Origin of the sequence: Shewanella sp. MR-4, assembly GCF_000014685.1 — a bacterium.
Taxonomy (GTDB): Bacteria; Pseudomonadota; Gammaproteobacteria; order Enterobacterales; family Shewanellaceae; genus Shewanella.
Window position 1 is genome coordinate 1,438,742 of the sequence record NC_008321.1, and the last position, 230,686, is coordinate 1,669,427.

A 230,686-nucleotide genomic window follows, 5' to 3' on the forward strand; every position below is an offset into this window, starting at 1 on the left:
CTGATGAACTTGGCGCTGATGAACTTGGCGCTGATGAACTTGGCTCTGTTGAACTTGGCTCTGTTGAACTTGGCTCTGTTGAACTTGGCTCTGTTGAACTTGGCGCTGATGAACTTGGTTGTGATGAAGCTAGTGGTAATGTGTTAATTGGCGAGCAACCTTGTCTCAATCAAGCGAGTCTCAATCAAGTGGATGTTGAACAACCTCGAGTCGATGAACATTGGATGCGTGTCGCAATGGCCATGGCTGAAAAGGCTGAGGCTGCGGGTGAAGTACCTGTGGGGGCGGTTTTAGTCAAAGAGGGTCAGCAAATCGCCACTGGATACAACTTGTCTATCAGTGAGCACGACCCGTGCGCCCATGCTGAAATTCAGTGTTTGCGAGCAGCGGGACAGACGATTGAAAACTATCGACTCCTCGATACCACTCTTTACGTTACCCTCGAGCCTTGTGCAATGTGCGCCGGTGCTATGGTGCATAGCCGGATTGCCCGCGTGGTATTTGGGGCAAAGGATGAGAAGACGGGCGCTGCAGGAACCGTGCTTAACCTCTTGCAGCATCCAGCCTTTAATCATCAAGTTGAGATTACATCTGGGGTGTTAGCGCAGGACTGTGCTGACCAATTGAGCCGCTTTTTTAAACGTCGCAGGGAGGAAAAGAAGGCTTTAAAACAGGCTCAAAAGGCGCAGCAGGGGACGCTATCCTAAGGAGTTTGGGGACTCGCTTAAGCGTTAGTCTTGGGCTTGGAGAAACGTAAAAAACAGTTTGTGGCGATTCAGCACCCGGCGATGGCGAATTTTCAATGTGGTGCGACGGCGTGATGCGCTGTTATTGATGGTTTTTCTTCTCATATAGACCCCGTTTTCAATCTTGTTATTGTCTAGGTTAAGGCTATTTTGCTTTGGTTAACGGCTATGGGTTAACGCGCAATGATGATTATATTGACCTGTAACTATGACAGTATCAGCAGAGATCTCAGGCGGCAATCCCCCTCGATGCATCTGCTCTATAAAGCAGCGTTTTTAGCCGAAAGCTAGCTCACTTTAGCCTGTGTTGGCTTAATCAAAGATTAAAATCGTGGTTTGATGGCCGCAAAAAAGCAAGGCTGCGGCGCAAGTCAAGTGATTGAGGGGGAAGCGGTTAGGGCTATTTCGGCTTATCTGGGCTGAGGGTGCCGGGCACTGGCGCTGGGCCATCTTCCGAGGCGAGGTCGCTCGGTTCTTCCTCATCGCTATTTTGTTGTTTAGATTGATTATCGACCCAGACTAAGGTGTCGTAATAGCGGCGAATGCTGTCGACGTAATGCACGGCTTCGCTACCACGGGCATAGCCATAACGGGTCTTTTGGTAATATTTACGCTTTTGCAGCAGTGGCAATACCTTTTTAAGATCCCGCCAGGCGTTGGGATTAAGCTCCATGGACTCGGCGAGCTTACGCGCATCTTCCACATGGGCATAACCGATATTGTAAGAGGCCAGCGCAAACCACATGCGTTGACTCTCGGGGATAGACTCGGGCAGACGGTTGATCATATCCCGTAAATAAGCGGCGCCGCCGCGAATACTCTCTTCCGCATCGAGGCGGTTCGTAATGCCAATTTCTTTGGCGGTTGGCTGTGTAAGCATCATCATGCCGCGCACCCCAGTCGGCGAGCGGGCATTAGGATTCCAATGGGATTCTTGATAACTGGTCGCCGCTAATTTTCGCCAATCTAAGTCTCCGGCGTGGGTTTCGAAAAGCTGACGATAACGCGGCAGCACAGTTTCGATGGCACGTAGGAAGGCGCGGGTATCGATATAGTCGAAACGCTTAACGTGGCCAAAGTACTTTTCGTTTAAGTGATCGAGTGTGCCGGCGAGTTTTTCTTGGTGCCAAAACGCCAATAACTGACTCATCAAACCGTCACTGTGTGTGGGGGGAAGTAACCAAACCACATCGAGCTTTTCTTCTAGCACGAGCCCTGAACGCAGATCCGGTAAGTAACGGCGGTTAATCTGCACGCTGCTCGAGTCGGCGATGGTGTAGTCGATTTCCTTGTTGGCGATCATCGCTAGCAGCTCTTCGCTGTCTTTATCTGTGACTTGATCCCACACCAGCGTCGGATGGCGTTTCTGTAATTGCGTCAAGGTTTCCACAAAAGAAGAGTCGGCAATTACGGTAATTTTGCCTTTTAAATCTGTGATGTCTTTGGGTGTTGGCATGCCTTCACGGTAAACCAGTACTTGATTGACGCGATACAGCGGCGGGCCTAAACGGAATTGTTCGCGCCGCGCAGGGGTTTCTGTCATCCCCGCGGCAATGATATCAATCTCGTTTTTTTTCAATGCTTCATAGAGTTCGGCGCGGTTGGTGTAGGGCACCATTTTTAAGGGCACATCGAGATACTCGGCAAAGAGCACCGCCATATCGTAATCGAAGCCGCTGTTACCTTGGCCCGAGGTCATATAAATTTGCGGGCCATAAAGGGTGCCGACCCTTAATTCGGTGAGTTTATGGGGAACATATTCTGTTTCTTCCACGGTCACTTGCTGACACGCCGTCAGTAAGAAACCTAAGATAATCGCGAACAGAAATCGAGTCATTAAACACACTTTATTAAATAAAATCAAAATGATGAACAGTAGAAGGTCAGTGAGGTAACAAGGATAAACTGGCTGACATTGCTGTGATTATATCCGTTTGTCGCCAATTACGTAAAAAAATCGTACCGCATGGAATACGAAGGAGGGGAAAAGGGCCGCTTTTTATCTTAATAGGAAACACTGTTTTACGTAAGGTCACAGGTGATTTGTGACAGACATTTCCTTATAATAGCGCCATCTCTGACCCCTGCAATTATAAATATAAGGTGAATTGACGTGATGGAGATCATCCGCGGAGCCCCAGCACTCTCGACGTTTAGAGTGCAAAAGCTAATGGAGGCCTGCGTAAACGCTGCGCTTCCGGTACGCCAAATCTATGCTGAGTATGTTCATTTAGCGGATTTGAGCGAGTTGCTTGAGACCAATGAGCGTGAGCAACTTGAAAAAATTCTCACCTATGGACCTGCTATCGAAGCCCATACCCCCCAAGGTTCACTCCTGTTTGTTACTCCCCGCCCCGGCACAATTTCCCCATGGTCTTCTAAAGCCACTGATATCGCCCACAATTGTGGTTTAGGTAAAGTGAAGCGCTTAGAGCGTGGTGTTGCCTATTATGTGGAATCAGACACTTTGACTGTCGAGCAACAGCAAACCCTCAAAGGGTTATTGCACGACCGTATGGTTGAAGTGGTTCTGGACGATTTTGCTAAGGCCGATGTGCTGTTTAAGCGCACAGAACCTGCGCCTTTCAAGAGTGTGAACGTGTTGGCTGAAGGTCGCCGCGCACTTGAAGTGGCCAACGTCGAAATGGGTCTGGCGCTCGCCGAAGATGAAATCGATTATTTAGTCGAAAACTTTGTGCGTTTGAACCGCAATCCAAACGATATTGAACTGATGATGTTTGCTCAGGCCAACTCTGAGCACTGCCGTCACAAGATTTTTAACGCAGATTGGACAATTGATGGCGAGGCGCAGCCTAAGTCTCTGTTCAAGATGATTAAAAACACCTTTGAAACCACACCAGACCACGTGTTATCTGCCTATAAAGATAACGCCGCTGTGATGGAAGGTTCGGTTGCGGGACGTTTCTTCCCCGATCCAAACGGTGTTTACAGCTATCACACTGAACCAATGCACGTACTGATGAAAGTGGAAACCCACAACCATCCTACGGCAATCAGTCCATACCCAGGTGCGGCGACGGGTTCAGGTGGTGAGATCCGCGACGAAGGTGCAACCGGTCGTGGCTCTAAACCTAAAGCGGGTTTAACTGGCTTTAGCGTATCGAATTTAAAAATCCCAGGGTTTGTACAACCATGGGAAGGTAGCTACGGTAAGCCTGATCGTATCGTCAGCGCGCTGGATATCATGACCGAAGGCCCATTGGGTGGCGCGGCGTTTAACAACGAGTTTGGTCGTCCAGCCCTGTTAGGTTACTTCCGTACCTATGAGCAAGAAGTCTCTAGCCACAACGGCGTAGAAGTCCGTGGTTATCACAAGCCCATCATGTTAGCCGGTGGTTTAGGTAACATCCGCGAAGAGCACGTACAAAAAGGCGAAATCACCGTGGGTGCTAAGCTGATCGTACTCGGTGGCCCTGCGATGAACATCGGTCTTGGCGGCGGCGCAGCCTCTTCTATGGCGTCGGGTCAATCGAGCGAAGATTTAGACTTTGCATCGGTACAGCGTGAAAACCCAGAAATGGAGCGTCGCTGTCAGGAAGTGATCGACCGCTGCTGGCAATTAGGCGATAAAAACCCAATCCAATTTATCCACGACGTTGGCGCGGGTGGTTTATCTAACGCTTTCCCTGAGTTAGTTAACGATGGCGGCCGTGGTGGTATCTTCAATCTGCGCAACGTGCCATCGGACGAGCCGGGCATGAGCCCGCTGGAGATCTGGTGTAACGAATCGCAGGAGCGTTATGTGCTTTCGGTTGCTGCCGAAGACTTGCCTTTATTTACTGCAATTTGTGAGCGTGAACGCGCACCGTTTGCGGTAGTGGGCGAGGCGACGCAAGAGCAGCATTTAACCCTAGCCGACAGCCATTTCGATAACAATCCTATCGATTTACCACTCGAGGTGTTATTAGGTAAAGCACCTAAGATGAGCCGTAATGTGGTATCCGCTAAGGCGGTTTCACCTGCACTTGAGCAAAGCAACATCGATGTGAAAGAAGCGGTCAAACGTATTCTTAGCCTGCCAACCGTGGCGGACAAAACCTTCCTTATCACCATTGGTGACCGCACGGTAACGGGCCTAGTGAACCGTGACCAAATGGTTGGCCCATGGCAAGTACCCGTGGCTGATTGCGCGGTAACGGCGGCAAGCTTTGATACCTATGCCGGTGAAGCCATGTCTATGGGTGAACGTACGCCGCTGGCACTGCTCGATTTTGGCGCCTCTGCCCGTATGGCAGTTGCCGAATCGATTATGAACATCGCGGGTGCGGATATTGGTTCGTTCAAACGTATCAAACTGTCGGCTAACTGGATGTCTGCCGCGGGTCACCCTGGCGAAGATGCGGGTCTTTATGAAGCAGTTAAGGCTGTGGGTGAAGAGCTGTGTCCAGAGCTGAGCCTGACCATTCCTGTCGGTAAAGACTCCATGTCGATGAAAACCGCATGGCAGCAAGACGGCGCGAACAAAACCGTGACGGCACCTATGTCGCTGGTCATTTCTGCCTTCGGTGTGGTGCAGGATATCCGTAACACGGTAACGCCTGAACTTCGCAGTGATAAAGGCGAAACCTCGCTGTTATTAGTTGACTTAGGCGCTGGCAAAAATCGTTTAGGCGGTTCTTGTTTGGCACAGGTTTACGGTGAGTTAGGCGATATCGCGCCAGACTTAGACGATGCAGCTCTGTTGCGTGGTTTCTTCGAAACCATGCAAAAGCTGGTGGCGAAGAAGTCAGTTATTGCATATCACGATCGCAGTGACGGTGGTTTATTCACAACGTTAGTGGAAATGGCCTTTGCGGGTAACACGGGTCTGTCTATCGACTTAAGTGCACTGCAAGGTACTGACGTTGAACGTCTATTCAATGAAGAACTTGGTGGCGTACTGCAAGTGAGCCGCGCTGATGCCGAGCTTATCGCTGCGCAATTTGCCCAAGCAGGCGTACCTTGCCACATGATTGGTACTCTGGCGAATGACCAACGCGTAACCATTAAAGATGGTGCGCGTGAAGTGTTCAGCGAGACACGTGTTGCACTGCGTACTTTATGGTCTGAAACCACTTACCGTATGCAAGCGCTGCGTGATAACCCAGCCTGTGCATTAGAAGAGTTTAAGCTCAAACAGGATGAAACAGACTTAGGTTTAACGGTTAACTTAAGCTTCGATCCAAGTGAAGATGTTGCTGCGCCGTACATCCTCAAAGGTGCTGCACCTAAGATGGCTATTTTGCGTGAGCAGGGCGTTAACTCTCATGTGGAAATGGCGGCCGCGTTTGACCGCGCAGGTTTTGAGAGCCTTGACGTGCATATGTCTGACATTCTGTCAGGCCGCATTAGCCTCGAAGAGTTCCAAGGTCTGGTGGCCTGTGGTGGCTTCTCCTACGGTGACGTATTAGGTGCGGGTGAAGGTTGGGCTAAGTCTATCCTGTTCAACGAGCGTGCTCGCGATGAGTTCTCACGCTTCTTCGAGCGCGACTCAAGCTTTGCCCTCGGTGTGTGTAACGGTTGCCAAATGCTGTCTAACTTGAAGGAAATCATCCCTGGTAGCGAGCACTGGCCACGTTTCGTGCGTAACCGCTCTGAGCGTTTCGAAGCGCGTTTCAGCTTAGTAGAAGTGCAGCAAAGTCCTTCACTGTTCTTCCAAGGTATGGCGGGTTCACGTATGCCTATCGCCGTGTCCCACGGTGAAGGACATGCAGAGTTTGCGAGTGCGCAAGCACTGGCCTTAGCTGAGGCTTCTGGCACTATCGCGCTGCGTTTTGTGAATGGTAATGGTGAAATTGCCACCCAATACCCACAAAACCCGAACGGTTCGCCAAACGGTTTAACCGGTATCTGTACTACCGATGGCCGTGTGACGCTGATGATGCCACATCCTGAGCGTGTATTTAGAACGGTTGCGAACTCTTGGCACCCAGATAACTGGGGTGAAGACAGCCCATGGATGCGTATGTTCCGTAATGCGCGAGTCAACTTAGGCTAAGGTTTTTATTGAGAAAACCAGGACTTAAGTGAGCAAAAAAAGGAGCGAAATTTTTCGCTCCTTTTTTATATATAAAACGCATCTTTAAAAAAGATAAGGTATTTTAAGATCTTAGTCTTATATTTGTTAAATCTAATAAAATGAAGTTCAAAAATATCAATCTTAAAGACTAAATACCCCTTAATAAGTAGTTCACACAAGTGAAACAAAACTGACTCGCCTTAATTTAGTTGCTGTACTTGCCCGTATTCTCGAGACATAAAAGCAAAAAGCCCCCAACTCATCGAGAAGGGGGCTCGTTTTGCGCTAACAAAACTTCAAATCAAATCAGTATTATTTCAGAGTAAGCGGTGAACGATTACAGCTCACGAGCTGTATAAAGTTCAACAAAAACACGCTTATAGCTGTTAACCAGACGTTCAAATAAGTTTGTCATATCTCTTTCTCCACACCAAAGTTATACCTATGTGCGCGGAGTTTGGCTTGCCTGGGGCACTTCACCAGTCACATCAAACCGTCTCCTTAACACAGGAGATATATTAACCAGTCCAAGTCGTCTTCTCAAACGAAAAAAAATACATTTTATCATTAGTAAAACTAATTAATTTAAGTTTTGAAATATTCTGGATTTTATATTTAACTATATTAAAAATGTTTATTTTGAATGGTTTAATATTTTTTGTGGTAATGAAATAGATAATGTTTTATTAGTGTAAATGTTGTTTTAAATTTGTTTTTAGTGATTTTTGGTGTTTATGCATTAAATTTGCGTTCAAGTTGGTGAAAACTGGCTTTTTAATTCAGCTTAGTATGTTCTCTACCCCATAATTATGACTATGTCAACAGTGGGTAAAAGTGAAGTGTGTGCCCCGTTGCAAAACCCATCTAAAGCCCTGAGTTTGATTGATTTGAATCAAAGGCGGGTGGTATAAAATACTCACAAATGAAAGCGATTAAATATCTTAACTATCTGATATTTATATCGATGGGATCATTTGTAGGATTGGGTGGTGAGGTGAAAGTCTCAAAGCCGAGCGATAGTGTGACTAGGGTCTCAGTATGCGAGGAAAAAGGGGATTTTTAAGCCTTGCTGCTTCGATGTAATGAAAAAGATGAAATTTAACGGTTTATACTGGATTCAGCTATAAACACAAAATGAAAACTCACTATCCTACAAAGGCACTTGCTACGAATGGCTCAAGTAGTCGTAGCAATTGGACGCACCACGTAAGGAGTCACCGATGATTGTTGAAGAGGTTGTTGAGCTATCACGGTTGCAGTTTGCGCTGACAGCCATGTATCACTTCCTGTTTGTTCCCTTAACCTTGGGGTTGGCATTTTTGCTGGCTATCATGGAATCACTCTATGTGATGACAGATAAACAAATTTATAAAGATATGACTAAGTTCTGGGGTAAGTTGTTTGGTATCAACTTTGCCTTGGGTGTTTCAACGGGTTTAGCGATGGAATTCCAGTTTGGTACTAACTGGTCTTATTATTCGCACTATGTGGGTGACATCTTTGGTGCACCACTGGCCATTGAAGGATTAATGGCGTTCTTCTTAGAATCGACCTTCGTGGGTATGTTCTTCTTCGGTTGGGATCGTTTCTCCAAGCGTCAACACTTAGCGACAACCTGGTTGGTGGCCTTTGGTTCCAACTTCTCCGCATTGTGGATTCTGGTGGCAAACGGTTGGATGCAAAACCCTGTGGGTAGCGTGTTCAATTACGAAACCATGCGTATGGAAATGACCAGCTTTGCTGATGTTATCTTCAACCCTGTTGCACAGGTGAAGTTTGTTCACACTGTGGCTTCTGGCTATGTGACTGGCGCAATGTTCGTATTAGCGATCAGCTCTTACTACATTCTGAAGAAACGTGACTTACCTTTTGCACGTCGTTCATTTGCGATTGCAGCCAGCTTTGGTATGGCGTCTATCCTGTCTGTTATCGTTCTGGGTGACGAATCGGGCTATAAAGTGGGTGAAGCGCAGCGCGTTAAGTTAGCGGCAATTGAAGCTGAGTGGCACACAGAGCCAGCTCCTGCAGCCTTTACTGCAGTCGGTTTCCCAAATCAAGAAACCATGCACACCGATTTTGCGGTTAAGATCCCTTACGCTATGGGTATCGTGGCAACACGTTCTTTAGATGAAGAAGTGACTGGTTTACGTGACTTAGTGGCTGAACACGAAGTGCGTATTCGCAACGGTATGAAAGCTTACGATATGCTGGTGAAACTGCGCGCTGGTGATAAGTCTCCAGAGTTACGTGACGCGTTCGAAGCGGCGAAAGTTGACTTAGGTTACGGCTTACTGCTGAAGCGTTACACCGACAATGTTGTAGATGCGACAGAAGAGCAAATCAAAGCGGCAGCGAAGGATTCTATCCCGAATGTGGCACCGATTTTCTGGAGCTTCCGTGTGATGGTTGGCTTAGGCTTTGTGATGTTGTTTGTGTTCGCGGCAGCCTTCTGGCAAAGCACACGTCATCAGATCGAAGAGAAGAAATGGGTACTTAAAGCAGCACTCTTTAGCTTGCCATTACCTTGGATTGCGATCGAGTGTGGTTGGTTTGTGGCTGAATATGGCCGTCAACCTTGGACCATCTCTGAGGTGCTGCCGACCTTTATGTCTGCTTCGAGTTTAACGACTGGGGATCTGTGGTTCAGTATTATTTCGATTTCACTGTTCTACACTGTGCTGCTGGTGATCGAAATATTCTTGATGCTTAAGTTTGCCCGTCTTGGCCCTAGCAGTTTAAAGACTGGTCGTTATCACTTCGAGAAACTAGAAGCCTAAGCAGAGGATTTCATTATGTTTGATTATGAAATATTGAGAGTTATCTGGTGGGCTCTGATCGGCGTACTGTTCATCGGATTTGCGGTCACTGACGGTTTTGACATGGGCGTGGGTGCACTTTTACCGATTATCGGTAAAGACGATACTGAGCGCCGTATTATGGTCAACACCATTGCTCCCCATTGGGACGGTAACCAAGTATGGTTAATCACCGCAGGTGGTGCCTTGTTTGCGGCATGGCCTATGGTGTATGCAGTGTCTTTCTCTGGCTTCTATGTGGCCATGATGTTAGTGCTGTTTGCCTTGTACACTCGTCCTGTCGGATTTGACTATCGCTCTAAGATTGAAAATCCAAAATGGCGTAAGTCGTGGGACTGGGCATTGTTCTGTGGTGGCTTTATTCCACCGCTGATCATCGGTGTGGCCTTCGGTAACTTACTCCAAGGTGTACCATTCAATTTCGATGAGTTCCTGCGTGCGACTTATCACGGTGGTTTATTTGGCCTGTTGAACCCATTCGGTTTACTGGCGGGCTTAGTGAGCGTGAGCATGTTTATGATGCAAGGCGCTGCTTGGTTACAAATGAAGACCGACGGTGAGCTGCGTGTACGTGCCGCGAATGCGACTCAGCTATGTGCACTGTTAGTGGCAGTATTATTTGCCGCTGCGGGTGTGTGGTTAGCCAATGGTATTGATGGTTATGTTATCACTTCAACCCTTGACCACCATGCACTGTCTAACCCAACGCTGAAAACCGTTGCGGTTGAATCTGGCGCTTGGTTAGCCAACTACGATAAGTATCCTATTACTATGCTGTTCCCAGTATTAGGTGTGGCATTACCACTGCTGGTTATCCTAGTGAGCCGCTTAAATCGTTCAGGTTTTGCGTTCTTATTTAGCTCGCTGACAGTGGCTATGGTGATCTTAACTTGTGGTGCAGCAATGTTCCCATTCGTTATGCCATCTTCATTAGATCCTAACGTGAGCTTAACCATGTGGGATGCGACTGCGAGTGAAATGACATTAACTGTGATGACTTGGGCGGCGATTATCTTCGTTCCAATCGTGTTAAGTTACACTGTATGGACTTACTTCAAGATGTTTGGCCGCTTAAACCGCAAACATATTGAAGATAACAAAGCCTCACTCTATTAGAATTAAGGAGCATCTACTATGTGGTATTTCACGTGGATATTAGGGGTTTTGTTAGCCTGTTCTTTTGGTGTGATCAACGCCCTGTGGCTTGAAAACACGGAGAACATGGACCGCTCAAGCGATGACGCTGAGTAATAGCTAACCTCCTATAGCTGAACCCTTTAAAACCCCGCAACAGCGGGGTTTTTTATTACCACGTGATTAAGCTTAAGGGATTCGCTAAGGTGGCTTGGTTTGCTGAGATATGTTGTGCCACAACAAGCAAGAAGTTAGCTACGGGTTTCCATAAGAAACACGGCTCAATTTGATTTTGCTGCGCTGCATCGATATGCCTCACAGCTTATTAAAGCGTTAGTTCAAGCCTATCTGTAATCTTATGCTGAATTGCCAAAGCCAAAGCCAAAGCCAAAGCCAAAGCCAAAGCCAAAGCCAAAGCCAAAGCCAAAGCCAAAGCCAAAGCCAAAGCCAAAGCCAAAGCCAAAGCCAAAGCAAAAGCCAAAGCCAAAGCTAGCAGGTTGCTCGAGCATGAAGCAGCACTAATGTGATAGGCGTTTCGCGTGGTTTACCTTAAAGTTTTGCTGAATGAATTTAGCAATGTGGACTTAACTGAATAGATGTAACTTAAGTAGAAAGTCAAAAAAATACCGCCCAAGTGGGCGGTATCTTAGTAAAGAAATGATTTGATTTAGGCTTTAAATTGGCTGATTTGCTGTTTAAGCGCGACGGCGAGGGAGGATAGATCATTCGCCGAGTTCACTGTTTCGGCCGCTCTGTGCTCACCTTCATTAGCCAGTTCGCTTATCTGATGCAGATTATGGGTGATCTCTTGGGCAACGCTGCTCTGCTGCTCAGTGGCCGAGGCAATATTGCGTGAGCTAATCGCCAGTTCGCCAATTCTGCGGGTGATTTCCTCCAGCTGCTTGCCGGTTTCTTCCCCTTGATTAGCCGAGGCGATACCCAGCTGGTGGCTCTGCGCCATTTGGCTGGTGGTCGTTTTCACTTGAGATTGTAGCTTATCAATGGTTTGCGAAATCTCTAGAATAGAGGATTGTGTCCGCTGGGCTAAGGTTCGCACCTCATCGGCGACCACGGCAAAGCCTCGGCCCTGTTCTCCTGCGCGGGCCGCTTCAATGGCCGCGTTGAGTGCGAGCAGGTTGGTTTGTTCGGCAATGCTGTTAATCACCTCGGTGACTTTACTGATGGCCTCACTCTCTTGACTGACTTTTTCGACGGCCTGATGGCTACTACTGAGCTGTTGGCTCAGTTTCAACAGATCTTGCACCACTTGGGTTTGTTGCTGTTGGCCTTCTTTGGCGGCGAGATCCACTTGTTGGCTCTGGTTCGCGCCATCTTGAGCATGGTTGGCAACATCGCGGATAGAGGTGGACATTTCTTCAATCGCGGTGGCGATTTGATCCGTTTGTTGCATCAATGCCTGGGCTTCTTCACCGTTTTGCTTAGCAATCCGCTGCGCCTTAGAGGCTTGCTGTTCAATGCTTTGCACCGAGGCTTGTAGTGCACTGATTAATTGTCGCAATTCAGATGACATGGTCGACACGCTGGTGGTGATCTTATCGACCTCGTTTTGACTATCACTGGCCGATGGTGGAAGTGGATGACTAAAGTCCCCCGTGCCGAGGATTTCCATATGGCGTTGGAGTGTATGTAATGGCTTGAGTGAACGTATCAGCACTAGGGACAAGAGTACGGTAATAAGCACTATACCCGTGACCGCCACTATGGCGTTGATAGTGAGTAGCAGTAGGCTCTCTTCATTTAACTCGTTTGCATTGACTTGGCCAATCAGCATCCAATTCCAACCATTCACCGTTTGGGTGTAGGCAAACATAGGTTGGTTTTTACCGTTGGTGTAGCGCCATTCCGCTTGGTCCTGTGTGGCTTGGCTAAGGGTTAATCCATCGAGCATGGACTCAGTTACTGGCTCACCCGCATTAAATTTAGGGTTTGCGACTAGTACATTGTCGGCTTTGCGCATTAACAAGAAACTACCAGTTTCTTCTAGGATGATTTTATTTACCGCGGCTTGTAACTGGGTGAGGGACTGAGTGATTTCAAACCCTATGTATAAGATCCCTATCACTTGGCCTTGAGTGTCTTTAATCGGACGGTAGACTGTCATGTAGTCTTTGCCAAAGAGCTTGGCGTAGCCTTCATAAACCTCACCTTTGATAAGTGTTGGATAACCGGGATGGGTTTTACCGAGGAAGGTACCGAGGGCACGGCTACCATCGGCCTTTTTTAACGAGGTCGCAATCCGGACAAAATCATCCCCATCGCGTACAAACACTGTGGCGGTTCCGCCAGTGAGGTTGGCAAAGCGATCCACCTTACTCTTTGAGGAGTTAATTTGTTCTTTTTCATGCAGTAACGCTGGGGTGCTTACTCCAAGCACATTCACGGTTTTATCTGGACGACTAAATTGGCCGGGGTACATTTCCTTAAACACATCGGCATTGCGTCTTGCCAGTTGCAGCAAGCTGTCGTATTGCAGTTCCAGCATATCGGAGACAGCGTGCATCTCGGCTTTCATGGCGCTGATGCCTTTATCTTCGAGCACGTTTGATGCGGATTTATAGGATAGGGTACTCAGTATGCAGAAAATGATCAGGGTAAGGACAAAAGCGAGGGCACCGATCTGTTTTGCAATAGGCCAATTTTTATAATTCATTGTGTGATCCTATAGGGTAAAGGTTAATGCTAATGTAACCTAAGTTTTACGCCATGGTCTTGATATGGGTCTAAGATTTCCTATTATTTATAGATAGTTCGCTCACACAATACCAGTTAGACCAGTCATTACTTTAGTCGGAAGGAATAGATATCTGAGTAGTAGTAAGGAGACTAACACAAGAGTTGAGGGGCTAAACGGAAGTATCCCTGTGGTTTACTGCGGTTAAGTCGATACCAGAAACAAGGAGTGACACTATGCTAGGCGAAAATCACGCATTGGTTTATGAATTTCCCGATTTTGTCGACCATATTCAAAAGCTAAAAACAAGCAACAGCGTTTTTGCCACAATGGCTGAGCGTTACCATGAGTTAGACCATAAGATCCGTGCCCTTGAATTAACTAAAGTGCCCACCGATGATGAGCACTTTGTTGCTTTAAAATTAGAACGACTCCATCTTAAAGATAAATTGTATCAATACCTTGTTCATGACGCGATTTGAGACGATAACGCCGGTGTCGGAGCCGTACGGCGCGTTTTCATCAGCAGCAGATACATGGTCGGTACCCAAACGAGTGAGAGCAGCGTCGTCAGTAAGGTCCCTCCGGCAATCGCGATGGCAAAGGGGGGCCAGAATCCTCCGCCCGCAATAATAAGCGGAATAAACCCGCCGACCGTGGTGATAGTGGTCGAAGTGATATGCCGACCACAACCGCTGACAGTCGTGATAATCACCTCTTTATCACCCGCTCTGGCATTGTCGGTATCTTCCAGTTCGGCCAAAATCACAATCGCAGCGTTGATCGCAAGCCCCATTAGGCCGAGTAGGGCAATGATGACTGGAAAGCCAAAGGGATAACCAAACACATAGACTGCAAGCAACCCAAGCCCCGCCGACTGTAATGCGCTCAGTAAAATAATCGCTGTAAGCCTAAAGGAGTTAAAGGACAGGACGACCGTGGCCAGCAGCAGGGTAACGACCAAAATCAGATTGGAGAGAAGGTTGCCGATCGCCTCATTACGTTTTGCGCTTTCACCGCCAATTTCAATTCGATAACCCGCTGGGAGCGAAATCCCGGCGACTTTATCTTTCACATCGTTTAATACTTGAGCGGGCAATACACCGCTGACGATATAGGCTTCAATCGTGTTGACGCGTTGGCCATTACGCCTAGGGATCGCCCCGCGACTGACTTGCACCTCATTGTGGGATAGCGCAGATAAGGGCACGGCTGTGCCAGAGGGCGTGACTAGTTGAATTTCAGAGAGGCGACTGGCTTGCTCGCGACTGGTGTCGCCCAAACGCACACGAATTGGCAAAGACTCGGTCTGTTCGAGCACACTGCCGCCGATAACGCCCGTCGTCGCCATTTGAACTTGTCTGGCGATATCCGTCAGGGTTAATCCACTGATCAAACTCGCATCTTCGTTCACTTGTAGCCACACCTTAGGAGCGCCGGCGCTTAAAGTGGCGCGGGTATGAAGCACATCGGGCGTGGCGGCTAAGATATTGCGCACTTCATCGCCGAGTGAGCGTAAGGTCTCAAGGTTAGGGCCAAATATCATTAACTCGACTGGCGCATTAAAAGGCGGGCCTTGCTCAAGTTTACGCACTAACACCTGCGCTTCGGGAAATGCCTTATCTAAGGTTTGCTGTAACTCAGGGATGAGGGCGTTAGCCCGCTCAAAGTCACTGGCTTTCACCATGGCCTGAGCATAGTTGGTGGCTCCCTGTTGGCGCTGAGTCAAGTTGTAATAAAACGAAGGGGTATTGCCCCCCACAACCCAATCGACTTGAGTGATGCCCTCGATTTGATGCAATTGCTTATCCATCAACTGTACTTGGTTTAAGGTGTTTTCGAGGCTGACATGGGGCGCGAGATACAGCTCAATTTGGAACATATCCCGATCCGACGGCGGAAAAAACTGCTCAGTCATTTTGCCGGAAGCATAAAACCCTAGCAGGGGAATTATCCCGATAAAGGTAGCACTCAGTAATGGGCGATTTAACGCAAATCTTAGGCTTGCTTGAAAGTAACCACTTACTAAAGGCACATTGATGCCATGTTGGTACCAGACAGGATGTTTACCTTCGAGGCTAAAGCGTCCCGCAAGGCCTGCGATCAAGGTATGGGAAATTACATAGGAACCCAGCAGGGCAAACATCACCGACATGGCGATACCCCCGACAAATTCCCCCGCAGCACCCGGCATCAACACGATAGGAGCAAAGGCTAAAATGGTGGTGATGGTTGATCCCGCCAAGGGTAGCCAGAGGTGATGTAAGGTCTCACTTACCGCGCGTAAGCGGCTCATTCCTTGTTGGCGACGCTGGGCGATGGCATCGACGATCACAATGGCATTGTCCACCATGATCCCAAGTGCAACGACTAGACCCGTAACCGACATTTGATGAATGGGTAGGCCGATATATTTCATACAGGCCAAGGTGAAGAGGGCGGTCAAGGGGAGTGACAGGGCGACGATAATCGCGTTTCTTAAGCCCAAGGTAAGCAGCAAGACCGCCAGAATAATCACAAATCCTTGTAGTAGGTTGATGATTAATCCGCCGAGGCGGTCACTGGTATAGCTGTTCTGCTCAAATAACCATTGTACTTTGATGTTAGCAGGCAGTTCTTGATTGAATTCATCGACCAGCTGTTTGACTTGACCCTGCCAGATATCAACGCGGGTATTGTTGAGCATACGCGCCGCGACAAACACGCCCTGCTCGCCATCAACAAGGGCGATGCTGTCAGCGGGGGTTTTAGGTTGGCGGCTGATGTGGGCGATATCGCCCAAACGAATAATTTGTCCCTGAGTATCGACTTTCAATGGTACTTGGCGAATGCGGCTCTGGGAGTCGAGTTCACCAGAGACTTCAACAAAGGCGCGAAAATTGTTGTTATTGATCTCACCCGCGGCAATTTTACTGTCGGCGCTGCTTAAGATTTTCGCTATGGTTCCCGGCGTTAATTGCAATTGGCTCATCTTATAGCCATCGAGCTGCACCAGAATTTCTTCCTCGGGCGCGCCGTAGAGTTTGACGAAGTCGGTGCCGGATAAGAGTCTCAGCCTGCTTTGTAATTCCTTGGCGTAGCGGTTGAGCATATCCACCCGAGGTTGACTGCTATTGTTCCACACTAGGCTTAAAATGGCGGTATAGGCGTAGCCGACTTGATCGTCTAAAGTTGATGTCTGTACGCCATCGGGGAGGGTGTTTCTGGCATCGGCTAACAGATCCCGCGCCCTAGACCAGACGGGATCTGTATCCTTGACTGTATCTTTTAGCTCTAATTGGATCACCGATATGCCGGGTCTTGAGGTGGATTGAATGAGCTTGATTTCCTCGAGGCGACGCAACTGATTCTCTAATACTTCGGTGACAAGTGCCTCGACTCGCTCGGCGGAGGCGCCGGGATAAGGGGTGATTACCGACGCAAATCGGTTAGTGATGTGCGGATCTTCAGTGCGTGGCAAACTGGATATCGCACCAAATCCAGCGACCAGCAGTAGGGCGATCACTAGGCTGACTAAGCGGCCATTTTCAACGAAGGCTTTAATCATGATTACCTCGTCGACGCGATGGAAGAAACGGCTTGGCCCACCACTAACTTATGCAAGCCTTGAGTCACATATTGTTCATCGGCCTTAATCGCGCCTTGGATATAGGCCATATCTTGAGTGGTGTAGAGGATATCAACATCGCGACGCTCTATCTGAGTTGAAGCGCTATCGGAAGTTGAATGTGAAGGCGGCGTAGTTACATAGATATTCCAGCGGCCGCGGATCCCATCGATAAGTGCCGATACTGGCACCCAATAGCCCGCTTGCTCGACGGTTTGTTGTTGATGCAAATAGGCGATTTCACCGTTGATCACATTGGCATGTTCCGGCAGGCTGATCCGCAGCTGCAGGGTGCGACTAATGGGGTTAACCTCGGCACTGATCCCGGCAATCTTGGCGGTAAATTGCTGATTATGGACGCTCACGGTCACATTCTGCCCATTGACGAATTGCTGTGCGACCGCGACCGGGACACCGATATAGGCTTCGGTATTCACACTGCCAACTAAAATGAACACTGGACTACCTGCTTCGACCACTTCCCCTAGGTTGTGTTGCCGCTGGCTGATGATGCCATTGAAGGGCGCGAGTAGCTGTGATTTGTCGCGTTTAAGCTGGTTTGCCTGTAGAGAGGCCAATAATCGCTTTTTGCCAGCTTCTAGGCTTGCCAGTTGTGTGCGGTTCTCGTCGAGCAACTGCTCTGAGACATAACCAGACTTTTTAAGCTCAAGATTTCGGTTGAGGGTGCTGGTGGCAAGGTCAACATCGGCTTGGGTTTGCGCCAGACTGGCTTGGATTTCCTGATGTTCGGCATCGAGCAAGCGGGTATCGAGCTTGGCCAATACTTGCCCTTGGGTCACCCTAGCGCCGCTATCGACAGTTAACTCGCTGAGCTTACCCGATAATTCGAAGCCTACGCCCGTGGTATTACCCGCGCGGATCGTGCCAGTGAATACTTGCTCACTCTGATAGCTAGTCGACAAGCGCAGTGGTGCCGTCGTCACAGTTTGCAATTGCGCAGCATTGGCATGTTCTGTCACTTCCTTTTGACAGGCCGTTAAGGTGGAGACGGCAATCACGCAAACGTAAAATGCACGCCAAAAACGTCGGGCAGCTAGGTCCATTTAAATCCTTCCATGTAACCTTTAGGTTAAGTTTATGTAACTAGACTTGCTAGTCTAGTTGTGCGGAACTAGACTGTCTAGTCTATTTTGTGCTTAACTAATACGAATTAATTATGTTGCTACCTTGAGTGAAGATATGACTCAGTCCTTCGATATCCCGATGAGCCGCAGTGAACAAAAGAAACAGCAAGTGCTGGTGGCGGCCATTGATTTGTTTTGTCGCCAAGGATTTCCCCACACCAGCATGGATGAAGTGGCGAAACAGGCGGGCGTGTCCAAACAAACGGTGTACTCCCACTACGGCAGTAAAGATGATTTGTTTGTGGCGGCGATTGAATCCAAATGCGTTGGCCATAACTTAAATGCCGACTTACTCAGTGACCCAAGCCAACCCGAAGCGACCCTCACCGAATTTGCGCTGCAATTTGGCGAAATGATCGTTAGCCCTGAGGCGATTACCGTATTTAAAGCCTGTGTGGCGCAATCTGAGAGCCACCCTGAAGTTTCAAGGTTGTTTTTTGAGGCGGGGCCACAGCATATGCTTGCGATGCTGACAAAATATTTAGGGGCGGTTGAAGCGCTTGGAGTGTATCGCTTTTCACAACCGCATCACTGCGCGGTACGTTTGTGTTTAATGTTGTTTGGTGAGTTGAAACTCAGGTTAGAGCTGGGACTGGAGACGGAGAGCTTATTGGGGGAGCGTGAGCAGTATATTCGGGGTTGTGCCGAGATGTTCTTAAAAGCTTATCGGGTGTAACAACATTAAGCGGTTGGTATCAGTTTGTATCTTCTTCGAAAAGAGTGAACTTTTGTTTGAAATCGAGCGTATTATCCGCAACAAATGACTTAACAGTAACGCAAGGAGCAGGCGTGACTAAATCACTTGATTCTCGAGTTAGCATAAAACATAGCCTAGTTTGCATGGGAGTGAGTTTAATACCGCTTTTAAGCTTTTGTGCATCAGCGGCAGAAGCACCTAAGCAATATAAACCCTTTAAGTTGAGCGTATCGCAGATTAGTACCCAGAGAGCCTCGGTTGCCAATGGCGATACCGAGTTGCAGCGGGACAGTTTATTACTCAACGCCAGCGTCAATATTCCACTGGATAAACAATGGTCTATTGGAATGCGTGTCGGTTACGACAGACTCGACTACGATTGGCGCAATATCCGTTTAACGGGGGCGAATAACGCCGCAGGCCTGTTTAGTGATGCGGGTGAAACCTGGGAAAATATCGACCGTTACCGCGCGGGCCTATCCCTTAGCTATCGGATGGATAAGCATTGGTCCTTTATGTTGTCGCCACAACTTCAATATGCCTATGCTGATACTGCGTCAGCTAGCAATGCACAGAGTTATGGTGTGGTTGCGTCGGCCATGTATGCCTTCGAGTCGGGCAATATGCTCGGTTTTGGCGTTGCGTATTTAAACGATATCGATGAAGTGCGCACTATGCCTTATCTGGCGGTGAGTTGGCAGATTAATGATTGTTGGCGGTTAGCTAACCCCTTCCAAGCGGGATTTAGTGGCCCTGCGGGTTTGGAGTTGAGTTATCAAGTGAGCCCTGCATGGAATGTTGGCTTTGGTAATTCACGCCGCACCGAGCGATTTTTAGTCGCCGATAAAGATACCGTGGTGGAGACTAACGAGTGGGTGAGTTATCTGCGTGCTGGTTGGCAAGCTACGCCGGCCATTGCGCTGAATCTTTACGCGGGTTACTACTTCAATGGTGAGTTGGAAGTTACTCATCAAGCGGCGCTCGACATCGATAACCAAGGCGCTGCGGCCTTGGATCTCGAGTTCCGATTTTAATTACTGGCCCAGCATGGCCTCTTTGAGGCTCTTCTGGGCTGGTTTTTCTCCTAGCCAAATTTTAAGTAAGGCCTGGCGGAACATTTCCCCTTCAATTGTGGTTTGTTCTTGACCATTTTTATAGGCGGTAACGCCACGGCTTTTGTTGGCGATCAAGGTGAATTGGTCGCCTTCTTTGATTTCATCCTTAAATAGCGCCATAAAGGCGTCAATTTGTGGCTGAATGTCGGTCGTATTATCGGCGGTTGCGTGCTCAAAACCTTCGGTTATCGCATCACGCATTTTCTCGGACGTAATCATTCCAGACGTAATATTAAGGCGAATCGCCGCAACCGGGGCATTGATCACCTCGGTCATGGTTTTGCTCGGGGTGGGGACATACAGGCTACCCACATACAAATCCATAAAGAATTTGCTGCGAACACCAACGCCATTCAATTGCAGCGTCTGAGCGTTGAGCGTGATGCTGTCGGCGACTTGGACACCAGAGACTTCTTTAGCTTGGGTGAATAGCGGTAAAAGCAAAGCGGTAGTTAGCGTCAGGGTTGAGAGTAACTTCATCATACACCTCATATTTTTTTAGTTATGGTCGCTGAGCGTATCCATGGGATTGACGGCTCAAACGAAGATTAATCTGTTGATTGCCAAGCGATACTAATCGATACCAAAGGGGAGCGATAGCCTAATCTGTGCAGGCTATCGCCGGAGATTTTAACTAGACCGCGCAGCTTTATTTGTCGAGTATTAAGAAAGCGATAGGTGGGTATAATAGCGCGCTTCGTTTAGTTTATGTGGTTAGCCACGAATCCCTAACTTATATTGGCCGTTTTGCTCAAACATAACCGCTTGTTTTTGCTTTGGTGAGATCAGGATTGGGCCATCATCGAAAAACAGAAAGCACTTCCAATTGCGGACAAAGACATCCCAACGAGTCTCTATCACTTGATATTTTTCGTAGCAAAAAAAGACCTGAGTATCGTCTGGCCACTGGATAAACTCGGCCAACATCTCGGGTAGGCTATTATCTTCACTGTCCCACGCACTCTGCCAATGATCCGTTTTGACCCATGCGTTGGCTTTAGCGGCCCAATCCCCTTTAGTAAACTGCTCGGCGCGGCTACTTTTATTGCTAATCCACTGATTCCAAACCAGCATGGCGCTTTTGTCCGTCAGCGGCAGAATGCCAGTCTTGTCATCATCGCTCACAGGCAAGTCTTTGTGGTTAAAAATCCACTTACGGCGATAGGTATCTAAAGGTATATAGGTATGAGCCAAAAAAGCTGTCCTCGGTATATTACGGATTATTCAGGATGAGTGGGTTACGCGAGGTAAGTATACTTTTTTGAGAAAAATTAGGAAATGAAGCTATTAAATCTAAATCTAGTTTCACACTATCTGGTCTCTCCACAGGGACTCGAACCCCGATCGGCCGCTTAGGAGGCGGCTGCTCTATCCTGTTGAGCTATGAAGAGACGCCAGTGATTATACTGGTTTTATCTTTGATTAAAAGGCTTATGATTTAGTTGGTTAAATCTTAAGCGCTATGTCGTTTATCTGTACATTGTAAGCCGCATTTTGGTCAACGAGGACCGCGGTTGCACTCTCTTCGCTGACTTGTTCGATTTTTACCGTTGCCCGGCTCTTGGTGGCGACGGCACGCATTTCGTTGAGCCTATCAGGCAAGTTTTGTTGTAGCACGACCTGAAATTTATCGCCAACTCGAATGCCGTGTTTGCGACCTAAGTTAAGGATAATTCTATCGCCCTGACGGCTGACGACTTGCCCCAACAGTGGTCTGCAATTGAGCGTGTTGTCTATATCTCGAGTTGCTTCTTGCATGATTTGGCTGATATTTCTGCCATAGGATGAACGCCAAAATCGATCACTATTAGGGGCTATTATGGCCTGTTCTTCAAACTCCCACGGGGCAGAGGTACTGTAGGTTTTGCTCCACACTTCCTCGCCGCTAATGCCGTGATAGAGACTGAGCTTAAATTGGAATTGTCTGAGTGGCGCTTCATCCCACCACCCCATAAAGGTTGATTGCACAGGCTCTGTCGATATATCGATGATTTGTGGCAATAAAATATATTGGCTATCGGTGATTTCACTCAACCAGCTTGGGAGTCGATAGCCGCGGATATCGACAAGTTCCTGTGCGATATCAAGCCGCTCTTTGGCATGGATATGGCTAAAACCAGTAGATGAGAAGCCATCAATACTATTACCCAGTTTCTCGGAGATGACTTCTTCAAATCCCGATAATTGTCCGTAGCGTAACTGTGCTCGATCTTTTATTTGCGCTTGGGGAATTAAGATGGCTGCCTTTAATTGGCCTGCAGGACATTGCTGGGTTGGGTCATCATTGAGATCGAGCCTAAGGGAAACATAGATTTTGTTGCCTTGAATACGCTCGCTCACCAATTGAATGCTAATCGCCTGGGCATAACGATTAATTGCAAAGCTGTTTTGCGTTAAGTTGCCATTAGTCGTTTGCTGTTCGCTGGTGATCTGGATACCGGTACTGAGCGTGGCATAACTCACCGCTTGATTGATGGCTTCTTCACGTGCTTGGGCGATATTGCCATTGGTGATCACCGCTTCTCCACTGGCCTCGACCCATTCGGCGTTTGCCTGTGCAGCAAATAGCAGTAGGCTGCTGATTATGAGCAAGTTCTTTCTTAGTATGTTCATCAATAAGCCCTTAACTAAAATTGCTGGGATGAGTCAGTTTACTGGCAGTGCTTTATGGCTCTAAGCAAATTGCATGCCTGATTTATCGTGGTAAAGGGATAAAGTTATCAATAGATTTGTCGATAATCTGAAGAGTTCATGAAGCGCAATATTTTGACTTGGTCTAATACTTGCTTGCTTTATGGCAAAGATTGCGGCTCCCTCTGGGCCACATTGATACTGATGACGAGGTTACTCCTATGCTTAAGCGTGCATTCATTCCTCTGGCACTGTTAGTGCTGGTTGGGTGTGCGACTAAACCCGTGGCACCGCCCAAACCTAGCTTAGCTGACGGCAATGGTTTGCCGCCTACGGCGACAATTAATCATCTAGCACAGCGCATTGTGACTGAGTTAGTCAAGCAGAATGATGCCTTGCGTCCCGACCAACCTATCGTTGTTGCCACGCCTGTGTTAGTGGGGGACTTGAGTAGCACCAATGCGCTGGCGCAGCAGCTCCAGCAAGGGCTAATGACGTCTTTGCATAGCTTTATGTTTAATGTGGTGGATTTGAATTTAGGTAATGGGTTGAGTGTGACGGCTGATGGCGATTTTATTTTGACGCGCGATTGGCAAAAGCTTTCAACCAACTTACCCGTTGACCATGTTGTGGTATCGACGATGAGTCCCACGACCAATGGCATGGCAATCAACACTCGGATTGTCACCCTGAGTAATAACCGCGTAGTGTCAGCCTCTCAAACCTATGTAACCCAAAAAGAGTTGAGCAATTACATGCAGCCTTCAGAGCAAGTTATCTCTCAGGATGGGATTTTATATCGCCAGTCGAGCCCTGGTATGAATGAAGTGCGAGTGCTAGGAGATGGAAAATGAAACGCTACCTATTCATTGTTGCGGCGCTCCTACTGACAGGGTGTGCTGCCAAAGATAAATATGTTCAGTGGGAAGATGTGCCGCCAAGCAGTTTTCCTAAGCTGACGGCCATAGGTTATGCCCCGCTAGAGACTCAACCGGCTAAAGAGCAGTCCCAACGAGTATTGATGGCGATGCAGGCCTCAAAAATCGTGGCTTATCGTGAGCTGGCTGAACAAGTGTATGGACAGAAGATCACTGCCAATAGCAGTGTCAGTGATTGGATGCTGACAGATGACAATGTTAAAGCTTCTGTGACTGGGGTGATCCGCGGCGCGAGAGTGGTAAAAAGTTATCCGGCAGGGGATCACTATGTGACCGAGTTGGAACTTGATTTTGCCAAGGTATGGCAAATTTACCAACAGCAGAGCCGCCCACAAAGAATTAAAGACGTTACCTATTTTTAGCACTAGGTAGGTTTTAGCGCTAGTGCAGGTGCTGCTAGTCCTTGCTGTACCGATAAACAAAAGCCGCACTCAGTTTTAGCGCGGCTTTTGTTTATATCCCGTTTACTATTTATTGCTCGACTTATGCTTTTAAATCATTGCCTAAGCTAGAAAGGGTCGAGGTTCTGCCTTTATCGTTATAGGTTAGAGTAGTCGCGTTTCGGCTCGCCTGTAAGGCTTGGGCAAAACGGTTTAGACTCGCCAAATTCATCTCGATGAGACTGGCATTTTGAGCGTTAAGATCCTTACATTCGGCAAGGGCCTCTTTTACGGCGGCCATTTTATGGGATAGTTCTACTTGCGAGGTGAGTAAGGATTTATCGCTGTGATTGGCCAGTAAGTCATCGTTGGCCTTGAGTTCTTGCAGGCATGTTGATTTTTGCTCCGCAAGCGATAAAAGCAAATCGGCGTTTTGGTCAACCAAAGCGCCTTTTTCCTTGAGAATAATCTGTTTAAGAACAGCCAAATGGGCGTGTTGTTGATCTACCAGTTTAGCTATTTCTGTCATAGTTACTCTTTATTGAGGTCATTCAATTCAGCTTCGAAGCTGGCAATGTTGGCCGCCAACTTTTCGGGATCAATTTTATAGCGACCTTCGGCAATAGCTTGCTTGATTTCAGCTACTTTCTTTTGGTCGACTTCTGGAAGACTGGCCATTTTGGTTTGAGCTCCTTGTAGCTGTTGAGCTTGAGCCGTAATGACAACTGAGTCACCTTTTTGTTGAGTCGATTTAGCCGCAACCTGAGTCGATTGCTCGCTTTCGCTGCTCTTTTTAGTACTGTTTGAACGGACTTGCGCGGCCGCTCCGGCGTTAAATTTGCTAATATCAATTGCCATTTTAGGCTCCAGCGTCGTGTATACGGGATTTCTTAACTGGGGTATCGGCAGCCCATCGAAAAGCTTTAGCTTATTTTACATTCTAACTTCGACTTCGCCAATGGCTGTGACTATAGCATCTAGTTCCTTGTTTGAGCTGCTATTTTTGACCCTAATTTGGTCACCAATATTACCATCTTGCAATGCTTCACCCACGGTTTTTAGCACAAAATTACTGGAACGAACATAAATCGATACTGAATCATTCTTACAAACAAAACAAAGATTGTTAGCAAAAATGGGGAAGTGTTTGGCGACACGGCGTTTAACCCTTACACCTGAAATTTGGTTTGTATCGCTAAATTGCATACCGCGTAAACTGTTTTGATCGACATAACGAATTTCAACCTGACTTGGGTTGATTAATTCACCCGGTGCCAATGTTTCGCTGGCGACCACAACAGGGAACAGGATATCGACGCGAACTGACATAAAAATTTGCCAAGGATAGGCTAAGTCGGGTGTATCACAGCTGACTTTTACCGTGTTGTTGCGGCTGATTTCCCGATCAGATGCCAGCTCAACTTTGATGGGAGAAGCACATTGTGCTGGCAGTGTTCGTTTATCTATGGGTTGTGGAGCAATTTCCACTTTGGCATTCGATGGTACTGAAATCTTTTCATTAATAAGGGCTTTAGCGAGCTCGGATATCGCCGATACGCTAGGTACCACAGGCGCTGCATTGGCGGCCGTGGCGAGAAATAATGCGAGAACACACAAAAAATAGACTAAATTTACTTTCATAATGAAGAGACTAGCTTGTAACGCCAGAATACACCTATACTTTTATCAAACGTGAAACTGTTCTGTGTCGCTAAGGCCAAAATTTCGTGTCAGAAGTTTGACTCAGTTTCAACTATGGTTATGGATGACAAGACGCAAGCAATTAATATGCCTATACTCAAACGAGTTTTAGGGCCGTACATAAACAGAACAACAAGGCAGAGTTATGTCGAGTATTCTTGATTCAGTCAACAAACGCACCCAGCTCGTAGGTCAAAACCGACTAGAATTATTGCTATTTAAGTTAAATGGTCGTCAGCGATTTGGGATTAACGTATTCAAAGTAAAAGAGGTTCTGCAGTGCCCGCCATTAACGGCTTTACCTAAGCTTAACCCCTACGTTAAGGGGGTTGCCCATATTCGCGGAACGACTATCTCAGTCATCGATTTGAGCGCTGCAACTGGCGGACGTCCGTTAGCGAGTACCGAAAATTGCTTTATCATCATTTCAGAATATAACCGCAGCGTACAAGGTTTCTTGGTCAGTTCAGTTGAGCGTATTATCAATATGAATTGGGAAGCCATTATGCCGCCACCGCAAGGTGCTGGCCGTTATTCTTATTTAACAGCAGTGACTGAAATTGAAGGAGAATTAGTCGAAATCCTTGATGTTGAAAAGATTTTAGATGAAATTTCCCCGGTGAAAACCGCGATCAGTGAAGAAGTAAATGAGCAACTCACAATCGATAGAAGTCAACATTATCACATTATGGTGATTGATGATTCTGCGGTTGCTCGTAAGCAAATTATTCGCGCACTTGAGTCGTTAAACTTACAGATTGATACGGCAAAAGATGGCCGCGAAGCATTGGATAAGTTGAAGACTATCGCTGCCGAAATGAACAATGTTGCCGAAGAAATTCCATTGATTATTTCTGATATTGAAATGCCGGAAATGGATGGTTATACCTTAACGGCAGAGATCCGTGACGATCCAAAGCTTAAACATATCAAGGTCGTTTTGCACACTTCATTAAGCGGCGTCTTCAACCAAGCTATGGTACAAAAAGTGGGCGCCAACGACTTTATCGCCAAATTCAATCCCGATGAATTAGCAGCGGCAGTGAACAAGCATTTAAGTTTGTAGTGAAAGTGTGGGTTAGTGCCTAATAGCGTATTACGCTATAATCTAGCCCTTATTACATGATTGTTGGCACTTATTTGGGTGCTTGCTATAGGATCTAGGACGTGAATGTGCCTGACAAATCACTCGCTGAAGCCGAATATAATCAATTTAGGTTGTTCCTAGAACAACACAGCGGCATCGTACTAGGGGAAAATAAACAATACCTAGTGCGCAGTCGCCTTGCTCCTTTGATGGGCAAATATAATCTGCCTTCGTTATCCGATGTAGTAAAACATTCGATGAAGCCAACGGAGCGAGCCTTACGGGCTGAAGTGATCGACGCTATGACAACCAATGAAACCTTATGGTTTCGTGACCGTTATCCCTTTGAGTTGCTGAATAATGTTTTGTTACCTGAATACAGTAAGTTGGGGCGTCCATTAAAGATATGGTCTGCGGCTTGCTCGTCCGGCCAAGAGCCTTATTCGTTGGCAATGACCATATTAGAATATCAGCAGAAGAAACCGGGAGCTTTACCTGGGGGAGCCGCAATTCAGGCGACCGATCTCTCGCCTTCTATGTTGGAGCGTTGCAAAAATGCCGAGTACGACAGTTTAGCATTGGCACGCGGATTATCTGAGGAACGTAAGCGCCAGTTTTTTGATGCTTTGCCCTCTGGCAACATGCGTGTAAAAGATAATGTTAAGCGTTTAGTCAATTTTCGCGCCCATAACTTACTTGAGAGTTACACCTTACTCGGCAAGTTCGACATCATTTTCTGCCGAAATGTACTGATTTATTTTGCCCCGGAGGCAAAAGCAAAAATTTTGCGGCAATTCGCTGCCGCTTTGAACCCGAAGGGCATACTTTTCCTCGGTGCGTCAGAATCGATAGCGGGTCTGACCGATGAGTTTGATATGGTACGTTGCAACCCTGGCATCTATTACCAGAAAAAGACTTAATTTAATGATATTAAATAAAAATTACCGACAATAGTCGGTAATTTTTTACCCCGAAATACCTCGTTTATACACATTTCTATTTGTTACCACTTTTTGGCACATGAATTGCTTTGTTCCCGTGAGAGTCACGATGGAGGCAATTTTATGGCGATTAATTTTGATAAGGCACTCGGTGTGCATCAATTCACTTTGGGGATACGTGCAGAGCGTGCCGAAGTGATTTCAAGCAATATCGCAAATGCCGATACGCCACATTATAAAGCCCGTGACGTCGATTTTTCTGCGGCCTTAAATGTTGCTAAAACTCAGCAACAGCAACGCAATAGCCTGGAGATGACAGGCGATGAGCAGCAGCACTTTGGCCTTGCACAATTAACGGGACAATATGTGAAGTTTCGTGTGCCGAATCAGCCTGACACTGGGGATGGCAATACTGTGGATATTCAACAGGAACAGTCGGCATTTATGCAAAATGCCCTTGAATATCAAATGTCTCTGGGATTTTTAGACAGTAAGTTTAGCGGCATGAAAAAAGCGCTGAGAGGGGATTAATCATGAGTTTATTTAGCATTTTTGATGTGGCTGGCTCTGGTATGTCAGCCCAGTCCGTCAGGCTCAATACCACAGCGAGTAACATCGCTAACGCCGATTCTGTTTCTAGCAGTATTGATAAAACTTACCGCTCTCGTCATCCGATTTTTGAAGCTGAAATGGCCAAGGCGCAGAGTCAGCAACAAGCCTCTCAAGGTGTTGCGGTGAAGGGTATCGTTGAGAGTGATAAACCCCTATTAAAAGAGTATTCGCCGGATCACCCCATGGCGGATGCGGATGGTTTTATTTATAAGCCGAATGTGAATGTCATGGAAGAAATGGCGGATATGATCTCTGCCTCTCGCTCATATCAGATGAATGTTCAAGTCGCTGAAGCCGCAAAATCAATGCTGCAACAAACACTTGGGATGGGTAAATAAGATGCGTTATTTAGGAGGTAAGCTGTGAGCCTCATTAATCAACTTAGCCAGACCTCGGCTCAGCCGACTCAAACTAAGACTCAATCGAATACGGTGGCAACCAATACCACGAGCACTTCAACGGGTAATCCCTTTTTAGATGGGATCCGTTTGCCTGGGAATTCCGTTGTTCCTGAAGCCAAGAGTCAACAGCTGACACAAGAAGATTTTTTCTCGCTACTCAGTCAGCAATTGTCGATGCAGGATCCCTTTAAGCCTGTCGACAACGACCAAATGATTGCGCAAATGGCATCCTTTTCTACCGTGGATGGTATTTCTAAACTTAACGATGAAATTGTTAATTTAAACAGTGTGATGACATCGAGTCAGGCACTGCAAGCATCGGGATTAGTTGGACGTAAGGTGTTGATCCCAACCGATACCGGCAATGTGTCTGTCGAAAGCCCCACCCTGAGTGGCGTGGTGAGTACGCCGGATAAAATCCCTGTTATCAACGTGCGTGTGTTGGATGATAAAGGCCAAGTGGTAAGCACCTTTAACATCGATGGCAGTGATGGCGGCAACATCCCTGTGACATGGGATGGTCTGAATGAAAATGGTGAGCCTGTCAGTGCCGGTAATTACACCATTAAGGCCAGTGGTATTGTCGATGGAGAATCTCAAGAGCTTGCTGTGTCGACCTATGCCCATGTGACAAGCGTTTCGTTAGGTACTGCAAGTACTGGGGCGATTCTCAATCTTCGCGGTGGTGCAGGCATTAAGCTCTCTGATGTACTTGCTGTATCCGAAACCTAATTTGTCAGTATTAAGTTGGACTTGGGTCCTTAATTGAATTGAGTGAAATGTAGAGGTGAATTATGTCGTTTAACATTGCATTGAGTGGCATTTCTGCTGCACAGAAAGACTTAAACACTACAGCGAACAACATCGCGAATGCTAACACCATTGGCTTTAAAGAATCGCGTGCTGAATTTGCGGATGTTTACGCTAATTCAATTTTCTCTAACTCTAAAACCGCCGTCGGTGGTGGTGTGGCAACGAGCCAAGTGGCGCAGCAATTCCACCAAGGTAGTTTGCAGCTGACCAATAACTCATTAGATCTAGCGATTAAAGGGGGCGGTTTTTTTGTGACCGCTTCTGAGATTGGTACCTTAGATCATCAATTTACCCGAGCCGGTGCATTTAAAGTCGATAAAAATAATTATATGGTTGATTCAGCTGGTAATTATTTACAAACTTTCCCTGTCGACAAGGACGGTAACTCGACTTCTGTGAGTTTAACCACCGCTAAACCAGTGCAAATTCCGGATACTGCAGGTAGCCCAGTTCAGACTGAAAACGTGACCCTGCAGATGAACCTTAATGCGAAAGAAGGTTCACTTGACCCTGCAGCCTTTGATCCGCTGGACTCTAAAACCTACAACAGTGTGACCTCAATGACGATTTACGACTCACTCGGTGAGCCGCATATCATGACCACCTATTTTGTGAAGCCAAACAACGGCTCTTACAACGGTGAAAACAACTGGGTTGCCTATTACGCAATTGATGGTAAGCAAGTGGATGTGTCTGGCCCAGCCGGAACTTACCAGACTGATACCAATGGCGATGGTACGGCTGATGGTACAGGGACAGCCCAAACCACAGGCGGTTGGAAAGGTTCGGTGTTGAAGTTTAACTCGGTCGGTGTGTATACCGGAAGCGATCCTGCGGTCGTGACAACTGAAGCATTGGGCGTGGGTGGTGCTGGTGTGTTAGGCCCTGGTGCCGATGGTACTCAAGATGTGACCATTAAGTTCAATGCACCGACTCAGTATTCGGCTCCGTTTGCGGCAACCGAATTAACGCAGGATGGTACCACTGTGGGTCGTTTAACCAACGTCGAAATCGGTGAAGATGGTTTGATCACCGCCAGCTACTCCAACGGTTCAACCGTGCCATTATCCCGGGTTGCCTTGGTTCGTTTTGCCAACGAGCAAGGTTTAACTCAAGTGGGCAACACTTCATGGAAGGCCAGCCTTGAGTCGGGTCCAGCGCTCGCGGGTGAACCAAACAGTGGTACATTCGGTAGCATTAGTTCTTCGGCATTAGAGCAGTCCAACATCGACTTAACGACTGAACTAGTGGATTTGATTTCGGCACAACGTAACTTCCAGGCCAACTCGCGTACCCTCGAAGTGAACAACACACTGCAACAAACTGTACTGCAAATTCGTTAAGCTGGTTTCTCCCTTTTCTAAGTGTTGCCGCTGGCGGCAACACTTAGCCTCTTTTAGCGCTATATTCATTTCTTTATTATCTTCTTCTATTTTATCAGTTAATTAGCTCAAAATTTTATTGGCATGATGCTTGCTTTGCTATTGTCAGGTTGAAAATTTGACGGAGCAGTCTGTGGACAAATTCCTCTACATATCCATGAGCGGTGCTAAGCAAAACATGAATGAGTTGGCTTTGCGTGCCAACAACTTAGCTAACGCCAATACCGATGGATTTAAGTCTGATATGGCGCAGGCCAGATCGATGCAAGCCTTTGGTGAAGGATTGCCATCGAGGGTATTTGCCATGGTCGAAACACCCTCCGCCAATTTTCGTGCAGGTCCGATTAAAACCACTGGGCGGGATCTTGACGTTGCCATTAAAGGTGATGGTTGGTTCGCCGTACAGGCAAAGGATGGTAGTGAGGCTTACACCCGTTCAGGCAGCTTAAGTTTTGACTCGACAGGGTTATTGCATAACGACCGTGGTAATCCAGTGATGGGTGATGCGGGGCCGATAGTGTTACCGCTGCCGATTGAAAAAGTCACCATCTCACAGGATGGCATTATCTCTGTACGTCCTCAGGGCGCGACAACGGAGGTGATCGAAGAGGTGGGCCGGTTAAAGCTAGTTAATCCAGGTAACGCACAAATGATGCGCGGCGAGGATGGACTGTTCCGTTTGGTGTCGGGAGATCCTGCGCCAGCCGATCCGAATGTGTTTGTTGAAAGTGGTGCTGTAGAGGGCAGTAACGTCAATCCAGTGGATGAGATGGTGTCCTTAATCGACCTACAGCGACAATTTGAATTGCAAGTGAAGATGATGAAAACCGCGGAAGAAAATGACCGAGCTTCATCTTCATTAATGCGGATTAGTTAGGAGATAAATTATGCATCCAGCGTTATGGATTAGTAAAACTGGCTTAGACGCACAGCAAACCGATATTGCGGTGATTTCAAACAACGTCGCGAACGCCAGCACCGTCGGCTACAAAAAGAGCCGCGCAGTCTTTGAAGACTTACTCTATCAAACCGTTAACCAAGCGGGGGGCATTAGTGCCTCGAATACTAAATTACCCAATGGGTTAAATATTGGTGCGGGTACCAAAGTGGTGGCCACTCAAAAAATGTTTACCCAAGGCAATATGTTGACCACGGATAACTCACTCGATCTGATGATTGAAGGCCCAGGCTTTTTCGAAGTACAGCTACCCGATGGCACCACTGCCTATACCCGTAATGGTCAATTTACCTTAGATGATACTGGGCAAATTGTAACGCCAGGTTCGGGTTACGTTCTGCAACCTGCAATCACGATTCCCGATGATGCGACCAGCATTACCGTGTCTGCCGAGGGGGAAGTCTCGGTGAAAACACCGGGCACGGCGGAAAACCAAGTCGTGGGGCAGCTCAGCATGTCCGACTTTATTAACCCATCGGGTTTAGATCCTATGGGACAAAACCTGTACACCGAAACAGGTGCCAGTGGTACGCCTATCCAAGGCACTGCATCACTCGATGGTATGGGGGCGATTCGTCAAGGCGCGTTAGAAACCTCTAACGTGAATGTGACCGAAGAGCTAGTGAATCTTATTGAAAGTCAGCGGATCTACGAGATGAACTCCAAAGTGATTTCGGCGGTGGATCAGATGCTGGCTTATGTGAATCAGAATTTATAGAGGCACATTATCATGGCTAGATATTTTATATTGGCCGCTGCGCTCTTGCTTACGGCATGTAGCTCCACCTCCAAGAAACCGATTGCAGATGATCCTTTCTATGCACCGGTTTACCCCGAAGCGCCGCCAACCAAAATTGCTGCTACGGGATCCATTTACCAAGACAGCCAAGCGGCCAGTCTCTATTCGGATATTCGCGCCCATAAAGTGGGTGACATCATCACTATCGTGTTGAAGGAAGCGACTCAGGCGAAAAAGAGTGCGGGTAATCAGATCAAAAAAGGCTCTGATCTGTCGCTCGACCCTATTTATGCCGGTGGTAGCAATGTGTCGATTGGCGGGGTTCCCCTCGATCTGCGTTACAAAGACAGCATGAACACTAAGCGGGAATCCGATGCCGATCAAAGCAATAGCTTAGATGGCAGTATTTCCGCCAACGTGATGCAAGTACTCAATAACGGCAACTTAGTGGTGCGTGGCGAGAAATGGATTTCCATTAATAACGGCGATGAGTTTATCCGAGTGACCGGCATAGTACGTTCACAGGATATCAAGCCTGACAACACTATCGATTCAACCCGTATGGCCAATGCGCGTATTCAATACAGCGGTACTGGTACCTTCGCCGATGCGCAAAAGGTGGGCTGGTTAAGCCAGTTCTTTATGAGCGATTGGTGGCCCTTCTAAGGAGTCGTATCATGAAATTGAAACTGATTTTAGCGGTTGCCATGCTGGCATTTTCACTTCCTAGCCAAGCAGAGCGCATTAAAGATATTGCCAATGTTCAAGGGGTTCGTAGTAACCAATTGATTGGTTACGGCTTAGTCGTCGGTTTACCGGGCACGGGTGAGAAGACCCGTTATACCGAGCAGACCTTTACCACCATGCTGAAAAACTTTGGGATTAACTTGCCCGATAATTTCAGACCCAAAATTAAGAACGTGGCCGTGGTGGCAGTGCATGCGGACATGCCAGCCTTTATCAAACCTGGTCAAGAATTGGATGTCACAGTATCAAGCCTAGGTGAAGCGAAAAGCTTACGTGGCGGTACCTTACTACAAACTTTCCTTAAAGGGGTTGATGGGAATGTGTATGCGATTGCGCAGGGCAGTTTAGTGGTCAGCGGCTTTAGCGCCGATGGTTTGGATGGTTCTAAAGTCATTCAAAATACGCCAACCGTGGGTCGTATTCCTAACGGCGCGATCGTTGAACGCAGCGTAGCAACGCCATTTTCGACTGGCGATTATTTGACGTTTAACCTACGCCGCTCGGACTTTTCGACCGCGCAGCGTATGGCCGATGCAATCAATGACTTGCTTGGCCCCGATATGGCGCGGCCATTGGATGCGACCTCTGTGCAGGTCAGTGCTCCAAGGGATGTGTCACAACGGGTGTCCTTTTTAGCCACACTCGAGAATATCGAAGTGGAGCCTGCTGATGAGTCTGCCAAAGTGATCGTGAACTCCCGTACGGGTACGATTGTGGTTGGGCAGAACGTCAAGTTATTGCCAGCCGCGGTGACACATGGTGGCTTGACTGTGACTATTGCCGAAGCGACTCAGGTGTCTCAACCTAATGCGTTAGCGAATGGTCAAACGACGGTGACCAGCAATAGCACAATCAATGCGAGCGAAAGTAATCGCCGTATGTTTATGTTCAATCCTGGCACGACCTTAGATGAGTTAGTGCGAGCCGTAAACTTGGTGGGCGCGGCCCCTTCAGATGTACTTGCTATCCTCGAAGCGTTAAAAGTGGCAGGTGCTTTGCATGGTGAACTTATCATCATCTAATTTCTGTCGGGAAAATCATGGAAAAGCTTTCAAGTTCATCACATTTTCTTGATCTGGGCGGGCTCGACTCCCTGCGCGCCCAGGCTCAGAAAGATGAGAAGGGCGCCTTGAAAAAAGTCGCCCAACAATTTGAAGGCGTTTTCGTGCAAATGCTGATGAAGAGCATGCGTGACGCCAACGCAGTGTTTGAATCCGACAGCCCACTCAACAGCCAATACACTAAATTTTATGAGCAAATGCGGGACCAGCAGTTATCCGTCGATTTATCGGATAAAGGTGTGCTGGGCCTTGCAGACATGATGGTGCAGCAATTATCCCCCGAGTCGAGTCAGTTTACGCCCGCATCCGTGCTGCGTAATGACGGTGGTATGAAGCTGCAACATGATGCGAAAGCCTTCAATATTCCAGCTCAAGCAACCTCGGCAGCTGAAACTCAAACTGCGGCTGCGCCAGTCGTTGCCGCGCAAGGTGTTCCGGCATCGATTGCACGCCCAAGTGCTAACGTGGATAACGGCGATGGCGTGACGTCCTCCTTAGATATTGATAGACCTGAGCGTTTGCTGGCCATAGATACGCCAAAGCCCGCTTGGTCAGAGCAACCCTTATCGCCAATCGAACCTGTGATCAGTGGCCAAATCTTGCCGACGGCGGCATTTAGGGAAACACAAAAGACCCTCAAATTTGGTAGTCGGGAAGAGTTTTTGGCGACCCTCTATCCTCATGCAGAAAAAGCCGCCAAAGCCCTTGGCACTCAACCCGAAGTGCTCTTGGCACAGTCAGCCCTTGAGACGGGCTGGGGTCAAAAAATTGTCCGTGGCAATAATGGCGCGCCAAGCCATAACCTGTTCAATATTAAAGCCGATCGTCGCTGGCAAGGTGATAAGGCTAACGTGAGTACCTTGGAATTTGAGCAGGGTATTGCCGTTAGACAAAAAGCCGATTTTAGGGTGTATGCCGATTTCGAGCACAGTTTTAACGATTTTGTTTCCTTTATTGCTGAGGGTGAGCGTTATCAGGCGGCGAAGAAAGTCGCGGCGTCACCAACTCAGTTTATTCGAGCATTACAGGATGCTGGTTATGCCACCGATCCTAAATATGCTGAAAAAGTCATTAAAGTTATGCAGTCCATCAGCGAAGAGCTGAAATCGATACTGCCAGGAGAAGACAAATGATCATTCTTCATAGGATGTTAGTGTTGGGGAGTATCGGCTAATGGCTATCGATCTATTAAATATTGCCCGTACAGGCGTACTCGCATCCCAGTCACAACTGGGAGTGACCAGTAATAACATCGCCAATGCCAACACCGCGGGTTATCACAGACAAGTGGCGACGCAAACCACGTTAGATTCACAACGTCTTGGTAATAGCTTCTATGGCACAGGTACGTATGTCTCTGATGTTAAGCGTATTTACAATGACTATGCTGCACGCGAATTGCGGATTGGCCAAACCACGCTGAGTGCGGCCGAAGCGAGCTACGGCAAGTTGAGCGAGCTTGATCAAGTCTTCTCGCAAATCGGCAAAATAGTGCCACAGAGCTTGAACGATTTGTTTTCAGGGCTAAATAGTTTGGCGGACTTGCCTGCAGACTTAGGCATTCGTAGCTCGACCTTAAACGATGCCAAACAATTGGCGAACAGTTTGAACCAGATGCAGTCGACGCTGAACGGACAGCTGACTCAAACCAATGATCAAATCACGGGTATGACGAAGCGTATCAATGAGATCAGCACTGAACTTGCTAATCTAAACCTAGAGTTGATGAAGTCGCCAAACCAAGACGCCATGTTACTGGACAAGCAAGATGCATTGGTACAGGAGCTGAGTCAGTACGCGCAGGTGAATGTGATCCCCTTAGAAAACGGGGCCAAAAGCATCATGCTCGGCGGCGCAATTATGCTGGTTTCGGGGGAAGTCCCCATGTCGATCAGCACTGCGACGGGTGACCCTTTCCCGAATGAACTGCAGTTGATGTCGACCATTGGCTCCCAAAGTGTACGTGTCGATCCTACCAAGTTAGGCGGCCAGCTCGGTGCCTTGTTTGAGTATCGTGAACAAACTCTAGTGCCAGCGGGGTTAGAACTCGACCAACTGGCGCTTGGGGTTGCCGATAACTTTAACAAGTTACAGGCGGAAGGATTCGATCTTAACGGCCAAGTGGGCGCCGATATCTTTAAGGATATCAACGATCCTCTAATGTCTATCGGTCGTGTGGCTGGATTTTCCGGTAACACAGGTAATGCGACCTTAGGTGTCAATATTGACGATACGAGCGCTTTATCGGGTGGCTCCTACGAGCTGTCTTTTACGGCGCCAGCCACCTATGAACTCAGAGACACACAAACCGGCACTATCACACCGCTCACCTTAAATGGCACTAAGCTCGAAGGTGGCGCGGGATTCTCTATTGATATTAAAGCCGGCGCCATGGCTTCTGGGGATAGATTCGCGATTCGTCCCACCGCGGGAGCGGCGAATGGTATTGAAGTGGTGATGACAGATCCCAAAGGCATTGCCGCCGCTGCGCCCAAAATCACCCCAGATGCAGCGAACTCAGGCAATACTCAAGTGAAGGTAACGCAAATTACCAACCGCAGTGCGGCAAACTTCCCGACAACGGGTAGCGAGCTCACCATTCAATTGAATACCACGGCTGTGCCGCCAACCTTTGAAGCCTTCGATGCCAATGGTACATCCCTTGGCGCTCCAGCGGCATATACGCCACCCAGCATTAGTGCGTTTGGCTTTACCTTTGAAGTTGATAGCAGTGCGGCGGCCGCAGGCGACAAATTCACCTTCGATTTATCCTTTTCCGAAGGGGATAACACTAATGCCTTGGCAATGGCTAAACTCAGTGAAACCAAAGTGATGAATGGCGGCAAATCGACGCTTGCCGATGTGTTTGAGCAGACCAAGCAAGATATCGGCAGTCAAACCAAAGCGGCCGAAGTTCGAGTTGGGGCGGCTGATGCGATTTATCAACAGGCTTACGCCAGAGTAGAGAGCGAATCAGGGGTGAACTTAGATGAAGAAGCTGCAAACCTGATGCGTTTCCAACAGGCCTACCAAGCGTCTGCGCGGATCATGTCAACCGCCCAGCAAATTTTTGACACCCTACTGACCTCAGTGCGTTAGGAGAAGTGACGATGAGACTATCAAGTGCGCAGCTCTTTAATCAAAGCATTAGTAGTGTGCTGCAAAAACAAACGGCTACGAGCAAGATTTTGGATCAGCTCAGCAGTGGCAAAAAGGTCAATACCTCAGGGGATGACCCGGTTGCGGCTTTAGGTATCGATAACCTGAATCAACGCAATGCCTTAGTCGATCAATTTATGAAGAATATCGACTATGCCACCAATCATCTTCAACAAACAGAGAGTCAGTTAGGCCAAGCAGATACCTTAATATCCAGTATGAAAGATTTGATGTTACAGGGTTCAAACGGCAGCCAAACATCTGAGGAGCGGCAAACTATTGCCGATGATTTGCGCAAGAGCCTTGACCAGTTATTGACGATTGCGAATACCAAAGATGAATCGGGCAATTATTTGTTTGCGGGTAATAAGACTGATACTTTGCCATTCCAATTTGATGCCAATGGCAAAATTGTCTATCAAGGTGATTCTGGTGTCCACAGTGCCATAATCGCATCAGGTATACAGCTTAATACCAATGTCGCTGGTGATACCGCATTCATCAAATCCCCCAATGCCATGGGCGATTATAGCGTCAATTATTTGCCATCCCAGCAAGGGGAGTTCAGTGTTACCAGTGCAAAGCTTGACGGTGTAACGCCTTCACTTTCCGACTATAAGATTAATTTTTTAGATGATGGTGCGGGTGGTATTAATGTGGAAGTCACTGATACTGCTACCCCTGCGAATGTGATTTCAGCCGCAGCACCTTTTGATCCCTCAGCATCAATCAATTTTGACGGCGTTAAGCTAAGCATTGAAGGTGAGCCAAAGATTGGTGACAGCTTCACCCTTCACCAAGAAGCTGAAGTGAGTATTTTCGACACCTTTAGTAAGGCTATCGACCTATTTGAAAATGGTGAACAAGTACAAACTCCTTCAGGTCAATCAGAATTGGCACAGTTATTGAATAATGTTCAGAGTGGTGTCAAACAAATCAGTCAGCAACAAGGCTTAGCAGGCAACAGTTTAAAAGTACTGGAAAAATATACTGATAAGCATACTGATGAAAAGTTGATCAACACCTCGGCGTTATCCAAGTTGGAGGATGTCGACTATGCCACTGCGATTACTGAATTTGAAAAGCAACAACTTGCGCTCAATGCGGTATCCAGTGTGTTTAGTAAAGTGGGCTCAGTATCGTTGTTTGACTATATCTAGAGCCCGCCTCGCCCAAAACAACAGAGTGCGCCACTTTTGTAAAAGTGTCTCTGAGTTTAATAGGGCAGGTTTTAGATAGAAATAGGCTATTGGGTTGATGATTGAGCAACTAATAGCGAGTCAATGATTAACCAATATTTAAGCATGTTAAGTAACGTTACTTGTTCGCTAAGTGAATACGAGTGTTCCTAGGTGAAGTAACAAGATTTAGCCAGGCTTCCACGTCTTGGCACCCAACTTAGAAGAGGAATGTAATATGGCTATTTCAGTAAACACCAACGTCACATCGATGAAGGCGCAAAACCAGTTAAATGGTGCTAACAATAGACTATCTACCTCGATGGAGCGCTTATCCTCAGGTTTGCGGATTAACAGCGCTAAAGATGATGCCGCTGGTTTACAAATTTCTAACCGTATGACTAGTCAAATCAATGGTATCGGCGTAGCCATGCGTAATGCCAACGATGGTATCTCCATTGCTCAAACCGCCGAAGGCGCGATGCAAGAATCAACCAATATTCTGCAGCGGATGCGTGATTTATCTTTACAATCTGCAAACGGTTCTAACTCTTCAGAAGATAGAGCTGCAATGCAGAAAGAACTAAATGCGTTACAGTCTGAACTGACTCGAATTGCAGATACCACTTCTTTTGGTGGACAAAAGCTATTGGATGGCTCTTATGGAACACAATCATTTCAGGTCGGCGCACAAGCAAATGAGACTATTTCAGTTTCTTTAAAATCAGTTGCTGCAGCGGATATTGGTGCTTATAAGAGTGACGCGGCAGGTTCTAAATTTGGCGGGGATTTAGTTACAGCGGTTGCTGGCTCCAACGGTTCAGCTGGTGGCAATTTATCAATAACACAAGGTACTAAAACCACTACATTTGCAACTGCTGCTAATGATACCGCTGCCGAGGTTGCTGGTAAAATCAATAAAGCAGGCACAGGTGTGACTGCCACGGCTCAAACAACTATTGAAGCTAACTTGACTGAGGCTTTCGATAAAGGTTTGACCATGAAAGTTGATGATGGAAATAGTACCTCCTCATTAGATTTGACCGGTATTGGTAATAATGATGACTTAGCTAAAGCCATAAATAACGTATCAGGTGAAACAGGTGTTAGTGCAAAACTGGAAAACGGTGTACTAACCATTACTAGCTCCAAAGGTGCTGATATTAGCTTTAGTGATACAGCTACCGCAGGTACAGGTACGTTAACACTGAAAAATATTTCAGCGGATGGCACCTCAAGTGCAGTATCAACAATAGACGGTACAGATACGACGGTTGACAATGCAACAGCAGTGGGTTCAGTGTCATTAACTGCTTCTTCAGCCTATTCAATTAGCGGAGGTATTGCAGCCGAATTGACAACTGAGGTGGCTGGAGTATTTGCTGGTGTGAATAGCGTGGATATTTCATCGGCAGCAGGCTCTCAGTCCGCGCTAGCCATTATTGATGGTGCGATCGCAAGCATTGATAGTTCTCGGTCTGATTTAGGTGCAGTACAAAACCGTATGAGTTTTACGATTAATAACTTAAGCAATATTCAATCTAACGTAACCGATGCTCGTAGCCGTATTCAAGATGTGGATTTTGCCTCAGAAACTGCGCAGTTAACCAAACAGCAGATTCTGTCACAAACCTCATCTGCAATGCTGGCACAGGCTAATCAGCTCCCGCAAACAGCATTATCCCTATTGGGTTAATGTAGAGTGGTATTCCTTTGTCTCGTCCTGAAATAAGTTGACACTTATTTCCACCTAAAACGCCTGATGCACCTCATCGGGCGTTTTGTATTTTAAGGCCAAATGTGGCCGTCGTTGATTATAGATGGCAACCGCTTCTGCCACCCTCCAGCGTTGCGGGTTTATGTGTTAAAAATTCCTGCTTCAATATGCCGTTTACTCACTCTGCTAAGGCATTTTGATAGCAGTCATATCCGTCTGTCATTGAGCATCTCACGCCATGTTGTGCGTGAACCGCTTGATACGCTTTTGAGCAGTATTGTATCCCTCGGTCTCAGCGGTTTACTTTTATCTTGTCGCTGCTTCAGAGCCCGTTTGTAGGCTGTTAGCCCCCGTTTGTTTTAATACGCCTGGTGACTGATTTCTAAGGTAGCGACAGCATTGAGTGACGCGGTAATCTACGTCCGTTTTTTCCTGGAGCGTTTCGCGTGTGGCTTTTTTACGACGGGTATACCGTAGTCAGTTCTGAGTTTTCGACAATGGCTTCGAAGAATGCGACCTTCATACGGGTATCTTCAAGTTCGGCGTCGAGGGCTTTTATCTTTTGCTCGGGAGTGAGTGTGGTGGGTTTTGTTATCAACTGTCCTCGCATTGATGTAGACGGTGTTCCTTGGGACCAATCCAGTTTGCCATTTTTGCGTAACCAAACTAACACGATAGAACAACCTTGAATACCGTACTTGTCTTGAGCCTGCTTATAGGTCAGCTCGCCTTTTTCCTCTTGGTCGACAACCGCCAATTTAAACGCGAGGGAATAATCACGTTGAGTTCGTTTAATTGTTGAAGTCATTACACTCTCCAAAATCAGTTAGAAAAGTGTCAACGCTATTTAGGACGGGTCACTTACATAATAAAGATCGGAACCTATGATTATGTTTTTTTTAATATTTTTTTTAAAGCTGAAAATTTTTAAATTATTTACTAAAGGTCTTTTATCCCTTGCCGTTAAAGTGAGTGTAGAAAATAAACCTTGCCTGACAGTACTGACAGGCACTATTCAAGTTAGGTAGAGGGCAATAATCATGGCTATTTCAGTAAACACCAACGTCACCTCAATGCGTGCGCAAAACCAATTAAATGGTGCCAATTCAAAACTATCCACCTCGATGGAGCGTTTATCCTCTGGTCTGCGAATCAACAGTGCTAAAGATGATGCTGCAGGTCTGCAAATCTCTAACCGTATGACCAGCCAAGTGAATGGTATCGGGGTGGCTATGCGCAATGCCAACGATGGTATCTCCATTGCCCAAACCGCCGAAGGCGCGATGCAAGAATCAACCAATATTCTGCAGCGGATGCGTGATTTATCTTTACAATCTGCAAACGGTTCTAACTCTTCAGAAGATAGAGCTGCAATGCAGAAAGAAGTTAATGCGTTGCAGTCAGAGCTCACTCGAATTTCAGAGACTACATCATTTGGTGGCCAAAAGTTACTGGATGGCTCTTATGGAACACAATCATTTCAGGTCGGCGCACAAGCAAATGAGACTATTTCAGTTTCTTTAAAATCAGTTGCTGCAGCGGATATTGGTGCTTATAAGAGTGACGCGGCAGGTTCTAAATTTGGCGGGGATTTAGTTACAGCGGTTGCTGGCTCCAACGGTTCAGCTGGTGGCAATTTATCAATAACACAAGGTACTAAAACCACTACATTTGCAACTGCTGCTAATGATACCGCTGCCGAGGTTGCTGGTAAAATCAATAAAGCAGGCACAGGTGTGACTGCCACGGCTCAAACAACTATTGAAGCTAACTTGACTGAGGCTTTCGATAAAGGTTTGACCATGAAAGTTGATGATGGAAATAGTACCTCCTCATTAGATTTGACCGGTATTGGTAATAATGATGACTTAGCTAAAGCCATAAATAACGTATCAGGTGAAACAGGTGTTAGTGCAAAACTGGAAAACGGTGTACTAACCATTACTAGCTCCAAAGGTGCTGATATTAGCTTTAGTGATACAGCTACCGCAGGTACAGGTACGTTAACACTGAAAAATATTTCAGCGGATGGCACCTCAAGTGCAGTATCAACAATAGACGGTACAGATACGACGGTTGACAATGCAACAGCAGTGGGTTCAGTGTCATTAACTGCTTCTTCAGCCTATTCAATTAGCGGAGGTATTGCAGCCGAATTGACAACTGAGGTGGCTGGAGTATTTGCTGGTGTGAATAGCGTGGATTTATCAACTGCTTCAGGTTCTCAGTCCGCGCTGGCTATTATTGATGGTGCCATTGCAGGAATTGATAGCCAACGTGCCGATTTAGGTGCGGTGCAAAACCGGATGAACTTTACTATCAATAACCTAAGCAATATTCAATCTAACGTAACCGATGCTCGTAGCCGTATTCAAGATGTGGACTTTGCCTCAGAAACTGCGCAGTTAACTAAGCAGCAAATTTTGTCACAAACCTCATCTGCTATGTTGGCTCAGGCTAACCAATTACCACAAACTGCGCTTTCTTTACTCTAATAGCATTGCGGCGTTAGTATAGTGGAGTAGATTAGGGAGAGTCGGTCACGATTCTCCCTTTTATCTTTAAAAGTGCTAGGTATTAGATATCAATTAATCTATCAATGGTGTAATGCCTATATCAATCATGGATTATATTGGTCTAATTTTTGCCTTAGTTAATAAGCAGAGGTGAACCATGGATGTTATTACAGCAAATGCACCTCATCCTATGTTGAGTAGAGATAGTCAGTTACGACCACCCTCTCAACTTAATGATGAAGGCAATCCTAAAGTTCAACGTGACACAATTATCTCTCCCACGGATGCCGTTCAAGCGGCAGAGGATGTAAAAGCCTCTGAAAATAAGGAAATTGAGCTGCAGCAGGCAGTGGACGATATTGCAACTAGCATGGACTTTATTCAAAAGGGCTTGGCCTTTAAGATTGATAAAGAGCTGGGCGAACCTGTTGTGAGGGTGATTGATATCTCAACAGGAGATTTAATTCGGCAAATTCCTAATGAGGAAGCGCTCGAAATTGCTAAAAAGTTAAATGAGGTCACTGGACTGTTGATGAAAACAGAGGTGTAGGGTGGCTTGAGTTATGGATTTAAAATAAGTTGAGGTTTTTATGGGCTTAACATCGGTTGGTATTGGTTCTGGCATGGATATCGGTGGCATAGTCACAGCGTTAGTGAATGCTGAAAGTGCCGGTAAAATTGCTAAGTTTGATGTCAATGAAGGTAAGCTTAATGCGCAAATTTCGGGTATTGGCGCATTAAAAAGTGCCATGTCTGAATTTAACGATAAATTAAAAACGCTCGCTAAGGCCGAAACCTTTGGTAGTCAAAAGGTTGTGACTTCCTCAAAAGATTATCTCTCTGCCACTGTAGATAAAACCGCGGTTTCTGGCACTTATCAAATTAAAGTCGAGCAATTGGCTCAAAGCCAGAAAGTCGGCACAGCTGTAGCTACAGATACAACCTCACCGATAGGTGAAGGAGCTTTATCCATTAAGGTGGGAAGTGGAACAGCTTTTAATATTGATGTCTCCGCTACTGACTCCCTAACCGATATTATGAATAAGATTAATAAATCTGATGATAATACCGATGTTACTGCCACCATAGTAAATGGGGAGCTGGGGCCTCAGCTGGTGTTAGGTTCCAAGAAGACTGGTGAGGATAACCAGATTTCAGTAACTGCAACGGATAGCGGAGCGGGTACTGGTTTGTCAGATACCTTTACGATGAGTGAAGTCACGCCCGCCAAAAACGCAATAGTGTATGTCGATGGCGTAAAGGTGGTTTCAGACTCCAATACACTTGATAAGGCCATTACTGGCGTTTCATTAACCTTAACCGCCGCCGATGTAGATAAAACGACAACAATGACCGTGAGTAAAGATACGGCGAAAACGAAAACTGCGATAGAGGGGTTTGTTGAGTCCTATAACAGTTTGATGACCACAATTCAGAACCTCACTAAATATGATGCCGATACAAAGCAGGCTGGGATATTACAAGGTGATGCCTTACCCCGTAGCATTCAGAGCCAATTACGTACTATGGTTTCAAGCGAGTTTGATACTTCAGACGGAAAACAGGTGCTCGCAAATTTAGGGATAAAAACGACTCGTGAAGGATTGTTGGAAATTGATTCGACTAAATTAACTGAGTCATTGAAAAATGACAAGGGGACAATTAGCGAGTTATTTACCTCTGAGAATACGGGACTTTCGGCGAAAATGTCTGGTTTGGTAGATACTTATATAAAATCTGGCGGTATTATCGATGGGCGGGATAATTCCCTTGATGAACAACTCGCCCGTATTGCCGATAGTCGAGAGCAGCTAAGCACTCGGATGGCCGCTTACAGCGATCGCTTATATAAGCAATTTAATGCTATGGATTTGGTTGTGGCAAATCTGAACTCTCAATCCAGCATGTTGTTATCACGTTTAGATTCATTGCCTGGTGTTGTTCGACAGAATAAATAGGATAAGACAGAATCTTGGCAGTTCATCCGTTTGTGAATGAGAAGGCAGAGAAATAGCGTGAATAATCTTATTTTGCAAATAGCAGATGTTAACGATAATCTATTGTTAGTATTGGATAAAATTGGATTTGAAAAAGCGGAGAGTGAGAGTTTTTATATTTTGGTATCAGAATTGCAGAGTCTTGTTGAAAAGCGTGAAGTATATTTGAAAACCTTGGTCGCAAATAATGACTTTAAAGACCAACAGTACTTAGTTGAGCAACTCAATTTGAGCCAAACTTTTACTGAACGGGCAATGAGAGTAATGGAGGATTGTCGTGCTCTTATTCAGGTGGATAATAATGCTAAGCGTTATATAAAGGCATATAAAGCAATAGAATCAAATAGGTAGGTATTTATGCGTGGTTCAATGCAATCATATCGAAAAGTCTCAGTGGAAAGCGATCTAGGCGTTGCTTCTCCTCATCGCATTATTCAAATGTTATTTGCGGGTGCATTGGAACGTTTAGCTCAAGCAAAATGCGCTATTGAACAGGGTAATATTGCTCAACGTGGTCTTTTTCTCGGTAAAGCCATCGGTATTGTCTCCGGGTTAAACAGCAGCTTAAATATGGATGCTGAAGGTGACGTTGCTACAAACTTAACAAGATTGTATGACTATATGCTGCGAAGAATGTCTGAGGCGAACATCAACAATGATGTGCAGGCGATTGATGAAGTTGTGGCTATTTTAAAGACCATCAAAGAAGGTTGGGATGCTATTCCTGCGGATAAACACAATATCACATCTCATACATAAGCTCGTTAATTGTGTTATAGATCAACAGGAAAAAGGACGCACCGAGTGCGTCTTTTTTTTGGCTTTCGTCAATTTATTGACATAATTAACTAGAATCATGGGATAAATGAACTAAAATCAATTCAGTTTGGCATAATCCGCATTCGAAGCTTGCTTCTCGACTGCTGATAATACAATATTCATCACAGTAGTGATGGTGGCACAGATTGTTACATTGAATTTGTTAAGCTTTTACAGCAACTAATCATAAATAATTAATGCGAATTGATACCTAATTAGCGCTTTACGGCCTACTGAATGATGCAAACAGATCAACGAATTTTACTTGTCGGAACCCCATCAGAGCGCTTAAGTCGCCTGTGTTGCATTTTTGAATTTTTAGGTGAGCAGATTGAAATCATCTCCACCGAAAAGTTGAGCTCTTGTCTCCAAGATACCCGTTATCGTGCCTTAGTGCTGACAACTGACAATATGTCTGTTGAGGCATTGAAATCACTCGCTAATCAGTACCCGTGGCAACCTATTTTATTGTTTGGCAACGTCGGTGATCTGCAAGTATCGAATGTGCTTGGTCAAATCGAAGAGCCATTAAACTATCCGCAACTCACTGAACTGCTGCATTTTTGCCAAGTGTATGGCCAGGTTAAACGTCCTCAAGTGCCAACCAGTGCGAATCAAACCAAACTATTCCGTAGTTTAGTGGGCCGCAGTGAAGGTATTGCCAATGTTCGCCATTTGATTAGCCAGGTTGCGACCTCTGATGCGACAGTATTAGTGCTAGGGCAGTCGGGTACAGGTAAGGAAGTCGTCGCTCGTAACATTCATTATTTGTCTGAACGCCGTGATGGTCCTTTTATTCCGGTTAACTGTGGTGCGATCCCGCCAGAACTACTCGAAAGCGAATTATTTGGTCATGAGAAGGGCTCTTTTACAGGCGCCATTAGCTCGCGTAAGGGCCGTTTTGAGCTCGCAGAAGGTGGCACACTGTTTCTCGATGAAATCGGCGATATGCCTTTGCAGATGCAGGTAAAATTGCTGCGTGTGCTGCAGGAGCGCGTATTCGAGCGTGTCGGTGGCACTAAGACTATCAATGCTGATGTGCGTGTTGTCGCTGCAACCCACAGAGATCTCGAAAGCATGATCACCAGCAACGAGTTCCGTGAAGATCTTTACTATCGCCTCAACGTTTTTCCGATTGAGATGCCTGCGCTAAGCGACCGCAAGGATGACGTTCCTCTACTGTTGCAAGAGCTGGTAAGCCGAGTCTATAACGAAGGACGTGGCAAAGTTCGCTTTACCCAACGTGCTATTGAATCGTTAAAAGAACACGCTTGGTCGGGTAACGTGCGTGAACTGTCGAACTTGGTTGAGCGCTTAACGATTTTATATCCTGGCGGTTTAGTCGATGTGAATGACTTGCCTATCAAGTATCGCCATATTGATGTGCCCGAATACAGCATCGAACTCAGTGAGGAACAACAGGAACGTGATGCGTTAGCATCCATCTTCACTAGTGAAGAGCCGGTTGAAATTCCTGAAACCCGTTTCCCGAGTGAATTACCGCCAGAAGGGGTCAACCTTAAGGATCTGCTGGCTGAGCTTGAAATCGATATGATTCGCCAAGCGTTAGAGCAGCAGGATAACGTCGTTGCGCGTGCGGCAGAAATGCTCGGTATTCGTCGTACTACTTTGGTTGAGAAAATGCGTAAGTACGGAATGACGAAAGAATAGTCATATTCCTGTTGTTTATCCTATTGTTTTACCTATCTAAATTCATTTCTTAATTTGGCATAGAATCTGCAAACACTCCGTCAGAAGCAATTTTTTGACGGAGTGACTATGTCAGCCCATCCACTAGCGCAACTTGAAACATTCAAGCACACTAGCAAACAATGGAACCAACTGCGTGAGGCCGCCAATATGTCCAATCGGATGGAGCATATTTTACAGGCTATGCCCTCTGGCGTGGTGATTTTGAACGGTGACGGTATTGTCACCGATGCAAACCCTGTTGCCGTGGAATTGCTGGAGCAGCCGTTATGCGGCGCCCGCTGGATTGATGTGATCCATACGGCGTTTGCGCCACAGGATGATGATGGTCATGAAGTCTCATTACGCAATGGCCGCCGAGTCAAATTTGCGATTACCCCATTAACGCCAGAACCGGGCCAATTAATTGTGCTGACGGATCTAACAGAAACCCGTCTACTGCAAAAGAATCTTTCCCATCTGCAGCGCCTATCTGCCCTCGGTAAAATGGTCGCGACGCTGGCGCATCAGGTGCGTACGCCACTGTCGGCGGCACTGCTCTATGCTGCGAATCTGGCCAGTCCCAAATTATCGGAATCAGCTAAGGCAAAATTTCAGCAGAAGTTAGTGGATAGACTCAATGAGCTTGAACGCCAAGTTAACGATATGCTGTTGATGGCCAAAGGGCGGCAGGATGAATTGGGTGAGTTAGTTAACCTTGATGAGGTGATCAATACTGTCATGGCGAACTGTGAGCCGATTGTGGCTCAGCGCGGCGCAGCATTGACTGTCACCAATGCGTCCAACGGTTTAATGCTGGCGAATGTGAACGCGCTCAGTTCAGCCGTGAATAATCTGGTGATGAATAGCCTTGAAGCTGGGGCAACGCAGATCCAAATCGTTGCCAATGATATCGGCGAGCAGTTAGCCCTCAATGTGGTCGACAATGGCAAAGGACTGGATGCTAAGATGCAACAAAAAGTGTTGGAGCCTTTCTTTACCACCAAAGCGCAAGGAACGGGTCTAGGCTTAGCCGTTGTGCAGTCCGTGGTTCGCAATCATGGCGGCCAAATCCAATTGAGTTGTATGCCCAATAAAGGTTGTACTGTGTCGCTAACCTTCCCGCAGGCGAAATCGGCTGCAGTATTGCCGCTGGAGAAACCCTATGTCTGAAGCCAAATTACTCTTAGTCGAAGACGATGCGTCCCTGCGTGAGGCTTTGCTCGATACCTTAATGTTGGCGCAATACGACTGCATCGATGTGGCCTCCGGCGAGGAAGCCATTATCGCATTGAAGCAACATCAGTTTGACTTAGTGATCAGCGATGTGCAGATGCAGGGCATTGGCGGCTTAGGATTATTAAATTACTTACAGCAGCATCACCCCAAGCTGCCAGTGTTATTGATGACGGCGTATGCCACCATTGGCAGTGCGGTCAGTGCAATTAAATTGGGCGCCGTCGATTATTTGGCAAAACCCTTTGCGCCAGAGGTATTGCTCAACCAAGTTTCCCGCTATTTGCCGCTCAAACAAAGTAGCGATCAACCCGTGGTTGCCGATGAAAAGAGCCTCGCGCTGCTATCACTGGCACAGCGTGTGGCGGCATCCGATGCTTCTGTGATGATCCTTGGACCAAGCGGCTCGGGTAAAGAAGTGTTAGCCCGTTATATTCATCAACATAGTAGCCGTGCCAACCAAGCGTTTGTGGCCATCAACTGTGCGGCCATCCCCGAGAATATGCTCGAGGCGACCTTATTCGGTTATGAAAAAGGGGCTTTTACCGGCGCTTATCAGGCATGCCCTGGTAAATTTGAACAGGCACAAGGCGGCACCTTATTACTCGATGAAATATCTGAGATGGATTTGGGACTTCAGGCCAAACTGCTGCGTGTGCTGCAAGAGCGCGAAGTGGAGCGTTTAGGCGGTCGTAAAACCATTAAGTTAGATGTTCGGGTGCTTGCCACTTCGAATCGGGATTTAAAGGCCGTGGTTGCCGCTGGGCAATTCCGAGAAGATCTCTATTATCGCATTAACGTGTTTCCACTGACGTGGCCTGCACTGAATCAACGCCCTGCGGATATTTTGCCACTAGCTCGGCATTTACTTGCGAAACACGCAAAGGCGCTAAATGTGCTTGATTTACCTGAGTTTGATGAGGCAGCTTGTCGTCGTTTACTCAGTCACCGCTGGCCAGGTAATGTGCGCGAGTTGGATAACGTGGTGCAACGCGCGTTAATTTTACGTGCTGGGGCTGTGATTACCGCCAACGATATTATTATCGATGCCCAAGATGTGCCTCTGTTATCCGATGACGCCGAATATGTCAATGAGCCGGAAGGTTTAGGTGAGGAGTTGAAGGCGCAGGAACATGTGATCATTCTCGAAACTTTAGCGCAATGCCAAGGTAGTCGTAAGTTGGTTGCCGAAAAACTTGGGATCAGTGCGCGCACCTTAAGATATAAGATGGCCAGAATGCGCGATATGGGGATTCAATTGCCCAACTAATTTGTGTTTTGTACCTTGTCTAAAGCCATTGCCACTGGGTTACCCTGTGGCAATTTCATGTCTGACGATTTCTTCACTTCTTTTTAGCACGGCAAAGTGAAAACTTGGCCATGCTTTTGCATATCCTGTTTATCTAGAGAGTTTAATCGTCAATAACTCGACGATGGGGAGCACGACATGCAAATTGGCACAAATTCATTACTGCAAGAAATGCAGTCACTTAAAGGTGAAATCGCACCTTCTTTTGGGATTTCACCCAATAACATTGTGCAGCAAGTGAATAACACCAGCGGTGCTGACTTTGGACAACTCCTCTCCCAAGCCATTGGCAATGTCAGTGGTTTGCAGTCAACCTCATCGAATCTCGCGACCCGACTCGAAATGGGTGACACGACAGTGAGCCTTTCTGATACTGTTATCGCCCGCGAAAAGGCCAGTGTCGCCTTTGAAGCCACTGTCCAAGTGCGCAATAAGCTCGTTGAAGCTTATAAAGAAATAATGAGCATGCCTGTTTAGGCCTTGAATAACGCAATTAGCAGGTACTAATCGTGAGCACAGAAATGATTGTCGGATCAAACGCCGGCGCAGTGGACCAAGGGGTCCAACAGGAAAATAAATCCGGCGTGCTGGGAAGTCTCGGTGGCGTCGATATGATGCGTCAAATCACCATGATTTTAGCCCTCGCCATTTGTTTGGCGTTAGCCGTGTTCGTCATGATCTGGGCACAGGAGCCTGAGTACCGTCCATTGGGTAAAATGGAAACTCAGGAAATGGTGCAAGTGCTCGACGTACTTGATAAAAATAAGATCAAGTATCAAATCGATGTTGACGTCGTTAAGGTACCCGAAGACAAATATCAAGAAGTTAAAATGATGCTGAGCCGTGCGGGTATTGATAGTGCCGCGGCCTCAAGCAAAGATTTTCTCACCCAAGACAGTGGTTTTGGCGTGAGCCAAAGAATGGAACAGGCTCGCCTCAAGCACAGCCAAGAAGAAAACCTCGCCCGCGCAATTGAACAACTGCAAAGTGTTAGCCGCGCCAAAGTGATTTTAGCCCTACCCAAAGAAAACGTGTTTGCTCGCAACACTGCGCAGCCAAGTGCGACCGTTGTGATCAACACTCGCCGTGGTGGTTTAGGCCAAGGCGAGGTCGATGCTATTGTGGATATCGTCGCTTCCGCCGTTCAGGGCTTAGAGCCATCTCGCGTGACAGTTACAGATTCTAACGGCCGTTTACTGAACTCGGGTAGCCAAGATGGCGTATCTGCTAGGGCGCGTCGTGAGCTTGAGTTAGTTCAACAGAAAGAAGCCGAATACCGCACTAAAATTGACTCTATTTTATCGCCCATTCTCGGGCCTGATAACTTCACTTCTCAAGTAGATGTGAGCATGGATTTCACTGCGGTCGAGCAAACCGCTAAGCGCTTCAACCCCGACTTACCGTCGCTGCGTAGCGAAATGACGGTCGAGAATAATTCGACTGGCGGTTCAACTGGCGGCATTCCTGGTGCCTTATCGAATCAACCCCCAATGGAATCTAATATTCCGCAGGAAGCAGATAAAGCGACGGAAAGTGTTACTGCTGGTAACTCCCACCGCGAAGCGACCCGTAATTTTGAACTCGATACCACCATCAGCCATACCCGTCAGCAAATTGGCGTGGTGCGCCGCGTGAGTGTGTCGGTTGCGGTGGACTTTAAACCGGGGGCGGCTGGGGAAAATGGCCAAGTGGCGCGCGTTGCCCGTACCGAGCAGGAGCTAACCAATATTCGCCGTTTACTGGAAGGCGCGGTAGGCTTTAGCGCGCAGCGTGGTGATGTGCTGGAGGTGGTTACTGTTCCCTTTATGGATCAATTGGTTGAAGATGTACCTGCGCCTGAGCTTTGGGAGCAACCTTGGTTCTGGCGTGCGGTGAAGTTAGGCGTTGGCGCTTTGGTTATCTTAGTGCTGATCCTTGCTGTAGTACGTCCAATGCTGAAACGCTTAATCTACCCAGATAATGTGAACATGCCAGAGGATTCAAGACTCGGTAATGAGTTGGCGGAGATTGAAGATCAATACGCCGCCGATACCTTAGGGATGCTCAATACCAAAGAAGCAGAGTATAGTTATGCCGACGATGGCTCAATTCTTATCCCTAATCTGCATAAAGATGATGATATGATTAAAGCTATCCGTGCGCTTGTGGCCAATGAGCCCGAGCTTTCTACCCAAGTCGTGAAAAACTGGTTACAAGACAATGGCTGAGAATAAATCAAAAGACGCCGCTGAAGCCCCAAGCTTCAATATTAAGGATCTCAGTGGCATCGAAAAAACGGCGATTTTACTGTTAAGTTTGAGTGAAGCCGATGCCGCCTCTATTTTAAAGCACTTAGAACCTAAACAAGTGCAAAAGGTCGGTATGGCGATGGCGGCCATGGAAGACTTTGGGCAGGAAAAAGTCATCGGGGTGCACAAGCTATTTCTCGACGATATTCAAAAGTATTCTTCTATTGGTTTTAATAGTGAAGAGTTCGTCCGCAAGGCGTTAACCGCGGCTCTAGGTGAAGACAAAGCCGGTAATTTGATTGAACAAATTATCATGGGCAGCGGCGCCAAGGGCTTGGATTCTCTTAAATGGATGGATGCCCGCCAAGTGGCCACTATTATCCAGAACGAGCATCCACAGATCCAAACCATTGTTTTATCGTATCTAGAACCAGATCAAGCGGCGGAAATTTTCGGCCAGTTCCCTGAGAATACCCGCTTAGACTTAATGATGCGTATTGCTAATCTTGAAGAGGTTCAACCTGCGGCATTGCAGGAGTTAAACGACATCATGGAGAAACAATTCGCCGGCCAAGGCGGTGCGCAGGCGGCGAAGATGGGCGGCCTAAAGGCGGCGGCCAACATTATGAACTACCTCGATACGGGGGTCGAAAGTCAGTTGATGGAAACCATGCGCGAAACCGACGAGGAAATGGCGCAGCAAATCCAAGACTTAATGTTCGTATTCGAAAACCTTATCGATGTGGACGACCGTGGTATTCAAACCTTGCTGCGTGAAGTGCAGCAGGATGTATTGATGAAGGCACTCAAAGGCACCGACGATCAGCTCAAAGACAAAATTTTGGGCAATATGTCAAAACGGGCCGCCGAGTTACTGCGTGACGATTTAGAGGCCATGGGCCCAATCCGGATCAGCGAAGTGGAAATCGCTCAAAAAGAAATTCTGTCAATTGCGCGTCGTTTAAGTGACAGCGGTGAAATCATGTTAGGCGGCGGTGGCGGCGATGAGTTCCTCTAATCGGAGTGACAATAGCGACAATAAATTGTCCCATAGGGTGGTGAGTGACTCTGAAATTGAGTTCAGCCATTGGCAATTACCCGATGTCACTGAAACCGAAGAGGCGAGTATTTCTAACCTGTTTGGTTATTCTGCCCAGCAGCATGCGCCCAAGGCGGTGGCAGCCGAAACTATTGCGCCACCCACCATGGCGGAAATTGAAGATATTCGCGCCCAGGCTGAAGAAGAAGGCTTTAACGAAGGTAAGACGCAAGGTTATGCCGAAGGGCTAGAGCAGGGCAGACTCGAGGGGCTGGAGCAAGGTCATACCGAGGGCCTAGTCCAAGGCCATGAGCAAGGGCTCGAGGCAGGGCTTGCCGAAGCTAAAACCTTAATCCAACGCTTTGAAGGGCTGTTAAGTCAATTTGAAAAGCCTTTGCAATTACTCGATGGCGATATTGAACATTCCTTAATGACACTCACTATGGCGCTGGCTAAATCTGTGATTGGTCATGAACTTAAAACTCATCCTGAACAAATCCTGTCGGCGCTACGTTTAGGGGTTGAATCTCTGCCAATCAAGGAGCAAAGCGTCAGTATTCGCATGCATCCCGATGATGTTGCCTTGGTGGAACAGTTATATACCAGTACTCAATTGAACCGTAACCAATGGCAATTAGAGGCCGAACCTAGCTTAAATCCGGGGGATTGTATTATCAGCAGCCAACGTTCGTTGGTGGATTTAACTCTTTCCTCACGCATCGATACTGTGTTTGAGTCATTACGTAATCAACAATCCCATTTAAGTCATCAGCAGCAACAGCGTCAAGCGGTCCTCGACGAGGAGAATGCCGCTAAAATCGTCTCAGCCGCAGAACTTGCTGAAGCGGCGCAAAGTCCCCAACCCCAAGATGATGGAGAGCAAGATGCTAAATCGCCGCCATCAACTGCTGAATAAACTGAATCACTGCATCGACAAAGTCCCGCCGTTTCGAGCTATCGCCAGTGGTCAATTGGTGCGCGTGGTTGGTTTAACCTTAGAGGCGAGTGGTTGTCGCGCCCCCGTGGGCAGTTTGTGCTCAATCGAAACCATGGCAGGAGAGTTGATTGCCGAAGTCGTCGGTTTTGACGATGAACTGCTGTATCTTATGCCGATTGAGGAATTACGCGGCGTGTTACCCGGTGCCCGTGTCGTCCCACTCGGTGAGCAGGCGGGACTGAGTGTTGGCTTATCCCTATTGGGACGTGTGCTCGATGGTAACGGTGTGCCATTAGACGGTCTTGGCGCGTTATCGACCGAACAGCAGGCGCCAAGGCACAGTAACGCCATCAACCCACTTTCTCGCCGAGCGATCACCGAACCACTCGATGTGGGTGTGCGCGCCATCAATGCCATGCTAACCGTTGGTAAGGGTCAACGCATGGGCCTATTTGCGGGCTCGGGTGTGGGCAAGAGTGTGCTGTTAGGGATGATGACCCGGGGCACGACAGCTGACATCATTGTGGTGGGACTCGTCGGGGAGCGTGGCCGTGAAGTGAAAGAATTTATTGAAGAAATCCTCGGTGAAAAGGGCAGAGCACGCTCTGTTGTGGTGGCGGCGCCCGCCGATACCTCACCCTTGATGCGCCTTCGTGCCTGTGAAACCTCGACTCGTATCGCTGAGTATTTTCGTGATTTAGGCTATAACGTATTGTTATTAATGGATAGTCTGACTCGTTACGCCCAAGCGCAGCGTGAGATTGCTCTGGCCGTAGGTGAACCGCCGGCAACTAAAGGTTATCCGCCTTCGGTATTTGCTAAATTGCCGCGTTTGGTTGAACGGGCGGGTAATGGTGGACCAGGACAAGGTTCTATCACCGCATTTTATACTGTGTTGACTGAGGGCGACGATCAACAGGATCCGATTGCCGATGCTTCACGGGCGATCCTAGACGGCCATATTGTGCTATCTCGCTCGCTGGCGGATTCTGGGCATTATCCTGCAATAGATATTGAGGCTTCGATCAGCCGTGTGGCCCCAATGGTGATTTCGAACGAGCACTTAGAAGCCATGCGCCGCGTCAAGCAGACTTATTCCCTCTATCAACAGAATAAGGATCTGATTTCGATTGGCGCCTATGCCCAAGGTAGCGACCCGCGAATCGATAACGCGATACGCCTGCAACCTGCGATGAATGCCTTCTTACGGCAGACGATGCGTGATGCCTTTAGTTTTGCCGATAGCCAAGTCATGCTTGGGCAACTCGCGGCGCAATGTAAATAATCGAGACTGTTATGGCGAATGCCGATCCCCTCTTACTGGTATTGAAATTAGCCCTCGATGCAGAGGAGCAGGCCGCACTGCTGCTAAAGTCGGCGCAACTAGAGTGTCAAAAGCGCCAAAATCAATTGGATGCACTCAACAATTACCGCTTGGACTACATGAAGCAGATGCAGTCTCAGCAGGGGCAAGCCATCAGCGCCAGCCATTATCACCAATTCCACCGTTTTATTCGGCAAATCGATGAGGCCATTGCCCAACAAAATCGTGTGGTCGCCGATGGTGAGAAGCAGAAAAACTATCGTCAGCAGCATTGGCTCGACAAGCAAAAGAAACGTAAGGCGGTTGAATTGCTCTTAGATAATAAAGAGAAAAAACGCCAAGCACTTGAGTTGAAAAAAGAGCAAAAGATGACCGATGAATTTGCTTCTCAGCAGTTCTTTCGCCGTAAGAACTCATAATCCTATCTAACTGCTACTTGAATTAGCCATTTCTATTTATTGGCACTTTATTTGCTTACTTTATGTCAGAGATGGTCAAAGCCGCATAAATTGACGTTTGCCCTACTTTTTTATGTCTTCGGGCGAATGTTTAGGAGCTGATATGCAACAAATGAACAATATCCTATTAGCGTCAAGTGCGAAAAATAGCGCTAGCTCAAGTAAAGCATTGACTCAAGATACTAATAGTGAAGACTTTTCTGCAGCGTTGGCTTCAGTCACATCCGTATCATCCCCCTCGACTAAAACCCCATTGTCTCAGGATGTGGCCGTCAAAACAGTCAAAGCGGAAGCCAGCACTGACGATACCAATACCGATGATGACGCCGATATCAACTTGATTTTCGCCCAGATTGGTATGGCAAATGAGATGAAGAAAGCGGCAGCGCCGGGCGAGTCTTTGCCGCTTGAGGCTGATATCACGGCAACGGAAGACGTAGACTCTGCATCCTCCGCCGTATTGGCCGATGACCTTTCTAAAGCAGAAGACCTTACTGTGGTTGGCACTTTTTCCGGTGAGCTGGCTCAGTTTGCTCAGTCCAATACAATGAGCCTTAGCAATTCAAAGCTTGATGGCGGTGCTGATTCGGCAGAAACAGAGCTATTAACTCAAACTCAAGCCGGACAAAGTGTTGCAAAAATTTCGGCACAGAGCTCAGCGCAGATCGCCCAACAGCAAGCCTCACAATCGAAGGCTGGCGATGTTTATGCCGTTGATGACAGTGTGGAACAATTGCTTCCTGCAGATCTTGATACGTTTACTGCGGCAGCTACTGTGGAAGATGCGGATACTCAAGGCGCCTCTGTGGATGATTCGCGTCCTATTGCAGATGCATCCTTACTTACTGGCCTGCGGTCCGAAAAGTTCGTTAAACCGCCCGAAAATCATATTTTACCCATTGAGGGTGAATCTATTTTAGATGCCAAAGAGCTTGGTACCACAGACATTGGCGCTAAGGCGATAAATGTGTCGACGCAGCCAGCAGATAAAGCTCTTGCACCCCAAAGCATGGTATCCCAAGCCGTTGATAATCAAACATCAGTCAAAGCGACCAATGCCTCTGCGAGTGATGTATTAACGACGAATGCGGCCACAGCCGCGAAAACTGACGATCTTAATACCTTAGGCACTAATGCTTCAGCGGCTAATGTATCAGGTGTTACAGTCATCGATCCGAGTCTTACTGCTGACAACCCATCCCGCACCGAAATCTCTGCTGGTTTATTGCTAAAAGACGCTAAGTTAGCGGTCACACTCGATGCGCAGCAAGATAGTCGTATCTCTTCTTTAAGCTCTGGCAGTGAAGAGGTGAGCACAGAGTTCAAGCCAGTGGATTTCAAACCAGTATCTTCTTCTGTGCATTCTTTGGCAGCGCAAGCTGCTCATCGTCAAGATGCGCCTCAAGTGCAGCTTTCATTACGTCAAGGCGTTGAATCTCAAAACCAAATGCAGGAAATGATCCAGCGCTTCTCGCCCGTGATGAAACAACAACTGGTGACTATGGTAAGTCAGGGGATCCAGCAGGCGGAAATCCGTTTAGATCCGCCAGAACTTGGGCATATGTTGGTTAAAGTACAAGTGCATGGCGACCAGACACAAGTGCAGTTCCATGTGACGCAAGCCCAGACCCGCGATGTTGTTGAACAAGCGATCCCGCGTTTACGTGAATTATTACAGGAACAAGGCTTGCAACTAGCCGACAGCCATGTTTCCCAGGGGGACCAAGGCCAACGTCGCGAGGGTGGATTTGGTGAAGCTGGCGGTTCGAGCGGTGGAAATGTGGATGATTTCTCGGCAGAAGAGCTAGATTTAGGTTTAAATCAAGCAACTAGTTTAAATTCAGGTATAGATTATTACGCTTAAGAAGGTAACCTATAGTGATAAAGTGGATTATGCGCTAAGCCCTGATCCCATTCCCGAATTTAGCCAATTAAAGAGTACAGAAAATGGCCAAGGAAGAATCATTAGAACTTGAAAGTACCGAAGCGCCAAAGAGTAAAAAGAAGCTATTTATTTTTGTCGGTGCAGGCGTGTTTGCAGCCCTGCTAATCGGTGGCGCATTGTGGTTTTTCCTCGGTAGTAGTGATGAGGTGCCTGAAGCCGCCGCCGAAGGTGCTGCGCCGACGGAGACGACAACGCCAGCCGCCGATGCGGCAATGGCGGCCTATGTGCCAATGCCACGCCCATTTTTATTTAATCTCCCTGGGCCAGATCGTGCTCGTCTCGTTGAAATTAAAGTGCAACTGATGGTCAGAGGCCAAGACGATGATGTATTGACCCAAAAGCACATTCCGTTGATTGAGGATGCGCTGTTAACCACATTCAGTGGCGCCGATGTGCAAAAGCTGAGCACTCAGGCGGGTAAGGATGAATTACGGCAATTAGCCTTGCTGAGCGTACAAAATACCTTGCAATCCGTGACCGGACGTAAAGTGGTTGAGAAAGTGCTCTTCACCGGTTTTGTAATGCAATGATCTTTTATCTTCAGCACCTTAAAGAGGCGAAGACAATACTGTGAGTGATTTATTAAGCCAAGACGAAATTGATGCGCTCTTACACGGAGTCGATGACGTCGAAGAGGATAATGAGCTTGATGCCGCCGGGCTAGAAGCTCGCTCCTACGACTTTTCCTCCCAAGACCGTATTGTGCGTGGCCGTATGCCCACGCTCGAGATTGTGAATGAGCGTTTTGCCCGTCACCTGCGGATCAGTATGTTCAACATGATGCGTCGAGCGGCCGAAGTGTCGATTAACGGCGTGCAAATGCTGAAATTTGGTGAGTACGTACACACCTTATTCGTCCCAACTAGCTTGAATATGGTGCGCTTTCATCCCTTAAAAGGCACGGCACTGATCACCATGGAAGCGCGTTTAGTGTTTATTCTGGTGGACAACTTTTTTGGCGGCGATGGCCGGTTCCATGCCAAGATTGAAGGGCGGGAATTTACCCCAACTGAACGTCGCATCGTGCAGTTATTGCTTAAGATTATCTTTGAAGACTATAAAGATGCTTGGGCACCGGTGATGGACGTGGAGTTTGATTATTTAGACTCCGAAGTAAACCCTGCGATGGCGAACATCGTCAGTCCAACCGAAGTGGTGGTGATTAACTCCTTCCATATCGAAGTGGATGGCGGTGGCGGTGATTTCCATATCACTATGCCTTATTCGATGATTGAACCTATCCGTGAACTGCTCGATGCGGGTGTGCAGAGTGATAAACAAGATACGGACATGCGTTGGTCACAGGCGCTGCATGACGAGATTATGGACGTTAAGGTCGGCTTTGATGCCACAGTCGTTGAGCATGAACTTACACTCAAAGACGTCATGAACTTTAAGGCTGGGGATATTATTCCTATCGAGCTGCCTGAGTATATTATGATGAAAATCGAAGACTTACCGACGTATCGCTGTAAAATGGGGCGTTCACGCGATAATCTAGCACTTAAAATTTACGAAAAAATCCCACGTCCTGAAACGGTCAAATCCGAACTGCAATTAGTGACACGTAAAGGCAAAGCCAGAGACATATCCGAATTATAAAGGTGAAGTGAGATGAGTACAGATGATGATTGGGCAGCGGCCATGGCCGAGCAGGCATTGGAAGAGGCTAATGCCATTGACCTTGACGAGCTGGTAGACGACTCGCAGCCAATTAGTAAGGCCGAAGCCGCTAAACTAGACACTATTTTAGATATCCCGGTGACGATTTCGATGGAAGTTGGCCGCAGCTATATCAGCATTCGTAACCTGCTGCAGCTGAACCAAGGTTCTGTGGTCGAGTTGGATAGGGTGGCGGGTGAGCCGCTCGATGTGATGGTGAATGGCACACTTATCGCCCATGGTGAGGTGGTTGTGGTTAACGATAAGTTTGGTATTCGCCTAACGGATGTGATCAGTCAAACTGAGCGGATTAAAAAGCTTAAGTAATTCATCGAACAGGACAAAGCCTGAAGGAGCGAGATGAGCACATCGGTCATACTCAGTCTAGTGCCAGCGACTCAGGCGAGTGTTGCTGGCGTTGCCAACGAAAGTGCCGCGACAGCAACGAAAGTGGCTGAACCTTCGCAAATGGCCGCCGCAGCGAGCATGCTCGGCGGTCTTATTTTAGTGTTATTGCTTATCTTCGCCTTAGCGTACCTGCTGCGGCGATTTAATTTAGTGCCGACGAATCACAGCGTGCTGAAAACCCTCGCGGTCACATCGCTTGGGCAGAAGGAGCGTTTGGTGTTAGTTCAGGTCGGTGAACAGCAGTATTTGTTGGGCGTTAGCGGGCAACAAGTTAATTTAATTGATAAATTAGCTGAGCCAATCCAAATTGAGTCCGTTTCCTTTGCGGACAAGCTACGGCAGGCGAAATTAAAACAATGATGAAGTACATACTCACCTTGATAGGGGTTAGTACCCTGTTGTTTGCCGCATCGGTGGGCGCGGCCGATGGTGTACTGCCGGCGGTAACCGTAAAAACCGCTGCCGATGGTTCGACCGAATATTCGGTGACCATGCAGATCCTATTACTAATGACCTCGCTGAGCTTTATCCCTGCGATGGTCATTATGTTGACGTCATTTACCCGCATCATAGTGGTGCTCTCGATTTTGCGCCAAGCCATTGGTTTACAACAGACACCTTCTAACCAAGTCTTGATTGGCATGAGCCTGTTTATGACCTTTTTCATTATGGCGCCAGTGTTCGACAAAATTTATGACCAAGGGGTTAAGCCTTATATTGATGAACAGCTCACGCTACAACAGGCCTTCGATAAGGGCAAAGAGCCATTACGGGCATTTATGTTAGGGCAGGTGCGTACCACAGATCTGAAAACCTTTATCGATATTTCGGGGTATCAAAACATTAATTCCCCAGAAGAAGCGCCAATGAGCGTGTTGGTGCCAGCTTTTATCACCAGTGAACTAAAAACCGCCTTTCAAATTGGCTTTATGTTGTTTGTGCCTTTTTTAGTGCTAGATCTCGTGGTGGCCAGTATCTTGATGGCCATGGGTATGATGATGCTCTCGCCGATGATTGTTTCTTTACCCTTCAAGATCATGTTGTTTGTGCTTGTCGATGGTTGGGGCCTAGTGATGGGCACTTTAGCCAATAGCTTTGGTTAGATGAGCGGAGATTCGCGATGACGCCAGAAGCCCTAATCGATATTTTCCGTGAAGCCTTAGCCGTGATTGTCATGATGGTTTCGGCCATCGTGCTGCCAGGGCTTGGTATTGGCCTCATTGTGGCGGTGTTCCAAGCCGCGACCTCAATTAACGAACAGACTTTAAGCTTTTTGCCTCGACTGATCGTGACCTTACTGGCCTTGATGGTTATGGGACACTGGTTAGTGCAAACCCTCATGGATTTCTTTATCGAAATGGTTAACCGCATTCCCCAAGTGGTGGGCTAAGCCCATGGAGCTGCTGCTCGACACCTTAATGCAAACCATCGCCTCTTATATGTGGCCATTGTTTCGCGTGACCAGCATGCTGATGGTCATGGTGGTGTTTGGTGCTACGACAACCCCGACTCGAGTCCGTTTACTCTTAGCGGTGGCTATCACTCTGGCCATTGCGCCAGTATTACCGCCCGTTAAGGATGCGGAGCTCTTTTCCTTAAGCGCTGTTTTTATTACTGCTCAGCAAATTATTATTGGTGTCGCCATGGGCTTTGTAACCCAAATGGTGATGCAAACCTTTGTGTTAACGGGCCAGATCATCGGTATGCAAACCAGCTTAGGTTTTGCCTCTATGGTCGACCCCGGTTCTGGTCAACAAACACCAGTGATAGGCAACTTCTTTTTGTTGCTCGCGACGTTGATTTTTCTCGCCGTCGATGGACACCTGTTGATGATCCGTATGTTAGTCGCCAGTTTCGAGACCTTACCGATTTCGAATCAAGGGTTAACGTTGACGAGTTATCGCGCGCTAGCGGAATGGGGCTCCTATATGTTTGGCGCGGCACTGACCATGTCGCTCTCGGCGATTATTGCCTTGCTGCTCGTTAACTTATCCTTTGGGGTTATGACTCGCGCCGCGCCGCAGCTGAACATCTTCTCGATAGGTTTCCCAATCACTATGATTGGTGGACTGCTCATTTTATGGTTAACCTTGACCCCTGTAATGGCTCATTTCGAAGAGGTTTGGGCGTCGGCACAGCTTTTGCTATGTGATATTTTAGGGCTTCAGTGTCAAGCCGACGGCATACTCTAACCGGATAGGAACGCGTAATGGCTGAAGAAAGTAGCGGCGAACGCAGCGAGGAACCCACCGGGAGGCGCCTCGAACAGGCGCGAGAAAAAGGGCAGGTAGCCCGCTCAAAAGAGTTAGGTACTGCGACCGTGTTGCTCTCGGCGGCAACAGGTTTGTATATGCTCGGGCCTGGGATTGCGAAGGCGCTGTCCAATGTGTTTGAACGCGTCTTCACCATGGATCGCGCTGCGATTTTCGATACGAACCAGATGTTTAATGTATGGGGCGTCGTGGGAAGCGAGATTGGCTGGCCGTTACTTAAGATTATGTTACTGATTGTGGTGGTGGCATTTATCGGTAACGTATCCCTTGGCGGGATGAACTTCTCCACCCAAGCCATGATGCCTAAAGCCAGTAAAATGAGCCCGATTGCTGGCTTTAAGCGGATGTTTGGTGTGCAGGCCTTGGTTGAATTAACCAAAGGGATTGCTAAGTTTTCTGTGGTAGCAATCGCGGCTTATTTACTACTCAGTCATTATTTTAACGATATTCTACTCCTGTCAGCCGATCATCTTCCCGGTAACGTCCATCATGCGCTGGATTTGTTAGTGTGGATGTTTATTCTGCTTTGCTCCTCCGTCTTAGTCATTGTGGTGATCGATGTGCCGTTTCAGATCTGGAACCACAACAAACAGCTGAAAATGACTAAGCAGGAAGTGAAAGACGAGTATAAAGACACCGAAGGTAAACCTGAGGTCAAAGGGCGAGTACGCCAAATGCAGCGTGAGTTAGCGCAGCGACGCATGATGGCCGAAGTGCCCAATGCGGATGTGATTGTGGTGAACCCTGAGCATTATGCGGTGGCTATTAAATACGATGTGAAGCGCTCTGCAGCGCCTTTTGTTATCGCTAAAGGTGTTGATGAAGTCGCGTTTAAAATCCGCGAAGTGGCAAGGGCACATAACATTGCGATTGTCTCTGCACCACCGCTGGCGCGGGCAATTTATCACACCACTAAGCTTGAGCAGCAGATCCCTGAGGGCCTATTTACCGCGGTGGCACAGGTGCTGGCTTATGTGTTCCAGTTACGCCAGTACCAAAAAGGTCGTGGCCGTAAACCTATTCCAATCCCTGCTAATCAACCCATCCCTGACGAGCTGAAGCACTAGTTGAGTGTTAAGTTAACGAAGAGATAGTTCACAGAGATAAAACCATAACTTGAACTGTTAGCGGTTGGCGCGCTTTTTGCTTCCAGGCTGTTATACGTCAAAGTTTAGGTATCTGTGAATGGATGTTAAAGCCTCCCTAGGCCAAGTAAAACAGTTGAAACTGAGCTCTTTCAAGGGCATAGGTACGCCAATGCTAGTGCTTGCGGCATTGGCTATGATTGTATTGCCTATCCCGCCGTTTCTACTCGACGTTTTATTCTCTTTTAACATTGCCTTGGCTTTGATTGTTCTTCTTGTCGCGATTTATACCGACAGACCTTTAGATTTTGCTGCTTTCCCAACCGTTTTATTAGTCGCGACACTGCTGCGACTCGCGCTTAACGTGGCATCGACCCGTGTAGTATTACTCGAAGGCCATAATGGTGGTGACGCCGCCGGTAAGGTGATTGAGGCCTTCGGCTCAGTGGTGATTGGCGGTAACTATGCAGTGGGTTTGGTCGTATTTATCATCTTGATCATTATCAACTTTGCCGTTGTGACTAAAGGTGCTGGCCGTATTGCCGAGGTGAGTGCTCGCTTTACCTTAGATGCGATGCCCGGTAAGCAAATGGCCATCGATGCCGACTTGAACGCAGGTATTATTAATCAGGATCAAGCCAGAACCAGACGCGCCGAGGTGACCCGCGAAGCCGACTTCTATGGCGCAATGGACGGTGCATCTAAGTTTGTGAAGGGCGATGCGATTGCCGGTATCATGATTTTGGTTATCAACATTCTCGGTGGGTTTATTATCGGGATTGTGCAACACGGTTTGACATTCTCCCAAGCTGTTGAAATTTATACCCTGTTAACCATTGGTGACGGTCTCGTCGCACAAATTCCTGGTCTATTACTGTCAATCGCCGCGGCGTTGATGGTGACCCGTCAAAATGAATCTGGCGATATGGGCCAGATGCTGATTAGTCAGATGTTTGACAGTCACAAGTCACTCAGTATTGCGGCCGGCGTACTCTTTGTCATGGGTATTGTGCCAGGCATGCCACACATGGCGTTTTTAAGCTTTGCCGTGATCACAGGTGGTGCCGCTTACTTTATATTTAAACGTAATGAAGCCAAACGTGCCAAAGCCCTTGAGCAAGTCAAAACGGGCCCAGCGGAAAGAGCCGAAAGAGAACCTAAAGAACTTAGCTGGGACGATGTACACCATGTTGACACTATCGGTCTGGAAGTGGGTTATCGTTTGATCCCATTAGTCGATAAAGGGCAAGGTGGTGAATTACTAAGTCGGATCAAAGGGGTACGTAAAAAGCTTTCTCAAGAGCTGGGCTTCTTGGTGCCTGCGGTACATATTCGTGACAACCTCGATTTATCACCCAATGCCTATCGCATCTCGTTAATGGGCGTGGTGGTTGGAGAGGCGGATATTCGCCATGACTGCGAACTCGCCATCAACCCAGGCCAAGTTTACGGTAAGCTCGATGGTATCGAAACGCGTGATCCTGCCTTTGGTCTCGAAGCCGTGTGGATTGCCCCTGAGCTGCGTGAACATGCACAAACCTTAGGTTATACCGTGGTGGATGCCGCGACAGTGGTGGCTACCCATATCAGCCAAATATTGACGAATAACGCGGCGAAACTCTTAGGCTATGAAGAAGTGCAACAACTGATGGATATGCTTGCCAAGCATTCGCCTAAGCTGGTGGATGGCTTTATTCCTGATGTGATGCCGCTTGGAAATGTCGTAAAAGTGATGCAAAACCTATTAAATGAAGGAGTTTCTGTCAGAGACTTGCGTACCATAGTGCAAACTTTGTTAGAATACGGCACTAAGAGTAACGATACTGAAGTGTTAACGGCGGCAGTACGTATCGCATTGAAGCGCATGATAGTTCAAGAGATCTCGGGTCCTGAACTTGAAATACCTGTCATAACTTTGGCGCCAGAGTTGGAACAGATGTTGCATCAGTCAATGCAAGCAACCGGTGGCGATGGCCCAAATATCGAACCTGGTCTTGCGGAGCGTATGCAGCAATCCTTAGCGGATGCCGCTCAAAAGCAAGAAATGGTTGGTCAGCCCGCTATTTTGCTAACGTCAGGTATGTTACGTGCGACACTGTCTCGCTTTGTTAAATATACTATTCCTAATCTCAGAGTGATTTCTTACCAAGAAATCCCCGATGAAAAGCAAATACGCATAGTGTCTGCCGTCGGCCAGTAGAGGACGCATAAGTGAAGATTAAACGTTTTTTTGCCAAAGACATGCGTGCTGCACTGGCCCAAGTGAAGGACACGCTCGGCTCCGATGCCGTGATTATGTCGAATAAAAAGGTCAATGGTGGCATTGAGATTGTGGCCGCCGTTGATTACGACGAGCCCAAAGCGAAGGCGCCTGCCGCTGCACCGACTTTTATGGATGTGAGTGATGACTTAGTATCGCTCGGTGCTAAAGCGCCGATTCGTGCTGAAACTAAGTTAAAACCATCGGCGCCAGCGGACTCTCTCCAGGCATTGCTCGAGAAGCAACAAAGCCGTTTAAACCAACAGCTCACCCATCAACAGCAAGACGCCGAACTGCCTGCGTGGGCTAAAGGATTACAAGCACCTGTGGCACCTAAAGCTGAGCGTCGCGATATGGGCAATCCTTTCGATAAGAAACCGCAGAGCTCGCCAAAGCAAAATGCGGATCTCGAAGCCATGCGCGATGAATTATCATCCTTACGTAATTTGTTGACCCATCAGGTTTCAGCATTGATGACTGAGCATAAAAAACGTATCGACCCTGTCGGTGCCATGCTGGAGTCAAAGTTGCTGGAAGCCGAGTTTTCTCCAGCTGTCGCGAACAAGTTAGCGGCGCTCAGTCAACACTATACCCCTGCAGAATTAGTTCGTGCACTGCCACAAAGTCTAGCGAATATGCTTGATAACCAAGGTGATGATATCGTTAAGCAAGGTGGTGTTGTTGCGCTGGTAGGTCCAACTGGAGTCGGTAAAACTACGTCATTAGCTAAATTAGCTGCACGCTTTGCGGCCCATCATGGTGCGGATCAAGTGGCTTTGATTACCACAGACCATTATCGTATTGGCGCCTATGAGCAATTGGCCACCTATGGCAAAATTATGGGTTGTCCAGTCAAACAAGCCCATGACCTTGCTGAACTAGAACAAATTCTGTATCAGTTCAGAAATCGCAAGCTAGTATTGATAGATACCGCGGGTATGGGTCAACGAGATATGCGGCTTTACCAGCAACTTGATAATTTAACTGCAAATAGCAGAATACCTATCCGCAGTTATCTGGTACTGTCTGCCACAGGACAGCGCCGCGTGCTGCAAGATGCTGTAAATCACTTTAAACGCATTCCCTTATCTGGTGTTGTACTCACCAAACTCGATGAATCCGTGTCTTTAGCGGGCGCATTAAGTGTGTTGATCCAAAGTGGGTTGCCATTAAGTTATGTTACGGATGGGCAGCGAGTGCCCGAAGATATGAAAGTCGCCGATACCTTACTGCTCGCTGAGCAGGCATTAGCGGCCTTAGAAAACACTGAAGAACAATCGTTACCAGACACAGCGTGGTCAGATAATATGACCTGTGCATTTGAGTAGAGTTATGACCCTGGATCAAGCAAGTGGTTTACGTATGATGAATCAACCCTATAACGAAAAAGTGAAAGTAATCGCGGTTACGGGTGGTAAAGGTGGCGTGGGTAAAACCAGTGTGTCCATCAATACCGCTGTAGCATTAGCCGAAAAGGGCAAGCGTGTCTTAGTGCTTGATGCCGACTTAGGCTTGGCAAACGTCGATGTCATGTTAGGGATCCGTGCTGAACGTAACCTTTCCCATGTACTCTCAGGCGATGCTGAGCTGGATGATATTATTGTCCGTGGTCCTAAGGGCATAGGCATTGTCCCCGCGACCTCGGGTACTCAAGGCATGGTAGAGTTGAGCCCTGCGCAACATGCGGGCTTAATTCGTGCTTTCAGTGAGATGCGTACCCAGTTTGATATTCTCATCGTGGATACTGCCGCGGGGATTTCTGACATGGTACTCAGTTTCTCTCGCGCGTCACAGGATGTGTTGGTTGTTGTTTGTGACGAGCCAACCTCCATCACTGACGCTTATGCGTTAATCAAAATTCTCAGCCGTGAACACGGCGTTTTCCGCTTTAAAATTGTTGCGAATATGGTGCGCAGTTTACGCGAAGGTATGGAATTGTTTGCTAAACTCAGTAAAGTGACCGACAGATTCTTGGACGTGGCACTTGAACTGGTTGCGACCATTCCATTTGATGAAAACCTTCGCAAATCAGTGCGTAAACAAAAGTTAGTGGTTGAGGCTTATCCTAAGTCTCCAGCTGCGATAGCGTACCATGGCCTAGCGAATAAGATCATGAGTTGGCCAGTACCACAGCAACCTGGTGGGCATTTGGAGTTTTTCGTTGAGCGTTTAGTTCAGCGACCAGATTTTCAAGAGGAAAAAACGAGTGAATAAAGCCGCAGCGTATACTTGTTTAGACAGTAAAACGTCAATCGTTGAACAGTATGCACCGTTGGTTAAAAGAATTGCACATCACTTGCTTGCCAGATTACCTGCCTCAGTGCAGCTCGATGACTTGCTTCAAGCGGGGATGATGGGGTTATTAGAAGCATCATCCAAGTTTGATGGTGGCAAAGGTGCAAAGTTTGAAACCTTCGCCGGCATAAGGATCCGTGGCGCCATGTTGGATGAGATCCGTCGTGGCGATTGGGTTCCCCGTTCTGTTCATCGTAATAATCGTCGAGTTGCTCAAGCCATTGATGAGTTAGAGCAAGTGTTGGGTCGTGATGCTCGCGACACAGAAATTGCAGAAAAACTTGATATGACGCTCGATGAGTACCATCATATTCTTAACGATGTTTCTGTTGGTAAAATCATAGGGATAGAAGACTTAGGCGTATCACAGGATATACTCACTCCGAGCGATAATGTGAGTGATGGTACATTTGAAGCACTAGCAGAGACCCAGTTTCATTCAGCATTAGTAGAGGCGATAAAATTATTGCCCGAAAGAGATGCGCTAGTGCTATCGTTATACTACGATGAAGCATTGAATTTAAAAGAAATTGGCGCCATTCTTGAGGTGAGCGAGTCGCGAGTTAGCCAGATATTAAGTCAGGCAATGTTGCGACTCAAAGGCAAACTCAAGCATTGGACATAAGTATAATTATTTATTGAGCACAGAATGTCAGCTCACCGGAGGAAACCTTGGACAAGAATATGAAGATTCTCATCGTTGATGACTTTTCGACAATGAGACGTATCATCAAGAACTTGTTGCGAGACTTGGGATTTAACAATACCCAAGAAGCAGACGACGGCTCAACCGCGCTGCCTATGCTACAGAAGGGCGACTTTGATTTTGTCGTGACAGACTGGAACATGCCAGGTATGCAGGGTATTGATTTGCTTAAGGCTATTAGAGCCGATGATTCCCTAAAACATTTGCCCGTGTTAATGGTTACCGCCGAAGCAAAACGTGAACAAATTATTGCTGCCGCACAAGCCGGTGTTAACGGCTATGTGGTTAAGCCTTTTACCGCAGCAACACTAAAAGAGAAGTTAGATAAAATATTCGAACGACTCGCTTAAGCAGGGATGAGCTATGAAGTCACAAACATCAGGGCTCATTACGCTCGAGAAGGCTCAGCGTTTAGTTGAATTATTAAGCGCGAATGAACAAGCTCAAGCAGATGATTTATTTAGGGAACTCGCGGCTCCACTCCAAAGGGAGCTCTTTGATGAAGTTGGCAAATTGACTAGACAACTTCATAGCGCATTAATGGATTTTCAAGTTGACAATCGTTTGGTTGAACTCGCGAATACCGAAATTCCCGATGCTAAGGAACGGCTAAGTTATGTCATCGACATGACAGAACAAGCCGCGAATAAAACCATGGATGCGGTAGAAGAGTGCTTGCCGCTCGCAAATGCATTAACGGCGAATATTCAGCAAGTGATGCCATCTTGGGATAAGTTGATGCGGCGTGAAATTGCCCTGAGCGATTTTAAAGCACTTTGCCACAATGTGCAGCATTTGATGTCACGTAGCGAATTGGATTCCAATCGCTTACGCGAATTGCTCAACCAGATTTTGATGGCGCAGGATTTTCAGGACCTGACTGGACAAATGATCCGGCGGGTGATCGATCTAGTGATGGAAGTTGAAAGTAATCTGGTGTCTATGCTGACAGTATTTGGTGAGCAACCCGTGATTGAGAGTCAGATTACTCAGAAAAATAATATTGAAGCTGAAGGACCGATAATGAATGCCGAGCTTCGTCAAGACGTCGTTACCGGTCAAGATGAAGTCGATGATCTGCTATCGAGTCTGGGTTTCTAACTGGGAGTCAATTTGATGGCCTTTGATGTAGATGAAGAGATACTCCAGGACTTTTTAATTGAAGCGGGCGAAATTCTTGAGTTGCTGCAAGAGCAGCTGGTCGCGCTTGAAAACAATCCTGATGATACTAACTTGCTAAATGCCATTTTCAGGGGGTTTCATACTGTAAAGGGCGGTGCGGGTTTCCTTAGTCTCACTCCCATGGTGGATGTCTGTCACGAAGCAGAAAACACCTTCGATTTATTACGCACAGGCAAGCGCAGTGTCTCCGCCGAGTTAATGGACATCATTCTTCAAGCTGTCGATGCGATTAACACTATGTTTGCTCAAACCCAACAAGGCGAGCAACAAGATCCCGCCGATCCTGCATTATTGGCTAAATTAAAAATGCTGAGCTCCGGTGAGCCGCTTCCTTCCGAATCAGGCCAAAGTCATGCCGAAGCTGAGTCACTGCCTGAACCAGAACCTGTTATAGAAACTGTGGTTGAAGTCGCCGCAGTTGAAGAAATGCCGATTGAGAAGTCAGAGCTATCAGATTCCAGTATTGATGAAATCGATGAAGCGGAGTTTGAAGCATTACTCGATGCACTGCACGGCGCCGGAAAAGGCCCCGGAGTTTCTGCGCCACAAGCAGATGCTGCCCCTGCGGTGCAAAATGTCAGCAAACCTCAAGCGACATCCGCAAGCGCTAGCGATGATATTACCGATGACGAGTTTGAAGCGCTGCTCGATGAGCTGCACGGTTCTGGCAAGTTTAAAGGTAAAGTGGAAGAGCCTGCCAAGCCAAAAGTTGAAGCAGTTGTCGCTGCACCAAAGCCTGCCGCTCCAGCTGTTGATTCGGACGAAATCACTGAAGATGAGTTTGAGCGTCTCCTCGATGAATTACACGGTAAAGGCGGTGCACCTGCAAAAGTGACTGCGAAAGCCGAATCTGCTCCAGCTAAAACCGAGCCCGCTAAAGCGCCTCCAAGTGCCGTCGCGCCTTCAACGCCTGCCGCTCCTAAAGCCAGTGTTGCTGCACCAGCAACACCTCCTGCGGTAAAAGCCAAAACTGATGTGGCGGTTGCTGAAAAAGCCCCTGCTAAAGCAGCGGCAGCAGCCTCTGCTAACGTACCTCAAGGCGAGACAACTGTTCGCGTCGATACCGCGAGACTCGACCAAATCATGAACATGGTCGGTGAGTTAGTGTTAGTGCGTAACCGCTTATTGAGTTTAGGCATTAGTCGTGATGACGAAGAAATGTCTAAGGCGCTAGCGAATTTAGACTTGGTGACAGCAGATTTGCAGGGCGCTGTGATGAAAACGCGCATGCAACCCATCAAGAAAGTCTTTGGTCGCTTCCCTCGGGTTGTACGCGATTTAGCTCGTACTCTGAATAAAGAAATTGATTTAGTCCTCGTGGGCGAAGAGACCGACCTCGATAAAAACTTAGTTGAGGCGCTCGCTGATCCGTTAGTGCACTTAGTGCGAAACTCGGTAGATCATGGCATTGAGATGCCTAATGACCGTGAGGCCAGCGGCAAACCAAGAACAGGCACCATCACTCTGTCTGCAAGCCAAGAGGGTGACCATATCCTGCTGAAAATCGAAGACGATGGCGCGGGTATGGATCCTGAAAAGTTAAAGCAAATTGCCATCAAGCGTGGGGTACTCGATGAGGATACCGCGGCGCGGATGACTGACAGTGAAGCTTATAACCTGATTTTTGCGCCTGGCTTCTCGACGAAAGTGGAGATTTCAGATATTTCCGGCCGTGGTGTTGGGATGGACGTGGTGAAAACCCGTATTACCCAACTTAACGGAACCGTGCATATCGACTCGATGAAAGGCAAAGGCACCATACTTGAGATTAAAGTGCCGCTGACCTTGGCGATTATGCCGACCTTAATGGTAGACGTTGCCAAGCAGGTGTTTGCATTGCCCTTATCCAGTGTGAATGAGATTTTCCATCTCGATCTCACCAAGACCAATATTGTCGATGGACAACTCACTGTGATTGTCCGCAACAAGGCCGTACCGCTTTTCTATCTGGAGCAGTGGTTACATCGCAATAGAACCAGCTTTAAACATGGTGACAAGAAACACGGCCATGTGGTGATTGTACAACTGGGGATGATGCAAATTGGTTTTGTTGTTGATGCTTTAATTGGACAAGAAGAAGTGGTGATTAAACCCTTGGGAGCATTGTTGCATGGCACGCCGGGTATGGCGGGGGCGACAATCACATCCGACGGTGGCATTGCCCTCATCTTGGATGTCCCAGGATTATTAAAGCACTATGCGAAAAATAAAAGTTAGTTTCCAATAAGGAATGGAATGGCCATTAAAGTATTAGTCGTTGATGACTCAAGTTTTTTTAGACGACGTGTTAGTGAAATAGTCAATCAAGATCCTGAACTGGAAGTGATCGCAACGGCCTCTAACGGGGCCGAAGCGGTGAAGATGGCTGCCGAACTTAATCCGCAAGTCATTACAATGGACATTGAAATGCCTGTAATGGATGGTATTACTGCTGTCCGTGAGATTATGGCGAAGTGTCCAACGCCTATCTTGATGTTTTCTTCATTGACCCATGATGGTGCCAAGGCCACGCTTGATGCCCTTGATGCGGGGGCGCTTGATTTTCTACCTAAGCGATTCGAAGATATCGCGACCAATAAAGATGACGCTATTTTGCTATTGCAGCAAAGAGTCAAGGCTTTAGGTCGTCGCCGGATTTTCCGTCCTGTGGTACGTCCTACCACACCAACGCCGCCACCTCGTTCGAGTGCGAGTTCAGTATTAGGTGGGGTATCGACACATACGCAGCCTGCACCAGTTCGTTCTTCACATGCTGCATCTATTCGTCCAAGTGGTAAACAATATAAGTTATTGCTGATAGGCACATCGACGGGCGGGCCTGTTGCTTTGCAGAAAATTTTGACTCAGTTCCCCGCAAATTATCCGCATCCTATTTTGCTTATCCAGCATATGCCAGCGGCCTTTACGCCAGCCTTTGCGAATCGTTTAAATGGTTTGTGTAAGATTGAAGTCAAAGAAGCGGCGAATGGTGATGTATTGCGTCCAGGATGCGCGTATTTAGCGCCTGGCGGGATGCAAATGATGGTTGAGCGGACAGGTGTCACGGGCCGTGTCAAAGTGTTGGCAGGAAGCGCTGAGATGAATTACAAGCCCTGTGTTGATATCACCTTTGCTTCTGCCTCAAAAGCCTTTGGCGGTGATGTGCTGGCGGTAGTGTTGACAGGAATGGGAGCCGACGGCCGCGAAGGTGCGCGTATGCTGAAATCCGCGGGCGCGACCATTTGGGCACAGGATGAAGCGAGTTGTGTGGTTTATGGTATGCCGCAGGCGGTGGCCAGTGCCGGTATAGCTACTCAGTCTATTTCGCTGGACAATATGGCTGAGTCGATTTTAAAAGAGTCTGCGCGTGGCTAAGTCCAAGACACAGATAAGCACAAATATGCTGCTTATCATTGTGTTAATGGCAATCGCTATATTGTGCCTAGCCGCGTTAAGTCTCGATTATCATCGAAAAATCATGGCATTACGCGATGATGTAAAGCGATTAGAATCGACACAGATTTTGCTTATGGTACCGGATGAACAAGCTCAGGCGATTGCGTCTTGGCTCGCTTCCCATCCGGATCAAACCAAAGCGATGTTAAAGCTGGCTTCACCCGGAGAGCAAAAGGCGGTGACTTTAGGCCCCGAGACTTTTTCGGCACCCGAAACGAAAATTCCGCCAACGCTCGAGAAACCAGCTGATGATAAACCGTTGCAGCAAGCCACGGTAGATCCTGTGCCTGAATCATTGCGGCCAGAGACCTCATCTGTCCTATCGACGGCAGCGCAATCTCAATCGAATAATGTGCCTGTGGTGATTTCAGAAAATGCCGATGGGGTGAAAGTGATTAGTTTGCCTAATGGTGGCATTAGAGTCACCACGAGGGAAGGCGAGTAATGTTTGTGTTACGCAAACCTGCATATGAATAGCCGAAAATCAACATTTAAGAGGTCAGTTCTTTGAAAGTCTGGACCATTGCGAACCAAAAAGGTGGGGTTGGAAAAACCACTTCAGTAGCCAGTTTAGCGGGCGCGCTCGCTAAACGGGGTAAACGTGTACTGATGATTGATACCGATCCCCATGCATCGCTTGGTTATTACCTTGGAATAGACTCTGAAGAGGTACCCGGTTCGCTATTTGATGTGTTTGTCGCGCATAAGAACTTGAGTTCTGACTTAGTGAAGTCCCACATAGTGCCCACCTTAGTCGATGGCTTAGATTTACTGCCCGCGACTATGGCATTAGCCACCCTCGATAGAGCCTTAGGTCATCAAGAAGGCATGGGACTGGTGCTGCGTAATTTATTGGCACTGGTAGCGGATGAATACGATGTGGCGATTGTGGACTGCCCACCCGTGTTAGGGGTATTAATGGTCAACGCGCTGGCGGCCAGTCAACACATAGTGATCCCCGTGCAAACCGAGTTTTTAGCCATTAAAGGGCTCGAGCGCATGGTGAAAACCATGGAGATCATGGGGCGGTCAAAGAAAACCCGTTATAGCTATACCGTCGTACCCACTATGTATGATAAACGTACCAAGGCATCACCTGCAGCCTTGCAGGTGCTGAGTGAACAATATGGCGACAGCCTTTGGCGAGATGTGATCCCCGTAGATACTAAGTTTAGAGACGCCAGTTTGGCACATTTACCCGCTTCCCATTATGCAAGCGGCAGTCGTGGCGTAAAAGCTTACGAGCGATTATTGGATTTTCTTTTAGCTGGGGAGTTTGGCCATGTCAAAATCGGTTGATGAAACTGTTTTTGATTTTTTTGAATTATTGTTGCATGAAGAAGACAGTAAAGCTGTAGCTTCCCCAAATGCACCTCGAAATGAGGCTGCGGTTTCCTTGGCAGGGAAAAAAAATGAAGCACAATTGCTCGATGACGCCATTTTAGCCGAGCGCAGTCAGGCTAAAGCGCACGCTAGCGTGACAATCGCCGCCGAAGTGCAGCCGCAGAAGGCAAAGTCTGCCAGCAATATGTCTCATCTTGATGAGCCAGCACCGTTAGTTAATAAGCAGGCTTTGGAAAAACTCCTTGCGCCAGTATTAAAGACGGTTGAGGACAAGCCAGCTGAGGCCATGGCCGAGGTTGCACCTGAAGTGGTTCAAGTTCAAGAGGTGGCTCATGACGAGAATATTTCGTCTGGCGCAACGCAAAACGATGCCAATGTCACATTTGAGCAACCATCGGCAGTGGTGGAAAGCGAGATTGACATTGAGACAACACCCGAGACTCAGGTGGGGTTTGCCCCTCCAAGTATCACAAAAGACCTGCAAGAAGTACTCGATGATGAGTTTCAAGTACTATTCTTTAAAGTGGCTGGGTTAACCTTAGCTGTGCCTTTAGTGAGTCTTGGTGGGATAGTTAAGGTTGAGCGAATTAATCATATTATCGGTCGCCCTTCATGGTTTTTAGGGGTGCAAACCCATAGGGAAGAGCAGTTAAATCTGGTTGATACCTGTGCATGGGTGATGCCAGAAAAATACACGGATAAACTGGCGCAATCGGTAAATTATCAATATCTTGTATTATTAGAAGGCAGTAATTGGGGATTAGCTTGTGAGTCCCTCGTTAATGCAGTAAAAATTAATAAATCGCAAGTAAACTGGCGCAGCAAAGCGGGGAAACGTCCTTGGTTAGCTGGTGTAGTGAAAGAACAAATGTGTGGCATTTTGCACGTACAAGCCTTAGTTGAAATGCTTGATGCGGGTTTAGGCTGTCAGGACTCCATTGGTTGAGGTAAACATGAAAGATACAAGAAATGTCGCGGCCGTGGCTGCAAGTAAAGATGATGCAGTATTGCAATGGGTTACCTTTAAGTTAGACAACGAAACTTATGGTATCAATGTGATGCAGGTGCAAGAGGTATTGCGTTACACCGAGATTGCCCCTGTGCCTGGCGCACCCCATTACGTTTTAGGGATTATTAACCTACGTGGCAATGTGGTGACCGTTATCGATACTCGCTCACGTTTTGGCTTGCAATCGGCGGAAGTGGATGATTCGACTCGTATCGTGATTATCGAAGCAGAGAAACAAGTGATCGGTATTTTGGTGGATAGTGTGGCCGAAGTGGTTTATCTGCGCCGCTCTGAAATTGATAATGCGCCGAATGTCGGCACCGAAGAAAGCGCCAAGTTTATCCAAGGCGTGAGCAATCGCGATAATGAGCTACTGATCCTCGTCGACTTAGACAAGTTATTATCCGATGAAGAATGGGCAGAGTTAAATCAGCTCTAAGCTTCCATGATGAGACGACAGATTAGTTAATCTGTCGTCCTTACTTTTCACGATACAAACGGTTTATTTCGCCATCGTTTAACCGTTTTGATCGCCGTTTGGTGAACCCGTTGTATTGTTGATTTCAGTTTATAGTGATGCGTAAGGATGATTAATGGGCGATGAATTTTTAATCGCAGCCTTAGTTTATGTGATTGCGTGTTTAGGGTTAGTCCTTTATCTCCAAAAACAATTGAGTAAGTTGCGCAGTAAAGTTGAAGCGTTAACCGTGCTGGTCAAAGAAGGCGATCGCCAACGCGAGTCCTTTAAACGGGAGTTGCAGGAGCTTCGCAGCGGTACTATCGGTATGGGGCGACGTGTTATTGAGCTTGAGAAGCGCTTACATCAACAATCCGAGCGTATCGAAGAGTCGACGCAGCAGGATCCTCAAGCCAAACTCTATACCCGAGCGATGAAAATGGTCGCGTTAGGGGCTGGCGTGGACGAACTGATTAAAGAGTGTGAGTTACCTAAAGCTGAGGCTGAGCTGTTAATTCGCCTTCATCGAAAATAGGCTGACAAAATCGCATAGTTCTTATTCTTAGGCTTTCTCTACAATTTTCTTGTGCATGTTATTCCACTGCTCGGGAAATTTGCCATCCAACATGTACACAAAAGCAATCAGTTCTGCGATCAGCAGGTACAGTTCTTTCGGAATTTCCTCACCTAATTCGAGCAATCTTAAAAAATTACTCAGGTGGGGATCTTGATGAATATAAACGCCTGACGCTTTTGCTAGCGCAATAATTTCATCTGCAACTAATCCTTCCCCCGAAGCCACAACTTTAGGAGCATGTTTACCATCGTAGCCTAAGGCGACGGCTTGCTGGGTTTTAGGTTCTTCATCCATCATTCGTTCTCGATTCTATGCGCGTGTTTTCACTAAAAAATGATCGCCAGGGAGTAGGGTCGCCGGTACTTGTGCTATTTGCGTGGAAAGCTCGCCGGGAGTAAAGCCTAACTGGGATAATTTTTGGCCTAGGGGGGCTAAAAAATTATCGACGCGATTGAGCAGTTGTTGGCTATTACCTTTAAATTGAATATCTAACACTTGCTGATGAAAGCGTGCCGAAATCAGCAGCGGCCCCTGTGCAAGATTAAACTTCAACTGCAAATGCCAACCTTTATACTTTTGCTGTTCATCGTCATTGGCATCTCGTTCAAATTTACCCTCAAGCTGTTCATGCCGCTGGTTGATGCCATAGGGCAGGGCAAAAAACCACACCAGATTGCCGTTGTTCTCGCCGCTGGCTTGCTGGTAGAGGTGTAAGCTTGAAGCCAATTGCCCCATGCTCTCGAGTCCCCCGGCTTTACTCAATTGTCCAAGCAGATTGGTCGATAAGCCCGTTTTAGCCTGGAGTATCTCTAAATAATCCGCCAGTTTTTGACTGATGCTATTGTTGGCATTATTGGCCCTGAATCCCAGTAATAATTGAAACAGCGAGGTAATCGCATTGGCATTCATCAAAACCGTCGCTGGATTAGGTTGTGGAGCGGCAAGGTTTAAGGCTGAAAGCCCGAACATCGTTTCTTTAAGCTCCCCAGGGTCACTCAATTGTCCTAATGTTGGCGGGCTCAAATGAGGTAAATGCTTTAATAACTCTGCCGCGAGATTTGCTCCACCACGCGCGAGCATTTGCTCTAGCGGTAATGCGCCTGCCTTGGTAAAGGCTTTTTGTAATACCTCATTGACACTGATAGTCGATTCGCTGGCTTTGTTGGTTTTCTCTGTTAATTGCGCCTCAGCGGCCAGAGGTTTGAGATTTAAGGGGAGTTCATTACTACTCAAGGCCGATTTTGCCAAGGTGCTTGATGCCGCCTCTGACTTCATCGCATTCGTCGGTAGCATTGCCGATGCCGTGTTGCGGATATTCTCATCGCGAGTTGGCAGAGTGTTGGAGGCGACATTTTTAGCCTCAGTGAGATTTATCTCCAAAGAGGGGGCTTTTTGTTGAGTCTTTGCCATCTCTTGGGGTTGAATTTCAGGAATTAACTTTTGATTTACAGTAGTCAACTTAGGTTCAGTATTCGCTTGTAGACTGGTTTGAATACTAAGCGCCGATGCATTGTTTTTGCTGGTTGGATTATCTGTTGCCGAAGAGGTCGTCACCCCCACAGCCGCTTTGTTATCTGGTGCCACTTGGGCTTGAATACGAGGTTTTGACGTATTTAATAATTCAGCTTGAGGTGTCAGTCCCTCAAGTTTTCGCAAAAATGTGGCAATTACCTGAACCGGTTCAGTTTTAGAGATCACCACATTGGCTGCTTGTTTATCAATAATGGGAAGCTGAGTTTCATTTATTGGCGCGCCAATTTGGATTTCGAGTTTGCTCAGTATTGGGGTCAAGACTAAAATAGGCCGGCCTTGAGAGAGGCTGATATTCGCTTGAAATTCTCCTGCGCTGAGTCGAGTACCAGGATCCTGTGGCACCACTGTCCCGTTCGCAAATTGAAATTCTTTCGTTGTAACAGTGACATTGGGTAGTGGATACCCTTGTGGCCTAGCTGCTAGGGAATAGAGCTTATCTAAGGAAATGCCATTTTGCTGTGCAAGTTGTGCAATCGCGTCGGGCAATTTAAGGGTAAGAGTTGCGCCTAGGGTCAATAATTGCGCGTTAGGTACAGTCGCATTCACAGTGGTATTGGCTTGTGGAGCGATTTGATTCACTAAAAAATGGCTTGCCACAATGAGTGCTTGTCTTTGCTGTGCATTAACAAGCTTTAAATTATATTCTGTACCGTTTAGAATAATACTATCGCCCTCGGGAGAGATCTGCACTTCAGCAGGAATAGGGCGCGAGCTAACGCTTGCAGCATCGATTGAGGCCGCTGAAGTGATTAATTGCGCATTGGCTGTATTAATTAGAGGAATAGACTCCATGTTAGGCCCTTGTTGGTGTATCTAACGGCACGCTATTTTGAAAAATTAACAATTGACCAAAATGTTTTGCCAAGTATGCTTATGCGCTTTGTAAAAACAACGACAGTTTCTCTGTCATACTAGAGTATGCCACTCAGATGAATGATCTTTTATCGTCACTTGTCCATGGTCACTTTAGCAAAACTCGATATCTAAGCAGTACATTTATTTAAGAGAGCAATATGAAGTTGAAATGGCTAGGGGTACTTTTAGGATTTGCACTACTGCCTAAGGTGTATGGGGCAGAAGCGACAGTGCCCGATACTACTCCAAAGGAAACGGCTTCAGCAGTAAAGATTACTTACGATGATCCTCGAGATCCCCTTGAGGGATTCAACCGTGCAATGTGGGACTTTAACTATCTGTATTTAGATAGATATATTTATCGTCCGATCGCCCATGGATACAACGATTATCTGCCATTGCCCGCAAAAACGGGGATAAATAACTTCGTACAGAATTTGGAAGAGCCCAGTAGTCTCGTTAACAATGCCTTACAGGGTAAATGGGGTTGGGCGGCCAATGCCGGCGGACGTTTTACGGTCAATACGACAATCGGCTTGCTCGGAGTGTTCGATGTGGCTGATATGATGGGGATGCCACGTAAGCAAGATGAATTTAACGAAGTTTTAGGTTACTACGGTGTGCCGAATGGGCCGTATTTTATGGCGCCTTTTGCCGGTCCTTACGTAGTGCGAGAACTCGCATCGGATTGGGTTGATGGTCTATACTTTCCACTATCTGAGCTAACAGTGTGGCAATCCATTGTTAAATGGGGACTTAAGAGTCTTCATGCGAGAGCGTCAGCGATTGACCAAGAAAGGCTTGTTGATAATGCGCTCGATCCCTATACCTTCGTGAAAGATGCGTACTTACAACACATGGACTATAAAGTCTATGATGGCAATGTTCCTCAAAAACAAGAAGATGATGAGTTGCTCGATCAGTACATGCAGGAACTTGAGTAAGCTTATGCGCTGTACTTGGTTGTAAAACTTTTTTGCAACCAAGCCCTTGCCGTATTGAATGATTCTTCCGATGTCATGATTGAGTTATTGCTGTCGCAATGAATGTTATTCGGGAATCTTTATGGCGTTAAGTGATGTTTCTATTCTTTTGGTCGAAGACGACCCAGTCTTTAGGCAAATCGTCGCCACTTTTTTAAGTGGCCGCGGTGCCGAAGTGGTACAGGCCTGTGATGGTGAGCAAGGGCTGTCCATTTTTAAGCAACAGCGTTTCGATATCATACTTGCCGATCTCAGCATGCCAAAGCTTGGTGGCCTCGATATGCTCAAAGAAATGAGTAAATTAGAGCCATTGGTGCCTTCAATTGTGATCTCGGGTAATAACGTTATGGCGGATGTGGTAGAAGCCCTTCGCGTTGGAGCCTGCGATTATCTCGTCAAACCTGTTCCAGACTTATTTATCATTGAGCAAGCCATTAAACAGGGATTGCAACGTAACCATTCGGACAACATCACTCAAGCCGAGTTTGATGCTTTATCAAACCAAGAACTCAAGGACAACTTGGTTCTGTTAGAACAAAGCGTTGAAGCGGCAAAACAAGTTCAGCAACAACTTTTTCCGGCTTCCAACATTAGCTACCCAGCGGCAAAAGTCGATTACAGTCTGTTTAAGAGTAGTGATATCAGTAGTTACTTTATTGATTCCACCATGGTGGGGAGTGATTATCTCATCATGTATATGGCTCACCTTTATCCTGAAGATAACAGGGCGGCCTTTGCCTGTGTATTACTGCGTAGCTTTGTGAACCAGAAGCTTAAGAGCTACCGCAGTGGTCAAAGCAAGACCATTATCGAGCCATTCAATATGTTAAGTTATTTGAACGAGCGTTTAGTTAAGTCTGGTCTCGATATTACCGTGGATATTATTTACGTCGCCATCGAGTTAACCCGTTACCGTGCTGCGATTGCGCAAGCAGGGAAGGGGCTGAGATGCTATTTGCGTAATGACGAGGGGTTAAGCCCATTGGCGCTTTCAGATAGCTTACAATTAGGCATGTTGGATTGGGGCAAGCCTAGCATTCAGTTTCGGACTATATTGCCGCAGGAGCAGCTCTGTATTGCGACCAGTGAACCCGAACATAAACAGCAGCTATTAGAAAACCAATTCAAAGGGCTCGTTTATGATCCGCTGCTTCCTGCGGGTGGTTTTTTGCAATTGAGCTTATAAAAGGCGGCTTGGTTACTTTATGCATATCGATGAAAACGAATGTGAATGTTTACGATGATTTAAAATCGAGTGTTAATCTGATATTTAATCGGAATTAAGCTCAATATCTTGTTTTATCATCATAAGCTATAAATAAAAAACGCTGCCATGGCAGCGTTTTTTTATTGATTGAACCTAAAGCAGATTAACGTTTAATCGCTTCATGCTCACCGGTTACAGCAATTTCATCTTCTAACGCTTCGGCTTCGTTGTGATGCTTGCTTTCTGCGCCATGCATCCAATCGACTAATTTGTCCGCCATAAAGTATAAGATCACACCGGAAAGTGCAGCTGTAATGGCGATACCGGAGAAGATCGCCATCGCATTAGCGAGCTGCTCCTCTTTTTCGCCGCCATGGCCGATAAATGAACCAACCACGCCACCAATTTTGTTCGCTGCAGCAACGAAAAGGAACCAAGAACCCATCATTAACGAAGCGATACGCAGTGGGGCTAACTTAGTGACCATAGATAAACCGATTGGTGATAAGCAAAGTTCACCCATGGTATGGAAGAAATAAGCACCGACTAACCACCACATGCTTGATTTAGCAGAAGCATCACCGCCCATTTCAACCACGGCACCGATCATAAATAGGAAACCTACGGCTAACAGCACTAGGCCCAAAGCAAACTTCACAGGTGAGTTAGGTTCATTCTTACCGAGTCGTACCCAAATAGAGGCTACAACAGGTGCGAAAATCACGATAAACATCGCGTTTAATGATTGGAACCAAGTGGTAGGTACTTCCCAAGTACCGATCATACGGTCGGTAAAGTCGTTAGTGAACAGGTTCATCAGGCCGCCAGCTTGCTCAAAGCCTGCCCAGAAGATGATAGTGAATAGACCCATCACCATGATGACTTTAATACGATCACGCTCAACTTTAGTAAGAGGTTCTTTACGTACTTCGCCTTTTTCAGCAGCTTTTTCACGCTCAAGTTTAGCGGCTGGAGTTCTACCAATATTACCGAGTAATTTTTGTGCAAACAGAAGTTGGATGATTAACGACAGGATCATACCAATGCCCGCACAGATAAAGCCGGCTTGGAAGTTACCATCATAAGCTGCGACAACAGAGCCTACGATAATACCGGAGAGGAAAGCACCAACGTTGATACCCATGTAGAAAATGGTGAAAGCACCATCACGGCGATGGTCGCCTTCTTCGTATAGGTCACCCACCATAGTGGAAATATTGGGTTTAAATAGACCGTTACCTAGGATTAAAGTGCCTAAGCCGACATAGAATACTTCAGTTTCCATACCTGGTACCCACGCATGAGGAGTACCAAGAATAAATTGACCTGCGGCCATTAACGTACCGCCAATCATGATGGCGCGGCGTTGACCTAAAAAGGTGTCAGCTAACCAACCGCCGAGTAAAGGCGTTAAGTAAACCAGACCTGTAAATGTTCCGTAGAGCGAAATCGCATCGGCTTGCGACCATCCTAAACCGTGCCCCCCTTCACTCTGAACTTTATCGACTAAATACAGCACCAGAATGGCGCGCATTGCATAATAACTAAAACGTTCCCAAAGTTCGGTTGTAAAAAGTAGGAATAGGCCCTTGGGATGACCAAGCATCGTCCCCTGTGGTTTTGCTACGCTCATGAAGTTTCCACCTTAAGCTCGTGATTGCCTGTGGCGCCCCTGTTACAGGATGATGTCACCACAGAAAAATGGTTGTTGCTCTTCTCATTTATCCGCTAAGAATTCATTGATTAACCCAGGCTTTACGGCAAGAGTAACTTGTTGAATTTCTACGGCTTACGTATGAGTTATTGTTACGTTGTTATAATAAAAGTAATATTTTTAGCGTTAAATGGAATAATTTCGCTAAAATCCCATCTTATATACCCTTTAAAAGCAACTAAAGTCAATTTTGGCTTGCTAACTGGTGAGATTATCTGCAACTTAGCATAGATGTGGGTTAATGCTGATTTTACTAATATATCCAGCCTTGCTCAGATACCGAGCGATGGCTCTATTGAGTCAAAAAACTGCTTCCATCCATCTTCACAACTTTGCTATGATTGCCAGCCGTGAATGGACATCACTTAACATAGGGTAGTGAGATTAGTAGATGAAGGCATGGTACCTTTTGTATTGTAAACCTCGTAGTGAAGCGAGGGCACAACAGAACTTAGCACTTCAAAATTTAGAAACATACTTACCGATGGTTTCTGAAGAAAAATCTCAACGCGGGCAGAAGCGGATCTGTCGTGTACCTCTATTCCCAAATTATCTGTTCATCAATTTCGACCCAAGCCAAACCAGTGTTAAGCAGGTCAACTCTACTCGCGGCGTGAGCCGAATCGTCAATTGTCAGGAAAAAATGACGCCTATAGACGATCGTATTATTCACGCTATTCGCATGAAAGAATTAACGCCTTCCCAAGCGGTTTTAGACCACGAACTAGAACTAAAAACCGGGGAAAAAATTCGCTTTAAAGATGGGCCATTTATTGATTTAGAAGGCATTTTTCAAGAAAAATGCCCAAACAAACGTTGCCAAGTTTTATTTAATATCATGGGGCAAATCAAAACCTTAACAGTTCCAATGCAATCTGTTGAGCGCGTGTGATTTATTAACTATTTCACTTTGCTGGTTTAGGATTTTAACCTAGAGACGTGTAAGAAATTTGCTATAAGTTGAGTTTATAAAATTTAAACAAGATTAGGGTTAAAATAAAAATTTTGTTTTTAATCAATATTTTGCTGGCTATTTTTGAATTTACGTTGTTTGTTAAAAGAAAAAGTGCATAAAAAGCAACCAGGCAAGGTGTCGTAGCCATTAATTAAACAAACTGCGTAGTGGTTTAGCAGTACAATCTGCCACTGCTTAAGCCGCTAGAACTTAGTTTTTACAATAAACGTTTTATTTGATTTTATGCTGTAGCAAGTTCTGACCTTAGGTTTCTAACAGGCATTATTTCTCTGTTATTCGAAGACCGAAAGCATGAACCTGGTACTTAAATCTTAAGTCTCAACATGGGTAAGTGATAAAGTTCGATCTACCTTGAGATATAGCTTTAACCTATTAAAAAATCTAATTTTTCGCAATGCGAAGGGCAATATAGAGGCCGCAATCTATGGGCGGTAGCGTGTCCGAATGACATCGAATGAATGGTTTTATTCGCTCAGCGGATGCCAAAGGGGTCGATAGCGTGTCAGGTTTCGATGAACGATATCCATGCGCTGTTGTTTGGATGGTCTTCGGCCTCTAGGGCACAATCCAAAGCGCCGCTCTGTAAAGCTCGCAAGTTAGCTTTAGAGCCTAGACCTTAGAAGTACAATCTTCTCGCAGGGCAAAGCCCGATCAGCTTTTAAAGTTTTTAATGTTTTCCATCATCTTTACCCAATCGGAGATATCTGGTGTTACAACAATTCAAAAAATACATCAAAGCGGTTCCCAAAACCGCAATATTAGTTGGCATCACTGCCACGATATTGATGGGCACACAGGCGCAAGCTATTACGCCCTCTCCGCAGATGATAGAGCAATTCAAACAACTACCTAAGTCAGAGCAAGAACGTTTAGCTCGCCAATACGGTATTGATCCGTCAATGATCACGGGGGCCTCAACTACTGCTACTGCTGTTGAAAACCCAACTGTAGTTACGCCACGAACGGAAACTGGTAATAACGTCATCGATCAATCTGAGGACGATAAACTTAACCAGGCAACCAAAACGGAAGCTAAGGTTGAAGCGATTGAAAGCAAAAAAGAAGATCAGCTAAAACGCTTTGGCTATGACTTATTTGCTGGTTCTCCAAGTACGTTTGCTCCCGTTTCTGATGTACCAGTGCCTGCTGAATACATGATGGGCCCCGGTGATACCTTAAATGTGCAGTTTTTTGGTAAAGAAAATAATCAGTTCACATTAACCGTCGGCCGTGATGGCGCGGTTCAATTTCCTAACTTGGGGCCTATTTCACTAGTAGGCTTAACCTTTGCTGAAACACGCGAGTTATTACAGCAAAAGATCAGCCAAAGCATGATAGGTATTGAGTCCAATATCACTATGGGTGAGTTGCGTTCAATCCGGATTTTTGTTGCCGGTGACGCTTACAAGCCAGGCTCCTATACTGTATCGAGTTTATCCACTATTACCCAAGCCTTGTTTATCTCGGGTGGTGTGAACGAAATTGGTAGCTTGCGGGATATCCAATTAAAGCGCTCTGGTAAAACTATTGGCCGTTTAGACTTGTATGATTTATTGCTTCGTGGCGATGCTTCGGGTGATATGCGATTACAATCCGGTGATGTGGTCTTTGTTCCATCTACAGGGGGCACTGTGAGTGTCATTGGCGAAGTGCGTCGCCCTGCCATTTACGAGCTTAAAAATAACGAAACCATGGCCGATGTGATTAATATGGCCAGTGGCTTAAACCCAGGTGCTTATCCTAAAGCCAGTACCATCGAACGTTATAGTCGTGAAGCGGTAAAAACCGTAGTAAGCGTAGATTTAACCGAAAACTCAGGCTTAAGTACGTTAGCTAAAAATGGCGACTTGCTTAATGTGCGCTCAGCTTCAAGCCGTATTGATAATGCTATTACGGTCTCTGGTGCAGTAATCCGCCCTGGTAAATATCAATGGACAAATGGTTTAACGGTTGCCGATTTATTGCCTTCTATTTGGGGGGATTTAACCATCTCGGCAGACTTGGATTACAGCTTGTTGGTAAGAGAAATCAACCAACGTGGCGATATCGAAGTCGAGCGTATTAACCTCGGGCGCGCAATTGGTGAACCAAAATCACATTATAATCTTGCGCTAAAGCCACGTGATTCAGTCATCGTATTTGACTATGCCGATCGTGAGGAGCTGCTTAAGCCCATTATTAAAAAGTTAAAAGAGCAAAGCCGTTTTGGTGATGCAGCGAAGCTAGTTAATATCAATGGTAATGTGCGTTTTCCTGGCCAGTATCCAATAACGGTTAATGCCGATGTTAAAGATTTACTCATTGCTGCAGGCGGGCTAGAAGAAGGTGCATATACCTTATCTGCAGAGCTGACTCGCCAACAAGTGTCTGAGCAAAACGGTGTCACAGTAGAACATGTGCAACTTAGTTTAGACCGCGTTATGCAAAATGATCCGGCGGCCAATATCAAACTGCAAAGCCGTGACATCTTAACCGTACGTACGTTGCCAGACTGGCAAGAAACTCGCTGGGTCACCATTAAAGGTGAAGTCAAATTCCCCGGTACTTACAGTATCCAGCGCGGCGAAACCTTAAAACAAGTGCTTGCTCGTGCAGGGGGGATGACGAGTGATGCTGCACCACGCAGTGCAGTCTTTTTGCGCAAATCTATTCAAGAGAAAGAACAGCAAGAGCTTGCTAAGCTTGCCGATGAATTGCGCCGCGAGATTGCCGCAAAGGCCTTGACCAAAGACACGCCTACCGTTGGTTATAACGACGCACAAATGATGTTAAATCAGTTGGAAAACGTTAAAACGGTTGGTCGTTTGGTTGTCGATATCAATGCGATTGAATTAGGCATCGAAAGTGCCGATTTAATGCTAGAAGATGCAGATGCACTCTACATTCCGCCTGCTAACCAAACGGTATCTGTTATGGGCCAGGTGCAACATCCAAGCACTCATCGCTTTAAATCAGGTTTAACCTATGAACAGTATCTAGCGTTATCCGGTGGGGCACGTAAACGCGCTGACGAATCACGCACTTATATATTAAAAGCCGATGGTTCGGTACAAATGCCTGAGTCTTCATTATGGTTTACTGGCGGCAGCTCAATGGAACCTGGTGACACCATCGTTGTACCATTAGATACCGAATACAAAGATAATCTAACGTTGTGGACTCAAGTAACGAGCATTATCTACAACACCGCCGTCGCAGTATCCGCAATATCGGGGATATAGGAGATAGAACGCCACTGCGTGGCTCTAGAATCTAGAAGTCGCGTAGCGACGTGCTCTTTCTAGCAGGGCGCAGCCCGCTCTGGTTTTTCTAGAAGTCGTGCTCTGCTTTTCCTCGATTCTCGCGACTGAAAGGAGCCCTAATGCGATTCGAACAACTGGATGTTTGGAAAAGAGCTTCGAGATTATCTTGTCAAATATATCAAGTGACAGAATTAGTAAGTAATTGGGGTTTTAAAGATCAAATAACCCGTTCAGGATTATCTGTCCCTTCAAATATTGCTGAGGGTGAAGAGCGTGAAACACTAAAAGATCAAATTCGCTTTTTGTACTATGCCAAAGGCTCTCTAGGAGAGCTAGTCACCCAACTTTATATAGGTATTGAAGTTGGATATTTGGCAAAGGAACCCGCGTTACTTATGGTTCAAGAAGCAAAAGAATTAGCCAAAATCTTAGGTGCAATTATCAAACAAAAGCAAAGTAAGAGTAAAAGCTAAGAAGAACGCAGCAAAGAGCACTGCTCTACAACGGCTTTCGGCCTCTAGAACGCCACTACGTGGCTTTAGAATCTAGAAGTCGCGAAGCGACGCTCTGCTCTTTCTATAAGGGCGCAGCCCGCTCTGCTTTAAGCTTTTGCCTTTATAGAAGCGCAGCGCTCTCGCCGCGCAGCGTACTAGAATCTAGAATCTGAAGAACCAATGAACACACAAATCACTAAAAATCCAAACACATACCAATCCGACGCCAGATTTCCTCAAGTGCAAGACGACGAAATCGATCTTCGTGAGCTTTTTGCCGTCATCTGGCAAGGCAAATGGCTCATAATTGCCATAACAGCTGTTTTTGCTATTGCCTCTGTCGCCTTTGCTATTTTGCAACCCAATATTTATAAATCCGAAGCTTTACTAGCACCAGCATCAGAGGAGCAGGGCGGTGGCTTAAGTGCCTTGGCGTCTCAGTTTGGTGGTTTAGCGAGCCTTGCTGGAGTAAATCTTGGTGCTAAAGGTGGTACTGATAAAACCCAGCTTGCGATTGAAGTATTAAAATCCCGCCAATTTACCAGTGAGTTTATTCAAAAGCACAATATACTTGCCGATTTAATGGCCGCAAAAAAATGGGATAGAGATAGCGATAAACTTATCTATGATGAAGACGATTATGTAGAGACGACCAATACTTGGGTGCGAGAAGTGAAAGCGCCATTTAAACCTGAGCCATCAATGCAAGAGGCCTATAAAGAATTCAGTAAAATTATTGCTGTTAATAAAGATAAAGAGACTGCAATGGTGACTATTTCGGTAGAGCACTTATCCCCAACAGTTGCACAGCAATGGGTCACTTGGTTAATTCAAGATATCAATAAAGTCATGAAGGATCGAGATGTAGCTGAAGCGCACCGCAGCACTGAGTTTTTAAATAAGCAAATAGCTTTAACCAATGTCGCCGATATCAAAACCGTACTTTACAAATTGATTGAAGAACAGGCAAAAACCATCATGTTTGCCGAAGTGCGTGATGAATATGTATTCAAAACTATCGATCCCGCTTTAGCCCCTGAAGAAAAGGCCAAACCTAAACGCGCATTAATTTGCGTATTAGGTACCATGCTCGGCGGTATGTTAGGGGTGATGTTAGTGCTGGTAAGGCATTTTATGAGAAAAGAGGGAAATCCATTACTTAATTAAGACTTAGTATGTTCTTTTGTTTTAAGGGCCTATTGGACAGTTTGAAGAAAAACACTAAAACATAGGCTTTATGTGGGATGGCGAACAGACAGCTGTCTCAAAATGGATGAAAAGTGTCTCAGTCTGGTTTGTAAAGCTGAGATGGAAAAGTTAAAACGCTCATTATTTATCACTCAAATATAGCCATTTTATATAGTTAAACTCATCGGATTTGGTAGTAAAAATGAAAATTCTAGTTACAGGTGGAGCAGGTTTTATTGGCTCTGCAGTGGTTCGTCATATTATCAGCAATACTCAAGATAGCGTAATTAACCTTGATAAACTGACATATGCAGGCAATTTAGAATCGCTTGTAAGCGTTGAGGCTAGTGAGCGTTATGCATTTGAGCAAGTCGATATTTGTGACCGTGCTGAGCTGGATAGAGTCTTTTCACAATATAAACCTGATGCAGTAATGCATTTGGCGGCAGAGTCACATGTTGACCGTTCAATTACCGGTCCGGCTGATTTTATTCAAACGAATATAGTAGGGACTTACACACTACTCGAAGCTGCTCGCCATTACTGGATGCAACTTGATGCTGAACGCAAAGTAGCATTTCGCTTTCACCATATCTCAACGGATGAAGTGTATGGTGATTTGCCACATCCTGATGAACAAGAAGGCCAAGTGGTCAATCAAGAGCTGCCTTTATTTACCGAGACCACGCCTTATGCACCAAGCAGCCCTTATTCTGCCTCTAAAGCTTCCAGTGACCATTTAGTTCGCGCTTGGCTGCGTACCTATGGCTTACCAACGATTGTAACCAACTGCTCAAATAACTACGGTCCTTATCATTTTCCAGAAAAGTTGATCCCGCTGGTTATCCTCAATGCCCTTGAAGGCAAGCAATTACCCATTTACGGCAAAGGCGACCAGATCCGTGATTGGCTGTATGTTGAAGACCATGCTCGTGCGCTATACAAAGTGGTTACAGAAGGTCAAATTGGCGAAACTTACAATATCGGCGGACATAACGAGAAACAAAATTTAGAAGTAGTGCAGACTATTTGCACTATTCTTGATGCTCTCGTTCCAAAGGCAAGTTCGTATGCAGAGCAAATAACTTATGTAACTGATAGACCTGGCCACGATCGCCGTTATGCCATTGATGCTTCTAAAATCAGCAATGAGCTAAATTGGCAACCACAAGAAACCTTTGAAACTGGCCTGTGTAAAACAGTTGAATGGTATTTAGCAAATCAAGAATGGTGTCAGCATGTTCAAGATGGCACCTATCAGCGAGAGCGTTTAGGCATTTAATCTCTTTAACAACTTTATTTTAAAGTCCTAGTTTTTACCTAGGGCCTATTTACCTAGGAACTTGATTTAAATGAAAGGAATTATTTTAGCTGGCGGCTCAGGCACACGACTGTATCCCATTACTATGGGCGTATCAAAGCAGTTACTACCAGTTTACGACAAACCTATGATTTACTACCCTCTTTCGGTGTTAATGCTCGCGGGTATTAAGGATATTTTGATTATCACTACCCCAGAAGATTGCGATAGCTTCAAGCGTCTTCTCGGTGACGGATCTCAATTTGGTATTAAGCTCGAATATGCTCTCCAGCCAAGCCCCGATGGTTTAGCACAAGCATTTATTATTGGCGAAGAGTTTATTGGTAATTCGAGTGTGTGCTTGGTTCTTGGCGATAATATTTTTTATGGTCAGGGTTTTAGTGCCAAGCTGAAAAAAGCTGTCGAGAAGGCTCAGACTGGAGAAGCTGCGACTGTTTTTGGTTACCAAGTTAAAGATCCTGAACGTTTTGGTGTTGTAGAATTTGACCAAAACCAAAAAGCCATTTCTATTGAGGAAAAACCTGTAAATCCTAAAAGTCACTATGCAGTCACTGGACTCTATTTTTATCCTAATAATGTTGTTGAGATGGCAAAGCGAGTTAAGCCATCTGAGCGTGGTGAACTTGAAATAACAACTTTAAATGACATGTACCTTAACCAGGGGTATTTGCATGTTGAAATGTTGGGACGCGGTTTTGCTTGGTTGGATACAGGTACCCATGAAAGCTTGTTAGAAGCAGCACAGTTTGTTGAAACGTTAGAAAAACGCCAAGGTTATAAAATCGCCTGTTTAGAAGAGATTGCTTATTTGCAGCATTGGCTAACTGAAGAGCAGTTAATGGCGCGCGGCGAGTTGATGAGCAAAAACAGTTATGGCCAATATCTGTTAACCTTAGCTAAACCCTAATCGCTATGATCGATCTTGCGAGTAAAACTAAAAAAGGTCTGCAATGGAGCGCCTTGGAACGATTTTTAACCCAAGGTATTCAACTCGCAATTACCTTATATTTGGCAAGATTATTAGGGCCAACTGCTTTTGGCTTAGTGGGCATGCTGGCAGTGTTCATTGCCATTGCTAATGTATTTGTCGATAGTGGTTTTACTTCGGCGTTAATTCGTAAAACAGATCGCACAGAAAGTGACTTAGTAACCGCCTTTTATTACAACATTGTCATGGCGGGTTTGTGCTACTTTGCTTTGTATATCAGCGCGCCTTTGGTTGCCGATTTTTATCAACAAGCCGAGCTGCAAACCCTGCTGCGGATATTGGGCTTAGTTGTGCTGATCAACGCATTTACGTTAATTCCGCGCGTTAAGCTTAATGTGGTGATGGATTTTAAAACCCAAGCCAAAATATCGGTACTCAGTGTGCTGATCAGTGGGTCAGCAGCGATAATATTAGCAACTAACGGCTATGGCGTATGGGCGTTGGTGACGCAAACCTTGCTCAATGCCAGCTGTGCTACCTTTTTATTCAATCTGTTTGCTCCTTGGTTACCGCGTGGCCGCATTACTAAGCACGCTTTTAATTATCTGTTTGGTTATGGTAGTAAATTGTTGTTATCTGGCTTATTGGATGTTATCTACAACAATCTGTATCAAATCATTATTGGCAAAAAATTTAGCCCTGCCGTGGTGGGGCAATTTACTCAAGCCAATCAATTAGCCAGTGTGCCTGTGTCGACGCTTACGGGCATCATTCAGCGCGTTACTTTCCCGCTGTTTAGCCAGTTACAAGACGATCCAGATAAAATGGCAAACGCCTATCGCCAAACCTTAAAATTGTCGGCGCTAGTGATCTTCCCGTTGATTGTTGCGTTAGGGTTGATTGCCAAGCCGTTGTTTACCAGCCTATTAGGCGAGCAGTGGCAGGGGGCCGCAGCGCTGCTTAGTGTGCTGTGTTTGGGCTATATGTTATACCCGATCCATTCTATTAATTTGAATTTGTTGCAAGTCACTGGCCGCAGTGATCTGTTTTTAAAGCTTGAGGTGATGAAAAAAGTTATTGGCGTGACTGTGCTGCTGTTGAGCATTCCTTATGGTGTGCTGGCGATGTGCCTCGGTTTTACCCTGACTTCCTATTTAGCTTTGCTACTTAACACCTATTACACAGCTAAGTTAACGCATTTAAGCCAATGGCAACAATGTAAAGATATTTTACCTATTTGGCTTGCGGTGATTTTTGCTGCTGCCGTTGGATATGGCGCCGGTTTATATTTTCTACAATCCTGGTTGCAAATAGCGGTTAACTTGAGCGTAGCCTTATTGATGTATGGCATGTATTTAGTATTGGCACAAAAGCCACTGCTGTTGCAACTGCGCAGTATCTTGCGCCGCTAGTGGTTTAATTATTTTACTTTGGATATAAACATGACGAATAAAACAATTCCTGTCACCCAGCCATTTTTGCCAGAATTAAGCGAATTTATGCCTTATCTTGAACAAATTTGGGATAATCGCTGGCTGACCAACAATGGCCCGTTTCATCAAGAATTAGAAGCCAAGTTGGCTGAATATTTGGGTGTTGAGCATGTCTCTTTATTTAATAATGCCACTATTGCGCTCATCACCGCCTTGCAGGCGATGCGCATTCACGGCGAGGTGATTACCACTCCCTATTCGTTTGTGGCAACCAGCCATTCGATCATGTGGAATGGCTTAGAGCCAGTGTTTGTCGATATTCATCCAACCACTTTTAATATTGATCCTGCCAAGATAGAAGCAGCGATTACTCCACGCACCACTGCCATTATGCCGGTCCATTGCTACTCCAATCCGTGTGATGTTGAGGCTATTCAAAAAATTGCCGATAACTATGGCCTTAAGGTAATTTATGATGCGGCTCATGCTTTTGGGGTCAATTATAAAGGTGAGAGTTTACTTAAATGGGGTGACCTGTCGATTTTAAGCTTTCACGCCACCAAGGTATTTAATACCTTCGAAGGTGGAGCGATCATCAGCCCAGATGCCAAAACCAAGCAACGTATTGACCGCTTAAAAAACTTTGGTATCGCCGATGAGCTAACAGTAACAGCGCCTGGCATTAACGGTAAAATGAGTGAAATTAATGCCGCCTTTGGTTTAGTGCAGCTGAAACATATTGATGATGCAATGGCGCAGCGCCAAGCCGTCGATTCGCGTTACCGCTGTGAGCTTGCTGAGGTAACGGGCATTACCCTGTATCAGCATGATATCAATGCTAATAGCAACTTCTCTTACTTCCCTATCTTAGTGGAGGCAGAATACCCTCTCAGCCGCGATGAGCTATACGAAAAGCTAAAAGCTAATGGTATTTTATCGCGCCGTTATTTTTACCCGCTTATTAGCAATATGCCTATGTATCGGGGTTTACCAACTGCCGATACTGTTCATTTACCTCTGGCCAATGCATTGGCTGAAAAGGTATTGTGTTTGCCGATTTTCAATGAGCTAACTGTTGAACAGCAGCAACAGGTTATTGCATTAATTAAAGGGAGTTAGTCAGATGGCGTTTTTAACTGAAAAGCAATTAAATGAAATAGGGTTTGCATCTCTGGGCCATAATGTGCAGATCTCGGATAAAGCTTCCATTTATGGTGCCCACCGCATCAAGATTGGTAATAACGTCCGTATTGATGACTTTTGTGTTTTATCGGCAGGAGATGGTGGGATAGAAGTTGGTAACTATGTGCACATTGCTGTTTTTGCATTGCTCATAGGTGCTGGCAAAATAACGGTCTCTGATTTCGCAGGGGTTTCGTCGAGAGTTGCAATTTATTCTAGTAACGATGACTATTCAGGCCTGTTTTTAACAAATCCTACTGTGCCTGTAGAATATACAAATGTAACACATGCCGATGTTTATTTAGGTAAACATGTCATTATTGGTTCTGGTTCTGTGGTACTCCCCGGTGTTATTCTGCACGAAGGTGTTGCTGTGGGGGCATTATCGATGATTACCAAAGATTGTGAGGCATTTGGTGTTTATATCGGTTCACCTGCGAAAAAGATAAAAAGTCGTAAGCAAAATTTGTTGGATAAAGAAATTTTGTTAATGAGTGGTGACGATAGGAAATGCTAAAAATTGCTCATATAGCACCGGATGAAAAGTTTATAGAAACAGCCGTTGATATTTTTGAAACTGTTTATCCATGTCAGAACACCTTTTATATAACATCATCTAAACCTTGGACCTTTATCGAAGATAATTCTTTATATAGACAGCTAAACAAAAAAAAATGGTTGAAATTACTTTTTACACAAAGGAAAGAATTAAAGGATTATGATTTAGTAATCTTTCATGGTTTGCCTTGTGCTTTATTGATACCTATGGTGTTGCTTAAACAAAATTATGCTTGGTTAGGTTGGGGATACGATTATTATAGTCGCCCCTTTGATTCTGATTTGTTGGCCGAACCATTGGTTTTACCAAAAACGATGGAATACACAAAGACATTTATTAATGATGAGAATCGGAGTTTCGACGTTTTAAATCACATCGTAAAATCTTTAATTAAAATGTTGGTTTGTAGTAAATCTTTCTACCAGTTAGCGATGCGAAATTTAAAAGTATTTTCACCTGTCTTACCGCAAGAGTATGATTTGGTAAAGGAAAAATATGGACTTGGTAAAGATACTCAATATTCACCTTGGAACTATGGGATTTTAGAAAGGCATATTATAAAAAATATTCAACTAGGTGAGATATATTCTGCCAATGCTATTCTGCTCGGCAATAGTGCGACAGCAACCAATAACCATCTCGAAGCACTCGACATTATAGAAAAAACAGGTTCGTCAAGGACTATTATTTTACCATTAAGTTATGGTGATGAAAAATATGCTAAATTGATTAAGGAATATATCAATAATAACCCTCAATTATTTAGTCAATGCCAAGTGCTTGATAATTTTATGCCATTATCGGAATATAACGCCATCATTAATAGTTGTGGTTTTGTTATTATGAATCATGTGCGTCAGCAAGCATTGGGCAATATTGTTGCTATGATGTATCGTGGTTCTAAAGTTTTTCTTCGCGAGGAATCCGTACTTTATAAATATTTTAAAAGTATGAGTGCATATGTTTATTCAGTACAAGAATTAGAGGTTAATCCGAGTTTGTTACATAGTCATCTCGATACTTATGAAGTTGAACACAATCGCCTAATTTTAAAGTCTGTCTGGTCTGAAAAGGTTATATTGCAACGCACTAAAGATTTAGTTGCTAGCTCAATAAAACCTAAGGAGATATTTTAAGTTTATTAACCATTAATAACAGCTAATCTTAATGAAAATTAACTTTTTAACTCGATTATACAGATTTCTTGAGCGATTTGTCTGCTTTTTATAAAAGGTCTATAGGAAGCATGGGGAAGTAAAAAATAAAGTTAGGAATTAGGAGTGAAATGTTAAGTATTGGTAGGAATAGTTTTTAGAACTCTTAGATTTATTAAAGCATAAATAATCTTTTTCGTTAGAAATTATTCGCGATAAGTTGAGTAAGTAACCTTCAATTCAGCGATTTTAGTATCAATAATAGAAATAACTCTAAGATTCAAGATTCAAGATTCAAGATTCAAGATTCAAGATTCAAGATTCAAGATTCAAGATTCAAGATTCAAGATTCAAGATTCAAGATTTAAGTTTTTTAGATTTATTGATAATGTCTATCGGACAATTCATCAATCTCCATTTGAGCTTGATGAATGTCCCGTTGACTGGGTTGGATTATAACAATAACAGTAAACTAGCTAGTAACAGTTGTTACCAAGTGCCGTAACACATCCGAATAAGTTTGCACTATAAGCTGTCTAAGTCATTGGCCTAAAAGTGTATAACGAAGGTGAGTTGAAAATTTTTTATATTCATTTTTTGCCATTTTCGGTAAATTATGCATGAGTACTTAGGAATATTTATGTTGCCTTGGGTAATTCTTATAATCTTTACCTTCAGCTTGATAGTGAAAAGTAGGCTTGTATTTGCTCTTTCTTCTCTTTTTCTATTTTTTTTCTCAGCAATAAGATATGATGTTGGATTCGATTACGCGACATATTGGAATATGATAAGTAATGGTAGTTTTGAACATTACTCAAGCGAAATTGCAAATTACACTCTTTTCACTTTAAGCTATTTATTAGACACACCTGAAATTTACTTCATTATTACTTCATTTTTTATAATTTTTCTATTTACAATTGGTATTGTAAAATTAAGTAAGGACTGGTGTTTTTCTTTATTGATTTTCATTTCGATTCCAATTTTTTATTTAAACTCTCTTTCTATTGTAAGGCAGTTTTGTGCTGTATCGTTAATTTTTTATGGTTTCAAATGCATCTTAAATAAGCAATATGTTTTTTTTATTTTAATTGTTCTTGCTGCATCTCTTTTTCATCCTACAGCAATAGTATCACTTGTTTGCCTCTTATTTGTTAGTAAAAATTTTTCGAATAAGTTTTATTTTCTTTTTTTCTTTTTAGTACTTGCCTTAAAACAATTTTTTCTTTATGGATTAGAAGTTTATTTCAATTATTACTATAAATATTATATTCAAAATGAAGTCGTAGGAGGAGGAAACGCAATAGCTTTTCTGTTGCTAGGAATTTGGTTTTTTTGTCTGGTTTTTAGAAGGAATGTGAAGTCAGAACCGTGTTTTGAATTTTTAATTAATACTTTTACATTTGGTGTAATATTATTTTTGATATTAATTCAATATGGTCATGCATCAAGAATCTCTCTTTATTTTTTAACAGCTTTAATTCCATTGTTGCCTTACTATATTGAAATATTTAACCCAAGAAAGATTGCGCGTGTAGTCGGTTTTTTAGTTTTGTTTCCATTACTTATTTATTCACTGTATTTAGGTACATTAAATCCAATAAAAGATCCGAATATACCTTACTTATTTATTTTTAATAGATAAGTAAGGTTATCTTCATAACATAGTTTTATATAGGAATTGCTTTGAAAGACTTGGTTTCAATAATTATGCCTGCACACAATTCTAGTGCTACGATTATGGATAGTGTAAATAGTGTGCTAAACCAATCATATTCTAATTTTGAATTAATAATATGCAATGATAGATCTACTGATAGCACATTAAATATTATTGAAAGTATAAAAGATTCGCGAGTGGTTGTTGTTGAAAATAAAACTTTTCCAGGAGCTTCGTATGCACGAAATACTGGGCTAAAAATCGCTAAAGGAAGATTTGTCTGCTTCTTAGATAGTGATGATATTTGGCATCAGAGTAAGTTGTTAACACAAATATCGTATATGCGTACCAGTGGTAGTTATTTTAGTTATGGTGATTATTCTACTTTTAGAGAGCAAATTAATTTTCCTGTGGGTTCTTTTTTTACTCCTAAAAGTGTCTCTTTTAAACGATTATTATATTCATGTCCAATAGGCTGTTTGACCGTCATGATTGATCGTGAAATTACAGGCAATTTTTTTATGCCTAATATCGATAAAGAAGATTATGCAACATGGTTGTTTTTAACAAAAAAGTTTGGTCAAGCAAATAAGTATGAGGGTAATTTTGCCTTTTATCGTATTGGCCATAAAAGTATTTCATCTAATAAGTTGGTGGAAGTAAAAAAACAATATAAAGTTTTAAGAGTTGTTGGCAATCAAACTGTTCTTAGCTCGCTTATATATGTTTGTTTTTACGTCTTTCTAGGTTTGAGAAAACATTTAAGTTACAGGTTAAAGAATGATGATATTTAATTTTTGGAGGGCAGTATGAAACTTTTGTATATTTCAAAGTTCCCTAAGAAAAAAGATGGTGGTTCTGTAGTTTCTAATCAGTTCTTGTCGTTGCTTTCGTCACTTACACATTTTTCATCGTTATTGAAGTTTGAAATTTCATCATACAGTAGTAATTTGAATAGATTTTTTTCACTTTTTATTCTTAGAGGTTTTGGTTTGTCTTACACCCAAGAACGCGAAATAGTCAATTTGATATCCGCCAATAACCTTAGTCATGTTTGGATCGATGGTTCAACATATGGTTGGTTGGTTAGGTTGATTGCTAAAAAAACCAACGCAAAAATATTTGTTTTTCATCATAATGTAGAGTTTAAATATACTTTAGAGAGAATTAAGTCAGGTGAATATATTCATGTGTTGTTTCTCTTAAATACATACATCAATGAATACTTGTCAATAAAATATGCAGATAATACTATAGTTATGAATGATAGAGATATAAAAAATATTCATAAATTATATCCAACTCAATCATCTGATCTTAAAGCTACAATTATTCCTTTGCCCTTAAAGGATAGATGTGCTGGTATGTTATTTAATACTAAACCAATTTCATTGTCTAAATTAATTTTCATTGGTAGTAATTTTTATGCAAATCGATTCGGAATTAAGTGGTTTGTAGATAATGTTATAGACTCAGTTGAAAATGAACTGCTGATTATAGGTCAAGGTATGGACTCTTCTCTTGGAATAAACCATCCAAGGGTGACGATAGTAGGAGAGGTTGATAACGTAGATGAATATTATGTTGATAGCTCTATTGTAATAAGTCCTATATTTCACGGCTCTGGGATGAAGACAAAAACGGCGGAAGCTTTTATGTTTAATATGTATTTTTTAGGAACGGATGAAAGCCTTGTAGGCTACGATGTTGCCGGATGTTCTTCCGTTTTTCGTTGTAATACTGCAGATGAGTTTATTAATTCAATAAAACGATTGACTGAAAGTGTTTATAAACCATCAGATTCTAGAAAGGTTTATCTGCAATCAAATACTCTTGAAGTTAGTCAAAGGATTTTATTGCAAAGTTTTCAAGATAAAGGTACTTTAAATTGAAAAGAATTCTTGTGGTTTGTAAAAACTTTCCTTATATCCTCGGTGGTGCTGAACGTAGTTTGTTGGAAGAGTTAAAAAAGCGTGATAACTGTTATTTTACTTTTGTAAACTTAAAACGGAATTCTTCTTGTTTTAGTCTTGATTGTTTTCATCCTTATACACAGTTCTACGTGAATGATTATTTAAAATTTGAAAGATTTGAGCATCTTGAGTATTTTTATAATAAAAGGATGCTTTTGAAATTCTTAAAGAATTTACCTGGTGAATTTGATGAAATAATCACTCAGGGAGTTTGGGCTCCCATAGCTATATCTTATGCAAATTCTAAAGGTATAAGTTCAACATATTATTTGCGAGATGAATCCTCACTAAATATTTTTAGAAATTATCATGCTGGTGCTAAATATTACATTAAAAATTTAAAAGATTCGATTATGAAATTATTTCAGTTAGTTTATTGTCGAGATAACTATGTAGCACTTCATCTTGCTAATAATTTAATTTCAAATTCTAAGTTTATCCAGTCTGAAGTATTAAGACTTTTTAATGTAAAATCAACTGTCGTATATCCATACGTTGATGTTGATGGTTTGTTAAATAAGTATAACCTTTTATCTAAGACCACTAATTGCACAAAAGGCGTTGTTTTGATAGGTGATTCAGCATTGAAAGGTATTGATATTTTTTTGTCATTAGCTAAAGATTTGCCACAAATTCAATTTTATATATTTGGGAAAAATACTTCCTTTAAGTCTGACTTAGTAAATGTCAAGCACATGGGATGGAGTTCAGATAACTGCTACCCATTCATTTATGCAGATGTAGTTTTAGTTCCTTCAAAGTGGCACGAGGCCTTTGGGCGTGTTGCTGTTGAATCTAAAACTCTTGGAATCCCCGTCATTGTTGCTAATCGTGGCGGTCTTCCTGAGGCTGTCAACTATGATCCACAAAGTATTGCAGTTAATGATTCCGACTTTAAGTTAAAACTTTTGCAAATTTTACAGTAAATTTGCCTTAAGTCATGTTTTATGTATGATTTTAGTAGTTGTGGGTTATTCTTGGGTGTATCAGTTTGTATCATGCTCTGCATTTTGAAATCAACTTTTGACTTCAAAATTGAGTGTTTATTATTCTTCAATATTTGACCTAATTTATGAAAAATATTTTACCTGTTATTATGGCAGGAGGCTCCGGCACTCGTTTATGGCCGCTTTCACGTGGCAATTTTCCTAAACAGTTTTTATCGCTTTCTGGCAACGCCACTATGCTGCAAAACACCATCAGCCGCTTAAATGGTATTGAGCATGCACCTGCGATGTTGATTTGTAATGAAGAGCATCGCTTTATCGCGGCAGAGCAGGTAAGGCTGTTAGGTGTTAAACATAACGGTATTTTGTTAGAGCCTGTTGGCCGTAATACCGCGCCTGCAATTGCTTTAGCGGCCTTTAAAGCGGTTGAGTTAGGACAAGACCCCTTATTATTGGTGTTAGCGGCTGACCATGTGATAGAAGATGTTGCTGCATTTCAACAGTCGGTTAGCAAGGCCGCTGAGTTAGCTGCTACGGGTAAGCTAGTCACTTTTGGTATTGTGGGTGATAAACCTGAAACGGGTTACGGTTATATTAAGCGTGGCGATGCTTGTCAGCATGGTTATGTTGTTGATTGCTTTGTTGAAAAACCTAACTTAGCCACTGCTGAAGTGTATGTCTCAAGCGGTGATTATTACTGGAATAGTGGCATGTTTTTGTTTAAAGCCAGCCGTTATCTTGACGAATTAAGAGTTTATCGCCCCGATATCTACGCTGCCTGTGAGCTTGCTATGCAAGTGCAAAATAATGACAGCGATTTTATTCGCATTGATAAAGCTGCCTTTGAAGCTTGCCCAGATGATTCTATCGACTATGCGGTGATGGAGCAGACTAAAGATGCTGTGGTAGTGCCAATGGATGCAGGTTGGAGCGATGTAGGCGGTTTTGCGGCTTTATGGGAAGTCTCAGGTAAAGATGCCGATGGTAATGTGTTCAATGGCGATGTTAAAGCTGTTGATACTAAAAACACTTTAGTATTTGGTGGCAATAAACTTATCACCACTGTGGGTGTTGAGGACTTGGTAATTGTTAATACTAAGGATGCGGTATTAGTTGCCCATAAAGATCAATCACAACATGTAAAAGCGATTGTCGGCCAGCTTAAAGCGGAGCAGCGTAGCGAGGTGACTTTCCATCGTGAGGTATATCGCCCCTGGGGTAAGTATGACTCTATCGATAATGGCGATCGTTTTCAGGTTAAGCGTATTACCGTAAAACCAGGCGCTAAGTTATCGGTACAAATGCACCATCACCGTGCGGAGCATTGGATTGTTGTTTCTGGTACGGCGAAAGTGACTAACGGTGATAAGGATATTCTGTTAACAGAAAATCAATCAACTTATATACCTGTAGGTGTCATTCATGCGCTAGAAAATCCAGGTAAAGTTGATCTTGAGCTGATTGAAGTGCAATCCGGTTCGTACCTCGGTGAAGATGATATTGTTCGTTTTGAAGATAGATACGGACGAGTAGAAGGGAAGTAGTTTATGCCGAGCACTAGTTCAGTTTTATCGGAAAGTGTTATTGCTTTTGGTACTAGTGGTGCCAGAGGGTTAGTCACTCACTTTACGCCGCAGGTTTGCATGGCTTTTACTCAAGCCTTTGTTGGCGTGATGCAGCAGAATTTTACATTTGATAGTGTTGCTATTGCGATTGACAATCGGCCGAGTAGCTATGCAATGGCACAGGCTTGTGCCAGCGCCTTGATAGCATTAGGCGTGCAGCCCATTTACTTTGGCGTTGTGCCAACGCCTGCATTAGCTTTTATGGCTCTGCAGCAAAACATTCCTGCCATTATGGTTACGGGTAGCCATATTCCATTTGATCGTAACGGCCTTAAGTTCTATCGCCCCGATGGTGAAATCACAAAAGCTGATGAGTTAGCTATTCTCGCTGCTGACTCTGAGTTGATTCAGGCTGAGGTTTGCGATTTACCCGCCGTTTCTGATGTTGCTGTAACGTCTTACATTGGCCGTTATCTTGATTTATTTAGTCCTACTTTATTAGTGGGTAAACGTATTGGTATTTATGAGCATTCCAGTGCTGGGCGCGACCTCTATTCTAAGTTATTTCAGAGGCTAGGTGCTGAGGTTGTTAGTCTTGGCCGTAGCGATCAATTCGTGCCAATAGATACTGAAGCTGTTAGTTCGAAAGATATTGAAATGGCACAGCGTTGGCAAAAAGAGTATCAATTAGATGCGGTTTTTTCCACTGATGGTGATGGTGATCGACCGTTGTTATCTGATGAAACAGGTACTTATCTTCGTGGTGACATTTTATGCTTACTCGCAGCTCAGTTTTTAGGAGTCGAAGCGCTTGCTATTCCTGTCAGTTGCAATTCTGCAGTTGAAGCTAGTAACTCTTTTAAGCAAGTTTTACGTACTAAAATTGGTTCTCCTTATGTGATAGAAGCATTTACTACATTGCAGACTCAGTATTCATGCATAGCGGGTTTTGAAGCCAACGGTGGATTTTTATTGGGTTCAGAGCTCGAAGTTAATGGTGTAAAATTAAGTGCGTTACCTACGCGTGATGCTCTGCTTCCTGCTCTTGCTGTGTTAGCGATGGCTGCTAATGGCCCTATCTCTAAGTTAGTAGCACAGCTCCCTCCAATTTTTACGGCAAGTGATCGAATCCAGAATTTTTCAAGGGAGCGAAGTCTTGCGCTAATTGCACAGGGCATTGCATCACCAAAAGACTTACTAACTAAATTATCGCTCGGCCAATTTGAGGTGTTATCAGTTAATACAACTGATGGACTTCGAATAACACTGACAAATGGTGATATTGTCCACTTACGGCCTTCTGGTAACGCTCCTGAGTTACGTTGTTATGTTGAGTCAAATTCTAGCGAAAAGGCTATTTCGCTTGTTAACTTGATTTTGGGATGTGTAGTCGATATTTAAGTCGCCATCTTTTTACGTATATGAGTTAAAAATGAAAATTGCTATTGCTGGTACAGGTTATGTAGGTTTATCTAATGCTGTGCTTTTGGCACAGTACCATCAAGTTACTGCGGTTGATGTTATCGCGGGTAAAGTGGAGTTAATTAACGCTCGCAAATCACCGATTGTTGATGCTGAAATTGAAGAATATCTGGCGCAGCGCGAGCTTAATTTAACCGCGACCTTGGATAAACAACTGGCGTATGAAGATGCTGATTTTGTAATTATTGCTACGCCAACGGATTACGATCCAAAAACGAATTATTTTAACACTTCTACTGTTGAGTCGGTCATTCAAGATGTGTTAGCCATTAACCCTAATGCGGTGATGGTGATTAAAAGCACAGTACCGGTTGGTTTTACCGCCAAGGTTAAGCAAAAGTTCCAGTGCGAAAATATTTTATTCTCCCCAGAGTTTTTGCGTGAGGGGAAAGCGCTTTACGATAACTTGCATCCATCGCGGATTATTGTCGGTGAGCGTAGCGAGCGCGCAAAAATATTTGCTGATTTATTAGTGCAAGGCGCAGTGAGAAAAGATATTGAAGTTTTATTTACTGATTCGACCGAGGCCGAAGCGGTTAAATTATTCTCTAATACTTATCTTGCGATGCGTGTAGCTTACTTTAATGAGCTTGATACTTATGCTGAGACTCATGGTTTAGATTCGCGCCAAATAATCGAAGGTGTGTGTTTAGATCCACGTATTGGTAATCACTACAATAATCCATCCTTTGGTTATGGTGGTTACTGTTTACCTAAAGATACTAAGCAATTACGGGCTAATTATGCAGATGTACCTAATAGCATTATTGGCGCTATCGTTGAGTCAAACACGACCCGTAAAGATTTTATTGCTGACTCTATTTTAAGCCGCAACCCTAAGGTTGTGGGGATTTATCGCCTAATTATGAAGTCGGGTTCGGATAACTTTCGCGCCTCCAGCATTCAAGGCATTATGAAGCGCCTTAAAGCTAAAGGCATTGAGGTCATTGTGTATGAGCCAGTACTTAAAGAGAAAGAGTTTTTCCATTCTCGTGTTGTGACAGATTTGACCGCTTTCAAAGCGGTTGCCGATGTGATTGTGTCTAACCGTATGGCTAAAGAGTTAGCCGATGTGGCGGATAAGGTTTATACGCGCGATTTGTTTGGAAGTGATTGACGAAAGCCTGCGGTCAGAGCGCCCGCTTTGCGGGCTTATAGAGCGCAGCGTAAACGCTGCTTCGAGGTTCTAGTTGCGAATATACGAGCGCTCTGCTTTAGTCCCTTTTTCCAGGCTCGCGACTCCTTAGTTTCCGCTTTATAGGCCAGGCTCCCGACTTTTTAGTCCCTAGTCCCTAGTCCCAGCTTTTTAGAGTTTTGTTATGTCAGCAAACATCGCTGTTTTATTTACTTTTCTAATTTCTTTTATCAGTTTGTTTGTATTTCGCAAGGTCGCTCAACGAATTGGTTTGGTCGATAAACCGAATGAGCGTAAACACCATACTGGCCAAATCCCCTTGGTCGGTGGGGTGAGCGTATTTATGACCATGATGTTGGTGTTGTGGCTTATTCCAACGCTGTTAATTGAACCGGTTTTGTATGCGAGCTGCGCCTTTATTCTTGTGGTTATTGGTGCGATTGATGACCGCTTCGATATTAGCTTTAAACTTCGGCTAGTGGTTCAGGCGCTTATATCACTGTTAATGATCGTGATAGGAGAGCGCAGTTTATATAATTTAGGCTACTTGATGGGCAGCGAGGCGATATATTTGCCCGAGCCTATTAGTATTTTGCTGACTATCTTTGCGGTTATTGGTGCGATAAATGCCTTTAATATGGTCGATGGCATTGACGGCTTGCTGGGCGGTTTAGCGTCTGTCACTTTTGGCGGCTTAGGTATTTTATTTTATCTGCATGGTATGTATGGTTTTGCTATTTTTTGTGGTTTGCTGGTTACAGCGATGCTGCCTTACATCATGCTTAATTTAGGCTTTCCGTTCGGGCGACGTTTTAAGGTGTTCATGGGCGATGCGGGGAGCATTTTTATCGGCTTTACTGTCATTTGGCTGCTGATTGTGGCCAGTCAGGGTGAGCGAGCTACCGCCATTCGCCCGGTTACCGCATTGTGGCTAATTGCTTTACCGCTGATGGATATGGTGTGCATCATGATCCGCCGTATTCGTAAAGGCCAATCGCCATTTAAACCCGACCGAGAGCATTTACACCATATTTGTCAACGTCTTGGATTAACCTCCCATATGTCACTTATGATGATTTGCACAGCTGCAGGGACTATGGCAGCCATTGGTATTTGGTCTGAGCTTGCTAAAATAGATGAAAATATTATGTTTTATGCATTTTTGGCTACTTTTGCTTGTTATTTTACGATAATGAATAACATTTGGCGTATTACTGCATTTTTGCGTAGAGACGTAAAGTTTTTTAAATCAATTTAATACGTTAGTGAAATTGTTAGATTTTTAGCTTTTAGGTGCTTATCCGGTGTCGATTCAACTGCTATAATCCAGTGTCATTTTTTTGAAATAAAATGTGATTAGTCTCATTTTGAACATGGTGTATTTGGCTTAAGGAAGAGAGTGATGGAATACCTCATACCGCTTTTAAGTGTTTTTTGTTTAACTTGTGTCGCTATCAAGATCTTAAATCCTATCGCACAGCGTGTTGGTTTAGTTGATTTGCCCAACGAGCGTAAGTTGCATGAAGGTGCAATCCCACTGATTGGTGGGGTTTCTATTTATTGTAGTGTCTTGCTAGTGTCGAGTGTTGTTTTGCCTGAAAGCCAAATCTTTAATTTATATCTCATTTCCGCTGCGTTAATCCTCTTTCTTGGTGTGCTTGATGATAAGTATGATTTATCTGTACGTGTGCGGATAGCAGCCCAAGTGATTACAGCCTCTATTTTGATTTTTGGGGCAGGGTTATACCTTACGACATTTGGGCATATTTTGTACTTTTTTGAGTTTAAACTCGGCTATGTTGGCATTTTTGTAACCACTGTTGCGGTGATAGGTGCTATTAACGCCTTTAATATGGTGGATGGTATTGATGGCTTAGCAGGGATGTTGAGTCTTGTTACCTTTTCGTCATTAGCTTTTTTGTTCTATTGGGCTGGTAATAGTTGGTTTGTACTTCCTTTACTATTCATTGGGGCAATAATAGGATACCTGCTGTTTAACTTGCGTTGGCCATTCGCATCTTTCGATAAGATTTTCATGGGTGATGCTGGCAGCATGTTGATTGGTTTAACGGTTGTTTGGTTATTGGTATTGGGCACGCAAGCTGATAGTAATCATATACAACAAGGACAAGTTTTCTCTCCTGTTACGGCATTGTACCTTATCGCGATCCCGTTAATGGATATGGCTGCGATTATGTACAGAAGAGTTAAAAAAGGTATGTCGCCATTTAAACCCGATCGTGATCATTTGCATCATATTTTTGAGCGCGCGGGTTATAATCGAAAGCAAACTTTGATCAGGATATCGCTTGCTTCACTTTTACTGGCAGTGATTGGTGTTGGCGCGGATTTGGCTCAAGTTCCCGACTCAATTATGTTTGTTAGTTTTTTAGCTATTTTTGCGGCTTACAATTGGGCGCTTGCTAATGTGTGGCAACTTTTGACTTGGTTTAGAAAAGAATAATTGTAAGACTATTTTTGCAAAAGCCAGCTAACTTAAGCTGGCTTTTTGTTTTAATTTGATTAGGGATTTCATATGTCTAGGAAGTATTTTGGTACCGATGGTGTGCGCGGCAAGGTAGGGACATTTCCTATTACTCCTGACTTTGCGATGAGGTTAGGTTGGGCGGCTGGGACGGTACTTGCATCTACTGGCACGAAAGAAGTGTTGATTGGTAAAGATACCCGAATTAGCGGTTATATGCTGGAATCCGCAATGGAAGCGGGTTTTTCTGCTGCTGGTGTAAATGTGGCTTTGATTGGCCCGATGCCAACGCCTGCTGTGGCGTATTTAGCTTCAACCTTTAGAGCTGACGCTGGCGTGGTGATCAGTGCTTCCCATAACCCTTTTTATGATAACGGTATTAAGTTTTTTTCAAACACAGGTACCAAGCTAAATGATGCACAAGAGCTTGAAATTGAAGCGCTGTTAGAACAAGCGCTGGAGCATAATGCGTTGCAATGTGTTGCTTCTGAAAAGCTAGGCAAAGTGCGCCGTATTGATGATGCTGCGGGTCGTTATATTGAGTTTTGTAAGGGAACCTTCCCTAATCATTTAAGCCTGGCGGGATTAAAGATTGTTGTCGATAGTGCTCATGGCGCTGCCTACCATATTGCACCGAACGTTTACCGTGAGTTAGGGGCTGAGGTGATCAGTATTAATGACAAACCCAACGGCGTGAACATTAACGATCATTGCGGTGCGACACATTTAGATAGCTTGCAATCTGCGGTGATGATCCACGAAGCGGATTTAGGTATTGCGCTCGATGGTGATGCCGACCGAGTGATGTTTGTTGACCATAATGGTCATGTGGTTGATGGCGATGAGATTTTGTTTATTTTGGCGCAAGCGGCTTATCAAAAAGGTGAGATGCAGGGCGGGGTAGTTGGCACGTTAATGTCAAACCTTGGTTTAGAACTGGCACTCAAAGGAATGGATATACCCTTTGTGCGAGCTAAAGTTGGTGACCGCTATGTTGTTGAACAACTCAAAGAAACAGGTTGGCAGTTGGGTGGTGAAGGTTCTGGCCATATTTTGAGTTTAAAACATGCTTCTACTGGGGATGGTATAGTGGCTTCTTTACAGGTACTTAAAGCCGTTCTAGAGTCAGGCAAACGTTTAGCTGAACTAAAAGCGGAGATGACTAAATTACCACAGGTGCTTATCAATGTACGTTTAACATCGGGTTGCGCAGATAGTATTTTAAGCAAAGACAGTGTTAAACAGGCAGTGATAGCCGCTGAAGAAGTATTAGGAAATCAAGGTCGTGTATTGCTACGAAAATCAGGAACAGAGCCTTTAATCCGAGTGATGGTGGAGTCAACGGATATTAGCTTGACTCAACAACAAGCTGAATATATCGCTCAGGCCGTTAAAGTGGCATAGGCGAGGAGATAGAATCTAGGGCGTTGCTTCGCAACTGTTAGGATGCAGCCAAAAGGGCTGCAGCTAGAGGTGTTGCAAGAAGTGCTGTTTTAGGCTCTAGTAGCACCTAGCACCTAGCACCTAGCACCTAGCACCTAGCACCTAGCACCTAGCACCTAGCACCTAGCACCTAGCACCTAGCACCTAGCACCTAAAAGCAAAGCGTTCTAGCAGGGCGCTAGCCTGTTCTACTTTCTGATATACTCCATTTCTTGTTGTTTTCTAAGCTGTGTTGTCTGGAAGAAATAATGCGAATTCTGGTTACAGGTGGTTCTGGGTTTATCGGTTCGGCTTTGGTGCGTCTGCTTATTCAAGCGACAAACTGTCATGTGCTCAATATTGATAAATTAACCTATGCTAGCCACCCCGATGCCTTAATTGGTATTAGCAATCATCCACGCTACCAATTTGCGAAGGCTGATATCTGTGATGGCGCGAGACTAGATATTCTATTTGAGCAATTTAAGCCCAATATAGTGATGCATCTCGCGCCGAAACTCATGTTGATCGTTCTATTGAAGGCCCTGCGGGATTTATCCAAAACAATATTTTGGGGACTTTCACTCTGTTAGAGGCGGCTCGTCGCTATTGGACACAACTGGATAGTTCGCAAAAAGTACAGTTTCGCTTCCATCATGTTTCAACCGATGAGGTTTTTGGCTCGCTCGCGGATACTGGATTGTTTAGTGAGACTTCAGCCTACGATCCCAGCTCTCCTTATTCAGCGAGTAAAGCTTCGGCGGATCACTTAGTTCGAGCTTGGCATCGAACCTATGGTTTACCGATAGTGATCACTAACTGCTCGAATAACTATGGTCCGTTTCAATACCCTGAGAAACTGATCCCGTTGATGGTCAATCATGCCTTACAAGGCAAATCGATGCCCATTTATGGCAATGGCCAACAAGTGCGTGATTGGTTGTATGTGGATGACCATGTAAAAGCGCTCTATTTAGTGGCGACACAAGGTCAGCTTGGACAAACCTACAATATTGGTGGTTGCTGTGAGCGAACTAATCTCGCTGTAGTTAAGCAAATTTGCTTATTACTTGAGGAGTTAGTACCTACTCATCCGCAATCACGTGCGATGAAAGGAGATGGTTTTGCAGCTTTGATTGAGCATGTTGTTGACCGCCCTGGACACGATATTCGTTATGCGATTGATGCTAGTAAAATTCAACATGAATTGGGCTGGCAACCGCTAGAGTCGTTTGAATCAGGTCTTAGAAGGGCGGTAGAGTGGATGATTTCACAGCAAGCGAAATAGCTTTCAGCAATGGCAAATACTGGCACAATCACTTGCTTTTGATTTCACTTTACAGTGATTCCTTAATCTCCAACATATTTAATCTAGTGCTAATTGAGTTCAGTGGAAGTGTCGTTAATGCTACTTTATCGATTCAGGCTTCAGGCATTAGTTTTTAGCTTGGAGTTTCAGCTATCTATGGCTGAGTTGCTTCAATATACACGCGTATCAGCTGCGTTGTTTGGCGGCTTATCAATGTTAAGCATCCCACAGTAGTATTTTTCGTCTCTGCTAATTGCAACAGATCGTAACTTTGCAGTGCTATCTTCTCTCCTTGATAAATACAGCTGATTGGCGCAAGCGGCAGCAAAAAATGGATAGGCTGGGTATTCGTGGGCTGGTGAGCACTGTTCACCTTGGTTTCAATCTGGACTTTGCCATTGCACTCGATGCGCTCAATTCTTGCTGTGTAGTTGCCGCGCCTCGTCATCACATTAAAGTCTAAGATCTGATTAGCTAATAGCTTGCTCTCGATTTGAGTTTCCCCGCTAAAGCACAATGGAGGATCGTTCGGGCGCAGAACGATTTCATCCGATTGTCCTAAATCATTCCCCTTGATGTGTAGTCTTACCCCTTCACCTTCCAATATACATAGCTGTCTATCGATGCCGTGGAAGAGTGAGAAGGGAGCATCGCTCGAAATGGTGGCGATGCTGATCCTAAAATCAAAGTTGCTTAGATTTGCCCCCTTTGGCCATATCAACAGTTGCTTAGTACTGCCACCACCGTTTTTCCATAAGCTCGATTCGCATTCTTCATAACGGATGATCTGGATATTGGGATTCAAATTAAGCTTCTCTTTTGATTATGGATAGTTTCAGTACAGAGGATACCTACTTCGGCGCATAATGCAGTGGCGCATCGCTGCATACTGCGTTCACAGCTGAATCTCTTTCTTCTTCAAAATGTAATGTTCTGCTAGTTCGCCACTTACCCGATTACCTTCCATATCTAACATAAACAGTTGGTTTTCCCCTACCAAGTATTTAGTGCCATCGGATAAGGTGATTTTTGAGCCATTGCTATCCCAGTCAAATTTTCCTGCCACTTTAAAGATGGACTCATCTTTACCCAAGTAAATACTCTTTAATTCAAAGCTATTATCCGCTTGGAGCGTGAGTGTGGTTTGGATCCCTTCGCAACTTGCACAGGGGATAACGCCTTCATATACTCCGGGCCAATCAAGCGCATTTTGGCTGGTATCGCTAAGTGGTAGGTTTGTTTGCGTATCTTGATGTGGCGCAGCGACAGGCTCATTAGCCACTGTCTTAGCTGGCTCACTGCATGCGGTAATCATTAAAGCGAGAAGGGCGAGTGATATCTGTGAAAGTTTCATATTCATCTTAACCGTTTGATTAATTGGCTGTCGTGTGATGATAACCGCCATCATTACGGGTTCCAACCTTATTTATGTCTGGTGTTTCTTTGAGTGTCTTAATGTTAAAGACGGACTTTATGTGTTTGAACTTCATTACGAGTTCAGCAAAAAAAGTGCTAAGAGTTGGATGATTTTTATCGGCGTGTTTAGGTAAAACAGCACTAGGCATTGATCTGCAAAACCTATTGTAACTAGCGAGTGCATCTCAACTAGTGTGTTTGCAGATTGAATCTATACTAAAGAGAATCACTTAAGCTTGGGTCACCAAGTTCATTGCCTCATTTTTAAGTCAGGCGGTACCACGCGGGGTAAATCTGCATTATGACACGTATGTTAGACAGGATTTTATTCGATGTAAGTCGTTCATCCATCATTGATGGTGGCGATCTTATTGAGGCCTCACAACTTATCGTGTCATCTGTGTGCCAAGGGTTAAAAATCACCCGTGCTGGTATTTGGTTATGGAGTGAAGATCACCAAAGTATGCATTGCTTTTACCTGCTCGATAATATGCACAGGCAAGAGGCGTTGATATTAACCCGGCAGGATTATCCACATTATTTCAGTCTATTAGATAATGAGCGCGCTATTGTCGCGAATCATGCGCAAACTGATGGGGCGACCCATGAGTTTGTTAGTGCCTACTTAGTCCCTAATCGTATTAGTTCTCTGTTAGATAGTCCCATACGTCATCGCGGAAAAATGGTCGGCATTATCTGCTCCGAGCATCAAGGTGTGGCTCGAGAATGGACGCGAGATGAAAGGGCCTTTGCTTCAGCGCTGGCCGATTTATTCGGCAGAGCCATGAGCGCAAAAGAGATTTTGGATTATCAGCATCAACTAAAAGCTATTAATGCGGATTTGGAAGTTCAGGTTGAACAGCGAACGCAAGAACTTGAAACCGCATTATCGGATTTGCGCTCAATACAACACCATCTAGTTGAAAACGAAAAAATGGCGGCCTTAGGGAGTTTGGTCGCAGGGGTTGCTCACGAGGTCAATACGCCTCTCGGGATTGCCGTGACATCCGTGACCCATTGTTTAGATGAAGTGGCATTATTGAAAACGGCTTTCGAGCAAAATGATCTCGATGAGGATAGATTTTTATCCTTTATCAATACCATGCAGGATGGTTTAGGGTTGATTGAGCGCAATCTTTCGCGAGCAGCTGAGTTAGTCCATAACTTTAAGCGCACCGCCGCAGACCAATCGGTGCTAGAACGTGAGCGGTTTAATTTAAAGACCTACATTTTTCAAATTTTCAGCTCATTAAGGCCGTTAATGCGTAAGAAGAATATTGCCTTAAATGTGGAGCTTGATGACGACATCTTTATCGAATCTTACCCTGGTGCCATCGCACAGATTTTCACTAATTTAGTGGCTAATAGCTTTCGCCATGGATTTCCTGAGAGTTTTACGGGGGATAAAATCATCACTATTCGAGTACAAAAACAAGACTCGAATATTTGTATGCAGTATCAAGATAATGGGGTAGGGATGACCGATGAGGTTAAACTGAAAGCCTTCGAGCCTTTCTTCACTACCGCACGTAAAGACGGCGGCACAGGTCTTGGCATGTCGATTATTTATAATTTAGTGACGCAAAAACTTCATGGCACCATTATGCTGACCTCATCTCCATATCAAGGTGTGAAAGTTGAAATACAGATCCCTGAGAAATGACCTAAGCACATTGTTTAGGCGGTAATACGGCCTTGTTTGAGACCTCGCGCCATTCAGCTTTATCGGCATTTATATGTTACAATCATCCCTTCACTTTGACTCACTAATCCTTGATATATCAATGAGAAAAGGCATTTTATTGGCTGGCGGGACCGGTTCTCGCCTATATCCGATGACACAGGTTGTATGTAAGCAGTTATTGCCTATTTACGATAAACCAATGATTTATTATCCACTTGTGACCTTAATGCAGGCTGGCATAAAAGAGATTTTAATTATCTGTACACGCAGTGATTTGCCTCTTTTTCAGGCATTGCTTGGTGATGGTCACCGTTGGGGCATTCAGCTTGAATATGCGGTACAGCCTTCTCCAAAGGGATTAGCCGAAGCACTTATTATCGGAGAGGCTTTTTTGGCGGGAGAGGCCTGTGCGTTGATTCTGGGCGATAACTTATTTTATGGGCAGCAACTGAGCACAAACTTGCATAGAGCTTATCTACTCGAAGTGGGGGCGACCGTTTTTGGCTACCATGTGGCTAATCCGAATGCCTACGGCGTTGTCGAGTTTGATAAGAGAGGAAGGGCGATTTCAATCGAAGAGAAACCCCGAGTTGCGCGTTCTTCCTATGCTATTCCTGGATTGTATTTCTTTGATAACAGGGCTAGTGAATGGGCTAAAAAAGTGATGCCTTCGGCGCGGGGCGAGTTGGAGATCGTTGATCTAATCAATCAATATCTTCTGTTGGGGGAATTGCAGGTAGAAATAATGGGGCGGGGCACTGCTTGGCTCGATACGGGAACGCCGGATGCGATGGCTGAAGCAACACAATTTATTGCTGCTATAGAAAAACGCCAAGGGTTGAAAGTGAACTGTCCTGAAGAGGTTGCTTTTCATTCTGGTTGGATAGATGCTGCGCAGCTTACTGCTTTAGCACAACCTTTGCTTAAAAGCGGTTATGGTGAGTATCTTTTAGGATTATTAAATAAGCAGGTGTTTAATGAAGTGCATTGAAACCGAGCTTGCAGAAGTATTGGTGTTCGAACCGCAAGTATTTGGTGATGAACGCGGTTTTTTTATGGAAACATTTCGGCAGTCGTATTTCACTGAATGTTTTCAAAGTCGAGGATTAAAGGCGCCTGAGTTGGTGCAAGATAATTACAGTCGCTCACAACAACACGTATTACGTGGCTTGCACTACCAATGCAAGCATCCGCAGGGCAAATTAGTCCGTGTTTGTGCAGGCAGTATTTTTGATGTCGCTGTGGATATTCGGCCGCAATCAGAAACCTATGGTAAATGGGTAGGGCGTGTGCTTTCTGCTGATAACCATTTGCAAATGTGGATCCCGCCTGGCTTTGCCCATGGTTTTTATGTGCTGAGTGAATATGCCGATGTGATTTATCGCTGCACTGATTATTACGCGCCAGATGATGAATATGTGCTGGCATGGAATAGTGCTGAGTTTGCAATTGACTGGCCGTTACGCAACGAACCACCAATACTTTCGGAGAGGGATGCAAAAGCCGCCGTGAGTACCTAGCTTTAGGTACTCACGGCATTATGCATTATTTGACAGACTCACTTGTGATGCTTGCACGTGTGAACCAAGGATCTCTAGCATCCATTACATCATATAGACTGTACTTGCGGCCTAATGTTTGACCACCATCGCGTGTCAGCGGCATCCAACTGATTGTCGCACGGCTATGGGTTGATTTAATGGTCATCAAGTCAAATGGAATCGACACGTAGAAGCCTTTAGTAAAACTGCCCTCACCATACTCATCTGATGAAAGATTAGTCTTAGTGGCGAAAGCGCCAACAATCACACCGCTATCGAATTGTTTGGAGAAATCAACCGTTACTCCTTTATCCTCGGCTAAATACTGGCCTGCACTGATCCTTAATAAGGTATTGGGGAACCAGTCAGGTTGATAATAGACAGATGCATGACCTGTTATTGTACCCGTTTGCACTCGATAGGGGCGGTTAGTGAGTGAGTCAAATTGATGCTCATCATCAAAGAAGCCTAGCATGCTGTCTGGATCGCGCTGCTTAACATAATTCACATCGATACCAAAAGCCCATTGACTGTTAAGTGGTCGATAGAGAACCTCTGTGCCCACACCACCATACATCATTTCTAAATAGCCGCCGTAGGCTTGGAAAGAAATGTTGTCGGTTAAATTATCCATCCAAGTCAGTTGCAGGTTATTCACCCGAACTGGATTATCATGAATATATTGACGAACTAGGGTGCGAACACGTTTTAAGTCAGTGCCATCGGGTGGAACTTCGTATAAAAACTTATCAAAGTTATCGTAGAGGTTAAGATACAGAGAGCTTGAAAACTCAAAGTTATCGGTAAAGCGGTAACTTGCACTACCTGTCATTCCAATACTAAACATATAAAACCCTTCGGAACCGCCGAAGGATTGGGACATGGTGGGCGAAACATCAAAGCTAAGCTTATCTAACCAATCTTTATCAGTATTATTGACTAGTTGTCCATGAGGTAAGCTTGGGATACTCACTACAGTTGCATCGGTGACTTTGGCATTGAGGTAGCCATAACTTGCGACTTGGGCAAACTTCTGGGCATCAATACGGGTTTCCGTTATAGGTTGACTATAACGAGTCTCAATTAGTCGATACTCTTTAATAAAGTTGGCATCAGTATTGTTGGCAAGAATGGTGGCAGCTCTTTTATGCGCTTCATTTCTATCGCGGAATTTTGTCTGTTCACCTACAACGGTAATGCTTTCATTATCAAGGTAAATTTTTGCGTTTGCGTAACCAGCAATAGTTTGTAAATCCTGAGCAACTTTATTCCAATCCACTTTAGTATCGGGCATGGTTTGATATGAGGTAGATAAGAGGTCGGAGCCTTGCACTTCGTCATCTTTTACTGATAAAGCTTTTATATTTTCAATATCTTGTGCGGATTTAGTCATGTCTGCATGTCTAGATGTTTCTGTCGGACTATGCGTTAATGGCGCAGCAGGAAGCGGTTTATATTTTGCGGCCTCTGGATCACGTTTAATCTGCGACAAGGTATTAAAATTTGTTTGCAGACTAAAACCGAGCGTCCACGTATTACCGCGCTCATAACTTAAATGTAGATCGCCCCAATCACCAAAGCGATAAAGCATTCCATAGTTAAATTTGCTGTCCTGTGGCATGGCTATATCACCACGAACCACTGGGAAATCTGATTGATAGTCGTTACCATCGTATTCGACTTTCAAGCGTAAAGGTTCCCAAGGGGTTTGATATTCAACGCCACCAAAGAGTGCCGCGCAGCCTTTAAACCAACGCTGATAATCAACAGTGCCACCTTTACCCCCATAAGAAGTATCTCTATCACAGTTGTAATTAAGATCTTTTTTATCGGAAGTGAGATTACCGCTATTGCCAATATAGCCCCAACCTATACCTAGAGTAAAATCGAGTGGACCGACGCGCTTTGTCGCAGCAATAAATTCACCATCAAATAAACCTGTACCACCAAAGTCTCGCACGCCAATGGAGGTTTCAGGGAGCCAGTTACTTTCTTCGAGTAGACGAATCTTAAAATCGATCCCTTTATCCGTGTATTTAGTATTACCACTAAAGCTAGGATCGCTACTGTAAAGCAGGTCTTGTACTAAGGTGTAGCGAATAGTGGTTTCAAACCAAGGGAAGAGCTGCACTGAAGCGCTAAAATGTTGATAGTCATCGTTGTAAGTAGTGGCAAAGTTAAATTCACCTTCAGGTGCCATACGTCCTGTTGGCATCTGCATTAGCCCAACACCACCAAAATCTGACTGTGATGGTAACAGTGTGGGATAGGAAAATTCATCGGCGTTAACATGTAATAAAGGTAGCAGTGCTAAGGACAGCGCTGATAAACGCCCGAACGCATGCAAAGTGGGAGTCGAGTTTTTCATTACAGAGCCCGATTTTTGAGTAATTCAATAATGTTGTTGTTTAATGTGCTGTAGCCGTCAAAGAGAGCTGAAAACTCAACAAAGAGTACTGCACCAGGAGCGATATCCTGAGCTTGATGATTCCAATAGGCGATAGGTTGGCGAATAGCGTTACCATCGGGTTGAATTATCCATACAAAGCTATTTTCTGCATTATCGAGTAAACCTGCTTGCTTCAAGTAATTTTTACTGCTGGCTCGCGATTGCCACTCTTGTTCACTGGTTTGTGCCACGGCACCAACTACAGTGACTGTTGTTGGGCGTGGTGGCAACACTAATAAAAATTGACCGTCGATAATGGGGTTATAGGCATCGGTAATGCGGATTAAATCGAGATCTAATGGCTGATTAACTCTTTGTCCGAGTTTAATATTTCGGAGGAACTGTGCAAATTTGGAAAGCTTCGCAATATACTGACTATTGTCAGCTTGCTGTCCCATATTTGCCAATTGCTGCAATACATGCTGGCGAGTGGCTTCTAGTTTGGCTGTATTTTGTAGATCTAGCAAAGTTGCGCCTAACCAGTAAATCGATATAGCTTCGTCTCTTGTCGTTTGATTATAAAGTGGAAGCTGTGCTAATCCATCCTGTACAGCTTGTCCTACTCGAATCGCAGAGGGATAGGTAATTTGTAGCTGCGGCGAATTAGAGGCTGAGGTGCTTACAAACAGTTGAGTATTGGCTTTAGCGGCAGGTAAAAACACTGAGCTGATAAGCAGTGCCAACGGGGTGATATAGGATCTCATCATGGCTCCACTAAGTAGCAAAAGGCTTAAGTAAGGTGATATCAACAAATGGCTGATTAGGCGCAATCTTCTGACGACTCTTAAGGACGTTACCATTTTGTGGATCTAGCCAAAAATCATTTTGGTATTCGATATTGAGGGCTTCCACAGAGACATTTTCACTAAAATGTAGAGCTTGAGTGGACGAACCATTGATTAGAATATTTTCGTCAGCAATCAATTTAAATTCTGATTTTGCTTCGTAGCCGTAATGATAACCGGGTTGCCAATCTAGTGTGCGAGTCCAGGTTCTGGGTGTATTGCTTAAATGCAAACCTAGTAGTAAAGGGTCAGGCTCATCACTTTCGACTGCACTTAAATTACCTGTGAGTAGATTGTGGGTTTTGACTAAGCGGCCGTTAACTGTAACTAACATACCTTTATCTGCTGATAACCATTTGAGCTCTAGTGCTTCAGGTGCCTTTTTTACTGGCGATAGACTGGTTTTAGGTTCAGCAAAAGCTAAAACCACAAATGCCTGAGGTGTATCTTCAATTTTTACATAGATACTGGCATAGGGATTTGCTGATACTTGCTCAGTGGAAAGCACAACATCTTCGCTTCCTAAAAAGGCGAGTTTGGCGGTTTCGTTCAAGGCATTAATTCGTTGGCTGCAGCCCGAGAGCCCTGCAATTATTGCCGAAATGGCAAAAACGGGTAAGATTTTTTTATATACACGCATCCGAGTTGCTTATTCTCAATAATGGTAGATGAACAATGTAGATATATGTGGTTGTGATTTCAAGCTTTCACTTTTTTACTTAGAACTTTTAAATGTCATAAAAAAAACAACCGCCAAAAGGCGGCTGTTAACAATATGTACTAACTAATAATTAGTTAGATGACACTGATGTAGAGTTGCTTGTAGTGACTGGGTTGCCTTCAGAACTATTTGCAGCAATTAAACCACCAGCTACAACTGCACCAGCTGCGATACTACCCGCAACGATAGTACCTGTAGCGCCGCCAGTCGTTGCAGCACCAGTCGTTGTACCACCAGTAGTTGCATCAGCATTAGCTGCAACTGAACCTAACATTGAAATAGCAGCAATAAGTGCTAATGAAGTTTTTTTCATCGTGATTCCCTTTTAGAAAAAATTAACCTAATTTTTAGCTAATCTAGTACAGCATGATAGGCGATTCAACTTAAATGATCAATGTTAAATCTGTTTCGCTATTCAAACTTTAGACTGATTTGCTGCCGATTCGCCATCAAATAATCCTTAATTTAGAATGAGTTTGCCACATTCACTGGATAACTCTTAGGCGACTCCTATTTTATACCACGCAGAAGGTGGTGCTTCAAATCGATTTATTTGGCGGTTTATAACAAGCGCTAAGCCATACCTCATGCCAAATTAAAAAACGCTTTTATCTCGTCCATTTGAGCCATGCCATCTTTATAACCTAATTCGATCAAGGCACTGGTGTAGGACTTTTCGAACAAGAGATAGGACACTATACTCGAGTCTGACTGCCTGTCGATACCAATAAAGCCCAGTAAGGTCTTAATTGCCCAAGGCATATCATCATAGAAACGGGCGGCGATTTTACTTAAGTCTTCACTGGGTTTTATCACTAAGGTCTGTATGGGATGTAATGACAGTTGAGTACGGCTCTCTTCGGGAATAAGCGACAGTGTATGGTTAATCCGCTCTAGGCGCTCAAGATCGCTATTTAAGGTATCGGAAAAGATAGTATCCAGCAGATGACCCGCAATGGTCGCTGTCTTCGGATGATATTCTAGCTCCATCGGAAAATGCTTATGGGGACTATCTAGGTTTATCACTAATAGCTTATTAGCCCCCAAATGAATGGGACTTGAAAGCGGCGCCAGCTGGTGGACTGAGCCGTCACCATAGTAAGCTTGGTTAAGTTTAATTGACGGAAACACCATGGGAATCGCCGAGCTTGCCAAAAGATGTTCGGTATTTAACATCCGCCGCTCACCGCTGCGCCTGGCGCGAGTCCAGTTTTCAATATCCCGCGAAGCTTGAAAAAACGTTACCGAGCGTGAGTTGTTATAGCAAGAGGTATCGACACTGAGCGCCGTTAGAGCGCCGTTGCGGATATTACGATCGATTCTCTTAAAATCGATGAGTTCATTCAGTAAATGCCGTAAAGGCTCGTTATCGAGCAGGCTGCCAGCGTCGGTATTCACTTTATCATCCTGCAGGCCTTTGAGTGCCATCTTGGCTAAATGACTTAACACGCCGGGAATAGAGGCGCGATATACCTTTCTGGTTTCAAAATGGCGCCAAACCCACTCGAGTTTTTTGACGCCTAAGTGGAAGCAGGAGGCATGGGTGGCAATGGAGGTGCCATTAATCGCGCCCGCAGAGGTGCCACAAATGATTTTAAATGGCACACCATGGTTGCGCGGATAAAGCTGGACCAGTGCTTTTAACACTCCAACTTGATAGGCGGCCCGAGCGCCACCGCCACCGAGAACTAATGCTGTTGATGTTGGCAATCTTATGACTCAACGACTTGTTATTATGATTTTATTAAAGCAATGCCTTATCTAAAAAAGCAAGTCTGAGCTGTTATCTCAATGACATTTCTTTAGTTTGTCTTGAGTGGGCTCGTAGAAGGCAATCTGTTTTTTGGGGCGGGAAATAAAAAACGCACTTAAGTCAGACTCAAGTGCGTTTGCATCTATATCGCGAGAATCCTATTTAAGCATCTGCTCAAAAGGGCTGTTCCGGCGCACTAAGTTCGGCGCAGTAAGCCTTCGCTTAAGCTTGCAGATTCTTTAAGAAATCGACGATTTGGTCGAATGGCACATCTTGCTTTTCACCGGTGCGGCGGTTTTTGTATTCAAATACGCCAGCGTCGATATTGCGATCGCCAATCACCACAGTGTGTGGAATACCAATCAGTTCCATATCGGCGAACATGACGCCTGGGCGCTCTTTACGGTCATCCAGTAGCACATCGATACCCGCAGCACTTAAGTCTTTGTATAACTGCTCGGCGATATCGGTCACGCGGTGTGACTTGTGCATATTCATTGGCAGAATGCCCACACTGAATGGGGCAATCGCTTCTGGCCATACAATGCCACGATCATCGAAGTTTTGCTCAATGGCAGCTGCCACGATACGGCTCACGCCAACACCGTAACAACCCATCAGCAGCACTTGTGATTTACCGTTCTCATCGAGAACAGTCGCATTCATCGATTTAGAATAGTTAGTACCGAGTTGGAAGATATGACCCACTTCGATACCTCGAGCCATAGCGTAAGTCCCTAAACCATCAGGTGTTGGCTCGCCTTCAACCACGTTACGGATATCGGCTGCTTGTGCCAGTGGCAGATCGCGCTCCCAGTTGATGCCAAAGTAGTGCTTGTCATCTTGGTTAGCGCCGGCGGCGAAGTCGCTCATCACGCTAACACTGTGGTCGATGATGATAGGCATATTCAGGCCGACAGGGCCTAATGAGCCTGGGCCTGCGCCAATGGCGTCACGGATCAGGGCTTCTGGGGCAAATTCTAATGGTGATGCCACTAAATCTAACTTGTCTGCCTTGATTTCGTTCAGCTCGTGGTCGCCGCGTACAATCAGCGCTACCAGTGGGGCTTCTTCCGTCGCACCTTTCACAATCAAGGTTTTCACTGTCTTCGTGATATCTAAACCGAATTGCTCAACTAACTCTGCAATAGTTTTCGCATTTGGGGTATCGACTAAACGTAATTCTTCAGTCGCCGCGCCACGCGCTTCGGTTGGCATTGGTGATTCGGCTTTCTCGATGTTAGCGGCATAGTCGCTGCCAGTAGAGTAGGCGATTAAGTCTTCACCGCTTTGCGCCAATACGTGGAACTCGTGTGACATGCTGCCACCGATAGAACCTGTGTCGGCTAATACTGGGCGGAAGGCCAGGCCCATACGCGACAGAATGTTGCTATAGGCTTGATACATGGCCTCATAGGTTTCATTCATGGTATCCACGTCTAAATGGAAAGAATACGCATCTTTCATCAGGAACTCGCGCGAACGCATCACGCCAAAGCGTGGGCGCACTTCGTCGCGGAATTTAGTCTGGATTTGGTAAAGATTCAGTGGTAATTGCTTGTAAGAGCTGACTTCTTTACGGATTAAGTCGGTGATCACTTCTTCGTGGGTTGGCCCCAGAACGAAGTCACGGTTATGGCGGTCTTTAAAACGCAGCAGCTCAGGACCAAATTTGTCCCAACGACCCGTTTCTACCCATAAATCAGCCGGTTGCACCATAGGCATAAGGATTTCAATCGCGCCCGCTTTGTTCATTTCTTCACGAACAATGGCTTCGACTTTACGCAATACACGCAGGCCCGTGGGCAGATAGCTGTATAGACCTGAAGCGTTACGGCGGATCATACCCGCACGTAGCATTAATTGATGGCTGATGACTTCTGCATTCGCAGGTGTTTCTTTTTGAGTAGAAAGTAGGTATTTGCTAACGCGCATTACCGATGTCCAAATTTGAGTTGAATGGGCGCCATTTTATCACCTGCTTCGATGATGTCACCTATGGATTGAGGTTAAATTCAATCAGCTGCAGACAAATGGCCGTTTTCATTTTACAAAGTGTGCTGCGCCGCCACAGAGGGCGATGCATACAGATAAAGCTAAGTGAGTTATTTATCCCGCCTATCGCCAATCACTCGAGCGGGATTGCCCGCGACGATGGCCCATGCGGGAACATCTTTAGTGACAATACAGCCCATGCCAATCACCGCATGATCGCCAATGGTGACACCATCGACTATCCCTGCCTGTGCGCCAATCCACACATCTTTACCTATCACGACTCCTTTAGAGTTTGAGGCTTGTTGATAAACAGGCGTATCGGGCGCCATACCATGATTAAACGCATAGATAGTGACGTGATTGGCAATGCGGGTTTGGGAGCCAATCTGAATGCCAACTCGGCCGCCATCGAAGGAGCAGCCGTGATTGATGGCAACTTCATCACCGAGCGTGATAGGGCCGTGCAAAAAGCATTCAGCGGCAATCATGCAGCGATTACCGATTGTTATATCGCGATTGGGCTCGGCAAATAACTGTGCCTCGGGCGCAATAAAACAGTTTTCGCCAATGGTCACGGTTTCGAGGGCGCAAAGGTTGGCTTGCACTTCATCCTGCCAAGGTTTGGCCCAGAGTAAGTGTTTTTCTTTGAGGGAAAAATACAGCCAGGGCATCCAAGACAGACGTTTTTTATGTTGGCTTTGATAATCAGGCAAGGCCGTTGTGATTGGCGTCTGCATTTAGCCACATTTCCCCGGTTTGAGTTCTAATACCTGAATGTATTCCCGCTCATCCTCATCGACCGCCATCCGCCAAAAGATATCTAAATCATACAAAGCCACTTGATATAACTTGGGGTCATCTTTGGCTTTTTTATAGGCGGGGCGAGGGTCTTGCCCCAGCACGCCGTGGATGAGCACTGCTAAATCGGTATAGACGTCCTGTTTACTGTAAGTGTCAATCTGGGTTGCGGCGAGCTCTGAAAACACCACGCTGATAAGTTTTGGCGCTTCTTGCGCGATACCGCCGACGGCACCTTCAATCGAATCCGAGAACGGAATATAGGGCTTAATATCGATAATGGGCGTGCCATCGACAAGGTCCATGCCCGAAATCTCTAGGCACACTTTGCCTTTACGTTGCACTACCCCGTGGAGTTTGACCACGGATTGGCCTATGCCATTCGGGCGAAAGGTCGAGCGAGTCGCGAATACGCCGAGTTTTTCATTGCCGCCTAAACGGGGCGGGCGTACAGTCGTTTTCCACCCTTGGGCGAGATTCTCATGGAAACAGAACAATAACCAAAGGTGGGAATATTGCTCGATACCGCGCACGGCATCGAGATGATTGACATGGGGCTCAAGTTCAACATAACCGCGAGCCTCCACCAAACCGGGCTGCCTTGGAATGCCAAATTTTTGTTTATAGGGAGTGCGGCAAGTGGCGACAGCGGTAATCTGGTTGGTAAATGTCATGCAAAAAATACCTAAAGCAAGGGCAACAACCCAAACGCAGATGGCCTAGGTTGTTAAGTACATCAATATTGGCGTGCAGTATACACGCTTTGAATTAGTCGGCAGAGGCCATTTTGATGGCTTGGCCAACGCAGAGGGCGCGGCTGACGCAGCCTTGGGCTGCTTCTTCCATCATCACGCATTGTTTGATGATGATGCCATTGGCGCCTTTATCAGCCGCCGCGCGGCGGGCTTCGGTCCGGGCTTCACTTAAGGAAGCGGGCACTGCATTCACATCGGCTTGGCAAGATTCACCCTGTACCAAACCTTTTAATTCGTAATGGCCTTTAGGCAAACTATCGCCCTCAAATAGCGTGACATCTCCCGCCTTGAAGTAGTCATTAATCGCCTCGCCGTCCAAATTGCTGTTAAAACTGTAATCGCTGGCACAGGCGCTAAGCAGTAGCACTAATGCACTTGAGAGGATGATTTTCATGGTTTGACCTGAGATTAAGGGTAAATAAGCGCAGTCCAATGGACTGCGCGGTATCGAGCGATTTATCTGAGCAAATTCTAGCGCTTAAGATACTTTTGATAAAGCTGCTGGTGGCGATTATTCAGATCTATTTGCCGTCCTTCAATCCAGATCGCATCAATTTTGTTGCTCATGGGGTCGAGGATATCTCCGTCACTCAGCACAACACTGCCCTGATAACCGACGGCGATGGCCCCTAAATCGGCGATCCCCAGCAGTTTTGCTGCATCTAAAGTCACTGATTTTAATGCTTGCTCGGGTGTGACGCCGTAAGCGGCACTATAGCCCGCGGCATAGGGAAGGTTACGACTGTTCCAATCCGATGAAAAACCAAGGGCATAGGGAATTCCTGCACTTGCCAGCAACGAAGGGATTTTAAAGGGTAAATCCACGGGTTCATCTTTACGTTTGGGCAGACTCAGGGTGTGCGGGTAAATCACACTGGCATTTACTTCCCTTAAGCTTGACGCTAGTCGCCATGCATCATAGCCACCGACAATCACCAATTTAAATTGATATTTTTTAGTCAGGGCAATGACTTGCTCAATTTGACTGACGCTATCCGCATGGACAAATAGCGTGGCCTTACCTTGATACAGGGGGAGCATAGCCTGCCAACGTAAACTGGTTGTCTTGGCCGAATCCTTTGCCTGATGGCTTAAAAAGTAGCGATAGCCATCCTCAAAGGCTGTGGTCAGTTTATCTATGGCCTGCTGATTTTTTTCAATGGCCTTAGCTTTTTCCTTTTCATCCTCTGGCATACGCTTGATTTGCGGCCAGTAAACATGGAATTGGCCTTCGCTTGGTTGCAGGGCGTCCTCAATCGTCCAAGCATCGAGGTCGACGACCACAGATTGGCCGGCTAATCCATCCCCACTGGGGACGATTTGTGCGTGGGTGATGCCATTGTATCGAATGGTTGGCAGCAGCTCTGAATCCGGGTTGTAAGCCGTTGCCGCGCTAATTTGCGGATTAAAATCACCGACTTCTGCATTATCGACGGTTGGGCGCACCATCTCGATTTCTACTAAACCTAGACTGGTATCGAGTGCGATAAGGCCGGGGTATAAATGTTTGCCCGTGGCATCGATGATCTGCGCTTGGCCATCAGGGCCGTTGATGCTTAGCTGTGGCCCGATGGCGCTGATTTTACCTTGCTCAATCAACACATCGGTATTGGTTAATGTCCCTTGGCTGACAGTATGCACTGTGGCGTTTTTAATCAGCACGCTCTGGGTTTGTTTGCCCGCAGGGATGAGATTATGTGCCTGCGCTGACAGCGTGATAGCCAATGTCGACAGCAACAAGCTAGTGGATAAGTGCTTCATTATTTTGCTCCCTGATGATGTTGGCCCCAAGCCTGATAATGGGTATCGCAGTGCCATTGAGGTTCCTTAAGCGGAGTGACTTTCTCACCCCCCTTGGCGTTATCATCACTACTGAGAATTTTTTGGATAAGGGCTGCACGCTCTGCGACGACCTGCTGCTGGGCAAGCTGGTCTTGGTCGCGATCGAAGTAGCGTTTGCCTTCGACCCAAGCCTGGGTCACCTTGGCGTAAATCGACAGCGGCTCGGCGTTCCAAAGCACGATATCGGCCATTTTGCCTGGGGTGAGTGAGCCAACATACTCATCGACTCTGAGCTGCTTCGCTGGGTTGATGGTCACCATATTCCAGGCGTCTTCTTTAGACATACCGCAATACATCATTGACTTAGCCGCTTCTTGGTTGAGTCTGCGCTGCATTTCGTTGTCGTCAGAGTTGATGCTGGTAAGCACGCCTTGTTTTTGCATCAGGCACGCGTTTTGTGGAATCGCATCATAGACTTCGAACTTATAGGCCCACCAATCGGCAAAGGTCGAGGCGCCTGCACCATGGGCGGCTAGCTCGCTGGCAACCTTGTAACCTTCGAGCACGTGGGTAAAGGTTTGCACCTTAAAGTGATAGGCTTCGGCTAATCGCAGGAACATTAAGATTTCTGACTGCACGTAGGAGTGGATATGCACATCGCGCTGCTGCTTTAACACTTCGGCTACCGCCTGTAGGCGATAGCTTGGGCGCGGCGCAATGGTTTTCTTCTTCTCACTGCTACGTAAGTCATCGTAGTCCTTCAGCGCTTTCTCATAGGTGATTGCGGCATCGAAGGTTTCTTCAAATAAAGCTTTTACGCCCATGCGAGTCTGCGGGAAGCGCTGAACAAATTTCTCGCCCCAGTTACTCTGTTTGACGTTTTCGCCAAGGGCGAATTTGATACTGGCAGGGGCATTGGCAAATTTAAGCTGTTCAGCACTCTCACCCCATTTCATCTTGATTAACTGGGATTGGCCACCAATTGGGTTAGCGCTGCCATGGAGTAATTGTGCGCTGGTGACGCCGCCCGCGAGTGCACGGTAGATGGAGATATCTTCGGGATTGATCACATCGCCAATCCGCACCTCAGAGGTGACTGCATCTGTACCTTCATTCGTGCCACCATTGATAGCAATATGGGAATGTTCATCGACGATACCCGCAGTTAAGTGTTTACCCGTTGCATCGAGAACTTGATAACCCGAAGGCGTGCTGAGTTGCTGACCGATTTTTTCAATTCGGCCATTGGCCATTAACAGATCCGCATGTTCCAAAATCCCCTGTTTATCCGAGGTCCACAGGGTGGCATTTTTAATATGGAGTTTTTCGGCTTTTGGCGCCTCGCTCAAACCATAGGCGACGTTAGGGTAGGTGAGTTGACTGACTAAGGTTGGTGCGGAATCGGTTTTAGACGTGCCTTCTTGCTCCGTCTTTGGACTCGAAGCGATAGCAATACCCGCCACATTAATACTGCGACTTTGGGCGTCCACCATGCGGCCTTGAATACCATCTTTAGCGAGCCAGAGGGTAAAACGGCTGATGCCATGTATGCCCGCATCGCTTAAATCGGCGTTAAAGCTCACGCGGCCGTCGTCTTCAAGCTGAAGATTGGTGAGTGTAATGCTCTTCTCGCCACTACTCAGCTGACCTTGGAAGGCGGTTTTGCCCGCTTTGCCCGTTTCTTCAAGGCTTAGATCTAAGGTGAGATTATTCAGCGTGAGCTGATAATCGCCCAAGAGTTTGGCCTGAGGGAGTGAGCGAATGGACTGCTCTTTGCCCTGCAGCCAGACACTGTAAATCTGGCCATCTTTAAAGATATTGCCCTTAGTAATCACAAAGTCGGCCATATAGCCGGGAGCAAGTTTACCGGCGAACTCGGCCGTACCCGCCATCTCGGCGGCTTGAGTTGTCAGTGCGGCGAGGGCCTTGTCCTCACTCAGTCCCTGGGCGATGGCTTGACGCAGGCGAGGCCAAAATGCCTCGGTCTTAATGCCAAATTGGGTAAACGCAAAAGGGATGCCCGCATTAGCCACTGCTGCTGGGTTTGTGGGGGCGCGTTCCCATTGTCTGAGTTCTGCAAGGGAGACTTCACGGTCGGCATCATCGGTACCCACATCCGGTGCTTGCGGATAGTTGAGCGGCAGGATGAGAGGATAATTCAGGGTCTGTAATTCATTGATGCGCGCATATTCTTGACCACTTGCGAGTAAGTTGGCTGGCTGCTGATGTTCTTTGAGCAGGTTCGCGGCGCGCAGCAAATCGTTGAGGTTTTTTGTTTCAAAGACGATTTGTTTCTCGGCTAAGTTATCTAAGCGTTCGAAGGCGATATTAAATTCAATTTGAGCATTTGCTGAACTATTAACCGATTTGTGCTTATTTTGGTTATACCAGTTAGCATCGGCAAAGGTTTGTCGGATAAGCGCGATACTGCCCATCAGAGAATTGGGGTAGTCTTGTTCAGACGTGCCTTTATCGAAGGCCATAAAAGGTTGGCTGCGTGCACGATAAATCACCTCGTTGGCGGTTTTATCGGCTAATGAAAGGCTAACACCTGTACCGCGGAAAATACCGTCGAGTTTACTGCTTTGCACGCTGGTAAAGCCGTTATTGATCCAATCACGTGCGCGTTCTTTATTTGGGTAAACGTAATTAAACCATTCTTTTTCAGCGTGAATTGCACCATTTTCGGCATTACCACCGATACGTTTAATATCATATACCGGACGAGTCAGCCCCAATTTGGGATATTCAAACTCGATACCATAATCGGTAAAGGGATCGATAAAACCGGGATAGATAGTATAGCCACTGAGATCAACCTTTAATGCTGCCTCTGGAATATCCCCTTTTTCAATAATGGCTTTGATCCGATTATTTTCTACTAATAAGGTGGCATTTGTGAGTCGCTTCCCTGGCGCCATGATTAATTCAGCATTAGTGAAGGCCGTTAACTTATTGACGGGGGAGATGGGGTTGGCCTCGGCAAAAATGTTGTGGGATACCAAACTACTTATAATGCCGCAGCTTATTATTATCTTATTGTTTATCTGCATTTTTTATTCACTTAGACGGAGGGTGAATAAAGAGTAACCCAAAGCAGATGTAAATACTAAAGCTGAATTGTAACGCAATTTAAGCATTTGCTTGAATGCAATGACGGGGATTCATTCAGGCATAAAAAAGCTCGCAGGGCGCGAGCTTTTTTATGTTACTCAGTGGTAATAGCAAACGGCTATTACAAACACTGTATTGGATTAGATTAAGAAATCATCCATAGAACGGCCTTTATTGACTTCGTTCTTAAATACCGTTGGCATACGACCTTGACCAGTCCACTGGATCACTTCGCCGTTAACTTCAATTTGGTATTTTGCTGGACGTGGAGCGCGTTTTTTACCTGCAGCTTTAACTGCTACGCCACCTAAGTCGTCGATTGATAAACCAACTGCTTCCATTTGTTGGCGGATTTCTTCGATTTTGGCATTACGCGCAGCAATAGCTTGCTGTTCTTCTGCCTCCATTGACTCACGCTCAACTAAAATTTTATCTAGCTTAGCCGCTAAATCACGCAGTTCTTCAACGCTGAGATCTTTTACCGCAGCTTTAAAACGACGACCGTGAGTTAATATCTCTAAAAATTCGCTCATATCTATTTTCGTCCCACTCTATTTTTATTACAGGATAATGGTGAACAACAGCTAAATGATAGAAACTAATATTGTTCGAATCAAATAAAATTATGCAATAAACAGAAATTAAATATTATTTAATTTTTGAACTTTTTAAATATGGCAGATAAGTGTTCAAAAATGTGGCCAATACCACAGACTTAAAAATGCAAACAGGCGTTTGAGTTTAGTTGACGTTAACGTTAACAGGACGTAAAGTGGCTCTATCCTGCATTGGTGATGACCAATGTTTTGTCCATGTACATGAAAGTGTAGGAAGGAAACCCTATGAAAGTATTGGTGCCTGTTAAGCGCGTAGTTGATGCCAATGTGAAGGTCAGGGTAAAAGCTGACAACACCAGCGTTGATACCGCAAACCTCAAAATGGCGTTGAACCCTTTTTGTGAAATTGCAGTAGAAGAAGCGGTTCGTTTAAAAGAAGCGGGCAGTGCTACTGAAGTAGTGGTCGTCAGTATCGGCAATAAAGCCGTTCAAGAACAATTACGTACCGCGTTAGCATTAGGTGCTGACCGTGCGATTCACATTGATACTGAAGAAGAGTTAACCCCAGTATCGATTGCCAAATTACTCAAAGCCGTACAAGAAAAAGAACAAGCACAATTAGTGCTGTTTGGTAAGCAATCTATCGATGGCGATAATAACCAAACTGGCCAAATGTTTGCGGCATTAACGGATATGCCACAGGCAACTTTTGCTTCTGAAATCAAAGTGGAAGGCAATTCAGTGCAAGTGGCTCGCGAGATTGATGGCGGGATGCAAACCTTAAGTCTGCCATTGCCAGCCGTGGTGACCGCCGATTTACGTTTGAACGAACCACGTTACGCTTCATTACCTAACATCATGAAAGCTAAACGTAAGCCATTAGATGTGCTCACTGTTGCGGATTTAGGTGTGACGCTAAAAGCCCATCAAACTGTGGTGAAGGTGACGCCGCCTGCCGAACGTAAAGCGGGTATCATGGTTGCGTCTGTAGCTGAGCTGGTTGAAAAGTTAAAGAATGAAGCGAAGGTGATCTAAATGGCCATTTTAGTATTAGCAGAACACGATAATGCGGCACTGAAACTGGATACCGCAAAGGTTGTCACCGCAGCCCGTGCAATTGGTGATGATGTGCATGTATTGGTGGTTGGCCACCAATGTGGCGCCGTGGCGCAAGCTGCGCAGGCCCTACAAGGCGTCGCTCAAGTATTGGTCGCCGATAACAGTGCCTATGAAGCGCATTTAGCCGAAAACGTAGCTAAATTGCTGGTGGACTTAGCACCAAATTACAGCCATATCCTCGCCGCAGCATCAAGTGCCGGTAAAGATACGCTACCGCGTGTGGCTGCCTTGTTAGACGTTGCGCAAATTTCTGAAGTGATTGGCGTAGTGAGTAGCGACACCTTTGTTCGCCCGATTTATGCGGGTAACGCTTTAGCGACAGTACAAAGCCATGACGCGATTAAAGTGATGACAGTCCGTGCCAGTGCCTTCGATGCGGCAGCGCAGGGCAACAGTGCAGCCGTGACTACTTTAGATAAAGTGTTTGAAGCCAAAACTCAGTTTGTGTCTCAATCATTGACCGTTTCTGCGCGTCCAGAGTTAGGTAATGCGGGCATTATCGTTTCTGGTGGCCGTGGTATGGGCAGCGGTGAAAACTTTGGTATGTTAGAGCAATTGGCGGACAAACTCGGTGCCGCTGTTGGGGCATCTCGCGCCGCGGTTGACGCAGGTTTTGTGCCTAACGATCTGCAAGTGGGTCAAACCGGTAAGATTGTGGCACCAAATCTCTACATCGCCGTGGGGATTTCGGGTGCGATTCAGCATTTAGCAGGGATGAAAGACGCTAAGGTGATTGTGGCAATCAACAAAGATCCTGAAGCGCCAATCTTCCAAGTGGCCGATTATGGTCTCGAAGCTGACCTGTTCGACGCCGTTCCAGAGTTGATTGCAACTCTAGGTTGATTTTATCTGTGATCTAAGTCAAAGTAAGCGGCTTTGCGGTGGCAACTGCTTAGCCGCTTATGTTTTTATGTGCCTCACGCCCGTGCAAGGGCGTTCTTAGAAGTAGAGGCGCACCAAATATCAGTAGTGATCAGTAGGGTGATTCCGTTGATCGTTCACGAAAGGATTTGGTGCCGAAGTGGTTTGATTTATCACGATCAACTGCTGGGGTTGTGCCGAATAGGTACAACACTGCCATAGTATTTTCTGATACGGATATTAGGAATAGTTACTATGGAGCGCTACTGATAGGACAGGTGATCTTGGGTATCTATTGCCTTTTCCCACCAGTTCAGTCGCCCTCCATTCGTATTTTGACGAAGAAATAATCAATGACTGTAGTAAGTTACGCCGATTCGGCACTTTCTCTGCTGCCGCCTGTGGTCGCAATTGTGTTGGCGATTTTCACTCGCCGCGTTCTCCTTTCCCTCGGTTTAGGTATTGTGATTGGGGTATTATTACTCAATCAATTTTCACCTGTGGCCAGCGGTGAGTTTTTAGTTAACAGTGTAAAAGGACTTTTTTGGTCAGAAGATGGCGTAAATTCTTGGAATTTATACATTCTCGGCTTTTTAATTGTATTAGGGATGATCACTGCGTTAATTACCGTCAGTGGTAGTGCGCGGGCATTTGCCGATTGGGCGCGCCTGCATATTCGCAATAAACGCGATGCCAAATTACTGACCATGTTTTTAGGCTGTGTTGTCTTTATTGACGATTATTTCAATAGCTTAGTCGTTGGTTCTGTCGCAAGACCCGTCACCGACCGTTATTATATTTCCCGCGCTAAGTTAGCCTATTTATTAGATTCTACGGCGGCGCCGGTTTGTGTTATTTCGCCAGTATCCAGTTGGGGCGCTTATATTATTGCGCTGATCGGCGGCATATTAACCGCCCATGGCTTTGCCGATTCTGGGCATTTGAGTGTATTTATTCAAATGATCCCTATGAATTTCTACGCTATTTTTTCTTTATTATTATTACTTTGTGTTGCATTTATGGGCTTGGATATTGGCCCTATGCGTGAGCATGAATTAAATGCACAGCGCGGTAATTTATATGATGAGAATAAAGGATTACCACCCGGGGCGAATGCCGATCTACCCGAAGCCGAAACGGGTAAAATCCTCGGGTTATTCTTACCTATTACCGTGCTGGTATTTGCGACCCTGTATTTTATGATCGATAGTGGTGCTCAGGTATTAGCGAAAGAAGGCATTGAATTTAATATTATTTCCGCTTTTGAGAAAACCGATGTCAGTTCATCACTGTTCTTTGGTGCCCTGATTGGTTTAGCGGTTGCACTGGTGCTTAACCTAGTGCAAGGCGTTGAAAAGTCGATGGTTGTTAAAGGTATAGTGCAGGGCGCTCGCTCTATGCTGCCTGCGATTTATATCCTGTTATTTGCATGGACTATTGCTGGTGTGATTGGCCAGCTTGAAACTGGTAAGTTTATGGCAAGCCTCGCCACAGGGAATATTCCCTTTGCCTTCTTGCCTGCGTTGATGTTTGTGTTAGCGGGTCTAACGGCGTTTTCTACCGGCACCAGTTGGGGCACGTTCGGCATTATGCTGCCGATTGCCGCCGATATGGCGATGGGTAGCCATACGGCCATGATGTTACCTATGCTAGCTTCAGTATTGGCGGGCGCGGTATTTGGTGATCACTGTTCACCGATTTCGGATACCACGATTTTGTCGTCAACCGGCGCGAGCTGCCACCATATCGACCACGTTGTGACTCAGCTGCCTTACGCAGTGATAGTGGCGCTGATCAGCATGGTGGGTTATGTGGTGCTTGGCTTTACTGAATCAGTCAATGCGGGGCTGCTGACCTGTAGTGTATTGTTTGTGTTGACTATCATTGGTTTGCAAATTAAATCAAGAAGTTTGGCGAAATAAACCGTAATTAAGAGAATGACAACTCTGCGGTTCGTAAGGTGAATTTCGCGAGAGTTAAAAATAAAATAGGCCAGCAAGTATGCTGGCCTATTTTTTTATTTATTACCCAACCCCAAATTACAGAGCAGTGTTGAGTCCACGGCGGTTCAATAACCCTTCGGTGGTAGGCTCTTGACCACGGAAGTTTTTGTAAGCTTCCATTGGTGCAATGCTGTTGCCCACTTCGCGAATGGTCTTGCGGTATTTCATGCCGATTTCACGGTTTAAGCCACCTTGAGTTTGCACATAAGCGTAGGCATCTGCTGCTAAAATCTCACTCCACATGTAAGCGTAGTAACTTGCTGAGTAACCACCTGGGAAGGCGTGGGCAAAGTAAGTTGACTTATAACGTGGTGGCACGGCAGTGATATTTAAGCCGTGTTTTTTCAGCGCATTGGCTTCGAATGTCGCCACATCTTGCAGTGGGGCATCAGGGCTTAATGAGTGCCATTCCATGTCGACGAGCGCCGCAGCCATATACTCTAAGGTATCGAAGCCTTGGTTAAAGCTGCCTGATTTGAGCAGTTTTTGCAGCAAATCATCGGGAATTGGCTTACCAGTTTCGTAGTGTTTGGCGTAGTTGGCTAACACTTTAGGGTGGGCTGCCCAATCTTCCTCGAAGGTTGATGGGAATTCCACAAAGTCACGGGAGACCGAAGTACCTGCCAAGCTTGGGTAAGTCACCTTAGAGAACATACCGTGGGTACCATGGCCCATCTCGTGGAACATAGTGGTCACTTCGTTGTAGCTGACGAAGGTCGGTTGTCCCTCTGGCGCCTTCTTAATGTTCATCACGTTGACCACGACAGGCTTAGTGCCTTCGAGGAAGGATTGACCCACGAACGAGCTCATCCATGCACCGCCGCGTTTGCCTTCACGGGCAAAGTAGTCGGCATAGAAAATCGCCATGCTCGAACCATCGGCATCAAACATTTCGTAGGCTTTCACATCCGGGTGGTACACGGGTAAATCTGGGCGAGGCTTTAAGGTGACGCCATAGAGTTCTTTGAGGGTGTAGAACACGCCGTCTTCGAGTACGCGGTTAAATTCGAAATAAGGGCGAATGCTATTGGCATCGAGGGCGTATTTTTCTTGGCGAACCTTCTCGGCGTAGAATTCCCAGTCCCATGGCGCGAGTTCAAACTTGCCGCCAGTCTTGTCGATCATCGCTTGGATATCGGCCGCTTCTTTCTCGGTATTGGTCACGACGGCTGGCACCATTGAACCAAACATGCTGTATACCGCTTCAGGCGTTTTTGCCATTTGTGGTGCGAGGCGGTAGCTGGCCCAGTTTTCATAACCTAATAGGGCGGCACGCTCAGCACGTAATTGCGCTAGACGAGACACTAAAGATGCGGTTTCGTTTTCACCCGTTAAGCCACGGTTTGCCGAGGCTTCCCAAATGCGTTGGCGCAGTTCACGGTTCTCTAAAGAGGCGAGCACAGGCTGGCGAGTGGTGTTGGTGATGTTGATTAAGTACTTACCTTCGTGGCCTGCGGCCTTGGCATCGTTTGCTGCTGAGGTGATTTCGCTGTCAGTCAGGCCCGCCAGTTGTTCTTTGTTATCGACAACGATGGCGATTTCTTTGGTTAAGCGCAGTAAACGTTGTGAGAACTCGTTGGTCAGCGTCGATTGTTCTTCGTTCAGAGCGCGGATCTTCACTTTCTGCTCATCGGTCAGTTTAGCGCCGGCCATGATAAAGCGTTGGTGATACACCTCAACCAAACGTACCGCTTCAGGCGTTAAGCCTAAGTTATTGCGGTCGTTATAAATAGTTTCAATACGGGCGAATAGTGCTGGATTGAGGTTGATGTTATCTGAGTGAGCCGCCATTTTCGGGGCCATCTCACCTTGGATTTTACGCAGGGCTGGATTGCTGTTTGAACCCGCGAGGTTGTAAAACACGCTCGATGCACGGGTCAGCAGGGCACCGCTTTTTTCCATGGCGACAATCGTGTTGTCGAAGGTCGGGGCGGCAGGATTGTTGGCAATGGTCAAAATCTCTTGATAATGCTCTTTAATGCCTTGCTCTAATGCGGGCTGAAAATGCTCGTCTTTAATGACACTAAAATCAGGCGCTTGGTATTGCAGCGTGCTGGCTTGGAACAGAGGATTTTGGGCTTGAACTGCGGTCACATTCGTCGTTTTAGTATCTTGAGTGCTGCAGCCTGCGAGTGTGCCTGTCATCAAAGTGGCGCCAATGGCGATGGCAATAAAACTTTTACGCATAGTTGAGTGATTTCCTTAGAATTGTAGTTTTTTGTGACTCTAGCGTTACTAACTTAAATAGGACTGAAAACCTATGGGGTGAAGTTGTAAGTAAAAGTAAACAAAAAAGCGCCCTACAACAGTAGGGCGCTTGAACTATTTTCTTGCAGGGAAAATAGCGGGACGACTAGCTATTTACGGGTAAAGTTATGGTACTTGTCGATACCAGAGCTGCTACCTGTGTTGTGGCACACGGCACAAGATTCACCCGTAGGTTGCTTGAACCAATCGCCAGTTGCTAGCACGCTGATTTCGCCACCGTTGCTCACCATGTGGGCTTTGACTGCATCGCCAGTATGGCAGGCATAACAGTTAGCGGTAACAGGGCTGGTCATCTTGCTGCCAGGTTCAAGAATGTATTGATTTGGCACTTTGTTTAAATCAATAGCGGTTTCGTGACAGGCAACACAGCTAGTGACTGGGTTGATAGCGCCTGCGCCGTTCGCTGTCTTGGCTTGGGTGCCGTCGGCCTTCATCTCACCGACATTCGCACCATTACCCCAGTGCCAGCTGTGGATCATAGGACCAAAACCTGCACCCAGAGTGGCCGAAGTCCGCGCCATACCGTTATCGTGACAGGCAATACAACCGTTACCGCCTTGATCGAATGCACCGTTTTTATGGAAGGCGGTGGCATCGTTATGGCAAGTCGTACAGCTGTTATCGCTGATCACGCTGCGACGTTCAAAGCCTGATACTTTCTCAGCGCTTACTGGATTTACCACATCTGAGTAGGCGGTGAAAGAAACACCCATTGAACCGTCATAACCGTTGGCTCTGAGGTTACCATTGCTTTGATAGCGTTGATTACCGTCGTACTCCATCCAGCCTGCGGTGCCGAAGGTGACCCGTGCAGAGTAGGCATAGTTAGCGTTTACTGCTTTGATATCCGTCAGTAGGTGACAGATATTCTTAGTACCATCGGTGTTGTAACCATAGTAGTACTTAGTACGGTCACCTGGGCGGCCGACTAAGGTGTTGTTGTCATAGGCATGCAGATAGGCACCAGCGTAGACAATCGGCTTCTTGGCATCAAATACCAGAGGGTCTGAGTAGTTGAAGTTATCTTTAATGCTAAAGATGTTACCGTCAGTGTCTTTCACAGTAATGGTGGTACACCAACCGGGTTCAACTTTCGCTACGCTTGAGCCATCGGGCGCATAGTGGTCGGTTAAGGTGGAAATATCATCCACTTTAACGGGGGTTGAGAGTGTCACTTGGTACTTAGCGCGGATAGCTTGACGCTCGGTAATGCCTTCTTTGCCTTCATGCATTGGTCGTACATCGGCACCGTTACTTGGCACAATCGCACCTGGTACGCCGCCAGTGTTGTGGCAGTCGATACAACCAGGGCCTGAAACGCTGATATTGGTCGGCGCTTCAACGTGGCAGGAACTACAGTTCATCACGCTGAAATCTTTAGTGAATTTCTGGTGATTAATGTGGCCAATTTTAGACAGTGTATTGGTGGCGTAACCGCCGATTGAGAAGCCTTCTGCGTTTTTCGCGCCGCGGCTTACCGAGCCGTGACAGACTAAACAGCCTTCAACGAAGGTGACTTCGCTGTCCATACCTGTAGCGACATAGCTGGCATGGCGACGTGGGCTAGTGGCGTAATCCACGTGACAGGCGTAGCAGCTGTCGGTGGTGGTTGAATGCGTGCCTTCAGGCTTATTCACCACCATTGGCGCAGAGCGCGCAATACCGCTTTCGCTGTTGCCGCCGACTCTGAGCCAGACAATGCCTTCAGTGCCTGCATTAACGCCTTTCATCGGTGCTTTAAAGCTGTAGTGACCATCGCCTAGCGACTTAATTTCTGCGCCTTCAGTGGCTTGAGTCGCCGCGCCGCCGATATGCACGTTGTCGGCAACATTGTTAATGTCCGCTTCGGTGCGGTTATTGATAAAGCCTTTATCCGTTAAAGCGGCGACTTTGGCTTCAGCGTTTAACAGGCCGTTGACTAAGTTGCCGTTTTCGTCGGTGACTTCAAATTCATAGGTGATACTACCTTCGCCAAAGCTGTAGCCAAGTACTTTAACATTGGTCACTAGCGAGCTTGTGACTGGTGGTGGCGTCCATGGGTCTCCGGGTTTACCGGGTTGTCCTGGATCGCCGGGTTGGCCTGGTGCGCCGTCTTTACCATCACTGCCACAACCTACGAGTGCACCGGTTAAGGTTAATGCTACTAGGTATGCCAGTTTTTTAGATGTGAATATTCTCATCATAATCTCCATTTAATCCAATACGCATTTAAAGGCACGGATTGCAGCACTAAATTTGCAGGGGAGATTAGTGCTTTGAGCCGCTGATTTAATTTGCAAGCGTTCGAATAACTTTTTTTGTTTTTGTGAGTACATTTGTCTCGAGGAAATAATACGGATATTGAGATGTTTGTTTTTTGAACCAAACCGCATTTGAGCCTATATCTTTGGAGGTAGATCTCAATTTTAAATATTTGTTAATGTAAGTTTCCTTATGTAAAACAATATTTAAGGTTAAATTAAGCTTATTGTAACAATTGAACTGTGACAGGGTTTGCCTGATGACTATTTTCTGGTTTGGACGGAAATACGAACAATCATGTCAAGCGGAGGTCGAGGAGGGCGTTGGTTTAATATCCGTTTGAAGCTGCCAGATTGGGATTTCAGTAGAAAAGCTGAGATTGGCCTAGTGTGTTAGGGGATGGCGCAATGGTAAACTAGGCGCCATAAGCTCTGGCAACAGAGAAACAATAAATTTAAGTTAAAAAAGGGATTCGTTTTGGCGCAATTGTATTTTTACTATTCAGCAATGAATGCGGGTAAATCCACCTCTCTATTACAATCTTCCTATAACTACCGCGAGCGCGGCATGAATACCTTAGTGATGACGGCCTCTATCGATGACAGATACGGTAAAGGTAAGGTGGCATCGCGTATTGGGATTGAAACCGATGCCCAGGTATTTAGCAGCCATGACAATCTGATAGACATGATCACCACTGCCCACAAACAGAATCACTTGAGTTGTGTGCTGGTGGACGAATGCCAATTCTTAAGTAAAGAGCAAGTCAAACAACTGACTTATGTTGTTGATAAAATTGATATCCCTGTTTTGTGCTATGGTTTACGTACCGACTTCCAAGGCGAACTCTTCACTGGCAGCCATTATTTGTTGGCTTGGGCCGATAAGTTAGTCGAACTGAAAACCATCTGTCACTGTGGACGCAAGGCCAATATGGTGGTGCGTCTGGATGGTGAAGGGAAAGTGATGCGCGAAGGTGAGCAGGTGGCGATCGGCGGTAATGAAAGTTACGAATCGGTTTGCCGCAAGCATTTTCGTGAATTTATTTGGGATTGATTGAAGCCTCAAGCTTGGTTAGCACTCGCGATAAGCAGCTAAGTATTTTTGCGCTAACCACTTTGAGGCATGCTGCCAACTCATTAAAATACGGTGAGATCTAACAAGAGACGCAATGATCCTGTGTTGTTAGATCTTGCTCAATAAAGGCAAAGGAATGTATTTGCAGACTCATGCACAGTGGACGAACTTAAGTGTGAGTTTTGCCCTGATACTGGATGTGTTGAGCATAGGTTGGGAACATTCCCACGTAGAAAGGATTTGTTAAGTGATTTTTGGGAGCCGTTTTGCCTAATTCTACGCAAGAAATGCAATTCGAAAATTATCGTCCTCGTCCGCCACAACCCGAACCTAAGGCTAAGCGTCAGCGCAAGCCGAGATCTAAGGGGCGTGTCTGGTTCCTGTTTTTTATTCTGATTATCTGTGTGGCGATTTTGGTTGGTCAGGAGGTTAAAACCTCTTATTTCCAGTCTAAGTATGTTCATCAATATGCGAAGACCTTGACCTATGAGCTAAAAAATCAGCCCAGTCAGTCAATCATCTATCCAAGCTACGGTCCCTTCGATGAACGTCATGGCTACAGTAAGTTGCCCCAGTACATCGATAGATTGCTACAGCGTAATTTCCAGGTGACGCAGCAAGTGGAGTTTTCCCCTGCGCTACAGGAATACGCCCAGATGGGATTTTTCCCACCCTATCATGAGAAGGCACAATCGGGTTTAACGCTGCTTGATTGCCGCAATACCGATCTGTACGAGTTTACCTATCCCAAACGCGTGTATCAGGATGACGATAAAATCCCCAATGAAATCGTCAATACCTTGCTGTTTATTGAAAACCGCGAGCTGTGGACGACTGAGCCTAAGCTTAACCCGGTGATCGACTGGCCACGCTTTATTGTGGCGGGGATGAGCCAAATCGCTGAAATGGTGGGGATGAATGTCTCTACCGCAGGTGGCAGTACGCTGGCGACACAAATTGAGAAGTTCCGCCATTCCTCCCAAGGGTTAACCCTAAGCATCAAGGATAAGTTGCTGCAAATTGGCTCTGCCACAGTGCGGGTTTATCAGCAGGGTGAAATAACTGAGCCTGCCCGTAAGCGCATTATTCAAGACTATTTAAACACTGTGCCTTTATCCTCCGCGCCTAACCATGGCGAAGTACATGGTATTGGTGATGGCCTATGGGCCTGGTTTGGTACGGATTTCGACACGGCGAACCAACTGTTAACTTCGCCGCAAATCAAAGCCAATGCCGCTAAGCGTGGCCAAGTGTTCCGCCAAGTGGTGGCCTTGATGATTGCCCAGCGCCGTCCTTCCTATTATCTGCTGCAGGGGCATGAGGATTTAGAAAATCTGGTCGATAGCCACATCCGCCTGCTCGGTCAATATTATCTGATTGACCGTAAATTGAGGGATGCGGCGCTTGAACAAAAATTGCAGTTTAAAGTCGCCAAACCTCAGCGTAATACGCAATCGGGGTCCGATAAGGGCGTTAACACTATCCGTATTCGTACCGCGGGCATGTTAAATGTGGGTCTGTATGATTTAGACCGTCTCGACTTAACCGTGAATAGCAGTCTACACAGTGATTTGCAGCAACAGGTGAGTCATTACTTACGCAGTCTCGGGCAAGTCTCCACCGCCGAGAAGGTTGGCCTCTTGGGTGAGCGTTTACTCGAACCAAGTCAACTACAAAACGTGCTCTACAGCTTTACCCTCTATGAAAAAACCGAGACGGCTAACCGTGTGCGGGTACAAACCGATAGTACCGATCAACCTTTCGATATTAACGAGGGCAGTAAGTTAGAGCTGGGGTCGACGGCAAAACTTAGAGTGCTGGCGACTTACCTTGAGATCATTGCTGAAATCCACGATAAATATTCGAAGAAACACGGTATTGAGTTGGAGTCGATTGAGATTGAACCTCGCGATCATCTCACTCGCTGGGCCATCGACTATTTGATTGTGAACCCAGATAGACGCCTCGACCGTATGCTGGATGCGGCGCTGCAACGGGAATACTCTGCCTCGCCCAATGAGCAATTCTTCACGGGTGGTGGTTTGCATGTGTTTAATAACTTTAAAAAGACAGAAGATTTTAAAGTGCCAACCATGTACGAGGCGTTGCAAAACTCCATCAACTTACCCTTCGTACGTTTGATGCGTGACATAGTTAACTACAGCAGCAGTATGCAAAACGAAGGCAATATGGCGCGCCTGCTGCGTAATGATAAAGATCCTCGCCGCGAGGAATATCTGCGGGTGTTTGCCGACCGCGAAGGCAATACCTTCGTGAATAAGTTCTACCGTAAGTATAAAAAAGTCGCACCCAATGAGCGTTTAGCGCTGTTTTTTGATGGCCAAACCCAGGCGGAGCAGCAACTGACCGCGGCTTACCGTTATTTGCAGCCCTATGAGTCTATCGCTTCGTTTAAGGCCTTCTTGCAGCAGCGTTTGCCGCAAAACAATTACACGGATAAGCGGATCAAAGAGCTGTATAACAAGTACGGCCCTGAAAAATATAATCTGCCCGATCAAGGTTATATCGCACGGGTGCACCCACTCGAACTCTGGGTACTCGATTACTTGAATCAACATCCCGAGGCCAACCTCAATGATGTGAAAGAGGCGAGTAAGGATGAGCGTCAGGAAGTGTATCGCTGGCTGTTCAGAACGCGGCATAAAAACGCGCGTGATGTGCGGGTACAGGTAATGCTTGAGGTGGAGGCCTTCCTCGACATTCATCAGCGTTGGGCGCGTTTAGGCTATCCTTTTGAATCTATGGTGCCTTCCTTAGGTTCGGCACTGGGTAGCTCGGGCGACAGACCCGCGGCGCTGGCGGAATTGATGGGGATTATCCAAAACGATGGTTATCGTTTACCAACGGTGCGGATTAATCAGCTCCACTTTGCCGAAGATACGCCTTATGAGGTTCTGCTCGAAAACCAAAATACTCAAGGTGAACGAGTAATGCGTCATGAAGTCGCTCAGGCGTTAAAGGCGGCGCTGGCGAACGTCGTTCAAAATGGTACCGCGCGCCGTCTTAAGGGGATCTTTAGCAACGACAACGGCGAAATGCTGGCAATTGGCGGTAAAACCGGTACGGGTGACAACCGTATAGTGACCCAGATGCAGCAGGGCCGCAAAGTGGCTACCACGGCGATGAACCGTACCGCGACGTTTGTGTTCTATTTAGGGGATAACTACTTCGGCACCTTAACCGCCTTTGTGCCGGGCAGTAAGTCGGATGATTTTAGCTTTACCTCGGCGCTGCCATTACAAGTGATGAAGGGCATGATGCCAATTCTTGCGCCCTATGTGAAATCCTCGAAAGGCATGTGCGTACGGGATGAGTAATGATTCACTTATTTTGCGATATGGTTTTTGATACATAAGCATTGGAATGCTAGCTTGAGCTTCCCTATATCTTGAGCTTCTCTATATAAAACAAACCCCGCAGCCGAGTTACAGTTTGCGGGGTTTTTATTGGCACCGACAGGCTTATTCGTCGGCGTTGATATATTGCTTGCGGTCTAAATCGTATTTACGCATCTTGTCGTATAAGGTTTTGCGGGGCAGTTCGAGTTGCTCCATTGTCTGCTTAATGCTTCCCTTGTTATGGCTTAAGGCTTCTTCAATCAATACCCGCTCAAAAAACTCGACCCGTTGCAGCAATGACATACTGGTATGCAGACTGGGCGCGTTGCCTAAGGTGCCTGCGAAGGCGGCTTCGCCACCGAGTAACACATAACGTTCGGCCAGATTTCGCAGCTCACGCACATTACCCGGCCAGTCGTGGGAGCTGAGGATAGCATTCTGCTCGGCATTGAGGGCAATTAAGGCCTTGTGATAGCGCGCCGAGGCCATACGGGCAAAATGTAAGAATAATAAGGGAATATCTTCGCGGCGATCTCTGAGTGGTGGAATGGGCACAGTCACCAGATTTAAGCGATAGAGCAGGTCTTGGCGAAACTCTCCGGTGTCGCACAGGGACTTTAAATCCACCTTAGTGGCGGCAATTACCCGAATATCCAGATGAATGCTTTTATTGGAGCCTAGGCGTTCGACCTTACGATCTTCGAGCACCCGCAGCAGTTTGACCTGTAACGACAGCGGCGTGCTTTCGATTTCATCTAAAAAGAGTGTGCCGCCATTGGCGTATTCAAACTTGCCGACACGCAGTTTATCGACACCGGTAAAGGCGCCAGCTTCGGCGCCAAATAGCTCGCTCTCAATCAAGTTTTCGGGAATCGCGCCGCAGTTAATTGCCACAAAGTTGGCTTGATTGCGACTGCTGTGGTCGTGCAGATAGCGGGCGACCAATTCCTTGCCCGTACCGGTTTCACCTTCAATAAGCACATCGGCGGGGGTGTCGATCACTTGGTCTATGATGTGACGCATGCGCAAAATGCCGACGCTGTGGCCTAATATCCTTGGGCCTGGTACGTTATGGCTTTCTAACTCTTTCTTTAATTTACGGTTCTCTAGGGTGAGGCTGCGTTTATCTAAGGCGCGCTTCACCACGTCTAGCATGTGTTCGTTATTAAAGGGTTTTTCGAGAAAATCGTAGGCCCCTTGTTTTAACGCATTGACCGCCATGGCGATATCGCCAAAGCCGGTGAGCAGCACCACGGGTAAATCGGGGTCCTGCTGACGAATTTGCTGCATCAAACTGATGCCGTCGAGCTGCGGCATATTCACATCGGAAATCACTACTCCGGCCCAGTCTCTGTCGAGTAATTTGGCGATCCCTTTGGGATCGGTAGTGGCGAAGGCTTTAATGCCTTCCAACTCAAACAGCTGCACGAGCACTGTGCCTATATGGGGCTCATCGTCGATGATCAGTACGCTATAGTCTTGAATTGAATTGGGCAGACTCATGATGACTGACGTTCCTCGGCTAAATAAATCGGTAAAATAATGTGGAAAATGGCGCCGCCGTCCTCGGCATTGGCAACATTAATTTGCCCCTGCATGGACTCGATAATGCGCTGGGAAATGGATAACCCGAGTCCAAGCCCTGTACGTTCACTGGTGGTGAAATAGGGCTCAAAAATCTTCTCCATTTGGCTCTCGCGCACCCCTGGGCCCGAGTCCTGAATACTGATACAGAACTTGTCCTGACAGTTTACCCTAATACTCAGTGTTCGTTTTGAGGATTGCTGCATGGCAACAATCGCATTGCTCATAATATTCACAAACACTTGTTGCAACCTCACCTTATCCCCCCAGACCTGATATTGGCCTTCGGGGAGCAGCACATCGAGTTCAACCCCTTGTTTGTCGATTTCGGGCTGGACTATGGTCAGGGCTTGCTTGATACAGCCTTTGAGGTCGGTGGCACTGTCATTGCCTTGGCTCTTGCGGGTAAAACTCTTAAATTGGCCGACAATATCGGCTAATCGGTCGGTCAGCTCGATAATAATTTTAAGATTATCAGAGGCTTTATCCGGCATATTGCGGGCGAGGAAGGTTTGGGTATTTTGTGCGTAGCTGCGAAGGGCGGCTAAGGGTTGATTCAGCTCATGGTTGATACTGGCGGATAGGCTACCTATCACGGTCAACTTAGCCGCTTGAATGAGTTCATCCTGAGTGTCTTTGAGACGATTATTGGCCTGCTGCAGATCTTGGGTGCGCTCTTCCACCCTTTGTTCTAATAAACTCTGGGCAAGTTGCATTCGCTGTAGGTTGCGACGCCGCTCGCTACTAAAGAGTAAGCCTAAGGCAAGCAGTAAATAGATGGAGGCCGATAACAGCATAAGCGCGGGCATAGACTCGAGCAAAGGTTTCATCGGCGCCAGAATGTGCACTCGCCAGCCTGCTTTGGTCATTAAGTGATGGGTATCCATGTATTGCGCTTGGCTGTTGCCGGAGCGAATTTGATAGATATGGCCATTACTCAGGCTGTCTTCTTGGTATTGGGGTTTAATCAGTAATTCACCAATCGGCCGCTCGGCGTAACGTTTCGAGGCGTTTAAGGCATATTGTTTCGCCTGAGTCAGCGGCGTAAGCGAGGCTAAGCGCCATTCATCGACACTGGAGATAAACACAATATCGTCGGGGTCGCTGATGAGGAATTGATACTGGCCCGCTATCGCAATACTGGTGCTTTGCTGCTCGATATCGGCGATATCCACTTTCACAATAATGGCGCCCAGAATGCCCTTCGCGCCTTGTTGATAAATGGGGTAAGAAAAGTAAAAGCCGCGTTTATCCGAACTGGTGCCCACCGCATAGTAGCGGCCCAAATTGCCTGAAATCGCGTCGGTGTAATAGGGTCTGAAGGAATAGTCTTTGCCGATAAACGAAAAGCTCTGTTGCCAGTTGCTGGCGGCAATGGCAATACCGAGGGCGTCGATAAGATAAATATCGGATGCCTCAGTCACATGCTGAATTTCTTCCAAGTACAGGTTAAGTTCTTGTACTTTCTTGGGGTTTTGTTGATCGTTAAGCACATTGGCGAGCATGGGGTTGGTCGACAAAACATGGGGGATACTCTCGTAACGCGACAGCGCGCCATCGAGGAAGCTGACCAGCTCTTTGAGTTGTTTTTCTGATTGCTGTTGGATTTCAATTTTGCCCTGATAAAAGTGCACCCAGTAGGTTAATTTTAAGATGGCAAATAAGCCCGCAAGTAACACTATGGTCATTAAAAGACGTTGTTTGGCCTTGGGCGTCATGGGCAACATAGCAGGCGATCCTGATCCACACTGAATAAAACAAAGCGAGCCTGAGTAGGCTCGCTTAAAAACTATCTAGAATCAAGGAATAATCCTTATTCCTTGAGATTAATATCCGTTGAGCTTATCCAGAAATTCCGGCAAGAACAGGGAGATTTGTGGCACATAGGTGATAAGTGCCAAGAAGGCCAACATCAGTGCTAACCACGGCAGTACAGATTGGATCACCCAGCCGATACTGCGGCCTGTGATCCCCGCCGTCACGAAGAGGTTAAGCCCCACCGGCGGCGTCAGCATACCAATCTCCATGTTTACCACCATGATGATACCTAAGTGAATAGGATCGATACCTAAGTGAGTGGCAATCGGGAACAAAATCGGCGCCATAATCAACACGATGGCTGATGGCTCCATAAAGTTACCCGCCGCTAACAGCAGTAAGTTGACAATGATTAAGAAGCCCCAAGCGGGTAAGCCCATACCAACAATGTGTTCGGCAATGATATGGGGAATACGCTCAGTGGTCAGTACGTGGGCGAATAGCATGGCGTTGGCAATGATAAACAGCAGCATGATGCTGACTTTTGCCCCGTCGCGCACAACATGGCGAATTTCTTTGTCGATTGGGGTTTTAATCAGCCCGAGCGCCATATGGCCTAAGTTACGGGCAATCGCGTTGGGGATGGGCTCATTAGGATTACGCCAAGCCACATTTTTCAATGGGCCGATATCGCGATAACCAAATACCGCAATGAAATAGGCATACATACAGGCTACGGCAGAGGCTTCGGTTGGACTGGCCACACCGCCGTAGATTGAACCTAACACGATAAGAATAAGTGCCAGACCACCTAAGGCTTTGGCACTGGAAATACCCAGTTGCTTAAAGCCGGGGAAGGGGCGTGATGGCAGATTTTTAAAACGGGCGACGATATAAATCACTATCATCAGCAGGAAGCCCATCATCAAACCTGGGATTAAGCCCGCCATAAACATTCTGGCTGCCGACACTTCCGTCGCTGCCGCATACACTAGCATCACGATTGAAGGTGGGATCAAAATCCCTAAGGTACCAGAGGTGGTAATGACGCCAGCGGCAAATTTTTCGGGATAACCCGCTTTTACCATGCCGACGATCACAATCGAGCCAATGGCGGCCACAGTCGCGGGCGATGAACCTGACACCGCGGCAAACAACATACAGGCCATCACTGAGGCCATGGCTAAACCACCACGGATATGGCCGATACTGTCCATCGCAAAATCGATGATCCGTCGTGCCACTCCACCGGTTGACAGGAAGGCTGAGGACAGAATAAAGAAGGGGATCGCCAGCAGGGTATAGTGCTCTGACGATGACTCATAAAGTTTTAACGCCACAGAGGCGAGGGAATCGTTGGAGAAGAATAAAATCGTCAGCATGCTTGAGAAACCTAACGCAATCGCGATAGGCATACCTAAAAACATACAGACGAGTAGGGCAGTAAAGAGGGTCGCAATGGCCATTACTTCGCTTCCTTGTTGTCTGTTTCTTGTTGTGCGTGCTGAGCTGCTTCATCAATTAAATGCATGCTTTCTTTCGCTTCATCGGCAAATTGGAATCCTGAGACTTGGTTGCGCAGGATGGCGATAAACAGTTCAAAGAAACGCCAAGTCAACATGCTAAAACCAATCAACAGAATGCTTTGGGATAACCAAATGGGCACAGCGCCGTCTTCGACATCAATCTTTAAGGTGTTCCAAGCAAAGTCGGGATCTAAGCTGTTTAACAGGAACTTAGGAAAGTGAATATCTTCCATCGGTACGCCGATTTGGTACATCTGTGACAGATATTCCCAGCTACCTTTTAAAAACAGTCCGCAATAAGCCAAGCAAATCAATGCCGTCACTAGGGAAGTGACCTTTTTAGCCTTAGGGGGCAGATTTTTTACAAACGCATCAACACCGATGTGAGCACCGACTTTCACCCCATAGGACATACCAAAGAGCACAAACCAACCACAGAGGGTTAAGGTTAGTTCTTGGATCCATAAAAAACCGGTATTGAAGAAAAACCGCGCCACGACCTCAGTGAACACTAAGAGTGTCATCAAGGTGATCAAGAGGTTAAGCACCCCTTCTTCAAAGTAACCAAAAATTCGCGATATCACAGCTGTACTCCCCTCGCTCAAATACCGCTTAACCCCAAATAGAGGTTAAGCGGTTTATTTCATTATTGTTTATTTGCAGCAACAGCGGCTTCAATCACATCTTTACCTACTTGGTCTTCAAATTTCGCCCAAACAGGTTTCATTACATCAATCCATTTTTGACGTTCTTCTGGTGTTAAGGTCACCAGTTGAGAACGTTTAGAATCAAGGATTAATTGCTTGTCTTCGTTATCTTTTTCAGCAGCGATCTTGTTACCTAAGGCGATAGACTCATCTAACGCTTCTTTGATCACTTTACGTTTATCCGCGGGTAAGCCTTTCCAGAAGGCGTCAGAGGTCACGACCATGTAGTCCAGAACGCCGTGGTTACTTTCAGTAATCTGGCTTTGAACTTCATAGAATTTTTGTGAGTAGGTGTTTGACCAAGTATTTTCTTGACCGTCGATCGCACGGGTTTGCAGCAGAGTGAACACTTCAGAGAAAGGTTTTTTCACTGGGATGGCGCCAACTGCATCAAACTGGGCAGCCAATACGTCAGATGCCATCACGCGGAATTTTAAGCCTTTAGCATCAGAAGGTTGTTTGAGTGGAGTGTTAGCAGAGAACTGCTTCATACCATTGTGCAGATAACCTAAACCCACAATCCCTTTACGGCTCATTGAGTTCAGCAGGGCTTGGCCGGCTTCACCTTGTTGGAAACGGTTTACTGCATCCATGTCATTGAACAGGAATGGCAGGTCGAAAACCTGTAGGCGCTTAGTGTAACGCTCAAATTTAGAAAGAGAAGGCGCTACAAATTGCACGTCGTTTAACAGAAGTGCCGCTAACTCGTTGTTATCCCCAAATAACTGTGAGTTAGGGAATACACTGACCGTATATTCACCAGGTAAACGTTGTTCAACTAATTCTTTAAACTTCAACGCCATTTGACCCTTTGGCGTGTTTTCAGCAACCACGTGGGAGAACTTGATTTCAACGGGCGCCGCAAACACGTTAAAGCTGGTCGCAAACACTGAGGCCAGTGCCAGCATTTTTGCGACGGTTTTCAATGGACGTGTAATACCCATCTGTTGATTCAATGTCATTTTTGAGTTCCTTTTTCTGTTGTTAGGATTTGTCCTCAGCCTTGGTTAGTTTGTTACCAAGTGTGAGTAGGAATACAGCCTTGATTTCCCTGAGGTCTGTCTTAATAAAGGCAAATACCACGCCAACTTACGATGCACTCTGTAAGTGTTTGGTTAATAAAGTGTAGTTCATTTGACGTTTGTCACACTTTTAGTTTTGTGGGTGAGATCTCGCTCACGTTGATTTTCGCTATGGGTGGAAATCCACCCAAACTGCATTTTGTGGGGTATGAGCAGAGGTTTTTAGCTTGATGATAAACTGAGCTAAATAAGTTGCTTTTAGATCAAAAGCTGTTTGAAAAATGACTGTGAAGCAGGGGATAGCTGAGATGACAAAGATGAAGCAATGCGGTAGTCAGCCATGATCTTCGCCAATTCGCTTTAGGATTTCATCGCTTGGGAGCAGTTCTAAATGTCCACGTTCATCAAAGTACCAGCCAGTAATAAAGCCTTTTTGGCGCATGCTGACCAGATTTTGCATGACTTCACGGGCTTCCCTCAATGCGGTTTGTTCATCGCAGGCATGGGTATGTTTTAAATACGCTGCAATATTGGTGAGGGATGCAGATTGACTGACGCTGGCCATAGTGCTGATCTCCAAATATGCCTAAGGCAACAATCAGCAGCGTTTAAATGGGATTGAATACTGGGTAACAGACTCAGTTAAGCAGATGCTGATTAAGATCAAGCATAGTTGAGTTGTGCTAGGGGTAAAGTTTTTGGAGGAATATGGTGGTCGCTACTGGGATCGAACCAGTGACCCCCTCCTTGTAAGGGAGGTGCTCTCCCGGCTGAGCTAAGCGACCCGGGGTAAATCAGTACTGAAGAATATGGTGGTCGCTACTGGGATCGAACCAGTGACCCCCTCCTTGTAAGGGAGGTGCTCTCCCGGCTGAGCTAAGCGACCGGAATTCTTTCAATACAAATTTTAATGTCATTCTAAAAATATGGTGGTCGCTACTGGGATCGAACCAGTGACCCCCTCCTTGTAAGGGAGGTGCTCTCCCGGCTGAGCTAAGCGACCGGAATTCTTTCAATACAAATTTTAATGTCATTCTAAAAATATGGTGGTCGCTACTGGGATCGAACCAGTGACCCCCTCCTTGTAAGGGAGGTGCTCTCCCGGCTGAGCTAAGCGACCGGAGAATGACGACACAGTGAATGATGAGTATATGGTGGTCGCTACTGGGATCGAACCAGTGACCCCCTCCTTGTAAGGGAGGTGCTCTCCCGGCTGAGCTAAGCGACCCGGGCATATAACAACTTGTATACCATGGTTAAATTTTCATTTAACACATGGTGGTCGCTACTGGGATCGAACCAGTGACCCCCTCCTTGTAAGGGAGGTGCTCTCCCAGCTGAGCTAAGCGACCTCTGCTGTGTGGAGCCGTATTATAGGGAGGTTCGATCGAGTGTCAACGCTTTTTAATGAAAAAAGCATTGGTCGCGCTATTTTTGCTCGGATTGCCGTAATGTTAATCACGTCATCATTCAAAGTGTTACTTTATTGGACAATTTAGCTGGCATTTTCATTTCAGGCTTTAGCGCTCATCTTGAAAATAAGTCAGCCAATCGCATCGTTAAGTGTTCTCTTTCGAGGGTTTGCGGCTTTTTTAGGCTGAAAAGTGTTCTCTTATACGGCTTAAACGATAAAGGAAGAGGGGCAGCGCCATTCTCTTCATCTATTTTGCTCAATTTCGATGGCATGTTTCTAAATAGAGATGCGCATCCTTATGTCGTTCCGATTATATAGCGTTTGTTTTCGGATATGGGGCGCTGGATTCTCATCTTTATCAGATCAATCTAAAGCGCTAGCCTTTGGGCAGATACTTTGAGGGGATCTGCAATACCTGCACTAAGTGCCATTTGCAGCGCAGACTTAGGCTGCTAGAATAAGCCCACTTTTTACCGTGATTGTCTTTATCTAGACGACTTTATATAGGTTAGTGTCCCATTATGACAACTAAGACGCGTTTTGCCCCAAGCCCAACAGGCTTTTTGCACGTGGGCGGTGCCCGTACAGCTCTTTATTCTTGGTTACAAGCTCGTGCCAATAATGGCGAGTTTGTTTTACGTATCGAAGATACGGATATTGAACGTTCTACTCAGGCTGCATGTGATGCCATTTTAGAGGGCATGAACTGGTTAGGTCTGACGTGGGATGAGGGCCCGTACTATCAAACTAAGCGTTTTGATCGTTATAACGAAATCATCGCGCAGATGTTAGAGCAGGGCACAGCTTATAAATGTTATTGCTCGCGTGAACGTATCGATGCTTTAAGAGAAGCACAAGCGGCAAATGGCGAAGCACAAAAATACGATGGTTGCTGCCGTGACTTGCCGGCGCGTGACACTGACGAGCCTTTTGTTGTGCGTTTTAAAAACCCCATCGGCGGTTCAGTGGTATTTGATGACCATGTCCGTGGCCGTATCGAGTTTTCAAACGATGCATTAGATGATCTGATCATTGCCCGTACCGATGGCGTACCTACTTATAACTTCTGTGTGGTTGTTGACGATTGGGATATGGGGATCACTTGTGTGGTTCGCGGTGAAGACCATATCAACAACACGCCACGTCAAATCAACATCCTTAAAGCATTAGGCGCGCCTATTCCTGAATATGCCCACGTGTCGATGATTTTAGGGGATGACGGTGCCAAGTTGTCTAAGCGTCACGGTGCGGTAAGCGTAATGCAATACCGTGATGATGGTTACCTGCCAGAAGCACTGCTTAACTATTTAGTTCGCTTAGGTTGGTCACATGGCGATCAAGAAGTGTTCTCTTTAGAAGAAATGAAGCAGCTCTTTAAGTTAGACGACATCAACAAAGCGCCTTCGGCTTTTAATACCGAAAAACTGGTTTGGTTAAACCAACACTATATTAAGACACTTGATCCTGAATATGTGGCTAGCCATTTACAGTGGCACATGGACGATCAAAAGATCGATACCTCAAATGGCCCAGCTTTATCTGCGGTAGTGACTGCATTGGCTGAACGCGCTAAGACCTTAAAAGAGTTAGCCGCTTCTAGCCGTTACTTCTATGAAGACTTCGCAGAGTTCGATGCTGAGCAAGCGAAAAAGCACTTACGTGGTGTCGCACTTGAGCCATTGCAATTAGTGCAACAAAAACTGGCAGCATTAACTGAGTGGACTGTTGAAGCTATCCACCAAGCAATTGAAGCTACCGCGACCGAATTAGAAGTCGGTATGGGTAAAGTGGGTATGCCATTACGTGTCGCTGTGACAGGTGCAGGGCAGTCTCCTGGCTTAGATATCACCTTATTCTTAATAGGAAAGGTGCGTTCTGAGCAAAGAATATCCAAAGCGATTGAATTTGTAGCAGATAGAATAAATTCCTAAAAAACGAGTTGACACATTTAGGTGCGCTGCATAGAATGCGCCCCGTAGTTGAGACACAGACGAGCGAATGCTTGTAGTGCACTTAAATACAGCTTGATAAGTTTGGGGCTATAGCTCAGCTGGGAGAGCGCTTGCATGGCATGCAAGAGGTCGACGGTTCGATCCCGTCTAGCTCCACCAAACTTACCGCCGATATTAAGCGTGATAAGCATTAGTGATAATGTGAGTCGAATTAATATGTCCTTGTGTCCCCTTCGTCTAGAGGCCTAGGACACCGCCCTTTCACGGCGGTAACAGGGGTTCGAATCCCCTAGGGGATACCACTATGTTTATCACATAGGGTTCCTAGCAAATGACTAACGAGTCGTTTGGTAAGAACAAATCCAGTTTCTGCGATATATACTGAATATCAGTCATGTCGAAAGAATTTGGGGCTATAGCTCAGCTGGGAGAGCGCTTGCATGGCATGCAAGAGGTCGACGGTTCGATCCCGTCTAGCTCCACCAAATTCGCCGTATTAAGCGAGAGCACTGTTAGTCATTAATAGTTTTCAAATTAATATGTCCTTGTGTCCCCTTCGTCTAGAGGCCTAGGACACCGCCCTTTCACGGCGGTAACAGGGGTTCGAATCCCCTAGGGGATACCACTCTATCCTTTAAAGATAGGGTGCTATCACAAATGACTAGCGAGTGATTTGTGAGATAACGGCAAGACCTCAGTGATGAGGCTAAACATCTGTCCTTGTGTCTCCTTCTGTTCTTAGAAGTGCGCCTAGGATACCGCCAATGTTAAGCGGGGATGAAAATTCGAATTAATATGTCCTTGTGTCCCCTTCGTCTAGAGGCCTAGGACACCGCCCTTTCACGGCGGTAACAGGGGTTCGAATCCCCTAGGGGATACCACTCTATCCCTTAGATAGGGTGCTATCACAAATGACTAACGAGTGATTTGTGAGTTAACAGTAATTCCTCAGTGATGAGGCTAAACATCGGTCCTTGTGTCCCCTTCGTCTAGAGGCCTAGGACACCGCCCTTTCACGGCGGTAACAGGGGTTCGAATCCCCTAGGGGATACCACTCTATCCCTTAAAGATAGGGTGCTATCACAAATGACTAGCGAGTGATTTGTGAGTTAACAGTAATACCTCAGTGATGAGGCCAAACATCGGTCCTTGTGTATCCTTCTGTTCTTAGAAGTGCGCCTAGGATGCCGCCAATGTTAAGCGGGAATGAAAATTCGAATTAATATGTCCTTGTGTCCCCTTCGTCTAGAGGCCTAGGACACCGCCCTTTCACGGCGGTAACAGGGGTTCGAATCCCCTAGGGGATACCACTCTATCTCTTAAAGATAGGGTGTTATCACAAATGACTAGCGAGTGATTTGTGAGTTAACGGCAAGACCTCAGTGATGAGGCTAAATATCGGTTCTTGTGTCTCCTTCTGTTCTTAGAAGTGCGCCTAGGACACCGCCAATGTTAAGCGGGAATGAAAATTCAAATTAATATGTCCTTGTGTCCCCTTCGTCTAGAGGCCTAGGACACCGCCCTTTCACGGCGGTAACAGGGGTTCGAATCCCCTAGGGGATACCACTCTATCCCTTAAAGATAGGGTGCTATCACAAATGACTAGCGAGTGATTTGTGAGTAAACAGTAAGACCTCAGTGATGAGGCTAAACATCGGTCCTTGTGTCTCCTTCTGTTCTTAGAAGTGCGCCTAGGACACCGCCAATGTTAAGCGGGAATGAAAATTCGAATTAATATGTCCTTGTGTCCCCTTCGTCTAGAGGCCTAGGACACCGCCCTTTCACGGCGGTAACAGGGGTTCGAATCCCCTAGGGGATACCACCTCAACTAAGATTAATCGCTAATGTTAGTTGAGAACAATAAGCCACCGTTAGGTGGTTTTTTTGTATCTAAAATTCGTTATCCTGCCATAAGCCATAAGCCATAAGCCATAAGCCATAAGCCAATTCTATTGAGATAGTATCAGTTTATTTGTCTTGGGTTGTGGTAGGGGAGTAGGTACTTTCTGCGGTATTTTCGTCTTATCAAATCGCAGTACCGATATAAGAGTAAACAGCGTGTCATCTCAGTAGAGCACCATACTTAAAGGGTCCAGTTTGCGGATATTGTTGAGGATTGAGGGGATTTTGTTGGGGGGATAGTTGCCTGCAACAAACTCTTTGTGCCTCTCCCCCCTGCCAACAAAGCAAACGCAAATAATAAAGCCAAATAAAAAGGCGACTCGAGGTCGCCATTTACATCCAAACTCAATGATTTTTCAAATCAAAGTACAAGGTGGTGAGCTTAAGAAACGCTTAAAGCTACTCAACCCCGAGGAAACCACCCGTTTGATGGGCCCAAAGCTGGGCATAGATACCGCCAGCGGCAATCAACTCTTGATGGGTTCCTTGCTCGACGATACGACCTTGATCGAGCACGATTAATCTGTCCATCGCCGCGATAGTGGATAATCTATGGGCAATCGCGATCACCGTCTTTCCTTGCATCAATTCGTACAAGCTTTCCTGAATCGCAGCTTCCACTTCGGAGTCCAAGGCAGAAGTCGCCTCATCGAGCAGTAAAATCGGCGCATTTTTCAATAGTACCCGAGCAATCGCGATACGCTGTCTCTGTCCACCTGAGAGCTTAACCCCTCGCTCACCGACTTGTGCATCTAAGCCATGGTTGCCATTAGGGTCGGTCAGTTCATTAATAAAATCATGGGCCTGAGCCTGTTTTATTGCATGTTCGAGTTGGGTTTCGCTGGCATCAGGATTACCGTAAAGAATATTCTCCCGAATCGTGCGATGAAGCAGAGAAGTATCTTGGGTCACCATGCCAATCTGTGAACGCAGTGAGTCCTGCTTGACCGCTTTAATATCTTGACCATCGATACAAATTTGACCTTTCTCAACATCGTAAAAACGCATCAACAAGTTCACTAGGGTTGACTTGCCCGCGCCCGAGCGGCCAACGAGACCGACTTTTTCGCCCGCTTTGATATTGAGGTTAAGATCTTCGATAACACCGGTTTCTTCGCCGTAATGGAAGCTCACCTGATTAAAATCGATACGTCCTTGCTCTACCACTAAAGTGTTGGCATTGGGCGAATCTTGGATCAGTGTCGTTTTCGAAAGGGTATTCATCCCATCGGTCACTGTACCGATGTTTTCAAATAATGAACTGATTTCCCACATGATCCACTGCGACATACCATTGAGGCGTAGCGCTAAACTCACGGCAATTGCGATCGCTCCAACAGAGATGGCATTGTCACTCCAGAGCAAGATAGATACTGCGGCAATGCTGAAGGCGAGCATATAGTTAATCACTTGCACACTGACACTGATCCCCGTGACGAGGCGCATCTGGCGGTACACAGTGTCGAGGAAACTGCGCATACTCGCCTTGGCATACTCGGCCTCTTTATCCGTATGGGCGAAGAGTTTCACCGTGGTGATATTGGTGTAACTGTCGACAATACGGCCCGTCATTGTCGAGCGTGCATCGGCCTGTTCGGTTGAAACCGTTTTCAGCCTAGGCACAAAATACCACTGTAAACCGATATAGAGCGCCAGCCAGATCAGCATGGGGATCACCAGACGCACATCGGCACTGGCCACCATCACCAGCATGGAGGTGAAATACACTAAAATGTATACCAGCACATCGAGGAGTTTCATCACGGTTTCACGGACCGCAAGGGAGGTTTGCATTACTTTAGTGGCAATACGGCCGGCAAAATCATTTTGATAGAAAGAGACGCTTTGCTTGAGCAGATAGCGGTGTGCAAGCCAGCGAATCGACATCGGATAATTACCCAGCAAGGTTTGATGCATGATAAGCGCATGGAATAGCACTAATATCGGCATCACCACTAGGACCATCAGCCCCATTAATAGCAGCGTCGAGCCTTCATCTTGAAAGAGTGTCTCAGGGCTTTTTTTCACTAACCAATCGACTAATTGCCCCATAAAGCCAAATAGCGAGACTTCGAGCATGGCGATTAATGCCGTCAGTACTGACATTAAGATAAGCGGTAATTCATAGCCCTTAGTGTAATGCCGGCAGAACGCATACACCCCGGTGGGAGGTTTGGTTGGTTCACCATCGGGTAGGGCTTCAACCCAAGATTCAAATCGTTTAAACATGAATTGACTCTATTTTAATTGAGAAAAGTGGATGGGGGAAAACGTCGAGGTGTCTAGCATATAGGATCTTACACTTTAAAAGCACGTGATGATCCAGTTCCGTTTTCCGCGAGTGTGCTAGCATAGGGTGACGTACAGTAACCGACAAGTACAAAATTGTGAATAAGATTGTCGGATAACTCAATGAAGCAGATAACCGTGAGCCTAAAGCCAAGTTTCAAACCGCCATTAGTGCAAACATCAAGTGACTTGCAGGATTGCCAAATATCCGCCGGGATTTGCCATGAAGCGCGCATGAGTCGCGATCCGCGTTTTGATGGTAAGTTCTTTGTGGGCGTGTTAAGTACGGGGATTTATTGCCGAACAGTATGCCCAGCAGTGGCGCCGAAGGAAGAAAATGTTCGTTATTTTGACTCGGCCATTAAAGCTGCGCAGGCGGGACTTAGACCTTGCCTGCGTTGCCGCCCCGATAGCGCCCCTGGTTCTAATCCTTGGAAAGGTACTAACACTACCTTAGACAGAGCGATAGGCTTGATTGAAGCTGGCACCTTATCTGGCGAACAAGCATTAACGGTTGAGGCCTTGGCAGATAAACTGGGGATCAGCAGCCGTTATTTAAATAAATTATTTACCGCAGGATTTGGCACATCACCAAAGCAATTTGCCCTCTATCGTCAGTTATTGTTCGCAAAACAGTTATTGCATCAAACGCAGTTGCCCATCACTCAGGTCGCCCTTGCCGCAGGTTTTAACAGTATTCGTCGTTTCAACGAGGCGTTTCAGCAGGCATTGCAATTAACGCCTACGCAGTTACGAAAATCGAGCCAGAAGTCGACGACGAAAATAGACGACGGGGAGAGTGTCGAACTCGTTTGTTCGCAGGAGATGCCAGCGCATAGCTTGAGTCTGTATCAGTACTACCGGCCGCCACTCGATTGGTCGGCGCAATTAGCCTTTTATCGCCTGCGCGCCGTCGCTGGCATGGAATGGTTTAGTGAAACAGAAGACTCTCACGCCCATGGGGCGATTGACCAAGATACGCCACTTGAGTATGGCCGCACTCTGCAACTTGAGGATATCCGCGCTGTGGTGCATATCGTCCATGAGGCGTCTTTGCATCGCTTTAAAATCACGCTGACGTTAACGCCCGACTCGCCCTTATCGGGTCTACAAAAGCTCATCACCCAAGTGCGGCGCATTTTAGATCTCGATGCCGACATGCAGCAGATTGAACACAATTTAGAGCACTTGACCGATCTTAAACTCAGTAGCAAATCCGGGCTTAGGATCCCGGGCGCTGGCACTGTGTTTGAGGCGGGTTGCCGAGCGGTCTTAGGCCAGCAGGTGAGCGTAGTGCAGGCCACTAAATTACTGAATATATTGGTCGAAGCCTATGGCGAGCGCTTTAGTTTAAACGGGCGGGAATATCGACTATTCCCCACGCCGCAGGCGATTCGTGAGGCGAGTCTCGATGAGCTTAAAATGCCCGGTGCGCGCAAATTGGCGCTCAATGCGCTTGCGGCGTTTATCTGTGAGCAGCCCGAAGCCTCAGTCGATGAGTGGATTGGGGTAAAAGGCATCGGCCCTTGGACCATTGCCTATGCCAAACTGCGAGGACTTGGCGATCCGAATATCTTCTTGCACACGGATTTAATTGTTAAAAAACAATTGTTAGCCAGTGTTGCCGCGCAAAAAGGCGTGGATATTGAAGCGGTAAAGCAGCTGGATTATACAACGCTTGCACAGCGGGTGAGCGCGGATATCGCCCCTTGGGGGAGTTATTTAACTTTCCAGCTGTGGTCCAATGCATAAGACATTTCAGGCCACTCGTTATGGATCCAGTACCTAGGCTCCATATGAGAGCCACTAATAGAAACATTATTTGAAACACAGTACGAAAACATAGTACGAAAACACCGTACTAAAGCCGTTTACGAGAACCACTATGAGCCAGAATTTATCCCAATTGATTAGCGCGCCAACGGCCAAAGATTATCAGCCCTGCGCTGTCGATAGCTTAAGTACCCCTGTGGGCGAACTACAACTCAATGCTAATGCTTACGGATTGAGCCATTTAACGGTCGTTGGCTCGAACCGAACGGAGATCCCGCTAAAGGTTGCAACTGATGACGAACTTGCGCGAGCCAAAAGCCATATTGAGCAGGCAAAGGCGCAGCTTCAAGATTATTTTCGCGGTGAGCTAACCGAGTTCCACTTAAACTTAGCGCCTAAGGGCACCGAGTTTCAGCAGCAGGTGTGGCAGGCGCTGGTGCAGGTCGGTTATGGCCAGAGTTGCAGTTATGGCGATATCGCCCAGCGTATCGACAGGCCCAAAGCCGTTAGGGCGGTGGGGGCCGCCAATGGCGCCAATCCCATCGCGATTATTGTGCCCTGTCACCGTATCATTGGTAAAAATGGCCAATTAACCGGTTATGCTTATGGACTAACGATGAAACAACAGCTGTTAATGCTGGAATCGACAAGCAAGGGAGCGCATTTTACGTTAGAATAGCGGTCATATTTGTTATTGATGAGCCATGTAATTTTTTATGACCCAAGCTTCTTCCTCCGTTGCCAGCTTTGCCGAACTTGGCATTATTGCGCCCCTGTGTAATCGACTCACTGAGCTGACCTATGCGGCGCCTACGCCCATACAAGCGGCGACTATTCCGGCCGTGCTCAGTGGACGGGACGTATTAGCGGGGGCGAATACGGGCTCTGGCAAAACGGCCGCCTTTGCCGTGCCGTTATTACAGCGCCTGTTTGAGGCGAAAACCGCGGAGAAGTCGGCAGGCCAAGTGCGTTGTTTGGTACTCGTGCCAACCCGCGAATTGGCGCAGCAAGTTGCCGATAGCTTTTTATCCTATGCCTCTCACTTCAATGGCCAACTTAAGATAGTTGCGGCGTTTGGCGGCGTGTCTGTCAATCTGCAAATGCAAAGCTTACGTGCGGGCGCCGATGTGCTGGTGGCAACGCCAGGCCGTTTATTGGATTTATTAGCCAGCAATGCGCTTAAGTTAAATCGCGTTTTGGCCTTAGTGCTGGATGAAGCGGACCGCATGCTAAGCCTTGGGTTTACTGATGAATTAAATCAAGTGCTTGAGGCGCTTCCCGCCAAGAAACAAACCTTATTATATTCGGCGACATTCCCTGAAGAAGTGCGTGCACTCACGGCCAAATTACTCCATCAACCGCTTGAATATCATCTGCAAAGTGAGCAAGAAAGCACCATTGAGCAGCGCGTTATCACAGTCAACCGTGAACAAAAAACGGCGCTGTTGGCACACTTGATTAAACAGCATCAGTGGTCTCAGGCGCTTATTTTTGTTAGCGCTAAAAACACCTGTAATCACCTCGCACAGAAGCTGTCTAAACGTGGGATCAGTGCCGAAGTCTTTCATGGCGATAAGGCGCAAGGCGCGCGGACTCGGGTGCTCGATGGCTTTAAAAGTGGCGACATCAGTGTGCTGATTGCGACCGATATCGCAGCCCGCGGTATTGATATTGATAAACTCCCAGTGGTGATTAACTTCGATTTGCCAAGAAGTCCGGCCGATTATATGCACCGTATTGGCCGTAGCGGCCGCGCGGGAGAGGCGGGTTTGGCGGTGACCTTGATTTCCCATGAGGAATATCACCACTTCGGTGTGATTGAGAAGAAAAACAAAATCAAGCTTGAACGAGAACAAGTCCCGGGGTTTGAAGCGAATGCCGAAATGCCGCTCGAAGTGTTAGCGCAGGAAAAACCTCAAGCCAAGCCCGAAGGCACCGGCAAGAAAAAGCGTAAGCAGTTACCCGCGGCGAACCTTGAATTTTGGGGTAAAAAGTCTTAATTCTTTGGACGTGAGTTATGCTTAGTGCATCTCATGTCCCTTCGCATCTGGTTTGTGGGAGCAGTATGCAGCATCTATTTTGGTTAGTTGAAGGCAAGATAGCGGGCCGAAGTGGCCCCAATAAGGATCCTTGGGATTTAGCCGAGCTAAAGACTTCAGGGATCCGCGCCGTATTATCCGTTAATGGCGGAGAGGGCTGTGAGCCAGGCAGTTTTAAGCACCATGGACTGCGTTATGAATGCATTCCTTTTTCCCGCAATGTACCGCCGCAGGAAGGGGATGTCGCTATTTGTGTTGCCCAACTGCCACGGGCATTGGCCTTTATTCAAGAATGCGAAGCCGATAACTTGCCCGTGTTAATCCATTGCCGTTCGGGCAAAGACCGCACTGGACTTATCATGGCCTATTACTTGATGGCTAATGGCGCTGCGCCCCTGCATGCCGTTAGTCAAGTACGTAGCATTCGCGACATTGCGTTTACTGCCGAAGGTTGGGATCAGTTTGCCTTCGATGTACTCTATGCGTTGCAGGACTAATCATTTGAATTAATATCAAAAAGGGATACCATTTAGTGACGATATTCGGGATATCTTCGCATCATTATTGCGACGTTTTCGCCAAGATAAAAACTAAGGACGTATGGCTAAAATGGTGGGGTTATCCTGTCAAAACAATGGTATTTCGTCTCTCACTTCCCTTTTGGGGGCTTTTGCTCCTGTTGATTAACGGTTGTAGCTCAATGGCAGAATTACCCGCAAAATCAATTGAAACAGCCTATCCCTTAGCCGAAAACTCCACCTTGTATCAGGTGGTAAAAAGCGCCATGGCACAGCATCCCGATCAAACGGGTGTGTTTCCCCTCGGTGATGGGGTCGATGCCTTCGTCGCTCGCTTGCTGCTGATAGAGTCCGCCGTCAGTAGTATCGATCTGCAATATTATATTTATCGCAATGATGAAACTGGCCGCTTGCTGACCTGGTTTTTATTGGATGCAGCGGAGCGCGGGGTGCGAGTGCGTTTATTGCTGGATGATATGACGAGTGCCGATATGGACGAGCGTTTAATCGCGCTGGCTCGTCACCCCAATATCAGTATTAGACTGTTTAATCCGAGTACCGAGCGTAATTACCGCGGCCTTGCCATGTTGTTTGGTTTTAGTCGCTTAAACCATAGGATGCACAATAAGTCGTTCACAGTGGACAATGTGATGACCATTGTCGGTGGACGTAATATTGGTGATGAATATTTTGCGGCGGACAAAAATCTTGAATTTGGCGATTTTGACTTGTTAGCCATGGGGGATGTCGTGCCTCAGGTGTCCAATGAGTTTGACCGATACTGGAATGCCGACTCGACCCATCCGATAGAAGTCTTGAGTGACCAAAATCCCACACAGGCGGAACTGGAAGCGCTTGCTAAGCGGGTTAGCGAACAGCGTGAGCAGTCCAAGTCGAGTGAATATGTTAAACGCTTAGCCGAGAGCCAACTATTGGCGAATTTGCAGAGCGACAACATGGCTTGGTTTTGGGGCAAAGCCTTAGTGCTGGTTGACCCGCCGGATAAGTTGCAGCAAGGCGATAAATCCACTTGGCTGCTCAGCCAGTTATTACCTTACCTGACGCAGGTGGAGTCTGAGCTGTTTATCATCTCGCCTTATTTTGTGCCGACACAATCGGGAACCGATCTGCTCACACTCTTGGCTCAATCCGGCAAGCGGGTGCGTGTGCTCACTAATAGTCTGGCGGCAACCGATGTGCTGGCGGTACATGCAGGTTATAAGCAGTATCGTAAAGCCTTGCTGGCTGCGGGCGTTGAAATCTACGAAGTGAAAGCGCAGGCGGGAGAACGCTCCCATAGCTGGCGCGGGAGTTCAAAGAGTAGTTTACATGCCAAATCATTTGTGTTTGATAATAAAAAGATATTTGTGGGGTCGTTTAATTTTGATCCCCGCTCTGCAGCGGTCAATACCGAACTTGGACTGCTGATCACTCAGCCGCAATTAAGCGAGCAAGTGACAAAAAATATTGAGGAAAAACTGGCGACCAGTACTTATCGACTTGCCTTGGAAGAGGGCGATCTCGTCTGGTGGGATGACGCCTCTAAACAGCGTTATGACAGTGAACCAGATGCCGGATTTTGGCGCGTATTTGTCGCCGATTTTCTAGGGTTACTGCCAATAGAGTCACAGTTATAAGCTAAGGTGACTAAATAGCGGTTTTAGCTGTCGCAACTCATTTTGCGAACCGCTATGATGAAAACAGAATAGATGATGAGAATTTAGGTTTATGAAAAGCAAGGCAAGTCAATCGCAGGGGCTATTACTGTTTCGGTTATCTCAAACACAGGTCTTTGCTCTGGGCACGCTTAAAATCCGTGAGTTAGTGCCTTACACTCCGCTGAGTAAAATTCCTCAATCTCATCCGACGATCATGGGGGCGGCGACGATTCGCGGCCATACCATCCCCGTGGTGGATATGGCGGCTGCGATTGGATATAAACCCATCAGTGATGAAGAACGCCAACATTGCTATATCATCATTACCGACTGCCAGCGGATGATTATCGGCTTTTTGGTGCGTGCAATCGATAAGATTATCGAGTGCAATTGGCGTGATATTGAAGCGCCATCCGCTAATTTAGGCCGTAATGCCTTTTTAACCGGGGTGACGCGCTACGATAATCAACTGGTTCAGCTACTCGACGTTGAGTTGTTGCTGTCGAAAGTCTTCCCCGATGCGCCTGAGGCCAATCGTGCGATTTTAACTGACGTGCAGCGCGAGAAGTTAAAACCCATGCGTATTCTGCTGGTGGATGATTCTAAGGTCGCGCGCAAACAACTCTCCGATGCGCTCGATAGCATCAATATCCCTTATTTTGTTACCCCAGATGGTAAAGATGCGCTCTCGATTATGGAGCAAGCTGCGGCCGAGCATCATCCGATTGATATTCTTGTCAGCGATATTGAAATGCCAGGGCTAGATGGTTATGAGCTGGCGTTTGAAGTCCGCGATAATCCACTCCTCGCCAATGCCTATATTATTCTGCATACCTCGCTGTCGAGTGAGATCAGCGTCAGCCAAGCCCATCAAGTGGGCGCAAATGAGGCGCTCACTAAGTTTGATGCCCACGAGTTGGTGGAAGCCATGCTACGGGGCGCCGATTTAGCGGCCAAGCGAGCAAACTAGTTCCTTGTTGGATTTTTGTAAGGGTTTTACAGGGGCTGAGTAATTTAATTGGCTTATTTCCCTACAAAGCTAGACAAGTTCCACCGCATCCTATAAAACCTTATTGGCCTCAATTTTGAAGGTGTGGGGTGGGGAAACTCAGCCGAAATATAATAACGATAGGTTAAGTAATGAAACAAGAATCATCTTTTTTAGCCAAGTTGGCTAATGGCAGTTTGGTGCTGCAAATTCTCGTGGGGATCATCGCTGGTGTGAGTCTAGCCAGCTTTTCACATGAAGCCGCTAAGCAAGTCGCGTTTTTAGGTAGTCTGTTTGTGGGTGCGTTAAAAGCCATTGCACCTATTCTAGTGTTTATCTTAGTTGCGTCGTCTATTGCCAATCAAAAGAAAAATACCCAAACCAATATGCGCCCGATCGTGGTGCTGTACTTATTTGGCACCTTCGCTGCCGCCTTAACCGCGGTACTGCTGAGCATGATGTTCCCGACCAACCTAGTGTTGGTTGCCGGCGTGGAGGGCACCAGTCCACCGCAGGGTATTGGTGAAGTGTTAAATACCTTACTCTTCAAACTGGTCGATAACCCAGTTAATGCCTTAATGACGGGTAACTACATCGGCATTTTGGCATGGGGTGTGGGTTTAGGTTTAGCACTGCACCATGCGAGCGATTCGACCAAACAAGTGTTTGCCGATGTGAGCCATGGTATTTCGCAAATGGTGCGTTTTATCATTCGTTTAGCGCCAATCGGTATTTTTGGTTTGGTAGCAGCGACATTTGCCGAAACTGGTTTTGCGGCGATAGCCGGCTATGCCAAATTATTGGCCGTGTTACTCGGCGCGATGGCAATTATCGCATTGATTGTTAACCCGCTGATTGTTTACGTGAAAATCAAACGTAATCCCTATCCTTTAGTGATCCGTTGTTTGCGCGAAAGTGGCGTAACCGCATTTTTCACCCGTTCAAGTGCGGCGAACATTCCGGTGAACATGGCGCTGTGTGAAAAATTAAAGCTGCATGAAGACACCTATTCTGTCTCAATCCCGCTAGGCGCAACTATTAACATGGGCGGTGCGGCGATTACCATTACTGTGCTGACCTTAGCCGCAGCCCATACCTTAGGCATTCAGGTGGATTTATTAACGGCATTACTGCTCAGTGTAGTGGCGGCGATTTCGGCCTGTGGTGCATCCGGTGTGGCTGGTGGTTCGTTACTGCTTATTCCGCTGGCCTGTAGCCTGTTTGGTATTTCCAATGATGTGGCCATGCAAGTGGTTGCCGTTGGCTTTATTATCGGGGTTATCCAAGATGCGGCCGAAACCGCACTGAATAGTTCTACGGACGTGATTTTTACCGCCGCAGCTTGTGAAGCCGCTGAAAACAAAGCTAAACTTGGATAAAGTGTGCTGTTGTTAGTGTAGAAAAAGTATCATAAGAGCAGTCACCTCGGTGGCTGCTTTTTTTATGGGAGTAGTTATGATCCTTTTCGATTTTAAGGACTTAGGTGCGGCTAAGTCTTGGTATGGCGTCAATGATACTGTGATGGGCGGCCTGTCACGCAGTAAGCTCACCATCTCTCCGTTAGGTTATGGGATGTTTAGTGGCCATGTGTCGCTGGCCAATGGTGGTGGGTTTGCCTCGGTGCGCTGCGAGTTTGCACCGCTTAATGTCGGGGAGTTTAGTGGGATTTACCTCGAACTCGACCGCGACAGAAGCAAGCATTACAAAGTGAATCTTAAGGATGCCGAGACGCCGCAGAGCACGGTTTATCAAGCGCCTATGCCCGATGCTAAGCATCAATCCTTTGGCGTTAACGGTGGCAGTATTATTCACTGGCAGCGTATTGAAATCCCTTTTACGGCGTTTCATCCCCAGTGCCGTGGTAAACCGATTGAGCGTGCTGCGATAGATTTAAGCCGTTTGACTAGTATAGGGCTGGTGATTGGCGCGCAGCAAAGTGGTGATTTTTCGTTGAAGATTAGATCGATAGGTTGTTATTAAAGGGATAAACCTAAGTTTATCCCTTTGAGTTAACCGCTCACTTTAGAGCGATTTAGGCGCCGACAATCCCCAAGGGCGTGGCATGCTTCCACGCGCCGCGGGTAAAGTCGGGGAAATTGACCGAGTTGCTGCGGTTATTCAGCGATTGCTCACTTAAAATATTCACCACAGACCAAGCGGCGCCATCGTACACATCCTGATCGAGCGCCTCGCCGTTACGTAGGCAATAAACCATACGCCAGAGCATTACAAAATCCATCCCGCCGTGACCGCCGTTGATTTCGGCTTCTTTACCGATTCGTTGCCAGAGTGGGTGATCGTATTTGTCATACCACTTTTGCATGTCCATATCCCACTCGTGGTAACTCTTACCAAAACCGCCATGCTCAACGGCAATCCGGTTTGGGAACCCGGCAAAAACGCCATTGGTACCTTGGATAAGGTTATGGCGGCTGTAGGGCCGAGGGGTGGTGGTATCGTGCTGAACCATAATGGTTCGGCCCTTAACGGTTTTAATCAGACTCGTGCTCATATCGCCATTGATATACTTGAGCTGATTACGCTCATGATCGGCGGGAAACTCACGTTTGGCATACAGCGTGCGCCCGAGCGCGGGTGAACTCATGGAGGTGAGATAATCGAAACGGTCACCGCGGTTGATGTTCATATATTGAGAAATCGGCCCTAACCCGTGGGTCGGATATAAGTTACCGTTGCGTTTGGTGTGCCAGTAGGTGCGCCACGAACCGGTTTTATGGTCGATTTCCTTCATTTGCCAGCGCAGCTCATGGATATAAGCGGCCTCACCGTGGAGCAACTCGCCAAACACACCTTGGCGCACCATATTGAGCACCATCAATTCTTCGCGGCCGTAATTGACGTTCTCCATCATCATGCAGTTTTTCTGAGTGCGTTCGGCAGTGTCGACAAGTTGCCAGCATTCTTCCACTGTCAGTGCCAGTGGCACTTCCACAAAGGCGTGTTTACCACTTTCCATGGTATCTATGGCCATGGGAGCGTGCCATTCCCATGGGGTCGAAATAATCACAATATCGATATCATCGCGGTTTAACAGCTCGCGATAGCTGAGATCATTCCCCGTGTAGACGGCTGGTTTTGGCCGGTTTTGGTTAACGATATGTTCAACGGCTCTATCGATAACGGCTTGGTGCGTATCACAAATGGCTTTAAGTTCTACGCCTTCTAAGTGACAGAATTGTTCGACATGGCTAAAACCCCGCTCTCCCACACCGATAAAACCGACTCTAACCAGCTCCATTTTCGGGGCGATAAGTCCAATAACGGATTTTCCTACGCGGGGTTTAGGGGCAACGCTGCTGGCGTTGGCATTGAGGGCAATATTGGCCGTAACCAGGCCTGCGGTAACGGCGCCCGCGGCTTTTAGAAAATGGCGGCGATGAATATTGTGCATAAGCTTCCTGCATTATTTTTGATTATTTGTAGGGCGATATATATCCCGTTTGTTATATCAGAATCCTAAGCTGAGTGAATAATAAAAGATGTAACAAGCTCATTCGTGGGAATGAATGCGCAAGATGTGAAATAAGGTATTTATCTTTACTTTAGCGATAGGTAAATAGTGATAAAGATCGCGTTTTTATTTTCTAATTAAGCTACACTGCCGATTAATTAATCAGGCGAAATTATCTTTTAGTTTTTAAACGTTTAGCAAATTTAATTTAACCAAAAAATTACATTTTATGGTGGATTTGGGGTAATTTGCGACTCGGGGGAGTAAAGCGGTAAATGGGTTCTATGCTTAATGTACTACCACAACTGACGTTCACTTTTGGTGAGTGGGTATTGCATAAGGATATCAGGATGTCTGGGATTGAAAAACGCCGTCGCCTTCATTGGCGGGAGTCAGATATGCAAAATCGAGAAATTATTGGTCGTTGGTTAGATGAGCGTCCACTGCTTGGTGACAAAATTACCCTCTATAAAGAAGCGGACAAATATTATTTAGAAACTTGGTTTAGCGATGGCTGCCATAGTTTGGATGAAGTGAATCTGTCCAATACGCCGCTGGGCCAAAAAGTGGAAGATGTCGGCGGCAACTTCTTCGGTGAATATTTTATGGTGACGCCTGCTATGCAACTGCAGTTTTGCAATGAGCAGGGCAGTTATTTCCAAGTCGATAAGTTGATGGCGGATATTGATTTCAATCAGCGCGTGGCTTAATGAGTCGCAGTGAAATACGCTAACCAATAAATCGGCAAATACTAAGCCGATTGGCTAAATACGAGGTCGCTTAAGGCGACCTCGTGTCTTTTTAAGGCCTATCCATTAATTAGGGTTATTGCTTAAGGTTATGCGCTAAACCGAGAACGGATGCTTACTGTAAAAATGCATGGCTTTACCCGAGTAAGGATGGGTAAAACGTAAACTTTGGGCGTGAAGGCAGAGTCTCGGTCTGGCTTTTATCACTTCATCATCGCCATAAAATTCATCCCCAAGAATGGGATGCCCCAAGGCAAGCATATGCACCCTCAGTTGGTGGGTTCGGCCCGTTTGTGGCGTTAATTCGACTAAGGTGCTGTTTTCGCGTCTTTCTAGCACTCGGTAATGGGTCTGAGCACTCTTTGCGCCAGCCGTCCCCGGCATTTGAGTCTTTTGATAGGGCGGGTGCTCGGGATCGGGCGCAATGGCTAAATCGATTATCCCTGCATCCTTTGCAATCACACCCATGACCTCGGCGACATACACTTTCTCGTTTTGCCTATCTTGGAACTGGGTCTTTAACTGGGACTCAGCCTTTTTGTTGCGGGCAAACACCATAATGCCAGAAGTGGCGCAATCGAGTCGATGCACGAGAATGGTGTCAGGATACAAGCGTTGTAGTCGGGTGAGGGCACAATCGAAGGTATGTGCGGCTCGGCCGGGGTTAGACAACAATCCAGAAGGTTTATTAATAATGATCAAATCCCTATCTTGATAGCGAAGATCTATCCAAGGGACTGAAGGGGGGTGGTAATCAAATATCTGCATCGTATCCTCATCATTTGCGCGGCCATACTAGCAAAATATCAGTCACTAAGCAGTATATTCTCGAGCTGGCATTAGCTGAGGCTGTTAAAACTGAACTAGAACTGAGCCAACCACAATCTGAACTTCATGCCCCAAGTCGAGGTGACTCCCGAGGTGACATAACGGATTTCCCCTTGGGTATCGATAATATAAATAGCCGGAAATGCCATCGCGCCCCACTGAGTACTTCGCTCACCATTGTCATCGTTTAGCACCGGAAAGTGATATTGATGCTCGTCTATATAGCGCTGGATCTCGCTATCACTGCCAGAAGCCACGGCCACTGAAATCACCTTATGGTCTTGGTTGATACTCTCAACCATAGGGGAGGTGACGCGGCACACCGGGCACCAAGTGCCCCAGAAGTACACCAATGTTGGCTCACTCTTCGCGACATTAAGCGCAAGCTGGCTGCCATCAATGGCAATACCGCTTAATACTGGCGCTTGGCCGGTGATCATATCCCGTTGCAAATAGAGGCTGACGCCGTAGAGCACCAGCGCCATGATGCAAAGATCCCTAAGCTGTTTAAGCCAAAAGCGCGGGCTTTGCAGTTTTTGGCGCCAACTGAGTGGTTGAGCTGGCTTAGGGCTTGAGTTTGCTGACGTCACTGTGACGGGAACCTCACTGAATAGGCGTTATCGCAAAGGCGTTAGAGTAAACGCTTAGGCTTAAACAAGGCTTGATACCAGAATGCAGGCGTTCGACTTCGAGCTTAGTCGGCTGAGCCACTGGGTAAATAGTCACTCGGGGTTTTACGACTCCAAATACGGGTGTAGGCCATCAACTGAGGGTAGAAGGTACGAAAGGCGGTTTCTGTCTCAATCTGCATTTTCGCTAACAGTTTATCCGCGCCGTTAAATAAGGCACTGTGCGGATGACCTTTAGCCCGTTGCGTTAATGCCTGTTGAATGCCTTTAGGTGTGGCGTAAGCGTTTAACCAATCTTGACGGCGCATATCGGCGATGATGTCCTGACAGGATTGTGGGTGATACTCATCGCTTTGCGCGGCAAATTCTGCCAGTTCGCTATAGGCTTTTTGGCTAAACTCGGGTAGCGGTAGGTGATGATATTCCTCCCAGTAGTAGGCTAAATAATGATCGAAACTTACGAACATCAAATCTGCTGCTATGCTTGTTAACTGGGCAGGGAACAGGGCCATCAGCTCTTGGGTCAGTTCATGGGTGGCGCAGAGCTGATTGATTTCTTGGTTTAACCACAGTCCTTGGCGAAGTGCTTGCGGCGCAGAATCGATTGGCGCGGTGATAAAATTGCCTGCCAGATTGGCACCTAGGTGGGTTTTACTGATCTCGGCCAGATGTAAGTGTGTAAGAATGTTCATTTTTTGTGCTTGGTTAATCGCGTTAGTTCACGGTATCATGGGCGGGCGCGCTGAGGAAAGCGCAAATAGTCAAAAATCGTGTGCTTTTCTAAGGGAGTGCTTACGTTAGCGTTTCAATTGGAGGGTAAATGCTGACGCAGGACTGAAAATGCACCAATCAATTAACCTGTTAAGGATCATGGATGATGTGGAACTGGTTTACCAAAATGCTCGGTAAAGACGAGCGCCCTAAGCGTAAAAAAGTGCTTGTCGATATACCCTATGAGCAACATAGCTTTCGAATGGATCATTTTTCACGGACTCGGCCTAAGTATGATGTCGATGATGCGTTAGCCTCAAATGTGCTAAATGAGTCAGACGCGGATATGGATATCGCGAACAAGTAATCTTGATCTTATTGGCCTCTAACCATAGACTAGCCGCCGTTCTAAGCTATCTAGAGGCCTTTGCATGCGCGTAACAGACTTTTCCTTCGATCTTCCCGACGAACTCATCGCTCGTTATCCCATGGCGCAACGCAATGCGTCACGTCTGTTAACCTTAGATGGCAATACTGGCACGCTCGCCGATAAACAGTTTACCGATCTGCTAGGGATGATTAATCCCGGCGATTTAATGGTATTTAACAATACTCGGGTGATCCCTGCGCGTTTATTTGGCCAAAAGGCCAGTGGCGGCAAACTCGAGATTTTAGTTGAGCGTATGCTCGACGATAAGCGCATCCTCGCCCATGTGCGTAGCTCTAAATCCCCTAAGGTGGACAGCATTATCCACCTCGATGGCGGTTATGAGATGAAGATGGCTGCGCGCCACGACGCCTTATTTGAGCTCGAACTCTTATCCGACCTGACGATTTTAGAAGTGCTCGAAGCAGTAGGGCATATGCCACTGCCTCCTTATATCGACCGTCCCGATGAAGATGCCGATAAAGAGCGCTATCAAACCGTCTATAACCAAAACCCTGGCGCGGTTGCCGCGCCAACGGCGGGATTACACTTTGACGATGCTATGCTCGACGCCTTAAAGGCCAAGGGCGTGAATATCGCCTTTGTAACCTTGCACGTCGGTGCAGGAACTTTCCAGCCTGTGCGCGTTGATAACGTGCTCGAGCACAAAATGCATTCCGAGTGGGCCAATGTGCCGCAGGATGTGGTGGATTTAATTGCCCAAACTAAAGCGGCGGGCAAGCGTGTGGTTGCTGTGGGCACGACGTCCGTGCGCTCACTGGAGAGTGCTGCCCGTGCAAGTGAAGGCGAACTGAAAGCCTTTAGCGGCGATACCGATATCTTTATCTACCCTGGGTATCAGTTCCAAATCGTCGATGCCATGATCACTAACTTCCACCTGCCGGAATCGACCCTCATCATGTTGGTCAGTGCCTTTGCTGGTTTTGATCATGTTATGGCGGCGTATCAACACGCAATCACGCAAAAATATCGCTTCTTTAGCTATGGCGATGCCATGTTTGTGACGAAAAAAGCTCACTAGACCAAGATTTTGTTTTAAAATAGCCGCCCACATTGAGTTTGGGCGGTAATTTTTTTCAGCCAAAGGTTGAACCTTTTGGATCTGCCCCTATCTCTATTGTTAATCAAAATGGCGCGTGCCATTACAAATGTAGTCAGACTGTTTATCTGGCGAGGTGAATTATGAAATTTGAACTCGACACTACCGACGGCCGTGCGCGCCGTGGTCGCTTGATTTTTGAACGCGGCACGGTGGAAACCCCAGCTTTTATGCCTGTTGGTACTTACGGCACGGTAAAAGGCATGACGCCTGAAGAAGTGCGTGCTACTGGTGCGGACATTCTGCTCGGTAACACTTTCCACCTGTGGTTACGTCCAGGCGAAGAAATCATGCGTAAGCATGGTGACTTGCACGATTTTATGAACTGGCAGCGTCCTATTCTGACCGATTCGGGCGGTTTCCAAGTGTTCAGTTTGGGTGACATTCGTAAAATTACCGAAGAAGGTGTGCATTTCCGTTCGCCAATCAACGGCGAGAAAATCTTCTTAGATCCTGAAAAATCAATGCAAATTCAACATGCATTGGGCAGTGATGTGGTGATGATTTTTGACGAATGTACTCCGTATCCGGCGACAGAAGATGAAGCGCGCAAGTCAATGCAGATGTCACTGCGTTGGGCTAAGCGTTCACGCGACGAGTTCGACCGTCTGGAAAACCCCAATTCATTATTCGGGATCATCCAAGGCAGTGTTTATGAAGATTTACGCGACGAGAGCTTAAAAGGCTTAGTCGAAATTGGTTTCGACGGTTATGCCGTCGGTGGTTTGGCCGTAGGTGAGCCTAAGGAAGACATGCACCGCATTCTTGAGCATGTCTGTCCACAAATTCCTGCGGACAAGCCTCGCTATCTGATGGGGGTCGGTAAGCCAGAGGATTTAGTTGAAGGTGTGCGTCGTGGTATCGACATGTTTGACTGTGTGATGCCAACCCGTAACGCCCGCAACGGTCATCTGTTTACCAGTGAAGGTGTGATCAAGATCCGCAATGCGCGTCATCGTGATGACACTTCACCGCTCGATCCTAAGTGTGATTGTTATACCTGTAAAAACTATTCACGGGCATACCTTTACCATTTAGATCGTTGTAATGAGATTCTGGGTGCGCGTTTAAACACCATTCACAACTTGAGATACTATCAAATGTTAATGGAAGGTTTGCGCGGGGCGATTGAGACGGGTACATTAGACGCCTTTGTAAAGGACTTCTATACCAGTCAAGGTCGTGAAGTTCCAGAGTTAGTCGATTGATTTTTTGCTAATAAGAAGAGAAAACTATGTTCATTTCAAATGCATATGCAAATGCTGCAGGCGCTCCACAGGGTGGCGGCACCATGGAATTGATTTTCATGCTGGTGATTTTCGGTCTGATTTTCTATTTCATGATTTTCCGTCCGCAATCTAAGCGTGTTAAAGAGCACAAGAACCTGATGTCATCTTTAACCAAGGGCGACGAAGTCCTGACCAGCGGCGGTATCTTAGGTAAGATTGCAAAGATCAGCGATGAAAATGACTACGTGTTACTGAGCTTGAACGACACTACTCAAATTACAATTAAAAAAGATTACATTGCAGCTGTATTGCCTAAGGGCTCTATCCAGTCGTTGTAAGCCAAGAGGGCTCAGGCGTGTTAAATAAATACCCAATGTGGAAAAACATTATGGTGGTGCTCGTCATCGCCATAGGTTGTTTCTATGCCGTACCTAACCTGTTCGGTGAAGATCATGCGGTGCAAGTAGTGGCGACTCGAGGTGCTGAAGTCACGGCATCTACCCAAGCCAGAGTGAACGAGCTGTTAGCCAGTAAGGGCATTGCGGTAAAACGTTCTGAGCTTGAAAAAGGCCAATTGTTGGTTCGCGTACAAAACGCGGATCAACAGTTGCTGGCCAAGGAAACCATCGCCGAAGAATTAGGTGATAAGTTTACCGTGGCGCTTAACCTTGCCCCTGCGACGCCGCAGTGGCTCGAGTCCATGGGCGGTAGCCCAATGAAACTCGGTCTGGACCTTCGTGGTGGTGTGCACTTCTTGATGGAAGTGGACATGGGCGAAGCCATCCGCAAGATGGAAGAGGCTAAAATTGCCGATTTCCGTTCACAATTGCGTGAAGAAAAAATCCGTTACGCTGGCATTCGCAACAATGCTCAAGGTATCGAGATTAAATTCCGTGATGCCGAAAGTTTAGCCAGTGCAGAACGTTTCTTAAAATCTCGCAGCAACGATATGGTGTTCAGCGATGTGAGCAAGGGTGAAGATTTTGCCCTGCAAGCCGTGATGAGCGAAATCTATCTCAAGCAGATTAAAGAAGAAGCGCTGCAGCAAAACATTACCACTATCCGTAACCGTGTGAACGAGTTAGGGGTAGCTGAGCCTGTGGTCCAACGCCAAGGTGCTGAGCGCATTATCGTTGAGCTGCCAGGTGTACAAGACACTGCCCGCGCCAAGGAAATCTTAGGTGCAACCGCATCGATTGAATTCCACATGGTGGACGATAAGGCCGACCCAAATGCGGCGCAATCTGGTCGTGTATCAGCGGGTTCTGAGGTGTATCAACGCCGTGAAGGCGGTCAAGTGGTATTGAAGAAAGAAGTGATGCTAACGGGTGATCATATCACTGGCGCACAACCTAGCTTCGACCAATACAGCCGTCCACAGGTGAGCATCAACCTCGATGCCAAAGGCGGTACTATTTTCTCTAACGTGACTAAGGACAATATCGGTAAACCGATGGCGACCTTATTCATCGAATATAAAGACAGCGGTGAGCGTAACGCCGATGGCAGCGTCAAGATGCAGAAAATCCAAGAAGTGATTTCTGTGGCGACCATTCAAGCGCGTTTAGGTCGTAACTTTGTGATCACCGGCTTAAGCCACGGTGAAGCACAAAACCTCGCACTGCTGCTGCGTGCCGGTGCCCTGATTGCGCCAGTATCTATTGTGGAAGAACGTACTATCGGTCCAAGCCTAGGTGCGGAAAACATCGAAAGCGGTGTGCAAGCCATGATTTGGGGTATGGCAGTCGTACTTATCTTCATGCTGGTTTACTACCGTAGTTTCGGCTTGATCGCTAACTTAGCCTTAACGGCCAACTTAGTGATGGTGGTTGGGGTGATGTCTATGATCCCTGGCGCCGTATTAACCCTGCCTGGTATTGCCGGTATGGTGTTAACTGTGGGTATGGCGGTTGACGGTAACGTACTGATTTACGAACGTATCCGTGAAGAGTTACGTGCAGGTCGCAGCGTACAGCAGGCGATTCACGAAGGTTACGGTAACGCATTCTCTACCATCGCCGACGCTAACATCACTACCTTCTTGACAGCGCTGATCTTGTTCGCCGTGGGTACTGGCGCGATCAAAGGCTTCGCGGTGACCCTGATGATCGGTATTGCGACATCGATGTTTACCGCTATCGTGGGTACTCGCTCAATCGTGAACGCGATTTGGGGCGGTAAGCGCGTGAAGACGCTGTCTATCTAAGGGGAAGCGATAATGTTAGAAATTTTGTCTTTAAAACGTACGGTTAACTTCCTCCGTCATGCGCTGCCTATCAGTATCATGTCTGCCATTTTGGTATTTGGTTCGCTGGTGTCCTTGGCGACCAAAGGCATTAACTGGGGTTTAGACTTTACCGGCGGTACTGTGGTTGAGATGGAGTTCACTCAACCTGTCGATTTGAACGTGTTACGTACTAAGCTGTCTGCGCCTGAATTGGACGGTGCAGTGGTGCAAAACTTCGGTTCGAGCCGTGACGTATTAGTGCGTCTATCGGTGAAAGAAGGCGTGAGCAGCGATGTACAGGTCAAATCTGTCATGGCTGCGGCTCAACAAGTGGATGCGGGCGTTCAACAGAAACGTGTTGAATTCGTTGGTCCTCAAGTGGGTAAAGAACTGGCCGAACAGGGCGGTTTAGCGGTATTGGTCGCGCTTATCTGTATCATGATCTACGTGTCTTTCCGTTTCGAATGGCGTTTAGCCTTCGGTTCGGTAGCAGCACTTGCCCACGACGTGATTGTGACCTTAGGTGTGTTCTCTGTGTTCCAACTGGAATTCGACCTGACCGTATTAGCCGGCGTGTTAACCGTTGTGGGTTACTCACTCAACGATACCATCGTTGTGTTTGACCGTATCCGTGAAAACTTCCTCAAGATGCGTAAGAGCGAGCCAGAAGAAGTGGTCAACGTCTCTATCACGCAAACCATGAGCCGTACCATTATCACTACGGGTACGACGCTGGTGACCGTTGTGGCGCTGTTCCTGAAGGGCGGCACTATGATCCACGGTTTTGCGACAGCACTCTTGTTGGGTATTTTCGTCGGTACCTATTCTTCTATCTACGTAGCAAGTTACCTTGCGATCAAACTGGGCATTTGCCGTGAGCATATGATGCCAGTTGAAGTCGAGAAAGAAGGTGCTGACCAGCCTTCGATGATGCCTTAATCGGGCATTGAGACTCGAGGTCGTGTATCACGACTGTTGAAAAAAAAGCCACCTTGAAGGTGGCTTTTTTTTCGGTGGATTTTGACCTTTCCGATAATCTGCTAGCAAACTCACAACTTTATAGTGACTAATGCTGTAAAACCTAAATGTTAATTTTATTAACAACTGCTGCAAAAAACAGCGCTCGACAGGCTCGGTTATTTCACAGTAGGATGTCGGCTGCCCATATCTAGAGAGTATTGTTGTAGGATGTCGCATGGAAGAACGTAAGACGTTAGTTGCTGGTGGAAATTTATTGCAGGCCCACACATGGAAGGGATTGTTAGAAGCCTGTGGTATTCATGTGGAGTTACGTGGCGAGGCCTTATTAGGCGGTGTGGGTGAGTTGCCCGCTGGGCTGCATAACATTGAGCTTTGGGTGCGCGAGTCGCAATTGGCAAAAGCGCAGGCCCAGTTAAGCGCCTTGGATGTCGTGAGTCCACAGTGGCAATGTGTGCAATGCCATGAGATGAACGAAGGCAATTTTGAATTATGTTGGCACTGCAGTGCTGAGCGCAGCGAAAGCCATAACTAATCTCAACTCATCCTACTCATCGACAGCATTTCAAACCGCGCTGACACCGCTTAGCGCGTCGAATTTACGTGGCTGGCAATTAGTCCGCTTTGTTATTAGCGCTCAGTGCCAAATTAAGCCTAAGTACTTGTTGAGTACGTTTGTTCTTTCCTTCACCCGAGCTAAAGCTGATTAGCCTATCGAGTGTTACACGCCGTTAATGGCAATGATTGCGTCTCCCCCAGTAGCGAATTACACTTCAACTTATATTCGTTAAGTCATTCAATCCCTTATCTAAGGAGTCTCTGATGAATCCATCCAGTGCTTTTTCAGCCCTTGTCGAATCGATTCGACCCCATGTCGTTGAAGTGAGTATTGAGGCCTACCAAGCCGATGACACTTGGGTATTGATTGATGTCCGTGAAGATAACGAGTGGCTACAGGATCATCTGCCGCAGGCGAAACATATGAGCCGCGGCATTATTGAGCGCGATATTGAACAGCGCTTCCCCGATAAACATACGCCTCTGCTGCTCTATTGCGCGGGCGGCGCACGCTCTGTACTGGCGGCCAGCAGTTTGCAACTGATGGGTTACCAAAGGGTGGCCTCCTTGATTGGGGGTTATAAAGGCTGGATCCAACGCCAGCTGCCCGTGGTGCAAGATTAATTTAGGCTGGGTTTAACTTTTTATAGGCGAGTCACATGCAATACTTCCCGCTGTTTATTGATACTGTTAATTTAAATGTCCTGCTGGTGGGAGCGGGTGATGTCGCCAGTCGTAAGCTGGCCTTACTGACGCGTACCGAAGCTAATATCCATGTGATTGCCCCCGAGGTAAATCCCGAGGTAAAAGCCTATGCCGATGCGGGCAGGATTTTATTGTCTGAGCGGCCCGTGGTGCAGGCCGATATTCAAAACTATGATCTCATCTATCTAGCGACCGCAAATGATAAGCTCAACGCCGAATTAGCTACCTTAGCTACCGAGCGGGGGATTTGGGTCAATGCCGTGGATAACCCCGCCTATTGCCGCTTTATTACCCCATCGATTGTCGATAGGGGGCGTCTTGTGGTGGCGATCAGCACTGCGGGCGCAGCACCCGTGTTTGCGCGTACCATTCGGGCCCGCTTAGAGACCAGCCTGCCGCAATCCCTTAAGCCCTTGTTCGACTTCGTGGCCGACAAGCGTCTCGAAGTACAGCAAAGACTCACCAAAACTGCGACGCGCCGACTATTTTGGGAGCGCTTTTTCGACACCAATGGCGATAGATTTGATGCGCGTACCCCCGAGCATTATCAGAATGCCTTTAACCATATCGTCAGCCGCGGGGAAATCCTATTGTTGGATAATGCTACGCCCGTCGAGTTATTGCCGCTGGCGGCCATGCCCTTGTTACAGCGCCTCGATTGGATTTACAGCGAAGTAGGTTTAGCCGATGACTTGGCTGAACTGGTGCGCCGCGATGCTAATCGCGCAGCGCTGCCTGCGCTGAGTGATATCAGCCGTGAATATGAGCAAGGCTCACGCATGTTGTTGGTCGCCGATACCCAAAAGATTGAGCAACTTAAGGCGCATTTTCTGGTGGCCAAACATTTACGCCCCGGCGCGATTTAGTCTTCTTTATCGCAGTTTGTTTGAGCTGACGGCGAGTCTTAGGTAGACTCGCCGTTATTTTTTATCGTTAAGTTTAGGATGTACTATGGCTCTCAAAGCGACCGTGTTTAAGGTCAATCTTCAGATCGCCGATATGGACCGAGGTTATTATCAAGATCATCAGCTGACATTAGCGCAGCATCCCTCCGAGACCGATGGCCGCATGATGGTGCGTTTGTTGGCCTTTATCCTGAACGCTTCCGAGACCTTAAGTTTTACTAAGGGATTGTGCGTCGACGATGAGCCAGAACTCTGGGACAAGAGTCTCTCCGGTGAAGTTGACCTGTGGATTGAGTTTGGCCAAGCCGATGAGAAATGGCTGCGTAAGGCGAGCGGTCGCGCAAAAGCGGTGCAGCTGTTTACTTACGGCGGACGTAGTGTCCCTATTTGGTGGAAGCAGAATCAAGCGGCACTAGAGCGTTATAAAAACCTTAAAGTGTGGAATATTGCCGAAGAGTCGGTGACGGCGATGGAGGCCTTAGTGAGCCGCACTATGTCGCTGCAGGCGTCCATCAGTGAAGGGCAAGTCTGGTTATCGGATAACGAGCACAGCGTGCTTATCGAGCCAGAGATGCTGAAAGATGACCAATAAAAAAGAGCCTGCAATTGCAGGCTCTTTGTTTAGACGAACATTATTGGAATTTGAGTTCCCAGCTATCGATATAGCCTACGTCGCCACGGCCGCTATCAACCGCTTTGAGTTTCCACACACCGCTTGACTCCACGCCAGTCATATCAACTGTGTAGCTCTTGTTGATATTGTCTGCGCCTGCGCCAGTGTTGTTATGCAGTGTTGCCGTTTGGCCTGTAGGGCTGACGAGCTGCACTTTTAAGTCACCAATGTAAGGGTGAACAATATTCACCACGGCAGTCACAGTGCCTGAGTTACCCGTGCGGGTCACTGTGATTGGGCTCGTGATACCAGTGGTTTTGTTATCAGGAATATTGTAGTTATCAGCATTGGTGTAGCTTGCTGGTGTGGTAGGAGTACCACCACCGCTTTGGGCTGTGTAGCTTGCAGTTAACGATACACCGCTAAAGGCTGAATAGCCTTTCACCATCGCGTAGTAAGTACCAGATTGAACGTTGCTGATTGGGCAAGATTCACTGTTACCACCTTTGTATGGACGGCAATCGTAGTTTGAGGTCGTTGGCGCTGCGCCGTACTGTACGTACAGATCCGCATCACCCGTGCCACCGTTCATCACAAAGCCTAAGTTAGTTGCGCCCTGTGGCACTTCAAAAGAGAAATGCAGTTCTTCACTGGCAGCGCCGCTTAGACCCGTTTTTGGCACTCCGTTTACTAACACACTGTCAGTTGGTGTCGGGTCAACCGGATCCGTTGGACCATTACAGGAAGCATCTAAGAAGGTTTTCGCGGCAACGGCATTGACCAGACCATAGCCATAGTAATCATCACGGCCAGCTGTGCCTAAGTCTTCAGCGGTTTGTTTGAGCGCGTTACGTACCTGAGCCGCGCTACATTCTGGGTGGTAGCTCCAGACTAAGGTCGCCACACCAGAAACGTGTGGGGTCGCCATCGATGTACCGTTGTAGTACTCGTAGTCTTTATTGCCTTGGTTGCTGACGGTAACGGTTGCGCCTAATTGGTTGCGCAGTGCTAAACCCGTTGCACGGTCAACAGAGACAGACACTAGGTTGATTTCGCTGTTCGCATCGACCAAGAAGGGGTTTTGTAATCCAGGTAATGCGCTATTACTGTAAACGATAACGGCGCTGGCGCCCGCATTTTTACAGGCTTTTACCGCATTGATTTCTGGATAAGAAGAGCCTTGGTTACCGACACGTTCAACTAAACACACCTTGTTAGACATGTTGCCGCAGTTGAAAGTTGAGCCGCTGACCGTACATTCGGCCAAGGTTGCAGTTGCCGTGCCATTGTATGGATTGGGCGCGTAGTTGGTGCCCGATGGCGTTAAGCGATTGTGTGGCACAACACCAGAGTTAAAATAAGATTGACCGCCGATAGTAATATCGGCTAAACGGCCTTCACCGCGGGTAACGGTTGAGAGAATCGCTTCACCAGGGCCTGAGATTTCCACTTGGTTGGTGTACTGAGAGAAGGCTGAGTGATCTTTGTGATTATCAACCGACGCTACAGACATCACCGCATCGTAAGAGGCGGGGTAGCTGTGGGTATTGTTACCGGCGTTACCGGCCGCAGCAATCAACAGCACGCCGTTATTGTAGTGGGCTGCCAAAGCATTACGCTCTGTGGTGCTAGAACCTGAACCACCTAAGCTCATTGTGACAACGTTTGCACCGTTTGACACACAGGTGTCGACCGCTGACACGAGTGATGAGGAGTAGCCCCAGCCAGACTCGTTAAAGACTTTAATGACATGGATATTGGCATTTTGATTTGGCATTACGCCAATAACACCGTCGTTGTTAGCGATCGCCGCGATAGTACCAGCCACGTGGGTTCCATGGGCGTTGTTATTGCCTGGATCGTACCAGTTGCCCGTACCTGAATTGTTGGTACCTGTGACATTGTTACCGCTTAAGTCGCTGTGACCACGATCATAACCAGAGTCGATAATACAGATAGTACGGTTGCCCGCTTGGCTGTCGCTTAATTGAGTCGCACCCACAAAGGTTTGTCCCCAAGGCGTTGTTTCGCTTAAGAGGCGGCGTGGCATGTCTTCTTCCACATATTCCACATCGGCGCGGGCTCTTAATGCCTTGATGCCATTGTTATCCAGCTTAACTGAGTAGCTGTTACTGCGGCCGATACGCTTCATTTCTTTGGCTTTTGCCTTGTTCAACACACTGTGTTGGGCGCTAATTTCAGCTACCTGAGGCTGATAATTCATCGTAGTGGCGAGCTGATCGCTGCTTTCTGACATCAGGGCTGGCGCATCGGCATTTTTAAATTTAACGATATAGCGCTTAGGCAGAGGAGAGGTCTGTGCTTGCATCGCTGCGGCGAAACCCGGTGCGTCGGGGGCGGCATGAACACCTGCCGAGATTGCAATAGCTAGGCTGGATAGACTCAGGGCTATCTTAGTGGTTCGATTGATTGTCATGTTTTTCTTCCATGTTCAATTTAGTGTTAATCATTATTATTTTTGGCTTTTAAAGAATAACTACGACTCAGATGCTACTCGGTTAGTGAATTTATCTTTGGTGTAAGTGTTTGTAAATTAAATGTTAATGGTATGATGGTTGGTAAAAATAGCTCTGTTGATAAGCGTTTTAAATGAATAAATACTCATATGTAACAAGTTGTAACCATTGTTTTTAAATATTTATGTTTTTTTATGTGGAAAAGGTGAATAAGCAAAAGCGAATTTTTAAGCCATAGAACGCAGGGTTTTGAAAAATGTAACGTTCTATTTTGTTGAAATTACTTCATATAATCTTTTGGAATGATTAATTTCAAAAATGATTGCATCTGTTTGGTTTGAATGTTGAATTTTATTCAAGTGATTGATTATGCGGTTTTATTGAATTTTGGTGTCGGCAGTTTGGCATTTGCCAATTTATTGGCTTAATTGTATGAAATGAACGGCGTAAATGATTAAGTAATCTTGATGGCAGGCTCGAAAAAAGAACAATATACAAAAAGCGCCATTTGGCGCTTTTTAGTCCGTCAGTAAAAGAGTGACTTACTCTGTTTTAGGCTGAGCGTCGGCTAAGGTCTGATAACCGCCACCGTTATAGGTTTGAGTGTAACCCGCCGCGACTAAGGCTTCGGTCGCGATACTGCTGCGTCGACCGCTACGACAATACAACACCACGGGCGCATCTTTGGCGATACCGCGCTTAGCAAACTCGGCGGCGACTTGCTCAAAGGGAATATTAACCGCATTGGCTAAATGGCCAGCGGCAAATTCCTCAGGGGTGCGCACATCGAGCACCATAGCGCCAGCCGCGATTTTCTGCCACGCAACTTGGGGCTCTTGATCGGCGGCACTTGCCGCGTTCGGGACTAAGGCGAGTGATGACAGACTCAAGAGGGCCACCCCCAGTAAGGTTTTACTGCGATACAGTAACTTGTTGAACACTGACTTTCTCCTTTGCAAATGTGCATTAACCTTGTTTCGCGATTTCGGCTTCGGATTTGACGCCCAATTTGCGTAATACCATGGCCGCAGGGCAAAAACCCGTGAAAGCGCTTTGGAATAGGTTAGCGCCAACGAAGGCCGTTAACCACATAAAGTTATGGTGCACAAAAGCGGTTAACACCAAAGACAGTAACACCATAAATCCGGCAAAGGCCATAATGCTGCGTTCGAGTGACATAGGTTGCTCCTAGAGGCAGCGCTATGGCTGCCTATTGTGGGTTAATCGGCTGTTTGAGTTAAGTTTATGCGATTTTTCATCGCTGCGTAGTAAAGCACTGGGATGACGATTAAGGTCAGTAAGGTCGAGATAAAAATCCCGAAAATCAGACTGATCGCAAGCCCGTTGAAGATTGGGTCGTCTAAGATAAACAGGGCGCCAATCATGGCCGCCAAAGCGGTCAGCATAATCGGTTTAGCCCGCACGGCGCCCGAGTGAATCACTGCGCGCTCAAAGGGAACGCCTGAGGCGGTTTCCTGATTGATAAAATCCACTAATAATATTGAGTTACGGACAATAATCCCTGCTAAGGCAATCATGCCAATCATTGAAGTCGCGGTAAATTGCGCGCCGAGCAGCGCATGCCCCGGCATCACTCCTATCACTGTCAGTGGGATCGGCGCCATAATGATGAGTGGCACCAGATAGGATCTAAATTGAGCGACGACCAATAAGTAAATCGCAATCATCCCCACTGCATAGGCTATCCCCATATCCCTGAAGGTTTCATAGGTGATCTTCCATTCACCGTCCCAGAGCACGGCGACTGAGTCTAGTCCTGTTGGTTGGTGGATATAATGCTGATCGAAACCTAAGCCACCGTCGCCGTCGATTTTGCCCGCCATGTCGAACATGCCATAGAGTGGACTGTCTAGCGGACCGGCCATATCGGCGACCACCATCACCATAGGGATCATATTCTTATGGATGATAGGAGCATCGATTTTTCCACGCTTAATCGTCACCAGCTCAGACACGGGCACAGATTGCCCCGTTTGACTCTGTAGCTTCATATTCAGCACTTGCTCTAAATCGATTTTTGCCCCTTCCTGTAGTTGCAAGCGGATAGGCACAGGTTGTTTTTGCTGCGCGATATGCAAGTAGCTTACATCCTTGCCGCCAACCGAAGTTGCAATTAAATCAACGATATTGCTATAGGGCACCGCCATTAGGCTGGCCTTAGAGCGGTCGATCATCACTTGCCATTTTTGCTGTGCTGCGGGCAAGAAAATATCAATATCGACCACATCTTTGGTCTCACGGAACAGCGACTGCAGCTCGTAGGCCGCTTGTTCGCGAATCGCAGGACTTGGACCATAGACTTCGGCCACAATTGGTGACCAGACTGGCGGGCCAGGTGGCACTTCGACGACTTTCACATTGGCCTGATACTTAGCGCCGATATGCTGCAATTCTTCACGGACCGATAGCGCAATGCTGTGACTGTCACGCTTGCGATGCTTTTTATCGACTAGATTGACCTGAATATCGCCAAGCTCTTGGCTGTGACGTAGAAAATAGTGGCGCACTAAGCCGTTAAAGTTCATCGGTGCATTAGTGCCGGCATACAGCTGCAAATGCTCCACCTCGGGCACAGTGACAAGGTAGCGACTTAAATCCTGAAGTACCCGCTGGGTTTGTTCCACTGGGGTGCCTTCAGGCATATCCACCATGACTTGGAACTCGGATTTATTATCGAAGGGCAGCATCTTTAACACCACGAACTGACCTACGGGCAAGGCCACGGCGATACCGATAAGCACAAAGACCCCAGCGGCGAGCCCAATCCGTGCTTTACGGGCACCTTTACCTAGCAGGAAGGGACCGATTAAACGGGTAAACAGGCGCACCATTTTGCTCTCGTTCATCTGAGCATCGGCATCGCTGCTGTGCGTGGCGTCAGTCACCGAGCCACTATGGTGTTTGAGCAGCTTACGACTCAGCCATGGGGTTACCATAAAGGCGACCACCAGGGAAATCAGCATGCCCATACTGGCGTTGATGGGGATCGGGCTCATATAAGGGCCCATTAATCCCGACACAAATGCCATGGGCAGCAGGGCCGCGATAACGGTAAAGGTGGCGAGAATCGTTGGGCCGCCCACTTCATCGACCGCAACGGGGATGAGTTCACTAAAGGATTTTTTACCGAGCGCCATGTGCCGATGGATATTCTCCACCACCACAATGGCATCGTCGACCAAGATCCCGATGGAGAAAATCAGCGCGAAGAGTGACACTCGGTTAAGGGTAAATCCCCACGCCCAAGAGGCGAACAGGGTGATCGCCAAGGTGATAATAATGGCGACACCTACCACCAGTGATTCGCGGGCGCCCATGGTTAAAAACACCAATACGACAACGGCACTGGTGGCAAAAATCAGCTTAAGAATAAGGGTGTTAGATTTATCCGCCGCCGTCTCACCATAGTTGCGCGAGACTGTCACTTCGACATTGCTGGGGATCAACACATTCTTGACTTTAGCAATGCGCGCGAGGGTCGCATCGGCAATATCAACGGCGTTTTGCCCCGGCTGCTTACCAATGGCGATGGTCACCGCGGGGTAAATATCCGTCTTGTCGCTATGCCAAACACTTTGGGTGGGAATATCACTCTTTAAACTGATATCGGCAATATCGGCCAAATACACGGGGATAGGTTTACCCTGCTTATCCTGCGAAATACTCACTACCAGCTGTTTAACATCGTCTATAGTTTGCAAAAACTGGCCAGCCTGAACCTTAATTTCTTGATTACCTTGCACTAAAGACGCTGGCATCGAGATGTGATTATTGTCATTCAGGCTCTGTCTCAACTTGTCGTAGGTGAGATTGAAGCTGTTCATCTTAGCGGGATCGATGCGAACATTGGCCACCATCTCATGTTGGCCAACGGTGTAAATCTCCCGCGTACCCGGGATCCGCTTGATTTCGGTTTCTAGCCCTAACGCCACATGGGTCAACTGTTCGGCCGAGACCTGTTTGTCTTTGGACCAGAGTGTTAGGCTAACAATCGGCACATCATCGATACCGCGTGGTTTAATCAATGGCTCGCCAACACCCGCGCCCTGCGGCAGTTTATCCATATTGGAATAAATCTGGTTGTAGAGGCTGACAATGGCATCGTTGCGGGTTACGCCGACCTTAAAGATCACAATGATCATCGCGCCATCGGGCTGGGAGAAAGAATAGAGCGTGTCTATCCCTTTGAGCTCTGAAATCACTTGTTCGGCGGGCAGGGTGACTAAGTTTTCCACTTCGGTCGGGGTCGCGCCGGGGAAAGGGATAAAGACGTCGGCAAAGGTGACGTCAATCTGCGGTTCTTCTTCCTTTGGGGTCACTAAGATGGCAAACAAGCCGAGTAACAAGCCCAAAAGTGCCAGCAGTGGGGTAATGGCACTGTTTTGAAATGCGGCCGCAATGCGACCCGAAATGCCAAGTGACGTCGAAGATTCAGTAGCGTGTTTCATTCAACAACCTCATCAAGTTGATATCGCTAGGGAATTTATTGCTTTTGTTCAAGCAACACTTGGTAAGCATCCACGGCGACAATATCACCGGTTCTCAGCCCTGCGAGCACTTCCACTTCACCATCGACAGGCTCAGAGACGCGCACCTGGGTGAGCACGAATTGCTCGCCTTTTTTCAGGTAGACACTGCTGAGTTCATTCATGGTGATAAGCGCCGAGGTCGGCAGTTGGATCTTTTCCCGCTCGCCATTTTTAAACAGCGCCTTGGCCCAGGTTCCAGGTTGCAGGTTGGGTTCATCCTTTGGCAGGTTAATCCGCACTTGATAGCTATGACTCACAGGATCGGCAAAGCTAAAGATGGTGAGATCCTTGGAGGTGAGTTCACGGCCGTCACTTAAGCGCACCATAAACTCAGGCGCGTTTTTCAGTTGCTGAATATAGCGCTGTGGCACTTGGGTAATAGCGCGCATTTGGCTCGGCGAAAACCCGGACAGTAGCGGTTGACCGACACTGACGGTTTCGCCTAATTCGACTAAACGCTCGGTGACAATCCCGCTAAATGGCGCCGATACTACAGTGTATTTGAGGGATTCGCTGGCTTTGATGACCCTAGCTTTGGCGGCACTCACGGCTTGCTCGGCGGCCTTGGCATTGGCGGTCGCTTCATCCATGGCGCCTTTTGAAATCGCGCCTTGAGGAAAGAGTTCTTTATAGCGTTTGTATTGGGCCTGCGCCTCCACATTCAGGGCTGTGGCTTTGGCGAGATCGGCCTCATAGCTTGCAAGTTCCGCGCCTTGCTCTTTACTGGTGATCTCGAGTAACGCCGCGCCTTCTGGCACGACATCATTAACATCGTAGTTGAGCTTAACGATACGCCCTGAGGTTTGCGCCGAGACGGTAGCCGCTTTGACGGCCTCGATACTGGCGTCTAAGGTCACCCAATTCGCGTACGGTTTGCTCATTACCTCGAGGGTCGCCAAGGGCGCAGCCTGGGTGGCAAAGGGGGAAAAAACGAATAATGTGAATAGAGTACGTGAGATTGCAGCCATACCAAATCATCCCAAAAATAATTCATGAGTAAATTCTAATGGAGTTGTTTTGATTAGGCAATCAATATTTATTAGAAAAATTTAATGTAATCGATTTCGCTAATATAGGGAAACGGCGAATGAATCTTCCCTTACATCAATCGCCATATCATCACTCTGGTCCTTGTCCAGCTTTAAAGATCAATCGTTTAAATAGTAGGTCAGCGTAGACACAATGCGAATTTGTTTTATGTAAGGCGTGCTGCTGTCACGATCGGAAATCGTAAACTGACCTTGGCTGGCACTCTTAATCTTACCCAGACGCGATTGTGAGTCCTTGGCAAACTTTTCGGCCACTTCCCGCGCATTTTGCGTTGCTTCCTGCACCATGGTCGGTTTCACATCATTGAGTGCCGTAAATAAAAACTCAGTGCGGTTTTCATAATCTTGGCTACCGATGGCGATGCCTTCTTTAACTAGATTTATCATTTGCTTACGCGTGCTGAGCATTAAATCAATTTGTGGGGTATAGACAGAAAGATTCACCTTTGCCGAGTAACGATAGCGCACATTCGGGTCAACGTAGCCTTGAGCCTGTCTGTCTTCTATTGTCGGCAGCGAGACTGTAATTTCGCTATCGCTAAAACCCTGTTCCTTGAGGTAGGCGACCACTCTGTCGGTTTTTTGCTGCACTGTGTCGTAGAGCTTAGGCAGGTTATTGTCGACTTCGGTGAAGTTAATCGGCCAGATGGCGATATTGGCTTTCACTTCCTTTTCGGCCAGCCCTTTAACTGTAACTGTGCGCTCTAGGGCTTTCATCTCTAGCAGCGCCGAGCTGGCGCTTTGTCCTACATAGACCATGCCTGCACATAAGAAACCGCCAAGCACGAGGGCGGGAAGTAGATAATTGCGTTGCATAACATACTCACTCGATGGGATTGTTGAAGCTACCTTACTGCAATTATCTGACTTTGGGCATAGGCAAATGAGTAAAGCTTTGGGCTTTATTGAAAATGCTCAGCCGCTATTCAGGATTCGCGCTGTGTTGCAGCAAAAGCGGCTTATAACTTAATCGCTTAGTTTACGGGAGGGATCGGACTTGGCTGCCATAATTCGACTTTATTGCCATCGGGGTCGATAAACCAACCGAAGCGGCCAAATTCTGAGTCTTCGATATCTCCAACCTGTTTGCCGCCGCCCTGAGTGATTTGAAGCAGAGCCTGCTCCAGATCGTCAACAATAAAATTGAACATAAAGCTTTTGTCGGTCGGGGCAAAATAACTGGTGTTATGGTCGAAGGGGGTCCACACATGGTAACCGGGCGTCGGTTTATCGTTGTGATAAAAGGCTGCGCCGCCCCAGTTTTCAATTGGTATTTGCAGATGGGTTTGATACCAAGTGGCTAACGCGATGGGATCAGTACTTTTAAAGAAAATACCACCGAGTCCAATGACTTTTGCCATAAGGGTGACAGTGTAAGTGGGGGATGGATTAACTTTAGGCAATAAATACGCAAGATACAAAAAAGCCGCAAAAATGCGGCTTTTTTGAGTTCGACACAGCTTAGAACTGGTAGCTGTATTGTACTGAGTAGTACATACCGCTTGATTCAGTTACCGCGTTCACAGGGCCTGTTAGTGCGCTGTTTTCGATCAGGTGAACTTCTTCACCTTTAATGTAAGCGATACCGAAGTCAACGGTGTTTTGTGGGTTGATGTGGTAGCTCATACCTGCTGTGTACCAGTTACGGTCAGAGTCTGGGAATGAAATCGAGCTGATTTCGTCCACAACGCCTTGGTCATGCATGTAACCAGCACGAACGGTGAATTGTTCGTTGATGGTGTAAGTACCACCCAGGCTGAATAACCATGAATCTTTCCATTGGTATTCTTTCAGGGCTACATCACCTACAGGCTTAGTCACACCCACAGCGGCAATTGTTGCTGTGCCGTCTTTCGCGGTGATTTGATCAAAGTTACCCCACTGGGTGTGCTGGGCAGTGTAGTGCAGTGCAAATTTAGGGGTGATTTGATGGAAACCGGCAACTTGGAAAATATCCGCTAACGGTACATCTAAACTATCAAAATTGGTCGTAACTGGTACTGCACCTACACCAGGAATGGTTGTCATCGAGACAGTATTGATATCGCCTTCAACATTGACTGTTGGGCTGAAACGGTAGCTGATACCAAAACGGTTGTCTTTATCTAACTCAATAGTAGCACCTACGATACCACCGAATGCCCAACCGTCAGCGTCTACGTCAACCAGAGGCGTTGTGCCCATATTACGGGTTAAACGACCTTCACCGTAGATTGCGTCCACACCCGCGCCGATACTGAACATATCGTTAATGCGGTATGACACGCTGGCGTTGAAGTTAACGGTAGTGACTTCAGTTTCACCCAGTAGGTCGAAAGGCGCTGGTGAGCCTGCTGGCAAATTCTTCGAAAGTGAGCTGGCATCGGTACCAGTACCGAAGTTAGAGAATGCGGCAAAACCCACGGCGAATTTATCGTCGATTGGGTGAATGTAGAAAATGTTTGGGATAACTTTAGAGCTACCCGCATCGTCGATGCTGCCTAAGTCATAGGCGCCACCGCCAAAGTTAACGTCTTTAACGTCAACAGTAATGTCGGCATAGGTTAAGCCGAAAGATATTGCATCTTTATCGAATAATGCCATAGCTGCTGGGTTACGAGATAACACTGAAGCGTTATCGGCGATGACTGCGTCACCGGCAAAAGCACGGCCCATACCTGTGGCTGATTGGCTGTTTAATTGGAAACCCGATGCAAATGTTTGTGAGCTCGCCAATGCAACGGCAACGGCAAGCAGTGTCTTGTTGAATGATTTCATTATTATTCTCTCATTATTTTGGTATTGGATTTTGTTCGGTCCTAGTTGCCAGAACAAGGCGCAAATCCTTTTATAATCTCCGGCATGGTAGGGACTGTGCGTAACCTCAACAAGTCCGACCAGATTTGAAATTTGTTAATTAACAGTTAATTAAAACGGGGTCGTACTTTAGTATGAACGAATGGTCTGGCCAGATGCTTGGTATCTTTGGTTTTTATTGGGGAGGGAAGTTTTAATTGAGGTTAATGCTTTGTAACGAGAAGAAAGTTAATAAATTTAAACAATTTGTAAAAAGCGTACACATGTACGCTTTTTACAATTAGGGACAGAAAATTATCTGTTATAACGCGGATTTAAATTGCTCAAATTCTGCGGTAATGGCTTCGGCAGGGCGTGACATTTTACTGACGATGACACCGGCAATAATTGCAAACACAAATCCAGGTAAGATTTCGTATAGGTCGAAAATGCCACCTGTGAGCTGCTTCCATATCACCACGGTTAATGCGCCGACAATAATAGTAGCAATTGCACCGTTACGGCTGTATTGCTTCCAGAAGAGTGATAGCAGTACGACAGGGCCAAAGGCGGCACCAAAACCTGCCCACGCATAACTGACTAAGCTTAATACACTGCTTTCAGGATTCAGGGCAATGATCCCTGCGATCACGGCAATGGCCAGCACGCCCATACGACCTACCATCATCAGTTCGCGATCGTCGGCTTGAGGGCGCAACCACTTGCGGTAAAAGTCCTCGGTGATCACGCTCGAACACACCAACAACTGCGAATCAATGGTACTCATAATGGCCGACAGAATCGCGGCGATCAGTAATCCGCCAATCCAAGGATTGAAGGCGGCTTGGGCTAAATGAATAAACACGGTTTCGGCATTGGCCAAGGGTTGATTGGCAAAATACAGTGAACCCGCTAAGCCTGTGGCTAACGCGCCGATGAGAGATAACATCATCCAGCTCATGGCGATACGGCGTGACAGCGGCAGTGCATCGGCGCTGCCAATGGCCATAAAGCGCGACAAAATATGGGGCTGACCGAAATAACCGAGCCCCCATGCGAGCAGTGATAACAAGCCAATCACTGTGGTTTTGTCACTGATCAGTGCCAACATGGCTGGGTCGATAGACTCAATTCCCTCATGGCTCTCTGGGTGCGAGAACACCGCAAAGGGGATGATCAGCAGGGCTATTAGCATTAAACAGCCTTGGAAGAAGTCGGTCCAACTCACGGCAAAAAAACCGCCAATAAAGGTGTAACCCACAATGATGGCCGAGCCAATCACTAAGGCAACGTTATAATCGAGGCCGAAGACTTTTTCGAACAGAATGGCGCCGCCCACCATGCCAGAGGAAGCATAGAAGGTGAAAAATACCAGAATTGTGACCGCAGAGACAAGCTTGAGGTAACCCTGTTTATCGTGAAAACGTTTCTCGAAGAAGTCGGGCAGGGTGAGGGCGTTGTCTGCTAATTGGGTATAAATGCGCAGGCGTTTAGCCACAAACAACCAGTTCAACCAAGCGCCGACCACTAAGCCAATCCCAATCCATGCTTCGCCTAAGCCGCCTAAGTAAACGGCGCCAGGTAAGCCTAAGAGCAACCAGCCTGACATATCGGAGGCGCCCACGCTAAGCGCGGTGACGGCGGGACCCATTTTACGGCCGCCTAAAATATAATCATCAACAGTATCGGTGGCACGGTAAGCCCAAAATCCTATGCCCATCATCAATACTAAATAGCCAACAAATGTGATTAAAATCGGGGTTTCAATCGTCATATTGTCTTTATCCCATCTTGTTATTATTCAAAGTGGCAAGCATGCTACCAGATGTTTGAGCAAGAACCCATTAGTAGATAAAGATGTGATCGAAATCCGACCTCCGAGCATGATAAAAGATCGGAGGTCGTTAAAAGAAAGGATTTACTATTAATAGGTTAGATAAAGGTGTTCTTGATTTCGTCTTTTACAAAGCTAAGGTCTGTCTGATCTTCACCCACAAGCAAAATGTATGCATCAGCGGCCTCAAAGCCCATGCCCTGATATTTACCATCGGCAAAGGTGTTATCCAGCACCATGCGTTTTTCGATGGGCACAATAAACAGAGTCACTTTACCTTTTTCAGCTTGCAGCACTAAGTGCAGACTCTTAACCCCTTGAAAATCACAGTAAGAGGTGTAGTAGACCTTACCTGGTTGCTCAGTAAATTTAGCGTTTCCTAGATTATTCATCGAGGCTAATTGCGCATTTACTTGGCTAAAGTTGACATTTTGGTCCACCTGCAAGGCTACGCCTTCATGGTAAACATGGGCTAAGGCATGCTCGGCTAAATCCACTGGGCCTAAGCGCAATAAACTGAAACTGATCCCCACAATAAAGGCAATCGACGCGGCCATGGCGACTAAAAAGCCCGTTTGACGGCGCTGTTTATGGTGCTGCTGCAATTGTTGGCGCAGAATAAGTTTGTCGGCCAAGTCCTCTGGCACATCCACTTTTAACGCATGAGTGATTTTGGCATCGAGGCCCTTAAGCTCTGCGACAAATGCTTGGTTTTCTGCGCTTTCCTGCATTTGCGCAACAAACTCGGGATCTTGATTATGAGGATCTTCATAAGCTTGGCGCCTAAATTTAAGCTCATCCATTGGATTGACCTCTCACATCGGTTTTCTCAAGTAGTTCTTTCAATTGGTTCCTCGCCCGAAATAAGCGCGTCATGACAGTGTTGCGGTTTAAGTCCAAGAGCTGGGCAATTTCATCACCGCTAAAGCCACCGATTAACTGCAGCAATAGGGGCTCCCGATATTCAATATCCAGCTTAGCGATTTGTCGCCTTAACCAGTACTGCTCGGTTTGCTCTTCCGTGCTGGAGGCAATGTGATCTTCTAAGCTGTCTTGTTCGATATCGGCGTAATCAAATTGTTTGCGCTCGAATCGACGGGCATTTTCGCGCCTCAGAATCGTGATCAGCCAAGCCTTCGCCGCTTTATCATCCTGTAGGGAATCTAAAGAGCGCCATGCCCGCAAGAAGGTTTCTTGGGTGATGTCTTCTGCCACCTGCTTATCGCCGCATAACCAAAAGGCATAACGGAAGATATCGGCGTGCAGCGCCTTGACTAGGCTGTTGTATCGTCGTTGTTTGCTCAGCATGTCAGAAGAGACCGCAGGCTCGACGGATTTCTTTCGCCAGTTAGCAAACATTTTTTCGATATTTTCTTTTTATTTTACGATTCAAAAGATTACACCTTATTCATGCGAGAAAGCAGTGGCGCCGTTTAGGGTTAGCCGTTTGGATTTAGCGGGCGTAATGGCGTGGATTGCTGCGCCATGGATTTTAGATTGCCGTTTTTTACCGCGCTTAACAATGCTTTTACCGCGACAGCCAGTTGGGTATCGCTATTGGCTTTACCACCGTAGGCTAAGGCTTGCAACTGACGAATCGCCTCTGCTAACTCGCTCGACTGCGCGGCAATTTTATCGAGCGTCATTGGGCGAGCGGCCTGTTCACTATAGTATTGCTGCAATTGCTGCAAAATATCACTGACATTGCCTTTAGCGCAGGCTTGCTCTAATCCCTTAAGGCCATTGCGAAGAACGAGCGGTTGCGCAGTGACTTGTGTATTGACTGTTGATTGGCGTTTCAGCGCACGTCGCCAAGCGACAAAAGTGACGGCCCAAGCAACTAATGTCACCAGCCACAGCAGGGCGAACAGATTAGCGTTCCAATGACTTTCACTGTTAGTACTGGTATTTGCCTGCCAGTTGGGTTCGATGGGCGTGTCGACCACGGCGCCACCTTTTACTTGAATGGTGCGGGCGGGCAGGGTCGCCATTTCTTGGCGTTTAAGATGCGGATTCCACCAAGGTACTTTCACTTCGGGTAAGGTAAAAGTGCCCGCCTTACTGGGGACTATGGCCGAGGTAATGCTGTACTGTGACACTATCTGCGCGTCGCGCACAAAGCTCTGGCGCTGGGGTTTTTCGGGATAGGATTTGAGCTCAGGCGGCAGGTTTTGCGCGATATCCGGCAGGCTATTCTCATCGGCATTGGAGGCCAATAAGGTGAGCGTGCGGGTGATGGGACTACCGACGGTAAACTCTTTTACATCCTCAGGAAAACTTTCTTTTAAGGCCACTAAATCGGCCACAAGCCATTGGCCTTGGAAGCTCGTTGGCGCAGGTTCGACTTGGATGCTTAAGGAGGGCGCGCCAGCCTGCATTGGGCGACTCTCGTTAAAGCCAAACATGCCGCCACGGCGTTGGGATTCCACTAATACATCGCCAGAAAAGGTCGCGCCTTTGATGTTCACTTGGCCGGGTAAGTCGGGAATGATGCCATAGGTGCGCTCAATCACGCGATAACGACGGCTTTCGATGATCTCTGAGCCGTCTTTGTCTTCTCCAATTTGCTTAATCTGCGCGCCTTCGATAACCGGGGCATTGAGCACGCCGCGTTGCAGTTCGACCGCAAGATAAAGCTTCACTTTATAGGTAATAAGCTGGCCGACGTAGGCCTCATCGGTCGAGACTTTGGCATCGATAAACAGATTCTTGGCCTGCTCAGGTTGTGCGCCCGCTTCGACTACCTTGAGGGGAATTTCGGCGGAGCTAACGCCATCAATGCTAAAGGATGGAATGGTCAGTTGGCCCTTTTGCTTTGGGGCAAGCAGCACTTGCCAGCGGGTCTCTTTGACCGCATCGAAGTTCATTATCTGGGTGCTGCGACTCACGCTGGTGCGACCCACGATAAAATCCTTGAGCAGGATGGAGGTATCGAGTTTACCCGTGTCGACCTCATCGTCGGCACTGACATTGAGCACAAAGTACTCTCCCTCCATCACCGGATTGCGATCGACCGACGCCTCGAGTTTGCTCAGGGCAAAGGCGGGTTGAATGACCGCGATGCAAAGCGTGAGGAGGATAAAAAATTGTCTGATCACCACTGTTCGTTATCCCTTGATATTTGGCCATTTTGACGGCGTTTTTGATATTCGAGTTGCATCTTGTTACGCAGTAACACCTGTGGATCTTCACTCACGCCCCGCAGTGCTCGCTGCATCTCCGCGGGTAAAGGCTCGCTGTTACTCGGCGGCGCTTCAACAGACTCAACAGCGGTATCTGGTTTTTTATCCGCCTGCGCCTGTTTCTCTTTATCCGCTTTTTGCGCTACGGCCTGTTGCTGTTCTTGCTTGGCTTTGGACTTATCATCCTCGACCTTTGCCTGCATTTTTGCCTCGTTGCTGGCTGGATCTTCTTTATCTTCAGCATTGTTATCGGCGCCGTTTTGCTGATTGGCTTGTTGCTCGGCCTGCTGTTGTTCCTGCTGTGCATCTTGCTGATCTTGCTTGGCGTTTTCATCACTCGCTTGCTGTTTATCCTGCGCGCCTTGCTCAGGATCATTCTGCTCTGATGAGGTACTTTGCTCCTGCGATGGTTTTTTGTCCGCTTGATCAGAATTATTTTGCTGTTGGGACTGCTGCTCTTGAGACTGATCTTGAGCTTGGTCGTTTTGCGAGGATTGTTGATCTCCCTGCTGCTGATCGTTCTGGTCCTGTCCCTGTTGGTTTTGATCGCCTTGAGACTGTTTATCTTGATTGTCAGCATTTTGCTGCGACTGCTGCTGGTTCAGCAATTTCTCTGCTAACTCAAGGTTGGCCTTGGCCTGTGGAAACTCGGGCTGCTTGTCGAGTGCGGCCTGATAACGCTCCTTGGCTTTGTCGGGTTTACCGAGTTGCATCAGCGCGTTGCCTTGGTTGTAAAGGCCATTGGCAGAGCTATCTTGCTCAAAGCTTTTTAGCGCCTGTTCGTACTCGCCCGCCTTGTACTGCGCCGCGCCTTGCCATTGGGGCGTCTCGAATTTTTGTGCGGCATTGGCGTAATCCTCAGCTTGATAGGCCTGCATCGCCTGTTGCTCTTGGGTGTGCCAGAGTGAGTCCCATGCGCTGGCATGGGCGCTTTGCGGCGCAGCGCTGAGCAATAGACCGCCCAATCCCATCAGCAGCCAGTTAGCGAGCATGCCTTGCCTAAAGCTCAGCAGGGCAGGGATGAGTAAGAGTAAGGCGAGGTAAGGGCCGAGATCTTGCCAGGTTTCTCCATCGAGATCCGTGGCTTTGGCATCGCCACTGTCACTCAACCAATGTTGCAACTGTGCTAAATCCTGACCATCGGCACGATTGGGGATCATGATGCCATTATGGTTATCGGCTAATTTTTGCAGTAAGCCAAAGTCGGTTTTGGCGACAACGACTTCATTGCTGCTGTCACGCTGTAATTGGCCATCGGGTAAGCGGATGGGCGCGCCTTGGGGGCTACCAAATCCCATGATCGCGAGGCGATATTGGCTACCGGCTAAGGCAGAGTTAGCCTCATCGAATTGCCTCGGGGTGATGCCATCTGTCATCACAATAATATCGCCCCGTAGATGCCCGCCCTGTGCCAGTAGATTTTTAGCTTGGGTTAGCGCGGCCGCTAGGTTTGAGCCCAACACGGGCATAATGTCAGGGCTTAACGTGGGTAATAAATTAAGCAGCGTGCCCGTGTCTCGGGTGAGCGGGCTTATGGTAAAGGCATCGCCAGCGAAGGCAATCAGGCCGGTTTCGCCTTCTTTTAAGCCGCGGAGCAAATCCGTCGCCCGAAACTTGGTTTGGGTTAAGCGGTTGGGCGCCAGATCGGTGGCAAACATGGAGACAGACATATCCATCACCAACACTCGGCCTTGCTCGGCGGCAAAAACCGGCAAGGTTTGCTTATTGAGGGCGGGGCCCGCTAAGGCTAAGGTGGCAATCACCCAAGTGAAAGCCAAGATATGCAATGGTCGACGGGATTTTTGCGTGCCCTCTGTGACCAATATTTTGGCCAAGTGCGGCGCAATATAGCGATTCCAAGCACTGTTACTCTGGTGTTGGCGCCATAGCGCCCACAGGATGATGGCGAGTGGCAACAGGGCGAGTAACCATTCTGGACGAATAAAATGCAGGCTCATTAACGAACATCCCCCCGTGGTGTTGCTGATGGAACAGGGTTTTTAGTCCGCGAAAACAGCGCTAATTGGCCTAAGGCTATCCAAATGCTGGTGAGCAGCGCGAGTGCGAGCGGCCAATAGAATAGCTCCGCTTGAGGACGATAGCTGAGTTGATCGCGACTCACGGGTTCCAGTTTGTCAATTTCTTGATAAATCTGTTCCAGCTCTTGGCTGTTACGGGCGCGGAAATAGCGGCCATGGGTCACTTCGGCAATATGCTTGAGTTGGTTTTCATCGAGATCCATCGACGGATTGACGCGCTCACGACCAAACAGGGTGCGTCTTTCCATGACATCGGCACCCACGCCCACGGTATAAATCGTCACTTTGCGATTAGCGGCGATTTGGGCCGCTTGATCAGGATCGATATTACCGGCGTTATTTGAACCGTCAGTCAATAAAATCAAGACTCTGTTACTCTCATCCATTTTATCGAAGCGCTTGACCGCGAGCGCAATCGACTCGCCAATCGCCGTTTGCTTACCGACAAGGCCAATCTGCGCCTCCTTTAAAAACTGAGCGACAGAGCGTCTATCTTGGGTGAGTGGCGCTTGTAGATAAGCGTGATCGGCAAATAGAATCAAACCGATACGATCGCCTTTGCGACGCTCTATAAACTCACTGACCACGTGTTGGATCAAGGTAAAACGGTCGACGACTTTACCGTTAATCACCATATCTTCAATTTGCATACTGCCGGATAAGTCCACCGCCAGCATCAGATCCCGCCCTTGGCTTGGCAGTTCAATTGGATCGCCAAGCCATTGTGGGCGGGCGATAGCAAGCACTAACAAGCTCCACATCAACCAATAACGCTTGCGGCTTTGTCGGCTGTGGCTACTGATATTGGCCTTGCCCGTTTGACTAATGCCGGGCAATTGCAGGCGACCACCTTCGGCTTGCACCGTTTGACGACGCCAAAAAATAAAAGGTAAAGGCAGTAGAATCAATGCCAAAGGCCATGCGACTGTTAACATTGCTCCTCCGCAGGCTTTGCTGGAGCCGGTGTTAATGCTGCCGACGAAGTCGGGTTTTGGCTTGCAGCAGTGTGCATTATCGGTGCGCTTAATTTGGCTTTAGAGGCAAACCAGCTGCGGGCGAGGGCCTGTAACTCAAGGGCCTCCTCGGCGCTGAGTGGTTTCACTTGGTGGCGTTTATCCAATAATGGCCCAATGCGGCCGCGCTGCTTTGCAGGCAAATGGCTATCTAACCAGTTTGCCCACACGGGGCCGTCGAGTTTGGCTATCACTTCCCTTGGCAAATAACTTAAGGCGGTGCGCTTTAACAGCTGATTCACGTCAGAGGGATACTGGCTCGAATGAGGATCTAGTGCTGCAAATAAACCTTGGGCGGCTTTTTTAGGCGCTAAGTAGGCGGCACGTTTTTTGAGCCAAAGAATTGCGGCAATCAACAAAACCAACAGGATAGCGAGTGCTAACCAATAACCTATGGCCCATGGCCAAGCCCCAATCGGGTCGGGGAGAATAATATCTTGTAAATCCGCCAAAGCGGGATTTGGCGTGGCAGCCTTATCCAAGGCTGGATTTAGAGTTTGTGGGTTCACGCTTTGGACTCACTTATGCTTTATGTTGCACTGTCTACTATTACTCACTTATTTGCCGTGCCGTTATTGCAGTAAGGCTAATTGCTGTGCGAGGGGTAAACCCGCGTCGATAAATTGGGGGCGCACCTTCAGTTTTTGCATCATGGCGATAAAGTCATTTTGCTGCTGTTGCTGCTGCCCAAGCCATGCTTGATAACTGTCGCGAGTCAGCACTAAATCTTGGTCCCCTTCGCGAACAGGCAAACTAAACTGCTTGGGTAAGTTGAGGTTGCCCTGCCTTAGAGGGTCGGTCACCAGATAAGCGCCAATATCACAATGGCGTTTAAGTTCTGTCAGCGGCGCGATACATTGCGGCGTAAAATGGCTGCCATCTGTGATGATCCAAATCAATGAGCCCGGTTTCGCGATCCGTTGCAAGCGCTGGCAGGCGCGCAGGATATGGTCTGGATCCCGTGGATGACTGCCGAGCTGATTGAGTTGTTGCTCGTGCACTCGGCGCAGGCCTGAAATGAGCTGCAATATCCCTTGGCGGCGACTGCGGGGTTTTAGCTCCAGATGCTCCGACTCGCAGGCGATTAAGGCACCGAGTCTGTCACCGTGATTGATGGCATTCCAACCTAGCGTGGTCGCTAAATGCCCCGCTTGTACCGACTGCAGCAGCAAACTCGAGCCAAAATACAGGCTCTGGCTTAAATCGAGCAGCAGCAGAATAGGGCGCTCGCGTTCTTCAATAAATAACTTAGTATGGGTTTGCCCCGTGCGGGCGGTCACGCGCCAATCAATAGTGCGTACATCGTCGCCCTGTTGATAATGGCGCACTTCGGCAAATTCCATCCCGCGGCCTTTGATTAAACTGCTGCGATGCCCCGCCATATTGGCACGTGCCCGGCTGTGACGCTCAGGAATAGCCCGCGCAATCGTCTGGCAGGCGAGCAGTTCTTTCTCGGTTAAATGCAGCCCGTCGGCAAATAATGGCAAGCCATGTGGATTGCCATCACTGTGTAGGGATGCGTTTAGCACACTGTTATTCATTCAAAGCTACTCATACAAAGCGATTCAGTTACCTAGGATTTATCAGCCCGCGTATCCAGACCATGTTCTGAGATTAAGGGACGGCGACCTGAGTCAAAATATGGTTGATCACTTGGTCGCGGCTGACACCCTCGGCCTGTGCTTGATAACTCAGCAGCAGTCTGTGTCTTAACACATTAGGGGCAACGGCTTGAATGTCTTCGGGAGAGACAAAATCGCGCTCGTGTAACCAAGCTCTGGCACGGGCGCAGCGCTCCAGCGAAATCGTCGCACGCGGACTCACACCGTACTCTAACCATTTTGCCAGCTCGTCGCTGTAACGCGCGGGTTGGCGGGTCGCCATAATGATTTCGACGATGTATTTCTCTAGCGGTTCGGCGAGATAGATTTCCATCGCTTCATCTCGGGCGGCAAAAATATCGGCCTGTGCAATTGGCTCCGCAGTCGGCAACTCATGGGTGAGTGCTTCTTGGCGGGATTGGCGCAGGATCTCGATTTCAGTGTCACCACTTGGATAATCTAAATTCAGGTGCATTAAAAAGCGGTCGAGCTGGGCTTCGGGCAGCGGATAAGTGCCTTCGTTTTCTAAGGGGTTTTGTGTCGCCATCACGAGGAAGAGTGGCGGCAACTTATAACTGTTTTTACCCACGGTCACTTGACCTTCGGCCATGGCCTCTAATAACGCCGACTGCACTTTAGCTGGGGCGCGGTTGATTTCATCGGCGAGGATCAGGTTGTGGAAAATCGGGCCCGCTTCAAATTCGAAGGTACCAGTTTGTGAGCGATAGATATCCGTACCCGTAAGGTCGGCTGGCAGTAGGTCAGGGGTAAATTGGATCCGGTGGAAATCCCCTTCCACACCATCGCAGAGGGCTTTAACTGCACGGGTTTTAGCAAGACCTGGTGGGCCTTCTACTAATAAATGGCCATTGGCAATGAGGGCAATGAGCAGGTTTTCGGTCAAAACTGGCTGCCCTAAAACAACCTTATTTAGGTAAGTGCGTAATGCGTGGAAGCGACTCAAAGGCATGATGCTACTCGTTTTTTAGGTTGAAAATATCGATTGAAAATACGTGTGTGGGCTATAGACAACGAATATGGTAAAGAATTCCCTAAGGGTTTGGCTAGTGTTAAAAAAACAAACAGGTGTTTAAAACTTGCTGACAAGAAGTTAGAATCAGATCACACTTTAATGGTCAGACCTGTTATTAGGCTTTTTTGGTGCCAAACAGCAGGGCAAACATGGAAATCGATAGCGCCGCCTGAAATCTCTCAGCGATAGCGCACATAAAGAGGGTGACAAATGAGTGATAGACAACAGGTAACTAACGCAAAGGGTGAGCGTATCGCCATTGTGGCGGGCTTAAGAACGCCATTTGCGAAACAGGCGACCGCATTCCACGGTGTGTCGGCGCTCGATATGGGCAAAATGGTGGTTAACGAACTGCTGGCCCGTAGCGAACTGGACCCTAAGTTGATTGAGCAGTTGGTGTACGGTCAGGTGGTACAAATGCCTGCGGCACCGAACATTGCCCGTGAAATCGTGTTAGGAACGGGCATGGATGTGTCAACCGATGCCTACAGTGTGACCCGCGCCTGTGCGACCAGTTTTCAATCTGCGGTGAATGTGGCTGAGTCAATCATGACGGGCAATATCGAGATTGGTATTGCCGGCGGTGCCGACTCTTCTTCTGTATTACCTATTGGTGTGTCTAAAAAACTCGCCCATGCCTTAGTCGATCTGAATAAAGCCCGCAGCTTTGGCCAAAAGTTACAAATTTTCCGCCGTTTAGGCATTAAAGATTTACTGCCTGTGCCGCCTGCCGTTGCCGAGTATTCTACGGGATTGTCTATGGGACAAACCGCGGAGCAAATGGCCAAGACCTATAATATCAGCCGCGCCGACCAAGATGCATTGGCGCACCGCTCCCACACGTTGGCGAGTGAAACTTGGGCTTCAGGTCACCTACGTGACGAAGTGATGGTGGCCCATGTTCCCCCTTACAAACAGTTTATCGAGCGCGATAATAACATTCGTGAAAACTCCGATTTAAGCTCTTACGCTAAACTGCGTCCCGCTTTCGATAAAAAGCATGGCAGCGTGACGGCCGCTAACAGTACGCCGCTAACCGATGGCGCCTCGGCGATCATTTTGATGAGCGAAGGCCGTGCTAAAGCCTTGGGTTATCAACCTATTGGTTACATTAAGAGCTACGCATTTACCGCGATTGATGTCTGGCAAGACATGCTGATGGGGCCATCCTATGCAACGCCATTGGCATTAAAGCGCGCCGGCATGGAATTAGAAGATTTAACTCTTATCGAAATGCATGAAGCTTTCGCGGCACAAACCTTAGCCAACATGCAGATGTTTGCCTCAAAGAAATTTGCCGAAGAAAAATTAGGGCGTAATCGTGCCATTGGTGAAATCGATATGAGCAAATTTAACGTGCTCGGTGGCTCTTTAGCTTACGGTCATCCATTTGCGGCCACAGGTACACGTTTAATCACTCAGGTTTGCCGTGAGCTTAAGCGTCGTGGCGGCGGAACGGGTCTGGCAACGGCCTGTGCTGCGGGTGGCTTAGGGGCTGCAATGATTGTGGAAGTGGAGTAATGGCGATGGAAAAGACATTTAATTTAACCCGCCGTGAAGACGGTATCGCCATTCTAACGATGGACGTACCCGGCGAAACCATGAATACCCTCAAGGCAGAATTTGGCCCTGAGATCAGTGAGATTCTGTCTGAGATTAAACGCGATAGCAGTATCCGTGGCCTAGTGCTGATTTCGGGTAAAAAAGACTCCTTCGTAGCTGGGGCGGATATCTCTATGCTCGACGCTTGCCAAACGGCGGGCGATGCTAAAGCCTTATCCCAACAAGGGCATGTGGTGTTTAACGAGTTAGAAGCCTTGAATATCCCTGTGGTTGCCGCGATACATGGCGCTTGTTTAGGGGGCGGTTTAGAGCTTGCGCTTGCATGCCATCAACGTGTGTGTAGTGATGATGGCAAGACCATGCTGGGTGTACCCGAAGTGCAACTCGGTTTATTACCCGGTGGCGGCGGTACTCAGCGTTTGCCTCGTTTAGTGGGGATCACCACTGCCTTGGATATGATGTTGACTGGTAAACAAATCCGTCCGAAACAAGCGTTAAAGATGGGCTTAGTTAACGATGTGGTGCCACAGACGATTTTACTGCAAACCGCGGTGGAAATGGCGCTCGCGGGTAAGCGCACGGCGAAACCAGTTAAAAAATCGCTGGTCAATCAATTACTCGAAGGTACAGGATTCGGTCGTAACATTATTTTCGATCAAGCCGCCAAGCAAGTCGCTAAGAAAACCCAAGGCAACTATCCTGCGCCGGCAAAAATTATTGATTGCGTGCGCCAAGGTATGGCTAAGGGAATGCAAAAAGGGCTTGAGGTGGAAGCCAGCCATTTTGCAGAGCTGGTGGTGTCGAAAGAATCAGAGGCGCTGCGCAGTATTTTCTTTGCCACCACAGAGATGAAGAAAGAAACTGGCGCCGAAGGGGCGACACCACGTAAAGTCAAAAAAGCCGTGATCTTAGGTGGCGGTTTGATGGGCGGTGGTATTGCTTCGGTCACGACGACTAAGGCTAAAATTCCTGCAAGGGTAAAAGACATTAACGAAAAGGGCTTAAGCAATGCGCTTTCTTACGCCTATAAGTTATTGGATAAAGGCGTTAAACGTCGTCATATGACGCCAGCCGTTCGCGACAATTTAATGGCACTGATGACAACGACGACCGAATATAAAGGCGTTAAGGACGCTGATATTGTTGTTGAAGCCGTATTTGAGGATTTAGCGCTTAAACATCAGATGGTTAAAGATATTGAGCGTGAATGCGGTGAGCACACGATTTTTGCATCTAACACCTCATCTTTACCCATTGGCCAAATTGCACAAGCGGCCAGCCGTCCTGAAAATGTGATTGGCTTACATTATTTCTCACCAGTAGAAAAAATGCCGTTGGTGGAAGTGATTGCCCATGCGAAAACGTCTCCTGAGACGATTGCTACCACAGTGGCCTTTGCCCGCAAACAGGGTAAAACGCCAATCGTGGTACAAGACGGTGCCGGTTTTTATGTTAATCGTATCCTCGCACTTTACATGAACGAAGCTGCGCAATTGCTGCTGGAAGGGCAGAGTATTGAGCACTTAGACAAAGCCTTAGTGAAGTTCGGTTTCCCCGTTGGCCCTATCACTCTGCTCGATGAAGTGGGTATCGATGTGGGTGCTAAAATCGCTCCAATCCTTGAAAAAGAACTGGGTGAGCGCTTTAAAGCCCCTGCAGCCTTCGATAAGTTACTGAGCGATGATAGAAAAGGCCGTAAAAATGGCAAAGGTTTCTATCAATATGCTGCTGGCAATAAAGCGCCGAGCAAGAAGAAAGCCGTGGATGAAAGTGTATATGGCGTATTAGGTATCAAACCGGGTATCGATAAAGAAATGAGCGCGGTAGCGGAACGTTGTGTCGTGCAAATGCTCAATGAAGCTGTGCGCTGCTTAGATGACGGCATTATTGCTTCACCACGCGATGGTGATATTGGCGCTATCTTCGGTATTGGTTTCCCACCATTCTTGGGTGGCCCATTCCACTATATCGATACTCTAGGGGCCGATAACTTAGTCAAGATACTGGAACGTTACCAGGCTCAATACGGCGACCGATTTGAGCCATGTCCACGTCTTAAGGAGATGGCGGCAGAAAAGACACGTTTCTTCTAACGCTTAAATATATCGTGGTCAAAAAAGCGGCAATTCGATGCCGCTTTTTTATTGCCTCTAGGCTAATTTTTGCCTAAAAAACGTTCACATTTATATAAGGGATCTTGTATGATGGCACCCTTATTTACGGCTGTTGTGCCGTGACACCGAGTATGTAGATGTTGATTAGTGCAGATAAATAGCCTCGCCTAGAGTCTATTGGCATAGTGAAATGCTATTTTTTGACATGCACTATCGTGACTTAGCCGATAAAGAGGTTGCTGTGGGATTCATGTTTTATATCGTTGTCGCCTTGTCTGTGAGTTGTTCTTGGTGTTTTGGTGTTGCGGCTTTTAGAGCAGGACTATCGGTAAGCTACTGGGCTGTAATGGGATTTATACTGGGTCCCTTAGCGTTTCCACTCTTTTCTTCCCATAAACGTATTGCGTTAAGCAGAATGCGCCAGACTTCTGACGTTAGACTAATCGCTTAATGTAGATATGATTTTTCTTAAATATGACCAATAAAAAAGGAGCATTAGCTCCTTTTTTATTGGCATAGGCCGAGCGCTAGCAAAATGGCTCTAGGCTTTGTGGGCGGCATATTTCCGCTTATGGTGGAATTAATTCCACCAACCCTTTGCAGGGATCACTTCAAGGTGGTTTAAGCCTTCTGGTAATTTCACTTTTTTACGAACAGGCTTTGTGAAACCAAGTGCTTTTTTGATTGAATTTAACATAGACACTCTCCTTCACCTGATTAATGTTATGCAACTTCAGAGTTAATGAACTTTACGCAGGGATGACCAGCGACTTCAACAGATTTGAATTTGACTGCAGGGTGGCCAGCGACTTCAATTGGTTTGAATTTGACAGCAGGATGTCCAGCGACTTCAAATGGTTTGAATTTGACTGCAGGATGTCCAGCGACTTCAAATGGTTTGAATTTGACAGCAGGATGTCCAGCGACTTCAAATGGTTTGAATTTGACTGCAGGATGTCCCGCGACTTCAAATGGTTTGAATTTGACTGCAGGATGTCCTGCAACTTCAACTGATTTAAATTTCACAGCAGGATGTCCTGCAACTTCAACTGATTTAAATTTCACAGCTGGATGTCCGGCTACTTCAAATGGTTTGAATTTGACTGCGGGATGGCCTGCGACTTCAAATGGTTTGAATTTGACTGCGGGATGGCCTGCTACTTCAAATGGTTTGAATTTGACTGCTGGATGTCCGGCTACTTCAAATGGTTTGAATTTGACTGCGGGATGTCCGGCGACTTCAACAGATTTGAATTTGACTGCAGGATGGCCTGCAATTTCTTGAACAACTTTAATATTTTCTTCAAATGTTACAACTTCGTGAGAGGCTGTATTTTCATGGGTTGTTTCAATGGCAGTGGCAGTTGTTACAAAGCCGATGGTAGACAGTAATGCTGCAGCAGTTAGAATTCCTTTCATCATTTTATCTCTCAGGGTAGTTGATACTGTTTTATTTTTTGACACTGAACACCTTAATGCAGATGTTGTGCCAATGTTTCAAACTACCGTTGAGAGATAATTTAATGATCAAATAATGTTGTGGTGGGGCATGAATTTACTTCGATCATCTTGCAGCAATTGAGTAAATTCGGTTTCATTAATCGCTTTGCTAAAGATATAACCTTGTATTTCTTCGCAGTTAAGGGCGCGCAGGATATTTAGTTGTGCGGCTTGTTCAACACCTTCACCGACAACCGACAGACCCATATTGTGAGCGATGGTGATGATCGAATCGACCATCTTCAAATCTCGGTCAGATTTATCAATATCATCGACAAAGGCTTTATCGATTTTGAGCGTATGAATAGGGAATCGTTTTAAGTAAGAAAGCGAAGAGTAACCCGTACCGAAGTCATCTAACGCTAGACTAACCCCCATCTTCGCTAATTGTTGCATAACGGTTATAGCCATTTCTGGCTGCTTAATAACCGTCCCTTCGGTGATTTCGAGTTCAAGATGTGCTGCTGGCAATTGTGTTAACCGTAAAATAGCTTCAATTCGTTGCTGTAAATCGGGTAGGGCAAACTGACGTGACGATAAATTGACGGCGACTCTTCCTTTAAATAGCCCTTGTTCACGCCATTTCTGCGCAGCAAAACAGGCTTTCCTAAGCACAATTTCACCGATTTCGATAATGAGACCATTTTCTTCCGCAAGAGGAATAAAATCATTTGGTGGGACCAGTCCACGGGTGGGATGATTTAAACGGACTAAGGCTTCCATCCCCGCGACGTGACCACTTTTAAGATCGACTTTGGGTTGATAATACACCTCAAATAAATCTTCTTTTAATCCTTCACGAATTAGGTTTTCAATTTCTAATTGTTTAATCGCATGTTGGTTAAGGGATTCTGAGTAGAATTGGTAACAATTACCGCCGGCAGATTTAGCATGATACATGGCAATATCTGCTTTTCTCAGAAGTGCTTGCTCACTCTGTTCATCTTCAGGGTAGAAAACAATACCAATACTTACGCCCAAAACCAGCTGCTCATTGCCGATTTCAAATATGGTTTTAAAGGCTTCAATGACACGTCCTGCAATCGCGGCACAGGCACTAATGTCAGATGTTTTATCTAATACAATCGCAAACTCATCGCCACCTAGGCGATAGATGCTGGTGTTTTTAGGTACAACAGACTTAATTCTGACGGAAACGAGTTTGAGTAACTGATCACCAATTTGATGGCCTAATGAGTCATTGATACGCTTAAAATTGTCGAGGTCGAGTACCATTAAGGCATGGGTAATTTCTTTATTAACCAAGTTTCCTAATGTGACTTGCAAGTTTGAGCGATTAGGCAGCCCCGTTAATAGGTCATTGTTGGTGAGTTTACGAAGCTCTTCTTCTTGCTGTTTACGTCTCGATATATCAGAAAATACCCCAACGTAATGCGATAACTCACCTAATTCATCGTAAATGGCATCAATGGTGAGTTCCATATGGAAATGGCTCTTGTCACCACGGCTAGCTTCAACTTCGCTGGCCCAACGACCTTGTTGTTTTAACATGGTACGAATTTGATTAGTAAAGGACTCCGGATATAAATCGAAGGTAAGCAGATTACCAATAAAATCAGTTCGATTACGCTGAGAGATTCTACAGCACGCTTCGTTCACCTCAACAAATCGATATTCACTGTCGAGAATAAACATACCTTCGGAAATATTTTCAATGGCTTTTTCGAACAGTTTTAATTGTTCTTCCTTTTGCTTGAACTGGCTGATGTTTTTAATTGTCCCCGTCATCCGTAGCGCATTGTCTTTGTCGTCTCTTTCTACGATTTTCGCTCTGTCTAGGATCCAGATCCAACTATCATCTTTGCCTTTAACTCTATATGCCGCTTCAAAATGATCGGTTTCACCGTAGAAGTGTTTATTGAGCGCTTCTCTTACACGTTCTTGATCCATGGGATGAATATTACTTTCTTCATCACTGTTGCCAGAACGGTGACCATCCCTCGGAAATTCCAATGCCCCCCAAATATTCGAACGGAAAATATTGCCGGTCTCAATATCCCAGTCCCACATTTCATCGCCACTTCCCCATAAAGAAAGCTTTAGGCGTTCTTCGCTTAATGCAATTTGTCGTTGGATTTCTCGTTTGCGTAGGATTGCTTTGAAGATAAAGAGAGAGAAAAGCATTAAAATAATGAAATAAAATACTTTGGCTTGAGTTGAAGACCACCATGGAGGAGTAATAATGACAGTAACCTCCTTTACGGGGGATTGTTTACTGGAAAGAGAATTGACTGCATATACTTGAAACTGATATTTTCCAGGAGACAAATTTGTATATGTAGCTGAATTTGTTCCATTCGCCGATATCCATGTGTCAGAAAGGCCATACATCCTATAATGATAATCAGTAGACGAATCTTCTGACAGAGGTGAAATAAAGTTAAAGGAAAATGGGTAGTCTGAATATTTTAAGGTTATTTCATTAATAATTGAATTTTTGTTATTAAAGAAAATGCTATCATTTTCTTGTGGCACATTGAAAACTAGGAAGTCAGATATTTCTGTTTTGTTGATTTCTTTGTTTTTAATATAGTTTATGACATTTTTTGGGTGTAAAATACTAACACCATTTATTCCTGCAAGTAGAACATAACCATTCACATCTATTGCGCTCGGCGAATTGTATTCATACTGACTTCCGTTCGCAGTATTTAAAGTATATATTTTTTTACTTTTCTTTTCATATATAACTACTTCACCTAATGATGCAGCTATCACTAAGTCATTGTTATTTGTGATTGAATAAATTTCTTTTTTGTTGGTAAATACTTGGGAAACATTGTTGTTTTCTCTATTGTAAAACATTAGTGATGTAGATGTTCCAAAGTAAATGCCATCATCACCATCGACTATGCTATATGTTATTTCTTCCCCTAAATTTTGTAATAATCCATTCTCATACTTTTTGAAACCACCTTGGCCTGCTATGTAAATATCATTCAGTGTCACTAATTCAATATCGAAAATAGGCTCATTTTTTTGGGTGTCAATTATATTGGTTACTTCTTTATTTTTTATTATCAATACCTTACCATCTGATGTTCCAGCGGTTATGATAGAGTTATCTTTACTGCTAGATAAAGATGATATTGATTTTTTACTAATTAGTACTAGATTTTCTTTGTTCTTTAAAAACAAACCGGAATGAGTTCCAAAATATAATCCATCTTTATTAAGAATTGCATATTTGTAGCCTTGTGATTGAGTATCAAAGCTATTAATTCGGTTGAAATCCATATCGAACAGATCTATTCTTTCAGATTCAGATGATACAAGGAAACCCTGTGTATTTTTTGTAAGATGCCACGCATTGTCTTGTACTAAATTAGTTTGTTGTACTAAGTTGTTCACATTTTTTACAATGATAAATCCCTTATCAATAGTTCCTAGTACAAACATGTCCTCAGTTGCAAGGAATGAAGATATTTTGTCAGCTTTTTCTGAAGGAATAGAACCGATAGTGGTTCCATTAGAAACATTAATTATTTTGCCGTCATTAAAACCGTAAACTGTACTTTCGTACTTTGCGAATTGAGAAAATGATTCTTCAGTTATCTTTAGTGATTTATTTTCATTATACTCATATAATCCATTGCTGAGCGATACTATCACTTCACTTTGTTTTATTTCATCGAAATCTATAGTATGATTTGCTATTTCTTTTAATTCATCATTTGTCAAAGAAAATAATTTCCCTGCATAATCTCTTATGTAGTAAGTATCATTTACTTTGATGACCTTTTTTATTTCACCTAGTCCTTTACTTAAGAGTTCGTATGTTTTTTCTTTGTTACTTATATCGATTATTGAATTATTCGTGCCAACGATTAAGCTATTAGTAGATGAGTTGAGGCTCCAAATAGGGGCGTTTTTTGCTGATATACTATAAGGAGAGAATGAGTCTTTAAGTTTATCGTAAACAACTAAGCCGTTGTCTGTTCCAACATATAATAGACCTTGAGCATCAACGAGTAAGCTTCTAATAAAAGAACTAGGAAGACCTGTTCTAGGATCATTTGAATAGAAATGTCTGAAGTGTTTTCCATCAAAGCGGTTAAGTCCATTAAATGTCCCAATCCATAGATAGCCATCATGGTCCTGAACTATCGATGTAACAGTACTTTGGGAAAGCCCTTCTGGTACACCAAACGATTGTGACTGGAGAATAATAGGTGATTTATTTGAAAATGGAGATGCGTTTACGTCTTCTAATGCATGAATGCCAAAAAAAGCGATTAAGACGATTTTTAAGAGTATTTTCGGCATAGTGTTGTTCTTAGTATTGTCCGAGGATGCCATGAAACAATTGTGTTACATCACTTTTCCAGAAATACTTGCTTTTGTCAAAAGTGAGGATGTAAAAAATCCTTTGGATTGCAGATAGATGGCGTTGGATTTTGCATCCTTTTTCATCTATCAAGAGGATTGACCGCGTTTTGCATCAAATTTTTATACAAAGACAAGAGATACGACTAGGTAAAACCCGTAACACAGCGCTTTTGTTTGTTTAGTTCAAATTCTCAATTCATGATCTGATTTAAGATTACAGCCTAAAAATTGAACTTTTCAGTGTTTTGTTTAAAGAGTTTAAGATCGGTAATCATATTCTCTGATTTGAGCGCTGACTGCGCCGCATGGGCAGAACCTGTGCTAAAAAGCACGAGTCTATCGCTATGCTTAGTGCGCATTTTTCGCATCATAAACTTGATGAGATCTGGTCGAGTGAGTTTGTTGATTTCCGCGACCACTAATTCACGCTGATTAAACTGATAATCACGGTTGCCCACGCTCACCCAATAACGCTGGCCACGAGTTTTTAGGTTAGCATCATGCTCCATCACTTGATTGATGAGTCCCTGTTTGGTGCTTTCCCATTCTTCATTGGTAATTTGCATCACGGCATAATTAAAGTCCGCGATAAATTCATCAATAGCCTCTAATAAATGCAGTGGTCCCGTCGTCGGGGATTGAATATAGAAAATGAGTCCCGGATGGCGATTGAGTGGCAGATAACCTGTGCCGACCATGTAGCCCAATTGTTTTTCGGTACGTAGCTCATGGAAGAAGGTCGAAGACATAGTGTGATTGAGTAAGCTAAACAGCGCCATTTTCTCAGGTGTTGCTATAGCTGATTGATAATACACAATAATTGCACTGTCTTGATGATCTATTGCCAGTTCCCGAAGGAGGGTGCCTTGTCCTGTTAAGTTGATTAATTCTCGAGTCGACTCCGCGCTTGGGCTTGAGACGAGGGACAAGATATGTTCCAGTCGTTTCCCTAAGGCTTGCGCCTCTGATACAAGCCAATCGCCGTAAATCAGCCCTTCGAGGTAAATCTTCTCGTAAAAGGCGCGTACATGGTTATGGAGATCATTTAAGGTAATATTTTCAAGCAGCTGTGCCATACGAGCAGGCTCGTAGCTGCGTTTTTGCAACGTAGAGGTCAGACTAGTAAATAGCTGTGAAATGGGTTTGGCTTGCGCCAAGTTTTGCCAGCTACGCAGCAGCTGAGATTTAATTAACGCGAACCGTTCTTCAGTGAAATTACGTTCTCTCGCCTTTTGGATAAGTAAGGCTAGCAGGGTCTCTTGATTGCCCGTAAAACCAGATAGATGCAGTGTGATCCCGCCCTGATGGGGGTAAATGTTATAACTTAGTCCAGCAACTTCAGCCTGATAAGTTGGCTCAGTCAAATAATCGAGCAGCATCTCAACGTATAAGCGGGTGAGGGCAGCATGTTTTGGGGTTTTACTCGCCTGTTCCGAATCGAGCGATAGATACATATGGCCTTTCGGGACATTAAACTCATCGTCTTTTTTATGCCAAATCCGGTATCCTGTTGATTCAGCGACAATCACAGGCACGGCGACTTCACTTTTATCGGGGCGGGCAATGGAGTCTGCCACGATAAAGGGATTGGCTGCGGGCAATTGCAACTCAGGGCGAATTTGTGTCACTTGCCAACGGGCAAGGGATTCTGGTTTTATCGGTAAGACTTGATATGGCGTATGGTACCAATTGGCTTTACGGTCGGTCTTAACGGACTGTGCGATGAGTTGTAAGCGCATATTTTGCGGCGTCATTAAGTTCAATAGCTCAAGGGTTTCGTTAATATCTAAGCCATCCATGCGATAGTCACCAAAGACTAAGTCTTCCACTTCGTAGTGGTGCATGTTGATGCTTAAGTGGCTGGCTAAATCGAGGGATTTCACTTGCTCCTGATAGCGAAATGCCATCTTGAGCAGATTGGCTCGTTCTAAATAGCGCCAATCCTCAAGGCCTTGGTTTTTTATCAGCTCGATATACTCAAAGCAGCTGCACACAATATCGTCAATATTGGCCACGCCTTTGTCGGTCAGTTGCAGACCTATGCTGTAGTCCTTGAAGTTATAGCCATTGACTCCGCCGCCCGCGGAGAGATTATTCACTAACCCCTGTTCTTTAAGATACGACAGCAGGCTACCCTTACTCTCATTGCCGAGGATATGGCTAATGTAAGTCAGCGGCTTACGTTTGTAGTAGTGGTCGATGCCAGGGAAGTTAAAACTGATACTTAAACGCTTTTGTTCCTTTAAGGGGACAATATTGATTTGCTTAAGCAGTTCATTTTCTGAAAACAGCGGCACATCAGGATACTGTTTGACTAAGTTTAAGTTGCGGACCGCACTGAAATATTGGGCCGCAAGCGCTTGAAGATCATCTAACGGCATCGGGGCGACTAAACAGAGCGTCATTAAATTGGCACTGTAATGGCTTTGATAAAACGCCAATAGCTCGCTTCTGACCTGCGCCTGCTCTCCGCCAAGGGTGACTAAATTGCCGACAGAAAATTTCGAAAACGGATGCTGTTGATTGACGGTTTCTTTAAGCACTTGATAGGTGCGGCGGATGTCGTCCTTCAGCTTTAAACTAAATTCAGATTCAATCGCTTGGCGCTCCCTATCGACCAGGTCGAGGTCAAACTTGGGGGCGATAAAGAATTGGCTAAATCTGTCTAGGGAGCCGGCAAATACGTCGGCGTTGATGGTAAAAAAGAAATTGGTGTGCTCTGTGCCGGTCCACGCATTATTACTGCCTCCATGCTGATTGATAAAGGCATGATACTCACCGGAGTCAGGGAATTTTTCAGTGCCTAAAAAGAGCATATGCTCTAAAAAATGTGCCATACCGGGTCTATCCACAGGATCATCAAAATGTCCTACGGCCACCGCCATGGAAGCGGCGGCTTGGCTGGCGTCCAAATCTTCGACCAATAATACCCTGAGGGCATTATCTAACACGAGATAACGGTACTGACGATGATCGTTTGGACTTTTGTAAATAGACTGAGAGGCTTGCAAAGAGACACTCCGGTAACGATGGCTTGTTATATATTGATAGTCTTAATGGTTTTTGGCAAATATCTCTTGTGTTTATCGACTAAAGATTAACCCTTACAAGGTTTGTTGAAATCCATTTTAGGGCTACAATTGGGATAAAACAAAAACAAGTGTGGGTAGCGAGAGAAGTATGCAGCTATTTTTGATGCGACATGGTGACGCTGGATTTAATGCTCAGTCGGATAGGGACAGGACGCTTACCGATTTAGGAAGACACCATACTGTCTTAATGAGTAACTGGTTAGCCCGAAGTGTCAGCGATTTTGATCTTGTTTTGGTCAGCCCTTATTTACGTGCGCAGCAAACCTGGCAAGAATTGAGTCAACATTTCCCCGAGCCTCGCAAATGGCTGGTCGTGGATGATTTAGTGCCGTCAGGCGATCCTGCCAATGTAGCCGCCTTAATTGTTGCCTATGCCGAATTGTACAAGGCCGATAAAGTGCTGGTGATTTCCCATATGCCACTCTTGGGCTATTTGGTCAGCGAGCTAGTCGCGGGTGTTGAGCCGCCCTTGTTTGCCACCTCAGGAATTACTCTGATAGATAAACATGCCGAGCAGGCCAGCATTGTTTGGCAACATGCGCCCCACAGCATTAGTTAATTCATTCGATAAAACAAAGGGCTCACATTAGTGGGCCCTTTGTTTTTTAGAGGATAAATACGTCCATTAACGTCGATGCGGCTGGTCGCCAATATCGATAAGCACCAGCAGCGCCGCATCGCCACCCCATTCTTTAGGGGCCTGATGAAACGCTTTTACCATCGGATGTTGCACCAACCACATAGGCACCTGCTGTTTTAGTATGCCAGTGCCGTAACCGTGCATCACACAACAACATTGGCTTTGCTGTTTTACGCAGGCTTGAATGAGCGCCGCGAGCTCGAGTTTAGCCTCGGATTGGCGGTAACCGTGTAAGTCCAGCAATAAATCCGGTTGGTAATCGCCACGTCTTAAGCGTTTAAGCTCGAGACTATCGACACCCTCATCGAGCCAACGCATTGGCCCCTGAACGGGCAGCAGAGGTTGATAAGTATCTGAGAAATAACTGTTAGCATGCAGTTGCTGCTCTTTCAGTTCAATTTCCTGTTTGGTTTTTAGGGGCGTGCGAAAATGCCGCTTATCTTGGGCGATAGGTTTTATCCCCTCGATCAGCGCCGAAAACATCGCCATGCCTTCTTTATCATCGTCTTTATTCATGGCGGGTATTCTATTGAATCCTATGGTTTCTGAATAGAGTTCAGTTACAATGTTTGCGAACAAACAAGCGGGAGAGCGTTTTGGATAAGATCTTTGTAGATGAAGCTGTGACAGAGTTACGCACCATAGGTGACATGTTGCGTTGGGCGGTGAGCCGCTTTAATGATGCCAATGTGTACTATGGCCACGGGACGGATAACGCGTGGGATGAGGCTATCGCCCTAGTGTTTCATGCGTTGCACTTGCCCGAAGAAATCGGCCAGCAGGTGATTTTAAGTAACTTAACCAGCAGCGAAAAACACAAAATCGTTGAGCTGATCATTCGCCGCGTACGTGAACGTTTGCCTGTGCCTTATTTAACCAATAAAGCGCGCTTTGCTGGGCTTGAGTTCTATGTGGATGAGCGCGTATTGGTACCACGTTCACCTATCGCAGAGATGATTGCCAATCGCTTTGCTCCTTGGTTATACGGCAAACCCGTTAATCGTATTTTAGATTTATGTACTGGCAGTGGTTGTATCGCGATTGCCTGTGCCTACGAATTTGATGAGGCCGAGGTTGATGCGCTGGATATCAGTGAAGATGCCCTCGATGTGGCGCAAATCAACGTAGAAACCTTAGGCGTGATGGACAGAGTTTTCCCGATGCAATCGGATCTGTTTTCAGCCATTCCTGAAGGTCCACAATATGATTTGATTGTCTCTAATCCGCCCTATGTGGATGAAGAAGATATCGGTGATATGCCAGATGAATACCACCATGAACCTGCGATTGGTTTAGCTTCGGGTCGTGACGGCCTCGATTTAACCAAACGTATTTTAGCGAATGCAGCCCAATACCTGACACCAACAGGGATTTTAGTGGTTGAGGTGGGTAACTCTATGGTGCATCTGATGGAGCAATTCCCTGAAGTGCCTTTTACTTGGGTTAGTTTTGAACACGGCGGTGACGGTGTGTTTGTGCTGACTCGCGATCAACTGGTCGAACATCAATCGCTTTTTGCTATTTATCGCGACGCGCAATAATCACAATAAGCACATAAATTAGGTTGAGTCTTTTCCCGCTGCCAGTTAGGCTTGCAGCGGGAAAAAGAATTGTCCAGCCATTGCTGGGCGCGGAGCGATAAGCAAATCATTTAAGGTGTAAAAAGCGGATGTCTGGAAACAGTATTGGTCAAAATTTTGTGGTGACTACCTTTGGTGAAAGTCACGGTGTGGCGCTCGGTTGTATTATTGATGGTTGCCCTCCAGGGCTCGAACTCACCGAAGCCGATATGCAGCATGATTTAGACCGCCGTCGTCCTGGCACATCCCGTTATACCACCGCGCGCCGTGAGCCTGATGAAGTACGGATCTTATCCGGTGTGTTTGAAGGCAAAACCACAGGCACCTCCATTGGACTTCTGATCGAAAACACCGATCAGCGCAGCCAAGATTACTCCAATATCAAAGATTTATTCCGTCCAGGACACGCCGATTACACCTATCAGCAAAAGTATGGTCTGCGTGATTACCGTGGCGGTGGCCGCTCATCGGCCCGCGAAACCGCTATGCGGGTTGCGGCGGGTGCTGTGGCGAAAAAGTATTTAAAACAAGTGCATGGTATTAATATCCAAGGCTATATGTCTCAACTTGGACCGATTAGTGCCGAGACCCTCGATTTTAGTCAAATCGAGCAGAATGCCTTTTTCTTCCCCGATGCGAGTAAGCTCGAGGCGCTAGATGAATATATGCGCGAGCTGAAAAAATCCGGTGATTCCATTGGTGCCAAAATCTCTGTGGTAGCGACAGGTGTTCCCGTTGGACTGGGCGAACCCGTGTTCGATAGGCTCGATGCCGACATCGCCCATGCCTTAATGGGCATAAACGCAGTAAAAGGCGTTGAAATTGGCGATGGCTTTGGCGTTGTCACGCAAAAGGGCTCGGAAGGACGCGATTTAATGTCGCCACTGGGTTTTGAATCAAATCATGCCGGTGGCATACTCGGCGGCATTTCATCGGGTCAACCCATCGTCGCCCATATTGCATTAAAACCAACCTCGAGTATCAGTGTGCCGGGCCAAAGCATGACGGCCCAAGGGGAAATGGCGGAAGTGGTGACTAAAGGTCGTCACGACCCCTGTGTCGGGATCCGCGCGGTACCGATCGCCGAAGCTATGCTGGCGATTGTGTTGATGGATCATCTGTTAAGACACAGAGCTCAAAATCAGGATGTTTGCAGTCACACACCGATTCTCGGCATGAGATAGGTGCGATGAATGAGACAGTCTGCATGGAATAAAGATGCATAGCGGCTGTGTAATAAATGGAATGCGTTAATGCCAACAATCTCTAGCACAAGCCAGCAGTTACGCTGGCTATGTGCCTGTTATTTTTTCTTCTTTTCAATTCTCGGCACTATGATCCCTTACCTTGGGGTCTTCTTCGAAAACCGTGGATTTAACCCTCAAGAAATCGGTTTTTTGCTGGCGATTTTAATGGCGACCCGAATCGTGGCACCCAATGTGTGGGCTAAGGTGGCCGATCGCACTGGCATGCGCTCCGAATTGGTGAAGATGGGCGCGGGCGCCGCGATGCTGGCGTATTTGAGTTTCTTCTACCACGGTGGCTTTGTGTATATGGCGCTGAGCCTTGCGCTGTATACCTTCTTCTGGAACGCGATTTTGGCACAGCTTGAGGTGATCACCCTCGAAACCTTAGGTGAAAATGCCAGCCGCTATGGACAAATCCGCAGTTTTGGCAGCATTGGCTATATCTGCTTGGTGGTCGGTGCCGGTTTTGCCATCGGCCAATGGGGCACTGAGGTGTTGCCTTATATTGGTTTAGCCTTGTTTACAGGGATGCTGGTCAGCGCCTTGCCGTTGCCCGCGAATCGTGCCGTGCGCCCTCAAGGGCAGGAGCGGCAGCCGCTCAAATGGACTAAGCCCATTCTGTGGTTCATGGTATCGGCGATGTTATTACAGATGAGCGCTGGGCCTTTTTACGGTTTCTTTGTGCTCTATCTTAAGCAGGCGGGTTACACTGAAGCGGCCGCGGGGATTTTTGTTGCCTTAGGGGCAATGGCCGAAATCGTGATGTTTATGTTTGCGCCTCGCTTGCTTGGACGGTATGGCGTCAATACCTTGCTTGTCGTCAGTATTGCTATGACTGCCGTGCGTTGGTTGCTGGTCGCCTTCGGCGTTGAGAGCATGTTATTACTGGGCTTAAGCCAAGTGCTGCATGCGTTCACCTTCGGTTTGACCCATGCGGCCTCGATTCAGTTTGTGCACCGAAATTTTGATGCCAGTCATCGCAGTCAAGGACAAGCCCTGTATGCCAGCTTAAGCTTTGGGGTTGGCGGCGCACTCGGAACGTGGATTTGCGGTTATATCTGGGGGGATGGTAGCGGCGCTGTATGGTCTTGGGTATTTGCGGCGGCCTGTGCCTTTGCGGCCATGTTAGCGGTATTTTTGATCCCTAAGGATAGGCCGCAAGCAGTTGCTGCATAAGCTTATATTTTATTGTGAAAAATAACTCATTGTAAAAACTAGAATAATTAACAAGAGAGGTTAAGGTGATCCGGTTTCGTTTAGGCTTAGTCATCAATCCACTGGCGGGTTTAGGTGGTAGTGTGGGTCTTAAGGGTAGCGATGGTGTGGCAGAAGAAGCCCTTGCCTTAGGCGCCGAGCCCAAGGCGATAAAGCGTATGATGCAAGCCTTAGAAGTGATTGCCCCTTTTGCCAAAGATATCGAAATCATTACCGCCTCAGGTGTGATGGGGGAGGATGCTGCCAACGCCTTAGGTTTTAACACCCGTGTGGTGTATCAAACTCCGGATAAAACTCAAGCGATAGACACGCAAGCCGTTGTGCGTACCTTGCTGAACGAACCGTTAGATTTATTACTGTTTGCGGGGGGCGATGGCACGGCGCGCGATGTGTATAGCGTGTTTGAACAAGCCGTTATCGACGATAAATTACCCGTGCTTGGTGTGCCGGCTGGGGTAAAAATCCATTCGGGCGTTTACGGCATCACACCCCATGCTGCGGGCATGGTCGTGAAAATGTTGCTCGAAGGTGAGTTAGTCAGCCTGATGAGCGCCGATGTGATGGATATTGATGAAGTGGCCTTTCGCCAAGGCACGGTGCGCGCCAAACGGTTTGGTGAGCTGTTAGTGCCAGCAGAACCCCGTTATGTGCAAGCGGTGAAGATGGGCGGAAAAGAAGTCGATGAGCTCGTACTCGCCGACATTGCCGCCGATGTTATCCAGCAAATGGAAGATGAGCTGTATATTATGGGCTCGGGCAGCACGGTCGCCTTTGTGATGGAAGAACTTGGGCTAGATAACACCCTGTTGGGGGTTGATCTTATCCAAGATAAAGCCTTAGTGGCGAGTGATTTAACCGCCAAGCAGTTGCTTGACCTTACTCAAGATAAGCCGGCAAAACTGGTAATTACCTTGATTGGCGGGCAGGGGCATATTCTCGGTCGTGGCAACCAACAGTTGTCGCCAGAGCTTATCCGCCGCCTCGGTAAGGACAATATTATTATCCTCGCCACAAAAACTAAGCTAAAAGCACTTGAAGGACGCCCCTTAATTGTGGATAGTGGCGACCCTCAATTAGATCGTGAGCTTTGTGGCTATTACAAAGTGACGACGGGTTACCATGATTATGTGATGTATCAGGTGGCCAACCCCGACTATTCAGATTTATAGCACCGAGGGGCCAGCGGCCATTTGGGCGAAATACGTTATTGGAGAGTTTGACCCGATGTTAGAGCAGTATGAAGAAGCACTAGAACAGTGGATAGAGTCTGTAGTAAGCCATGGTGATGACGACGCCTTATTTGCCTGTGGTTATCTGCAAGGGCATGTGGCGGTGGTGTTATCGCAACTCGAAGACGAAGGCGAGAGTACGCTAGAAGCCTTGCTCGAAAAAATGACCGACTGTTTAGCCCTCGCGCGCCAAGAATTAAATGATGCCGATTTTGCATTAGTGGAAGCGGCGTGGACACAATTACATGGCAAGATTGTTAGTCATTTAGCGGCCTAATTGATGAGTACATCCACGACGACTTCGGTTGATTCCATGGCAAAACCTGAGGTGCAGCAAGCGGTTTATATCGGTCTAGTCAATCCGAAAACTCCGACCAATGTGGGCGGCATTATGCGCGCTTCGGGCTGTTATGGTGTCGATGCGGTGTTCTACACAGGCAAACGCTATGAGTATGCTGCCCGTGGGCCGCAGCAATATAACGCCGATACGCAGAGCGCCGCCGAGCGCATTCCGTTAACTGGGGTGGCCTCCCTACTCGATGCGCTCCCCTCTGACACTAAGCTGGTGTGCGTGGATTTAGTCCTAGGGGCGACACCCTTACCTGAATTTGTGCATCCCGAGAAAGCCTTTTATGTGTTTGGCCCAGAGGATGGCACCATTGGCCAAGAGATTATCGATAGAGCCGATGCCGTGGTGTATGTGCCTACGGTAGGGTGCATGAATCTGGCGGCCTCGGTGAACGTACTGCTTTACGATAGATTGGCGAAAGCCCATCGCGAGCAGCTATCAGCTCAAACCGAGTTCGATGGCGATGCCTTGATCCGCCAAAGTCGCGACAACAATAATCGCACCCGAGTAAAAACGACTAAGCAGGGGTCTTCGCTCTAGGGTTAACGCTTAATAGTTAATGCTCAGTCGAAATACAAAAAGGATTAAGCACTGCTTAATCCTTTTCTGTTTTGAGCAGCCAATTATTGGGGTGTTAAGAGGTAAGTCTGATTAGCACTCAATAATAAGCCTTGGTTTTTAATTTTCAGGTTTTTACTCAAACCGCGATGTTTATCTTCACTAAAGCACTTTTTACCAAAACGCTCTTTACTAAAGTGCTTTACCCTTTAGTAATTTGCGTAGCCACATCCGATTTGGGTTGAGTTTATTTAAGGTGGGCCAATCTAGTGGCAGCGGCTCACCGGTTAATTGTGCCGCTAAACATTCGGCCGCCAAGGGGCCAGAGCTTAATCCCCGCGACCCTAAGCCACCTAGGATATAAAGGCCATCGAGGATCGGAGCCGGGGTCGTTTGCCAATAATGCTTGCTTTGTTCGGCCTGCTGCTGATTGAGTTGATGCTGTTCATAGCGCGCCAATATTTCAGCCACATCGGGCGCACAGCCCATCATGGGGAAATGATCCCGCGTCACCATCCGCACGCCGACACGGGCGCTATTGTCGCTGATGTCGATATCGTCAACCCAGGCTTGGTTGGGGTAGCTTTCTTGCATTTTTCCGAGGTTTTCCCATTGCTCCTGTGGGCAAAAATCGAGGTGCTCCGCCGCTTTGACATAACTGGCGCCGAGGCAATGCAAGCCTTGATGACTCGGTGTGAGGTAACCGTTCGCGCATAACACTGTCGCCAGTTGGCTCAGCTTAAATTGGGCGGGGACGTGGCTCACTTGGCCGCGAAACGGGCTTATCTGTAATCGCTCACTGGCCGAAAATTGGGTGAGCTGCGCGCCATTGGCGAGCACGAGTTGGCGGAATGGTCCAAAACGCTGGCCTTGACTGTGGAGATACCAAGCCTTTGCATCACACTCGATTTCGGTGATCTCGGTATTGAAATGGCATTGCACATTGGCAAGCTGCGAGGCTTTATCTACCGCAGCCTTGGCGTATTCAAATGGGCATACCCAGCCCCCGAGGGGATAAAAAAATCCAGCCTTATCAATACCTATTTGAGCTATCTCGTTGGCTTCATTCGCATCAACGGCGTAGGCGATTTCCGCCGGCCAGTCCTGACTTTGGATGATTTTATCCAACCGTTGTTGGCTGCGCTCATCATGACCCGTTTGCAGTACCCCACAAAAGTCATGGGAAATCGCGGTAATAGTAGGGGCGGCTTCTGTCTCCATCATCGACGCATGGCTCAGCGCCTCGATGCGGCGGCGGCTGAACAAAAATGCCTGTTGGAAAAAACGACTCAGCTCATCATTTTCAGGCGTGAGCAGGGGGTAAATCGCCCCTTGGCGATTGCCGGATGCGCCTTGGCCTAACTCATTATCCTTACAAAACAATGTGCTACTTTGGCCTCGTTCGGCAAGGGATAGCATTAGGTTCGCCGATGCCAGTCCGCCACCGACGATAGCAATGGGATGGTCTTTAGTGGCGAGCGCTGTAGGTTTTGGGGTAAATGCCTGAGCGGTATCGGCTTGCTGGCGTAGCAGTTTGCGCTCATGGAGTAAAATCTCATCGGTGATAATATGGCTTTGCAGTGCATCACTTGCATCACCATTCAAGGCATCTTGGCTGACGTTAAGCGTGCTAAAGCCACTCTTGTGGGCAAGCTGTTGCAGGGTTTCAGCCAAATTGACCCCAATCAGCTGGGCATCATCGGTGCTCAAACGGGCCATTTGCCAGACTTGCTTGCCATTAAGCTGCGCCGCCAAATGCGGTAAAACCAGCCATTGCTGAATGGGATGATCAGCGCTGTGGGGCAGTTGACTGAGTGCTGTGTGTAGGTCGCCAAAATGCAAATCGACCGTGATACGGCCGTCATCAAAGATTAATCTCTGGCACCCTATAATGCGCGCAGGTTTTGCCTTAAGGATGGCATTGGCAATCGGTTGTAAATGAGACTTGGAAATTAAGCTTTGCGATTGATCCCAAAGTAATTTAAGTTCGTAATCGTTAATGGGATTAGGCTCAAACACTTTGACTAACAGTCGTGTGTTGCCCTGAGTCTGAGTCTGCGTTTGCCAGTGTTGTAGTAGAGAGAGCAGCTCGAGTCCATCGCCCAATCCCCATTGCCCCATGACGCACAAGCCCTGAATGGGCTGGGTTGATTGCGTCGTTAAGCGTGAGAGTCGAAGGCGAGTTAAATTGTCCAGAGACTGTGCAGTAGTCAACGCGCATGGGGGATAAAGGTTGATCAATTGCGGGTAATCACGCTTAAATTGGCAAGATTTTTGGGGCTTAGCAGTCAAAGAAATATACTCTCGGTCTCATATTAGGCATTATTTTACCCGCCTTTATGGAAAGCTGACCACTTAATTGAAGCAAAACAGATACTATTGGCTCAGCAAAAAGTAGGTACTGACATGTACACAATGGATAGCAATAAAATGAAAAGAGTCGTGATCACCGGAATGGGTGTTGTTTCAAGTATCGGTAATAACAAGCAAGAAGTGACTGAGTCACTTAAAGCGGGCCGTAGTGGTATTACACATTCCGCTCAGTTTGAAGAAATGCAACTACGCAGTCATGTATGGGGCAATATCAAATTAGATCCTTCTGAGCTGATTGACCGTAAAGCGCTGCGTTTTATGGGCGATGCTGCGGCATATGCTTACATTGCAATGCAAGAAGCCATTAAGGATGCTCAGTTAACTGAAGAGCAGTATTCAAATCCTCGTGTAGGTTTGATTGTGGGCACAGGCGGCGCTTCGTCTTCTAACCAAGTTCAAGCTGCGGATATTCTGCGCGAAAAAGGCGTAAAACGCGTGGGTCCTTATATCGTGCCACGCATTATGTCGAGCACGGCCAGCGCGTGTTTGGCAACTCCCTTCAAAATCAAAGGCATGAACTACTCAATCAGTTCAGCATGTGCGACCAGTGCTCACTGTATCGGTCACGCCGTTGAACTTATCCAAATGGGTAAGCAAGATATGGTGTTTGCGGGCGGTTCGGAAGAAGTGGATTGGACCCTGACCATGGGCTTCGATGCGATGGGCGCGCTGTCGACTAAGTACAACGACACTCCAGAAAAAGCCTCTCGTACCTATGATGCGGACCGTGATGGTTTCGTGATCTCCGGTGGCGGCGGTATCTTAATCGTTGAAGAGTTAGAGCACGCTCTGGCTCGTGGCGCGAAGATTTACGCTGAAGTGATTGGTTATGGCGCATCATCAGACGGTTACGACATGGTTGCCCCGTCTGGCGAAGGTGCGGTGCGTTGTATGCAAATGGCTCTGGCCGATGTGGACACGCCAATTGATTACATCAACACTCACGGTACTTCTACCCCAGTCGGTGACGTGCGTGAATTAGAAGCCCTGCGTGAAGTCTTTAAAGACAAGTGCCCACCAGTTGCATCGACTAAGTCCATGACTGGCCATGCCTTAGGCGCGGCGGGTGTACACGAAGCCATCTACAGCTTGATCATGATGGAAAACAGCTTTATTGCTCCTAGCATCAACATCGATAACTTAGATGAAGCCGCGAAAGACATGCCAATCGTGCGTGAATACCGCGATGCAGAGCTGAACACTGTGATGAGCAACAGCTTTGGTTTTGGTGGCACTAACGCAACATTAGTGATGCGCAAATATAAGTAAGCCATTATTTTCGTTAAAAAAGGAAGCCTAGGCTTCCTTTTTTATTGGCTGAAATTCAGAAATACCAATCACATTAAATATCTAATTCAGTTCAGAGCCTCTCCGGCATCTCAATCCAAGGAGAATTGATGCAGAAATGGTTATTCCCTTTTAAGTCAATGTAACGAAATAATGGGATGCCTGTGTGGCTCCCGAAGGGCGGGTTTCAACGCGCTTTATACTGCGTTTAAGGCTTTCGACAGAGCACCACTATGCCTTCAAGCCTTCGCCTTGTCTAAAGCGTGTTGAACTCCCGCTGAATGAACAGATATTTAATACGATTGGTATAATGCGACTCAGGGATTGGGATTTATCTCTAGAGTCTTGTTAGAATCCTGAATATCTTGATATTGCTGTTTATCAGAAAGGTCCCCATGAAGATTGTTGTCGATGAAAATATGCCCTATGTCGAACCCTTATTTGGGGCGTTAGGCGAGATAATCCCAGTCAATGGCCGCACGCTAACGCCCGAGCAGGTGCAAGATGCCGATGTGCTACTGGTGCGCTCGGTCACTCGAGTCAATGCCGCATTGTTAGATGCCAATCCAAAGCTTAAGTTTGTCGGCAGCGCCACTATAGGGACGGATCATGTGGATCTGGCCTACCTTGCAAGGCGTGGTATTCCCTTTTCGAATGCACCCGGCTGTAATGCGACCGCAGTCGGGGAGTTTGCCTTTATTGCGATGTTAGAACTGGCGGCGCGGTTTAACTCGCCGCTCAAGGGCAAAGTTGTGGGGATTGTCGGCGCGGGCAATACTGGCAGCGCGACGGCCAAATGCCTCGAAGCCTACGGCATTAAGGTATTACTCAATGACCCCATCAAAGCGGCCGAGGGCGATCCCCGTCATTTTGTAAGCCTTGAGACTCTATTACACCAAGCGGATATCATCAGCCTACATGTGCCCATCACTCGCAGTGGCGAGCATAAGACGCTGCATTTATTCGATGAAGCACGCCTGATGAGTCTTAAACCCAATACCTGGCTGGTGAACTGTTGCCGTGGTGATGTAATTGATAATCAAGCCTTAATTAAGGTTAAGCAGCAAAGGGATGACCTTAAATTGGTGCTCGATGTATGGGAAGGGGAGCCGCATCCCATGCCTGAGCTGGTACCTTTTGCTGAGTTTGCGACTCCGCATATCGCCGGTTACAGCTTAGAAGGTAAGGCCCGTGGCACTTTTATGCTGTACCAAAAGTTGTGTGAGTTGTTAGCCATTCCGGCCAACAAACGCTTATCCGAGCTCTTGCCGCCATTTCATTTTAAGGCGGTCGAACTCGAACAAACTCCCGATGAAAAAGCCTTATTACAGCTCGCAAGATTCGTCTACGACCTGCGTGATGACGATGCCGTATTCCGAAATGGCTTTGCAAAGGAGAATGGCTTCGACATTATGAGAAAAAATCACAAACATAGACGAGAATTTAGTGCATTGGCGCTGGCTTATCACGGCCAATCTGAGGTAGATTGGTTGTCCAATTTAGGTTTTTCAGGAGTCGGTCGGTAATTATGTCGCAGGAATTTAATGTTGTCGTTTTAGGTGCATCGGGCGCAGTGGGTCAAACTATGATTGAGATCCTCGAAGAGCGTAACTTCCCGGTAGCGAACTTATACCCTTTAGCCAGTAGCCGTAGCGCCGGTGAAACGGTCAGCTTCCATGGCAAACAAGTTACCATTTTGGACGTCGAAACCTTCGATTGGAGTCAAGCACAAATAGGCTTTTTCTCTGCCGGTGGCGATGTGTCGGCCAAGTGGGCGCCTATTGCCGCTGAAGCGGGTTGTGTGGTGATCGATAACACTTCGCACTTCCGCTACGACATTGATATTCCATTGGTTGTGCCTGAGGTTAACCCCCATGCTATTGCCGATTTCCGCAACCGTAACATCATCGCCAACCCGAACTGCTCGACCATCCAAATGCTGGTGGCACTAAAACCGATTTACGACACTTACGGTATCAGCCGTATTAACGTTGCGACCTACCAGTCTGTCTCTGGTACAGGTAAAAAGGCGATTGAAGAGCTGGCAAAACAATGCACTAAGTTGCTGCAAGGTCTGCCTGCTGACGCTGAAGTTTATCCAAAGCAAATCGCGTTTAACGTATTGCCGCAAATCGATAAATTTATGGATAACGGCTACACCAAAGAAGAAATGAAAATGGTCTGGGAAACCCAGAAGATTTTCGGTGATGACGAAATCCTCGTCAACGCAACGGCCGTGCGTGTGCCTGTCTTCTATGGCCACTCAGAAGCCGTACATATCGAGACGCGTCAACCTGCTGATGCAGAAGATATTAAAGCTTTGCTGCGCGATGCCGAAGGAGTGGTATTGTTCGAATCCGATGACGAATATCCAACGGCAGTGACCCATGCAGCGGGTACCGATCCAGTCTATGTGGGCCGTGTGCGTAAGGATATCTCCCATTCTCACGGTATTAACCTTTGGGTGGTGTCGGACAATATTCGTAAAGGCGCAGCCTTAAACAGTGTGCAAATTGCTGAGATTTTAGTGAGAGATTATTACTAAGTCTTTAGTCGCAATTGATGCCCAATGAAAAAGCCTGCTGCCAGCAGGCTTTTTTTGTTTTACAATTGTGAACAGTAGCAGGGCTGGGATTTCTAGTTTATAGTAATCTCAATAAATACAATTGCCTAAAGCCTGTTATCAGCGAGATAACTTAAATAGCGCTTCAAAGGGAAGGATTGATGAAATTTCGCACTTCGTATCTTGTGGGCCTGATGGCCACCGTTTTAGCTGTTTCTTCCACGACCTCTTTTATTGATCCTGCGATAGCTGCTGATACTCCCAAAATAAAACCTTTAAAAATCATGGGGCCAGACGGACAGATCCGCCAGGTCAATCATCAATATGGACCAACGACCTCTAAGGACACTTTCTGGAGTATTGCGCAAAAAGTCCGTCCCGACGCCAGTGTCAGTGTTTATCAGGTGATGGCCGCAGTATTTGATGCAAACCCCCATGCGTTTAACTCCGACAGTTACAACAGCCTCGAACGTGGCATGATTTTGCTGATCCCTTCGAAAGAAGTGATGCTCGCCATCCCCAATAGTTTGGCCATTGCCCGCGCCGAGCGCAGCGATAAGCAGGCTCGTTCTGGTGCTAAAGCCACGCCTAAGGCAGAAACCAAACCTGCGACTAAGCCAGCTGCACCGACTCAGACCGTCGCACAGCCTAAACCTAAGGTGGAGACGCCACCTAAGGCCGAGGTGAAGCCCGAAGCGGCGAAAGTGACCAATACCGAAGTGGCTGCGACGCCAACCGCGCCTAAGATGGTGAGCTCGGATATCAATGCACGCCTCGAAGCGGCGGAGAGCAAGAATTTATCCCTGACCGATGAGTTAGCCAGAGCGCAAGATCAACTCGCGGTGAGAAATACCGATGTTGAGACACTCAAAGCTAAGGTTGAAGAATTAAATCAACAGATTGCGGTATTAGAAGAAACCCTACAGGCCAGCAAGAAGCAAAACCTTGCACTTAAAGCCGAGGTTGAGGCCGCGCAAACGCCAGAGACCGCGACCACAGACGAGCCTGCCATGCCAGCAGAGCCAGATGATCTGTGGCGTAACCTGATGAGTAATCCACTGCTCCTCGTTGCAGCGGCGGTGATCCCCGCATTATTGCTACTGGTCCTCGTTTTCTGGCTATTACGCCGTAAACGTAATAAAGAACGTCGTGAGCTTGAATCACAGCAGGCGGCTATGATGGCCGCGGGTGCGGCTGGCGTGGCGAGTGCGTCCGTACTGGCGATGGACGATGACGACCTCGGCGACATGGCGGTGCATTTAGATACTGACCATGCTGATTCGATCGACAGCTTACTCGATGTCGGCAGTGTCGACCTGCAACCCGAGCAGGACATGACAGATAGCCATGAACAGATGGACATGGCATCAGAAATGTTTATTGACCCTGGTGTCAGCACTGAGCCAGAACCACAATTTGAAGAGGATGAAGGCCAGTCTCTGGATGATCTCTGGGCAGAGGCCATGGGGGACCAAGAGGAAGCCGAAGCCTTTGCCGAAGAAAAAGCTCCATCCGGCAATATTATTGAGGAAGAAGACCTCGATGCACTGCTGGCCGGATTGGGCGCTGATGAAGAAGATACCCCACAGGAAGCTCAAGCTTCCGCAGCGGGGCTTGACGATCTTGACGAATTAGCCGGTTTTGATTTACCTGCAGAACCTGCGCCAGATACAGAGGATGAAGATTTAGCCGCAGCCATTGCTGCCGAACTAGATTCTGGACTAGGCGCTGACTTAGCCACAGAGCTGGACGCTGAGCTTGAAAACGATGCAGCGCCAGCTGACGATGATATTGATGCGTTACTCGCTGGCTTTAATCAGCCAGAGATGAAAGAGACTGCCGAAGTTGCCGATGAGGACCTCGATGCCTTATTGGCCGATTATGACAAGGCGCCAGCAGAAGCCACAGATGATCTCGGCGATGAAATTGCCGCCGAATTGGATGATGACTTAGCCGAGTTGGGGGTTGCGCAAACCGATGATATCGATGCCTTGCTGGCCGATTTTGATAAACCCGCCGCGCCAGAACCCGATTTAAGCGATGAAATTGCTGCTGAGCTCGATGATGATTTGAATGACATTGACGTGAGCGGCTCTGATGATATTGATGCGTTACTTGCTGGCTTAGATGCTCCCGCGCAGCCCGATCCTGAAGTCGCCGCGGCGATTGCCGCCGAGTTGGATGATGAACTTGCTCCCGACTTACCAACGAGCGATGAAGACCTCGACCAGTTATTGGCAGGCTTTAACACGCAAGAAGCGCTCGTCGAAGAGGCCGTTGTCGACGATACCGTTGCCGAGGATATGGCTCACGCTGAAGCCGCCCTTGAGCGCGATGACATTGCCGCCGAACTCGAAGCCGCATTACCTGAAGACTTGTCAACGGCAGAGGACGACCTCGATTCTTTATTAGCCGAGTTCGATGTGCCTGAACAAGCCGAGGCGGATGCCGACGACTTTAACTTCGACTTAGAAACCACCCATGTCGAGCCAGAAGAAAAAGACGAGGAAGAAGATTTACTCAAGGGCATTGGTGCCGCCGCCCATGCCATTGATGGCACGGACGATACCTTCGAACTGAGCGAAGAGATTGCGGATAACCAAGACAGTTCGGATAACAGTGCCGATGACGCAGCCACAGAGCCTAAGTTTACAGGCTTTGATGAAGATACTGACGATATCGCACCTGCTCTTGGTGCCGCTGTCGCCGCATCTGCCGTGGCGGCCGCCGCGAGTGCGAAGGAAAAAGAGTCATCTTTCTTCAATGACTTAAAGGCCAATAAGAGTAAGGATCCCCATGTTCTCGATTGGGATACCGAACTTAATTTTGCGCCTACGCCTGAAGCGAAAACGCCGGTCAAACCCGAAAGCGATTTGCCTTTAGATCCGGTACCAGTGCAGGGCACGTCGCGTAAACCGCTAGAGTTTGCGCCAGATGCAAAGCCTGAGGTTGATGCCAAAAATACGGCTGCGAGCACTGAGTTTAACCTCGACGATGAGCTGGATTTAGGCCGCGAGTTCGATTTAAAAGACGATACTGATGATGTCGATTTAAGCGATGACAGCGTACTTGCCGCCTTTAGCACCAATACCGAACTCGAAGAGGAAGAGATATTAACCCCTGAGGACAGCTTTGCCCTCGATGACGAGCATACGCTCACCGTAGATGAGGCTCTAGCGGCGCTCGATGCGCAGGAGTCGCGCAAGACGAAGAAATTTGTCCCGGAGCATGATTTAACCAACTTCCAAAACGAGCATGGCTATATCGATATCGAAAAACTGCTTAATGATGCCGAGCAGGATAGCGCTGAGACAGATCTCTATCCCGAAATGGATGTTGAGATGAGTGATGTGGGCGCCCTGATTGGCGATGCCGCCATGATCGACGTGGACGATGAGGAAAACTCGGTCAATGCCAAGCTCGATTTAGCCCGTGCCTATATCGAAATCGATGACAGCGACAGTGCCAAAGCATTGCTACGGGAAGTTCAAATCGACGGTAACGAGCGTCAGCAAGAAGAAGCTGCCCGCTTACTTAAAGAGATGGGTTAATCCTTAAGGGGCTTGATTTCACACTAACGGCGCGCAGAGCGCCGTTTTTTTTATGGGCTGCTGTGATAAAATGCGCCGCTAAATTAACTGTGAGGATGTGCGGATGCGGATTGCATTAGGTATTGAATATGACGGAAGTGGTTATTTCGGTTGGCAGCGTCAGGCCGAAGTCGATTCAGTACAAGGGCAATTAGAACAAGCCTTATCTAAGGTGGCGAATGAACCCATCAGCTTGTTCTGTGCGGGGCGAACCGATGCCGGCGTTCATGCGACTGGGCAGGTGGTGCATTTCGAGACTAACGCCATACGCAACGAAGGCGCCTGGACCTTAGGGGTGAATGCCAATTTACCCGATAATATCGCCGTTCGTTGGGCTAAAGAGGTGGATGACAGTTTCCATGCCCGCTTTTCAGCCACGGCCAGACGTTATCGCTATGTGATTTACAATCATAATTTTCGCCCCGGGATCCTACGTCACGGCGTGAGCCATTACCACGGTGATATCGACGCTGATAAAATGCATGTTGCAGCGCAGGCGCTGCTCGGTGAGCAGGACTTTACCAGTTTTCGTGCCGTCCAATGCCAATCGAAAACCCCGTTTCGCAATGTGCACAGCGTCAAAGTGACGCGTCAGGGCATGTATGTGATTGTCGATATTTCTGCCAACGCCTTCTTGCACCATATGGTGCGAAACATTGTCGGCTCCCTGCTGGAAATTGGCCTAGGCAACCAGCCGCTGACTTGGATGGCGGATTTACTGGCCCTTAAAGACCGAAATCAAGCGGCGGCCACCGCCAAACCCAATGGACTCTATTTAGTCGATGTGACCTATCCCGAGCAGTATCAACTGCCGAAGTTGGCTTTAGGGCCATTGTTTATGCTGGATTAATCGCCGTTTGGCCGATTAAGTGAAGCGCGTATCGAAGGAAGGAAAGAACAGATGACCACAGCCCCGACTGAACAGACAGCCTTAACTGTGCCGAGTGCGAATGCGCCATTGGCACAATGGCTAGATTATTTATTATCGATTCACCCAACCGAAATCGATATGGGATTAACCCGGGTTTCTAAGGTTGCCACGCGCCTGCATTTATTGGATTTGGGGCAAAGTAAAGTGGTCACTGTGGCGGGCACCAATGGCAAAGGCACCACCTGCGCCATGCTGGAAAACATCCTACGTCTATCTGGGCTGACAGTGGGCGTTTACAGCTCGCCCCATATGCTCAAGTACAACGAAAGGGTGCGCATCAACGGTCAAGATGCCAGCGATGAAGCCTTTGTGGCGGCCTTTGAACAGATTGAAGCTGCGCGCGGCGAGATTTCGCTGACTTTCTTCGAATATGCCACCTTGGCGGGCTTGATCCTGTTTAAAGCGGCCAAGTTGGATGTGGTGATATTAGAAGTCGGTCTTGGCGGCCGTTTAGATGCCACCAACATGATTGATGCCGATATCAGCGTGGTGACGTCCGTCGATTTAGACCACGAGGCGTATTTGGGTAATACCCGCGAGCTGGTCGGCCGTGAAAAGGCGGGTATTTTTCGCCAAGGTCGCCCTGCGATTGTCGGTGAGCCGAACTTACCCCATACGGTCAATGATGTCGCCCAAGATGTTGGCGCCAAGCTCTATCGTGTGGGCGAGGAGTTTAGTTACCAGCAAGATGGCCAGACGTGGGATTACCAAGGCCAACTATTCACCCTTAAGCAGCTGAGTTTGCCGACACTGCCATTACCGAACGCCGCGACTGTGATTGCGATTGTTGAGCATGGCTGGCCGAATATTGCAGCCGATATCATAGCCAAAGGCATCAGCAGCGCGCGCTTAACCGGGCGTTTAGAACAAGTTAACGAGCAGCCGCTGATTTTACTCGATGTGGCGCACAATCCCCATGCGGCGCGCTTTTTAGTCAAACAGCTCACGCCTATGGTGACGGGGAAGCGAGTGTTTGCCCTGTGCGGCATGTTAAAGGATAAGGATATTGCAGGCGTATTGCCTGTGGTTTCGCCCTT

At 46.7% G+C, this 230,686-nt stretch carries 190 protein-coding genes, 16 tRNA genes, 2 pseudogenes and 1 riboswitch (2 of these 209 cut by a window edge); of the genes and pseudogenes, 136 read left to right on the plus strand and 72 right to left on the minus strand.

Features of this window, described 5'->3' with window-relative positions:
• Window positions 1-140 carry the 5' portion of a pentapeptide repeat-containing protein gene (locus SHEWMR4_RS21240; protein ID WP_157037037.1) on the minus strand. 97 nt of this gene lie to the left of the window's left edge, so 140 of the gene's 237 nt are visible here — the first part of the coding sequence; its start codon is at window positions 138-140; the stop codon falls past the left edge of the window.
• Window positions 141-188: 48 nt separating this feature from the next.
• On the opposite strand from SHEWMR4_RS21240, the gene tadA reads away from it, so the two are divergent.
• Complete coding sequence (gene tadA / locus SHEWMR4_RS21060) at window positions 189-707, plus strand: tRNA adenosine(34) deaminase TadA (RefSeq protein ID WP_157037036.1); 519 nt, start codon at window positions 189-191, stop codon at window positions 705-707.
• A gap of 439 nt (window positions 708-1,146) precedes the next feature.
• On the opposite strand, the gene mltF is transcribed toward tadA, so the two are convergent.
• Window positions 1,147-2,583 carry a membrane-bound lytic murein transglycosylase MltF gene (gene mltF / locus SHEWMR4_RS06500; RefSeq protein WP_011622025.1) on the minus strand — a complete coding sequence of 479 codons (1,437 nt, stop codon included), beginning with the start codon at window positions 2,581-2,583 and terminating at the stop codon, window positions 1,147-1,149.
• Window positions 2,584-2,862: 279 nt separating this feature from the next.
• Between mltF and purL the strand changes: the two genes are divergently transcribed.
• The 4 genes from purL to cydX all read left to right on the plus strand — a co-directional run bounded on the left by purL (window position 2,863) and on the right by cydX (window position 10,832).
• The gene (gene purL, locus SHEWMR4_RS06505; RefSeq protein ID WP_011622026.1) at window positions 2,863-6,744 is read left to right on the plus strand and encodes a phosphoribosylformylglycinamidine synthase; all 3,882 of its coding nucleotides are present in this window, start codon (window positions 2,863-2,865) and stop codon (window positions 6,742-6,744) included.
• 1,241 nt (window positions 6,745-7,985) lie between these two features.
• A complete protein-coding gene (locus SHEWMR4_RS06510; RefSeq protein ID WP_011622027.1) occupies window positions 7,986-9,542 on the plus strand; it encodes a cytochrome ubiquinol oxidase subunit I in 1,557 nt (518 codons plus the stop codon).
• 15 nt (window positions 9,543-9,557) lie between these two features.
• A complete protein-coding gene (gene cydB / locus SHEWMR4_RS06515) occupies window positions 9,558-10,697 on the plus strand; it encodes a cytochrome d ubiquinol oxidase subunit II (RefSeq protein WP_011622028.1) in 1,140 nt (379 codons plus the stop codon).
• Between the two features lie 18 nt (window positions 10,698-10,715).
• A complete protein-coding gene (gene cydX / locus SHEWMR4_RS06520) occupies window positions 10,716-10,832 on the plus strand; it encodes a cytochrome bd-I oxidase subunit CydX (RefSeq protein ID WP_011622029.1) in 117 nt (38 codons plus the stop codon).
• Between the two features lie 239 nt (window positions 10,833-11,071).
• Here cydX and SHEWMR4_RS20935 read toward each other — a convergent pair whose 3' ends face one another.
• Together SHEWMR4_RS20935 and SHEWMR4_RS06525 are read right to left on the minus strand one after the other, a co-directional pair.
• Window positions 11,072-11,224, minus strand: coding sequence for a hypothetical protein (locus tag SHEWMR4_RS20935; RefSeq protein WP_011622030.1), 153 nt, complete (start codon window positions 11,222-11,224; stop codon window positions 11,072-11,074).
• Between the two features lie 158 nt (window positions 11,225-11,382).
• Window positions 11,383-13,386, minus strand: coding sequence for a methyl-accepting chemotaxis protein (locus SHEWMR4_RS06525; protein ID WP_011622031.1), 2,004 nt, complete (start codon window positions 13,384-13,386; stop codon window positions 11,383-11,385).
• Window positions 13,387-13,643: 257 nt separating this feature from the next.
• Between SHEWMR4_RS06525 and SHEWMR4_RS06530 the strand changes: the two genes are divergently transcribed.
• The gene (locus tag SHEWMR4_RS06530) at window positions 13,644-13,889 is read left to right on the plus strand and encodes a YdcH family protein (RefSeq protein WP_011622032.1); all 246 of its coding nucleotides are present in this window, start codon (window positions 13,644-13,646) and stop codon (window positions 13,887-13,889) included.
• On the opposite strand, the gene SHEWMR4_RS06535 is transcribed toward SHEWMR4_RS06530, so the two are convergent.
• Both SHEWMR4_RS06535 and SHEWMR4_RS06540 read right to left on the minus strand, forming a co-directional pair.
• Entirely contained in the window at window positions 13,874-16,954 is a 3,081-nt protein-coding gene (locus SHEWMR4_RS06535) for an efflux RND transporter permease subunit (protein ID WP_011622033.1), read from the minus strand. The two genes, SHEWMR4_RS06530 and SHEWMR4_RS06535, sit on opposite strands and share 16 nt — an antisense overlap.
• Window positions 16,955-16,956: 2 nt before the next feature.
• Window positions 16,957-18,078: an efflux RND transporter periplasmic adaptor subunit gene (locus SHEWMR4_RS06540; protein ID WP_011622034.1), complete on the minus strand. Its 1,122-nt coding sequence runs from the start codon at window positions 18,076-18,078 to the stop codon at window positions 16,957-16,959.
• Window positions 18,079-18,214: 136 nt separating this feature from the next.
• On the opposite strand from SHEWMR4_RS06540, the gene SHEWMR4_RS06545 reads away from it, so the two are divergent.
• A complete protein-coding gene (locus SHEWMR4_RS06545) occupies window positions 18,215-18,835 on the plus strand; it encodes a TetR/AcrR family transcriptional regulator (RefSeq protein WP_011622035.1) in 621 nt (206 codons plus the stop codon).
• Window positions 18,836-18,999: 164 nt separating this feature from the next.
• Window positions 19,000-19,890: a DUF6268 family outer membrane beta-barrel protein gene (locus SHEWMR4_RS06550; RefSeq protein ID WP_049764459.1), complete on the plus strand. Its 891-nt coding sequence runs from the start codon at window positions 19,000-19,002 to the stop codon at window positions 19,888-19,890.
• Here SHEWMR4_RS06550 and SHEWMR4_RS06555 read toward each other — a convergent pair whose 3' ends face one another.
• From SHEWMR4_RS06555 to SHEWMR4_RS06570, 4 genes are all read right to left on the minus strand, one after another.
• Window positions 19,891-20,451 carry a chalcone isomerase family protein gene (locus tag SHEWMR4_RS06555; protein WP_011622037.1) on the minus strand — a complete coding sequence of 187 codons (561 nt, stop codon included), beginning with the start codon at window positions 20,449-20,451 and terminating at the stop codon, window positions 19,891-19,893. It lies immediately after the preceding gene.
• Between the two features lie 234 nt (window positions 20,452-20,685).
• On the minus strand, window positions 20,686-21,165 hold the full coding sequence (locus SHEWMR4_RS06560; RefSeq protein ID WP_011622038.1) for a DUF2947 domain-containing protein: 480 nt from the start codon (window positions 21,163-21,165) through the stop codon (window positions 20,686-20,688).
• A gap of 121 nt (window positions 21,166-21,286) precedes the next feature.
• Window positions 21,287-21,362, minus strand: a tRNA-Arg gene (locus tag SHEWMR4_RS06565).
• Between the two features lie 55 nt (window positions 21,363-21,417).
• The gene (locus SHEWMR4_RS06570; RefSeq protein WP_011622039.1) at window positions 21,418-22,584 is read right to left on the minus strand and encodes a flagellar assembly protein FlgT; all 1,167 of its coding nucleotides are present in this window, start codon (window positions 22,582-22,584) and stop codon (window positions 21,418-21,420) included.
• Between the two features lie 239 nt (window positions 22,585-22,823).
• On the opposite strand from SHEWMR4_RS06570, the gene SHEWMR4_RS06575 reads away from it, so the two are divergent.
• Together SHEWMR4_RS06575 and SHEWMR4_RS06580 are read left to right on the plus strand one after the other, a co-directional pair.
• Window positions 22,824-23,456 (plus strand): FlgO family outer membrane protein, encoded by a 633-nt coding sequence (locus SHEWMR4_RS06575; protein WP_011622040.1) that lies wholly within the window; start codon window positions 22,824-22,826, stop codon window positions 23,454-23,456.
• A complete protein-coding gene (locus SHEWMR4_RS06580) occupies window positions 23,453-23,902 on the plus strand; it encodes an LPP20 family lipoprotein (RefSeq protein ID WP_011622041.1) in 450 nt (149 codons plus the stop codon). The genes SHEWMR4_RS06575 and SHEWMR4_RS06580 overlap by 4 nt, the downstream gene beginning before the upstream one ends.
• Before the next feature lie 121 nt (window positions 23,903-24,023).
• On the opposite strand, the gene SHEWMR4_RS06585 is transcribed toward SHEWMR4_RS06580, so the two are convergent.
• The 3 genes from SHEWMR4_RS06585 to flgA all read right to left on the minus strand — a co-directional run bounded on the left by SHEWMR4_RS06585 (window position 24,024) and on the right by flgA (window position 25,561).
• Window positions 24,024-24,449, minus strand: coding sequence for a flagella synthesis protein FlgN (locus SHEWMR4_RS06585; RefSeq protein WP_011622042.1), 426 nt, complete (start codon window positions 24,447-24,449; stop codon window positions 24,024-24,026).
• 2 nt (window positions 24,450-24,451) lie between these two features.
• Entirely contained in the window at window positions 24,452-24,778 is a 327-nt protein-coding gene (gene flgM, locus SHEWMR4_RS06590) for a flagellar biosynthesis anti-sigma factor FlgM (RefSeq protein WP_011622043.1), read from the minus strand.
• Window positions 24,779-24,853: 75 nt separating this feature from the next.
• Entirely contained in the window at window positions 24,854-25,561 is a 708-nt protein-coding gene (gene flgA, locus SHEWMR4_RS06595; protein ID WP_011622044.1) for a flagellar basal body P-ring formation chaperone FlgA, read from the minus strand.
• Window positions 25,562-25,766: 205 nt separating this feature from the next.
• Between flgA and SHEWMR4_RS06600 the strand changes: the two genes are divergently transcribed.
• The 14 genes from SHEWMR4_RS06600 to SHEWMR4_RS06665 all read left to right on the plus strand — a co-directional run bounded on the left by SHEWMR4_RS06600 (window position 25,767) and on the right by SHEWMR4_RS06665 (window position 40,395).
• Entirely contained in the window at window positions 25,767-26,687 is a 921-nt protein-coding gene (locus tag SHEWMR4_RS06600; RefSeq protein WP_011622045.1) for a chemotaxis protein CheV, read from the plus strand.
• 101 nt (window positions 26,688-26,788) lie between these two features.
• Window positions 26,789-27,628, plus strand: coding sequence for a CheR family methyltransferase (locus tag SHEWMR4_RS06605; RefSeq protein WP_011622046.1), 840 nt, complete (start codon window positions 26,789-26,791; stop codon window positions 27,626-27,628).
• A gap of 144 nt (window positions 27,629-27,772) precedes the next feature.
• Window positions 27,773-28,180, plus strand: coding sequence for a flagellar basal body rod protein FlgB (gene flgB / locus SHEWMR4_RS06610; RefSeq protein ID WP_011622047.1), 408 nt, complete (start codon window positions 27,773-27,775; stop codon window positions 28,178-28,180).
• 2 nt (window positions 28,181-28,182) lie between these two features.
• Window positions 28,183-28,599 (plus strand): flagellar basal body rod protein FlgC, encoded by a 417-nt coding sequence (gene flgC / locus SHEWMR4_RS06615; protein ID WP_011622048.1) that lies wholly within the window; start codon window positions 28,183-28,185, stop codon window positions 28,597-28,599.
• A 24-nt stretch (window positions 28,600-28,623) separates the two neighbouring features.
• Entirely contained in the window at window positions 28,624-29,394 is a 771-nt protein-coding gene (gene flgD / locus SHEWMR4_RS06620; protein WP_011622049.1) for a flagellar hook assembly protein FlgD, read from the plus strand.
• Window positions 29,395-29,456: 62 nt separating this feature from the next.
• Window positions 29,457-30,818: a flagellar hook protein FlgE gene (flgE, locus tag SHEWMR4_RS06625; protein ID WP_011622050.1), complete on the plus strand. Its 1,362-nt coding sequence runs from the start codon at window positions 29,457-29,459 to the stop codon at window positions 30,816-30,818.
• Between the two features lie 172 nt (window positions 30,819-30,990).
• Window positions 30,991-31,734, plus strand: a complete 744-nt coding sequence (gene flgF / locus SHEWMR4_RS06630; RefSeq protein ID WP_011622051.1) for a flagellar basal-body rod protein FlgF — start codon at window positions 30,991-30,993, stop codon at window positions 31,732-31,734.
• A 10-nt stretch (window positions 31,735-31,744) separates the two neighbouring features.
• Window positions 31,745-32,533 carry a flagellar basal-body rod protein FlgG gene (gene flgG / locus SHEWMR4_RS06635; RefSeq protein WP_011622052.1) on the plus strand — a complete coding sequence of 263 codons (789 nt, stop codon included), beginning with the start codon at window positions 31,745-31,747 and terminating at the stop codon, window positions 32,531-32,533.
• Window positions 32,534-32,545: 12 nt separating this feature from the next.
• Window positions 32,546-33,220, plus strand: coding sequence for a flagellar basal body L-ring protein FlgH (flgH, locus tag SHEWMR4_RS06640; protein ID WP_011622053.1), 675 nt, complete (start codon window positions 32,546-32,548; stop codon window positions 33,218-33,220).
• A gap of 11 nt (window positions 33,221-33,231) precedes the next feature.
• Complete coding sequence (locus tag SHEWMR4_RS06645; protein ID WP_011622054.1) at window positions 33,232-34,323, plus strand: flagellar basal body P-ring protein FlgI; 1,092 nt, start codon at window positions 33,232-33,234, stop codon at window positions 34,321-34,323.
• A gap of 17 nt (window positions 34,324-34,340) precedes the next feature.
• A complete protein-coding gene (gene flgJ, locus SHEWMR4_RS06650; RefSeq protein WP_011622055.1) occupies window positions 34,341-35,495 on the plus strand; it encodes a flagellar assembly peptidoglycan hydrolase FlgJ in 1,155 nt (384 codons plus the stop codon).
• Between the two features lie 40 nt (window positions 35,496-35,535).
• Window positions 35,536-37,461, plus strand: coding sequence for a flagellar hook-associated protein FlgK (gene flgK, locus SHEWMR4_RS06655; protein WP_011622056.1), 1,926 nt, complete (start codon window positions 35,536-35,538; stop codon window positions 37,459-37,461).
• 11 nt (window positions 37,462-37,472) lie between these two features.
• Entirely contained in the window at window positions 37,473-38,681 is a 1,209-nt protein-coding gene (gene flgL, locus SHEWMR4_RS06660; RefSeq protein WP_011622057.1) for a flagellar hook-associated protein FlgL, read from the plus strand.
• Between the two features lie 256 nt (window positions 38,682-38,937).
• A complete protein-coding gene (locus SHEWMR4_RS06665; RefSeq protein WP_011622058.1) occupies window positions 38,938-40,395 on the plus strand; it encodes a flagellin in 1,458 nt (485 codons plus the stop codon).
• A 54-nt stretch (window positions 40,396-40,449) separates the two neighbouring features.
• Here the strand turns inward: SHEWMR4_RS06665 and SHEWMR4_RS21245 are convergent.
• A pseudogene (locus SHEWMR4_RS21245) lies at window positions 40,450-41,224 on the minus strand (transposase).
• A gap of 232 nt (window positions 41,225-41,456) precedes the next feature.
• On the opposite strand from SHEWMR4_RS21245, the gene SHEWMR4_RS06675 reads away from it, so the two are divergent.
• The 36 genes from SHEWMR4_RS06675 to SHEWMR4_RS06850 all read left to right on the plus strand — a co-directional run bounded on the left by SHEWMR4_RS06675 (window position 41,457) and on the right by SHEWMR4_RS06850 (window position 76,564).
• Window positions 41,457-42,911, plus strand: a complete 1,455-nt coding sequence (locus SHEWMR4_RS06675) for a flagellin (protein ID WP_011622060.1) — start codon at window positions 41,457-41,459, stop codon at window positions 42,909-42,911.
• A gap of 178 nt (window positions 42,912-43,089) precedes the next feature.
• Window positions 43,090-43,482: a flagellar protein FlaG gene (locus SHEWMR4_RS06680; protein ID WP_011622061.1), complete on the plus strand. Its 393-nt coding sequence runs from the start codon at window positions 43,090-43,092 to the stop codon at window positions 43,480-43,482.
• A 40-nt stretch (window positions 43,483-43,522) separates the two neighbouring features.
• Window positions 43,523-44,890 (plus strand): flagellar filament capping protein FliD, encoded by a 1,368-nt coding sequence (gene fliD, locus SHEWMR4_RS06685; RefSeq protein ID WP_011622062.1) that lies wholly within the window; start codon window positions 43,523-43,525, stop codon window positions 44,888-44,890.
• A gap of 57 nt (window positions 44,891-44,947) precedes the next feature.
• Window positions 44,948-45,280 carry a hypothetical protein gene (locus tag SHEWMR4_RS06690; protein WP_157037024.1) on the plus strand — a complete coding sequence of 111 codons (333 nt, stop codon included), beginning with the start codon at window positions 44,948-44,950 and terminating at the stop codon, window positions 45,278-45,280.
• Between the two features lie 6 nt (window positions 45,281-45,286).
• Window positions 45,287-45,688, plus strand: a complete 402-nt coding sequence (gene fliS / locus SHEWMR4_RS06695; protein ID WP_011622064.1) for a flagellar export chaperone FliS — start codon at window positions 45,287-45,289, stop codon at window positions 45,686-45,688.
• Between the two features lie 297 nt (window positions 45,689-45,985).
• Window positions 45,986-47,419, plus strand: a complete 1,434-nt coding sequence (locus SHEWMR4_RS06700) for a sigma-54 dependent transcriptional regulator (RefSeq protein WP_011622065.1) — start codon at window positions 45,986-45,988, stop codon at window positions 47,417-47,419.
• A 108-nt stretch (window positions 47,420-47,527) separates the two neighbouring features.
• Window positions 47,528-48,610, plus strand: coding sequence for a sensor histidine kinase (locus SHEWMR4_RS06705; RefSeq protein ID WP_011622066.1), 1,083 nt, complete (start codon window positions 47,528-47,530; stop codon window positions 48,608-48,610).
• The gene (locus SHEWMR4_RS06710; RefSeq protein WP_011622067.1) at window positions 48,603-49,943 is read left to right on the plus strand and encodes a sigma-54-dependent transcriptional regulator; all 1,341 of its coding nucleotides are present in this window, start codon (window positions 48,603-48,605) and stop codon (window positions 49,941-49,943) included. Before SHEWMR4_RS06705 ends, SHEWMR4_RS06710 begins: the two co-directional genes overlap by 8 nt.
• Window positions 49,944-50,120: 177 nt before the next feature.
• Entirely contained in the window at window positions 50,121-50,459 is a 339-nt protein-coding gene (fliE, locus tag SHEWMR4_RS06715) for a flagellar hook-basal body complex protein FliE (protein ID WP_011622068.1), read from the plus strand.
• A 44-nt stretch (window positions 50,460-50,503) separates the two neighbouring features.
• On the plus strand, window positions 50,504-52,189 hold the full coding sequence (gene fliF, locus SHEWMR4_RS06720; RefSeq protein WP_011622069.1) for a flagellar basal-body MS-ring/collar protein FliF: 1,686 nt from the start codon (window positions 50,504-50,506) through the stop codon (window positions 52,187-52,189).
• Window positions 52,182-53,228 carry a flagellar motor switch protein FliG gene (fliG, locus tag SHEWMR4_RS06725; protein WP_011622070.1) on the plus strand — a complete coding sequence of 349 codons (1,047 nt, stop codon included), beginning with the start codon at window positions 52,182-52,184 and terminating at the stop codon, window positions 53,226-53,228. The genes fliF and fliG overlap by 8 nt, the downstream gene beginning before the upstream one ends.
• Window positions 53,215-54,165 carry a flagellar assembly protein FliH gene (gene fliH / locus SHEWMR4_RS06730; RefSeq protein WP_011622071.1) on the plus strand — a complete coding sequence of 317 codons (951 nt, stop codon included), beginning with the start codon at window positions 53,215-53,217 and terminating at the stop codon, window positions 54,163-54,165. Before fliG ends, fliH begins: the two co-directional genes overlap by 14 nt.
• Entirely contained in the window at window positions 54,134-55,471 is a 1,338-nt protein-coding gene (gene fliI / locus SHEWMR4_RS06735; protein ID WP_011622072.1) for a flagellar protein export ATPase FliI, read from the plus strand. The genes fliH and fliI overlap by 32 nt, the downstream gene beginning before the upstream one ends.
• Window positions 55,472-55,482: 11 nt before the next feature.
• Window positions 55,483-55,929, plus strand: coding sequence for a flagellar export protein FliJ (fliJ, locus tag SHEWMR4_RS06740; RefSeq protein ID WP_011622073.1), 447 nt, complete (start codon window positions 55,483-55,485; stop codon window positions 55,927-55,929).
• Between the two features lie 142 nt (window positions 55,930-56,071).
• A complete protein-coding gene (locus SHEWMR4_RS06745) occupies window positions 56,072-57,832 on the plus strand; it encodes a flagellar hook-length control protein FliK (RefSeq protein ID WP_011622074.1) in 1,761 nt (586 codons plus the stop codon).
• 83 nt (window positions 57,833-57,915) lie between these two features.
• Window positions 57,916-58,443, plus strand: coding sequence for a flagellar basal body-associated protein FliL (fliL, locus tag SHEWMR4_RS06750; protein ID WP_011622075.1), 528 nt, complete (start codon window positions 57,916-57,918; stop codon window positions 58,441-58,443).
• 40 nt (window positions 58,444-58,483) lie between these two features.
• Window positions 58,484-59,515, plus strand: coding sequence for a flagellar motor switch protein FliM (fliM, locus tag SHEWMR4_RS06755; RefSeq protein WP_011622076.1), 1,032 nt, complete (start codon window positions 58,484-58,486; stop codon window positions 59,513-59,515).
• A 12-nt stretch (window positions 59,516-59,527) separates the two neighbouring features.
• A complete protein-coding gene (fliN, locus tag SHEWMR4_RS06760) occupies window positions 59,528-59,902 on the plus strand; it encodes a flagellar motor switch protein FliN (RefSeq protein WP_011622077.1) in 375 nt (124 codons plus the stop codon).
• A gap of 33 nt (window positions 59,903-59,935) precedes the next feature.
• Window positions 59,936-60,343: a flagellar biosynthetic protein FliO gene (gene fliO, locus SHEWMR4_RS06765; RefSeq protein WP_011622078.1), complete on the plus strand. Its 408-nt coding sequence runs from the start codon at window positions 59,936-59,938 to the stop codon at window positions 60,341-60,343.
• Complete coding sequence (gene fliP / locus SHEWMR4_RS06770; protein ID WP_011622079.1) at window positions 60,340-61,086, plus strand: flagellar type III secretion system pore protein FliP; 747 nt, start codon at window positions 60,340-60,342, stop codon at window positions 61,084-61,086. Before fliO ends, fliP begins: the two co-directional genes overlap by 4 nt.
• Before the next feature lie 17 nt (window positions 61,087-61,103).
• Complete coding sequence (fliQ, locus tag SHEWMR4_RS06775) at window positions 61,104-61,373, plus strand: flagellar biosynthesis protein FliQ (protein WP_011622080.1); 270 nt, start codon at window positions 61,104-61,106, stop codon at window positions 61,371-61,373.
• A 4-nt stretch (window positions 61,374-61,377) separates the two neighbouring features.
• Entirely contained in the window at window positions 61,378-62,175 is a 798-nt protein-coding gene (gene fliR, locus SHEWMR4_RS06780) for a flagellar biosynthetic protein FliR (RefSeq protein ID WP_011622081.1), read from the plus strand.
• 17 nt (window positions 62,176-62,192) lie between these two features.
• On the plus strand, window positions 62,193-63,323 hold the full coding sequence (flhB, locus tag SHEWMR4_RS06785; RefSeq protein ID WP_011622082.1) for a flagellar biosynthesis protein FlhB: 1,131 nt from the start codon (window positions 62,193-62,195) through the stop codon (window positions 63,321-63,323).
• Between the two features lie 118 nt (window positions 63,324-63,441).
• Entirely contained in the window at window positions 63,442-65,541 is a 2,100-nt protein-coding gene (gene flhA, locus SHEWMR4_RS06790; protein WP_011622083.1) for a flagellar biosynthesis protein FlhA, read from the plus strand.
• An 11-nt stretch (window positions 65,542-65,552) separates the two neighbouring features.
• Complete coding sequence (flhF, locus tag SHEWMR4_RS06795; protein ID WP_011622084.1) at window positions 65,553-66,929, plus strand: flagellar biosynthesis protein FlhF; 1,377 nt, start codon at window positions 65,553-65,555, stop codon at window positions 66,927-66,929.
• Between the two features lie 4 nt (window positions 66,930-66,933).
• A complete protein-coding gene (locus SHEWMR4_RS06800; protein ID WP_011622085.1) occupies window positions 66,934-67,815 on the plus strand; it encodes a MinD/ParA family protein in 882 nt (293 codons plus the stop codon).
• Complete coding sequence (locus SHEWMR4_RS06805; protein ID WP_011622086.1) at window positions 67,808-68,521, plus strand: RNA polymerase sigma factor FliA; 714 nt, start codon at window positions 67,808-67,810, stop codon at window positions 68,519-68,521. The genes SHEWMR4_RS06800 and SHEWMR4_RS06805 overlap by 8 nt, the downstream gene beginning before the upstream one ends.
• Window positions 68,522-68,568: 47 nt before the next feature.
• On the plus strand, window positions 68,569-68,952 hold the full coding sequence (gene cheY, locus SHEWMR4_RS06810; RefSeq protein ID WP_007649667.1) for a chemotaxis response regulator CheY: 384 nt from the start codon (window positions 68,569-68,571) through the stop codon (window positions 68,950-68,952).
• Between the two features lie 13 nt (window positions 68,953-68,965).
• A complete protein-coding gene (locus SHEWMR4_RS06815; RefSeq protein WP_011622087.1) occupies window positions 68,966-69,703 on the plus strand; it encodes a protein phosphatase CheZ in 738 nt (245 codons plus the stop codon).
• A 15-nt stretch (window positions 69,704-69,718) separates the two neighbouring features.
• Window positions 69,719-72,001, plus strand: a complete 2,283-nt coding sequence (locus SHEWMR4_RS06820) for a chemotaxis protein CheA (RefSeq protein ID WP_011622088.1) — start codon at window positions 69,719-69,721, stop codon at window positions 71,999-72,001.
• An 18-nt stretch (window positions 72,002-72,019) separates the two neighbouring features.
• Window positions 72,020-73,138 (plus strand): protein-glutamate methylesterase/protein-glutamine glutaminase, encoded by a 1,119-nt coding sequence (locus SHEWMR4_RS06825; protein ID WP_011622089.1) that lies wholly within the window; start codon window positions 72,020-72,022, stop codon window positions 73,136-73,138.
• 13 nt (window positions 73,139-73,151) lie between these two features.
• Window positions 73,152-73,664, plus strand: coding sequence for a hypothetical protein (locus SHEWMR4_RS06830; protein WP_041409007.1), 513 nt, complete (start codon window positions 73,152-73,154; stop codon window positions 73,662-73,664).
• A gap of 62 nt (window positions 73,665-73,726) precedes the next feature.
• Window positions 73,727-74,518: a ParA family protein gene (locus SHEWMR4_RS06835; RefSeq protein ID WP_011622091.1), complete on the plus strand. Its 792-nt coding sequence runs from the start codon at window positions 73,727-73,729 to the stop codon at window positions 74,516-74,518.
• The gene (locus SHEWMR4_RS06840; RefSeq protein ID WP_011622092.1) at window positions 74,502-75,509 is read left to right on the plus strand and encodes a chemotaxis protein CheW; all 1,008 of its coding nucleotides are present in this window, start codon (window positions 74,502-74,504) and stop codon (window positions 75,507-75,509) included. The genes SHEWMR4_RS06835 and SHEWMR4_RS06840 overlap by 17 nt, the downstream gene beginning before the upstream one ends.
• A gap of 7 nt (window positions 75,510-75,516) precedes the next feature.
• Window positions 75,517-76,011, plus strand: coding sequence for a chemotaxis protein CheW (locus SHEWMR4_RS06845; protein ID WP_011073088.1), 495 nt, complete (start codon window positions 75,517-75,519; stop codon window positions 76,009-76,011).
• Between the two features lie 154 nt (window positions 76,012-76,165).
• Complete coding sequence (locus SHEWMR4_RS06850; protein ID WP_011622093.1) at window positions 76,166-76,564, plus strand: DUF2802 domain-containing protein; 399 nt, start codon at window positions 76,166-76,168, stop codon at window positions 76,562-76,564.
• 27 nt (window positions 76,565-76,591) lie between these two features.
• Here SHEWMR4_RS06850 and SHEWMR4_RS06855 read toward each other — a convergent pair whose 3' ends face one another.
• The gene (locus SHEWMR4_RS06855) at window positions 76,592-76,903 is read right to left on the minus strand and encodes an EscU/YscU/HrcU family type III secretion system export apparatus switch protein (protein ID WP_011622094.1); all 312 of its coding nucleotides are present in this window, start codon (window positions 76,901-76,903) and stop codon (window positions 76,592-76,594) included.
• Between the two features lie 12 nt (window positions 76,904-76,915).
• Window positions 76,916-78,931, minus strand: coding sequence for a flagellar hook-length control protein FliK (locus tag SHEWMR4_RS06860; protein ID WP_011622095.1), 2,016 nt, complete (start codon window positions 78,929-78,931; stop codon window positions 76,916-76,918).
• A gap of 221 nt (window positions 78,932-79,152) precedes the next feature.
• On the opposite strand from SHEWMR4_RS06860, the gene SHEWMR4_RS06865 reads away from it, so the two are divergent.
• Complete coding sequence (locus SHEWMR4_RS06865; RefSeq protein WP_011622096.1) at window positions 79,153-79,938, plus strand: VacJ family lipoprotein; 786 nt, start codon at window positions 79,153-79,155, stop codon at window positions 79,936-79,938.
• A gap of 121 nt (window positions 79,939-80,059) precedes the next feature.
• Window positions 80,060-81,163, plus strand: a complete 1,104-nt coding sequence (locus tag SHEWMR4_RS06870; protein ID WP_011622097.1) for a response regulator — start codon at window positions 80,060-80,062, stop codon at window positions 81,161-81,163.
• A 184-nt stretch (window positions 81,164-81,347) separates the two neighbouring features.
• On the opposite strand, the gene SHEWMR4_RS06875 is transcribed toward SHEWMR4_RS06870, so the two are convergent.
• Window positions 81,348-82,817 carry a peptide MFS transporter gene (locus tag SHEWMR4_RS06875; protein WP_011622098.1) on the minus strand — a complete coding sequence of 490 codons (1,470 nt, stop codon included), beginning with the start codon at window positions 82,815-82,817 and terminating at the stop codon, window positions 81,348-81,350.
• Window positions 82,818-83,289: 472 nt separating this feature from the next.
• On the opposite strand from SHEWMR4_RS06875, the gene rfaH reads away from it, so the two are divergent.
• From rfaH to rfbB (SHEWMR4_RS06980), 21 genes and pseudogenes are all read left to right on the plus strand, one after another.
• On the plus strand, window positions 83,290-83,790 hold the full coding sequence (gene rfaH, locus SHEWMR4_RS06880) for a transcription/translation regulatory transformer protein RfaH (protein WP_011622099.1): 501 nt from the start codon (window positions 83,290-83,292) through the stop codon (window positions 83,788-83,790).
• A 791-nt stretch (window positions 83,791-84,581) separates the two neighbouring features.
• On the plus strand, window positions 84,582-87,095 hold the full coding sequence (locus SHEWMR4_RS06885) for an SLBB domain-containing protein (protein WP_011622100.1): 2,514 nt from the start codon (window positions 84,582-84,584) through the stop codon (window positions 87,093-87,095).
• 140 nt (window positions 87,096-87,235) lie between these two features.
• Window positions 87,236-87,589: a four helix bundle protein gene (locus SHEWMR4_RS06890; protein ID WP_011622101.1), complete on the plus strand. Its 354-nt coding sequence runs from the start codon at window positions 87,236-87,238 to the stop codon at window positions 87,587-87,589.
• Window positions 87,590-87,790: 201 nt separating this feature from the next.
• Window positions 87,791-88,777: a Wzz/FepE/Etk N-terminal domain-containing protein gene (locus SHEWMR4_RS06895; RefSeq protein ID WP_011622102.1), complete on the plus strand. Its 987-nt coding sequence runs from the start codon at window positions 87,791-87,793 to the stop codon at window positions 88,775-88,777.
• A gap of 223 nt (window positions 88,778-89,000) precedes the next feature.
• Window positions 89,001-90,080 (plus strand): dTDP-glucose 4,6-dehydratase, encoded by a 1,080-nt coding sequence (rfbB, locus tag SHEWMR4_RS06900; protein WP_011622103.1) that lies wholly within the window; start codon window positions 89,001-89,003, stop codon window positions 90,078-90,080.
• A gap of 70 nt (window positions 90,081-90,150) precedes the next feature.
• Window positions 90,151-91,026: a glucose-1-phosphate thymidylyltransferase RfbA gene (rfbA, locus tag SHEWMR4_RS06905; protein ID WP_011622104.1), complete on the plus strand. Its 876-nt coding sequence runs from the start codon at window positions 90,151-90,153 to the stop codon at window positions 91,024-91,026.
• Window positions 91,027-91,031: 5 nt separating this feature from the next.
• Window positions 91,032-92,459 carry a lipopolysaccharide biosynthesis protein gene (locus SHEWMR4_RS06910; RefSeq protein WP_011622105.1) on the plus strand — a complete coding sequence of 476 codons (1,428 nt, stop codon included), beginning with the start codon at window positions 91,032-91,034 and terminating at the stop codon, window positions 92,457-92,459.
• Between the two features lie 30 nt (window positions 92,460-92,489).
• Window positions 92,490-93,599 carry a dTDP-4-amino-4,6-dideoxy-D-glucose aminotransferase VioA gene (vioA, locus tag SHEWMR4_RS06915; RefSeq protein ID WP_011622106.1) on the plus strand — a complete coding sequence of 370 codons (1,110 nt, stop codon included), beginning with the start codon at window positions 92,490-92,492 and terminating at the stop codon, window positions 93,597-93,599.
• 4 nt (window positions 93,600-93,603) lie between these two features.
• Complete coding sequence (locus SHEWMR4_RS06920; protein ID WP_011622107.1) at window positions 93,604-94,179, plus strand: acyltransferase; 576 nt, start codon at window positions 93,604-93,606, stop codon at window positions 94,177-94,179.
• Complete coding sequence (locus tag SHEWMR4_RS06925) at window positions 94,173-95,357, plus strand: TDP-N-acetylfucosamine:lipid II N-acetylfucosaminyltransferase (protein ID WP_011622108.1); 1,185 nt, start codon at window positions 94,173-94,175, stop codon at window positions 95,355-95,357. The genes SHEWMR4_RS06920 and SHEWMR4_RS06925 overlap by 7 nt, the downstream gene beginning before the upstream one ends.
• Window positions 95,358-96,015: 658 nt before the next feature.
• Window positions 96,016-97,020, plus strand: coding sequence for an EpsG family protein (locus tag SHEWMR4_RS06930; RefSeq protein ID WP_041408732.1), 1,005 nt, complete (start codon window positions 96,016-96,018; stop codon window positions 97,018-97,020).
• 41 nt (window positions 97,021-97,061) lie between these two features.
• On the plus strand, window positions 97,062-97,829 hold the full coding sequence (locus SHEWMR4_RS20715; RefSeq protein ID WP_011622110.1) for a glycosyltransferase family 2 protein: 768 nt from the start codon (window positions 97,062-97,064) through the stop codon (window positions 97,827-97,829).
• A gap of 15 nt (window positions 97,830-97,844) precedes the next feature.
• Window positions 97,845-98,927, plus strand: a complete 1,083-nt coding sequence (locus tag SHEWMR4_RS06940; RefSeq protein WP_041408733.1) for a glycosyltransferase — start codon at window positions 97,845-97,847, stop codon at window positions 98,925-98,927.
• Window positions 98,924-99,934, plus strand: coding sequence for a glycosyltransferase (locus SHEWMR4_RS06945; protein WP_011622112.1), 1,011 nt, complete (start codon window positions 98,924-98,926; stop codon window positions 99,932-99,934). Before SHEWMR4_RS06940 ends, SHEWMR4_RS06945 begins: the two co-directional genes overlap by 4 nt.
• 146 nt (window positions 99,935-100,080) lie before the next feature.
• Window positions 100,081-101,499 carry a mannose-1-phosphate guanylyltransferase/mannose-6-phosphate isomerase gene (locus SHEWMR4_RS06950; protein ID WP_011622113.1) on the plus strand — a complete coding sequence of 473 codons (1,419 nt, stop codon included), beginning with the start codon at window positions 100,081-100,083 and terminating at the stop codon, window positions 101,497-101,499.
• 3 nt (window positions 101,500-101,502) lie between these two features.
• A complete protein-coding gene (locus tag SHEWMR4_RS06955) occupies window positions 101,503-102,921 on the plus strand; it encodes a phosphomannomutase (protein ID WP_011622114.1) in 1,419 nt (472 codons plus the stop codon).
• Window positions 102,922-102,952: 31 nt separating this feature from the next.
• Window positions 102,953-104,119, plus strand: coding sequence for a nucleotide sugar dehydrogenase (locus SHEWMR4_RS06960; protein ID WP_011622115.1), 1,167 nt, complete (start codon window positions 102,953-102,955; stop codon window positions 104,117-104,119).
• A gap of 202 nt (window positions 104,120-104,321) precedes the next feature.
• A complete protein-coding gene (gene wecA, locus SHEWMR4_RS06965; RefSeq protein ID WP_011622116.1) occupies window positions 104,322-105,395 on the plus strand; it encodes a UDP-N-acetylglucosamine--undecaprenyl-phosphate N-acetylglucosaminephosphotransferase in 1,074 nt (357 codons plus the stop codon).
• 144 nt (window positions 105,396-105,539) lie between these two features.
• Window positions 105,540-106,601: a UDP-N-acetylglucosamine--undecaprenyl-phosphate N-acetylglucosaminephosphotransferase gene (wecA, locus tag SHEWMR4_RS06970; RefSeq protein WP_011622117.1), complete on the plus strand. Its 1,062-nt coding sequence runs from the start codon at window positions 105,540-105,542 to the stop codon at window positions 106,599-106,601.
• 72 nt (window positions 106,602-106,673) lie between these two features.
• Window positions 106,674-108,026, plus strand: a complete 1,353-nt coding sequence (gene glmM / locus SHEWMR4_RS06975; protein ID WP_011622118.1) for a phosphoglucosamine mutase — start codon at window positions 106,674-106,676, stop codon at window positions 108,024-108,026.
• 287 nt (window positions 108,027-108,313) lie between these two features.
• A pseudogene (gene rfbB / locus SHEWMR4_RS06980) lies at window positions 108,314-109,332 on the plus strand (dTDP-glucose 4,6-dehydratase).
• Between the two features lie 175 nt (window positions 109,333-109,507).
• Here rfbB (SHEWMR4_RS06980) and SHEWMR4_RS06985 read toward each other — a convergent pair.
• Together SHEWMR4_RS06985 and SHEWMR4_RS06990 are read right to left on the minus strand one after the other, a co-directional pair.
• Window positions 109,508-110,158, minus strand: coding sequence for a HutD family protein (locus SHEWMR4_RS06985; RefSeq protein ID WP_011622119.1), 651 nt, complete (start codon window positions 110,156-110,158; stop codon window positions 109,508-109,510).
• A 90-nt stretch (window positions 110,159-110,248) separates the two neighbouring features.
• Window positions 110,249-110,707 carry a copper resistance protein NlpE gene (locus SHEWMR4_RS06990; protein ID WP_041409009.1) on the minus strand — a complete coding sequence of 153 codons (459 nt, stop codon included), beginning with the start codon at window positions 110,705-110,707 and terminating at the stop codon, window positions 110,249-110,251.
• 363 nt (window positions 110,708-111,070) lie between these two features.
• Between SHEWMR4_RS06990 and SHEWMR4_RS06995 the strand changes: the two genes are divergently transcribed.
• The 3 genes from SHEWMR4_RS06995 to rfbC all read left to right on the plus strand — a co-directional run bounded on the left by SHEWMR4_RS06995 (window position 111,071) and on the right by rfbC (window position 113,973).
• The gene (locus SHEWMR4_RS06995) at window positions 111,071-112,432 is read left to right on the plus strand and encodes a sensor histidine kinase (RefSeq protein WP_011622121.1); all 1,362 of its coding nucleotides are present in this window, start codon (window positions 111,071-111,073) and stop codon (window positions 112,430-112,432) included.
• 121 nt (window positions 112,433-112,553) lie between these two features.
• Window positions 112,554-113,444, plus strand: coding sequence for a glucose-1-phosphate thymidylyltransferase RfbA (gene rfbA, locus SHEWMR4_RS07000; RefSeq protein ID WP_041409010.1), 891 nt, complete (start codon window positions 112,554-112,556; stop codon window positions 113,442-113,444).
• Window positions 113,431-113,973, plus strand: a complete 543-nt coding sequence (gene rfbC / locus SHEWMR4_RS07005; protein WP_011622123.1) for a dTDP-4-dehydrorhamnose 3,5-epimerase — start codon at window positions 113,431-113,433, stop codon at window positions 113,971-113,973. Before rfbA (SHEWMR4_RS07000) ends, rfbC begins: the two co-directional genes overlap by 14 nt.
• A gap of 25 nt (window positions 113,974-113,998) precedes the next feature.
• Here rfbC and SHEWMR4_RS07010 read toward each other — a convergent pair whose 3' ends face one another.
• The 12 genes from SHEWMR4_RS07010 to SHEWMR4_RS07065 form a co-directional block, all read right to left on the minus strand.
• The gene (locus SHEWMR4_RS07010) at window positions 113,999-116,362 is read right to left on the minus strand and encodes a YjbH domain-containing protein (RefSeq protein WP_011622124.1); all 2,364 of its coding nucleotides are present in this window, start codon (window positions 116,360-116,362) and stop codon (window positions 113,999-114,001) included.
• Window positions 116,362-117,147, minus strand: a complete 786-nt coding sequence (locus SHEWMR4_RS07015; RefSeq protein WP_011622125.1) for a capsule biosynthesis GfcC family protein — start codon at window positions 117,145-117,147, stop codon at window positions 116,362-116,364. Before SHEWMR4_RS07015 ends, SHEWMR4_RS07010 begins: the two co-directional genes overlap by 1 nt.
• A gap of 10 nt (window positions 117,148-117,157) precedes the next feature.
• Window positions 117,158-117,868 carry a YjbF family lipoprotein gene (locus tag SHEWMR4_RS07020; RefSeq protein WP_011622126.1) on the minus strand — a complete coding sequence of 237 codons (711 nt, stop codon included), beginning with the start codon at window positions 117,866-117,868 and terminating at the stop codon, window positions 117,158-117,160.
• 151 nt (window positions 117,869-118,019) lie between these two features.
• Window positions 118,020-118,262 carry a hypothetical protein gene (locus SHEWMR4_RS07025; RefSeq protein ID WP_011622127.1) on the minus strand — a complete coding sequence of 81 codons (243 nt, stop codon included), beginning with the start codon at window positions 118,260-118,262 and terminating at the stop codon, window positions 118,020-118,022.
• Between the two features lie 272 nt (window positions 118,263-118,534).
• Window positions 118,535-119,659: a patatin-like phospholipase family protein gene (locus SHEWMR4_RS07030; protein WP_011622128.1), complete on the minus strand. Its 1,125-nt coding sequence runs from the start codon at window positions 119,657-119,659 to the stop codon at window positions 118,535-118,537.
• Between the two features lie 265 nt (window positions 119,660-119,924).
• The gene (locus SHEWMR4_RS07035) at window positions 119,925-121,637 is read right to left on the minus strand and encodes a proline--tRNA ligase (RefSeq protein WP_011622129.1); all 1,713 of its coding nucleotides are present in this window, start codon (window positions 121,635-121,637) and stop codon (window positions 119,925-119,927) included.
• 170 nt (window positions 121,638-121,807) lie between these two features.
• A complete protein-coding gene (locus tag SHEWMR4_RS07040) occupies window positions 121,808-122,437 on the minus strand; it encodes an acyltransferase (protein WP_011622130.1) in 630 nt (209 codons plus the stop codon).
• The gene (gene tsaA, locus SHEWMR4_RS07045; RefSeq protein ID WP_011622131.1) at window positions 122,438-123,172 is read right to left on the minus strand and encodes a tRNA (N6-threonylcarbamoyladenosine(37)-N6)-methyltransferase TrmO; all 735 of its coding nucleotides are present in this window, start codon (window positions 123,170-123,172) and stop codon (window positions 122,438-122,440) included.
• Window positions 123,173-123,266: 94 nt separating this feature from the next.
• Window positions 123,267-123,647 (minus strand): Rcs stress response system protein RcsF, encoded by a 381-nt coding sequence (rcsF, locus tag SHEWMR4_RS07050; protein WP_011622132.1) that lies wholly within the window; start codon window positions 123,645-123,647, stop codon window positions 123,267-123,269.
• A 77-nt stretch (window positions 123,648-123,724) separates the two neighbouring features.
• A complete protein-coding gene (locus SHEWMR4_RS07055) occupies window positions 123,725-125,014 on the minus strand; it encodes an amidohydrolase (RefSeq protein WP_011622133.1) in 1,290 nt (429 codons plus the stop codon).
• Window positions 125,014-128,088 (minus strand): amidohydrolase family protein, encoded by a 3,075-nt coding sequence (locus SHEWMR4_RS07060; RefSeq protein ID WP_011622134.1) that lies wholly within the window; start codon window positions 128,086-128,088, stop codon window positions 125,014-125,016. Before SHEWMR4_RS07060 ends, SHEWMR4_RS07055 begins: the two co-directional genes overlap by 1 nt.
• Window positions 128,089-128,289: 201 nt before the next feature.
• Complete coding sequence (locus tag SHEWMR4_RS07065; protein ID WP_011622135.1) at window positions 128,290-128,682, minus strand: H-NS family nucleoid-associated regulatory protein; 393 nt, start codon at window positions 128,680-128,682, stop codon at window positions 128,290-128,292.
• A 309-nt stretch (window positions 128,683-128,991) separates the two neighbouring features.
• Here SHEWMR4_RS07065 and SHEWMR4_RS07070 point away from each other — a divergent pair, with 309 nt between their 5' ends.
• The 3 genes from SHEWMR4_RS07070 (at window position 128,992) to SHEWMR4_RS07080 (ending at window position 132,608) form a co-directional block, all read left to right on the plus strand.
• The gene (locus tag SHEWMR4_RS07070; RefSeq protein ID WP_011622136.1) at window positions 128,992-129,741 is read left to right on the plus strand and encodes an electron transfer flavoprotein subunit beta/FixA family protein; all 750 of its coding nucleotides are present in this window, start codon (window positions 128,992-128,994) and stop codon (window positions 129,739-129,741) included.
• Window positions 129,742-130,668: an electron transfer flavoprotein subunit alpha/FixB family protein gene (locus SHEWMR4_RS07075; RefSeq protein WP_011622137.1), complete on the plus strand. Its 927-nt coding sequence runs from the start codon at window positions 129,742-129,744 to the stop codon at window positions 130,666-130,668.
• 95 nt (window positions 130,669-130,763) lie between these two features.
• Window positions 130,764-130,960, plus strand: a riboswitch (Lysine riboswitch).
• 79 nt (window positions 130,961-131,039) lie between these two features.
• The gene (locus SHEWMR4_RS07080) at window positions 131,040-132,608 is read left to right on the plus strand and encodes a Na+/H+ antiporter NhaC family protein (protein WP_011622138.1); all 1,569 of its coding nucleotides are present in this window, start codon (window positions 131,040-131,042) and stop codon (window positions 132,606-132,608) included.
• Between the two features lie 117 nt (window positions 132,609-132,725).
• Here SHEWMR4_RS07080 and SHEWMR4_RS07085 read toward each other — a convergent pair whose 3' ends face one another.
• Entirely contained in the window at window positions 132,726-134,876 is a 2,151-nt protein-coding gene (locus SHEWMR4_RS07085; RefSeq protein WP_011622139.1) for a M3 family metallopeptidase, read from the minus strand.
• A gap of 170 nt (window positions 134,877-135,046) precedes the next feature.
• Window positions 135,047-137,137 carry a multiheme c-type cytochrome gene (locus SHEWMR4_RS07090; RefSeq protein ID WP_011622140.1) on the minus strand — a complete coding sequence of 697 codons (2,091 nt, stop codon included), beginning with the start codon at window positions 137,135-137,137 and terminating at the stop codon, window positions 135,047-135,049.
• A gap of 538 nt (window positions 137,138-137,675) precedes the next feature.
• On the opposite strand from SHEWMR4_RS07090, the gene SHEWMR4_RS07100 reads away from it, so the two are divergent.
• Complete coding sequence (locus SHEWMR4_RS07100; RefSeq protein ID WP_011622141.1) at window positions 137,676-138,254, plus strand: thymidine kinase; 579 nt, start codon at window positions 137,676-137,678, stop codon at window positions 138,252-138,254.
• 287 nt (window positions 138,255-138,541) lie between these two features.
• On the plus strand, window positions 138,542-141,613 hold the full coding sequence (locus tag SHEWMR4_RS07105; RefSeq protein WP_011622142.1) for a transglycosylase domain-containing protein: 3,072 nt from the start codon (window positions 138,542-138,544) through the stop codon (window positions 141,611-141,613).
• 144 nt (window positions 141,614-141,757) lie between these two features.
• Here SHEWMR4_RS07105 and SHEWMR4_RS07110 read toward each other — a convergent pair whose 3' ends face one another.
• The 12 genes from SHEWMR4_RS07110 to SHEWMR4_RS07165 all read right to left on the minus strand — a co-directional run bounded on the left by SHEWMR4_RS07110 (window position 141,758) and on the right by SHEWMR4_RS07165 (window position 149,583).
• Window positions 141,758-143,137: a sigma-54-dependent transcriptional regulator gene (locus tag SHEWMR4_RS07110; RefSeq protein WP_011622143.1), complete on the minus strand. Its 1,380-nt coding sequence runs from the start codon at window positions 143,135-143,137 to the stop codon at window positions 141,758-141,760.
• Window positions 143,134-144,945, minus strand: coding sequence for a sensor histidine kinase (locus SHEWMR4_RS07115; RefSeq protein ID WP_011622144.1), 1,812 nt, complete (start codon window positions 144,943-144,945; stop codon window positions 143,134-143,136). The genes SHEWMR4_RS07110 and SHEWMR4_RS07115 overlap by 4 nt, the downstream gene beginning before the upstream one ends.
• Before the next feature lie 99 nt (window positions 144,946-145,044).
• A complete protein-coding gene (locus SHEWMR4_RS07120) occupies window positions 145,045-146,442 on the minus strand; it encodes a TRAP transporter large permease (RefSeq protein ID WP_011622145.1) in 1,398 nt (465 codons plus the stop codon).
• Entirely contained in the window at window positions 146,442-147,086 is a 645-nt protein-coding gene (locus tag SHEWMR4_RS07125) for a TRAP transporter small permease (RefSeq protein ID WP_011622146.1), read from the minus strand. The genes SHEWMR4_RS07120 and SHEWMR4_RS07125 overlap by 1 nt, the downstream gene beginning before the upstream one ends.
• Window positions 147,087-147,148: 62 nt before the next feature.
• Window positions 147,149-148,171, minus strand: coding sequence for a TRAP transporter substrate-binding protein (locus SHEWMR4_RS07130; RefSeq protein ID WP_011622147.1), 1,023 nt, complete (start codon window positions 148,169-148,171; stop codon window positions 147,149-147,151).
• Window positions 148,172-148,565: 394 nt separating this feature from the next.
• Window positions 148,566-148,796 (minus strand): hypothetical protein, encoded by a 231-nt coding sequence (locus tag SHEWMR4_RS07135; protein ID WP_011073026.1) that lies wholly within the window; start codon window positions 148,794-148,796, stop codon window positions 148,566-148,568.
• A 144-nt stretch (window positions 148,797-148,940) separates the two neighbouring features.
• Window positions 148,941-149,016: transfer RNA gene (locus SHEWMR4_RS07140), tRNA-Val, on the minus strand.
• Between the two features lie 25 nt (window positions 149,017-149,041).
• A tRNA-Val gene (locus SHEWMR4_RS07145) sits at window positions 149,042-149,117 on the minus strand.
• Between the two features lie 41 nt (window positions 149,118-149,158).
• Window positions 149,159-149,234: transfer RNA gene (locus tag SHEWMR4_RS07150), tRNA-Val, on the minus strand.
• 41 nt (window positions 149,235-149,275) lie between these two features.
• Window positions 149,276-149,351, minus strand: a tRNA-Val gene (locus tag SHEWMR4_RS07155).
• A gap of 32 nt (window positions 149,352-149,383) precedes the next feature.
• Window positions 149,384-149,459, minus strand: a tRNA-Val gene (locus tag SHEWMR4_RS07160).
• Between the two features lie 48 nt (window positions 149,460-149,507).
• Window positions 149,508-149,583: transfer RNA gene (locus SHEWMR4_RS07165), tRNA-Val, on the minus strand.
• A 583-nt stretch (window positions 149,584-150,166) separates the two neighbouring features.
• Here SHEWMR4_RS07165 and gltX point away from each other — a divergent pair.
• The 10 genes from gltX to SHEWMR4_RS07215 all read left to right on the plus strand — a co-directional run bounded on the left by gltX (window position 150,167) and on the right by SHEWMR4_RS07215 (window position 153,419).
• Window positions 150,167-151,576, plus strand: a complete 1,410-nt coding sequence (gene gltX, locus SHEWMR4_RS07170) for a glutamate--tRNA ligase (RefSeq protein WP_011622148.1) — start codon at window positions 150,167-150,169, stop codon at window positions 151,574-151,576.
• Window positions 151,577-151,680: 104 nt separating this feature from the next.
• Window positions 151,681-151,756: transfer RNA gene (locus tag SHEWMR4_RS07175), tRNA-Ala, on the plus strand.
• Between the two features lie 67 nt (window positions 151,757-151,823).
• A tRNA-Glu gene (locus tag SHEWMR4_RS07180) sits at window positions 151,824-151,899 on the plus strand.
• Window positions 151,900-152,006: 107 nt separating this feature from the next.
• Window positions 152,007-152,082 (plus strand) — tRNA-Ala (locus SHEWMR4_RS07185).
• A 64-nt stretch (window positions 152,083-152,146) separates the two neighbouring features.
• Window positions 152,147-152,222: transfer RNA gene (locus tag SHEWMR4_RS07190), tRNA-Glu, on the plus strand.
• A gap of 180 nt (window positions 152,223-152,402) precedes the next feature.
• A tRNA-Glu gene (locus SHEWMR4_RS07195) sits at window positions 152,403-152,478 on the plus strand.
• A 97-nt stretch (window positions 152,479-152,575) separates the two neighbouring features.
• Window positions 152,576-152,651 (plus strand) — tRNA-Glu (locus SHEWMR4_RS07200).
• A gap of 180 nt (window positions 152,652-152,831) precedes the next feature.
• Window positions 152,832-152,907: transfer RNA gene (locus SHEWMR4_RS07205), tRNA-Glu, on the plus strand.
• A gap of 180 nt (window positions 152,908-153,087) precedes the next feature.
• Window positions 153,088-153,163, plus strand: a tRNA-Glu gene (locus SHEWMR4_RS07210).
• A 180-nt stretch (window positions 153,164-153,343) separates the two neighbouring features.
• Window positions 153,344-153,419 (plus strand) — tRNA-Glu (locus tag SHEWMR4_RS07215).
• 479 nt (window positions 153,420-153,898) lie between these two features.
• On the opposite strand, the gene SHEWMR4_RS07220 is transcribed toward SHEWMR4_RS07215, so the two are convergent.
• Entirely contained in the window at window positions 153,899-155,728 is a 1,830-nt protein-coding gene (locus SHEWMR4_RS07220) for an ABC transporter ATP-binding protein (protein ID WP_011622149.1), read from the minus strand.
• Window positions 155,729-156,022: 294 nt separating this feature from the next.
• Between SHEWMR4_RS07220 and SHEWMR4_RS07225 the strand changes: the two genes are divergently transcribed.
• The 8 genes from SHEWMR4_RS07225 to SHEWMR4_RS07260 all read left to right on the plus strand — a co-directional run bounded on the left by SHEWMR4_RS07225 (window position 156,023) and on the right by SHEWMR4_RS07260 (window position 164,744).
• Window positions 156,023-157,540 carry a DNA-3-methyladenine glycosylase 2 family protein gene (locus tag SHEWMR4_RS07225; RefSeq protein ID WP_413540388.1) on the plus strand — a complete coding sequence of 506 codons (1,518 nt, stop codon included), beginning with the start codon at window positions 156,023-156,025 and terminating at the stop codon, window positions 157,538-157,540.
• A gap of 133 nt (window positions 157,541-157,673) precedes the next feature.
• The gene (locus SHEWMR4_RS07230) at window positions 157,674-158,240 is read left to right on the plus strand and encodes a methylated-DNA--[protein]-cysteine S-methyltransferase (RefSeq protein WP_011622151.1); all 567 of its coding nucleotides are present in this window, start codon (window positions 157,674-157,676) and stop codon (window positions 158,238-158,240) included.
• 37 nt (window positions 158,241-158,277) lie between these two features.
• Complete coding sequence (locus SHEWMR4_RS07235; protein ID WP_011622152.1) at window positions 158,278-159,561, plus strand: DEAD/DEAH box helicase; 1,284 nt, start codon at window positions 158,278-158,280, stop codon at window positions 159,559-159,561.
• A gap of 65 nt (window positions 159,562-159,626) precedes the next feature.
• The gene (locus SHEWMR4_RS07240; protein WP_011622153.1) at window positions 159,627-160,097 is read left to right on the plus strand and encodes a dual specificity protein phosphatase family protein; all 471 of its coding nucleotides are present in this window, start codon (window positions 159,627-159,629) and stop codon (window positions 160,095-160,097) included.
• 35 nt (window positions 160,098-160,132) lie between these two features.
• Window positions 160,133-161,755: a phospholipase D family protein gene (locus SHEWMR4_RS07245; protein WP_011622154.1), complete on the plus strand. Its 1,623-nt coding sequence runs from the start codon at window positions 160,133-160,135 to the stop codon at window positions 161,753-161,755.
• Window positions 161,756-161,846: 91 nt separating this feature from the next.
• Window positions 161,847-162,746: a chemotaxis protein CheV gene (locus SHEWMR4_RS07250; protein WP_011622155.1), complete on the plus strand. Its 900-nt coding sequence runs from the start codon at window positions 161,847-161,849 to the stop codon at window positions 162,744-162,746.
• 170 nt (window positions 162,747-162,916) lie between these two features.
• The gene (sstT, locus tag SHEWMR4_RS07255; RefSeq protein WP_011622156.1) at window positions 162,917-164,143 is read left to right on the plus strand and encodes a serine/threonine transporter SstT; all 1,227 of its coding nucleotides are present in this window, start codon (window positions 162,917-162,919) and stop codon (window positions 164,141-164,143) included.
• A 76-nt stretch (window positions 164,144-164,219) separates the two neighbouring features.
• Window positions 164,220-164,744 (plus strand): CIA30 family protein, encoded by a 525-nt coding sequence (locus SHEWMR4_RS07260; RefSeq protein ID WP_011622157.1) that lies wholly within the window; start codon window positions 164,220-164,222, stop codon window positions 164,742-164,744.
• 52 nt (window positions 164,745-164,796) lie between these two features.
• Here the strand turns inward: SHEWMR4_RS07260 and SHEWMR4_RS07265 are convergent, their stop codons facing one another.
• A complete protein-coding gene (locus tag SHEWMR4_RS07265) occupies window positions 164,797-166,176 on the minus strand; it encodes a Gfo/Idh/MocA family oxidoreductase (protein ID WP_011622158.1) in 1,380 nt (459 codons plus the stop codon).
• A gap of 335 nt (window positions 166,177-166,511) precedes the next feature.
• Between SHEWMR4_RS07265 and SHEWMR4_RS07270 the strand changes: the two genes are divergently transcribed.
• The gene (locus SHEWMR4_RS07270; RefSeq protein WP_011622159.1) at window positions 166,512-166,946 is read left to right on the plus strand and encodes a hypothetical protein; all 435 of its coding nucleotides are present in this window, start codon (window positions 166,512-166,514) and stop codon (window positions 166,944-166,946) included.
• 135 nt (window positions 166,947-167,081) lie between these two features.
• On the opposite strand, the gene SHEWMR4_RS07275 is transcribed toward SHEWMR4_RS07270, so the two are convergent.
• From SHEWMR4_RS07275 to SHEWMR4_RS07285, 3 genes are all read right to left on the minus strand, one after another.
• Window positions 167,082-167,753 (minus strand): RluA family pseudouridine synthase, encoded by a 672-nt coding sequence (locus tag SHEWMR4_RS07275; RefSeq protein WP_011622160.1) that lies wholly within the window; start codon window positions 167,751-167,753, stop codon window positions 167,082-167,084.
• 95 nt (window positions 167,754-167,848) lie between these two features.
• On the minus strand, window positions 167,849-168,403 hold the full coding sequence (locus SHEWMR4_RS07280; RefSeq protein ID WP_011622161.1) for a protein disulfide oxidoreductase: 555 nt from the start codon (window positions 168,401-168,403) through the stop codon (window positions 167,849-167,851).
• 104 nt (window positions 168,404-168,507) lie between these two features.
• Complete coding sequence (locus tag SHEWMR4_RS07285) at window positions 168,508-169,134, minus strand: ACP phosphodiesterase (protein WP_011622162.1); 627 nt, start codon at window positions 169,132-169,134, stop codon at window positions 168,508-168,510.
• Between the two features lie 182 nt (window positions 169,135-169,316).
• Here SHEWMR4_RS07285 and SHEWMR4_RS07290 point away from each other — a divergent pair, with 182 nt between their 5' ends.
• The 10 genes from SHEWMR4_RS07290 to SHEWMR4_RS07335 all read left to right on the plus strand — a co-directional run bounded on the left by SHEWMR4_RS07290 (window position 169,317) and on the right by SHEWMR4_RS07335 (window position 177,894).
• Window positions 169,317-169,520, plus strand: a complete 204-nt coding sequence (locus SHEWMR4_RS07290) for a hypothetical protein (RefSeq protein WP_011622163.1) — start codon at window positions 169,317-169,319, stop codon at window positions 169,518-169,520.
• Between the two features lie 64 nt (window positions 169,521-169,584).
• Entirely contained in the window at window positions 169,585-170,622 is a 1,038-nt protein-coding gene (queA, locus tag SHEWMR4_RS07295) for a tRNA preQ1(34) S-adenosylmethionine ribosyltransferase-isomerase QueA (RefSeq protein WP_011622164.1), read from the plus strand.
• A gap of 161 nt (window positions 170,623-170,783) precedes the next feature.
• Window positions 170,784-171,908: a tRNA guanosine(34) transglycosylase Tgt gene (gene tgt / locus SHEWMR4_RS07300; RefSeq protein WP_011622165.1), complete on the plus strand. Its 1,125-nt coding sequence runs from the start codon at window positions 170,784-170,786 to the stop codon at window positions 171,906-171,908.
• Window positions 171,909-171,934: 26 nt separating this feature from the next.
• The gene (gene yajC, locus SHEWMR4_RS07305) at window positions 171,935-172,267 is read left to right on the plus strand and encodes a preprotein translocase subunit YajC (RefSeq protein ID WP_011622166.1); all 333 of its coding nucleotides are present in this window, start codon (window positions 171,935-171,937) and stop codon (window positions 172,265-172,267) included.
• Window positions 172,268-172,284: 17 nt separating this feature from the next.
• Window positions 172,285-174,135: a protein translocase subunit SecD gene (gene secD / locus SHEWMR4_RS07310; protein ID WP_011622167.1), complete on the plus strand. Its 1,851-nt coding sequence runs from the start codon at window positions 172,285-172,287 to the stop codon at window positions 174,133-174,135.
• Window positions 174,136-174,147: 12 nt separating this feature from the next.
• Window positions 174,148-175,095 (plus strand): protein translocase subunit SecF, encoded by a 948-nt coding sequence (secF, locus tag SHEWMR4_RS07315; protein WP_011622168.1) that lies wholly within the window; start codon window positions 174,148-174,150, stop codon window positions 175,093-175,095.
• Between the two features lie 256 nt (window positions 175,096-175,351).
• Window positions 175,352-175,669 (plus strand): DUF2007 domain-containing protein, encoded by a 318-nt coding sequence (locus SHEWMR4_RS07320; RefSeq protein ID WP_011622169.1) that lies wholly within the window; start codon window positions 175,352-175,354, stop codon window positions 175,667-175,669.
• A gap of 287 nt (window positions 175,670-175,956) precedes the next feature.
• A complete protein-coding gene (locus SHEWMR4_RS07325) occupies window positions 175,957-176,316 on the plus strand; it encodes a rhodanese-like domain-containing protein (protein WP_011622170.1) in 360 nt (119 codons plus the stop codon).
• 35 nt (window positions 176,317-176,351) lie between these two features.
• Window positions 176,352-177,263 (plus strand): bifunctional precorrin-2 dehydrogenase/sirohydrochlorin ferrochelatase, encoded by a 912-nt coding sequence (locus tag SHEWMR4_RS07330; RefSeq protein ID WP_011622171.1) that lies wholly within the window; start codon window positions 176,352-176,354, stop codon window positions 177,261-177,263.
• An 85-nt stretch (window positions 177,264-177,348) separates the two neighbouring features.
• A complete protein-coding gene (locus SHEWMR4_RS07335; RefSeq protein ID WP_011622172.1) occupies window positions 177,349-177,894 on the plus strand; it encodes a YaeQ family protein in 546 nt (181 codons plus the stop codon).
• A gap of 40 nt (window positions 177,895-177,934) precedes the next feature.
• On the opposite strand, the gene SHEWMR4_RS07340 is transcribed toward SHEWMR4_RS07335, so the two are convergent.
• From SHEWMR4_RS07340 to SHEWMR4_RS07420, 17 genes are all read right to left on the minus strand, one after another.
• A complete protein-coding gene (locus tag SHEWMR4_RS07340; RefSeq protein ID WP_011622173.1) occupies window positions 177,935-180,352 on the minus strand; it encodes a S8 family serine peptidase in 2,418 nt (805 codons plus the stop codon).
• A 582-nt stretch (window positions 180,353-180,934) separates the two neighbouring features.
• On the minus strand, window positions 180,935-181,333 hold the full coding sequence (locus SHEWMR4_RS07345; protein ID WP_011622174.1) for a rhodanese-like domain-containing protein: 399 nt from the start codon (window positions 181,331-181,333) through the stop codon (window positions 180,935-180,937).
• A 25-nt stretch (window positions 181,334-181,358) separates the two neighbouring features.
• Window positions 181,359-181,571 carry a DUF2892 domain-containing protein gene (locus tag SHEWMR4_RS07350; protein WP_011622175.1) on the minus strand — a complete coding sequence of 71 codons (213 nt, stop codon included), beginning with the start codon at window positions 181,569-181,571 and terminating at the stop codon, window positions 181,359-181,361.
• A 41-nt stretch (window positions 181,572-181,612) separates the two neighbouring features.
• Window positions 181,613-184,861: an efflux RND transporter permease subunit gene (locus SHEWMR4_RS07355; RefSeq protein ID WP_011622176.1), complete on the minus strand. Its 3,249-nt coding sequence runs from the start codon at window positions 184,859-184,861 to the stop codon at window positions 181,613-181,615.
• 35 nt (window positions 184,862-184,896) lie between these two features.
• On the minus strand, window positions 184,897-185,910 hold the full coding sequence (locus SHEWMR4_RS07360; RefSeq protein ID WP_011622177.1) for an efflux RND transporter periplasmic adaptor subunit: 1,014 nt from the start codon (window positions 185,908-185,910) through the stop codon (window positions 184,897-184,899).
• Window positions 185,911-186,090: 180 nt separating this feature from the next.
• Window positions 186,091-186,807, minus strand: a complete 717-nt coding sequence (locus SHEWMR4_RS07365) for an SIMPL domain-containing protein (RefSeq protein WP_011622178.1) — start codon at window positions 186,805-186,807, stop codon at window positions 186,091-186,093.
• A gap of 158 nt (window positions 186,808-186,965) precedes the next feature.
• Complete coding sequence (locus tag SHEWMR4_RS07370) at window positions 186,966-187,352, minus strand: VOC family protein (RefSeq protein ID WP_011622179.1); 387 nt, start codon at window positions 187,350-187,352, stop codon at window positions 186,966-186,968.
• 100 nt (window positions 187,353-187,452) lie between these two features.
• Complete coding sequence (locus SHEWMR4_RS07375; protein WP_011622180.1) at window positions 187,453-188,748, minus strand: OmpP1/FadL family transporter; 1,296 nt, start codon at window positions 188,746-188,748, stop codon at window positions 187,453-187,455.
• Between the two features lie 340 nt (window positions 188,749-189,088).
• Window positions 189,089-190,540, minus strand: a complete 1,452-nt coding sequence (gene putP, locus SHEWMR4_RS07380; RefSeq protein ID WP_011622181.1) for a sodium/proline symporter PutP — start codon at window positions 190,538-190,540, stop codon at window positions 189,089-189,091.
• A gap of 158 nt (window positions 190,541-190,698) precedes the next feature.
• Entirely contained in the window at window positions 190,699-191,403 is a 705-nt protein-coding gene (locus SHEWMR4_RS07385; RefSeq protein WP_011622182.1) for a DUF3379 domain-containing protein, read from the minus strand.
• Window positions 191,396-191,959: a sigma-70 family RNA polymerase sigma factor gene (locus tag SHEWMR4_RS07390; protein WP_011622183.1), complete on the minus strand. Its 564-nt coding sequence runs from the start codon at window positions 191,957-191,959 to the stop codon at window positions 191,396-191,398. The genes SHEWMR4_RS07385 and SHEWMR4_RS07390 overlap by 8 nt, the downstream gene beginning before the upstream one ends.
• Before the next feature lie 80 nt (window positions 191,960-192,039).
• Window positions 192,040-193,701 (minus strand): BatD family protein, encoded by a 1,662-nt coding sequence (locus tag SHEWMR4_RS07395; RefSeq protein ID WP_041408735.1) that lies wholly within the window; start codon window positions 193,699-193,701, stop codon window positions 192,040-192,042.
• The gene (locus tag SHEWMR4_RS07400) at window positions 193,695-195,740 is read right to left on the minus strand and encodes a vWA domain-containing protein (protein WP_011622185.1); all 2,046 of its coding nucleotides are present in this window, start codon (window positions 195,738-195,740) and stop codon (window positions 193,695-193,697) included. The genes SHEWMR4_RS07395 and SHEWMR4_RS07400 overlap by 7 nt, the downstream gene beginning before the upstream one ends.
• Window positions 195,740-196,756 carry a vWA domain-containing protein gene (locus tag SHEWMR4_RS07405; protein ID WP_011622186.1) on the minus strand — a complete coding sequence of 339 codons (1,017 nt, stop codon included), beginning with the start codon at window positions 196,754-196,756 and terminating at the stop codon, window positions 195,740-195,742. Before SHEWMR4_RS07405 ends, SHEWMR4_RS07400 begins: the two co-directional genes overlap by 1 nt.
• On the minus strand, window positions 196,750-197,343 hold the full coding sequence (locus SHEWMR4_RS07410; RefSeq protein ID WP_011622187.1) for a DUF4381 domain-containing protein: 594 nt from the start codon (window positions 197,341-197,343) through the stop codon (window positions 196,750-196,752). Before SHEWMR4_RS07410 ends, SHEWMR4_RS07405 begins: the two co-directional genes overlap by 7 nt.
• Before the next feature lie 63 nt (window positions 197,344-197,406).
• Window positions 197,407-198,375, minus strand: a complete 969-nt coding sequence (locus SHEWMR4_RS07415) for a DUF58 domain-containing protein (protein ID WP_011622188.1) — start codon at window positions 198,373-198,375, stop codon at window positions 197,407-197,409.
• 73 nt (window positions 198,376-198,448) lie between these two features.
• A complete protein-coding gene (locus tag SHEWMR4_RS07420) occupies window positions 198,449-199,405 on the minus strand; it encodes an AAA family ATPase (protein ID WP_011622189.1) in 957 nt (318 codons plus the stop codon).
• A 273-nt stretch (window positions 199,406-199,678) separates the two neighbouring features.
• Here SHEWMR4_RS07420 and fadI point away from each other — a divergent pair, with 273 nt between their 5' ends.
• Both fadI and fadJ read left to right on the plus strand, forming a co-directional pair.
• Entirely contained in the window at window positions 199,679-200,989 is a 1,311-nt protein-coding gene (gene fadI, locus SHEWMR4_RS07425) for an acetyl-CoA C-acyltransferase FadI (RefSeq protein WP_011622190.1), read from the plus strand.
• A gap of 5 nt (window positions 200,990-200,994) precedes the next feature.
• Window positions 200,995-203,124, plus strand: coding sequence for a fatty acid oxidation complex subunit alpha FadJ (gene fadJ / locus SHEWMR4_RS07430; protein WP_011622191.1), 2,130 nt, complete (start codon window positions 200,995-200,997; stop codon window positions 203,122-203,124).
• Between the two features lie 744 nt (window positions 203,125-203,868).
• On the opposite strand, the gene SHEWMR4_RS07445 is transcribed toward fadJ, so the two are convergent.
• From SHEWMR4_RS07445 to SHEWMR4_RS07455, 3 genes are all read right to left on the minus strand, one after another.
• Window positions 203,869-204,609 (minus strand): hypothetical protein, encoded by a 741-nt coding sequence (locus SHEWMR4_RS07445; protein WP_011622193.1) that lies wholly within the window; start codon window positions 204,607-204,609, stop codon window positions 203,869-203,871.
• A gap of 63 nt (window positions 204,610-204,672) precedes the next feature.
• On the minus strand, window positions 204,673-208,932 hold the full coding sequence (locus SHEWMR4_RS07450) for an EAL domain-containing protein (RefSeq protein WP_041408738.1): 4,260 nt from the start codon (window positions 208,930-208,932) through the stop codon (window positions 204,673-204,675).
• A gap of 284 nt (window positions 208,933-209,216) precedes the next feature.
• The gene (locus SHEWMR4_RS07455) at window positions 209,217-212,006 is read right to left on the minus strand and encodes an insulinase family protein (RefSeq protein WP_011622195.1); all 2,790 of its coding nucleotides are present in this window, start codon (window positions 212,004-212,006) and stop codon (window positions 209,217-209,219) included.
• 169 nt (window positions 212,007-212,175) lie between these two features.
• Here SHEWMR4_RS07455 and sixA point away from each other — a divergent pair, with 169 nt between their 5' ends.
• Window positions 212,176-212,646, plus strand: coding sequence for a phosphohistidine phosphatase SixA (gene sixA, locus SHEWMR4_RS07460; RefSeq protein ID WP_011622196.1), 471 nt, complete (start codon window positions 212,176-212,178; stop codon window positions 212,644-212,646).
• Window positions 212,647-212,712: 66 nt separating this feature from the next.
• Here the strand turns inward: sixA and smrB are convergent, their stop codons facing one another.
• The gene (smrB, locus tag SHEWMR4_RS07465) at window positions 212,713-213,243 is read right to left on the minus strand and encodes an endonuclease SmrB (RefSeq protein ID WP_011622197.1); all 531 of its coding nucleotides are present in this window, start codon (window positions 213,241-213,243) and stop codon (window positions 212,713-212,715) included.
• An 80-nt stretch (window positions 213,244-213,323) separates the two neighbouring features.
• Between smrB and prmB the strand changes: the two genes are divergently transcribed.
• From prmB to SHEWMR4_RS07495, 6 genes are all read left to right on the plus strand, one after another.
• Entirely contained in the window at window positions 213,324-214,268 is a 945-nt protein-coding gene (gene prmB / locus SHEWMR4_RS07470) for a 50S ribosomal protein L3 N(5)-glutamine methyltransferase (protein ID WP_011622198.1), read from the plus strand.
• Between the two features lie 128 nt (window positions 214,269-214,396).
• Window positions 214,397-215,491 carry a chorismate synthase gene (gene aroC, locus SHEWMR4_RS07475; protein WP_011622199.1) on the plus strand — a complete coding sequence of 365 codons (1,095 nt, stop codon included), beginning with the start codon at window positions 214,397-214,399 and terminating at the stop codon, window positions 215,489-215,491.
• 69 nt (window positions 215,492-215,560) lie between these two features.
• Complete coding sequence (locus tag SHEWMR4_RS07480) at window positions 215,561-216,730, plus strand: MFS transporter (RefSeq protein WP_011622200.1); 1,170 nt, start codon at window positions 215,561-215,563, stop codon at window positions 216,728-216,730.
• Window positions 216,731-216,795: 65 nt separating this feature from the next.
• Window positions 216,796-217,938, plus strand: a complete 1,143-nt coding sequence (locus tag SHEWMR4_RS07485) for an ATP-NAD kinase family protein (protein ID WP_011622201.1) — start codon at window positions 216,796-216,798, stop codon at window positions 217,936-217,938.
• A 55-nt stretch (window positions 217,939-217,993) separates the two neighbouring features.
• On the plus strand, window positions 217,994-218,275 hold the full coding sequence (locus tag SHEWMR4_RS07490; protein WP_011622202.1) for a YfcL family protein: 282 nt from the start codon (window positions 217,994-217,996) through the stop codon (window positions 218,273-218,275).
• Window positions 218,276-218,278: 3 nt separating this feature from the next.
• Window positions 218,279-218,887: an RNA methyltransferase gene (locus tag SHEWMR4_RS07495; RefSeq protein WP_011622203.1), complete on the plus strand. Its 609-nt coding sequence runs from the start codon at window positions 218,279-218,281 to the stop codon at window positions 218,885-218,887.
• 210 nt (window positions 218,888-219,097) lie between these two features.
• On the opposite strand, the gene SHEWMR4_RS07500 is transcribed toward SHEWMR4_RS07495, so the two are convergent.
• Window positions 219,098-221,197 (minus strand): bifunctional tRNA (5-methylaminomethyl-2-thiouridine)(34)-methyltransferase MnmD/FAD-dependent 5-carboxymethylaminomethyl-2-thiouridine(34) oxidoreductase MnmC, encoded by a 2,100-nt coding sequence (locus tag SHEWMR4_RS07500; RefSeq protein ID WP_041408739.1) that lies wholly within the window; start codon window positions 221,195-221,197, stop codon window positions 219,098-219,100.
• Window positions 221,198-221,335: 138 nt separating this feature from the next.
• Here SHEWMR4_RS07500 and fabB point away from each other — a divergent pair, with 138 nt between their 5' ends.
• The 7 genes from fabB to folC form a co-directional block, all read left to right on the plus strand.
• Window positions 221,336-222,547: a beta-ketoacyl-ACP synthase I gene (gene fabB, locus SHEWMR4_RS07505; RefSeq protein WP_041408740.1), complete on the plus strand. Its 1,212-nt coding sequence runs from the start codon at window positions 221,336-221,338 to the stop codon at window positions 222,545-222,547.
• 184 nt (window positions 222,548-222,731) lie between these two features.
• Window positions 222,732-222,917: a hypothetical protein gene (locus SHEWMR4_RS21075; protein WP_083757887.1), complete on the plus strand. Its 186-nt coding sequence runs from the start codon at window positions 222,732-222,734 to the stop codon at window positions 222,915-222,917.
• Window positions 222,918-222,960: 43 nt separating this feature from the next.
• On the plus strand, window positions 222,961-224,091 hold the full coding sequence (locus SHEWMR4_RS07510) for a 4-phosphoerythronate dehydrogenase (RefSeq protein ID WP_011622206.1): 1,131 nt from the start codon (window positions 222,961-222,963) through the stop codon (window positions 224,089-224,091).
• 2 nt (window positions 224,092-224,093) lie between these two features.
• Window positions 224,094-225,110, plus strand: coding sequence for an aspartate-semialdehyde dehydrogenase (locus SHEWMR4_RS07515; protein WP_011622207.1), 1,017 nt, complete (start codon window positions 224,094-224,096; stop codon window positions 225,108-225,110).
• A 179-nt stretch (window positions 225,111-225,289) separates the two neighbouring features.
• Window positions 225,290-228,679 (plus strand): FimV/HubP family polar landmark protein, encoded by a 3,390-nt coding sequence (locus tag SHEWMR4_RS07520; protein ID WP_011622208.1) that lies wholly within the window; start codon window positions 225,290-225,292, stop codon window positions 228,677-228,679.
• A 103-nt stretch (window positions 228,680-228,782) separates the two neighbouring features.
• Complete coding sequence (truA, locus tag SHEWMR4_RS07525) at window positions 228,783-229,568, plus strand: tRNA pseudouridine(38-40) synthase TruA (RefSeq protein WP_011622209.1); 786 nt, start codon at window positions 228,783-228,785, stop codon at window positions 229,566-229,568.
• Window positions 229,569-229,619: 51 nt separating this feature from the next.
• Window positions 229,620-230,686, plus strand: partial view of a bifunctional tetrahydrofolate synthase/dihydrofolate synthase gene (gene folC, locus SHEWMR4_RS07530; RefSeq protein WP_011622210.1) — the 5' portion only. Its footprint extends 232 nt past the window's final position; the window shows 1,067 of its 1,299 coding nt (coding positions 1-1,067); its start codon is at window positions 229,620-229,622; its stop codon lies beyond the right edge, outside the window.

Coding starts and splice junctions, on each gene's coding strand:
- mltF (WP_011622025.1), bottom strand. CDS start 2,583: ATGACTCGATTTCTGTTCGCGATTATCTTAGGTTTCTTACTGACGGCG.
- purL (WP_011622026.1), top strand. CDS start 2,863: ATGGAGATCATCCGCGGAGCCCCAGCACTCTCGACGTTTAGAGTGCAA.
- SHEWMR4_RS06510 (WP_011622027.1), top strand. CDS start 7,986: ATGATTGTTGAAGAGGTTGTTGAGCTATCACGGTTGCAGTTTGCGCTG.
- cydB (WP_011622028.1), top strand. CDS start 9,558: ATGTTTGATTATGAAATATTGAGAGTTATCTGGTGGGCTCTGATCGGC.
- cydX (WP_011622029.1), top strand. CDS start 10,716: ATGTGGTATTTCACGTGGATATTAGGGGTTTTGTTAGCCTGTTCTTTT.
- SHEWMR4_RS20935 (WP_011622030.1), bottom strand. CDS start 11,224: ATGCTCGAGCAACCTGCTAGCTTTGGCTTTGGCTTTTGCTTTGGCTTT.
- SHEWMR4_RS06525 (WP_011622031.1), bottom strand. CDS start 13,386: ATGAATTATAAAAATTGGCCTATTGCAAAACAGATCGGTGCCCTCGCT.
- SHEWMR4_RS06530 (WP_011622032.1), top strand. CDS start 13,644: ATGCTAGGCGAAAATCACGCATTGGTTTATGAATTTCCCGATTTTGTC.
- SHEWMR4_RS06535 (WP_011622033.1), bottom strand. CDS start 16,954: ATGATTAAAGCCTTCGTTGAAAATGGCCGCTTAGTCAGCCTAGTGATC.
- SHEWMR4_RS06540 (WP_011622034.1), bottom strand. CDS start 18,078: ATGGACCTAGCTGCCCGACGTTTTTGGCGTGCATTTTACGTTTGCGTG.
- SHEWMR4_RS06545 (WP_011622035.1), top strand. CDS start 18,215: ATGACTCAGTCCTTCGATATCCCGATGAGCCGCAGTGAACAAAAGAAA.
- SHEWMR4_RS06550 (WP_049764459.1), top strand. CDS start 19,000: ATGGGAGTGAGTTTAATACCGCTTTTAAGCTTTTGTGCATCAGCGGCA.
- SHEWMR4_RS06555 (WP_011622037.1), bottom strand. CDS start 20,451: ATGAAGTTACTCTCAACCCTGACGCTAACTACCGCTTTGCTTTTACCG.
- SHEWMR4_RS06570 (WP_011622039.1), bottom strand. CDS start 22,584: ATGAACATACTAAGAAAGAACTTGCTCATAATCAGCAGCCTACTGCTA.
- SHEWMR4_RS06575 (WP_011622040.1), top strand. CDS start 22,824: ATGCTTAAGCGTGCATTCATTCCTCTGGCACTGTTAGTGCTGGTTGGG.
- SHEWMR4_RS06580 (WP_011622041.1), top strand. CDS start 23,453: ATGAAACGCTACCTATTCATTGTTGCGGCGCTCCTACTGACAGGGTGT.
- SHEWMR4_RS06585 (WP_011622042.1), bottom strand. CDS start 24,449: ATGACAGAAATAGCTAAACTGGTAGATCAACAACACGCCCATTTGGCT.
- flgM (WP_011622043.1), bottom strand. CDS start 24,778: ATGGCAATTGATATTAGCAAATTTAACGCCGGAGCGGCCGCGCAAGTC.
- flgA (WP_011622044.1), bottom strand. CDS start 25,561: ATGAAAGTAAATTTAGTCTATTTTTTGTGTGTTCTCGCATTATTTCTC.
- SHEWMR4_RS06600 (WP_011622045.1), top strand. CDS start 25,767: ATGTCGAGTATTCTTGATTCAGTCAACAAACGCACCCAGCTCGTAGGT.
- flgB (WP_011622047.1), top strand. CDS start 27,773: ATGGCGATTAATTTTGATAAGGCACTCGGTGTGCATCAATTCACTTTG.
- flgC (WP_011622048.1), top strand. CDS start 28,183: ATGAGTTTATTTAGCATTTTTGATGTGGCTGGCTCTGGTATGTCAGCC.
- flgE (WP_011622050.1), top strand. CDS start 29,457: ATGTCGTTTAACATTGCATTGAGTGGCATTTCTGCTGCACAGAAAGAC.
- flgG (WP_011622052.1), top strand. CDS start 31,745: ATGCATCCAGCGTTATGGATTAGTAAAACTGGCTTAGACGCACAGCAA.
- flgH (WP_011622053.1), top strand. CDS start 32,546: ATGGCTAGATATTTTATATTGGCCGCTGCGCTCTTGCTTACGGCATGT.
- SHEWMR4_RS06645 (WP_011622054.1), top strand. CDS start 33,232: ATGAAATTGAAACTGATTTTAGCGGTTGCCATGCTGGCATTTTCACTT.
- flgJ (WP_011622055.1), top strand. CDS start 34,341: ATGGAAAAGCTTTCAAGTTCATCACATTTTCTTGATCTGGGCGGGCTC.
- flgK (WP_011622056.1), top strand. CDS start 35,536: ATGGCTATCGATCTATTAAATATTGCCCGTACAGGCGTACTCGCATCC.
- flgL (WP_011622057.1), top strand. CDS start 37,473: ATGAGACTATCAAGTGCGCAGCTCTTTAATCAAAGCATTAGTAGTGTG.
- SHEWMR4_RS06665 (WP_011622058.1), top strand. CDS start 38,938: ATGGCTATTTCAGTAAACACCAACGTCACATCGATGAAGGCGCAAAAC.
- SHEWMR4_RS06675 (WP_011622060.1), top strand. CDS start 41,457: ATGGCTATTTCAGTAAACACCAACGTCACCTCAATGCGTGCGCAAAAC.
- SHEWMR4_RS06680 (WP_011622061.1), top strand. CDS start 43,090: ATGGATGTTATTACAGCAAATGCACCTCATCCTATGTTGAGTAGAGAT.
- fliD (WP_011622062.1), top strand. CDS start 43,523: ATGGGCTTAACATCGGTTGGTATTGGTTCTGGCATGGATATCGGTGGC.
- fliS (WP_011622064.1), top strand. CDS start 45,287: ATGCGTGGTTCAATGCAATCATATCGAAAAGTCTCAGTGGAAAGCGAT.
- SHEWMR4_RS06700 (WP_011622065.1), top strand. CDS start 45,986: ATGATGCAAACAGATCAACGAATTTTACTTGTCGGAACCCCATCAGAG.
- SHEWMR4_RS06705 (WP_011622066.1), top strand. CDS start 47,528: ATGTCAGCCCATCCACTAGCGCAACTTGAAACATTCAAGCACACTAGC.
- SHEWMR4_RS06710 (WP_011622067.1), top strand. CDS start 48,603: ATGTCTGAAGCCAAATTACTCTTAGTCGAAGACGATGCGTCCCTGCGT.
- fliE (WP_011622068.1), top strand. CDS start 50,121: ATGCAAATTGGCACAAATTCATTACTGCAAGAAATGCAGTCACTTAAA.
- fliF (WP_011622069.1), top strand. CDS start 50,504: ATGATTGTCGGATCAAACGCCGGCGCAGTGGACCAAGGGGTCCAACAG.
- fliG (WP_011622070.1), top strand. CDS start 52,182: ATGGCTGAGAATAAATCAAAAGACGCCGCTGAAGCCCCAAGCTTCAAT.
- fliH (WP_011622071.1), top strand. CDS start 53,215: ATGAGTTCCTCTAATCGGAGTGACAATAGCGACAATAAATTGTCCCAT.
- fliI (WP_011622072.1), top strand. CDS start 54,134: ATGCTAAATCGCCGCCATCAACTGCTGAATAAACTGAATCACTGCATC.
- fliJ (WP_011622073.1), top strand. CDS start 55,483: ATGGCGAATGCCGATCCCCTCTTACTGGTATTGAAATTAGCCCTCGAT.
- SHEWMR4_RS06745 (WP_011622074.1), top strand. CDS start 56,072: ATGCAACAAATGAACAATATCCTATTAGCGTCAAGTGCGAAAAATAGC.
- fliL (WP_011622075.1), top strand. CDS start 57,916: ATGGCCAAGGAAGAATCATTAGAACTTGAAAGTACCGAAGCGCCAAAG.
- fliN (WP_011622077.1), top strand. CDS start 59,528: ATGAGTACAGATGATGATTGGGCAGCGGCCATGGCCGAGCAGGCATTG.
- fliO (WP_011622078.1), top strand. CDS start 59,936: ATGAGCACATCGGTCATACTCAGTCTAGTGCCAGCGACTCAGGCGAGT.
- fliP (WP_011622079.1), top strand. CDS start 60,340: ATGATGAAGTACATACTCACCTTGATAGGGGTTAGTACCCTGTTGTTT.
- fliQ (WP_011622080.1), top strand. CDS start 61,104: ATGACGCCAGAAGCCCTAATCGATATTTTCCGTGAAGCCTTAGCCGTG.
- fliR (WP_011622081.1), top strand. CDS start 61,378: ATGGAGCTGCTGCTCGACACCTTAATGCAAACCATCGCCTCTTATATG.
- flhB (WP_011622082.1), top strand. CDS start 62,193: ATGGCTGAAGAAAGTAGCGGCGAACGCAGCGAGGAACCCACCGGGAGG.
- flhA (WP_011622083.1), top strand. CDS start 63,442: ATGGATGTTAAAGCCTCCCTAGGCCAAGTAAAACAGTTGAAACTGAGC.
- SHEWMR4_RS06800 (WP_011622085.1), top strand. CDS start 66,934: ATGACCCTGGATCAAGCAAGTGGTTTACGTATGATGAATCAACCCTAT.
- SHEWMR4_RS06815 (WP_011622087.1), top strand. CDS start 68,966: ATGAAGTCACAAACATCAGGGCTCATTACGCTCGAGAAGGCTCAGCGT.
- SHEWMR4_RS06820 (WP_011622088.1), top strand. CDS start 69,719: ATGGCCTTTGATGTAGATGAAGAGATACTCCAGGACTTTTTAATTGAA.
- SHEWMR4_RS06825 (WP_011622089.1), top strand. CDS start 72,020: ATGGCCATTAAAGTATTAGTCGTTGATGACTCAAGTTTTTTTAGACGA.
- SHEWMR4_RS06840 (WP_011622092.1), top strand. CDS start 74,502: ATGTCAAAATCGGTTGATGAAACTGTTTTTGATTTTTTTGAATTATTG.
- SHEWMR4_RS06845 (WP_011073088.1), top strand. CDS start 75,517: ATGAAAGATACAAGAAATGTCGCGGCCGTGGCTGCAAGTAAAGATGAT.
- SHEWMR4_RS06850 (WP_011622093.1), top strand. CDS start 76,166: ATGGGCGATGAATTTTTAATCGCAGCCTTAGTTTATGTGATTGCGTGT.
- SHEWMR4_RS06855 (WP_011622094.1), bottom strand. CDS start 76,903: ATGATGGATGAAGAACCTAAAACCCAGCAAGCCGTCGCCTTAGGCTAC.
- SHEWMR4_RS06860 (WP_011622095.1), bottom strand. CDS start 78,931: ATGGAGTCTATTCCTCTAATTAATACAGCCAATGCGCAATTAATCACT.
- SHEWMR4_RS06865 (WP_011622096.1), top strand. CDS start 79,153: ATGAAGTTGAAATGGCTAGGGGTACTTTTAGGATTTGCACTACTGCCT.
- SHEWMR4_RS06870 (WP_011622097.1), top strand. CDS start 80,060: ATGGCGTTAAGTGATGTTTCTATTCTTTTGGTCGAAGACGACCCAGTC.
- SHEWMR4_RS06875 (WP_011622098.1), bottom strand. CDS start 82,817: ATGAGCGTAGCAAAACCACAGGGGACGATGCTTGGTCATCCCAAGGGC.
- rfaH (WP_011622099.1), top strand. CDS start 83,290: ATGAAGGCATGGTACCTTTTGTATTGTAAACCTCGTAGTGAAGCGAGG.
- SHEWMR4_RS06890 (WP_011622101.1), top strand. CDS start 87,236: ATGCGATTCGAACAACTGGATGTTTGGAAAAGAGCTTCGAGATTATCT.
- SHEWMR4_RS06895 (WP_011622102.1), top strand. CDS start 87,791: ATGAACACACAAATCACTAAAAATCCAAACACATACCAATCCGACGCC.
- rfbB (WP_011622103.1), top strand. CDS start 89,001: ATGAAAATTCTAGTTACAGGTGGAGCAGGTTTTATTGGCTCTGCAGTG.
- rfbA (WP_011622104.1), top strand. CDS start 90,151: ATGAAAGGAATTATTTTAGCTGGCGGCTCAGGCACACGACTGTATCCC.
- SHEWMR4_RS06910 (WP_011622105.1), top strand. CDS start 91,032: ATGATCGATCTTGCGAGTAAAACTAAAAAAGGTCTGCAATGGAGCGCC.
- vioA (WP_011622106.1), top strand. CDS start 92,490: ATGACGAATAAAACAATTCCTGTCACCCAGCCATTTTTGCCAGAATTA.
- SHEWMR4_RS06920 (WP_011622107.1), top strand. CDS start 93,604: ATGGCGTTTTTAACTGAAAAGCAATTAAATGAAATAGGGTTTGCATCT.
- SHEWMR4_RS06925 (WP_011622108.1), top strand. CDS start 94,173: ATGCTAAAAATTGCTCATATAGCACCGGATGAAAAGTTTATAGAAACA.
- SHEWMR4_RS06930 (WP_041408732.1), top strand. CDS start 96,016: ATGTTGCCTTGGGTAATTCTTATAATCTTTACCTTCAGCTTGATAGTG.
- SHEWMR4_RS06940 (WP_041408733.1), top strand. CDS start 97,845: ATGAAACTTTTGTATATTTCAAAGTTCCCTAAGAAAAAAGATGGTGGT.
- SHEWMR4_RS06950 (WP_011622113.1), top strand. CDS start 100,081: ATGAAAAATATTTTACCTGTTATTATGGCAGGAGGCTCCGGCACTCGT.
- SHEWMR4_RS06955 (WP_011622114.1), top strand. CDS start 101,503: ATGCCGAGCACTAGTTCAGTTTTATCGGAAAGTGTTATTGCTTTTGGT.
- SHEWMR4_RS06960 (WP_011622115.1), top strand. CDS start 102,953: ATGAAAATTGCTATTGCTGGTACAGGTTATGTAGGTTTATCTAATGCT.
- wecA (WP_011622116.1), top strand. CDS start 104,322: ATGTCAGCAAACATCGCTGTTTTATTTACTTTTCTAATTTCTTTTATC.
- wecA (WP_011622117.1), top strand. CDS start 105,540: ATGGAATACCTCATACCGCTTTTAAGTGTTTTTTGTTTAACTTGTGTC.
- glmM (WP_011622118.1), top strand. CDS start 106,674: ATGTCTAGGAAGTATTTTGGTACCGATGGTGTGCGCGGCAAGGTAGGG.
- SHEWMR4_RS06990 (WP_041409009.1), bottom strand. CDS start 110,707: ATGAAACTTTCACAGATATCACTCGCCCTTCTCGCTTTAATGATTACC.
- SHEWMR4_RS06995 (WP_011622121.1), top strand. CDS start 111,071: ATGACACGTATGTTAGACAGGATTTTATTCGATGTAAGTCGTTCATCC.
- rfbA (WP_041409010.1), top strand. CDS start 112,554: ATGAGAAAAGGCATTTTATTGGCTGGCGGGACCGGTTCTCGCCTATAT.
- rfbC (WP_011622123.1), top strand. CDS start 113,431: ATGAAGTGCATTGAAACCGAGCTTGCAGAAGTATTGGTGTTCGAACCG.
- SHEWMR4_RS07010 (WP_011622124.1), bottom strand. CDS start 116,362: ATGAAAAACTCGACTCCCACTTTGCATGCGTTCGGGCGTTTATCAGCG.
- SHEWMR4_RS07015 (WP_011622125.1), bottom strand. CDS start 117,147: ATGAGATCCTATATCACCCCGTTGGCACTGCTTATCAGCTCAGTGTTT.
- SHEWMR4_RS07020 (WP_011622126.1), bottom strand. CDS start 117,868: ATGCGTGTATATAAAAAAATCTTACCCGTTTTTGCCATTTCGGCAATA.
- SHEWMR4_RS07025 (WP_011622127.1), bottom strand. CDS start 118,262: ATGAAAAAAACTTCATTAGCACTTATTGCTGCTATTTCAATGTTAGGT.
- SHEWMR4_RS07035 (WP_011622129.1), bottom strand. CDS start 121,637: ATGCGCGTTAGCAAATACCTACTTTCTACTCAAAAAGAAACACCTGCG.
- SHEWMR4_RS07040 (WP_011622130.1), bottom strand. CDS start 122,437: ATGCAGACGCCAATCACAACGGCCTTGCCTGATTATCAAAGCCAACAT.
- tsaA (WP_011622131.1), bottom strand. CDS start 123,172: ATGACATTTACCAACCAGATTACCGCTGTCGCCACTTGCCGCACTCCC.
- rcsF (WP_011622132.1), bottom strand. CDS start 123,647: ATGAAAATCATCCTCTCAAGTGCATTAGTGCTACTGCTTAGCGCCTGT.
- SHEWMR4_RS07055 (WP_011622133.1), bottom strand. CDS start 125,014: ATGAAGCACTTATCCACTAGCTTGTTGCTGTCGACATTGGCTATCACG.
- SHEWMR4_RS07060 (WP_011622134.1), bottom strand. CDS start 128,088: ATGCAGATAAACAATAAGATAATAATAAGCTGCGGCATTATAAGTAGT.
- SHEWMR4_RS07065 (WP_011622135.1), bottom strand. CDS start 128,682: ATGAGCGAATTTTTAGAGATATTAACTCACGGTCGTCGTTTTAAAGCT.
- SHEWMR4_RS07070 (WP_011622136.1), top strand. CDS start 128,992: ATGAAAGTATTGGTGCCTGTTAAGCGCGTAGTTGATGCCAATGTGAAG.
- SHEWMR4_RS07075 (WP_011622137.1), top strand. CDS start 129,742: ATGGCCATTTTAGTATTAGCAGAACACGATAATGCGGCACTGAAACTG.
- SHEWMR4_RS07080 (WP_011622138.1), top strand. CDS start 131,040: ATGACTGTAGTAAGTTACGCCGATTCGGCACTTTCTCTGCTGCCGCCT.
- SHEWMR4_RS07085 (WP_011622139.1), bottom strand. CDS start 134,876: ATGCGTAAAAGTTTTATTGCCATCGCCATTGGCGCCACTTTGATGACA.
- SHEWMR4_RS07090 (WP_011622140.1), bottom strand. CDS start 137,137: ATGAGAATATTCACATCTAAAAAACTGGCATACCTAGTAGCATTAACC.
- SHEWMR4_RS07110 (WP_011622143.1), bottom strand. CDS start 143,137: ATGAGTCTGCCCAATTCAATTCAAGACTATAGCGTACTGATCATCGAC.
- SHEWMR4_RS07115 (WP_011622144.1), bottom strand. CDS start 144,945: ATGTTGCCCATGACGCCCAAGGCCAAACAACGTCTTTTAATGACCATA.
- SHEWMR4_RS07120 (WP_011622145.1), bottom strand. CDS start 146,442: ATGGCCATTGCGACCCTCTTTACTGCCCTACTCGTCTGTATGTTTTTA.
- SHEWMR4_RS07130 (WP_011622147.1), bottom strand. CDS start 148,171: ATGACATTGAATCAACAGATGGGTATTACACGTCCATTGAAAACCGTC.
- SHEWMR4_RS07135 (WP_011073026.1), bottom strand. CDS start 148,796: ATGGCCAGCGTCAGTCAATCTGCATCCCTCACCAATATTGCAGCGTAT.
- gltX (WP_011622148.1), top strand. CDS start 150,167: ATGACAACTAAGACGCGTTTTGCCCCAAGCCCAACAGGCTTTTTGCAC.
- SHEWMR4_RS07220 (WP_011622149.1), bottom strand. CDS start 155,728: ATGTTTAAACGATTTGAATCTTGGGTTGAAGCCCTACCCGATGGTGAA.
- SHEWMR4_RS07225 (WP_413540388.1), top strand. CDS start 156,023: ATGAGTCGCGATCCGCGTTTTGATGGTAAGTTCTTTGTGGGCGTGTTA.
- SHEWMR4_RS07230 (WP_011622151.1), top strand. CDS start 157,674: ATGAGCCAGAATTTATCCCAATTGATTAGCGCGCCAACGGCCAAAGAT.
- SHEWMR4_RS07235 (WP_011622152.1), top strand. CDS start 158,278: ATGACCCAAGCTTCTTCCTCCGTTGCCAGCTTTGCCGAACTTGGCATT.
- SHEWMR4_RS07240 (WP_011622153.1), top strand. CDS start 159,627: ATGCAGCATCTATTTTGGTTAGTTGAAGGCAAGATAGCGGGCCGAAGT.
- SHEWMR4_RS07250 (WP_011622155.1), top strand. CDS start 161,847: ATGAAAAGCAAGGCAAGTCAATCGCAGGGGCTATTACTGTTTCGGTTA.
- sstT (WP_011622156.1), top strand. CDS start 162,917: ATGAAACAAGAATCATCTTTTTTAGCCAAGTTGGCTAATGGCAGTTTG.
- SHEWMR4_RS07260 (WP_011622157.1), top strand. CDS start 164,220: ATGATCCTTTTCGATTTTAAGGACTTAGGTGCGGCTAAGTCTTGGTAT.
- SHEWMR4_RS07265 (WP_011622158.1), bottom strand. CDS start 166,176: ATGCACAATATTCATCGCCGCCATTTTCTAAAAGCCGCGGGCGCCGTT.
- SHEWMR4_RS07270 (WP_011622159.1), top strand. CDS start 166,512: ATGGGTTCTATGCTTAATGTACTACCACAACTGACGTTCACTTTTGGT.
- SHEWMR4_RS07275 (WP_011622160.1), bottom strand. CDS start 167,753: ATGCAGATATTTGATTACCACCCCCCTTCAGTCCCTTGGATAGATCTT.
- SHEWMR4_RS07285 (WP_011622162.1), bottom strand. CDS start 169,134: ATGAACATTCTTACACACTTACATCTGGCCGAGATCAGTAAAACCCAC.
- SHEWMR4_RS07290 (WP_011622163.1), top strand. CDS start 169,317: ATGATGTGGAACTGGTTTACCAAAATGCTCGGTAAAGACGAGCGCCCT.
- queA (WP_011622164.1), top strand. CDS start 169,585: ATGCGCGTAACAGACTTTTCCTTCGATCTTCCCGACGAACTCATCGCT.
- tgt (WP_011622165.1), top strand. CDS start 170,784: ATGAAATTTGAACTCGACACTACCGACGGCCGTGCGCGCCGTGGTCGC.
- yajC (WP_011622166.1), top strand. CDS start 171,935: ATGTTCATTTCAAATGCATATGCAAATGCTGCAGGCGCTCCACAGGGT.
- secF (WP_011622168.1), top strand. CDS start 174,148: ATGTTAGAAATTTTGTCTTTAAAACGTACGGTTAACTTCCTCCGTCAT.
- SHEWMR4_RS07320 (WP_011622169.1), top strand. CDS start 175,352: ATGGAAGAACGTAAGACGTTAGTTGCTGGTGGAAATTTATTGCAGGCC.
- SHEWMR4_RS07325 (WP_011622170.1), top strand. CDS start 175,957: ATGAATCCATCCAGTGCTTTTTCAGCCCTTGTCGAATCGATTCGACCC.
- SHEWMR4_RS07330 (WP_011622171.1), top strand. CDS start 176,352: ATGCAATACTTCCCGCTGTTTATTGATACTGTTAATTTAAATGTCCTG.
- SHEWMR4_RS07335 (WP_011622172.1), top strand. CDS start 177,349: ATGGCTCTCAAAGCGACCGTGTTTAAGGTCAATCTTCAGATCGCCGAT.
- SHEWMR4_RS07340 (WP_011622173.1), bottom strand. CDS start 180,352: ATGACAATCAATCGAACCACTAAGATAGCCCTGAGTCTATCCAGCCTA.
- SHEWMR4_RS07350 (WP_011622175.1), bottom strand. CDS start 181,571: ATGTCACTCGAACGCAGCATTATGGCCTTTGCCGGATTTATGGTGTTA.
- SHEWMR4_RS07355 (WP_011622176.1), bottom strand. CDS start 184,861: ATGAAACACGCTACTGAATCTTCGACGTCACTTGGCATTTCGGGTCGC.
- SHEWMR4_RS07360 (WP_011622177.1), bottom strand. CDS start 185,910: ATGGCTGCAATCTCACGTACTCTATTCACATTATTCGTTTTTTCCCCC.
- SHEWMR4_RS07365 (WP_011622178.1), bottom strand. CDS start 186,807: ATGCAACGCAATTATCTACTTCCCGCCCTCGTGCTTGGCGGTTTCTTA.
- SHEWMR4_RS07370 (WP_011622179.1), bottom strand. CDS start 187,352: ATGGCAAAAGTCATTGGACTCGGTGGTATTTTCTTTAAAAGTACTGAT.
- SHEWMR4_RS07375 (WP_011622180.1), bottom strand. CDS start 188,748: ATGAAATCATTCAACAAGACACTGCTTGCCGTTGCCGTTGCATTGGCG.
- putP (WP_011622181.1), bottom strand. CDS start 190,540: ATGACGATTGAAACCCCGATTTTAATCACATTTGTTGGCTATTTAGTA.
- SHEWMR4_RS07385 (WP_011622182.1), bottom strand. CDS start 191,403: ATGGATGAGCTTAAATTTAGGCGCCAAGCTTATGAAGATCCTCATAAT.
- SHEWMR4_RS07390 (WP_011622183.1), bottom strand. CDS start 191,959: ATGTTTGCTAACTGGCGAAAGAAATCCGTCGAGCCTGCGGTCTCTTCT.
- SHEWMR4_RS07400 (WP_011622185.1), bottom strand. CDS start 195,740: ATGAGCCTGCATTTTATTCGTCCAGAATGGTTACTCGCCCTGTTGCCA.
- SHEWMR4_RS07405 (WP_011622186.1), bottom strand. CDS start 196,756: ATGTTAACAGTCGCATGGCCTTTGGCATTGATTCTACTGCCTTTACCT.
- SHEWMR4_RS07415 (WP_011622188.1), bottom strand. CDS start 198,375: ATGAATAACAGTGTGCTAAACGCATCCCTACACAGTGATGGCAATCCA.
- SHEWMR4_RS07420 (WP_011622189.1), bottom strand. CDS start 199,405: ATGCCTTTGAGTCGCTTCCACGCATTACGCACTTACCTAAATAAGGTT.
- fadI (WP_011622190.1), top strand. CDS start 199,679: ATGAGTGATAGACAACAGGTAACTAACGCAAAGGGTGAGCGTATCGCC.
- fadJ (WP_011622191.1), top strand. CDS start 200,995: ATGGAAAAGACATTTAATTTAACCCGCCGTGAAGACGGTATCGCCATT.
- SHEWMR4_RS07450 (WP_041408738.1), bottom strand. CDS start 208,932: ATGCCGAAAATACTCTTAAAAATCGTCTTAATCGCTTTTTTTGGCATT.
- sixA (WP_011622196.1), top strand. CDS start 212,176: ATGCAGCTATTTTTGATGCGACATGGTGACGCTGGATTTAATGCTCAG.
- smrB (WP_011622197.1), bottom strand. CDS start 213,243: ATGAATAAAGACGATGATAAAGAAGGCATGGCGATGTTTTCGGCGCTG.
- aroC (WP_011622199.1), top strand. CDS start 214,397: ATGTCTGGAAACAGTATTGGTCAAAATTTTGTGGTGACTACCTTTGGT.
- SHEWMR4_RS07480 (WP_011622200.1), top strand. CDS start 215,561: ATGCCAACAATCTCTAGCACAAGCCAGCAGTTACGCTGGCTATGTGCC.
- SHEWMR4_RS07490 (WP_011622202.1), top strand. CDS start 217,994: ATGTTAGAGCAGTATGAAGAAGCACTAGAACAGTGGATAGAGTCTGTA.
- SHEWMR4_RS07495 (WP_011622203.1), top strand. CDS start 218,279: ATGAGTACATCCACGACGACTTCGGTTGATTCCATGGCAAAACCTGAG.
- fabB (WP_041408740.1), top strand. CDS start 221,336: ATGAAAAGAGTCGTGATCACCGGAATGGGTGTTGTTTCAAGTATCGGT.
- SHEWMR4_RS07510 (WP_011622206.1), top strand. CDS start 222,961: ATGAAGATTGTTGTCGATGAAAATATGCCCTATGTCGAACCCTTATTT.
- SHEWMR4_RS07515 (WP_011622207.1), top strand. CDS start 224,094: ATGTCGCAGGAATTTAATGTTGTCGTTTTAGGTGCATCGGGCGCAGTG.
- SHEWMR4_RS07520 (WP_011622208.1), top strand. CDS start 225,290: ATGAAATTTCGCACTTCGTATCTTGTGGGCCTGATGGCCACCGTTTTA.
- truA (WP_011622209.1), top strand. CDS start 228,783: ATGCGGATTGCATTAGGTATTGAATATGACGGAAGTGGTTATTTCGGT.